Origin of the sequence: Chitinophaga oryzae (assembly GCF_012516375.2) — a bacterium.
Classification (GTDB): Bacteria; Bacteroidota; Bacteroidia; order Chitinophagales; family Chitinophagaceae; genus Chitinophaga; species Chitinophaga oryzae.
The window spans coordinates 518820-749505 of sequence record NZ_CP051204.2 but is presented as its reverse complement, the minus strand read 5'-3'; the positions used below and the strand labels follow the sequence as shown (position 1 = coordinate 749505).

Genomic DNA, 230686 nt, shown 5'->3' with positions numbered 1-230686 from the left:
CTATATTATAACGCTGTTATTAGAGACATCCTATACCCGCTATGCCGGAATATTTCGCTGGGGTAACCGGAAGGTCTTCCGTCAAATTGCCGATACCTGGACTCAAGGTAACCCTGCCTCCGTACTGCTTAGCATATTCATTTAGTTTTTCCCTGTATAACGCATTCATTCCTTCCCAATCAATCGGCTTACCAGAATGATATCTAGCCATCACATCGAGCAACGCTTTATTGTCTATTTCTACAGCCAGCTCTGCCGCACGAGCTGTAGAGTAAAACGTCTTATTGGACCGAACAATGGGAAAACCAAAGTAAAGCACCGGACCAGGCCTAACTATCTTTAATACCCCGTCGCCGGGATCGACAAGATTCATGTGAACGTTCGAAACTGCGGCGATCTGCCATCCGCCGAAACCATTAGGATCCAAGCTGATCACTTTTTTAAAGACAAACGATTTTTTGCAGATATCTAACTTGCCCGTAGGCTCTGTTGGTTCCCTTCTTGGCCGTGTAGCGGGATCGCTGTCGGCCGGGGTACGGCCTGGGTACACTGGGGTACCAGCGCCGCCACCAGCACCGCCAACACCGCCTCCGGTTGGTGTTCCGCTGCCGTTGTCCGGATTGTCGATACAATGCTTCGTTGTATGACTATAATTACAGTAAACGTCTGTGTTTGCAGAGTAGGCACAGGTGTACCAATCGACTTCTTCACAGGTAGTCTGCCATGAATTCGTTTGCAGGCCCCCGGGGAGGAGCTGCGTTGATACCCTGAAGACACTGTCGTTGCGGTACCGGTAACCGTCCAGGAACCTGCCGTCCCAGGTTTCGATAAGCACGATACCAGAGAATTTTTCCGTTACCCTAGCGGTATCAGGTATCTTATAAATTACTTCCGCCCTGAAGTGGCCCTTGTCTTTGGAAAGAAGCAGATAGCCGATCTTATCCAAGGGGCATTTAAAGGTTCCGCCAATAACTGTCGCATATTGCGTCGTGTCCTTATGCTTTAAGGGTACTACGACCGTCTTTCCTCTAGGTAGCTCCTGGATACGGGCTTCCTTCCAATTTGGTGATTTTTCTAGCAACAACTGATCAACGGCTATTTTCGTCCCTCCTTGGCTGCCGGGAAGAACTGAACTTTCAAAGTAAGATCTTGCGTCTAGAAAGAACTCATCGGGTACCTGTCGTACGTCTCTTTTGCTACAGGACAGTGAAAGGACAACAATAATACAGCAAAATACATAAAGGGTTGTTAAACATGTTTTCATACAAAATATTGAGGGTTAATAGAAAAAACAACCTGGAAATCTTCCCGTGCGGGAAATCTGCGCGAATGGATGGTTAACCTGACAATACCTTCTATCGACGATTCGCTCTTCGGGTTAAACTGAGAGCTTTAGAGTTATACACCGAATATAGGATATTTCATCAGAACCGAAAAATAGATATACGCATTCTTATAAAAAACAGATCATTGGTATTGTTACACAGAACAGGCATACGAAGTAGTGATAAGAAGTATCATCTGCAGCTGGATTACGATACAACCAAATGCGTAGTGCAATGATCCAATGCCACAGCACTTGGGCGGTAGTTACCAGGATCATTTTCGGGGATGAAATTTCGCTAGCGTCATCTATTTGGGTAGCGATGGTAAAGAAGTACAGCAACGGAGAAAGAAGCATCATGTGAGCAATCATATACCGGCGTGCCGGCAGGTCGCCAAGCACCAATGGAAGGGTTTTTCGGCGCATATACCGGTCGCCGTCCTGGTCCCTAAAATCCTGTAGCGGTAGCCCAGCTCCAGCCCAAAAGCTCAAAAAGAAAATAAAATTCCATATCTGCAATTGAATTTCATCCCCGACTATACGCCACTGCGCACCGAGTAGTAAAATAGTGCCAATTGAAATACAGAATACATTTTTTAGGAACCAATGATTACTAAAGCCCCAATTGCACATCATTAATGTGACCAGCTGCCAACTAAGTGCATACCAAAACACATCAAGCAAGTAAGCAGTGAAAAGGAAAAGCGCATTATAGATATAGGACCTTTTTTCAGCCTCTCTGACCGTTAGAACTCCCCTTACTAAGGGGCGGTATGGCTTGTTTAGACGATCTTCCTCCACTCCGTTTACCTGGTTTGCGATACAAAAGGTAAGAATGTATAGCAGGTTATAGATACTGGCGTAAAGTAGCATCGTGGGAAATTGGCGCCAGGATTCCCGATTGTAGAAAAAGGCAGCGATAAAAGTGAGAAAAGTTGGAATAACAGTATCCCAAATATCATTCCTGATGAACAAGAAGATAATGTATGCTTCCTTGGCAGGAAGAGAGATAGCGGTGTTGAGGATGCGCACCATGCCCATAGGGCAAAAAATTTGGTACTCCAAATTTAAGCATTAGCGTTCAATATTGCCTCAATAAATAAAGTTAAATTAAATATACATACAATGTTTATAAAATTGATTTATAGATAAAAATGCAAGCTTAAAACCACCGCACTATGGCAGCATTCATTACTGCCAAGTCTAACGGCTTGGTTAAAAAAGTTATGCCTGGAAATTGTTTGTATCGAAGGTGTATTGCGGGGTCACTACATGCGGAATTAATGATTATTTTCATCCTTTCGAAACCATCTTTATAACGAAGGTTATATAAAATAAGATCCCCGGTTAATCCTGGGATTTTGTGGTCAAGAATCAGCAAATCGGGCAAACTACCTTCCATCAAGGCATTTAAGCCCTCGTTTCCATCCTTATAGGTGCGATAACTAGCTTGTTGCCTGATACACCACTTAGACAAATAAAAAGTCATCATACTATCGTCTTCAATTATTATAACGCTACGGCCCACAAGTAGGTCTTTTGCATCTTTAAATAAGGAAGATTTGTTCATTTCTTTTAAGCTAGCAATCTGTTCCGGACTACATTCAGTAAATGGGATCTTGAAATGGAAGTGTACATTCTTGGCATCTGTTTCCATTAGACAACTGCCTTTGAGCTTCTTCACTAATTCCTTTATAATGCCAATTCCCAATCCAGTATTTTCAAACTGATTACGCTCCGATTTGAACCTGCCAATTTTCTGATGAATTTCATCAATAGGTATTTTCGATGGATTACTTACGGTAAATAGCAACCTTTCTTGCAACTTTTCCTCTGTTATTGCTATTGAAAGATCAATTTGGGAACCCTCTGGAGAAAACTTAATTGCATTGCTAAATACATTGTTAAGAAGTCGTTTGATAAATAGACCATCGCTAATAATATAGGTGGGAAGCTTTCCGTAGTTGAGAGCAATGTGAGAGTTGCATTTGCTAGCAAAATGGCTGTTAACCAGAAGACAATCATTAATAGTTGCCCTCAAATCCATGGGAGCCAAATTAACGACATCAAATTCCCCGGTAGCTAGCTTTGCAAGGTCCAACGTATTGTTGAGAATTTCACGGGCAATGGTACCAGACTTGGAAATTTTTGTGATAGTATCAACAACATCTGGATTGTTAACTTTGTCCCATTCTATAGTTTCTGCAAAGGATATTACAGCGCTTATAGGTGTTCTCATATCATGTGCCGCTTCATAAAGATAATTAATCCGCTTTTCGGATTCAGCGACGATTTCTTTATTTTCCTGTTTCAATTCAATTAGTTTCAGAGCTGCCTGGTCCTTATGCTTATCATTCTGGTTAATGATCTCCACGACAACAAAACCCATCAGAGTCAAAATACTAATACAACAAAACCCTTTTATCAATAAGAACGGCCCAGATTGTATGTGGATGGGTTCCACTAGCTTCGTATAGTTATTTGTCAACATAACAGAAAACACGATCAAGATGATAACTAGTAGATACACCCTAATTTTTTTGTCCCTGTATATCAAATAGCATCCACCTGTCAAAAAGCTAAGTAGAAAGACAGTTATCAACTCTAGAGGCATAGCAGGTCCTAGTAGGGCGCCAAAGTACAAAGCAAATGTGCAATGAATAAGCAACGTAACACCGGCAGCCAAATTATGCCTCCCATATTTGTTCAGAACGATTACACCGACAAAACAGGATGTTTCTGCTAATACACCTAAAAGCATTGGAATTGAGCTTGTAATATAGTATATGGTCAATCCTGTAATCAGGGCCAATATACATGTCAAAGTGGCGGCCGCGTTGATCAGGACCACCGCACGTTGGGCTTCAGCGCTTTTTGCGAGATGAACTCCAGTATTCAAAAGTTGAATTACTGGCCGGGGTAAAATGGTTGTTGTTTTCATTTTGAGGCAATTTTTTTCTGATAGAAAGACACAGCGATACGGCAACCATGTGTCCGCTTCATATTCTGAACCTACAACGTACGCCATCATTCTATAGTTCATGGGTTTTGGGTAATTAAACTAGCCGATATTTTGCCCTTAAGTGCACGATGTAGTATTAGGTCTGAAATAGAATAGACTGGCGTTAATATCTCCGATCAAAAGGGTCAAATCCTTACTTGGGCTCGAGCAGGAGCATTATGTTTCGAAATTAACCGCATTTGACTAATGTTTTATTTTTTGTTTCACCAGAGTTTATTTAGATTATAGTTTTTCAATAGGTTAGGTACCCCGATAATACGTTTAGACCTAGCTAAAATGCACTTTTCATTATAATATAAATATAATATATATCAACAAAGTTGCATAGGTTGACATCTCTTCCACAAGAGAATATTCTGAGACAAAACCGTCTAATATTTTTATTCATTTCCTATTTTCTTCTAAATTTATGTAGAAGAACCAAAATCAGTACCCCCCAGAGTAATACCCAAATAGTGACCCTTTCGAAAGTCTTCTTTAAAACATGCATTTACCATGAAAAAGATAACACTCTTCGTTGTAATGACCCTGATCCTAATTGGATTTGTTATTGTTCAAAGCTGCAAAAAGAATAATAGAGAAATCGAACTTAAACCGAGAGGCTTATCCGTGGAAATTGAAGAGATTAAAAACCAATTTACTGCATTAAATTATCAATCAAGCTTAGAAGTAAATTTAAATGATTCTGTTACGCAGGTTCTATACCCCTACTGGAAGCGGGCTTACCAAATAAAACAAGGGGATTCTGCTGTCTATACTTATATAAGGCTTTTGCCCAAGCTCTACACGTATGGCATCCCATTCAATTATGTATATAAAAATGCTGGAAGAAATTATATCCTAGCTGAGCAGAAAAATGGTAAAACAAACTTTTTTAAAGCGACAGCGATGGATGCCAGAGATCCATCAATACCAGGCTTTATAGGAGATCTACTGTTAGAAAATCTTCAAACCCATAAAAGCTATGTTTTACACTTTGGGAATGAAAAATACAGAAAGGCGGCTATTTCCAATGACATAAATGCTGCTGATCCTCAATGCTATTATTACTTTACCTGCACATGGGGTGGAGTCTGCAATAGCATTGTAACTATAGTTGGCTCATACGGTGGACCGTCGCTTTATAGCACTGTAACCTGTACTTATCCTTCAATTCCAGAATGCCCATCTGCTAGTTGGTCAATTACTCATTCAACAACAGCTATAGATTGTGATGATCCGCCATCATTGGTACCCCAACCCGTAACTCCAGATCCAACTGGCATTGTGGGAGGTGGTTACATCCCTATAGGAACAACTATTCCTGGATCTGGCTTTAGCTTGGATCCAGTCAAAGGGCATATGTGTGGTGTCATTAACTGGCTTCGGGTTGGTAATGCCTATGTTGCAACTATCTCGGGAGTAGGTATCATGTTTCTACATCCCCAATATGGCATCTACAACTTTGAAATGAATAAGATTTGTGTTACTATACCTGTCAACTATTTAACTAACCAACGGACAGCGACAAATGCTTTTATTGCCAATTGGAACTGGACTGCAGACGAAGTCCTTGCTGAACTACAAGCTAATCCAACGCATGTTCCTGTCGCAAAAGATCTTTTAGATAGATTTAAGTATCTATTAGTTCAGAATTTAATTGCAACGGATCCAGGATCATCCATTAACTTTATGGGACCTTGCTTGGGAGCAGGAGTTCCAACTACTCCAGCAGAATACGATTGTTATTAGTAGTTTTTATCATATATTAAATATGCCCATAAAAATGATCAAAGAACAGGAAACAATCTACAATCTCTTAAAGAAAATACACGAATTTTATCCTGTTGGAATGAAGTCCTTTGTTGGCTATCCGGGAGCGAATACAATTGCGGAAATAATTGAAAAGAAGATAAACACAATGATAGCTGGTGAACGAACTGCGATTTCTGCTCTACTAGACTCTATTAGGATTTCAGCAGGTGACTATGAAATTGTTGACTACTCTGCAGGACAATTTCCATGTTATTCAATAGGAGTTTTTATTGAGGAAGACACTTCTGGAGATTTGAACCGGAGGACGCTGATAATGTTTACAATATCGCTTTTGTGTAACTATTACACATATTATATTCATGATTTTTTTCGTGTCTCTGGCCAAACAACTATTTCTCAGCGTAGGAAGGTTTATCCGATAGATTCTGTATCTCTTGAAAATCACCTAAGTTTTGGAAATATGAAGACGCTTATTGATAAGATATCAAGGGCTACTCAGCAATTTTTTCCAGAGTACATGTATGTAAACCACTATCAACTTTTCAGCAATTATGTCACAGGGGCAGTTCCATTTGGTAAAACTGAAGATGGTAACGTTACCTCATCCCATTCGATTTACCACTTCCTTTTCGATAGTTTTTTTTCTGAGAATCTAATCGTCATGCCGTAAATCCGGTATTCAGCCATATGGAATGTTACCAATCTTCCGATACATTTTCAATTTCATTTCGCAATAACTTATTTTTTATCAGATTCTTTATTCGTTCCGTGCGATAAGGAGATGGGCCAACTCTGGTGTATTATAGATATGGTCCATGACGTCCTCAATAATCTGAACTACATCTTCCTTGATGGAAACATAATTGGCGTCAACCTCCGCTTGTGTTATATCTCTAACCTTGGGGATAGGAACATAACTCTTTTCCTCTGATGCAATAGCTGAGTGGTCATTCTGGATCTCACAATGAAAGGTTTTCAGGGCAATCTTCATATCCGGGTTATCGGCAACCGTACCGACGAATTCTCCTGATGACATCGAGGCTATAGTTGAAGAAGGTATAGCGGATTCTAGCTGGGTAGATTTGCTGACTGATGTCTCGGAGCTATTGATGGAATAGCTTTCTCGCTGCTGCATGATGCGGCCGAACCTCTCGGAAAGTGCTTTCGCTGTATCACCGCCCACTTGTCCAGATATAATATTGCCGACAATACCGAAAATGACATCGGCGATCTCCTTGCCGTAATCCTTCCTGAGCTGGCTGATATCCTGAACGGCCAGAAAAGTGCTTACTAAATTGGATCTCGCAGACGCTATGGTGGCTTCGATACCCGATTGGCCGCCGATATAAATAGTGGGCAGCTCATCGATAACCAAGCTGGACTTTAGTTTCCCCTTCTGGTTGACCAGCTTAAGCATTCTGGTGACAAACAGGGAAAGCACAGGCCCGTATACCTGCAGTTTCTGCGGGTTGTTACCCATGCAAAGAATCTTAGGATCATGAGGATTGTTGATGTCCAGGGTAAACTCATTGCCGGAGATAACGTAATACAACTGTGGACTTGACAGCCTTGCCAGCGTTATCTTTGCACTGGCAATCTGCCCTTCCAGCTGCTCCATGGCGCCGTTGATATAGGCCAGTACGAATGGATTGATCAGCACCTCAATTTCGCCTTCTGTGCGCAGTACCGGGAACAGCTGGTCATAGGGCATCTGCATCAGCTCTATACAATGCGGTAGTGTGCAGTACCTGCCGGATTTATACTTCTTTAAAAACCAGATTATACCAGTGAGAAAATTTATGGGTGATTCCACGAAAAAGTCCCCCGCCTTACGGATCCATTCCCTGTTAAGCCCCAGCATTATCGTCCGGGAGCTCTCCGTGGCATCCGTTATGTCGGTCATGCTTGCCGGATCCAGCGGATTACAGCGGTGGGAGCGCGAGAGATCGTCGAAATTTATGGTATAGAACTTCGGAACTTTCTTATAGGCATGTATGTTTTTAAGGAATGTATTGTAGGCAATCAGCGATAAGTCCGGAAACTTAAAATCGTACACGAACATCGAGAAACCCTTCTGGATATGTTGCGTGATGACATGGCGCACCACGAAGTAGCTCTTTCCTTATTTCTTTCTATTTACCCCATCTGGATCCGGGGGTCCCGCATAGGAGGGACCCCCGGAAAGGGTTGATGATATTGATATAGCTGTTGTGAATTTTTCCTTTAAAATTATATTTCGCTGGCAGGTTGATACTGTATTCATTCTGAAGTAACCGCTCCTCCTGCGGAAAGGTTTCCTGTAGTTTATTGAAAATATCTCCCTGCAACCTGTCTTTCAGAATGCGGGTCAGTAATGTTCCACCGTGAAGAATCAGTAGGAATCCAATGCACGTAACTGTCATATATAACCCAGCAAGTATAACAGCTGCAGCGTCCAACCGGAGCAGAAGATGGCTTAGTCCAAAGATCAAAAGGCCAGTGAGCAGGGGCCGGAGGGCTGCCGGTATAGTGAGCTTTTCATTCTTTTTTCCTTTGATGCCTACTAGGGATACGACCAGCAGGCCCAAGGAAAATGTTTTAGAAATAAAAAAATGCCGGAATAACCCGGTGGCAGCAACGCCAGCCAGTATCTGTTCGGTTATCTTGTAAGTGAGCCCCATGAAATGAATGCCTTATAGCAGTAAAAATAAAAATGTAAACCGAGGATAACGAGGCTCGATTTTCGGACAAGGTCTGTGATCTTCCTGAGTGCTTCTGCGTTCTCTCCTGTGTTCATAATCTCCTCTTTAGTTGTGATCGTTGTCTCCCTACAGGCTATTGTAAGCCATGAATCTTGCGCTTCTTCCGTAGTGTGCCGGGACTGCTTTCCATATGCTCATCGCTGGTCAGCACTTCCCACAGAGACAAGAATACTGGCAAGGCCTGAGCCGGGAACTGAGCGGGGGCTTGCTCATGGGTATATTGGGGTGGCTGATTGGTGGCTGTGTTGATATCTGTACTGCCAAATCGTTCCAGCTTTTCCATCACCTTGGCCGCGCTGAAATCCTTTCCCAAGTCGGAGGCTTTGAAGATGCAGCGGGTGGCATTGTCGATAACGGACATACCGTAAACATTCCCTTCGGCGTTCCTGTATAACAATAGCCGGATGCCTTTTTCCCTGAGCTGTTGCTGCAGCGAATCCATCGTATTGGCGGTGCTCAATACTCTTGACACCATGTGCTTTATCCGTTCGCCGTACGGCTTTCGCTCCGTTTTATGAGCCGCATATAGCCTTTCCAGGTTAGCCAGGGTTGGGCTGGTAAAGATGCTGCTGGCCTTTATGGGGACGCCCGCAATGTTTCCGTCCCGGTCCAGAAGACGGTACTGTAGTCCACCATTGAGGTACATTAAGCTGTCTTCCTTTCCACGGTCTGCATAAACATTGAACTGGGAAAGCAGTGCATTAAACTCCCTGAAGGATGTGAACTTATAGGTGCCCACCACCTCCCGGACGACACGAGAAATTGCGGCTTTAGTCGGCTGTTTACCATAGCTGACATGGTCGATATTTATCGGCTGTAATGCTGTATACGTCTCCTTCTTCTGGTCTTCGGCTTTCACCAGACCAAAGCTTTCCTCGATCTGTTTGCGCGCTCGTTCCGATTGGATCCTGCCGATGTTATGGGTTTCTATACGCTCGCCATAACGGTTGATATTGGTGGTGACGATGTGCACATGCGGATGGCCGGCATCCATATGTTGATACATCAGGAAAGGCTGCTCACCCCATCCAATAAGCCGCAGGTATTCATCGGTGATACTTCGCAAGCGGTCGGCATCGAGCATATCTGCCGGCGAAAAGTTAAGCGATATATGCACGGCATTGGTCTTCGTCCGTTCATTGAGCCGTGTCAGGTCCGTAAACCGTTGCAGCCTCTGCCGGAAGGAAAGGTTGGACGGATCCTGAAGAAAGCCGCCCGAGTGTAGTAGTACCGCATCACCGGATGTCACCTTTTGCTCGTTATAATACAGTGCTTTCCGGACGCTTTTACCACAGACGATCTTGGCTACCATCGCTCCGAAAGTTTAGCCATCAAGGTGAATAACCTTGTAATTCTCTCGTCCGCATGATGAAAGAACCGGACGATGTCAAGGGCATGACTAATACGATCTGCTGGCTGCTTTTCTGAGTTAACACGGCGGGTTGCCTGATTGATGTTGACGCCGATGGACTGGATCTCCTTACGAATCAGGGCCAGCTCCTCCAGCAGTAGGCGGCTTCCCTGATCCCAATGTTCAACAACGATTTTCCGGTTATCGATAATGTTTCGCAGCAACTCGCTCATGGAACGACAGTGGCTATGCTGCAATAGGTCAGACAGTTCCCGGTGTTTTTCCTTGCTGATACGGATGGGAACAACATGTGGAAGCTGCAGACCTTTACTCTTTTTCTCCCTTTCCATAATCATAGATATCGTTTTGTGAGCAGGTGACAAAATGGCCGACTCCGGAGGCCATTTTTCCTCCGCCCCTGTAGGAGGCGGTGGGCAAGATAGGAATGTATACATTCCTACATCTTGCCGGGTCAACCAGACCTAATAAAATTTGCGCTGGAAGCCGGTTTCGTTAGACTGAAACGGTTTCCATGAACTGCCTTTCTGCCAGCGTGGTAATGTTTGCAGGGAGCTTTTTAATGGTTGCAAGTTGGTAAACAGCGTCAGATTGATGAATACACCATTCATTCAGGAGCGGTGCTGGCCGCTGTTCCTCGGTTTCATTTTCCCCGGCATTCGCTTGTTGGTGTGTGTGGCTTTTAATAGTTTTTCCAGGAATTGCGAGGGCGGTTTCCAATCTGGATCGAAGTTAATGTTGACCGGTATTAGACGTCCATCAGTACTAAATATCTTCAATGTTCTGTGCTCAGGATCGGCTTCGATCCTAATCGGACGTTCATTTTTGTGGACAGCGCCGACAATATTTCCCCTGATCAGCTCAGTGTTCATGGACGGTCTGTTATCGTCGGGAACCAAGGGTAGACTGCAAATCAGACTTTGAATTTCTTCCACAGTCGGACCGCTGAAGTAGGTGTATTTTGCATCCTGACCTAAGTTCTCGTTCAGCTTTATCCATTGATCACAGGCCTCCAAATTCGTTTCAATCAAATGGGCCATGACCGGCCTTCCGGCCATCAGGTTGACAGCGGCACGGAGGTCTATGCTGGTGGGAAATTTCATACGCTTCTCCGGCAGGATGTCCAGAAGTTGCCATGCTTTATTGCGAATTGCATCGGCCATAACAGGTGAACCGCACCAATATTTCAAGGATAGTAAATCGCCGGTTGCTTGACCCGCAGCATCCTGCTGGAGCAGGTCTATCCTTTGGCAAATACTTTTTATCTCTAGTTTAAATTCGGCCCTGCCATCTTCAGTAAGTCTACAAAGATGATCGGCGTTCCGCCAGTTGATCCTGTCCATATGGGCCTCGAGTTCGGCGGAATCAACACCATTATAAGTACCATGCGGTAATGGTGGATATTGGACCCGCTGAATTTCCAACTCTTTAATTGTATACTCATTCCATGAATTGGCTATGGTTAAACTAATCGTTCCCTTGCCATCCGGCTGAAAAAAATCAGTTTTCAGGACAAATTCCTCGGGAATACTTTGCAAGTGATCGCAAAGGGCGCTGTACAAGTCAGATCCTGCTATCAAGTCCAGCCCCATGGAACGGATTTTCTCATAAAGCGCATCCAGCTCCCCGGTTAGCAAATGATAGACAAGATTGGCATGAAGCTGGCTGTTGTAGTCCCGTTTGCGTTGAAACCGGCTTTCATAAGTGCCGGACCACTCCGGGTTCAGCTGCTCTTTGGGCCAGTATTTAAACATCATCGTCCTGGCAAAATCAATTTTGTCAATTTCATTACTTTGTAGCAGTTCGTTGAGCCTGTTGATACATTGCTGAGCCATACTCTTATTATCAACACCGGCAACTGCGCCGCCCTTGAAGTAACGCCCCCAGTGCACCTTGAACATCTGGCGGTCAAATTCTACAGCGTTGATGGAACCATATTGAGAGTTTTTTATTTTAGGCGGTATGGTACAGCTGGTCTGATAGCGATCGAAGAGGTAGCCATTGACCTGATGATTCTTCTTAAAGTTAAGCCGATAGTTGATGACGAGTTCCTCTTGATGGTTGAAAACAATTTGGTGGTCGGTGCTGAATTCCGGCAGGTCTGAATTTATTCTGGATCGCAAATCTTCTTCCAATTTCTTTCCCCGGAACCCTTTTTGTTCCAGATATTTCAGGAGATCATTGATGGCTCTTTCTTCCATTTTTCTAGCTTTTACGATGATACATATGGCGAAGGGAATGGTAATACAGCAGACTTTAGTTTGTATCACAGCCGAGGGCCTTTCTTCCTGTTCTTGCTGGGCTTTATTACCAGTTCTTCCTTCGGTTTTACGTATTCCCCTTTCTTCAGGCCGGCAGCAAGGATCATATCTTCTGGAATATTGGTATTTAGAAGCTGGTATCCTTTGGCAATTTCAGGAAGTACATATTTGCGTAGCATGCCGGTAATTCTTTCACGACCGTCCGGCAAGTCCATCATGTACTGAAAGGAATACTTGAATTTAATGGTCCCGTAACGCTCATTTGGAATCCCATACAGAAAAGTGTCTGCCATTTTACGCTCCATCTTGCTATTCTCTTGGCGCTGAAGATGAGCCCTTAGAAGGCGATCAATGTAAAGTTCAAGATCCATTTCGACTTGACTAGGTGCATCTTCCGGATGTAAGTTGGGCACAGGAACGGGAGGTAACTGTTTACACCATTGTACGGCCTCTTTCAACAGGGGTTTCAGCTTCGGATCAACGATACCGTAGTCAAGTCCACTCCCACTTCCGTTATTACTTACCATGCAGACCTTCTTTCCATTTACATACAGGTTGGCGGTAAATGCATTTGAGTCGTCGCTTAAAGTTGGCGAGTACTTTATGTTTTTGATTTCTATGTTCATGAAAATTTTGTTTTAGGTTTTCTGATCAAGCCCAATTCGATGTAAAGAATATAGAGCCATAACATACCTTAAATACCTCTTTTCTTGCCTTTTAACCATAATAATCGCTTCGAGTGCACTTTAGTAGGAGGCATGGGTTGCTTTGATGGTCTATTAGAATTCTTGCACTGATACGTTTGATGATCCATAGGCATACCATTCGGTGAAAACAGTATAAGATGTTCCTGGAATGGGTCTACCGATACAAGAACTGATTGTCCGCTTTTCAGCTGGACGTCAGCAATCTGGCCATTTAGAATCCGGGATAATACAGTTTCAATTTCTTCTTCACCTATGGGTAGTTGTTGCAAAATCTGAGTAAGCCGGCTAACGGAAATACCATCGCTAGATTGCAAAAGAAAGTGCCCTGTCTGTGCTATATCCGGGACTGCACGATGCCAAAACGCACCCATTTCAGTACTTTTAACATCGAAAATCGCTCGACCATGTAAAAGATGAAAAGCAGCAGACACCGGAATGCCGGCCGGCAGAAGTATCTCCTTACATGGACAACTTGATAGAAAATTCCAGGTATCATTGTCAATCATTCCAACAAAATCAGGGCTTTCGGCCCAATATTTTAGTTCTAAGAGGGCTAGGATATGACTAATACCCTGGTCTTCATAGTGTGTGTCTTGAAGTTGGGACAGGATACTGCAGATTTTATCCGTGAAGCAATATTCATCATCATTAAAAATTTGATAATGACTAGCTTCATCCATCCAATCGATGATCTTCATATCCTCCTCAAGCTTTTCCGTATCCAGATCATTAAAGATTCCGTGTTGAATCGCTGGAAGGTCATATAATTTGACTTTGTATTGTTCAATCAAGTACCTGTCATCAGTTTTTGAAAAGGGAATAATCACTTCCATTAAACCATCAGTCTCCCTTCTGTAGAGTCTTAGGGAAAAATCGTCAGCTGAAAAAGCTAACATACGTTTTAGATAAATGGGAGTATGAAAACCTATGTCCTCTAATTGCAAAAGGTACTGATCGAACCTACCTGATAAAAGATGGTAACAATATGTAATATTCTCCTCCAAAAGATTATCGGCTGAAAAGTATTTTGCTGTTTCATATTGCATTTTCAGATTATCCTTAATTGGGTCATATAAGCCAGTACCTAACCAGTGCTTAATGCTAAGGAGGTCAAAAATGCTCCTTCCCTGCGCGCTAGATTCATTAAGCAGCACCATCTTCCTGATGAGCACGCCAGGATAAGAATTCATATCAACCGGAGCGTCCTGCATTAAGCCTTGCCAATCAACATTGGCCATTGCCCTGTCTAGTGCTAGTACGTCTATGCCGTTTATGGTAACAGCTTCAAATTCAATTGGTCTTACAAATTTTGCAGAATAACCATGAAGCTTATACTCTTCAGTCTCTGAATGTTTATAGCAGTGGAGTTCAATGTCCAATCGACCGTCTGGGAAGTTAGTAGGATATGTTAGGTAAAAAAATGGCAAACCCATACAACACAAGTTGTCGACCTTTTGCAAAAATTCAGGATTGTAAATGCCCAGTGCCTTTAGATCTCGTTCGATTAAGCGCGTTGATAAATAATCCATAGCTGTACCACTATTTGCATTTTATAAAACCGAAGCAAAGGGATATTTGGTCGTTTTCAATTAATTGTCTCGTTGATAGCCGAGAAAATGTAATAGGCAATCTGCGGAACTATAGCATTGCCGAGTGCTTTCAGACTTTTGGCATGCCATACTTTTGCTCGAATGGTTTCAATGTCCAATCTTCCGGAAACCCCTTCACCGACGTTACAAACTCTACTTTCGGATAGCGCCCATCGGTCGAAGACTCCCGGATCACCTCCCGGAAGAAGGAGTGGTGCTCCGGTGATGTTCTGAATCTGCTTTTTATCGAGCCTTTTTCGTCGCTGGCAAGTGGACGTTGCAACAATCCAAACGTGCCGTTCCATCGTTGGTACGCCACAGCTTGCAGCATCAATACAAAACGTCTGGACTTCGTAACCCATGGTTTCCAGTCGCTGACAGAGACGATCGTGTTCTGCGGCAAACTTTTTAGTAATGAAGCCAAAAACGTTTTCAAGTACCGCCCATGCCGGCCGGACTGCATCCACAACGTCCAACAGGACTTCCTTGAGTGGCTCAGATCCAATTCTACTTCCTGCCACGGAGTACTTCTGGCATGGCCAACCTCCTGAGAGTACATCAATCTTTCCTCTCCACTTTTTCCATTCATGTTTCTCAATATCGCCGATGGTGGCAGCATGCGGCCAGTAATGATGAAGTATTTTCTGGCAGAAGACGTCCACTTCACAATGGAACACCGTCTCCCAGCCGCACCAGTCTGCGGCCAGATCAAAACCGCCAATGCCGCTAAACAAGCTGCCGTGGCGAATCCGTTTTTTTTTCATGCCTTTGCCATCAAGAATGAACAAATGCAGGCGTGTGGTTTGTGCGAATAATTTTTAGGACACAAAAATCTTGATTGGGGCTCGTCCGATGTATGTATATGATAGTAGGTAACAAAAATTTTAATCTCGTATTTAATCAGAAACTCAGAAAAAAAGAAATGTATTTAAGACGAAGTTTCAGAAATATGTCAGTAATTTAGAATAGAATTAGGCACTACCAAACTTTTATCACCATGAATGAACATTACTGGAACGGAGGTATTATCATGCTGGCCTCTTTCCTTGCTTTTGTTTTTGCTAGCCGGAAACAGTTTTATGCCCGACGCTCATCACCAGAGACGTATGCTAAATACGTCGGTAGTGGGTTCGGAGGCTGCCTTTGGATGATAATTAAGGTTATGGCAATTCTGCTTTTCCTTTATGGACTGGCTATAATACTCCAATCATCAAATGAGATAAATAGCAATAAAAATACGATGAGAAGCGACATATTATCACAATAGCCAATTGTTCTGTAAGTAGGAAAATGAAATATTTAAACCGATTCAAAAATGAGAATTTTCACAGTACTAAATCCCTTGTACGATAACCTTACTAAGCAAAATATTCTTGAATACTTTAAGACCACCGATTTTATTAGACTCTGCAATAATCTTAAAATAGAGGATGTTTATTCAGCTGCTTATAATGAGAGAGATGACCGCAATGATTTCTCATTTCTAACATTTGATGGTAATTGGGATAATAAATTTGCATCTTTCTTAAACAAACTGTATGACAAAAACAATAAGGCATTTCCATCAGTAATCATTGATATTCTAACAGAATATCTCACGTGGACAACTAAGTATATCTCTATCGAGCACATTTTGTTGGATCTCCGTTCTCTGGGTGTAACTGCTAACCTCGAAACGAAATTGCAAGATGCATGGCTATTACATGATCGCAATGTTCTGCGAACCGTAGAAGTTGTAAAGAATAATTTAATGGGAATAGCAACAAATGGACAAAGTAACGGGGAGGAATATATCGCAGCCCGATCCTCATTGTTGAGAAAGTCATCTATAAAGGGAGATTTACCCGACTTTGTAAAAGAAAATCGGACATTGAATGATTTTTGGCAATATATAAAACATAAATTTCCAAGCTATCAAGAACGTCGTAATTTTATCAATGAAGGTTTTAAACCTGTACTTGGAAAGTTGGAGGAAAGAACACCTATTGTAGAAACTACAATAAGGATAGATGACCTGTATATTAGAGACATTTGGCAAAAAGCTCTGGTACGAATGAACGAGGATCCTGAAGCTGCAATCACATCAGCCAGGACATTGCTGGAAACTGTTTGCAAACATATAGTAGATAAGATGAATGTAGAATATGACGATACTATTGATCTGCCAAAACTTTACAAATTGACGGCTACAAACTTAAACCTATCGCCAGATCAACATACTGAAAAAATATTTAAGCAGATATTGAATGGTTGCCAAAGTATTATTGAGGGTTTAGGAAGTATGAGAAACAAGCTAAGCGACGCACATGGTAAAAGCCAAAAGCGCGCCAAGCCTTCGCCGCGCCATGCAGCTCTAGCGGTAAACCTCGCCGGTTCCATGTGCCAATTTCTGTTGCAGACGTATGATACAAAAATGGCAACTGTAGGTTAGTCGTTTGCAGGCAAATTTAAATAATATATAGAATTTTGGTAATATTAAATTCCGCAAGGGTTCAAACCCAATCCCCTCTTCCCCGCTGCATCATGCAAACCCGCGCTTAGCGCGGGTTTTGTCTTTTATATCCGCCAGGGTTGCTGCCTGTCATTCCACCTGCCCCCTTTAACGGGTCCGCTGTTACCTTACATAAAAGCCCCCTTTTTTGTCGCAAATCCCTGTTATCCGGCTTGATGCCTTCTCTTATTTTTGATTTGTATCTTTTAAAAATAAAAACATCGACATGAGAACCGTATCCTTCGGTATGAACATCAGCTTAGATGGTTATTGTGACCACACCACCTTTTCTCCCAATGAGGAGCTGCATGATTACTTCACAGACATGATGCAGGATGTCGACCTGCTTTTTTTCGGCCGTATCATGTATCAACTCATGTTTCCCTATTGGGCCGATGTTGCCAGGGATCAATCCGGTACCGCGGATGAAAACAGGTTTGCTGAAAGATTTACGGCGATCGAAAAAGTAGTGGTTTCACGAACCCTGGAAAATGCGCAGTACAATACGCGGATCGTCCGCGGTAACCCTGCAGCAGAGCTGATGAAATTAAAACAACAGCCTGGTGGTACCATCTCTGTGGATACTGTCAGCATGTTGCCGGAACTGATCTCCGCAGGCCTCATCGATAAATTTTACCTGGTGGTCCATCCTGTTATTGTAGGAAGAGGAAGACCTTTGCTGGACGCCGGCAGCCTGCAGGAAAATTTCAATTTAAAGCTGGTCGACACCATCGTTTTCAAATCCGGATGTGTGGCGCTTCACTACGACAAACAGTAGCAGGAGACCCCATCTCTAACTACCCGGATCTACACTAGCTGTGTCGGATACACGTTCCGTTCTTCGTATCCAGAACGGAGCTGTTTTCCATCGTTGTTCCTTTCTATAGAAAGAGGCTTTTACCTGAAGATATTGCTGAAAATGTTGCCGCAAATCCTTGTGATAACTGATAATACCGGCTGCATTCCCCTGCAGCTGCTGGTCAGCAGCCAATGCTGCATGACATGCGGAACTGATAGCAAAACCAATTCCCATAGAGGAGATAGGATCGAAAGACAGCGCCGCATCTCCGGCGGCAAGAAAATTTTTTATAGTACTGGTGTCCGTCATTTGCGTGAAAGCGTTTCTTACCCAGGGCTTCCCGTAGGCGTGGCTTCCCCTTATTAAGGGCAACAGGTGTTTTGTGGACGCCAGCAGCCGGTTCCAGTTATCGGGTTGCTGCCACAGGTGTTGCTTAACAAGGTCACTATCTGTAAAGAAGGTGGCGACCATCCGGTTTCCGGGCATAGTGGCGTAATACCACCAGCCTTCCGCTGTTGTTTCCAGAAGTATTTTTTGCTCAGGCGTAGGCGTTGTATCTGACTGCAGATAGGCGCCAATACCGGTGAGCTGGTCATACTTTTTGCCGGGGATTCCCAGATGCCTGCAAACTTTTGCCTGACGGCCGGTAGCGTCCATCAGGAATTTTGCATGTACCTCGAACTGTCCTTTTGTTTCATGTTGCAGCAGTATGGTCCAGCGACCGTCAGCGTTATGCTGGTAGTGCAATGCCCTGGTTCGCGGAAACAGCTGTCCTCCGCGGGCGGCCACCTGCGCAGCCAGAAAGGAATCGAAGAGGTGTCTGTCCAGCTGATAGCTGCGCCCTTCTGTAGTGTAGATGCTATGCCGCGAAACAAGCCGGTCGCTTCCCCATGCCGCCTCACTGTTATAGCCTTCCTGTATGCCGGTGCCATCAAAGGTATTGCGCGGGATATCCAGGTATTCCAACAGCCGGAATATACTGGCGTCCACGTGTTCGCCTACACGAACATTATCATAGGCGCTGGCTTCCGCCACCACCACCTTACAGGTGGTATGCGTAAGCAGGCATAAAGCAGCGGCGGTACCTGCCGGTCCGCCGCCTGTAATGAAGATATCTGTATGAATTGACTGCATATACTTAATATCTGTTCCGGGTGCCGGAGCGGGGCAGCGGAAGTCCTTCGGCCGCTACGCTGATAGGTTTGAAGGCAAGCTTTTCGAGATGTTCTACCAGTGCAGCTCCGCGGGCACTCATCTTTTTCACATCCTCCTTGTTTTGTTTGATGAAATACACCGGTATGGTAGTCTCCTTGTCCTCCTCCTCTCCGCTGATGGCCGACACCGGTACCTCTTCGCAGGTAAATAATTCATTCACCCGTTCCGTTTCTACCAGGTAGGGGAATCCCTGGTCACCGGCATTCTGGTCCCTGATGAAGCCCAGGGCCGACCAGTGTTGCACCATCTGCACGAAGCTGTTGATACCCCGCTGATAGTTGACTTGCAATCCCGCCGGCGCAAACGCGTCCGCCTGGCCTTTCTCGGTAATTTCCCCGATAAGCACGTCCCATGGGCTCTGCGGTGGCCACCAGTAAGAATAATAAGTGGGCGGAAGCGGTTTGCCATCTTCCTTATTGACGGTAGGATTAGTGAAGTTAATATACTGGATAGTGCACTGGAAGAAATCCGCCTGCCAGGGACAAGCCATGCGTTTGGTAAGATCTCCTGGTTCGCAACCCCGGAAGCTGGCGCATTCATCCTCATAGGGAGAAAGCCCTGTGGCAAAATAATCACCGTCATATTGATGGATGACATATGGCGCTTCATATATTAACTGGTTCTGCATGCTCCAGGTAACTTCAATACCGGGACACATGGGTAGTCCCACACAATTGCCCACACTGGCGGCATCCATGGGATGGATATAGCCCGCCGCCGGTTCGGGTGTATTTTCAAACTTCCCCTTTGCCCATTGCGACAGAAGGAAATACTGCGTTTCGTCGAGTGCGAGGAACTTCATGATGTTCACTTCGCTGACCGAGTTACTGCCGGAATTCAGCGGCATAGCAGGGAAATAATCACCCCCGTTATGCTTCCAGAGTTTCTGTTGCGATTGATCTTCAGGAGGAGCCGTTGGGGGATAGCATCAGGCCGGCGGAAGTACGAGAAGTACTGCTCCCTGTTCTTCCTGTTGGCTTCCGACGGATCTCCGTAATCAAATTGAAAAGAGCAGAAGGCCATCATCGACGGCACATTGGCTACCCACTGATACCGGCTGATACGGCTAATGACAGGCAAAATATCGCGTTTGAAATTAGCGACATAATTTTCGTTCCAGCCATTATCACCATACATCTCCGGTACCATCTTCAGACGGCGTACGCCCACATCAAACATCGTATCACTGAGGGTGGAGATATTTACGATTTCCGGTGCGAAGTCAGGTGAACCAACGATCACCCAGGCTTGCAGCGTTACCTTCGGCGTACTGTCTTTAAATTCAACAACACATTTTACGGTGCCATCTGAAATATCGTCATGCCAGGTATCAGAACCGCCATAGCTGGTCAGCTCCTTATCACCCCCGGCGCAGCCGTATCCACCCAGTACCACAAGCCGCCCCTGATCATCTGTGAGCAAATCACCCAATGTAGTAACGGGAAGGCCTTCAAGTACATGGTCCGGCGGATACTGCACAGGATAGTTGGCAGGCGCCTGGTCTCTGGTAAAAGCAACTTTCTGCTGACGGCCGCTGACCACTCGCGGACCCGGATCTATAATAAGCGTTTGCCGCGCCTCGCGGCCCTCCACATCTTTATTACGCCATGGTACTTTCTGATTGGCGTAACTGTTTTCATAACCATACATCAGGTTACCTTTCAGCTCTGAATACTGGTACCATGCCGCTTTTTTATTAGCCAGATGTACCGTCCAGGTGATGGAGTTTACATTGGGCGTATCCAGTGTAATCTCTTCGCCCGTTTCGCTATAAATCATGAAAGGTTGTCCCTGGCGCTTTATCAGACCGGCGCCATCTTTGAACTTAGTGATAGGTCCCGTCGGGTTTCCATGCGCGTCCGCGTCAAAAGGAAGACCGCCAATAGTGCGGGGGGATAGACAAATCTGGTCCGGGCTGTTGCCCAAACGAGCAACACCTACAGACGGGTGTAGTGATAGTTTCATTACAGGGGGATTGGGTTTTTGTTGTGGAATAGTAATAGTACATAGAACCAATGCTATTGGGCCTTTTAACAGTAATGATTATTTTGAGTATTTGAATTTTACAGGTAGATTAAATCTATGTCTTTTTTTCGATATAAAAATCACAGGAAGAAAATTCAGATAAAAAAATTTTCCGGCTATAGGTATCGGGATAATTTGACCACACTATCAAATGACAATTGTTCGGATTCCTTCTTATATAACGATTGAAAATACCGCTGACATTACAATCAACAGGATTTTTCATTTTAGTTCGCCTCCTGCACGCTCATAACAGTCAGACCTCCAACACGGCAACGCCGGAAGGATAACCCGTTATCAGACACACGTGACCCGGTAGCCTCACTAACCGGCGAATATTGTTTCATCTCCGGCGAAAATATATCTGCCTCTTCATCATTCAGGAGGAATCGTAATTTTAAGCTGTCATCTAACCCCGAAAGCTATTGGAACAGGATAAGATCATCTTTTTACAAAAGACCAGCAAAGGCAGATATTACTTCGGCATTTTCCTGCTGCTGGTCCCTCTTGCAGCGGCATTGCTGGTGTTTTGGAACACCTACCCGTTTGCCTATACGCGCCCCGTTGACCCTATATCCGGGCAGGAGCTCTGGCGCGGTGAAATACTGCATTCCAGGATACGTGACAGCTGGCTGGTAACAGGTGCTGTAGCGGCCATTTGCGGCCTGATATGCCTGGCCGCCTGGAGATGGACGCAGCATTTTATCACTGGTTACACCCAACTCGCCAGGGATATGTCTGCACAGGATTTTGAACGCATGCGCAGGCTGCGGGATAGCCTGTCAGGTTATAACCCGAACAGCATTATTCCTCCTTACCTTATAAAAGATAATGTGCTGTATGTTTTTAAAGCGTTCCGTACACTGACCATCCCCTTTGCTGAAATGGACGAACTGGGCATCTGTTACAATTACGGCAAAGGACACACGCCTAACGACCAGGTATATATTAAAGCTGGCGGCCATCACTACTACTTTCACATTGGCAACAGCAGGAACTATACAGAAGAACTGGAAATAATGGCCAGACATGCCCATCCGCCTGTTCCCATTGTCCATTACAAAACACTGACCGGCCACCTGGTGGCCACCTTCCGGCGAAGCAGATGACAGGCTGCTAAAATTCAATATCCAGGTTGTATTTATAGAGCAGCCCGGAAAGATTCATGGCCGAAAAACGGGCCTTCTTCAGCTTATTAAAATCCGGATCAATCCCAAAATTCAGCGCGGTCCTGAAATCAGCTTTCTCCAGGACCGTATTGGAGAACCTGGCACCCGACAGATCAGCATTGCTGAAATCTGCGGATGTTAAATCGGCTTCTGAAAAATCTACTTCTTTCAACGAGCACTCCTTAAAGGGTGTCTTTCTCAGCCTTGTGCCCAGGAAGGTGGAATAATCCAGTATACATCCATAAAAGGAGAAGGAGAACATTAACCTGTTACATTGGGTAAAGTCAATGCCCAACATTTTACACTCCGTGAAGCAGACGTCCCGGAAACCGGCACTGTTCAATATCGCCATCGAGAAATTGCACTGTTTAAAGTGGCAGTCCACAAAGTCATTACCCCGTAAATCACTTTTCGAAAAATCACAACCAATAAACTCACATCGTATAAACTCCCTGTTCTTCAGCCTTTTTCCAGCGTAATTCACATCAGTAAATGTTTTCTGCTGATGTACCACCGGGCCGTCTGACTTGGTCATAAACAATGATTTTTCAGGTGAAAGATGCTGCCGTCATCCAAAAAACTACTAAAATACAATTAATAACTATCTTTATATCCTCATGAAAACGTATCTGCCATCTGCGCCGCTGCAGCCCTTCATTCAGGCTTACAAAATCATTGAAAGCCACGATGAAAGGGTGAACCGCGTGTTGCCGGATACTACGCCCGCCATCGCCTTCCGGTTTAAAGGGCTGGTCCGTTACCTCTCCGGCGAACGGCCGCCCGTTGACCTGCCGGCTTCCGTTATCTCAGGGCTGAGAAGTACTGTCAGGCTGATCAACTATCAGCCTGACAGTGCCGCCATCATTGTGCAGTTCAAAGCCGCCGGCGCTGCCGCATTTTTCAAAACGCCGCTTCATGAACTGTTTGAGCACAGTGTTTCACTGGCCCATTTCTTCAGCCGGCAACAGGTAACGGATATGGAAGAGCAGTTGTCGGCAGCCACCAGCGATACACAAAGGGCTGCATTGCTGGACACTTTTCTGCTGTCGCAGCTGCGTTTTCCCAAACAGGACCTGCTGATACTGGATGCCCTGCGGCAAATACAGCATGTCAACGGCGATGTAAGTATGAAAGCGCTGGCGGCCGCCAGCTACCTCAGCCAGGACGCTTTCGAAAAACGTTTCCGCAAAGTCATCGGCACTACCCCCAAACAAATGGCTTCTATCATCCGGATGCGGTCTGTCCTTCAACAAACGCCTGCCGGCAGGAGCTTAACCCATCTCGCGCTGGATGCGGGATATTTCGACCAGGCACACTTCAACCGCAGCTTCCGGAAGTTTACCGGCCTTACGCCTACCGCTTTCTTCCAGGCGCCTCTCTTCTGGTAAAGTCACTGATTTTTTACAATGATACGGGCACGGTATTCTTCAATTTTGGGGTACTAAACAATATCACATGATCAAACGATTATCGCTGTGCGCCCTGTTACTCGCCAGCGCTACCGCTTACCCGCAGGCCGGAAACATTCACACTAAAAAGCATTTAACCATGGATACCGTACAACAAAACAAAGCCGCTATCATTCATTTTTACGAACAGACACTGAACCACCGGCAGCTGGAAGATGTGGACCAGCTGGTCTCAGGAGATTACGCCAATCTTCAGGGTGAGAAAGGACCGCAGGGCTTTATGACACAGGTATTATCCCTGATAAAGGCTTTCCCTGATGCCCGGTGGACAGTGACCGGCATCGCTGCCGACGGAGATAAAGTCTTCGTCAAACAACAGATGACCTGCACCCATCAGACGGCTTACCTGGGCACCACGCCTACCCACAAAACACTGATCAGTGAAGGAACAGCCATCTACACTTTTAAAAACGGGAAACTCATACACCATGAAGTCCTGACGGACAGGCTGGCATTCCTGCAGCAGCTGGGCATATTACCTGCTGACATAACGCCGCCGGCTATACAGGAGGCGGTATACTTCATTGACAAATTCACTGTGCCGGCGCACGCCATTGCTGAGTTCACCGAACGGATGGACTACAACCGGGGCTTTATCCGGCAGCTGGAAGGATTTGTCACAGACCGCGTATACCGGCACCAGGAAGAAAACGGGCAATACTCCATTGTTACCGTAGCTACCTGGAAAAATAAAAACAGCCTGGACAATGCAAAAATGAGGGTGCTGGAAGAATATAAAAGGACCGGGTTTCAGCCGGCGGAATTTTATCAGCGGCTGGGGATCAGGATGGAGAGAGGAGTTTACCAGGCAGGGAACTAACGCTTAGAATACCTGGCCATTGTTTGTCTAAAAGCACTGCAAAGTGTTTGCGGTCCCGGGAAAATTTCAAACGGGATCAAAGTTTACAACTTTGATCCCGGAATAATGACGGCTATTAATGGCATATACCCTGGCCAGTGGAGCAATATTCATTTATGCTTGCCTGGCATTGATCAGCGTTAACTTTTACTTTATAAAACCATTCACCTGCTGTTCCAATACATTCGCCTCCTGAATATGTTCCCTCTTCTTCGTCAGAACCATCCTGGCAATCCCAAATACCATCCATCAGAGCAGATGCAGGGACACATGCACCATTACGGCACTGAAATTCACCCGGAGGGCAGAAGAGACCTCCTGTTACATTTTTCAGACTTTCTCTGGACAGTTTCCGGATACCTAAAGCATCTAAATTTTTTAACGAGATTTTTTTCATAGTTGTGAAATTAAAATATACGGATGTCCGCTCTCTCCGGGGCATCTTGGGAGGGCTTTTAACAGATCGCCTTCTGTGCCCGATAACGTTTGCAACCGGCCGGGCAGTTTTTCTAGAAAAAGTTCTTCAGTTCGGTTACCCGATAGCTGTCTGGCAGTTCCCTGCCATTGATGTATATGGTTGGGGTAGCCCTGATCTTCATGTCTTTGCACCAGTTGCGCATGGCCTGTATTTTTTCCTGCTGTTCTTCCAATGCTCCGTTCATCGGATACTTTTGCTCGAAGGCTTTGTAATCTTTATCTGATGCGAGATACCAATCATCCAGGGCAAGGCGCACTGCTTCGCTGCCATATTTTTGCTGAATAGCGAGCAGGTGCGCTACTACCGGCGTTCTCTTATCATTCGCGTCTCCTGTAGCTGTAAAGATGATACGCAGTTTTAAACCGGGATTGTTTTTCACGAGCTGTTCCAGCTCAGGATGTGCTTTGGAGCAGGGGCCACAATAAGGATTACAAACTTTAATAATTTCATTGTCCGCATGAGGATTACCAACCACAATGCCCAGGTCATTTGCCTGAACGGTGACGCTGTCGCTTTTATCCAATAAAGCCTGGAATATCTCCGGGTTATAGCGCAACTTTTTCCATTTCTTTTCATAGGTCCTCCCATCGCGGGCATTCCTGAGTTCCGGAATAGCAGTATTGGCTAGTAAAAGGAAAGAAAGCCCTGCCAGCACGGTGACCACGATATGATAAGGCTCCATACTGCCCGGTAAGGCGGGACTGTCCGACAAATAGCAACCTGCTATTAGTGCGTTGGCGCCTAACACAACCTGAATGACCAGGCAAAGCGGGCACCATTGTTTTATCACACGCCACTGGTAGTAGACGGAAAACAGTATATAAGGAGCTGTCAACAGGGAAAGCGCCGACCAGATCAGCATAAAGCCGGGGTGAGCAGGAAAGAGCAGCTGTGTGCAGAAAAAAGCAGCAAAAAACGCAAATCCCCATACCGACCAGCTGATTCCGCCAAAGGATGCTTTGGAGGAAGACAACACTGCATGACAGTTCAACTTCCTGCTTTTACCGCCACATACTTCCCTGATAAAAGGATTATGCGTATCTATTTCATTCCAGATGAGCAGCGAGGAAATAAGCAACCCCAAAAAAGAAGACAGCAGGAACCCCAGCCCGCACCAGGCCGGCAACCCGGCGGTATGAGTGAGGATATGGCCGGCAGCGAACAATACAGCTGCCAATACCAGGTAAACAGAAACTCTTCCCGCAAGCATACTGTCCCTTTGCTTTTTCCTGTTTTCGGCAAGGTTGGTTTCATGCTTTGGAGCGGTGGTATCCAGCAACAGGATCACATGCTTGTCGATCTTTTCGAAGTCCCCGACAGGAATATGAACAGGTTTATCCGTTAGTGGATCAAGGTATTCAATATTCCCGGCTTCTGCGACAGTGACGATGGTAAATTTAGCGTCGGGCCAGTCTTCCTGTTGTATTGAACAGATAAATGGCGTTTCAAATACTTCGTAGCTATAGGTCCCCTTGTCAATAGCATCGGATGCTATACCGTATTTGAACAATGTATCCTTTACAGAGAGCAGGGAAGGATACTCGATGTGGTCCTCCAGGGCATCCAATAACCCTCTGCTGGTAAAATTCACTTTCAGGCTTCTTAACAAATAGGAGCAGATGTTGAAGAGATCGCTCTCTCGCTTGCGGGCATAGGCTTTTAACAGGGTCATGTTCACAGGTTAATAAGGGTCATGTTCACAGTTACAGGATATAATTTCTTCTTTACAATATATACATCCTTTCAACTTAAAACAAAATTTAATATGACTAGTAAAGAATAGCGTGTTTAAAACCTGATCATCATCAGGATGATCGTTTTTTTGCGAACATAAGTAGTACGAACACTTCCGAAATAAATTTATGCGGGCTTTTCACAAGGATGGAGAAGCCATCCGGGGTATGACGTGAGCGGAGTGATTTATTGGCTGTTTTTCTCCATCACCGCCATCACGCTTAGCAGTAAGGGGAAAGCACTGTCCATTCCCTTGCGGATGGTGCGCAGCGCCTGGGAGATCTTCTTCTCTACTGTTTTGACCGAGATTTCCATCCTGTCTGCAATTTCCCGGTAGGTGAGGCCTTCATCGCGGCTCATGCTGAAAATGGCGCGCTGGTCTTCGGGAATGGTCGCCATTACGCGCTGCAGCACGCTATCCAGCTCCTTAAAAGCCATAGGCTCGTGTTGCAGGAGATCTTTGGAGATATGGGCCAGCCGCTCGTAAAAATTCGTGTCTGATTTGAGGTTGCGCAGCGCTTTCAGCTCCTGGAAGCGGACAGCCTGAAAAAGGTAAGCTTTGAGATGTAGTATTTCCACTTCCTGCCGGCGGTGCCACAGGGAGATGAACACTTCCTGCACGATGTCCTGCGCCAGGTCGCTGTCGGACAACATATTACGGGCACGGAGATACAATACCTTCCAATAACGGTGGTAGACCGCGGTAAAAGCATCCTGATCGTCCAGCGTTATCTGGCGCCAAAGATGATCATCCGTATATGTATTGTAATCCGACATGAATCGCTACCTGTTGTTTGCGGGCCTACAAACAGGAAGTAACAATATCCATTCAAAATGGTTGGTGAGGGCGAAGATAACCCTGGCAGCGAAATAATGCAAGTCCTTTTTCAAAAGGAAAGGGTGCAGCCCTGCAGCTGCACCCTTTTTTTCACGGGATATGGTTCGTTGGTTAAAGTTTTTCCAGCTCGTTTACCAGTTCCTGGGCCAGTTTCTGGATTTTGGACGTTTCAGCGTCTGCCAGCTTCCTGGCTTTACGGGCGGCGGTCAGGCCCTCCTGTTTTTTCTTCATGGTAAGGCATACCCAGCCGAAAGTGCTCTGAATACTGTACTCTTCCGGTTCCAGGGCAACGGCCTTCTTCGACATTTTATAAGCCTGTGGCAGGAAAGCAGCCGTTTGGGGATCTGCTTCGCGTTTGCCGTTGAGGCGGCGCGCCAGGAAACTCAACTTCTCAGCATCTGCCTTCAGCACTCCTTTCATGGCCTTGTCCGTCAGTTTCACATATGCGCTCACGTTGCCCTGCTGCTGATACCATTCGGCTTCCAGCATCACCGCCTGCTTCTGTCTCTCCGGTGATGTTGACTGTTTAAAATGCTGTAATCCTTCAAAGAAACCTTTCTCATCCTTGCTGTAGATTTTGGGGTACAACGTGCTGGAGATAAGGCGGTCGGTGAGCGCATCGCGTTCCTCCCGGCTGGCATAGGACGCGAACTGCGCCTGGTTGGACAGATAGTATTTACCCAGGCGGTCGTCTCCGGAACGGGCGATATTTTTAATGATCTTCCACCCCATTGGTGAATTCAGATCAGCCTCCGCCACTTTTTCGCTGATTTCTCCGCCGATTTTTTCAGCCGTGCGGCGGTCAGACCGTGCTACGGCGAGGTAATAATTCAACAGGAACGGTATGCTTCTTTCGCCGGCGTTGTAGCGGGCAGACAGGGACGACATGCTGCGGTCCGGGTCTGTGGCCATGCGGCCTTCTTCCAGGAACTCTTCTACCGACATACGGGAGCCGGTACGGTGCACTACTTCGCCCTTGCCATTAATGAAAAGGTAGGTGGGGAAAGACTGTACATTGTATTTCTTCCGCAGGTCCACACCCTCGCCCTTCTCCATATCCTGTTTGGTGTTGATGAAATGCTGGTTGTAGTAGTTATAGACTTCCGGAACGTTAAACACATTTTTTTCCATCCATTTACAGGGAGCGCACCAGGAGGTATAACAATCCAGGAATATCAGTTTATTCTCTTTCGCTGCCTGTTCCAGCGTGGCCTGCCAGGCAGCATTGTTAAACGCTATTTCTTCCTGCGCCCTTCCTTCCAGCGCAATCAGCAGGCAGAGTATCAATAAAATCTTCTTCATAAAAAGAGGGTTGGGCCCGGAGGGGAGGTCACCTCCGGGCGGTATATGGTTTAGCGTTCGTATTGCGGAATATCAGGGTTCATTGCCAGCACTTTTGGCGGTATGGGGAACACATAGCGCTTATCATTAGCCGGCAGGGTGTAGGTCTGTCCGTTATGCTTATGGACAACAGTTTTAGCGAAACGGGCGTCCTTGTTCAGCCGCTTCAGGTCGGCCAGGCGGTTGTATCCCATCAGGGCCAGCTCCCGTCTGCGTTCTTCCAGTACCAGCCGGAGCGCTTCTTCATTATTGGCGGCTGCCAGCGGCTGATTATTGACAATGCGGCTGTCGCGCAGGGTATTGATCAGTTGCATCGCCCTGTCCTTGCTGCCTGTGCGGGCTTCTGCCTCGGCAGCGTTCAGGTACAATTCCGGCGTACCGACGCCCAGGTTAAACTCCACATAAGCTGCCCACAATACGCGGCCCGGGAATAATATTTTATTCGGTCCAAAAAGCGCTTCGCCATCGCAGTAGAACAAGCTAAAACGCTTATCCACAGCACCTGCCGGCAGGCCCTTCTTAAATATGCTGATCAGGTCCGGATTCGCATATACTTCTGTAAATATGCTGGAAGAGCTGGGAGTGCCCCTTCTGAACCAGATGGTCTCCCTATTGAGATGTCCATCAGGGAAAGCGGACGAATCCACAGGGTTCCAGACACGGCCCCAGGTTCCTTTCCGGATGCCATAGGGAGCATAGCTCATCAACGCATTATTTGCGCCCAGCGCTTTGTTGGCATTTTCCAATGACGTCTTAAAGTCTCCCATGTACAGGTTTACACGGCTCAACAAACCATAGGCAGCGCTCTTTCCGGGCTTTAAACTGTTGGGCACCTGGTCAGGCAGGTTGGGCAATGCTTCTTCCAGGTCCTGTTTGATTTGTGCATATACAGCGGCCACGCTTTTCCTTTCATAAGGCTTTGTGATGTCTTCCGTTAACACCAGCGGAACGCCCAGGGCTGAAGCGGCATTGGCCGGATCATATTGTTCAGCGTAAATATTTACGAGCGTCAGGTATTCAAATGCGCGGGATACCTGCGCCTGTGCGCGCAGCCGCTTTTTCTCCTGCTCGGAAGCATCTTTCACCTTCATCACGTTATTGATGACCGTGTTGCAAACAAAAATATTGTCGTAGGAGGGGTTCCATTGCGGGTCATTATCGTTCTGTTCAAATATCTGTCCCGGTGCAAAACTATACAGGTTGCGTTTGTACACGGCATAGAACGGATAGGAGGCCGACTGATTGACGTCATTATCCTCACCGCCTTCAACATCATCCGTAATATAGGCCGGGTAAGCCCCAACCGCAGCTACAAGGTTAATGTGGTTCATCAGTTTCTGATAATCGTCAAAATACTCAGGGATGGTATATCCTTTCGGTTTTATATCGAGGTATTTGTTACATGCCGGTAGTGTTGCAAGGGATGCGCCTGCCAGTAACAGTATGAATATTTTTTTCATGTTGTTTCGTTTAGAAATTAACATTTACACCAATTGTATAGCTGGGTGGTACCAATGATCCCCTGGTGGCATTAATGATAGTACCATTCCATACTTCCGGGTCAAGGTTTTGTTTGTTGGCAGACCAGCGCCATATATTTTGTACCTGGAAGCTCAGGCGCATACTTTGTATATAAGCTTTCTTCAGCAGTGCCGAAGGGAGGTTATAACTCAGTGTTACGTCGCGCAGCTTGATATAGGATGCTTTGCTGATATGTTTGTCGGCACCATCCCACAGGGTAGTGGTGGCGGTGGAAGCACCGCTGAAGTAACCGGGCGCGAGGTCCGGATTTTGTTCATCACCGGGCTTTTTCCAGTAATTAAGCGCCAAACGGTCCATATTGCTGGTGTAGTTCAGCTCAGGGAATTTGGTCAGATAAGGCGCTACCACATCTCTCATAACATGACCGCCATAGTAAATGAACATAAAGAACAGATCGAAGTCCTTATAGTGCAGGGTATTCTGGAGAGACGCGGAATAGGGCGGTACTGTTGTTCCGCTGTATACCAGATCAGCTACTGTTAAGTTCTGTGTGGACTTCACAATTTTTCCGTCTTTGGTAAACGCCTGTGGGCGGCCGTTAGCGTCCAGGCCGGCGTACCGGATGCTGTATAAACCGTCTAACGGAATACCTTCCCGGCGTTGCGCCTGGTACACGTAGCCATACAACGAATTTTCCGACACGTCCAGGTTGGTCAGCTCGTTCTTGTTATAGTTGAAGTTGAACGTGGTGTTCCAGCGGAAATCCCTGGTCTTGAAATTTGTGCTGGTCAGCGTAATGTCTATACCACGGTTATACATGCTGCCGTAGTTGACAATGTAAGATTGCCAGCCCAGCGTCGGATCTGCTGCCATATATCCCAACAGGTCGGAAGTATTCTTATTGTAGAATTCAACAGAACCCGTCAGTCTGCCATTAAGTGTGCTGAAGTCCACACCGATATTGGCCACCTTGGTTTTTTCCCAGCGTAATCCGGCATTAGGCGGACTGTACACATAGGCCTGGGATTCATTGGTCAGATAGTTGGTGTTGTCGTCCATGGTGATCATGTAAGGACCTGCATCTTTCGGGATATTGCCATTCACGCCGTAAGTGGTGCGCACTGCCAGGCGGTCCAGCCAGCTGATATCTCCACCATCGGTTACTACATACATCAACCCGGCTGACCACATGGGTGTGTATTGATATTTAGGATCTGTACCAAACAGGTTGGACTGGTCCATTCTGATGCTACCGGATGCTGTCAGCTTGCGTTTGTAGGTATAGGAAGCATTGCCATAAAAAGATACGAACCTGTCTTCCTGGTCCCGGAACCCTCTCTCTCTGTCTTTATTTCTGCTATCCAGCCTGAACTGGCCAAAAAGAGACTGCATATTTTTCAGGCTCTGGTTCAACATCAGTTCATCAATCGGCTTATAGTTGAGGCTATACTCGTCATATCCGTATTTATGGATATTGGTAGCGGTGCTCCGTACCTGGCGTCGTTCTGCACCCGCCAACGCCTGGATTTCATGGTCGTTACCGATCAGTTTATCGTAGTTCAACTGCAAACGCAGCATGTTGGTGGCCACGGTGCTTCTGTTTTCGTTAAACTGGCCGCCCAGCGGCAGCAGGGAGGAGGAGGCGTTAATCGGGGTAGCGTCGTTAAGCATGGTGGTTACCACGTTAGCGTTCTTACGGTACAACTGCTGTATGGTGGTATCCATGCGTTCTGCCTGATAACGCACGTCCAGGGACAACCCGTTGATGATTTTGAAGTTTGCGCCAACGTTGAGGTTCAGGTAATTGCCTTTCCGGGTGTAACGCTGCCGGTGGAGTTCTTCCAGCGGACGATATGTTTCGTCCTGCAGGCCCAGGCCCTTCAGGCGGTCAATTTCATACTGGGATTTGCCCAGGTACCATTGCGCAGGCTGACCGTCGGTATTACGCAGCATGTAATAGGAGGCTTTCCCGGTGTTGAAGTTCTTCATCCCCAGAAATCCGTTGTCATAATCTTCTTTGATGCTGCTTCCCAAGACGCCTACGTCTACCCGCATCCACTTGGTGAAATTGAAGGTATTGCGGAGGTTATAACCCAAACGTTGTGACTGCTGGGCTTTTTCGTACGGATTAGTGCCGAGGTAGTTAACGGAAAGATTATAGCGGTATTTTTCGCTGCCACCGGAGAGCGACAGGTTATGCTGGTTGGTCACCATGGCTTTACGCAGCAGTTCGTCCGTCATCTGGTCATAGCGGTCGTTGTTACGAAATACGTTCAGGGCGCTTTGCAGCTGCTCTTCCGTGATTTTACCGCCCTTTCGTTCGTAAAGCAGCCGGTATACATCATTCATGGCTTTGCGGGGATCGATGGCATTATAGTCGCCGGAGCGGTAGTTGAACATGTCGCGCTGAAAATCTACCAGTTCAGCGCTGGACATGCGGTTGCTATAGCTTCTGGATGGCAGCGGGGTAAACTTGATCGCGTTGTTATAGCTGATTCTCATAGCGCCGGCTTTGCCTTGTTTGGTGGTCATTACGATGACGCCGTTGGCGGCGCGGGCGCCGTAAATGGAGGCGGCGGTCGCGTCTTTGAGTACTGTCACCGTAGCAATGTCGGACGGGTTGATCACCGCACTGTCTCCTTCAAAGGGCATCCCGTCAATTACGTACAGGGGAGCTGTCTGAGTGCCCAGGGTGGTTACCCCGCGGATCTGCATTTTACCTTTATAGGAGGTCATCCCTGCAGCCATCCCTTCGAGGCGGTCCAGTATGCCTGTCTGCATTTTACCGGCCATATCGTCGGCGGAGATGGTGGAGTAGGAGCCGGTAGCGCGTTCCTTGGAGATGGTCTGGTAACCGGTGCTTACCACGGAAATGCCTGCCAGGCGGCTGGAAAGTTGTTCCAGCTTAATTTGTATGCTGGTATTTTTACCGACGGTCACTTCTTTGGTATTGAAGCCTACATAGCGGATCACCAGTACGTCGCCGGGTTTGGCGTCGATATTAAACCGGCCGTCCACATCGGAGATGGCGGAGCGGGTCGTTCCTTTGATCACCACGGAAGCCCCCGGCAGTGCGGTACCGGTGCTGTCGGTAATGGTACCGGTTACAGGTATGGCCGCAACGGCTGCCGCCGCAGGTGGCGCTGCCAGCGTATTTTTTTCCCGTTTGATGATCACCACCTTGTCTACGATCGTAAAGGTAAGGGGCTGCTCCTTAAAGCATTCCTTCAGCGCGGCCGTCAGCTGCACATTCTTCAGGTCCAGGCTGATATGGTCCGTGTGCTGCAGGTCTTCTTTGGAGTACAGGAAAGAATATCCTGTTTGTTGTTGCATCTCCCTAAAAACCCTGGTTAACGGTGCTTTCTTTACAGAAAGCGTCACTGTCTGCGCAAAAGTGCCCGCACTCACATGCATAAAGGCAGCCAGCAGTAACATGACAGTTAGTTTCATAATCTTCCAGATTTTTCTCCGGGCCGGAAACCTGCCGGAGTGCTCATAAGCTGGCGGGTACAGGATACCGCGCTGGGCTTGGAACCAAGCTCTTAAAATCATACTTTTGATTTTGGGTGATGAATAAAATTTCTAAACAGGACTTTTTAATGTTGCCCACCGGCCAGGGATACTGCGAATATCTCTGGCCATTTTTTTCAGGCAGATTATTGATTGGTTTTTGCTTTAAGGTTTGACGATAATTTTATTTCCATCCACGACAAAAGACACCCTGCCTGTCAGTTCCAGCATTTTCAGCAGCCGCGATACCGGCACATCCCGGGGGATGGTACCCATAAAATGGTGGCTGACATTCCCTTCATAAATCACTTCCGCGCCATACCAGCGTGCTACCTGGCGCATCACGGTGTGAATGTCGGCATCGTCGAAGGCAAACTGCCCGTCTTTCCAGGCGATGATGTCTTCGGTATCCACCGTATGCAGGGAAAATTGCCCGTTGGGCTGGAGCTGTGCCTGTTGGCCAGGTTTCAGCGTATATGACTGTTCTTCGTTGTTCACTCGTACGGACCCTTCCAGCAGTGTGGTGCGGATCCCTTTTTCATCAGGATAGGCGTTGATATTAAAATGGGTGCCCAATACAGACACTTCCATGTCGCGGACTTTCACTTTAAATGGTTGTTGTGGATTCCGGCTCACTTCGAGATAAGCTTCGCCTTTAAGTTCCACCGTGCGGTCTTTGCCGGTAAAGGCGGTAGGGAAAGTAATGGAGGAGGCGGCATTCAGCCAAACCTTGCTGCCATCGGGTAAGGTAAGGCGGAACTGGCCGCCTGCCGGTGTGGTAAGGGTATTATATACCGGCTTCCCGGGAACGCCAGACTGCGCCTGGTACGCCAGCTGGCCGTTGCCGGTCCGGGTAATCCTGCTGTTGCCCTGCGGCGCCAGCGTATCAGTTACCACATCATCCAGCACCACGGTGCTGCCGTTGGCCAGCGTCAGCGTGGCTTTATTGCCGCCCGGCTCAATATCGTTATGAAATACAGATTTCTCTTTAACGGTTATGGCAGGCGGCTGCTTGCGGGGAAAAAAGAAAACGCCTCCTACGGCTACAATTGCCAGCACCGCTGCGGCCGCTGCGGCGTATGTCCACCGGTAAAAACGTTTCCGGGGCGCCTGAATCCGTCGCATGATGCGGTCATACATCACCTGCTGCAGCAATGCCTCGGCCTCCGGTTCCAGCTCCGTTTCCCCTGCGGTCTCCAGCTGCTCACAATAACGGTCTACCAGCGCCTGCTCAGCGGTAGTGGCGGTGCCGTCCAGATAACGGTTGACAAGTTCGTGAAAGGTATTTTTATCCATAGCCTGATAGGGAGTACCCAAACAGCACCCTTACCCTACGGCTAAACGGCCTTTTTAGAAGATTTTTTTATATAAATGTAATTATCAAGTCTAACCATCTGATTATAAAATATTAAGCGCAGGCAAGCCGCGCTTATATTTTTTACAACAATGGCCGGGGGTCAAATACTACGCGGAGGGAACTGAGCTTGCCCTCTCTCAGCTGGTACCAGCTGCACCCGAAGACGGTTTTGTTTCCCATAATATAATCGCACAGCACGCATACATCGTCTCCTTCTTCAAATATCTTATGGACCGTGTATTTCATCTTCATACGGCCCATATCTTCTATGTATACGTCCGCCCCGTCACGGGAGCCTAATACACCCACAAATTTAAAATCGGAAGTGAGCAAGGCCCGGGCGGCCGCCATGTCTTCGTTGTTCAGTGCAGTGAGGAACTGCGTTACGGTTTTTCCTGCGTGTGTCATCGTTCTTTTTTTATGCTGTATACAAAGGTCGGGCCGCTGTAGCAATCCGGCCCGTGACGATCGTCACAAAAGGTCTGGGCCGCCGCCGGCTACGGATCCGGCCCAACGTTTACCGGGCCACATCCGGAAAAGACGACTGCTCCGATAAGGATATCCACTGCAGCATCTGCGGATATTTCCATTCCTGGTAAGCCTACGCTCCTGCGCACTCATCAGCTTGAATAGCGTCGGATGCTTCTCCGTCCAGGCGGAAAAGCGCGGCAGGCAAAGCCGGCCCAGCGTTTCTATCTGTGGAATTTGATCTCCAAAACGGGAAAACACCTTAAAATTTACTATCTTAAAGTACAATCAGGCGCCTGGCCGAAGACACTTTCTCTTTATTTTATTTGTCGTAGTTCTTAAAACAAATTAATGTATAATGAACAACGAAGCGAAACATCATGAATACATAAAATCAAAGGGCAAATTCACCATTGCATGTAATCCTGTGATCTTCTCTCCTGAAGAAATAGCGTTGTTGGAAAAATATGGATATTGGTTTGAGGCATTGGTTGAAGGACGACTTTTACCATTTAGCGCTGAGCAAAAACAATTTGTTGACGTCGCCCAAATGAGAAAAAAGCCTGAAACGCTTTATGAAAAACTATGGTTTAGGTATATTAAGAGAAAAGAAATTGAATTAAAAAAAGGAGCAACATTATATACTTCCCCACTGCTGGAGGACGACACTTTTTATAACCGCGAAATGGCAAAAGTGCTGAGAAGCAATATGTTGAAACTAACGAGGGAAAATCACAGACAATAACTATGGTCACCTGCTCGACTCCCTCATCACCAATTCCGAAGGTATCACCATCCGTATATCCTTCGTCGATAGCGGCTTCTTCTCCAGCATCTTCACCAGCACTTCCGCCGCGGTCTTTCCCATCTCAAAAGCCGGCTGTGTGACCGTTGTCAGCGACGGCTGCAGAATAGTAGCGATCTCCAGGTTGGAGAAACACACCAGCTTTACATCTGCGGGCATGCGCAACTTCAGCTGCAGGCAGGCCTGGTATACGGTAGTCGTTAGTTTTTCCACGGAGGCTATGATGCCGTCCGGCCGCCGCGACCGCTGCAGCAGTTTTTTTACCTGCTGGAAATTACGGGTGCTGTCGTCAGTACAGGTAAGGATGTTCCGCTGGTGTACGGGCAGCTGGTGATCTCCCAGCGCCTGAATATACCCGGCCATCCGCTGGCGGCAGATAGACAGGCTGTCGGAAATACCGAGATAGGCGATCTCCCGGCATCCCTGCGCTATCAGATGCACCGTGGCTTTATAGGCGCTTTCGGCATCATTGGTCACAATTTTGGGCGCGGCCAGCGTTTCCAGCACCCGGTCGAAGAACACTACCGGTACATCTTTGTCCATCAGTTCCTGCACATGGGCCGTCTCTGTGGTTTCCCGCGATACCGACAACAGCACCCCGTCCACCCGGCCGCTCTGGAAATCTTTTAATATAGCCGCTTCTCCGGCATAACTTTCATGCGTCAGGTAAATGATCACATGATATCCTTTCGGCTTCACGGCTGCCTCGATACCATTAATAGCGATCGAAAAAAAACTGTCCGCCACCTCCGGCAGCACGACGGCGATATTTTTACTCTTACGTCCCCGCAGGCTGCTGGCGTAAGCATTCGGGATGTAGTTCCATTCGGCCGCCAGCGCCCGCACCCTTTCTTTGGTGGCGGCGCTGATTTCATAACTGTCGCGCAAAGCCTTCGACACGGTAGACAACGAAAGGTTCAGCTCCCGGGCCAGCGCCCTGATATTCACATTTTTCATGATCAATAAATCTACGAAACCGGTTTCGTAAATAAAACTCCCCGCCTATACCAATAATCCTGTCAAAATAGCCGAAATTTAAGTCAGCCATAAAACAGCTTGCCATGGATAACAAACAACCTTCCTTCACTGAAAAAGAAGTGAATCCTTTAACAAGCCTCGACCAGTGGGAAGACGCCGTCCTGGAACGGTATCCCACGCCGGAAAGCATCGCTACCTCCAAATCTGCAGACGAATACCGGAACTACGATACCCCTGAGCGGGACACCGTCCGTGAATTCTACCGTCTCAATCATACCTACCAGACTTATGATTTTGTGCAACAGAAAAGGGCCGACTTCCTGCAATTCAACAAAAAGGAAATGCCGGTATGGGACGCTTTCAATTTCCTGAACGAACTGGTGGACGACTCCGATCCGGATACCGACCTGGACCAGTTCCAGCACCTGCTGCAGACATCGGAAGCCATCCGTAATGACGGCCATCCCGACTGGATGGTGCTCACAGGCCTCATGCATGATATGGGCAAAGTGCTCTGCCTCTTCGGCGAGCCACAATGGGCCGTTGTAGGCGATACCTTCCCCGTTGGCGCCCCTTACTCCGACAAAGTCGTTTATCCGGAATATTTCCGCAACAACCCGGATTATCAAAATACCGCGTACCAGGAAGGTACCGGCGTGTATCAGCAGGGCTGCGGCCTGCGCAACGTGCACATGTCATGGGGACACGATGAATACGTGTACCAGATGATGAAAGACCATCTGCCGGAATCCGGCCTGTACATGCTGCGCTACCACTCTTTCTACGCCTGGCACCGGGAAGGCGCCTATGATTATCTGCTCGATGATCATGACCGCGAAATGCTCAAATGGGTGAAACTCTTCAACCCATATGACCTCTATTCCAAAAACCCGGTACCACCGGACTGGAATAAGCTTCGTCCTTACTACGAAGATCTCGTGGCGAAATACCTGCCTGCCACCCTGAAATTCTGACTATTCTGAAAAACCTCCGTTTGTTGCTGCATACCGGTCAGATCCCCCTTTTGGGGGATCGCAGCAATTAATGTAACTTATCAACCAACTTTATAAATTCCACATCCACCACATGAATAAGCTGCAGCAAGCGGATTACATCGTCTTTTTCATTTACTTTATCGCCATCGCCACCTACGGGTACTACGTCTATCATCGGAAAAAATCAGCGGCTGCCAGCTCCAAAGACTTCTTCCTCGCGGAAGGCTCCCTCACCTGGTGGGCTATCGGCGCTTCCCTGATCGCCTCCAATATTTCAGCAGAACACTTCATCGGTATGTCCGGCTCCGGCTTCGCGCTCGGACTGGCCATCTCCACCTACGAATGGATGGCCGCCGCCACCCTGATCATTGTAGCCGTGTTCTTTATCCCGCTATACCTCAAAAATAAAATATACACCATGCCACAGTTCCTGGCCAAACGGTACAACGACAAAGTCAGTACCGTCATGGCCGTATTCTGGCTGCTGGTGTACGTGTTCGTTAATCTGACTTCCATTATCTACCTCGGCGCACTGGCCATTGCCTCTATCTCCACCATTCCCTTCGAATGGTGCATAGCAGGCCTTTGTGTTTTCTCCGTCATCGTTACTCTCGGCGGCATGAAAGTAATCGGCTATACCGATGTGGTACAGGTGGCCGTGCTCATCATCGGCGGACTGGTAACAACCTATCTCGCACTGACCTTATTAGCGGAGAAATTCGGCTACGGCAGCAATATCCTGAAAGGCTTGTCTGTACTGCGGAAGGAAGCCCCTTCCCACTTCCACATGATCTTCCACAGCGATCATCCCTATTACAAAGATCTTCCCGGACTGTCTGTACTGATAGGCGGTATGTGGATCAACAACCTCGCGTACTGGGGCTGCAACCAGTACATCACACAACGTGCGCTGGGGGCCAACCTGCAGACCGCCCGCAAAGGCATTCTGTTTGCCGCCTTCCTGAAACTGCTGGTGCCGGTCATTGCGGTACTTCCCGGCATTGTGATGTTCGTGCTGCACAAAAACGGTATGTTCCAGCAGGAGATGACCGATGCTGCCGGGGTCATCAAACCGGACCATGCCTATCCTACGCTGATGAACCTGTTGCCACCCGGACTGAAAGGCGTTGCTTTCGCCGCGCTCACAGCTGCCATCGTGGCGTCGCTGGCCGGTAAGGCCAACAGCATCTCCACCATTTTCTCGCTGGACATCTATCAGAAATATTTTAACCGCGAAGCCAGCGAAAAACAGCTGGTGAGGGTAGGCCGCTGGGCGGTGATCATCGCCATGCTGCTGGCAGCTATCGTCACCCCGTCACTGCGTTCGCTGGACCAGGCCTACCAGTTTATACAGGAATATGTGGGCTTCATCTCGCCTGGCGTACTGGCTATTTTCCTGCTGGGTTTCTTCTGGAAACGGACCACCGCCGGCGCTGCGCTCACCGGCGCCCTGCTGACCATCCCCGTCTCTACGATATTGAAATTCCTGCCCGTATGGACGCACGGCGCCTTTCCGGACTACCCGTTCCTCGACAGGATGTCCATCACCTTTGTACTGATCGTTATCCTGATGATCATCATCAGCATCACACGTCCTACGAAAGAAGCCACCGCACATGCCCTGGAAATTGACAAGTCCATGTTCCGCACCACGCCGGGCTTCATTGCAGGCTCCATTCTGATCGTCGGTATCCTGACAGCGCTATATACGGTCTTCTGGTAAGCCAGATTCTGCCCGCTGCCGGATCACCTGCAGGATGTTGTTCTGGATGTCTTTCATGATCCAGGAAGCCCACCAGCTGGCATAAAAATTAAAAGTGGTGTTCAACTTAAAATGGCTGTAGAGATGTAGCCTGTAAGTACCGTTGGATAACGGTTCCAGCTCATAGGCACCGTTTAGCACATCAAAATATTCGCCGCCAATCACGATATGTTCGTCCATGGTGGTAGAAGGAATATTGTAAGGGTCTGCATGAATGGTAAAGCTCATACTACGCTGATGATTATACGCTGTTACCTTTTCATCGAAGACCAGACCTTTGTCGAAGATGGCCTTGCGGTATGCGCCCACGCCTTCATAGTTCAGTTCCGCCTTGACAGGACGGGGAAAGCCCAACATACGGGTAAACCAGCCTTTGTCCTGTGCAGCGGCAATTTCACCTACACGGGTAACGTTTTTCCAGATGGCTTCTTTACCGGCATGAATATCGATATAAGTATAGGCCTTGTATTGGCCGGGGATCTTACCAATCAGTTGTTCTATAGGGGAGATGATCAACGGGAGTAAAACGATCAGGGAGAGGTAGACGCGCTCATTTTTATTCCCTTCCCTTTCTTTGTAACGGGCGGCGGCCAATCCACCTATCGTGGAAGCCACCATGGCCAACGGCAGCGCCATCAGCCAGCATGCCCAGCCTTCCCACCCTACCAGGAGCGTAACCACAAAAAAAATACCGATGGGCACCCAGGGCATCAGAATCTGGTAACCGAGGCTTTTTACCCATTTGAGAGGAGAAAAATAAATGGTCAGTGCTCCCATCACAAAAGGAACACCTAACAGGAACGCTAAACTCATGAGCACCCAAAGTCCTGATGCGATATTATTGCTGAACAAGCCATAGGACAGCATCGCAAAAAGGACAGGGATAGCAATAACAATGGGCAGTATTAACCTTCGGAAAGCGTTAGGGGATGGCATAATATCAGGGATTTATACCTAAATATACCCTTTCCTGCTAATATTTCATCTGCCAGTCCAATTTATAACGGTACAACCAGTCAAAGTTTTTAGGCGCAAACAGCGGGATAAAAATCGCCATCATCCAGTCCCGGATTTTAGCCTGCCAGGGGCGGAGTATACTTTTAGACCGGCTCCTTTTCCTGCCTTCTGCCACGATCTTCTCCACTCTGGGTTTACGGTCGGTTTCGAACTTCCGGAAGGCGGCGGCATAAGAACCAACGCCGGCGTCGCGCAGCAGCATACCCAAGTACATGGCGTCTTCCAGGGCCATGGAGGCGCCCTGGCCGGCACTGGGACTTACCGCATGGGCAGCGTCGCCGATCAGTAACACCCGGCCTTTATGCCAGGAGGAAAGGGAAGCAATGTCAGACACATTCACCTTCAGTACCTTTTCGGTATGGGCGATCAGCGCGGGGATGGGAGCGTGATAATTTTTATAACGGTCCTGCATCAACGATTTTACTTCTTCTACCGTGGTGGAGTCCAGCTCTTCTTTGGTAAAAGGCACGTCAGACGGCAGGTTGGACCACCACATGGCCATCCCGTTGCCGGCGGCGCAGTAACCGATGAAGCCATCGTTGCCAAAAGTAAAATTGAGGCTGTTGATTTCCTGTGCTGTCATTTCCGGGAGGGCTGACAAAGGAGCAAAGCCGCCGTAGTTTTTCATGCAGGTAAAAGCCGGTGCGGGTGCTTCGGGAAAAAGCAGCTGCCGCGTAGCGGAATGAACGCCGTCAGCGCCGATCAGCACGTCGCCGGTAGCCCGTGTACCGTCGGTGAATACAGCAGTTACGTTGTCTTCCGTCTGCCGGATATCGCAAAGTCTTTTGTGGTAATGCACGGTGAGGCCCTGTTCTTTCAGTTCCTGCAGCAGGATGTCATACAAGGCAGCCCGGGAAAGGCTTACACCCGGCTGGCCGTATTTTTCAACGGAACCATTTGGCAAACTGGCGATGACTTTGCCTTTACCGTTACGCATACAGATCGCTTCAGACACCGCCCCGGCGGCAGTTACCTTTTCTGCCAGCCCCAGGGCATCCAATACGTTCATGCCGTTAGGCGCGATGTTGAAACCCGCGCCGATGGTCGCTTTATAGCCGTATGCTTCGTAAATGCTGCAGGATATGCCTGCCTTGTTCAGGAACAACGCCAGTGCCAGGCCACTGATACCGCCACCGGCAATCACTACATGAAAAGATGTTGGGAGCTGTGTCATAAAACAGGATTATACCTCAAAATTGTAACACAGCGCCCGGGGAATCAACCATCACTAGGTAAACGGAGGGCAGGTTCCGGTGAAAGCCCTTTTTTTACCGGTTATTAGTTGGCCTCCGCCACTTTTTTGATTTCGGTGAGGATGGAAGACCAGCCACCGGCGTCCATAGCTTCTTTGTATCTCCGGTCACCTTCCGCCACAGTGGAATAATCGCCCTGCGTCACTACCAGCAGGGTTTGCCCGTCTTGGGCGGTCAGCTGATAAGTCACTTTCAGGTAGTTCTCAGATGTATCGTCGATATTGGAATTGGGATCGATGGTCGTATACGTCAGCCTTTCATTAGGAATGATCTCTTCGATGATACCTTTTACGGCAATCAGTTCTGCCCCCTCGTATTCCGTTTTCCAGAGCAGCTCGCTGCCCTGCTTCCAGTCGGATACCGTTTCGCAGTTGAACATATACTGTTTTGTTTTGGCAGGATTGATCAGGGTATCCCACACTACTGCTGCGGGTGCGTTGATGGTGATGTCATTTCTCACAATGAGTGCGTTGCCCATACGATAGTTGTTTTTACAGGTAGATAAATACTTGGCCTTTGTGGCACAGCACAAAAGTAAAATAAAGGTGATTCGGCGGATTGCGTATTACGGATTATTTCTAACCGAAAACGGAGTAAACCCGAATTTCTTCTTAAAGGCGTTGTTGAAATGCTGCGGGGTGGCATAGCCCAGTTCAGCGGCTATTTCGGCAGCGGTTTTACCGGTATCGCGCAGGAATTGATGCGCCAGGTGCAGCCGCTGGTCGGTCAGGTAACCGAAAACGGTATTATTGAATTTCTCTTTAAAGCCCCGTTTCAGTTTGTATTCGTTGAGCCCTACCGTGCGGGCGATCTCTGTCAGGCTCGGCGGAGAATCCAGCCGTGCGTTGAGCAGGTCCCGTACGGCGATGATTTTTTCGGTGTCCTGTTTACTTTTCAGGTAGATACTTTGGCGCTGTTCGGCTGCCGTGCAGGATTCGGCAGACAGCACCAGCAGTTCCAGGCTTTTGGACAGCAGGAAAAGCCGCTGGAAATCGCCGGCGTATTTACTGTAGCGGATCTGGGCGATGACCTGCTCCATCTGGGAATCCAGGGCGCCCCAGGTGTCTGTGAAGATCACCGGCTGGCCGGCCACTACTTTTTCTGCAAAACGTTTAAGCTGATCGCTGGCATGTTGGGTAAAGCTGAGGAATTTCTCCCGCGGGAACTGTACCCCGAAGATTTCCAGTTCGAGGGTTTTGTTCTCCACCACCATATCGAAGGGATGGGAATACATGAAGTTATGATGCCCGCCAATGAGGTCGTAGGTCTTGCCCAGTTGCTGGTAGGTAAACAGGTAGTCACCCCGCAGGCCGAAATGCAGCCTTACCACGTCATTGTCGCTATGTGCCGGATGGGAGAAGAGTTCCCGGAACGATGACAAACCGTGCCCGATGAGGATATCATCGCACATCCAGCGCGTCATGGTCATATTGCCGTTGGGGTAGGTAATGACTTGTTTGTCTTCCATAGTCCACATTGCGGCTTTGCCGCAGTGCATAAAGGTACGTCGTTCCCGCAAAGCAGCAAAGGGTTCCCGCAAAGGGTTATAAGGGAGCAGAGAACGCAAAGATCTTACGATTACCATAATAAATGGCCATAATAAGAGAACCCGGGAATCAAAGGAACGGAGCGCAAAATTTGATCTCCGCATTCTTTGTTTTCTTAGCTCGCTTATGTAAACTTTGCGTCCTGGCCCGCTTAAAACGCTTTGCGTGCCTAGATGGGCCAGGGGTTCTGGTACACGGAATTATTGAGCTTCAGCTCACGGGCGGAAAGTGACAGCTGTATCTGCAAAGGCTGATCGTTGGCGGCATTGAACTGCTCGGTATAGCCCACGCAGTAGGCGTCGGTAAACCGCAGTTCCTTGAGCCGGGACATAGAATCGCGGCGGAAGAAAGTAATACTGCCGTTTTTGGTCTGGGTATTGGAGATCATCCAGTCAAAAAGATGAGTTTCGCCGGCAGATTCTACTTTCAGATTAATACTGCCTCCTTTGGGGCGGGCTGCAGGCTTTCCATTGTGATCGGTGTGCTGGCTGAAGGTGAAATCGCACTCCAGTACGTTTAACTCTTCGCCGTCGATGTTGAGAACTGCTTTAAAAGACATACATAATCGGTTAACAAGTCTGCTGCAAAACAGGCAGACAGGGAAAAAAATATGGTATACACCCTGAAAATACAGATTTATCCGTATATGGCGTGCATTCCCGCTTTAAATTTTCGGGATTTCCCGGGAAATGTTTTTTCCCGTCAGATCAGGTCGAACGCCTGTGCAAAACTGGTCAGGTCATACCCTGACTGGGCGCCGATTTTGCTTTTGATGTTCCGGCGGTGGGTGACGGCTGTTTTTTCCGAAATATGTACTTTTTCCGCTATCTCGCTGGCGCTGAGCCCCAGCGCCATAAGCCGCAGGATTTCCTTCTCCCTTTTGGTCAGCGCCGCAAAGATATGCTGATTCCGGCGCAGGAAATTGTTTTCCTCCAGCAGCCGGTTCACCTTACTGGTCACGTGATGCAACGGATCAATAGGAATGGCGCAGGTGATCACATGCGTCGGTATCCCAAGGGCGTTCCGCATAAACACCCGGGTAGTGCCCAGGTGCCAGGACCAGTCCAGATGACGGGCCAGCCTCACCTGCTGAAAGAAGGTGACGCTCGCGTCTTTTTCTGCCGGCGCGGTAAGCATAGCGGTGATTTTAGGCAGGTAGTCTGCCACATCGTGCGGATTAAAGTAAGTGTCAAAGTACCGGAGACCCATCGCTTTCAGGTCTTCCATCGAAACGTCCAGCTGCTGCCGTCCGTTCTCAGACATATATTCTACATAATCCCTCTCCACGTTCATCACGATAAATACGGCCGGCAGTTCGCGCTCTATGGCCTGAAGGGCCTGCAGCTTTTCTTCCAGACTGGCAGCCTCGGGTAATACGGTATACGTACTCATGTCCATGTCCCTGCTATATAGTGTATAGGATAAACCGTAAAATGTCGTAGGTTTTTAATGCTCTCTGATAACAAATGTATATAAAAAACGGATAAGGGTCCCCTTCCTGTAGAAGATGACCCTTTTTTGGGGGTAAAAATATGATGATCTGTTGGAACAGTATTAGCCTTGTGTGACAGTTAGCAGATAGCAGTGATTATCTGCGTGGGACAAAGGTAAGTGATGGAAAGGATTGTTAAAATACCTAGTAGTGAGTATTTTTACAGCCTGCCAGCTTGTTTTAGCAGCATCTTACATGAAAAAAACAATCGTTTGTTTCGACAGCTCTGTCCTCCACAAGTCACGACTGGACAGCGTTTCCAAAGAACTCCTCTGGAATGCGGCACAGATTCAACTGGTCAAACAGGGTGACCATGTATTGCGGGCAGGACAGACCTGTCAGCATATATGGCTCGTGGAAAAAGGCGCCTGCCGGGCATTCTACGATCATCATCAACGGGAGGTAAACACCGCTTTCTTCTTTGAAAACAGTTTTGCCACTAATATGAAAAGCCTGCGGAACAATGAACCCTCCGCCTATCACCTGGCCACCACAGAGCGTTCTGTGCTCCTTCGCTGGCATAGGGACACACTTGCGGCACTCTATGAACAATCTCCCGCTATCGCCGCCTTCGGCCGCGAACGCCTGGAACTACTGGCGATCGCAGGAGAGGCACATGCCGACTGGCTGAAGACGCATAGCCCGGAAGAACGCTACCAGTACCTCCTGGCCCATCAGCCGGAACTGATACAACGTGTATCTCTTACACAACTCAGCTCCTATATCGGCATTTCCCGCGAAACGCTCAGCCGCATCCGCCGCCGCGTTTTGTGACGTTTGACGCAACCGGCGCCGCTATGCCGGCGGTACCTTTGTTGCCTAAAACAGTCACGCTATGCATCTCACCGAACAAAAAGACCTGATCGTCCGCTTCATCAGCGAAGCATGGAACGCCGGCAACACCAGCCAGCTCAATACTTTCCTGCATCCGGCTTTTAAGGACTATTCGCTCCCGGCAGGCATGCCGCCGGACGCCACCGGCCTGAAACAATGGATAGACCAGGTGCATCAGTCGTTTGAACCGCTGACGGTGATTGAGGAACACCTCGCCGAACCCGGTCATTGCATGCTCCGCATCTCGATGCACCTGAAACACACCGGTGTATGGCGAGGCATTCCCTCAACAGGCCAAACCGCCGTTACCAGCGGATTCCGATCCTTCGCCATCAAAGACGGGCGGATCATCGAACACCGCGCGCTGATAGATGGCAATGCCGTGGAACGGCAACTGAATGAAGCGGCCCAATTGACAGGCTGCCAGCCGAAAACAGCGGGCAACGGATAATCCGGGACAGGCGATACCGTTAGTTGGAGTTTATAGCCGCCGGTAACCGCCGGCAGCCTGTTTGTGCGCAATAGTTCTTCCTGCCGCACAAACAGGCTTTGCTGTTGGCGGGCGCTCCGGACAAGCATACGTGGAATACAAAATGCAACCGGTCCTCCGTAGCCGGCCAATGTAACGCGGCCGCTACCATTGTAAAAATGATTTTTATTTCAGCAGACAGGTAATACTTTATTATCTTTTAGTTATACTTTGATAATCTTTCCCATAATATATGCCTGCAAATTTCCCGGGCAGCCATAGTTAAAATCAGCGATTATCCTTATTATTACATACCAGATTACACCTTTACGTTTTATTACAGGAACAATAAAAAAATGATGCTTTTTTATCCCTGTTGATGTTACAGGCAAAAAATCAAGACATTCCACGTTCACCAAAATATGGTAAATGAAAAGCAAACTACTACGCGAGATCACTCCGCTAACACAAAGCGATTGTTTCACCCTTTTCTCCCGGGAAAAAACAGCTTTTGACTTCCCCCTGCACTATCATGAAGAATTTGAGCTCAACTTCATCCAGCACGCCACCGGCGCCAGGCGCATTATCGGCGACCACATAGAAGATATTGAAGACCTGGAACTGGTACTGGTAGGCCCCAACCTGCAGCACGGCTGGTTTACCCATAAACATAAAGGCAACGTGATCAAGGAGATCACGATCCAGTTTCACCGCGACCTGTTTGACGAAAAATTCCTGCAACGCAACCAGATGAGTTTCATTAAAAACATGTTCGAACGGTCGCTCCGCGGCATTCTTTTTTCTACAGAAACCACCCGGCAGATCATGCCCCGGCTGGTACACCTGCCACAGAAACAGGGCTTCGATTCAGTGCTGGAGCTGATGTCTATCCTGCACGACCTGTCTACCAGCAGGAACATGCGCATCCTCTCAGACGCCAGCTTCCGCAACCTGGAAACATTTTCGTATAACAGCCGCCGTGTGGAAAAGGTCATGCATTACCTCAACAGTAACTTCGACAAGAATATCTCCCTGCACGAGGCCGCTAAGCTGGCAGCTATGACAGACGTGGCTTTCAGCCGTTTTTTTAAAGCGAGGATCGGGAAAACGTTTGTGGATACACTGATAGAAATAAGGCTGGGGCATGCCTCACGGATGCTGATAGAAACCACGCATACCGTTAATGAAATTGCTTATAAATGCGGGTTTAACAACATTTCCAATTTCAACCGCATCTTCAAAAAGAAAAAAGACTGTACGCCCAAAGAGTTCCGGATGGCCTATACCGCCTCCGGAACAAGGACTTTCGTATAAGGTAACTGCAACGGTTAAACGTAACGATATTATGCGCTGATGGCCAGCTGCTTGTCTACCACAGACAACAGTTCGTCTGCCGAAAACCGGTGCTCCAGGTTGACGTCCGCAAAGCTGTACGTGATTTCAAGCGAAGGCGTAACCAGATAAACTGCCGGAACAGGCACATCCGCGTTTACACCGGCAACACGGCCCCAGATAGGATCGGACTCTTTGTAAATACCGGCCTTACGGGCAATACGGTGCTGTACGTCCCGCACCACGTCAAAAGGCAGCGGCTGACGGTTGAATTGAGAGAAATGCTTTTTGCCCTCGCTGGACAGTACCAGCAAACGCGCTCCGGCAGCTTCTATGGCAGCATGTTTGGCTATCAGTTCAGCAATCAGCGCATCTCCGTAACCGTTCCAGTTAACAGAATAAAAAGCCACTACCAAAGGCTGCGCTGTCAGCAAATGCAGGGAAGTACCACCGATGCCCGCTTTCAGCAACGGTCCCTCGTTGATCACATTTTCTTCTTCCAGATAAAAATCAGCGAAAAACTGACCGGCTGTTAAAGGACGGATACGCTCCCTGTTCCTTACCGGACTGGGGAACTGATCGGCGATCGGGGCTGGCAGGTAATCTGCGTAACGGTGTAAGGTAGACATGTTCGCTCTTTTTTAATGGCTGATAAAAGGTTCCGTTGCAGGGGCTTTATCACGCTGGTTTTATAATGAAACAAAGATAAGGGAAAAAATCTATTATCCTACTAATTCTATAGACTAAATGTGTTTAAAATTATAATAGATTGGTTTTTAAGGAATTGCAAGATAGAAATTTTCGGGGAGCTGACGGGGGTGGTTGTACGTTGAGGATCGCTCCATCAGGACCGATTGCTGAATGTGTTCTAAATACCGCCCGCCGGACCTAACTTCCCGGGTATCGGTTGCCGCCCTTTTACAATTCGTCAAAGCTTTCCTGCAGGTGGTCAAAACCAAACCTTCCAAAACCCTTACAGGGCTTAGGTTTGCTAAAATACCATTCAGATGCAAACAAAGACCTGCCGACTGGCTTATCTCGACTGGCTCCGCGCACTTGCCATACTGTGCATTTTCCTTTTCACCGCAGCACGTTCCTTCACGCATTCAGATAAAATTGACTACATAATGAACAGCAGCTTTATTCCGCTGTTGTTCTTTCTCTCGGGCGCCACCTCCCTGCACATGGCGCTAAAACGCAATAACACCAGGATGATACTGTTGTGGATACGCCGCCTGCTGGCACCGTTGCTCACCGGCCTGTTCCTGCTGCTGCCGTTGCTGCTATGCCTTGAGCAACCGGAAGTTGTTCACCGGGAAGGGTTTGCGTCCTATTATACAACAGCGCTCAGGCGGGCATTACACCCGGCCAACTGGCACTATCTCTGGGTGGTGGTATGTCTTGCCTTTTACATGATAATGATGACGCCGCTGTTCCGCTGGCTACGCACTGCTTCCGCCCGCAAGTTTCAACAGTCGCTGTACTGGTTCGTTTCCGGTCAACGGGTTTATCTTCTCCTGCTGCCGCTAGCCGTGGTCTTCGTTACCGGCCTCCTGACGGGCGCCTCCGGCTACGTCTTTGTATTCCTGTACTGGTGGCTGCTGCTGGCAATTGGCTTCTTCTGTATGTTACAACCCGGACTGATGGACAGTCTCGAACGAAACCGCCGTTGCTCCCTTCTGGCGCTGCTGACCGCTGTGGCCCTGGTCATGGCCGGACACCGGTACCAGGCGGGCTCGCTGGTGGCCCTGCTTGTGGAACCCTTCCATGCCGGCCTGTGGGTGTTCTGCCTTACTGGCTACGCCAAAAAACACCTCGACCGGGAGCATCGCCTGCGCACATACGTCAACCTCTTCGCCTGGCCTTTTTATCTCCTGCAACAACCGCTGGTTATCATCATCGCAGGCTTTTTCCCTGACCATCGCCTGTCTCCGCTCATCGTTTATCTTTTCGTGGTATTGAGCACCTGGCTGTCGGCCGTCCTGATCTTTAACCTGCTGATCAAACCATTTGTGATCACCCGGTTTTTCTTCGGCGTAAAACCCGGCACACCGCCGGTTACCACGGGCAAAGTGGTGAAGGTGCCAATGCCTCAGTCCGATTTTTTTTACTAACTTGATCCGGATGGAACAGTTCTGGCGCAAATACATTTTCCCCGTTTTATACGCCTTAGTTATCTATGTCAGCATGCGCCTGATCAACGCCGTTCTCACCGGTTTCCGTTTCTGGGAGCGGCCCTGGCAGGAAACGGCGATCGAAGGCGTGCTGCTCTTCACCGGCTATATCTACGTCTGGATGCTGAACTGCCTGCTGCAATACTATCAACGGCAGCCGAAGCCCGGCCCCGTCATCAGGGAGTACCTGGTGGTGGCGGCGGTGATCATCACCTTTACCGACGGTATCATCCTGCCGATCCAGCACTTCACCGGAGAAAGAGGATGCCAGCTCTACGACGTGATCAATCTCACCCTGATACCCACGTTGTTTTACCTGCTGTACTATGTGATCAAACGCGCCAACGCCTCGCTGCGGAAAAGTTACGAGCAGCAGCTGCTGCTGGAAAAAATCAGCAACGACCAGCTCCAGACAGAGCTGCGCTTCCTCAAAGCCCAGTTCCATCCCCATTTCCTCTTCAATGCCCTCAATACGGTGTATTTCCAGATGGACGAAAGCGTAGGCACTGCCAAACATACCGTGGAAAAACTCTCCGAACTGCTACGCTACCAGCTGTACGATCACCAGCAAACTGTAGCCGTGGGAAAAGAGCTACAGTACCTGCAATCTTATATCGACCTGCAACGGAGCCGCATGAACGAACACCTGCGGCTGACCGTGGAAATTGATCCCCGGCTGAACAAACAAAGCGTATACCCGTTATTGTTATTACCCCTGGTGGAAAACGCATTCAAATACGCCGGTGGCGAATACTGGATCAATATCAACGCCAGCCTGCAAAACGACTGGCTGGTATTTCATGTCAGCAACGCCATCCCCGCCATAGAAATGAAACAGAAAAAAGGCGGCATCGGGCTGGAGAACCTGCGCCGGCGCCTGGCCCTTCTCTACCCGGGGAAACATGACCTGGCCTTCTGCAACAGCGGAGAGAATTATTCGGCAGACCTAAAAATAGCTTTATGAAAATCAGCTGTATTATCACCGACGATGAACCTGTAGCCCGCAAAGGACTGGCCGGATACGTGGAAAAAATAGACTTCCTCTCCCTGGCAGGCGTCTGCGAAGACGCCCTGTCACTGAACAACCTCCTCCGGCAACAGCCGGCCGACCTGCTGTTCCTCGACGTAGAAATGCCCTACATCACCGGGGTAGAACTGCTGGAAAGCCTAGCCCATCCGCCCAAAGTGATCTTTACCACCGCCTACGAACAATACGCCCTCAAAGGTTTCGAGCTGGACGCCATCGATTACCTGATGAAACCCATCCCGTTCGAACGTTTCCTCAAAGCCGCCAACCGTGCCCGGGAAGTGCTTTCCCCGTCAATAACAGCCCCTGTGGCGGAAAGAGACATCTATATCAAAACCGGAGAAAAATTGGTGCGCATACTGCTGGAAGACATTATCTTTATAGAGGCGATGGAAAACTACGTATATATCCATACCACCCACGGACGGTACCTGACACATGCCACCCTGAAAGCGGTGGCGGAGAACATAACCGGTCCGGAATTTGTTCAAACCCACAAATCGTATATCATCAACACCCGGAAAATCACCAGCATCGAAGGCAACAGGATCATCATGGGACAAGCCTCGGTAGCGGTTTCCAGGGGACTCAAAGACAGCGTGATGAATACCATTTTAAAGGATAAATTGCTGAAGAAATAAATCAGACATATGCTGCTGAAACACCGCCTCTCCTTAGCGCAGATCTTTACCTTTACCTGGAAGGTCGACCTGATGTTGCTGCTTTGTTGCACCATTGTTTATTTTGGCGATAAATACTGGCTCTCGGACCATATAACCATTCCCGTGGCCGTATCGGCCGTACTGGGTACCGCTATCGCCTTTTTTATCGGCTTCAATAACAACCAGGCCTACGACCGCTGGTGGGAGGCCCGCATGATCTGGGGGCCCTCGTCAACGACTCCCGTTCCTGGGCCAGAAGTCTGCTCTACTACACACAGACCGACGGCGACCAGGAACAACAGACTTTTGTCCGCCACATGATCTACCGCCACCTCTCTTTCGTATACGCCCTGAAAACCAACCTCCGGAAACTCCCCGACGACTACTACACCCGCTACCTCACCAAAGAAGAAATCGACTATGTACAGCAGCAGCAGAATATTCCCAACGCCCTGCTCAACCTCCAGTCGGCCGACCTGCAGCAGCTCCGCAACACCGGCGTGGTAGACGGCTTTGCCTTCCTCGAACTCAACGACATGCTGGTCAAACACTGCGACGAAATGGGCAAGTCTGAGCGCATCAAAAATACCGTCTTCCCGCCCAGCTACGTATACTTCACCCGGCTGTTCATCTGGTTCTACGTGATCATGAACACCCTCATGATGACCGAATCCATCGGCGCCTGGTCCATCCTCTTCGGATGGGTGTTCGGCTTCGTGTTCCATGTCACCCACCTCAATGGCATCACCCTGATGAACCCCTTCGAATACCACCCCCTCGGCATCCCCCTCGACAGCATCGCCCGCACCATCGAAATCAACCTGATAGAACTGATGGGTGAAGAACCGGTGCCCCAACCCGTCAAACCCAAGGCTGACGGGCTATACATAATGTAAGAAATTACGAATTACGAAATACGAATTACGAATTGGGGTCCTTACGGGGCCTAAATTCGAAAAAATGCCTAATAATACGCCCCCAATTCGTAATTCGTAATTCGTAATTCGTAATTTTACTGCATGACTTATGATCAATTATGTAATCTATATGCCCAGTCCATCACGCTAAAGATACTCCGGGCACGTAGCGCGCCAATGATGTTGTCATTTTTTCACCAAACATTCAAGGAGAAAAACCATACCACCATTCCCAACGTGGAACTGGTCACCCGTCTGTCCGATTATCTCGTGGCTACCGGCTACCGCGCCACAGATGACGAAATAGACGCCACCGGTCTGCTCGACAACGAAGACGAGCGGGCCCGGAAATATGTGGAACAATGGAGCAATAAAGGCTTCCTCCGGAAGTATCCCGACGACGACGGCAACGATATCCATGAGCTCAGCAGCGACATGGAAAAAGTGATGCACTGGGTATCCACCCTCCAGAAAAGGGAATTTGTGGGCACTGAAAGCCGCTTTAAAGACATCTTTTCCAAACTGAAGGAACTGGTGGACCAAAGCAATAAAGACCCCAAACAACGTATCCAGGAACTGGAAAGAAAAAAATTCGAAATAGAACAGGAGATCAAAAGCATCACCATCACCGGAAAAGTACAGGTGTTTGACGACACCCAGATCAAAGAACGGTGCTATGATGTAAACCGCATGTCCAGAGAACTCCTCAGCGATTTCAAGGAGGTGGAACAGAATTTCGAACAGATCACCCAGGAGATATACCGCAAACAAAGCGAACGCGATATCGCCAAAGGCGCCCTCCTGGCCTATACTCTCGACTCTTTCGAAGCCCTCCGCCAGAAAGACCAGGGGAAAAGCTTTTACTCCTTCTGGCAGTTCCTTATGGACGAAACCAAACAGGAAGAAATGCGGGAGCTTATCGAAAAGCTCTATAACCTGCTCGAGGAACGGAACATCGACTACAAAAACGACCGCTTCCTCAAGAAACTGAAACAGTTCCTCCACGCCTCCGGCAAAAAAGTGATCGACGCCAACAAAAAACTGAGCGATAAACTCAGCCGCGTCCTTAGTGAGAAAAACCTCACCGATCACCGGAAAGCCATGGAGCTCATCAACGATATCCGCCAGCTGGCCTTCCAGACGCTGGACAACGTACCCGGAGAAGAATTCTATATCGACATAGAAAGCGACCCGGAAATAGATATGCTCGACCGCTGGGAGATGGCTGACGACAAAAAAACACACCCCGACGTGGAATTCCCCGAAGGCATCGGCGGCAACGACTTCTCCGATGCCGATATGGACGCGCTGTTCAATCACTTCAACATCGACCGCGCCCTCCTCGAGGACCGCATCAGTACCCAATTACAAAACAAAAAACAGATCAGTTTGAAGGAACTGGTAGATATCTATGGCACCGAGAAAGGGCTGACAGAGCTCATCACCTATTTCTCTATCGCCAGCCAGTCATCCAGCCACATCATACTGGAAACACCTGATCCGGTATCCCTGGGCAACCGCGTCATCAATATGCCGATGGTGCTGTTCACAAACTCTCAAAACTAAAACGAAACATGGCCGATAACAATATTTCTCCCTTTGCGCACGTGTTCCTCAAACTCATGCAGGGTCCCGTGTACGAAGAAGACAAAGCTTACTGGAAAGACCTGCTGGGCTGGCAGACAGAACTCAGCAAATACCTGAACCAGGTAGGACTGCAACTCATCATCAACGAAAGCGACGGCTTCGCCCGTATCCTGCAACCCGAAGCAGACGATACCTCCGGCGAAAAACCCCTGCCACGCCTGATGCGTAAAACCAGGCTCACCTACGAAGCCACGCTGCTCTGCATCGTACTCCGCGAAGCCCTCGATGAATTTGACATCAAAGGCAACGGTACCCGGCTGTTCATGACACAAAAGGAAATCAAGGAAAGGCTCGCCCTCTTCTTCAAAGAGCGGAACAACAAATCCAAACTGCTCAAAGACCTGAACAAACCCATCAACAGCCTGCTGAACATCGGTATCCTTAAAGCTACCCGCGAAGATGCTGCCAACAAGGAACTGCATCAATACGAGGTAAAAAGGGTGATCAAAGCACTGGTCAACAACGAAAAACTGGAAGAAATCAAATCAAAACTGAAATTGCATGTCAACCCTGTTCAACAGTGATTCCAAAGAAAGCGGGTTCCGGTTACAATATCTTGAAATATACAACTGGGGCACGTTCCATAATAAAATATACCGCGTCAATACCAACGGTCAAACCTCCCTGCTGACAGGCGCCAACGGTAGCGGCAAAACCACCCTGATAGATGCCCTGCTGACACTGCTCGTGCCGGCCGGCAAACGCTTCTATAACCAGTCGTCCGGTACGGACCAGCGCAAGGACCGCGGCGAAGAATCCTACTTCTGGGGATATTATGGCAAAACCTTCTCCGAAGACTCGCTGCAATCCAAAACAGAACAGCTCCGCCACAAGGAAAACAACCCGTACTCCGTACTGCTGGCCTACTTCTACAACGCCGCCACCATGCACCAGATCACGCTGGCGCAGGTACGCTGGTACTCCGGGGAACTGAAAAGACAATTCATCGTTTCCCCCCACAAACTCAATATCAACGACCACTTCGGCGCAGGTAAATTCGATATGAAAGGCGACTGGAAAAAGAAACTCCGCCTCGAATACCCGAAAACAGAAATCACCGACAGCTTCAAGGAATACGCCGCCCTCTTCAGCAATATCTTCGGCCTGCGCAGCGAAAAAGCCCTGTCGCTCTTCAACCAGACCGTCGGCATCAAGGTACTGGGCGACCTCAATACCTTCATCCGCAGCCAGATGCTCGAAGAAACCGACGCAGAAGGTGAATTCCTGAAACTGCGCGAAAACTACGACAGCCTCCTGTCCAGCCACCGCGCCATCCAGAAAGATGAAACCCAGCTCAAAATGCTGGAGCCCATCATCGCCAATAAAACCGCCTGGCAGGAACTGCAGGACCGCAACCGCGAACTGCAGATGCTGCAGGACATACTGCCGGCATGGTTCAACAAACAGGAAAAAGATATCCTCGAAAAGGAACTGGAAGCACTGCAAAAAGACCAGCAAAAAACAGCGACCATCCTCACCGGTATCAATGAGCACCTGCAGACCATGAACCTGCGCAAAGACGAGCTGATTGCCCAAAAAGCCAATAACAGCGTCGATGAGCAGCTGCGCTCCATCGAAAAATCCATCCACTACGAGCAGAAAGCCCTCGAAGGCAAACGTAACAAAATGGAGGAGTACAACATGCTCGCCGACCGCCTGGAGCTGGCCCCCAATCCGGACGAACAGCAGTTCCACGAAAATATCTCCGGCGCCGAACAACTGAAAGGCGCACACGATAAACAACTGGAAACGCTGCAGGAAGAAATGTTCCACTACAAGAGCAGCCTCACCGCCGAAAGAGCACAGATCACACGGCTGGAAGAAGAGATCGAATCCTTCCTCAACCGTAAAAACAACATCCCTTACGAATTGGTACGCATCCGGCAGCAACTGGCAGAGATGCTGGACGTGCAGGAAGACGACCTGCCTTTCGTAGGTGAACTGATACGCGTGAAAGACAGTGAAAGCCGCTGGGAAAACGCCATTGAAAAAGTACTCCATAACTTCGGCCTGCGCCTGCTGGTGCCGGAAGAGTACATTATGGACATCAACAAATACATCAACTCCAACAACCTGCAAACACGCCTCGTCTACCATAAAGTGGAAGATGAAAACTATACCATGCTCAGGATGCCTTCCGAAAAGGACAGCCTCCTGCAGAAGATAGAAATCAAACCCGGCACCATCTTCAAAGAATGGCTGCAAAACCAGCTGCTGGACCAGTTTGACTATACCTGCACCGACGACATGGCCGTGTTTAACAAATCGCGCAAAGCCGTTACCTCCAACGGACTAACGCGGCAGGCTACACGCCACGAGAAAGACGACCGCCCCAACCGCTCACAACAGAACAACTATGTGCTCGGCTGGAACAACAAAAACAAACTGCGGTTACTCAAAGCAGAGCAGGACGAATGCAGTGCCAACATCGAAACGCTGCAGCACAGCATCTCCCAGCTGGAAAACAGCCGCAAGGCCATCACCACCGTCAATACCCTGCTGAACGCTTTTCTCTCGCTCCGCAACTATAGCGAGATCAACTGGCAGACACATGCCGGCGTCATCGAATCTTTTGCCCGGGAAAAAGCACAGCTGCTGAAAACCAGCGATAAATACCAGGCGATCTGCGATCAGCTCGACGAAGTCATCGCCCAGATACAGGAAAAAGAGAAAGAGAAAGAAAGAGCCCTGCAGGAAAAAGGCCGTATCGATGATAAAGCCGCCGAAAAACTGCGGCATTTCAACCAACTGAAAGTAAATAAGCTGGACGACGTCTCCCTGCAATACGTGCTGGAATACCTCTCCGACCTGTCGCTCACCGAACCGGCCGAAACCACCGCTGAACTGGCTTCCTACCGCAAACGGGCAGACGATAACCTGAAAGCGACCCTGCACGACGCCATGCGCCAGTCGGCCGAAAAAGAAGCAGAAATCACCCGGCAGCTGTCGGCATTCGTAATGCCGTCCAAAGCCATCCATGATGCCTATCCCGAATGGCTCGGCGACGTCAGCGACCTGCAACCGCATGTCAGATACCTCGACGAATTCACGTCGCTGTACGAAAATATCAAATACCAGCGCCTCATCGAGCACAAGGAACGTTTCCGTAAATATATGGACACAAGCATGCTCAACGCTATCACCAACTACCGGGCATGGATATACGGTCAGGAAGACCTGATCCGCGAAGTGATGGATGATCTCAACGAACCGCTCCGCAACATCACCTTCAACAAAAACCCGGACACCTACCTCCAGCTGGAATGCCGCCATGTGAAAGACGTGGAGATCCGCAACTTCAAAGAGAAACTAAGCGGCGCCGTGCCGGACTCCATGAAGTACCACCTGGAGAAAGACGAAGCCTACGGCGAACAGCTCTTCGAAAACATCAAGGTACTGATCACCGAGCTGCAGCAAAATGAAGCATGGCGCCGGAAAGTAACGGATGTCCGCAACTGGCTCGACTTCGGCGCCAAAGAGTACTATGTGGCCGATAACAAAGCGTTTAAATACTACGAGGATACCGCCAGCCTTTCCGGTGGAGAGAAAGCCCAGTTCACCTATACCATCCTGGGCGCCGCCATCGCCTACCAGTTCGGCATCAACGAGGCCAACCGCCAGCACCGCAGCCTGCGCTTTATCACCGTGGATGAGGCCTTCAGCAAACTGGACCCGGAAAAAAGCCATTACCTCATGGAATATTGCGGCCAGCTCAACCTCCAGCTGCTGGTGGTAACACCATTGGACAAACTGAATATCGCAGAGCCGTATATTCATGCCTGTCACTTCGTATCCAACAAAAACAAACGCGATTCCGTGGTGTATAACTTCACCATGGAAGAATACAGGGAAAGGAAGAAAGAGTTCGAAACCATGGAAGCGTAGTTCACGCAAAGGCGCAAAGCAGCAAAGAACGCAAAGAATAAAATATAAGCGAGCAGAGAAAACAAAGGGGCGGAGATCAAAATTTGATCTCCGCCCCTTTGCGTTCTTATGATTCTAACTAATTCTTTGCGTTCTTTGCTGCTTTGCGCCTTTGCGTGATAAAATATTATATATTTATACATACATGATAAACATCAGCTTGGCAGATTGAAGCAGCTCCTAACTTTGTGACCATAACCGATAATTATGCCTTCCGTTGAAATATTATCCAGGATACAGTTTGCCTTTACCATTGCATTCCACTATATCTATCCCCCGCTGAGTATCGGGCTGGGATTGTGTTTGGTGATCATGGAAGGGTTATACCTGAAAACAGGAAAACTGTTGTACAAAGAAATCACGAAGTTCTGGATCAAGATCTTCGCGCTGATATTTGGCATAGGCGTCGCTACCGGAATTGTGATGGAATTTGAATTTGGTACCAACTGGGCCACCTATTCGCACTACGTGGGCGACATCTTCGGAAGTGCGCTGGCGGCGGAAGGGATCTTCGCGTTTGCCATGGAATCCGCGTTCCTGGGGGTGCTGCTGTTTGGATGGGACCGTGTACACAAAGCTGTGCATTATTTCTCCACCATCATGGTAGCCGTTGGCTCCGCCCTGTCGGCCTTATGGATCGTAATTGCCAACTCCTGGCAGCAAACACCGGCGGGCTACCGCATAGAAGGGCATGATCTGGGGGCAAGGGCCGTGGTGACTGACTTTTGGGAGATGGTCAACAACCCTTCCAGCATGGACCGTTATGCCCACGTGATCATCGGCGCTTTCCTCGCAGGAGCTTTCCTCGTGATGAGCGTTGGAGCGTGGTACATCCTGAAAAAACGTTTTGTGGAACATGCGCGGGCCATGTTTAAAGTCGGCCTGTCCGTCGCTGTAATTGCCGCGCTGGCACAGCTCTTCACAGGACACCGTTCCGCGCATTATGTCAGCAAATACCAGCCGGCCAAGCTGGCCGCCATGGAAGGCCATTATGATAGCCTGGCGGTGGCAGATATGTACCTCATCGGCTGGGTCAATAACAAAGAGCAGAAGACCACCGGCATTAAAATTCCGGGAGGCCTTTCTTTCCTTACGCATGGCAGCTTCAACGCGCCGGTGGAAGGCCTGCGCGCCACGCCGCCGCAGGACAGGCCAGGTGCGGTCAACTTCGTCTTCCAGACATACCATATCATGATCTCCATCGGCATGGCGTTGATTGGCCTCACCCTGCTGGCTTTGATATTACTATGGAGAAAGAAACTGTTTCAGCAACGATGGCTGATGATCATATTTGCATGGGCGGTATTGCTGCCGCAGATCGCCAACCAGGTGGGCTGGTATGCCGCGGAGGTAGGCCGGCAGCCCTGGGTGGTATATAAACTACTGCGCACGTCTGACGCCCTCTCTAAAAAAGTAACGGCAGACCAGGTGATGTTTTCGCTGATATTATTTACGCTGGTATACATGTTGCTCTTTGCATTGTTCCTGTACCTGCTGAACCGAAAAATTCAGCATGGACCGGACGTAGCAGGCAGCAAGGACGACGACGATCACGATCAGTACTATCCTAATAACCTGGCAAATCTTCCTTCTTAAAATACAGTTGCATGGAAACAATTCTCGGACTGGACCTTCCCACCTGGTGGTTTTTAGTGATCGGCGGACTGATCACGGGTTACGGCGTGCTCGATGGTTTTGATCTCGGCGCCGGCTCACTACACCTGTTTTTTAATAAGGAAGAAAGCCGGCGGCTGGCGCTCAACGCTATCGGCCCTGTATGGGACGGTAACGAAGTATGGCTGGTGATCGCCGGCGGCGCGCTGTTTGCAGGCTTTCCGCTGGTATACGGCGTCATATTCTCCACTTTCTATATCCCCTTCATGCTGTTCCTGGTGGCGCTCATTTTCAGGGCCATCTCCATAGAGTTCCGCAGTAAAGAGCCGTGGCCGTGGTGGCGTAAGATGTGGGACATCTCCTATACCGTGTCCAGCACTGCCATTACACTGCTGCTGGGACTGGTGCTGGGCAATCTTATCCACGGGCTGCCCATCAATAAGGAACATGAGTTTACCGGTAACCTGTGGACATTCTTCAATCCTTATGCAATCCTGATCGCTTTCACCACCCTGTCACTGTTTATGCTCCACGGCGCTATCTACCTGGTGATGAAGACCGAAAACCGTCTCTACGCCAAGCTGACCGTGATGGTAAACAATTGCAGTAAATTCTTCATCCTGTGCTTTATTCTAACGTCGATGGCTACACTGATATACATTCCGCACATGACCCATCAGTTTAAAAATCATCCGCAGCTGTTTCTGCTGCCGATGGTGGCCGTGTTTATTTTGCTGAACATCAAACGGAACATCGACGCCCGGAAGTACTTTACCGCATTCTTCTATTCCTGTATTATCACCTCCTGCCTGCTGATCCTGTTTGCCGTGGGATTATATCCCAATATTGTCCTGTCTACCACAGACCCGGCTTACAGCATCAGTATTTACCAGGCAGCCTCCTCCAATAAATCGTTAAGGATCATGTTGCTGATAGCGGCGGTTGGAACGCCGCTGGTAATCGCCTACAGTACTTTTGTTTTCTGGACTTTCCGTGGCAAGGTGAAACTGACGGATATGAGTTATTAATACCCCGCGAACATCCGTTAGGGCTAAATAAAAAGGAAGCCCCCGCTGATAGTCCAGCGGGGGCTTCTGTTATCTTATATCAAATATTATTTATTTATCTCTTCGCTTTTGTCTCCGCCTGTCAGGAAAATCAGTCATAATCATCGTCATCCCGGCGGTTTTTAAAAAAAATAGGCCCCCGCAAGAAATTGCAGGGGCTTACCATTTAACCTATATTCTGTACTGTAGCATCGTGTTTGTGAATCTCCGGAAATTCATACAACACTAAAAATCAACCACTTAACTATTTTCCGAAGATTTGTTCCGTATTAAAGACAGTTTAATCACCCCAAAGTTTAATGCAGCACAAAAAAAAATAAAAAATAATTTTCAGCGACCGAAATTAGAGGTCTCAACCTGGCAATTTCATGAACCGTATCGACAGGCTAACTGCCATCCTGATCCAGTTACAGGGCAAAAAAATAGTAAAAGCCGCCGAAATATCCGAGCGGTTCAACATCAGTCTGCGTACCGTATACCGCGATGTTAAAGCCTTACAGGAAGCCGGCGTGCCTATTGGGGCCGAAGCAGGCACCGGCTATTATATTGTGGACGGCTATCACCTGCCACCCGTTATGTTCTCCAAGGAGGAGGCAGGGGCACTGTTGACAGGAGGTAAGCTCATGGAGCAGTTCAGCGACCACTCCAGCAGGAAGCAGTTCGGCTTCGCCATGGAAAAAATCAGGTCGGTGCTCCGCGGATCTGAAAAAGATTTCCTTGAGTCCCTTGATGAAAACATCGTAGTACAGCGGAGCTATGGGCCGGTGGAAGAGAATAATTTCCCTAACCGGTTCCTGTCTGAGCTGCAGCATGCATTAGGGCACCAACAGGTAGTCAACATGGAGTACTTTTCATTCCAGGAAGAAGTAGCCACCCGGCGGGAAGCAGAGCCCATCGGCATCTTCCATGATGGCAGCAACTGGCACCTGATCGCCTGGTGCCGCCTCCGGCAGGGCTACCGCGACTTCCGGGTAGACCGTATCCGTAAACTCAGCCTGACATCTACCTATTATAAAAAAGATAAACGTATATCCCTGCAGGAATACCTGGAGCAGCGCCGCAGCTCAGCCCCGGAGAAAACGCTGCTGGTGAAGATATTAATCAATAAAGACCTCCGCCGCTATATGCGCAATCAGCTCTATTACTTCGGCCTGATGGATGAAGTAACCAGGGATGAACAGGTGGAACTGACTTTCCTGACGTCCGGCGTGCATTACCTCGGCCGTTACCTCATCATGTATGGCAATGGCGTAACCGTACTGGAGCCACAGGCGCTCAAAGACACCATGCGGGAGCTGGTCACCGAACTCAAAGACCATTATCTCATTTAGTTATTTGGTTATTGGGTTATTTGGCTATTTAAATAATAAAATGACCAAATAACCAAATAAATTAGTTTCTCCTGACATAGGGTTGTCACACCCCGTGCTTTGCTTTGTATTGTAATTAAAATGAACAATATGAAAGCGCAATGCAACTGCTATGTATATGTGTATAACGGCTACTCCGACTGGGAACCGGCACTGGCCATCTTCGGACTGAACAACTTTACCGACATCCGCGTGGTGCCGTTTTCACTGGACGGCCGGCCGGTTACCTCCGGCGGTAATGTAAGCGTACAGCCGCAGCAAAGCCTGGAGCAAGCCATAGCAGCTGACATTGACCTGCTGATCATCCCCGGAGGCACTACCATCGCCAGCAGCAGCGAACACGAGGCCCTGCTGCCCCTGCTCCGGAAACAGCTGGACAGCGGACAGTTGCTGGCCGCTATCTGCGACGCTACCGCTTTCCTCGGTAACCACGGGCTGCTGGACCAGGTGCCCCACACCGGCAACGATGCACAGGTATTGCAAATGATGGCCCCCGCCTATAAAGGCGCCGCCCATTACATTAATCAGCCCGCCGTCACAGGTGGAAACCTGATCACCGCCGCCGGTACCGCCATGGTGCCTTTCACCAAAGAGATCTATACCGCCCTCGGGCTGCTCGACAAAAAAGAGCTGGCTTTCTGGTTCGGCTTCTTCGATACCGCCGGCGCTACCCTGAAATTCAGCCATGTGCCGCCGCTCCCTTTCTTTTACCGCAGCTATGAAGTAAATATGGCCGGCATGCTGCCGCTGGTGCGGACGGCCACGCTGGAAATGTACCGGCAGGCCGTCGGCGCAGGACTGGAAGTGTCCGGCCCGGTACAATGGCACTATCATCAGTTTGACGGCAATCCCGACACCATCTTCCGCCTGGACATCGGCCTGCCGGTGACGGCCCCCGCCCCCGTACCGGCGCCCTACAAATGTGAAACACTGCCAGCCTTCGATTGTATCAGTGCTACACATGAAGGCGCATGGGATAAACTGGGCGACACCTACGGTAAACTGATAGGCGCCATGCAGGTACTGGGTATTCAAATGAGTGGTTATAACCGGGAGCAATATTTCCAATATGACTTCAATCAGCCCGATCAGAATATCACCAACGTCCAGATCGGTGTTATAAAACCATGATAACATGAAATACAGGAATGCCCTTGGCTGGGCACTGTTATTACTGACAGGATTTAAACTTGATTATACACTCAACCTAACGGATATGACTAAACTGGACCTCACCAAAGCTTTTAAAAGCTATTATACAGCCGCCGCCAAACCGCACCTGGCTGTTATCGAAAAGGGATTGTTCCTGACCATCAACGGCCAGGGCGATCCCAACGGGGAAAGCTTCGCCGAAAATACCGGCGCGCTTTACACCGTGGCCTATGGTATCAAAGCCCAATGTAAAAATGCCGGCGAAGATTTCACCGTCAGCAAGCTGGAAGGCTTCTGGTGGGTGAAAGACACCTCCATAGATCCGTTACAGGTACCCCGCAGCGAATGGATGTATGAGCTGGCTATTCGTATGCCCGACTACGTTACCCGGCAACAGCTGTCGGCCGCAGTGCTCTCCGCTGAGAAAAAGAAGCAGTCGCTCCTGTTCAGAAATGTGGACCTTAAAACAATCGAAGAGGGGAAGTCCGTACAGATGATGCACGTCGGGCCGTTCAGTGAAGAACCCGCGTCACTGCAACAGATGGACGCGTTCATGCACCAGCATGGATTGCAGATGAATGGCAGGCACCATGAAATTTACCTGTCTGATTTCAGGAAAACAGCGCCGGAGCGGCTGAAGACCATCCTGCGGCATCCTGTAAAATAAGCGGGGGAGAAATATCAGTCTGACAGGCCCAGTTGCAGGATAGCCTGTTGGGCGGCAATCTGGCTGGCGTCTTTTTTATTGAAGGCTTTACCGGTGCAAATCAGTTCACCGTCTACTACAGCGCCTACGGTAAAAATGCGCCGGCCGTTGTCCATTTGTTCATCGAGCAGTTCAAACTCGAGGACTTTGCCGTTTTTATTGGCCCAGCCGTACAACTTGTTTTTGTGGTTCATTTCCACGCTTTCCAGCATGTCCATATCGATATACGGCATGAGGATACGTTTATGGACAAACTGTTGGGTTTTATTATACCCGCGGTCGAGGTATACCGCGCCAACGAGGGCTTCGAGGGTGTTACCGAAGATCTGGCTGATCTTCAGGAAGCTGTTGTACTTGTCGTAGATGGTGAGTTTCCGCAGCCCCATTTTGATAGCGATATCATTGAGTTGCTGGCGGTTCACGATTTTTGAGCGCATCTCGGTAAGATATCCTTCTGTTTTATAGGGATATTTTTTGAAGAGGTAGTCGCCCACGATCGCTCCCAGGATGGCATCGCCAAGGTATTCCAGCCGCTCGTTGCTTTCGAGGAACTTCTCTTTGCTTGAGCGGTGGCTAAGGGCTATCTCATACAGGGCAAAGTTACCTGGCGGGAATCCCAACAGGCTGGTGAGCTCTTTGTACAAGTGCCGCTTCTTGGATACGAGTCGATATAAAAATCCTGGCAGTAATTTCACACCATCAAAAGATCAAGGAACAAATTTTTTGAAAATAACAGAGGCATTATGACCTCCAAAACCGAAGGTATTGGATAATGCGGCTCTCACTTCTCTGTGTTGTGCGGTGTTAAAGGTAAAATTTAATTTCGGGTCCAGCTGAGGATCGTCGGTAAAATGGTTAATCGTAGGAGGTACGATACCGTTGATGATAGACATGATGCTGGCGATGGATTCAATAGCGCCGGCAGCACCGAGCAGGTGGCCAGTCATGGATTTGGTGGAGCTGATGTTGAGGTCATAAGCATGTTCACCAAACACTTTCTGAATAGCCTTTACTTCCGCGATATCACCAAGTGGGGTAGAAGTACCATGTACATTGATATAATCAATATCAGTTGCCTGTAAACCGGAATCTGCCAATGCCTGCCGCATCACGTTCATCGCACCCAGTCCTTCCGGATGAGGGGCGGTAATATGATGGGCATCCGCAGTAGCGCCTCCGCCGGCCAGCTCTGCATAAATTTTTGCCCCTCTTTCCAACGCATGGTCCAATGACTCCAGTACCAGCGCGCCTGCACCTTCTCCCATCACAAAACCGTCACGGTCGAGGTCGAAAGGCCGGGAAGCCGTTTTAGGGTCATCGTTTCTCTCAGACAGAGCCTTCATGGCGTTGAAACCGCCCACACAAGGCTCGTTGATCACATTCTCCGAACCGCCGGTAACCACGAGGTCGGTTTTACCGTAACGGATGCTGTACATAGCTTCAATGATAGCATTGGTAGCGGATGCGCAAGCAGATACAACAGAGAAATTAGGCCCCCTGAAGCCGTGGCGGATAGAAATAGAACCAGCAGCAATGTCAAGGATAAGCCTGGTGATCAGGAATGGGCTGAAACGGGGAGTCCCGTCTCCGGTATGAAATTCTTTCAGCTCATGGCTGAAGTTGATCATCCCACCAACACCGGTACCCCATATCACGCCGGCACGATCCAGATTGATCTTGTCTTTGCTGATATTGGCGTCCTGTATAGCCTGATCTGCGGATATCACCGCTGTCTGTGTAAAGGGGTCCATCTTACGGGCCTCCTTTTTATCCAGGTAGTTGGTAGGGTCGAAATTCTTCAGTTCACAAGCAAAACGGGTTTTGAACTTGGAAGCGTCAAATTGACGGATGTAATCCGCGCCGGATACACCGTTCGCCAATCCGTGCCAAAATTCAGCTACGGAATTGCCGAGCGGTGTAAGAGCGCCTAAACCTGTAACGACAACTCGTCTTGGTTGCATTAAAACAATTCTGATTAGTAGGATTATTTTACATGTTCTTCCAGGTAAGCAACTGCCTGGCCAACAGTAGTAATAGTTTCAGCTTGTTCGTCAGGAATGGAGATGTTGAATTCTTTTTCGAATTCCATAATCAGTTCTACCGTATCCAAAGAGTCAGCGCCTAAGTCGTTGGTGAAGGAGGCTTCAGGAGTTACCTCGGCTTCGTCAACGCCCAATTTGTCAATGATGATCTTTTTAACTCTTGATGCAATGTCTGACATAATTTTAAGTGTTTTTGGTTTAAAACTTGACTGCAAAAATATAATTTTTATTGAATTGCCAACAGATAGCCCGAATTTTAACCCCCTGCCACTTAGGGCAATCCCGCCAAACCCAATACAGTAACCATATTTTGTACTTTGTTAATTAAAGATTTTCTGTCATACCCCCCTTTTGGAAGCCTCATATTCCCCTTTTTCACCCCTCCCGTATACCCATTCGGGTATGCCCTTCCGCTCCCGGGAAAAACAGCAGCAGGCCCGTCCTAAAATAGCCAATTATTCAATTATCCCCGCAGTCAGCCCATTTTAATATCCATTTAACCCGCTTTTTCACCACTTATCTAACGCCTTAACGCTATTTAACAGTTGCACCATACATACACAATCCCCATTTATTAAATTTGTCCGGCTTATGGGAAGCCACCACTATCTGGTTATTCGGTTATTTAAACATTTGACCATTTCATGGGTTCTTCAATAACCAAATTTCTAAATAATAAAATAGCCCACGGGGGCTCCTTCGGTCATTTAACACTAAAAGCGAATCGCAAAAAGGCTCATTAACATGCCCAACACCAAAAAAACAGTCCGCTCCATTATTATATTGGTAGCTGTCGGTATCGTGCTCTTCCTGGCTTACAAAAAAATAACCGGTAAAAAGGAAGCCACCGCCGCCTCCAATGGCGCCGCCGCTAAAGGCGCCAGCGCCAGACAGCCCCTGACGGACGCCTGGATTGTAAAAACTTCTACCCTCGACCAGGCCATTGAAGCAAGCGGAACGCTACAAAGCAACGAGGAAGTGGAAGTAAAGCCGGAAATCAACGGCCGCATCACACACCTCTATTTTAAAGAAGGCACCAACGTGAAAAAAGGAGACCTCCTCGTGAAACTGTACGACGAAGACCTCCGCGCTCAACTGCAAAAACTCAGATTACAGCAGCAACTGGCTAAAACCACCCTCGAACGCCAGGAAAACCTGCTCAAAATAAACGGTATCAGCCGCCAGGACGTAGATGTGACCCGCAACCAGGTCAGCGCCTTCGGTGCAGATATCGAATACACCCAGACCCAACTGCAGAAAACCGAGCTCCGCGCTCCGTTCAGCGGCAAACTGGGCCTCCGCAATGTCAGCGAAGGCGCTATCGTTTCCTCCGCTACCATTATCACCACCCTGCAACAGATAGATCCGCTTAAAATGGACTTCGCCGTGGCGGAAAAATACCGTAACGTCATCAAAAACGGTGACCAGGTCAATTTCCTCGTGGCCGGCGACAACAACGAGTACAAAGGCAGCATCTACGCCATCGACCCGAAAATTGACCTGACCACCCGCACCGTCAAACTCAGGGCCATTATACCCAACAACCACGGCGTCCTGTTCCCCGGCTCCTTCGCCAAAGTGAAAATCACCCTGCGCAACCTGCCGGAAGCCCTCATGATACCTTCCCAGGCAGTCATCCCCGGTACCCGTGATAAAAAAGTAATTGTGGCCGATAGCGGCAAAGCCAAATTCGTAGTCGTGGAAACAGGCATCCGCACCGAAAGCAGCGTACAGATCACCAGCGGACTGAAACCGGGAGATACCGTGGTAACCACCGGTATCCTCCAGCTGAAACCAGGCATGCCGTTGAAATTCAATAAAATACAATAATGAGAATTACAAATTACGAATTACGAATTGCGAATTTGGATACCATCGGAACAACGTTCCTGATGGTCTGCCACAATACGGAATTCCCAATTCGTAATTCGTAATTCGTAATTCGTAATTAAAAATGAGTCTACCTTCATTATCACTCAAACGCCCTGTTCTGGCAATTGTGATGAATATCATCATCGTGATATTCGGTCTCGTGGGCTTTACCTTCCTTGGAGTGCGAGACTTCCCGGCCATCGACCCGCCTATCGTAAACGTACGTACGTCCTACGCCGGCGCCAACTCAGACATCATCGAAACACAGATCACCGAACCACTGGAGAAATCCATCAACGGGGTAGCCGGTATCAAAAACATATCTTCCAGCAGCAGCCAGGGCAGCAGCAATATCACCGTGGAATTTGAACTGGGTGAAGACCTCGAAGGCGCCACCAACGACGTGCGCGACAAAGTGTCGCAGGCCCTCCGCAGCCTTCCGCCCGATATCGATGCGCCCCCGGTAGTATCCAAACAGGACGCCAACTCCGACGCCATCATCTCCATGACGGTACAAAGCAACACCCGCAACCAGTTGGAGGTAACCGAATACGGCACCAACGTGCTGCTCGAAAAACTGCAGACCATCCCCGGCGTGAGCGCCATTCAGATATGGGGCGAAAAAAGATACGCCATGCGTATCTGGATGGACCCCGCCAAACTATCGTCCTACAGCCTCACCCCGTCTGATATACAGGCCGCGCTGCAACGCGAAAACGTGGAACTTCCTTCCGGTAAAATCGCCGGTAACGCCACCGACTTCACCGTGCGCACCTTCGGCCGCCTCTTTACAGAAGATGACTTTAATAACCTCATCATCAAAAACATCAACGGCAGCGAAATACGCATCCGCGATATCGGTCAGGCCGTACTGGGGCCGGAGAACGAGGAAACCATCCTCAAAGAATCCGGCAACCCCATGATCGCCCTCGCCCTCATCCCACAGCCCGGCTCCAACTACGTGGCCATCGCAGATGAGTTCTATAAAAGATTTGAACAGCTGAAAAAAGATATCCCGGAAGACTTCACCGTGAACATCGCGATGGACAACACCCGGTTTATCAAAAAATCTATCGAGGAAGTAGAAGAAACCCTGATCATCGCACTCACCCTGGTGATCCTTATCGTATACCTCTTCTTCCGCGACTGGCTCATGGCCCTCCGCCCGCTGGTAGACATCCCCGTGTCCCTGATCGGCGCTTTCTTTATCATGTACGTCTGCGGCTTTACCATCAACATCCTCACCCTGCTGGCCATCGTACTGGCCACCGGGCTTGTGGTGGATGACGGTATCGTGGTCACGGAAAACATCTATAAAAAGATAGAAGCCGGTATGCCCCGTATGCGCGCAGCACGCGAAGGGTCCGAAGAAATTTTCTTCGCCGTTATCGCCACCTCCATCACGCTGGCCTTCGTATTCCTGCCGATCATCTTCCTGCAGGGCTTCGTAGGGCAACTGTTCCGGGAGTTCGGCATCGTGGTGGCCGGCGCGGTACTGATCTCCGCTTTCGTATCCCTGACGCTCACCCCCGTACTCAACGTAAAACTGGGCCGCAAAACACATACCCACTCCTGGTTCTATACCAAAACAGAACCTTTCTTCCGCTGGATGGAAGACGGTTATAAAAACTCACTGGAATCGTTTATGCGTTTCCGTTGGGTAGCAGGATTGGTGATCGCCGGCTGCCTGGTCATGATCTATTTCCTCTTCAGGACGCTGCCTGCCGAACTGGCGCCACTGGAAGACCGCAGCCAGTTCCGCCTGTCCATTACCACGCCGGAAGGTACTTCCTTCGATTACATGGACGACTACGTGGACCAACTCACGAAATTCCTGGCAGACTCCATCCCGGAGAAAAAAATCATCCTCAGCGTTACCTCCCCGGGATTCAGCGGCGCAGGCGCGGTCAACTCCGCGTTCGCCAACGTCATGCTGACGGAGCCGACAGAACGCCAGCGTTCCCAGAAAGAAATCGTGAACATGGTGAACCGAAACATGATCCGGTACCCGCAGGGTAAAGTGTTCGCCATCGAAACACAAACCATACAGGTAGGGCGCCGCAGCGGCCTCCCTGTATCCTTCGTACTCGAACATATCAACTTCGATTCACTGACCCGCGTACTGCCCCGCTTCATGGAAGAAGTAGGCAACAGCCCCGTCTTCCAGGGCACCGACGTGGACCTGAAATTCAACAAACCGGAACTGCGTATTCACATCAACCGCGACAAAGCCACGCAACTGGGCGTTTCCGTACAGGACATCTCACAAACCCTGCAGCTGGCACTGAGTAACCTGCGCTACGGCTACTTCATCCGCAACGGTAAACAATACCAGGTGATGGGACAGGTGTTCCGTGCCGACCGCGACGATCCGATGGACCTGCAGAACCTCTACGTACGCAACTCCCGCGGCGAAGCCATCCAGCTCGATAACGTAGTCAGCATCGAAGAAGAAACCAGTCCGCCGATCATCTACCACTTCAACCGTTATAAGTCCGCCACCATCTCTGCCGGCCTCGCACCCGGCAAAACCATCGGCGATGGTTTGAAAGAGATGTACCGCATCTATAATAAACTGGAAAACGAGAAAATTATCGACGACTCCTACACCACCGCGCTCTCCGGCTCCTCCCGCGACTATGCGGAAAGCGGTTCCAACACTATGTTTGCGCTGGGCCTGGCACTCGTCCTGATTTATCTCGTACTTGCCGCGCAGTTTGAAAGCTGGATAGATCCGCTGATCATCATGCTCACCGTGCCGCTCGCCTTCGCCGGTGCCCTGTTGTCATTGTGGGTGTTTGACCAGACATGGAACATCTTCTCACAGATCGGGGTCATCATGCTCATTGGCCTGGTAACCAAAAACGGTATCCTGATCGTGGAATTCGCCAACCACCAGCGCGATGCCGGCCTGTCCAAAACCGATGCCGCCGTTCACGCTTCCGCGATGCGTCTGCGCCCCATCCTGATGACCAGCCTGGCCATGGCGCTGGGCGCCCTGCCGATCGCCATGTCGCTCGGCGCCGCGGCTACCAGCCGTATCCCGCTGGGTATCGTCATCGTGGGGGGCATCGTCTTCTCCCTTGTGCTCACCCTGTATGTAATTCCGGCCATGTATACCTTCTTCTCCCGTCATGGTAACAAATCAGAAGACAGCGATGAAGAAGAAAGACTGGAAGGCAAAGAAGAAGATGTAGCTGCCGCTCATGCATAAACCGTTATTAAATTTATTATGAAGAAATATATCACCAGCATCGGCCTCCTCTTTATCCTCATAGCGGGAAGTACGCCCGCTGCCTCCGCGCAGCAGCAGATACTTACGCTGGAGCAGGCCATAGACCTGGCGCTTAAAAACAATTTCTCTATCCGGCTGGCCAGAAATACCGCGGAACTGTCGGCTAACGATTACGCCTATGCGAATTTCGCCTTCGTGCCCCGACTCAATGCCACGGCGGGCACCACGTGGAATAACACCGCCACCAAACAGGAATTCGCCAACGGCACCAAAAGAGATACCAGCGGCATCAAAGGCAATAACATCAGCGCCAACGCCACCCTCAGCTGGACGCTCTTCGACGGCCTGAAAATGTTTGCTACCCGCGAAAAACTGGAAGCCATCAAAGGCCTCGGCGAACTGGCCATCAAAGACCAGATACAGAACTCCATCGCTACGGTGATCAACGGCTATTATAACATCGTACAACAGAAACAACAACTGATCGCCGTCCGCGAACAACTGTCTATCTCTGAAGAAAGGGTGAAACTCTCCGATGCCAAATTCACCACCGGCCTCGGTCCTAAAACAGACCTGCTGCAGTCCAAGGTAGACTACAACGCTCAGAAAGCGCTGATGCTGCGGCAGCTGACGCTTATAGAACAAAGCAAGGCGCTGCTGAACCAGCTGATGGCCGTTCCGGCCGGCGCTACCGGCTATGATGTGCCGGATTCCATCCCCATCAACACCGGACTGTCCTTTGTGGCCCTGCAGCAGAACGTCGCCAACAACAACACCGCCATCAAAGTACAGCAACAAAACATCAACATCTCTGCACTGACTATTAAAGAACGTCGTGCAGATTATTTTCCGGTAGTTACCTTCAACTCCGGTTATAACTACAGCCGCAATACTTCCAATGCAGCGTCCAACAACTTCAGCCCCCGGTTTAACCGCAACGGCGTATTTAACTACGGACTAACGGCGGCCATTCCCATCTTCAATGGCTTCAACGTAAAACGGCAGATAAAAAATGCCAGGATTGATTTTGATTTCCAGAACATTACGCTAGACAACCTCAAATCCCAGGTAGACCTGTCGCTGAACAACGCCTTTAAAGATTATGAATATTACAAGAAGGCGCTGGAGCTGGAAGAAGAAAACAACCAGCTGGCAGAAGAGAATATGATGGTGGCGCTGGAACGCTTCAAACAAGGCGTATCTACCACCATCGAAGTAAAACAGGCGCAACAAAGCCTGGAAGATTCCAATTACCGGCTGATACAGGCCCGCTACAATACCAAACTGGCTGAGACAGAACTGCAGCGCCTGAACGGCTCCCTGTTGCAGTAAGCTTTCACACAGAGACGCAAAGATTTTTGCCCGTATTTTTAAGAAAATTTAAGAGCGCAAAGCACGAAGGATAAAAAAGAAGATTAACTTATTATAAACTATAACAGATCTTCATTTTGTTCTCCGCGCTTTGCGCTCTTAAATTTTCTTAAAAATACGGGCAAAAATCTTTGCGCCCCGGCGTGAGAAATATTCGCGCCTTAACATTCCTGTAACATAGCCGGCTTATATTTATATCCGGATAATGCAAGAACCTCGAACTATGTCTGATAGCCCGCCTAAAGCACAATTTGAGAAGATTTTTGAGGAGAACAATTCAAAAGTATACCGGTTTGCGTTCAAGTTGACGGGCGATGCCAACAGAGCGCAGGAAATCACCCAGTTATGCTTTGTTCGCCTTTGGGAAAACATGCACCAGCTAAAGGAAGGGCAGGACGTATTTCCATTACTGTTCGTGTACGTCAAAAACCTGGTGATTGACGAAACGCGAAAACTATACCGCGAAAAAAAAGCGATGGCCAAAGTGGCCGATAACCAGTCAGCCGAAACCGCCAACAGCGGCGAAAAACTGCTGCTGCAAAAAGAGTTCAGCACTCATATCCACAAACTGGTAGAAAATATGCCGGAGCAACGACGCAATGTGTATATGCTCAGCAGAAGCCACGGTTACAGTCACCGCGAAATCGGTGAACAGCTCTCCATTTCTCCTGCTACTGTAAAGAATCACCTGACAGCCGCCCTGCAATATATCCGGAAAGAACTCACCAGCCATTTCGGCAACCATCACAGCTGATAAGCTCGTCATCCTGAAAATAACACCGCCATGCGATTATCCTACCGTCCTTTTCTCCTTGGCAGTATCGCACTGATAAGCGCCTGCAGCAAAAAAAATGATACGCCGGGAGTGCCGTCCGGCCCCGTCACACAGCAGGAAATCAACAATTGGGTACTGGACAGCATGCGTTATTTTTACCTGTGGAATGATCAGCTGCCGGCCAATCCCAATACCTCCCTGGAGACCGGGACTTTCTTCACCAGTATCAAAAACACGGCAGACAGGTTCTCCCTGCTGTACAACCCGCTGGATCCCGCCACCTATGCCAACGATATCCGCAGTAAATACGGCATCGATTACAGTGTTATCAGCTGGCCGCAACGGCAGGAAGGCGTTATCGGCGTCATTAAACTGGTGGTCCCCGGCTCTTATGCAGCAGCGGCAGGCCTCAAAAGAGGCAGTTATTTTACCCGTATCAATGAAACCAGTCTCACTGCCGGCAACGCTGCTACCCTCAGTGAGCAGCTAAGGACCACAGCCACCGGTACTATTACCCCTGCCACTGTCACAAGCGGCGCCATCACAGAAGGAGCACCTGTATTATTGCAGGTCAGCCGCGTAACGGAAAACCCCGTTTATGCGTCTGTGTTAGTATCTTCTTCGCCGCGCAAAACAGGTTATATTTTTTACAATGCATTCATCGACGGGTACAATAACAACCTGCTGGACGTATTCCGGAATCTTAAAAGCCAGGGTATCACCGAGCTGATCGTCGATATCCGTTACAATACCGGCGGCAGTCTCGCTGCCGCAGCCATGCTGACGGCGCTCATAGCGCCCGATGTCACAGAGAAGAGCACTTTTGTACAGTACAGCGGTAACCATCATCTTGGTTCCCGCACACTGGATTTCGCCACAGCGCTTTCCGTTCCGGAAAACGCGGACCCGGTCCCTTTCAGCGCACTTGCTTCCGCCCGGCTCCGCCTTCCCCGCATATTCCTGCTGACCGGCAGTCAGACAGTATCTGCAGCAGAGTTGCTGGTCAATAACCTCAAACCTTATACGAACGTCATCCAGATAGGAGAAACCACTGTCGGTAAAGATAAAGGCGCCATCATCGTAAAAGACATGCGCAGTCCCCGCCGCATCCCCTGGGTGATACAGCCTGTCACTTACCGGCTGTCCAACGCCAGCGGGAACGGGAACTACACGCAGGGCATCGTCCCTCAATATATGATCGATGAAATGTCCAGGCAACCGTTGTTGCCGCCGGGAGATGTAAATGATCCGCTGGTTGCGAAAGCGCTGGCCGTCATCAACGGCGGCGGCAGGGCATCTGTGGAAAACACGCCTGTATCCCGACACTATTATGATGCGGGGCAACAGGCGGCCATAAACAGCATGGTCATCATTCCAAGATAGGGGAGAGAGAAAGATTGGGGCTAACAAACCTACATCTTAATGAATAAGCAGTAAAACAGGGTTTTCCGTAATATTTTTTACAAACGGCTTATCGCAGCTTTCCGGTTTTGAGGTCTGACCGTTCTACGGGTAAAGCGTGTGTGGACACGGACTCCGTAACAGTCCTGCTACCTGCGCCCATCAACAATATGCCGCCATCGAAACCTTTGCCGGCAGCGGGGTAATAATCCAGGCGCAGGTGCCTGATCACCCCTGAGCTATCTTCCGGCAGGTTACCACCAAAAGTCAGCTCGCGAAAGGGAGCAAAACCCTTTCTCACAGGTGCCCGCCCCAATATCAACAGGCCACTGGGACCGTGGCCGGCCACTTTTTCCACCCGCATCCGGATGGGTAGCGCCGCAGTACCTTCCGCCACAATATGCGCCCCGCGGGTAATGACCAGTCCACCGCTGTAGCGGCCATCCTTTTTATTTACCGCCGTGGGCAATATGTTCACCACTGCGCCGGCTTCCACCCGCAGGGTTGCTTCGTTGGCCACATACACCCAGCCATCAATATACCAGGGATGGCTGGCAGTCAACAGCGTATGTGAAGCAATTACCTGTCGTAAAGTGTCCGACACAGGGATAATTTCCATTTTAATTTCCTGCGTTGCAGCAGGACTTACCACATCATTCTTTTTGCAGCCCGCGGTGATAACAGATAAACTGCTTAACCCATACCAGAGGTAGGGCACAAAGCGGGTTATGTATTTATGGGCGGGATGCATAAAAACTAAAGTTCTATTTCATTAGTCATGATAGCGCCGTTATTGTCATCAGCCACGGTGGTAATCTTCGACTTGCCGGCAAGATTGTCTCCGGTAAAAACAAAAAACTCAGATCCATCAGGCTGCAGCACCACCTGCCCGGTAGCAGGATCTATTAACTTTGCTGCATAGGTATACACATGCTTGTTATCATTCACGGCTCTCATCCTGATAACAGCAGACAACTTCTTTCTGGTCCATCCTTTTACCACCAGGGGGTAATCAAAGATCTCCCCGGAATCAGGATCTGCAAAAATAAAGGCCAGGTCATACTTTTCGAGGGGATAGAAGGAAGCGCTTAAATTGTTGAATAACTGAACATCAAATGAATCAACGGGTACTGAACCACCGCCACCACTGCCTACAAATCCCTTCAGCCCCAATTCTGCGCTGTACGCAAACCGAAACTGCTGCGTACTGTTAGCAGCAATAGTAATCATTGTATCTGCAAGCAATTCCTGCTTACCGGCATCGTAGGCACTCAGTTTACCCTGTTTACCTGCCGGAAGAACAAAGTGGCTTCCATCGCCCACCGCCCTGATGGTATCCAGCTGTTTGCCATCAAAATACATCATGATTTTGGGAGTATTGGGAAGGTTTAACAAGGTAATGCTGACCTTACCGAAGTAATGCTCTTCGGGCATTTCACCCTTACGGCAGGAAGCCAGGAAAACGATAACAGTTAAAAGGAAAGGCAGGCGCTTTAATAACAGATACATATTCAAAATATTAACAGAAAAAAGATGATCATCACGTATAGCGGACCTCCGCTATACGTGATGATGAATAAAAATTATTACAGGATGGTCCAGCCGTTAGCCCAGGTAGTGTTTCCGGTAGGGAAAGCACCAGCAGCTTTGGCAACAGACAATGTCTGCGGAATGTAATTGCTGATAGCGCGGGTAGCGGCAAACGGAGCTGCCAGCTTGATGTTTGCGTTCGGATCAGCGTTGATGTAACCTTTGTTGGTAGTACCCAGCGGAGTAAATGCAGCAAAGGAAGTGAAGTTGATCTCGGTAGAGAACGGATATACGTAAGCGTGTACGTAGTTGTTGGTCAGGGTAGAAGTACCGGCGTCATACTTGGTTTTGGTATTAGCACCGGAAGCAGGTTTCTGCGTATCCAGGGAAATACCATAGTTGAAGCCCAGGAAGATAGAGTTGTTAACTGCAAACTCAGCATTTCTTCTCAGGTGAGCAGCGCGGCCATATTTACCAGTGCCTGAAGGCAGACCATTGGTGATAGAAGCAGCAGTTGCGTTAGGCTGACCAATGATAGTGACGTTGTTGTAAGTAGGGTGGGTGTACGGAGTTACCGCGTCACCGTTAGCGTTGTTGTCGCTTTCAAAACCGTTGGACTGGCTCTTATCAGCGCGGTTAGGATCAGATACACCCAGAGCATAGGAGATAGTACCGGAATAACCGTTGTCAGTATCAAACATGTCGTCCAGCGCGTCGATAGCCAGCAGGTGAGAAGCGTTTACAGTACCGCCGAAGAATTCGAAAGCGTCGTCTTTGGATTTGTACACTTCAACATAGTCGATGATAGTATTGCTACCAACACCGGCCAGTGTCAGACCATTCAGTTCGTTGTCTGTGGACAGTTCGTAACCAGCGTACTGAATTCTTACATAACGCAGCGTACCGGAGTTGTCAGCAGGTACATTGTTGGCAGGACCGCCGTAAGTAGCATCAGCAGGAGGAGTACCGGTGATACCTTCTACGGTTACAGCAGCAGCATGGTTGGTAGGCGCTTTACCCAGCAGTACCAGACCACCCCAATCGCCGGACTGAGGAGCCGCTTCGTTGGAAGTAAAGATGATAGGATCAGTAGCAGTACCGTCAGCGATCAGTTTAGCACCGCGGGTAACGATCAGGCCACCGCCCGGAGTACCAGGGTTGGTACCGCTCGCCGGAACACCTTTAATACCTTTGATCACTGTTCCGGCTTCAACTGTTACTACAGCGTTGTTGGCCACATATACCAGACCATCCAGTTTGTAGATTTTGCAGCTTTTCAGGGTGATGTTGGAAGTGATTACACCAGTGATGGTGCTGTCACCGCAGGTGCCGGAAGCACCGGAAGGACCACCGGCCACTACTGCACGGTCATTGTTTACTACGTTGTTGTCTTTTTTGCAGGAAGTACCTAACAGCATGCCCAGCACGGTTGCTGCTGACACGAGGGTTACCGCTAAGGGTTTCTTGTTCATGGGATTTTTACTTTTTAAAGTTTAAACAAATGAATAAGGAATGAATGATGAATACCTGATCAGGGTATATTGGCGTGTATGCGCGCAAAAAGTTTAGAATCTATAACTGAAGGTGGCACTATAAGTACGCCCGGGCGTGGATTTGAAATTAACCCAATCCTTACCCGGCGTGTATTTCATGTCAGATTTATTCGGCGCCTTTCCGTCCTTTATTGCATTCGCCTCCTCCTCCGAAAACTGGTTCCGGTAGATGACAGAATAACTATTCAGCAGGTTTCCTACGTTCAGTTTTAACTCCGCCCGCTGCTTCAGGAAACGAAAACCCACCTGCGCATCCATCGATTGTAAAGGACGTTCCATCAGAGAATAGGCATAAACAAGGTTCGGCAGAAATACCCGGTTGGTGACAGAATTATAAGCCAGACTAACAGACACCGGGTTCATGTCGTAATAAATACCAGCGTTCACCATAAAATTGCTGGCCCCCATCTGCGGACGTTTCTCTTCTTCTCCGACGGTCTCCTTTACACTTACCTTCATTGGATTGGCAGGGTCAAACAGGCCGGTATTCAGTGTCATCCGTTTAACGGTTGCGTCCAGATAGGTGAAGTTGCCATAGAGGGTAATATTACGTAACACAGGCACACGGGTAAAAGCAAGCGATTTTCTCACCTCCAGCTCCAGGCCATAATTCTTTGCCGATTTACTATTGTTGAGCTCAAAGCTGTTGAGCAGGTCCTTCTGATAGATCTCCATCGGATAAGCAAGGTCTTTATAGAAAAAAGAGGCGGAAAGAACTTCACCAGGCCCAGGATACCATTCATACCGGAAATCTATATGCTTAATTGTAGTAGACCTTAACAGCCCGGAGCCATACTCGCCACCCAGCTCAAAATCATACTCCTGGAAAATGGACAGCTCCCGCAGGTCGGGACGGATGATACTTTCTGAGTAAGCCAACCGCAGATTCATGGAGGGAGTGAGTGCGTAAGTAAGATTGGCAGAAGGGAAGAAGCGCCAGTTGGGTTCCCGGCTCAGCAACTCCGAATAATCATACTCTTTACCCGGCTCACGCTTGTATCTCCGGAAAATAGAGTCGATATTATCATTTACTTTATTCAAATTATAGTACTCAGCCCTTAAACCCCATACCAGTCTCCACTTGTCTCCAATTCTATTATCAAACATCGCAAACAACGCATGTAAAGATGCAGACCGGCGTTTAAAATTATCGCCGAAAGAACTCAACTCCACACTTACATTATTCTCAGGTGTAAATGCCTTATTCAGCGGAATATAGTTTGCATTTTTATTCTCAAAGCTTGATTTGGTATTGAGTACAAAGAACAGCCGGTCTTTGCTCCATCCGGCATAACCACCTTTGAAAGTATTGTCAAATTTCACACTCCCCGCATTGAATTTAAAAGGAACTGACACAGCAGCATCCCAGTTGTAGTTGTTTTCCAGGGCGCGGCTCCACCATCTTAATGCGCCTTCCGAAAAATTACTGCCCACAGTAGAGATATTATACTCATTCCTGCCTGCGCCTTCCGCTTGTTTGTAATCGGCCAGCATCATATGATTATCAGGCTTTTGCCGGTCCAGCTTCAGGTAACTGCCACTCCATTTCAAACGAACTCCGTTACGGCCGATGGCATGCTCCCCTTTCAACTGATTCTGCCACAAAGATGTTTGCATAGCAAGATCAAACAAACCCAGTGTATTGTCTGAACCGAACTTTCCGTTCTGGCCGGTGCCGAATATCAACTGCTGGTCCAGCGTACGCAGATAGAGCGACTGAAAACCAATTCTGCTTTTCTCTGTACGATATCCTACTCCCAGCATGCCGCCCAGGTTGGTCACGAAACTGTGACGCTGGCCTTTGAACAACAAATCACGCTGGGCCTGATTACCTTCTATCTCCGCAAACCCTTCTCTCCCCAACACAATATCCTGCGTGGAAAACGTATTACGATAGCTCACCGCAGCCACCACCCCAAATTGCTGACCGGCATTACTGCGCAGCACACGGCCGAACGACGCCTGAAAGCTGGGAGAGATCGGTGCTTTAAGTTTTGTTATAGCCCAGTTATTATTGAACAGGGCAGAATTTTTTCCTTCTTTTTCGTAGTGGTCCACAATGTCATATTTATCTTTCCAATCCAGTGTACCAAACAGATACCGGTGTTTGGCCGCACTGCCCCTGTATTCACTACCACTCAGCGGCAAAGCGTAAAAATCTTTCCCTGTTGTTTTATCATTATAACTCCCGCCTACAGACAGGTTCAGGAAATTTTCCGCAGGAATGTCCAGCGTATTCACATCTACCAGGCCGCCGCCAAATTCTGCGCTGCGGTCAGGCGTGATGGTTTTTATCACCGTTACGTTTTCCACTATGTTGGAAGGAATGATATCGAAGCTGAAGTTTTTCCTGTTCAGCTCCGTGCTGGGCATTATCTGCCCGTTGAGCATAGCCTGGTTGTAGCGTTCGCTCAAACCGCGCACAACCACGTATTTATTGTCCATCGTCGCCAGGCCGCTCACACGCTTCAGTACTTCGCCCATGTTTTTATCCGGTGTACGGGCGATCTGTTCGGCACTGATGCCATCGGTGATGGCCGCGTTGTTTTTTTGCAGGGCGTACAACCCTTCAATGGATGCTTTGCGGTAGTTGCCGGTCACGGTTACCTCTTTCAGGCGGGAGCCGCTGTTTTTCAGCACCACGTTCAACGGCACAATCTCTTTTTCTTTTACCGCAATCTCTGTCACCTTCCTCGACTCATAGGAAATAAAACTGAAACTGAGGCTGTATACACCGGGCGCCACTACCAGCTCGTAGCTGCCGTCTACATTGGTGATGGTACCTTGTCCACCTTGCGCGGCTACAGTAACGCCGGGCAACGGCTCATTTTTGGCATCCACCACTTTCCCGCGGATGCGGCCATGGGTCTGGATAGCAGGCAAGGGCGCATTACCCTTGCGCAGGGCTATCACATTGTTTCCGGACAGTTCGATGTCCAGCGGCGTATGCTGATCAATATAGCTCAGCACTTCTCCCAGCGGCGTTCCGGGGAAACGCGCTTCGCTGACAGTACACTGCTGCAGGTATTCCGGATCATAAATAAAGGTATAAGGCGTTTGTTGCTGTAATGCTTTCACAACAGCCGCCGCATTGGTCCTGCCCAGCTGCAGCTGCACCTTGTCGGAAAGGGATTTGTAGGCCTGTGCCAGGACCAGCATAGGCGTTAGTGGAACGAAAAAAAACAACAGGATCATCACACGACATGACATACTTTCCCCTGTACAAAATCTGTGGGTAGATTTTTGCATAATGTATTCTTTATTTTAAATGGACTGTAGTTAGCTATTTACTGTGTGTCTCGTATGTAGTGTCGTTAATCCGTACGAATGAGATATCATGCACATAACCTAATGTGGCCAGAATTTTTTCGAGGGACATATCCCTGCTGAATTCACCAGAAATTTTCTTTTTGCCCAACGACGGATCATCCAGGACTATCCGGCAGCCATAACGCTGCTGTAGCCGGGCTAACGCATCCGCCAGCCGGGTGTGGTTAAAATGAATTTTTCCTTTTTTCCAATCGAGCACATCGCTCTTTTCAAAGTTCGTCAGCTGCGGCTGCCGGCCGGCTGCATAGTTCAACATCTGTCCCGGCAGCAGTACTTCGTTAAACGAATCGGGTTTACTCACGGCCACTTTCCCTTCCAGCAGGCTGATCTGAATACTGCCGTCGGCCATATTGGAAGTGGCAATATTAAAGACCGTACCCAGCACGGTGGTGGTCAGGTGACCGGTATGTACGAGGAAAGGCCGTTTCTCATCTTTAGTAACCTTGAAATAAGCTTCACCATGCAGCCATAACTCTCTCGATTCCTGGTTGTACCGGTTCTGATAGATAATAGACGAATGCGTGTTAAGCCAGACTTCACTGCCATCCTCCATGGTGAACAATTGAATGTTGTCGCTGGTATTGTGCAGGGTGTCCCATTTCACAGCTACCGGCCGTACTGCGGTACGGTGTTGCCAGAAAAAGGCGATGGAAACAATAATACCGATGACGGCCGCTGCGGCAGCGCCATACCAGAACTTATGTACCCGGGGCTTCGTCACTACCGGCGTATTCGCCTCCTCCCATTTTTCCATCATAAATTCATCCAGCAGCATCGTGTCTGCGGCAGAAAGCCAGCTTTCAACCTTCGCCGCTTCCTGCGGTGTACATTGCCCTTTAAAATACTTTTCTAGTAGCTGTTTATCCATATTCCCGCCCCCTGTTCAGGGTATTTACGCAAAGAGTACGTCCGGGAAATAAGATGTTCCTAGTCGATTTTACAGGTTAACAATTTGGTAATATATATCGCACAAAAAACCCGGAACAGAGATGTTCCGGGTGTTATTTATGAAGAAAGATGATGGATCATTTGTTCCCCTTTTGCCGCTGATAGTCTTCAAACGACTGCTTGATAAACAACAGCAGGTCATATTCGGACGCATCGTTCAAAAACTGGTAACCGGGACGGTACTTATGCATGAAAGTATCCAGCTCGGGAGACTGCAGCTTGGTCATTTTAGTCACCAGTTCGGGAGAATAACGGTAATCGATATACTTTTCTTTCTCCCAGTATTCCAACTGCTCCCGGAACTGCTCCTTGCGCTTACGTGTTTTGCTGGGCACAAGATAGGTTAAAGCGGTGATGGGATTGACCGGCAGTGTCTTCAGCACGTCCAACGCCCCCGGCTTCTTGTAATTGAAATAACGCCCGTACTCCTGACGCGTGGCCAGTGAGTCTTTGGTATGATTGATCCCTTTTACATTGACGCCCTGCAACTCGAACATGCGCCGCTGCAGGTAAATATCCTGCGTGGTGGACATGCCCGGCGCCACTATCTGACGCTGCGCATAACTGAGCATCGAAAACTCGATGGTGTCGCCCGGCAGGGCTTCTATATAATAACGTCCGCTCTCACTACTGAGCGTACCCGTCATCGTCCTCTTGTTAACGATGGAAACAAATGGCAAACCCGTTTTAGTCTCCTGGTCAGCCACCATACCAGACAATCTCACCTGTGCAGATGTATGCTGTTGGCAAATGAAAAAGAAGAAAAACAGTGCTCCGGTATATGCTAAAAAACGAATCATGGACGTACTAATCTATCAAATTTAACGTTCCACCCGCTAATGAAAAGTTAAAAAAGCGGGTATGTGACAGTGCTCGACGGCAAAAATATTAATTATCAACCTTATAAATAGCTTATTTTTACCTCAATTCACCATTATCATGCCACAGAAGATCATTTTTGCCACACAGCACTACCAATACCTGAAAGACCGTATCCTGTCACTCCCCGACGCGCCCTGGGAAAACGGGCAACTGGACATCCGGGATTTTCCGGACGGAGAACACTATCACCGTATTGTCAGCGAAATCAGCAATAAGGAAGTGGTCCTCATCGGTGGCACCATCGACGATAAAGAAACACTCGAATTATACGATCTTGCCAGCGGTTGCATCCAGCTGGGCGCACACTCCCTTACGCTGGTCATCCCTTTCTTCGGCTATTCCACCATGGAAAGAGCAGTGAAATACGGCGAAATCGTGAAAGCGAAAACAAGAGCAGTACTTTTCTCGTCACTTCCCAATACATCAAGGGGTAATCGCGTCATGCTGATCGACCTGCACGTGGATGGCATTACCTGGTATTTCGAAAATGATATCCGTCCTGTACATCTCTATGCGAAAGATTTTGTAAAAGAAGCAGCGATGGAACTGGCTGGCGGCCAGCCCTTTGTACTCGCCAGCACCGATGCCGGCAGGGCCAAGTGGGTGGAATCACTGGCTAATGACTTTCATGTACAGGCCGCCTTTGTCTTCAAACGCCGCATCTCTGGCGAGGAAACCGCCATCACTGCTATCAGCGCCGATGTGAAAGACAAAATTGTCATCATTTACGATGACATGATCCGTACCGGCGGATCCCTGCTTCACGCAGCAGAAGCCTACCGCGATGCCGGCGCCCGCGATATCTATGTGATCACCACACACGGTATCTTCGCCGGCAACGGGTTCCGGAAAATCAAAGACAGCGGTATCATCAAAGGCATCGTCTGTACGGATACCCACCCCAATGCACTCCTGATCCATGACACATTTCTGCAGGTGAAGTCCGTCGCCCAACTTATCGTGAACGCCATCAACGCCAAGAGCTAACCGCCGTAAAACAGCCGGTGTACTTATTTTCCAGCCTGCCGCTTGGCAGGCTATTTGTTTTACCGCCATTGTGCGGATGACTGTGGCATAGCTTTTCACGCCGCTGCAAACCTTTGCGGCACATCGTATCAGAAAAGAATCAATGCTGGATTTTCGTATAAGCGACTACGGTAGTTGCAGCTGCCGGAACAGGGCAGCCCTCCGGGAAGAGGCAGGCAGCAAGCCGTCCCGCAGGGAAATTATCCTGTTCACCGCAACAACAGCAGTGAACAACGGGTTCGGAATGCTAACGATGCACGCAGGCAGGAAAACCGCAGGACACTGTCACATACAGGCGATGAAATCTGTGGAGAAGCGTTTACAAAAGTGGGCATTGCTCACTACGAAATGAGGAAAAACCTGATAAAATCAATTTAAGCCCATTGTAAAAGGGCTTTTGATTGTATTGTTATTTGATATGTATTGTCCAGATAACAATAAGCAGTCTGAAAGAACTGCAAAAAAAATTTGTAACCAAATCAAGCACTATACAATGAGAAGCCATGTACTAGCCTGGTCGGGGCTGTGCTATGCCTTTTTCTGCTATACCCCCAGCAGCGCATACACGAAACCCGAAAGGTATCTCATCGTTCAGCAACAGCCTGCTGATACTACCGTTCCGGTTGTAATCAAGCCCGCTGCTGCCGACACTGCCGCCAAGCCCCGGCAGGATACCACCAGAAAACCCGCTCAGGATACGTCCAAACCCGCACAGGATACCAGTAAACCTGCTCAGGGCGCCGCCGTCCCTAAACAGGACACCGCCGCGAAACCCAAACAGGACACAGGCCTGATCCTGCCGCCGGACGATGCCACGATAAAAAAAGAAATAGGGCAGTTTACGCTCAACGGCCTCGTAAAAGACGATAAAGGCACGCCCGTTCCCGGTGCGCTCATCCGTAACAAAACAGCCGGCACCAACGCGCAGTCCGATCCTGAAGGCAAATTCACCGTCAAAGCAAAACAAAACGATACGATCACGATAACTTCACCAACGTTCGGAGACCAGACGATCATCGTGGAGAAAAAAGAACCGCTGACAATTACGCTCACCCCTGTCAATGCCAACAAAAAAGTATTGGGAGAAGTAGTGGTTACCGCCCTCGGTATCAAGAAAAACCCACGCTCCGTAGGTTATGCCATGCAGGAAGTCAGCGGCAGCTCCGTGCAGGAAGCCAAAGAAGTGAACTTCGTCAACGCCCTCACCGGTAAAGTACCCGGCGTACAAATCAATACCAACACCGGCTCCATGGGCGGCTCCTCTAAAATCACCATCCGTGGCGTAAAATCCATTCTCGGTGATAACAACGCCTTCTTTGTGATAGACGGCGTACCCATGCAAAACAACAGCACCAACGATCCCGGACAGCTCAACGGCGGCGGCGGGTACGACTTCGGCAGCCCCCTGCAGGACATCAACCCGGAAGATATCGAGAACATCTCCGTATTGAAAGGCGCTGCCGCCACTGCCCTCTACGGCAGCCGCGGCGCCAACGGCGTGATGCTGATCACCACCAAAAAACGCCCGGACGCGGAAAAAGGCATCGGTGTCACCTACAGCCTCAACGCGCAGATCGACCAGGTGTACAAACTGCCTACCTACCAGAATATGTACGGCGGCGGTGCAAGCCCCCGCTTCGATACGCTCTATTACAACGAACACCCGGAAGCCTTCCTCAACGAACAAAGCGCTGCCTATGATGATAATAACGGCAAAGGCCGCTATGATCTCATGCCGCAGTACTATGAAGACGCCTCCTGGGGACCGCGCCTCGACGGCCGCCTCGTACGCCACTACTGGTCATGGGACAAAGACAAGGGCAACCCGCTCTTCGGTCAGACAGCCCCCTGGGCAGCCCATCCCAACAACGTGAAGGACTTCTACCGTACCGGCTTCACCCTGACGAACAATATCTCTATGGCCGGCAGCAACGATAAAGGCGGCTTCCGCCTGTCTTACGGCAACATGAACCAAAGCTTCGTGCTGCCCAATGCCACTACCAGCCGTAACAACCTGTCATTCAACGGTAACTATGAAGTGACCAAAGGCGTAAGAGCAGTAGCTTCCGTGAACTACGTAGGACTGAAAGCCAAAGGCCGTCCCGGCACCGGCTTTACCGGCCCTAACCCCGCCCTGCAGTTCACCATGTTCGGCCAGCGCCAGCTCGATATCGAAAAAGAGAAAAACTATAAATACAGCGACGGCTCCCAGATCACCTGGAACCGTAAATCATGGGACGATCCCGCGGTACAGTTCAGCAACGGCCCGTACTGGAACCGTTACATGGACTACGAAACCGACAGCCGTAACCGCCTCTTCGGCTACGCCGGCGTAGACATCGACGCCAACAAATGGCTCTCGTTCACCGGTCGCGTATTCATGGACGATTACAACACCCTCGAAGAAGAAAGGACCGCCAAAGATTACCTCATCGGCGGATACATCAAAAGGGTACGCACCTCCCGCGAAATGAACTACCAGGTGACCGCCGACATCAAAAAAGATTTTGGCAAGGAATTCCAGCTGAATGCCAGCGTGGGCGGTAACATCATGCATCGCAAATGGACCACCACCGGCGGCAGCACCCAACAGGGCCTGCTGGTAAAAGACGTATACAACCTAAACAACTCCGTACAGCCAGCTAAAATCATCGATGAGTTCTACGAAAAACAAATCAACTCCGTATTCGCTACCGCCAATCTCGGTTATAAGAACATGCTGTTCCTCGACCTCACCGGCCGCAGCGACTGGAGCTCCACACTGCTGAGCGGTAACAACCAGTACTTCTACCCGTCAGCATCCCTGTCTTTCGTGTTCTCTGACCTGCTGAAAGAATGGAAATGGCTGACCTTCGGTAAAGTAAGAGGAAGCCTCGCTGCCGTTGGTAACGACGCCGATCCTTACCGGATCTACGATACCTACGAATTCCAGCCGCCTTTCGGCAACTACCCGATCACACAGGCTTCCGGCACCAAATATACCAGGGACCTGAAACCGGAACGTACCACAGAAATAGAGACCGGCGTGGAACTGAAATTCCTGGATAATCGTATAGGCGTAGACTTTACCTACTACCGCCGCAGGACCAAAGATCAGCTGATCTACCTGTCTCTCCCGGCTGCTACCGGTTATACCACCGCCTATGCAAACGGCGGAGAAGTGGAAAACAAGGGTATAGAAATTGGCCTGAACCTGAATCCCATCCGCCTGAAAAACGGCTTCCGCTGGGATATCAACGCCAACCTGGCCCGCAACCGCAATAAGCTGATCAGCATGAACATCGATCAGTATAATACGGACCTTCCTGTGTATCTCATCGGCACCGACCGCCGTACGCAGAAAGTATCTGTGGTAGCCATGGTAGGCCAGCCGCTGGGTACGCTCATCGGTACTGACTATACTTACCTCAACGGAGAAAGAGTGGTAGACGCCGCCGGTCACTACGTACCAACCACCAAGAGCGTTCCGCTGGGCAATGCCTACCCGGATTACGTGGGCGGTGTGACCAACACCTTCACTTATAAAGGCATCTATCTGTCTGCCCTGGTGGACTTCCAGCATGGCGGCAGCTTCTTCTCCTACACCAACCTGTACGGAGAGAAATCCGGTCTGCTGCAGACCACCGTGGAAAACAATATCCGCGAAAACGGCATCATCGTGCCGGGCGTAACGGCAGACGGCCATCCCAATACGGTTAAAATCACCGCTCAGGACCACTTCGCCGCCAACGGCGGTAATGTGATCAGCCGCGCCAATATGTACGATGCCAGCTATATCTACCTGAGAGAAGCGAAAATCGGTTATAACCTGCCGGAATCCTGGTACAAAAAGATTGGCGCCCAGAGTGCCCGTCTCTCCCTGTATGGCCGTAACCTGTGGCTGATCAAGTCCAACGCGCCTAACGTGGACCCGGCCAACATCCTGAACTCCTCTTCCAACATACAGGGGATCGAAGGAGGAGCATTGCCTTCGCTGCGCTCCTATGGTTTAAACCTGAATGTATCATTCTAAAATTTGTGAAGATGACCAACAAGATATTAAAATATAGCTCCGCTTTACTGCTGCTGGCCGCCTTGGCGTTCACCGGCTGTAAAAAGCTCGACGATATCAATCACGACCCAACCAAACCCACCACTGCGGAACCGCAGTACCTGCTGGCCGGCTCCCAGAAAGCCGCTATGGACGTGCTGTACAGCGGTCTGCAGAACGGGTACATCGCCATGCACTACGCCCAGTACTGGTCTGCCAATTCCCGTACGGACGACAGCCGCTACAAACTGGATGAAGGTAACAATTCCACCCTGTGGAACAACCTCTACCGTATTTCACTGAACAACCTGCAGACCATCGTACGGCAAAACTCCACCAGGCCCGCAACGCCGGAACTGGCCGTTCAGACAGCCATCGCCAGGGTTTCTTCCTGCTGGATCTATCAGATACTGGCCGATGCCTACGGTAATGTGCCGTATTCCGCTACTTTCCAGCTGGATGCCGGCAACCTGAAACCTGCGTACGACGATGCCAAAACTATCTATGGCCGTCTGCTCGATACCCTCCAGGCTCAGATCGCCATATTCGACGCTAATAAAGGCGTAACTGCCACCGGCGACGTGATCTACAACGGCGCCTCCGAGAAATGGGCCAAACTGGCGCACTCCCTGATGCTTCGCATTGCCATACGCATGGCCGACGTTGATGGCGCCAAAGCCAAACAGATCATCGAAGCCCACTACCAGCAGGCGTTTACCAGCAACGATGACAATGCCCAGTTCACTTACCTGAACGCAGCACCCAATAAATTCCCCCACAACGATTCCGAAAGGGAAATCCCGGACTTCTTCGTTAGCGCCACCATGGTGGATTACATGCAGGCTACCGGCGATCCCAGGCTGCCTATCTACGCCCGTCCGTCCAAAGACGACAAAGCACTTAAAGGCATGCCCTACGGCTGGGCCAGCGCCGACGCCACCAGGCCGGCCCCGGGCCGGTTTTCCTACCCCGGCACACAGATCTACAGCGCTACCATGCCAGGTATCCTGATGAACTACGCCGAAGTGGAATTCATCCTGGCGGAAGCCGCCGCCCGCGGCATGAGCGTGGGTGAAGCTTCCACCCACTACGTGAATGGTATCAAAGCCTCTGTCGATTACTGGAAAAAGCTGACCAATAACACCTCCATTACAGACGCCGCCGTTGATAAGTTTGTGGCAGCGGTGCCTTACAACGCGACCGACTGGCGCAATGTGATCGGCACCCAGAAATGGCTGGCGCTGTACCCGCAAGGCTTCCAGGGCTGGTTTGAGAGGACCAGGCTCAATTTCAAAAAACCGGGCGGTCAGGCGCTGTTCATTGCTCCCGTGTCAGGCAGCATGGACCAGTCGGCCCCCTTCGTACCATACCGTCTTACTTACCTTGTTACCGAACAGGCACAAAACCAGGCTGCATATAACGAAGCTGCCAACGCCATCGGTGGCGATCTGAAAGGCACCAAACTGTGGTATAACAAATTCTAAGACATAAGCACTCAACTAAAACAATCAACCGGCGCCTGCTTCTGCAGGCGCCTTTTTTTTGCCGCTCACATGCTGCGGCCGGCGGCTTTACAGCATTTGAAATCTCAAAATCAAAAAATTCATAAATGGTTATATCTTTAGGCCCCCCTATAGTAAGTTTTAAGCGATTTTATGAAGAATGTACTGTTATTACTGGCTGTACTGGCGTTGTCACGCTATGCCGCAGCCCAAGAAACCACGCATGCCTATCAACACTGGTACACTTATTTTGGGAATGTAAAAATCAATCAGCGCTGGGCTGTTCCCTTCGATATACAGGGACGTATCCGTGATGGCATCAGCAACAAAGGGCAACTGCTGATGAGGGGAGGGCTGCAATACACTATTACACCGCAACACCAGGTATTACTCGGATATGCTTTCGTACCTACCTATAACAATATCAGCAATACCTGGCTGCCGGAACACCGGATTTTTGAGCAATATATCTACAAAGCGCCCAAAATCGATATGACGCACCGTTTCCGGCTCGAGCAACGCTGGGTGGCCCAACCCAATAGTCCCGGCGCCCATGCTGCCATCGGCGACTGGAAATACGGCAACCGCCTCCGCTATTTTAACCGGACCCAACTCAATATCCGGCACAAACAGCAATCCACCCGTTATTATGTGGCTCTGCAGGATGAAATATTCCTGAACCTGTGGGGAAATGATATCAGTGATCTTTTCTATGATCAAAACCGTTTTCTGGCTGCCTTTGGGTACAAGTTCAGCGGCTCCCTGAAAGCCGATATCGGCTATATGAACCAGTTTGTGCAGGGCGGAAATGGCGCGCGGAGTATGAACCATATCCTGCACTTCGCGGTTTTCCATAACCTGTAACTGTGAATACTTGATTATCAATGATTTACCTGATATTGTATTATGCCATATTATATATAGTATAATATATAATATTATGGCCGATGATGAAGCCATAGAAAAATCAGGAAAAATATGGGAGGAATGGCAATAAACTGATCTTCAAAAATCAGGTAAATCAGTGATAATCATGCATTCACAGTTGCTGACATATTCTTAAATCCCTGGTAGGCGTCTTCCGTTTTAAAGGCGCTGATGGGGATCAGGAAAAAGGTCTTTTTATCGCGGTAGAGGAAGAAAAATTTTTTGGTTTCCACCACTTTGGTGAAATGATGCCAGCTGATAGCGCGTTCATGGTCGCTGGAACGGGTGGATATCCGGATGCCGTCTTCGGAATAGCGGAGATGAATATCATCCTTGAAGGTAGCGGCTTTATTATAGATAGAAATGGGGAGGAGGTACCAGAAAACAAGTCCCAGCAGAACTACCATGATGGTAATCCCTGAAAGAGCGCCAGGCGTGACCAGGTTGAACATATATCCGGCTACAGTAGCCAGCAGGAGAATAACGAGGGTGTTGCGGAACACCTTGATTTCTCCCCGGTGCAGAAAATGATAGCGTAATGCGTGTAACACATCTCCCTTGTTATAACTAAACTCTAACTGCATCAGGCGCCTGGCAAAACGATTTTTATCTGTTTACGGAAATCGACATAGGATTATCCATTTCATCACGTACAGTAACAGGTGCTTCTTTCTTACGGTTACGCTTCAGCGTGGAAAGATACTCTTCATTGAAGCCCGGAAAGTTCTTCTTGATGAAAAGGAAATATTGTTGCAAGGTCTTCGGGTCCACTTTAAAAGGGAACGCGGGCTCCTTACCACTTCCTTTCAGGAAGTCGTTGGTGTTTATTTTAGTTTCGTTTTGTAAATACCATTTGTATAGGTCCACAATAGCTTTTTCCAACTCCGCTTCATCTACTTTCTCCGTTGTCTCTACCCGGGGGAATAATAACACAAAGTCTTCTACCCTTACAGGCTTGGATTTGTCGTTGTTTTTGGCAGTATTACGGTTATCGTTGTTATCACCGTTTTTATCGCCGTTGTTGTCCTTTTCCTTGTCTTTGTCCCCGTTCTTGAAACCGGTGCTGGTATTGTCTCCATTACCATTCCCGTTACCAGTGTTGGCATTTGCTGATGTGGCTGTGGCCAAAACTACCAACAGCATGAACAACAGCTTTGTCATAAGGCATCCAATTTTTCGAGTCTTAAAAATACAATTATATTCCGAGATTTCTAACCCTGAAAAAAAATACGTATAACCACGTATCCCTGAAAAAACAAAAGCAATGGACGAACCATTGCTTTCGAGAGTCATTTACAGTGCATGATGAATCATGCGGTGTAGGAATATTTGGTTTTTCATAGGACAGTAACCATAATAAAAATTAATACAATAACAAATATAATAAAATTATATGGTGATGGAAGGACAAGTCTAAAAATTAAATAATTTTTAATATGAGATCGAAAAATCTCAGAAATGAAAAATAATGGCCTTTAAATTAGATAAAATAAAATATGAAATTTCCCTGTGTCGGGAGGAGTGAAGAGAAAGTAACCGGTAAAAGGTGCCTAAAACCAGGGTTTTAAAAAAAAGTAAGGGCGCCTAGAAAAGCGCCCTCAATTTGTTACTATCCTATGAAAACCCTATTTGAATACAAAGATAAGTGCATGTTATTTTTCTTTGAAATTTTAAAGGCACAATAACATCTCGTTAACAAGAGTTGCAACATCAAATCAGCTACAACCCATGCTGTTACCGCAATTCAGGCATTTGTAACATGTGCCTGACCGTACAGTAATATGCCCGCAAACGTTACAGGCAGGGGCATCCCGCTGCATGCTGCGCAGATAATCCTGTGTGCTGCTTTCACTCTGATGCGCCGCAACCACTTGCTGCCTGGGCGTTTTGGAGGTATTGGCCGGCTGCCCGCTGCCAACGGTTACGCGCATACCGGATAACGATGGCGATTCTCCCGGCTCATCTTCATCCTCTTCACCTGTATTACCCGGCACGTCCAGCACATGCACCAGGTCTGTACGTCCCAGGTATTCATATCCCAATACCCGGAAAACATAATCTACCAGCGAAGTGGCTGACTTAATATTCGCGTGGTCTACCATACCGGCAGGCTCAAACCGCGTAAACACGAACTTGTCCACAAATTCCTCCAGCGGAACACCGTATTGCAAGCCCACAGAAACAGCTATGGCAAAGCAGTTCATCATACTCCGCAAAGTAGATCCTTCTTTGGCGAGATCAATGAATATCTCTCCCAGTGTACCATCATTGTATTCGCCGGTACGCAGGAAAATAGCCTGTCCGCCTACTTTCGCTTTCTGTGTGAAGCCACCCCGCTTCGATGGCAATGTTTTGCGCTCCACAATGCGGGACAACTGCCGCTTTAAGGTCGTATCCTTGCTGGCCATCATTCGCCGGTTAACTTCCTCCAGCAACTCATCGATGGTGGCCTGCTCCAGGTCAGGCAGCTGAACAGCGGCGGCTGTTATCGCCGGCGCAGCATCTGCTTTTTTCTTCTTCTCACTCTTGTTGCTCAGCGGCTGACTAAGCTTGCTGCCGTCGCGGTAAAGCGCACAGGCCTTGAGCCCCAGCTCCCAACTCAGCATATAGGCATCTGCTATTTCATGTACTTCCGCTTCATGCGGCAGGTTAATGGTTTTTGAAATCGCCCCGGAAATGAAAGGCTGCGCGGCCGCCATCATCCTGATATGGCCGTGCGGATGAATATACCGCTGCCCATGCCGGCCACACTTATTCGCACAATCGAACACCGGCAGATGCGCTTCCTGAAGGTAAGGAGCCCCTTCTACCGTCATAGTGCCACACACATAGTCATTGGCCGCTTCTATCTCTGCATCCTGGAACCCAAGCGCATGCAGCAGGCTGAAATCGAGATTAAAATATTGCTCCGGTACAAAGCCCAGCCTTTGCAGACAAGCCTCTCCGAGCGTATATACGTTGAACACGAAAGAGATGTCGAAAGAAGACACCACCGCAGCATCCAGCTTTTTCAGCTCTTCGGCGATGAAACCTTTTTCACTGAGCGACTGATAATTGATGTAAGGCGCGCCGGCAAAGGAACCGGTACCCTTCGCATAATCCACGATCGCTTTGATCTCATGCGCCTGATAACCCATATGCTGCAGAGCGGTGGGAATAGACTGATTGATGATCTTGAAATATCCGCCGCCGGACAACTTTTTGAACTTTACCAGCGCAAAATCAGGCTCCACGCCCGTCGTATCACAGTCCATCACCAACCCGATAGTGCCGGTCGGTGCAATCACCGTCGTTTGTGCATTCCTGTAACCATGTTTCTCACCAGCCTGCACCGCTTCGTCCCAGGCTCTTGTGGCGGCTTTCAGCAGGTAATCAGGACAATAACGCGCATTGATGCCGCGCGGTGAAATTTCGAGTCCTTCATACGCTTCGGCGGCATCGTAAGCGGCCGCCCGGTGATTACGCATTACGCGCAGCATGTCTTCCCTGTTTTCTGCATACCGCGGAAACGCTCCGAGATGGGACGCCAGTTCCGCGGATGTCTGGTAAGCCACGCCGGTCATAATAGCCGTGATAGCGCCGGCAATGCCCCGCGCTTCTTCGCTGTCATAAGCAATCCCGCTCACCATCAGCATAGAGCCAAGATTGGCATAGCCCAGCCCCAGCGTACGATAGTCGTAACTGAGCTGCGCTACTTCTTTAGAGGGGAACTGCGCCATCAGTACGGAAATCTCCAGCACTGTGGTCCACAGCCGCACGGTGTATTCAAACCCCGGTACATCAAACAGGCTTTTTTCTTCGTCAAAAAAACGCCGCAGGTTCACCGATGCCAGGTTACAGGCGGTATTGTCCAGGAACATGTACTCGGAACAGGGGTTGGAAGCGTTGATACGGCCTCCCTTCGGACAGGTATGCCATTCATTGATAGTGGTATCGTACTGGGTACCCGGATCTGCGCAACGCCAGGCGGCATAGGCGATCTGGTCCCACAGCTCCCGCGCTTTGACTGTCTTCACTGCTTTACCGGTCGTACGGGCTATCAGGTCCCAGTCGCCCTCAACGGCCAGCTGCCGGAAAAAGCTGTTGGGGATACGAACGGAATTATTGGAGTTCTGGCCGGATACGGTCCGGTAAGCCTCACCTTCATAATCGGAAGAATAACCCGCAGCAATCAGTGCTGCCACCTTTTTCTCTTCTTCCACCTTCCAGTTAATAAAGTCCAGCACCTCCGGGTGGTCCAGGTCCAGGCATACCATTTTGGCTGCACGGCGGGTGGTACCGCCCGACTTGATGGCGCCGGCCGCCCGGTCGCCGATCTTCAGAAAACTCATCAGGCCGCTGGAAGTGCCGCCGCCACTCAGTTTTTCACCTTCCCCCGGATATGCGAAAAATTGGTGCCTACACCGGAACCGTATTTGAAAATGCGGGCTTCCCGCATCCAGAGGTCCATAATACCGCCATCACCTACCAGGTCGTCTTCTACACTGAGAATAAAACAGGCATGGGGCTGGGGCCGCTCATAGGCGGATGTCGATTTTTCCAGCTGACCTGTATGCTGCTCCACATAATAATGTCCCTGCGGTTTGCCTTTGATGCCATAACTCTCGTACAGGCCGGAATTGAACCATTGAGGGGAATTAGGCACGCAGGCCTGGTTCAGCATGCTGTATACCAGCTCATCATAAAATATCTGCGCAGCTGCTTCCGAAGCGAAGTAACCATAACGCTCTCCCCAGACGCGCCAGCAATTAGCCATACGGTGTACCACCTGCTTCACCGATGTTTCACGGCCCAGGCTGCCATCTTCCTGTGGTACGCCTGCCTTACGGAAATACTTTTGTGCCAGGATGTCTGTCGCAATCTGCGACCACCCGCGGGGCACTTCTACATTGTTCATTTCAAATACCACATCACCACCGGGGTTACGGATCACCGAAGAGCGGAGGTCATACTCAAACTGTTCATACGGATGCATCCCTTCTTTGGTAAAGAACCGGGAGAAGGCCATGCCAGGCTTGCTGCTTGCTGGATTTTTCATACCCAAAATTTTTCCAGGATTAAAAGAATATATGAAAGGGGGGTATTCTAAAATTAGTTTTTAAATGCCTCGGACAGCCGGATTATTTTGCACAACTTGTGGATAATTGTATCAACACTTTCCGGTCAGGATTGTTATACACCAGACTATAACATAAAATCCGGCTTAAAATTTGTCGTTACTGAAAATTTACCTGTGTGGATGCGCCTTGTAATGCCGTAGGTATCATGAAGTTCATGAATAGAAAATGAATTACATGCATATTTATTTAGCATTGTGGGTTATTAATAAAAATATTATACATTTGCGACAACCGGAACAATGCGCTATTGATGTACAATAAAATATACACTTCGTTCATCGAAAGAAAGGCTAGGAAAGAAAAGGCATTCGCGGTTTTAATTGATCCGGATAAGGTGACCCCTGCTGGTATCATTGAACTTGCGGCAAAATGCACCGCTGCCAAAGTAGATTATATCTTCCTTGGCGGCAGTCTGGTCATCACCAATCATCTGGATGAATGCGTGCAACAATTGAAAGCCAGCTGCGATATTCCTGTTATTTTATTTCCAGGAAGCCCTTCGCAGGTTTCGAGATATGCAGACGCACTCCTTTATCTTTCCATGATTTCAGGCAGAAACCCTGAATTGTTGATCGGTCAGCACGTAGTATCTGCTGCTGCCGTTAAAAAAAGCCAGCTGGAAGTGATTTCCACCGGCTATATGGTTATTGACGGAGGTGCCCCACTACCGTTTCCTACATCAGCAATGCCACCCCCATACCCGCCGACAAAGCGGACATCGCTATGTGCACCGCTATGGCAGGGGAGATGCTGGGCATGAAAGTGATCTATATGGACGCCGGCAGCGGCGCCCGTAACCCGATTACAGAAACCATGATCAGCCGCGTGGCCAGCCAGGTGGAAGTACCCATCATCGTTGGCGGCGGCATCCGCGATGCGGAAAAAGCTTACCGCAACTGCAAAGCCGGCGCCGATATCATCGTAGTAGGCAACGCCATCGAAAACGATCTCTCCCTTATCAAGGAACTGGCAGACGCGGTGCATTCTACCGCCCCCATCACCATTTAGGGATTTTTTGATTTACGATTTTTTTGATTTTGTTCCTCTTAGTGAAGATTCAAAACAAATTAAAATAAAGAAGAAGACCGAAGCGGGCCATAAAAGCTGCTTCGGTCTTCTTCTTTGTCCAATATCAAACGAAATCAAAAAATCGTAAATCAAAAAATTCCTAAATATTACAGGCTCATCATCTCCTTGAACTTAACGGCCTGACGGCGGCTCACCTCGATTTTTTCGCCTCCCTTCATCTCCAGCAGCAGCCCGCCATTGAAGTAAGTATCGATTTTTTCGATCATCCGCAGATTGACGATGTGTTTACGGTTGGCCCGGAAAAACACCCGCTCGTCCAGCCGCTCTTCCAGCGCATTCAACGACTTCAGAATCAACGGTTTATTGGTCTCGAAATACACCCGCGCATAGTTGCCCACGCTCTCAAACAACCGGATCTCCTGCAATTTTACAAACCAGCAGCGGTCGCCGTCTTTCACAAACACCTGGTCATTTTCAGACAACAGGGTGCGTATGCCCCCCGAAGCAGCCAGCCGGTCTTTTTCGTCCTGCTGATGCAGCTTGTGAATGGCGTCCGCCAACCGCTTGGGCTCCACCGGTTTCAGCAAATAATCCAGCGCATTGTACTCAAACGCCTTCAGCGCATATTCGTCATATGCAGTCGTAAAAATCACCTGTGGTGATTTCTCCAGCTCGGCCAGTAAATCAAAACCCGTTTTATCGGGCATCTGGATATCCAGAAACAGCAGGTCGGGATGCAGGTTCTCTATCTTCTCGATACCATCCTTCGCGTTCACTGCTTCACCTACCACCACTATTTCCGGATGGTCTGCCAGCAGTTTTTTCAGTTCACTCCTGGCCAGGCGTTCATCATCTATTATCAATGCTTTTTTCATTGGCAATATGAAGTTTGGTTGATGACAAATATTTTTTAAACATTTAAAGCCATAGCCAGGCAAAATGCCCTGCTATAGCGGTTTCCGAATAACAAGTGCATCAGAGTAACGGCATCACCACCCTGGCTTCCACCGTTGCCTCGTCTTTATTTCTGATATCAAAGGTAGCCCTGTTTCCGAACAAAAGGCTCAGCCGTTGCCGGGTGCTCTCCAATCCAAAACCATGGCCGTTCAACAGGTTCTTTTCTACCAGTTGCCCCGTATTTTCGATGGTTATTTCATGTTCCATGCCCTTCAGCCGCGAAGCTATAAATACCGACCCGCCGCTGACCATCCGGGAAATACCATGTTTAATGGCGTTTTCCACCAGTGTCTGCAACATCATGGGCGGCACCTGCAGCTCCAGTGTATCAGGATCTATCTCATACCGTACCTGTAACCGCTCCTCAAAACGGATGTGCTCCAGTGCAAGGTAATCTTTTACAATGTTTAATTCATTCTCCAGGCTAACGGTCTCTACCTTTTCTATCGCCATGGAACTGCGCAGAATGTTGGACAATTCTGTGATCGCCGTTCTGGCCCGTTGCGGATTTTCATCCACCAAAGCCCGGATGCTGTTCAGCGCATTAAAGATAAAATGAGGATTCAGCTGTGCTTTAATGGTTTTCAGCTCCAGTTCCTTCACCGTGGCCTCCAGCTTCAGCCGGTCTACCTGCGCCGTCCGGGTCCTGTCCACATAATGCCAGACGAAATAAATCACCCACCAGATAAAAGAGATGGCAAAGGATGACAGATACCCTCTTTCTACCAGCGTCATAAAGAAATTCCCGCCTTTGGGCAGGTTTCCTCCCAGGTAATCCACCAGCAGGTTATTGCCAAAATACCAGGTAAGGTTGGTACAGATAACCAATAACAGGAAGATAACCAATTGTCTTTCAAAGCTGTAGCTTTCCCATCCCTTGAGCTTGTTCAGGAGGGTCCGGAACAGATGGGTAGCAGCAATACCGGAAATGATAAAAATGATCAGATAGACTGTCACGACAGACAGATCTGCCTTTTTCAAAGTGAAGTTGAAGAATAATGTGACCAGAAAATACACCGACCATCCCAACAATTGCCCCCACCAATATTTGGATACTTGTTTAAGCATTCATTCAAATTAGTAAACTTCCCCAGTTTACCAAAAATACCTTAAGGCCCTCCCCACGGGAACCTAAATGTTATAAATGGCGAATCAGAACCGGTAAATGGCGAATCCATCGTACCGAATGGCGGATTAACAGGAATTACGGCGTTTTTCCCGCCAAATGTCGTCAGATAACACTTATTTTTTAGTAGTTTTGTTTTTAATTAAACCCTGAACCATCAAAGAATATGAATATCACGGCCGGTTCACTTTTAAGCCAGATAAACTCCCCAGCGGATTTGAGAAAGCTGAGTAAAGATCAGCTGCATCAGGTGTGCGAGGAACTGCGTCAGTACATTATTGACGTAGTAAGTGTACATGGCGGCCACTTTGCCGCCAGCCTGGGTGTGGTGGAGCTCTCAGTAGCCCTCCACTATGTCTTCAATACTCCTTATGACCAACTTGTGTGGGACGTAGGGCACCAGGCTTATGGACATAAAATTCTTACCGGCCGGCGCGATGCCTTTCCGACCAACCGGAAATACAAAGGCCTCAGCGGGTTTCCCAAAAGAGACGAAAGCGAATACGATACTTTCGGCGTAGGACACTCTTCCACCTCCATCTCCGCCGCATTGGGCATGGCCATGGCCTCCCACTACAAAGGAGAGCCGGACCGCCAGCACATTGCCGTTATCGGCGATGGCGCCATGACGGCCGGTATGGCGTTCGAAGCGCTCAACCACGCCGGCGTGGCCAATGCCAACGTGCTCATTATCCTCAACGATAACTGCATGTCCATTGACCCCAATGTGGGCGCACTCAAAGAATACCTGACAGACATCACCACATCTCCCACCTACAACAAATTACGGGACGATGTATGGCACCTGCTCGGCAAACTGCCGGTAGGCAAACGCTTCACCCGCGAAATGGCCTCCAAACTGGAAGCTTCCCTCAAAGGCGTGGTATCCAAATCCAGCAACCTCTTTGAATCACTCCAGCTGCGATACTTCGGTCCGATCGATGGCCATAACATCACTAAACTGACCGATACGCTCCAGGACCTGAAGGATATTCCCGGCCCTAAACTGCTGCATATCGTTACCACCAAAGGTAAAGGCTATGCCCTCGCAGAAAAGGACCAGACCACCTGGCATGCACCGGGCCTCTTCGATAAAATCACCGGCGAAATCTTTAAAAAACCGGTCGACAGGCCACAACCACCCAAATACCAGGACGTTTTTGGCCATACTATCATCGAACTGGCAGAGAAAAACGATAAAATCATCGGTATCACACCTGCCATGCCTTCCGGCTCCTCCCTCAAATTCATGATGGAGAAAATGCCCGGCCGCGCCTTCGACGTAGGTATCTGCGAACAACACGCCGTTACCCTCTCCGCCGGTATGGCTACACAAGGCATGCGCGTGTTCTGTAACATTTACTCCTCTTTCTTCCAGCGTGCTTTCGATCAGGCCGTACATGACGTGGCCATCCAGCATCTGCCGGTGATCTTCTGCCTCGACAGGGCAGGCCTGGTAGGAGAAGACGGTCCCACCCACCACGGCGCCTACGATATTGCCTACATGCGCAGTATCCCCAACGTGATCATCAGCGCTCCCATGAACGAAGAAGAGCTGCGTAACCTGATGTACAGCGCCCAACTGGAAGAAAATACCCATCCGTACGTGATCCGCTATCCACGCGGACAAGGCGTAATGCCCGAATGGCGCACTCCTTTCAAAGCCATCAAAGCCGGCACCGGCCGCAAAGTCCGCGACGGTAAAGAAGTGGCCATCCTGTCCTTCGGTCATGTAGGCAACTTCGTAACAGAAGCCTGCAAAGAGCTGATCAGCGACGGACTGCAGCCCGCCCACTACGATCTCCGTTTCGTGAAACCACTGGATGAAGCAATGCTGCACGAGGTGTTCCGCAACTTCAGCAAAGTGATCACCGTGGAAGACGGCGCCATCATCGGCGGCGTAGGCAGCGCTGTAGTGGAATTCATGTCAAAACATAACTACCACGCACAGGTGAAAATGCTCGGCATCCCCGACAGAATCGTGGAACACGGCAAACCGGAAGAACTGTACCGCGAATGCGGCTACGATCCCGCCGGCATCGCCCAGGCCACCCGGGAAATGCTGGGGGAAAAAATCACCGTCACTATATAATTACGGATTACGAATTACGAATTACGAATTGAGGGCTTTCTTATAGAGCGGTTATTCATTAACCTTTCATAAAAAGGCCCTCAATTCGTAATTCGTAATTCGTAATTTTGTGAAATGTATTTGCAACTAAGGATTGTCGATATAAAGAAAGAAACACCCGGCACCAACACCTACTACCTCGAAAACACCGTCCCGGAACCTGTAGCGTATCAGGCCGGACAATTCCTTACGTTCATCATCCCACTCGGAGACAAAGAGCATCGCCGTTCTTATTCCTTCAGCTCTACCCCCGGCATCGACCCGCTCATGGCTGTCACCATCCGCGAAAAAGAAAACGGGGAGATATCCCGCCACCTGCTGCGTACCTGGAAAACCGGCGATATTATAACGGCCGTAGAACCCTCCGGCAGATTCACCTTCGAACCCTCACCGGAAAAACGAGATATCTTCCTCCTCGCCGCAGGCAGCGGCATCACGCCGGTATTCTCCCTGCTGAAACAAATGCTGAGGGATGAACCAGCCGCTGAGATTACGCTCATCTACAGCAACAGCTCACCGGAAAGGACTATTTTCTACGAGCAGCTGCGGACGCTGGAACAACAACATCCCCGCCTCAGGGTCCTCTTCCTTTTCAGCAACGACCCCGACAGCCACCATGCCTACCGCCGGCTGAATAATATCCTGCTGGAACTGCTGGTCAACGAACACCTGCTGTATCATAAAGACGCCACACAGTTCTTCCTTTGCGGCCCCCCGGAATATATGCGCATGGTGCTGCTTACACTGCATTTTATGGGCTTTAAAGACGCCCAGCTGCATAAAGAAAATTTCGTCATCACCACCGAAGCCAAACTGGCCAGGACCACTATTCCCACAGACAACACACCCCGGGAAGTGAACATCCTGCTGCGCAACGAAACCTATACGCTGGCAGTGCCTGCTAATCAAACCATCCTCAGCTACGCGCTGGAACACGACGTGCCGCTGCCTTACAGCTGCAAGGGCGGCGTATGCGGCTCCTGCACCGCCCAATGCACCGGCGGGAAGGTCTGGATGTCCGTCAATGAAGTGCTGACCGATAAAGAACTGGCTGAAGGACTTATCCTCACTTGCGTGGGCTACCCCGCCAGTGAAAAAGTCGACATCGAATTATAGTTAATCAAAATGTAAATAGTTTTATTAATCATATCACTCTGATTATTATTTTTTACATGCGACTATTTTCATTAAATTTTAGCAAATTCGAGAAATGCAACGCTCCCCGATTAAGATGGCAGGTTTGTGTTTGCTTTTTGTAATCATTGTTATCAATGGTTATCTCCTTACCGGAAGCGAATCATCCACTCAAAAAACCTGGCTTATCCTCAATGAAATTGTACTGTGCAGCGCATTTGTGCTGTTAACCGCCACGCTTATACGTAAACAACCGGTATCACAGTTCGAAAACCTGTATATCAATCACCCCATCCCTATGTGGATCTACGAAAAGGACACCCTCCGTTTCCTGTTCGTAAACGAAGCAGCCTGTAAAAAATACGGCTATACACGCCATGAATTCCTCGCCCTTACCATCAAAGACATACGGGAAAACGAAGAGCTCGACGCGTTGATGGACAATGTCCGGGAGCGCTGCAACGGCACAGAATACCGGGGCATCTGGAAACACCGCCGCAAAAGCGGTGAGAACTTCTTCGTGGAGATCTACGCGCACTCCGCTTTCTACGAAGGCAAAGAAGCCCGCTTTATCATGGCAAAAGATGTGGATGAACAAGTGCGGGCCGCCAAAGAAGCGCATCAGCTGGGTGTCCGGTATGAACTGCTGGCACAGGCCACCAACGACGCCCTCTATGACCGTAATCTCATTACTAACGAGGTGCTCTGGAAACACGGTCTGGAAAGCATGTTTCAACATCCTACCCAGCCGGACACCGACCTGTTTGTATGGTGGAAATCCAATATCCATCCGGCAGACGGTCCTGTTGTCATGAGCTCCCTCGACACCTGCCTGCAAAACAGGACCAGTTCCTGGTCACAGCAATACCGCTTCCGCTCCGCTGACGGCACCTTTAAATACGTGGTGGACCGGGCGTTCATCATCTATGAAAACGACCAGCCCACCCGCATGATAGGCATCGTACAGGATATCGACCAGTACGTAAAACAGGCAGTACGCCTGGAAAAACAGAATAAAACCCTGAGGGAAATCGCCTGGATCAACTCACATGAAATACGCAGGCCGGTGGTATCCATCCTTAGTATCACCAACCTGTTTGATAAAAGCAACCAGGACGTGCATCTCAACTCCCGGCTGATGGAATGGCTGCATCAGTCCACCCGGCAGTTGGATGAAATCATTCACAAGATTGAACACAAGGTGAAAAACATCGAATAATACCGGCTACAGTTCACTGTCCATAAAATGGTTGAAATCTGCTTTCAGCTCCATAAATAGTTTCTGGAAAATCTCCATACGGTTGGACATGGTGTCGTAGTCACAGATGGGCCGGTCGTCGTGGATAACCGTGGCTGACTGGGCCGAGAGCTTTTTGGCGCATTGTTTAAGATCGTGGTACATTTCGTCGGCAACTTCCCGCTGCCGTAACAAACGGTTCTCAAAACGTTCAACGTTTGTCATTACTTCCCGGGGCGCGGAACTGAGGGCTATTTGTTCCAGGCGCTCCCGCATCATTTTTACGTCTTCTCTTACTTCATTTACTTCCTCTTTCCAGGAATTGATCTGTTCTGTCAGATCTGTTGGCTGTGTTGTAATTTCCATGGTGTATTGATTTAGCCATTAACAATAATGATTCATCATTACCCAAGCAGTTTTTCCGATATCCACTTAGCAGTATATATCCCCACTGTTAACAAAGATCCACTTCTAAGTTACAACCTTTTTCAATGCCTCCCTCACAACTTTTGCCGTTCTTCCGGTATTGTTTATAAATATCTGCCGAATTCCGGGAACCACGCCATCGCCTCCAGAATGCCCCCCGTACCGATGCGGCCGGCTTGCAGCACATTGCGCATGCCCGCAGTACGGGTCAGCAGTTCAGGTTCAGCGCCGCCCACGACCACGCCTTTGAATCCCATCTCATACATGGAAAAATCATTCATCGTATCGCCGGCTACCAGCACCTCATGATGCGGCAACGACAGCACTCCTAACAGTTGCTGCAACGTATTCCCCTTGTTGACGCCGCGCGGAAGAATATCCAGGTATTTTCCGGCAGACAGCACCAGGTCGCAATGCAATGATTCCGCGATCTCACGCGCAGTGTCAATATCCGTGGCGTCGTCGTAATAATAAGAGCAGCGGTACTGCTGATGCGCATCCTGATGCAGCAAGCCTTTTACCGCCTTCAGCTGCTCCCGTACATGATCGCCCGGCCACAGCCTGGCAATATCCGACTGCACAGGCTCTACCGATACCAGCGAAGCCAGGTGCGTTACAGTGGCGCCTACATCACAAATAATGTATTCCGGACGGGGGAGGTACGGATCTTCCAGTAAAGTCAGCACACTACGTATACCCCTTCCCGTTACAAACACCAGTTGAATGTCTTCCCGGCTGCGGACCAGCTCGTATAACTGTTCTTTGTCAGCCGCGGAGCCGGCCAGGAATGTTCCGTCTAAATCTGTTGCTAATAACATCTTGATAGTCGTCTGTTGACCGGTAATATAAAAAGTATGTTCCGGGAATACAAACCCCGGTTGGATGTTTAACAAAAATAAAAAACAAGAGACCGCCGGAAAGACGGTCTCTTGTGTATAATATTCATATCATGAGGCGGAAAATTAATTCAGCATCGGTACGTCTATCAGCAGGAACGTTGCAGGTTTCAACACTTCCACGGTTGCTTTTTCGTAATCAGACAAACCAATCGCATCGCGTGTTTGCAAAACTTCGTCCGCTACTTTTATCTCTCCGCTGAGGAGAAAGAGGTAACTGCCGGCACCCGGCTGCTTCGGTGTCAGTGCTACTTTTTGCCCTGCTTCAAAATTACCGAGAGAAAACCAGGCATCCTGATGAAGCTGCAGCGCCTGTTGCCGGCCGTCCGGCGCTACTACCACTTGCAGTGCATTGTGGCGGGCGGCAGGATCAAAAGTGCGTTGATCGTAACGCGGTGTTATATTCCTTTCTTTCGGGAACACCCATATCTGCAGGAAGCTTACGTCTTCTGTTTTGGATGCATTGAACTCGGAATGCACGATACCACTGCCGGCACTCATCACCTGTACGTCGTTTTTCTTTATAACGCCCCTGGTGCCGGTATTATCGCGGTGCTCCAGGCTGCCCTCCAGCACAATGGAAACGATCTCCATATTGTCGTGCGGGTGCGCGCCAAAGCCCATACCGCCTTTCACCTGGTCGTCGTTCAGCACACGCAATGCGCCGAAATGAATTTTATCGGGGTTATAATAATTGGCGAAGCTGAAAGAATGATGGCTTTTCAACCAGCCATGATTGGCGTATCCCCGCTCGTCTGCACGTTGTATAATCTTTTTCATAGCTATTGTTCTCCTTTTTTACAATACAAAGGTCGGGATTAAAGGAGGGGATTAAAATGGATGATCTGTTGAAAAACGTGGACAAAAAAAATGCAGCGGATAACCGCTGCATTTCCCATAAAATCTATTGAACAATGGTTATACCAGTACGGCATCCATGGTGATGTTGGTGTTCAGCAGTTTGCTGATAGGGCAGTTGGCTTTTGCATCTGCCGCCATTTCAGCGAACTTGGCAGCATCCAGGCCGGGAACGCTGGCTTTTACTTCCAGGTGGCTGGAGGTAATAGCGCCGTTTTCCAGGGTGATGGTGCATTTGGTGTCGATGTTACCCGGGGTTAAACCGGCGCCGGAGATCACGAAGCTCAGTTTCATAGTGAAACAACCGGCATGAGCCGCGGCAATCAGTTCCTCCGGATTGGTGCCTACGCCTTCCTCAAAACGGCTGCTGTAGGAGTATTGGGTACTGTTCAATACGGTTGACTGGGAAGTAACGGTACCTTTACCTTCTTTACCTGTGCCTTGCCAGTTGGCAGTTGCAAATCTTTTCATGTTATTATACTTTAAATAATTTGAGGTGATTAATCTGTGTAGAGGCCTCAAATTACAAAAATAAACAGGATTATCATGATCAAAAAAATAACCCGGCAGGTTCCCGCCGGGTTATGACAATCTCTCCTGGTTCTTCTTCTCGATCTTCGTTCATCCGGTGAATCAGCTGTAATCCTGTCTGTCACAGTTAAATAACTTCCACTAATTCAGCGATTGGTTTTCTCACTTTCTTCGCATATTGCATCGTATCGTCTTCCGCTCTGAAACCAATGGCCGCAATCACTACAGTTGCCAGTCCTTTATCCTTAAGTCCTAAAATTTCGTCGTATTGAGCGGCATCGAAACCTTCCATCGGGCAGGCGTCGATACCTTCGGCAGCGGCGGCCGTCAGCAGGGTGCCCAGCGCCAGGTATGCCTGTTTGGATGTCCATACGGCGGCACTGGCTGCGTCCAGCCTGTTGACCGTGCCTTTCATCACCCCGGCAAAACCGGCAAGATCTTCCGGATTGATATTACGCGTAGCGGCTATATTGTTCGTATAATCGTCTACGTGGGATTCGTTCAGGTCGCTCACCCGGGCAAACACAACCAGATGCGAGGCATCGGTGATCTGTGACTGGTTCCAGGAGGCCGCCTTCAGTCTTTCCCTGATGGCAGGGTTTTCAACGATCAGCACTTTATAAGGCTGCAGGCCGTAAGAAGAGGCCGACAACCGGGTGGCCGCGGTCATCCTGTCCAACTGGGCGGCTGTCAGTTTCTTCGCCGGGTCAAACTTCTTCACAGCATAACGCCATTCCAGTTTTTGTATAATATCCATCGTCGTTCTTTTTATGCTTGTTTGATCATTTGTACGCTGGCCAGCAGTTTCACTTCATCGCTCAGCAACACACCGCCTGTTTCTGTGGTGGCGTGGAAAGTAAGACCGAAGTCCTTACGGTTGATTTTACCGCTCAACTCAAAGCCTGCTTTGGTTTGGCCCCACGGGTCCACTACTTCACCGCCAAATTCCACCTTCAGTTCTACCGGACGGGTATTATCACGGATGGTCAGATCACCGATCAGTTTATAGGTCTCGTCATCGATCTTTTTCACTTCTTTGGAAACGAACTGCAGTTTGGGATACTGAGCGGCATCAAAAAAATCGGCTGCCAGCAGGTGCTCGTCACGTTGTGCGTTCTGTGTGGTAACACTGTTGATATCGGCGCTGAAAGAAATATTCGCAGTGCTGAAATCGTTACCTTCTGTTTGCATGGTAGCGTCGAACATACCGAACTGGCCGGTAACGGTAGTGATCATCAGGTGTTTTACTTTAAACTGTACATCACTATGGGTGGGATCAATTTTCCAGGTTGTCATACAAATATGTTTTGTGTTGTTTTTTATAAATAGATGTTTATTGTTCGTGATTAATTCAGAAAGCCCATTTTACCGGCGTTGTAATCGTTGATGGCTTCGTTGATTTCCTCCGGTGTGTTCATCACAAAAGGACCATACGCCACAATCGGTTCGTTGATCGGTTCGCCGCTCAACAATAACATGCTGGTGTCTGCAAGCGCGGTGATAGTGATATCGGTACCGTCATGCTCAAAGAGAACGGTTTCCACGCCCTTGGCCCCACTTCCGTTGAGGTCCGCTTCACCCTGCATCACCACCGCGATGGTGTTAAAATGCGCCGGGAAAGCCACTTCTATGGTATCGCCCTTTTTAAGCTGCACATCCAGTACGTTAACAGGGGAGAAGGTTTGGGCAGCGCCTTTGACATCATTATATTCACCTGCAATCACTCTTATATATCCTTCTTCGCTGACTTTCACCACGGGTATTTCCGCTTTGGTGAGATTCTGATAACCGGGTTTGCCGTTTTTATAAGCTTTCGGAAGATTTACCCACAACTGGGCCATCTCCACTTTACCACCCCGTTTACTGAATTCCGTTTCATGCTTTTCTTCGTGCACGATACCGGAAGCGGCGGTCATCCACTGTACGTCGCCGGGAGCCAGTTTACCATGACTGCCGGTAGAGTCGCGGTGTTCCAGTTCGCCCTGATATACCACGGTAACGGTTTCAAACCCTTTGTGCGGGTGCTGGTCCACGCCACGCGGTCTGTTGGTGGGCGGGAAATAACTGGGCGCGCCATAGTCCATCAGGATAAAAGGGCTGACCGGGTTGTTCTGGGAACGGGTACCGCCAGGCAGTACGCTATGGACCCTGAATCCGTCGCCCACCATATGGGGAGCAGGTGCTGTTAAAATCTGACTTACATGTTTTATGTTTTTCATTACTGCCTCCTTTAAAAGACAACACAAAAATACATGTTACAACACCTATATAGAATGGATAAAACGCCTTCCTTGATGGACTTTTTTACCCGGAAGGATCAAATCAAGGCTGGTGGCTAACGGAGCGGGAGGCTTCCTTAAACTCGGAAGGGCTCTGGGAGGTATACTTCTTAAAAAAGCGGCTGAAATAATGGGGGTCGTCAAATCCCAGTTTATAGGCTATTTCTTTGGCTGTAAGGTCGGTATTATAGAGAAAACGCTGGGCTTCAAGGATGACTCTGTTACGAATATGCTCTCCGGCGGTAATTCCGGACAATTGTTTGCTGATTTCGTTGAGCAGCACAGGTTTTATATGCAGTAAACCTGCGTAATCGGACACAGTCTTGAGTTCCCGGTACTTTTCTTCGATCAGATTTTTAAATTTCAGGAAGATGGAGCTGTTATGCACCGCATGTTGCTCCGCCGGAATAGCTACGCTCCGGCCTTTAATACGGGACACCAGCACCAGGAAATAACGCAGCAGTCCGTGCAGTGCCGTTTCATATTCCGGCTCGCGGGTAGAGAGCTCCTTCAGCATCAGGCGGACAACAGATTCAATATCGGCCGACTGCTCCTGGTCCAGCGTAACAATGCTGCTGAACTGGTCATTGAAGAAAAGGCCGGAATTGATGCCGGACACCTGGGTCTGGTCTTTCAGACACATAAAGGCATCCTGGAAAGCGATCATATAGCCGTCAATCCTTTCACTCATCTGGAGCTTATGGACCTGGCCGGGCGCCAGGAAAAAGAGGGTGTTCTTTTTTACTTCGTGCGTAACGGTGTCAATGGTATGCAGCAGCGAGCCTTTCTTGATCCAGTAGATGGTGTAGAAATCATGCCGGTGGGGCACGCCTGCCTGATCAAAAAAGTGCTCTCCCAGCTCGCAAATGCTGGATACTACAAAGCTGGGATCAGCCTGCGCGTAGGCTGGCAATGAAATGATGTCGATATTGTCCCGTTTCTCACCCATCTGTTAACCGTCTATTAGCGTTCCGGCAGGTTCTTCCTCCCTGTTCTCCGGATCGATATATTCAATAATAAAGTTGTTTCTGCCTTCTCCCACCATAATCCCCAGGTGCTTCATCTGTACCAGTTCCAGCATACTGAGGAACAGGAATATGGCATGTACCCGGTCTTTACAGTGATCAAATATTTTTTCGAATGACAGGGTGCGTTCGGCCCTGGCCAGTTCTTCCATGTACATCCTGGAGCCTTCCATGGTATAGTCATACTTGTATACCACGTGCTGGGGCTTATGGTCGCGCGCTTTCATGCGCTGCATCACCTTTTCGAAGGTCTGCGCCAGCTTAAACAGGGTAAGGGTCTGTATCTCTGTCCCTTCGCTGGTGACTTCGCCTATTTCGGCCAGTTCTTTGGCTATATTGCCCCGTTTGATGTGCAGCATACGTTCGGCTTCCATTTCGGCAAGTTCCGCCGCAGCCTGCTTATAACGCTTGTATTCCAGGATCTTGTCTATCAGCTCCATCCGCGGGTCGATCTCATTCCCCTGTTCGTCCAGCTCTTTGCGGGGCAACAGCATTTTGGCCTTGATCCGCATCAGGGTAGACACAAAAAGGATGAATTCGCTTGCCAGTTCAATATTCAGCGACTCTATATGATGGATATAGTCGAGGAATTCCTGTGTGATGGTATTGATCGGAATATTGTAGATATCCAGCTCATCGCGTTCTATAAAGAACAACAGGAGGTCGAAAGGACCCTCAAACTGCGGAAGTTTTATTTTATAGGAAACCTGTTCACTCACGTTGATAATGTTTTATACACAAAGGCGCAAAGCAGCAAAGACCTTTTGTTGCCTTGCGCCTTCGCGCCTTTGCGTAATATCAAAAGTAACAAAATTCCGGCGAATCAGAACTTGGCGGCAAAGCCTATCCCCAGCACCTGCTTGACCTGCAGTCGGGGCCCCATTACTCCGGTCTTCTTATTTTCAAATACTTTTACATTATCATCATATATCATATCTACATTGAGGGTAGCTGCAATGTATTTGTTCACCTTCAGTTCCAACGCATTGGTAAAGAACACCACAATATTCTGCGGATTGTTGAGGTAGTTGGAGAACAGGTCCAGCCGGCCTTTATAGGTAATGTTCTTTGCAATGGTTTTGATATAATTGGCAGACAGGTAAGCGCCGATTTCATACCTGAAGTGTTTGCCGGTATCTACGCCATAAGCGCCGTGTGCAGACAAGCTATCATCCATTACAAACACAAAGCGGGAAGTGGCAGGAGAGAGGAACAGCGAAAACTCAGGCACTGGTTTATAGTCAAAACCCGGGGAGAGCAATACATAAGCGGGAGCAAAGAATTTGGACGACAGCTGCGGCGTGGTGTCTGCGGGATACAGGTAACCGTTGGTGAACTGTGTCCTGAGGTTGCCCAGCATGCTTACATACCAATGCCTGCCGATATCGTACCCGTATTTGGAGGTAAGGTCAATACGGTCATCGGCTTTTCGTCCGCCGAGGCTGGTGGTATGGATATAACCGTAAGCCAGGTCAGCGACATTGTCCCATGCACGGCGTCCTTTCTTGTAAAACGCGTACGCATATACGGTAGATCCCAGCGAGAAGGTGAAGTTGTCACCACCGGCAGCCCAGTTGGTCAGGGTTCCCTGGTTGATGTTCACATTCAGGTTAAGGCCTTTTTTCCAGATCTTAACCGTAGTGTCGCTGTCGTCTTTTTTGATCTTCTTTGCGGTTTCATCCCGTTGGGCCTTTATCCAGTCGTTTTGCGCCTGCACTGCTATAAAACCCAGTAAACAACAGGCAATGGACAAAGCAAATTTTCTCATCAATGATACTTTTTTAGATTAACATATAAGCACAGTACCCGGTCGTTCTCCGGCAGGAGAGCAACTGAATACTGTGCTGTAATATAAAGAGAGTTTATTTTTTTCTCAGCTCGTCACGGATTTCCATAAGCAGTTGTTCCTGGGCGGTAGGACCTGCCGGTGCGGGTTCTGCTCTTTTTGTCAGTTTGTTCATAAACTTCACCAACAGGAAAATACAGAATGCGATGATCAGGAAGTCGATCACGCTCTGGATGAAGGCGCCATAGGCGAATACGTTAGCCCCGGCTGCTTTTGCAGCTGCCAGTGACGGAAAATCAGTACCCTTGCTGGTGTCCAGGTAGGCAAATTTGTCTGTAAAATTCACGCCACCAGTTACCACGCCCACTAAAGGCATAATGATATTGTCTACCAGTGATGTAACGATCTTACCGAAGGCAGCACCAATGATCACACCTACGGCCAGGTCCATTACATTGCCTTTCATGGCAAATTCTTTAAACTCTTTGATAAACGACATAAATGCAAGGTTTTATTTTGGTTAAAATATGACGACGAAAATAATGTATAATCACAGAACTGCTTAATTATTAATCTATTATTTCTTCAAACGGGGATATTTCATGTTCAGTGATTTCAGTGTGTCCCTCAGCGTTAGTGCCACGATATATTCCTTATACCAGTTGTGATCTGCAGGTACAATGATCCACGGAATATCGTTACAGTATCTGAAAGCGTCTTCATATGCGGCCATGTACTGGTCCCACAATTTGGCTTCGGCCAGGTCATTCTCGTTATATTTCCACATTTTCCGGGGATCTTCCGTGCGCTCAACCAGGCGTTGCTGCTGGGCTTCCCTTGACACGTGCAGGTAGAACTTCAGAATATGTGTGTTGTTGTGTACGGTCAGCAACTTCTCAAAATCGTTGATAGCTGTCATCCGCTTACGTGCCGTTTTCTCGTCAATCCATTCATGCACCCTTTGGATCAGGATATCTTCATAATGGGAGCGGTTAAACACCTGTATCATGCCTCTGCCCGGCGTTTGTTTGTGCACGCGCCAAAGGAAGTCATGGTCCGCTTCTTCGGGGGTCGGTGCTTTAAAGGAGTGCACCGTACAGCCTTGCGGGTTAAGGGTGCCGGTCACATTTTTGATGACCCCGTCTTTTCCGCTGGCGTCCATGCCCTGGATCACCATTAATACACAGTGTTTATGCTGGGCGTACAACAGATTTTGCAACTCGTCCAGTTCCTGTAAAATTTCCTGTGTGGCGGCTTTGGTCTTTTCTTTATCCAGTTTTTTGGGTGCGGTGGTACTGATGGATGACAACTTGATTTTACTCATGGATTTACATTCTTACCAATGAATTTAACAAAATCAGCCCAGAAGTGTTGCATCTCAAACGATTTATATTTTGCGTAATACACTTATATTCTCAATTTTGTATTCTTAAAAAATGCCACTTTGAACCACAAATTTGCCCACTGGGGCGTTTTTCTGTTGCTGTCGCTCACCTGGGGCAGCTCTTTTATTTTGATGAAAATCGGCCTGGAATCCTTTACGCCCTATCAGGTAGCCAGCTTGCGGCTGGTAGCGGCAGGTGTGGCGTTATTGCCTTTTCTGCCGAAGGCCATCCGGCAAACGCCGGTCAATAAGCTGCCGGTGATTATCCTCTCCGGTATTCTGGGCAACGGTCTTCCTGCTTTCCTTTTCTGTGTGGCCGAAACGGGCATAGACAGCTCATTGGCAGGCATCCTGAATTCACTGACACCACTGATGGCATTGTTAACGGGGTTAATCATCTTCAAAAGTCCGATCAAAAAAGCGCAGCTGCTGGGTGTATGTGTGGGACTGGCAGGCGTGGTATTGCTTTTCAGCTCCAGGGGGATCAGCACCGGCGGCAACTGGTATTACAGCCTGCTGGTGGTAGCGGCGACTGTCAGCTACGGAACCAATATCAGCCTGGTGCATCATTACCTGAAAGGGTTTGGCTCGCTGCAGCTGGGATCTATTGCCATGTTTTTCTGTGGACTGGTAACTTTTCCTGTGTTATGGTTCAGCGATTTTTTCCCGCAGTTTGCCACAGACCATGCCCCATGGCGTTCTTTATCGGCAGGCCTGGTACTGGGTGTGATGGGCACCGGTGTGGCGGCCGTATTATTTTACCTGCTGATTCGCCGGGCTGGTTCCATGTTTGCCTCCATGGTCACTTATGCGTTACCGGTAGTAGCGATTGGCTGGGGTATGCTGGCGCATGAAACCGTTACCTGGGTGCAGGTGTTGTGTATGGGTATTATCCTGCTGGGCGTGTACCTGGTAAACCGGGCTAAAACAGCTTCCTGATAAAAGAACAGCGGAGAGATGCACCAGGTGTATCTCTCCGCTGTTTATTCAATTATTTGGCTGTTTTATCTATTGGGTTATTTTAAATAAAAAAACAATAAACTAACCTAATAATAAAATCAGATGGCCATGATTTCTTTTTCTTTCGCTTCGCAGTGTTTGTCGATCAGCACAATGTGTTTATCAGTCAGTGCCTGAATATCGGCTTCCGCGTCTTTAGCGGTGTCTTCGCTCAATCCGTCTTTCTGCAGTTTTTTGATGCTTTCGATCGCATCACGGCGGATGTTCCGGATAGCTACTTTTGCCTGTTCTCCTTCGTTATTCACTCTTTTCACGAATTCTTTTCTTCTTTCTTCAGTCAGCGGTGGCAGGAAAAGGCGGATAATGATACCATCATTCTGAGGGTTGATGCCGATATTGGCGGCGATAATGGCCCGTTCGATGGGCTGCAGCATATTTTTTTCCCAGGGCTGAACAGTCAGGGTACGGGCGTCGGCAATGGCGACGTTAGCAACCTGGTTAAGCGGAGTAGGAGCACCATAGTAGTCTACGGTAATACCGTCCAATATCTGGGGGTTGGCTTTACCAGCTCTTACTTTAGTGAGTTCCTGTTCCAGGTGCCCGATCGCTTTTTTCATCGAGTCCGCTGCATCATCCTGGATAAGCATTAGATCATCTTGCATAACATAAATAGTTAAGTGCCTGCAAACCTACAGGTTTTCTTTTAATCATCAAAGTAACGGATACAAGAATGGCTAACAGAATGGATATAGCAGTTTTCAGGCTATTTATCCTGTAAGACGCCCCCTGTGGTGACACGCAGGATTTTAGGCGCGGTTGCGTTCTGCGCTGCAGGCTGTGCGATGGTGGTAACCGCCACTTTAACAGCCTGTTTCCGCCTGCGGGCCAGGTACAGGACACCTGTAAAGGTGGTCGCAGCACCTACCACCAGGATAGTCAGTACGGTGGTGCCCAGTCCCTGCAGGAAATAGGCCGCTACGATAAAGGCAGCGTTTACGCTCACAGAAATCAGGGTCGTCTGCCGGTGGTCCAGCTTCAGGTCCAGCAGATAGTGGTGAATATGGTTGCGGTCCGCAGAAAAGGGAGAGCGGCCTTGCAGCATACGTACGGAAAACACCCTCAGGGTATCGAAAAGCGGCACAATCAAAATGGCGATAGCCACTGCAGGAGTGGCGTTGACAGGCATTTTGCCGGCAGGGTTACCTGCCACCTCAATGAACTTCAGCACCAGCACCGCATTTACCAGGCCAATCAGCAATGAACCGGTATCGCCCATGAAAATACGGGCAGGGGAAATATTGTATATCAGGAAGCTCGCCAGTCCACCGGCAAGGGCAAAGCCCAGCACGGCGTAAGTGAGTTCGCCCACATGCAGGAAATAAGCTCCCAGCACAGCACTTACCAGCAAACCAATACTACCGGCATGACCATCCACCCCGTCGATCAGGTTGAACGCATTGATCACAACAATAAAGTAAAAGTAAGTCAGCATCAGGCTGATATTGGAAGGCAAAGTGGTAATGCCCAGGAAACCGTACATCCCGCTGATCTGCAAATTACCAAGATAGATAATGGCAAAAGAAGCAATGAGCTGGCCGACAAGTTTCTTCAGTGGAGACAAACCGACAATGTCATCTTTCATGCCCACCATGAAGATGATAAAAAAGGCCGCCATCATATACTGAAATGGCGAGTTCTGTAATGTCGGAACACAAACTGCAGCCGCAATAATGAAACCGGAGAAAAAGCCGATCCCTCCAAGCGTTGGTATGCGCTGTTTATGTGCTTTTCTTTCGTCTGGTTCGTCGTACAAATGCTTTAATTCCGCTACCCGGATAAGTATCGGAATAGAAAAATAGGTTACCACAAAACTCAGGACGGTAGCAATTAAAACATTCTCCATTAGTGGGGCTTAAGTTTTGCAAAGATATTTATTTCAATCAAATATGTAAAAGAAACACTGAAAAAATCAGGATTTTTAATACTTTGGAACCGCAAAAACAAACATTCAACGTCACAAAATCTAAGAAATCAATTAGTTTTGCGGCACAAAATCACTCAACTATCATGCCACAGCTTCAGGATATTGCTACCCAGATCAGAAGAGATATTGTACGAATGGTACATGGTGTTCAAAGTGGTCACCCCGGTGGCTCTTTAGGTTGCGCCGATTTCTTTACCGCCTTGTACTTCAAGGTTTTAAAGCATAATCCCCAGCCTTTCGACATGGACGGCCGTGACCAGGACCTGTTTTTTCTCTCCAATGGGCATATCTCCCCTGTTTTTTATAGCGCGTTGGCCCGTTCCGGCTATTTCCCGGTAACAGAGCTCGCCACCTTCCGCAAACTGAACTCCCGCCTTCAGGGCCATCCCACCACCCACGAACACCTCCCCGGCGTACGTATCGCCTCCGGCTCCCTCGGGCAGGGCATGAGCGTGGCCATCGGTGCGGCACTCAGCAAAAAGCTGAACAATGATAAAGGCATCGTCTTTTCCCTGCACGGCGACGGCGAACTGGAAGAAGGCCAAATCTGGGAATCCGTACTGTTTGCGCCACACCATAAAGTGGACAACCTGATCATCACCGTGGACCTCAACGGCCAGCAGATCGACGGTACCACCGACGACGTAGCCGGCCTCGGCGACGTAGGCGCTAAATTCGAAGCTTTCGGATGGACCGTGCTGCACATGAATGGTAACGATATGGACGAAACCGTAGCTACCCTGGAAAAAGCCAAAAGCCTCACCGGCCAGGGCAAACCTATCGCCATCATCATGAAAACCGTGATGGGACAAGGCGTAGACTTCATGGAAGGTCACCACGAATGGCATGGTATCGCTCCGAGCGACGAACAACTGGCCAAAGCACTGGCTCAGTTGCCTGAAACACTCGGCGACTATTAATCATTTACGGATTTTGATATTTTGATATTTTGATATTTTAATATTTGGATATTTTGATATTTATCTGAGTTTAGAAAGATTTTTAATAAAAAAGCAGCGGGACTTTAATGATAAAGTCCCGCTGCTTTTTTTAAATAACAAAATATCCAAATATCAAAATATCTAAATAGTCACGTTGCTTTCAGGGAGATTGCCTCTACTGCGGCCCGGCGGGCAGGGTACCAGCTGGCAGCCAGGCCTATCACCACAATGGTCACCAGCACCAGCCCGAAATCCGCCAGGTGCATACTGACAGGGTACGCATCTACGAGGAACGAAGTGCCTTCCAGCCTGATAATGCCAAAATACTGCTGCAACAGGCAGAAACTGCCGCCCAGCACGAATCCCAGCAAAGTGCCGATTCCGGCAATAATTAGCCCTTCCGTCAAGAATATTCTCATTATCAATGACTTACGGGCGCCCATCGCTTTCAGGATAGTAATGTCTTTCTCTTTTTCAATCACCAGCATGTACAATGAACCTATCATGTTAAAAGCGGCGATGATCATAATAAAGCTCAGGATCACATACACCGCCCATTTTTCGGTCTGCATGATTGCGTACAGCGACTGGTTTTGCTCATACCGGGTCTGCACTTTGTAAGTCGCCCCCAGCTGCCGCTGCAGCCGGCCCTTCAGCTCGTTCTGGTTTACACCGGGCGCCGCTGCCACCTCCAGGGCCGACATCTCGTTGGCGCCCATCTCCAGCAACCGGCGCAGGAAATCGATATGGGTAATCACATATTTGCTGTTGAACTCCTGCTGAATGGCAAAAGTGCCGGCAGGGTAGAGGACGCCGTTATTCAGCGCGTCTTCCGGGGTCACAAAAGCATTCACATTCCTGCGGGGCACGTATACGGTCACCGGCACCAGGCTATGCACTACATCCACGCCCAATGCGCCTTCCAGCTCCAGGCCGAGTACAGCGCGATAGGCTACGTCGTCGCCTATATCAAAACGTCCGCGGACAATGTTGCCTTTCACGTCCGTTACCCGGTTGTAACTGCTGTCTACCCCCTTTAGCACTGCAATAGTGGGCTCGTCGCCATAGCGCAGCACCGCTTTTTCCTCCACCACTTCAGAATAGGCGGCCACACCAGGCGTACGCCTGATCGTCTGCAACTGTTCCGGCGTCAGCAGCATTGTTTTACCGCTGGCCGGCGCAATCCTGATAGCCGGATAAAATGAGGAATACAGGGATTTCACCAGACCTTCAAAGCCGTTGAATACGCTCAGTATAACGATCAGCGCTCCGGTACCGATCGCAATGGCAGCCACACTTACCCAGGCAATGATATTGATCGCGTTAGTGGATTTTTTAGCCCTGAAGTAACGGGAAGCAAACTGCCAAACCATAGCTTTTGAATTACGAGTTACGAATTACGGATTACGAATGAAGAAGTCAATAACAGTATGGGCTAATAAAGGCCACAATTTGTAATTCGCAATCCGTAGTCCGTAATTGATTATTGGTTATCGCCTTTAATATGAGAATCGTCTTCTTTTATCTTTTTGAAAAGTTCTTCCATTTTAAACACATAATCGAGGGTATCGTCGAGGAAGAAAGACAACTCCGGCATGCGGCGCAGTTGCTTGCCCACCCTTAATCCCAGGGCTTTTTTAATTTCTCCCATCCTGTCTTTGATGCGTTCCAGCATCTCGTTGGGAGACTTTATCTGAAACATGCTCAGATATACCTTCGCTTCCAGCAGGTCAGGCGTCATTTTAACAGCAGCAATGGAAATCATGCCTCCTTCCACTACATTGAACCCCATCCGCTGAAACACATCGCTCAGCTCCTCCTGTATTAATTGTCCTATTTGCTTTTGCCTTTTAGTTTCCTGCATTGCATTCAATTTTAATCGTTAACAAAACAGCACATATGCACAATAATAATATATTTATGATATATTGCCGTCAACAGCGTACAGCCGCGAACTGCCCTGTTATACGCGAAATTAACCATTTCCGGGAAAGATTGGGCCTATTTGCGGGCAGGGGGTCACTTAATTGTGCTATTTTTGCCTGCTAATAAAACGTCAAGCATCAGGAATGAAGACTTTCAGGCGATTACTGGGATATGCCACCCCGCTGCATCATTATGTTCCGGAATACATTGTATATACCCTCGTGGGTATCATTTTCGGCATGGTCAATTTCGCCATGCTGATTCCGTTGCTGAATGTGATCTTCGATCAGGTATCGGCTACGCCGGAAGTGCTTGCCCGCCCTTCGTTTTCTTTTACCATCACTTATTTCATCGATCTCTTTAACTATTACTTCAACTACTTCATCCGCAGCAGCGGCTCCAAAGAAAGCGCCCTGTACTTTGTATGTGCGGTGATCGGCGTTTGTATCACCGTCGCCAACCTGGGCCGCTATATGAGCGCCCGCGTGGTAACACGGATGAAGATGACCATGCTCTCCCGCCTGCGGACCAACCTGTATAAAAAATACACGGAGCAGTCGCTGGGATATTACAGCGAAAAACAGAAGGGCGACCTGCTGTCTGTGATGACCAACGACGTGCAGGAAATTGAAGGCTCCGTGGTGAATGCCATACAAATCCTGTTGCGCGATCCCTTCATCATCATCGGCTATTTTGCAGCGCTCTTTTACCTGTCTGTCAAACTCACGGTTTTTACCATCGTATTCTTCCCGGTGTCCGGCGCACTGATATCCTATATCTCCAAAAAGCTGAAACAAAAAGGATGGTTCAGCCAGGAGCTGCTGGGTAAAATACTGAACGTAACAGAAGAAACACTGGGAGGTATCCGCATCATACAATCCTTTACAGCGGCGCCTTTCATGCAGAAAAAATTCGGCGATGTCAACCATCGTTTTGTGAGTGTCAGCAAATCCATGTTCAATCAGCGGGAGCTGGCTTCTCCGGTATCTGAAATACTCGGTGTGGTAGTGGTCATTGTGCTGGTGATTTACGGCGGCACGCTGGTACTGCACGGCAGCGACCTGCTTACCGGCGCCACATTCATGACCTACCTGGTATTCTACTCCCAGATCATGCAACCGGCAAAAAATATCTCTACCGCTATCACTACCATGCAACGCGGTATGGTAGCGAGCGAGCGCATCTTCAACATACTGGATGCGCCTGTTGCCGTTCAGGAAAAAGACAATGCACAAGCCATCAGCACGTTTGAAGACAAGATCGAATACAGTAACGTTTCTTTCAGATACGATCAGCAATATGTGCTGAAAGACATCAACCTGACGATCCGCAAAGGACAGATGATTGCGCTGGTAGGCCGCAGCGGCGCGGGTAAATCGACCATGGCAGATATCCTTCCCCGCTTTTATGATGTTAACGAAGGGTCACTTCGTATAGACGGCACCGATATACGCGAGCTGCGGCTGAACGATCTTCGTTCCCTCATTGGCGTGGTATCACAGGAAGCGGTCCTGTTTAATGACACCGTGTTCAACAACATTGCTTTCGGTCATCCGGAAGCAGACCGGGAAGCAGTGATACGTGCGGCTAAGATTGCTAATGCGCACGAGTTCATTGAGCAGCTGGAAAACGGGTACAACACCTCTATTGGTGATCGAGGTCTCAAACTCAGCGGCGGACAGCGCCAGCGCCTTACCATTGCCAGGGCGATCTTTAAAAATCCGCCCATCCTGATCCTGGATGAAGCGACTTCCGCACTGGATACAGAGTCCGAAAAACTGGTACAGGCAGCACTCGACAAACTGATGCAAAACCGCACCACGATTGTGATTGCGCACAGGTTGAGCACTATACAGCACGCACATGAAATCGTGGTGATGGACCAGGGTGAAATCAAAGAACGCGGCACACACGACGATCTGTTATCCCGCGAAGGCATCTACCATAAACTGGTAGAAATGCAGGAGTTCAAATAGTCTTCATTTACGGATTTTTTGATGTACGGATTTTTTGATTTTGGGAATTCGCACAGCGTTGTTAACATGCCGGATTCAAAAAAACAATATTCAACATCCAAAAATCCGTAAATCAAAAAATCCCAAAATCATTATCTGGCCTACATCTCCCCGTTTTTTCTGGTACTGTTTTTGTTATACCCGATCAGATAATGCCAACCAGCTCTTTGCAGCATGTTTTATTTCTTTAACCTTTTAACATAGCGAACTCCTATGATTTCTATCGTAATTCCTGTATTAAACGAAGGGGCCACCATACGCCAGGTAATAAAGACCGTAAAGAAGACCACACGCAAAATCGAGATTATCGTGGTAGATGATAATTCCACAGACAATACTGTGGAAGAGGCCATGAAAGAGCAGGTGCGGGTAATTACCAGCAGCCAGCGCGGGAAAGGTATCTCCATGCGGGAAGGTATGATGGCGGCCAAACATGAAATCATCGCTTATGTTGATGGTGATATTCTTACTTATCCTGATAACATTGTAGACTTATTAACAGATCCTATCGAGCGCGGCGAAGCAGACTTCGTCAAATCCTACTTTGAAAGGCAGGCAGGCAGGGTCACGCAACTGGTGGCCAAGCCGCTGCTGAGTATTCTGTATCCCGACCTCGCGCATTTTCAGCAACCGCTGAGCGGTATGATCGCAGGACGCAAGTCGATGTTGTCTCAGGTACAATTTGAAAATGATTACGGTGTGGATATCGGGTTGCTGATAGACATGCACCAGTTGGGCGCCCGCATTGTGGAATCCAATATCGGCAAGGTAGAGAACGCGATGCAGACATGGGAACAGCTGAGCAAAATGTCGCGTGAAGTATCGAGAACTATTTTGCGGAAAGCGGAAAACATTCCGCAGGAAAACCTGGAAACACTGGGCAACATCAACCTGATCAGGGAACAGATGGAGTATTCTATCCTCGAATCTATTGATAAGTTGCAGAAGATGGTCATCTTTAACCTGGACCATGCGGTGTTCACGCAGAACTATCTGCAGTGGGCGGCTATAGCCTTTGACCAGGAAGAAGAGATGCAGCGGATCATGGCTACAGAAACCGATCCGCTTACCCGCCTGCAGCAGACAGCAGCGCTTTTTGAAGGCCGTAATATCGCGGAGCTGCTGGAAGTGGCAGACGCTATTCCGCTGATACCGGGTATCCGCGAGGTAGTGCAGGAGCTAAAGAAAAGAGGATATGCCTGCGGCCTGATCACCGATGGCTTTGGGATGGTAGCGCGTCATATCAAAAATCAGCTGGGGATGGATTTCGTGCTGGCGAACAAACTTCATTTAGTCAACAGTGTAGCCACCGGAGAATTAACAGTGCCTGATTATTTTCTGAAGAATGGCGAGTATTGCAAAAGCGCTGTGTTGCCGTATGTAGCAGAACAATATAATATTCATACGCAGAATATTATTTATGTGGGAGATGGTAAGCAGGACACCCAACTGTTGACCGAAGCAGGCATCGGTGTTGCATTTTGTCCACAGTATCAACGGGCATATGTAGAAAAGGTTGCCGACAAGATCATTACAGGTTTGTCATTGGCGCCGTTGCTGGATATTGCGCCGGCGAGTCCGTCCAAAAAATTCCGGTTGCCCGCTATTAGTAAAAAGCAGGCGCGCAACATTGGTATCGGCAGCCTTGTGGGGCTGGCGGGCGCGGGGCTGGTGTATTTTGCGATGCGGCAGCTGAGCAAAAAGAAGCATGCAGACTGTTAGAGCATGACAGTGACCTATAAACGAAAAACGGGATTTGATGGCTCAAATCCCGTTTTTCGTTTATATAGTAAAACATTTTTTATTTGCTCTTGGCCAGCTTGGCTTCAATGCTCAGGGTGGCGTGCGGCACAGCGCGGAGGCGTGCTTTATCTATCAGCTTGCCGGTTACGCGGCAGATGCCGTAGGTTTTATTTTCGATGCGCATCATGGCTTTTTCCAGGTGGTCGATGAACTGTATCTGGCGGCTGGCCATCTGGTTCAGCTGTTCCCTTTCCTGGGAGCCGCTGCCATCTTCCATGCTCATGTATTTGTTTTCGGTATCATCAGTACCTGCTTCATCTTTGCGTGTAATAAGGCCTTGCAGATAAACCAGTTCCTTTTTGGCGAACTCCAGTTTTTTCTGGATCAGTTCCCGGAACTCCTGCAGGTCTGCATCACTATATCGGTAAAGGGGGCCGGAAGTTGGTTCGGGCTGATCGAGCACTGATTTGGTAAATTCAGGCTGATAAGCAACCTGGGAAGCCTTTCCACCTTTTTTCTCTGCTTTTTCGGCTTTTTCAGCTTTTTCCGGTTTCTCTGTTTTCTCGGGTTTTTCGGTTTTCTCGGATTTCGCTGATTTCTCGGCCTTTACGGCAGGTTTCTCGGCTGCTTTTTTAGTGGATTCTTTCACCTTAGCAACTTGTTCCTTTGTATCTGCTTTCTTTACTGCCATTGTTTTAAGTTCTTTTTCTTCTGACTTAGAAATTAATGGTTTCTCTTTTTCAGCGGCAACACTTTTAGTGACCACTTGCTGCTTTACAGCAGGCTCTTTTTTAACGGTCTTCTTTGCAGGTACAGCAACTTTCGGGACGGACGATGTTTTACTGTTTTTTGCGGCTGGAGCCTTTTTAATTACGGTTTTGGGGGTAGCGGCGGTTTTCTTCGCTGCAGCTTTAACTACAACAGCTTTTTTCGCTGCGGGTTTGGCGGGCTTGGCTGCTGCTTTTTTGGCGGCGGCCACTTTTTTAGGAGCGGCAGACGCAGCCTTTTTCGCTGGAGCAGGTTTGGCGGCCTTTTTCGCAGGTGCAGCCTTTTGTGGTGCTGCTTTCTTCACTTTAGCTACCTTTTGGGTCGATTTACTAGCAACCTTCTTTTTTGTTGCCATGGGGGATTAGCTTTTTTTGTTAACTAATACATTAAATTTAAGGTCATTCACCTCTATTTCTGTTCCGCCCTGTAATTGCTCCACTAAATCCAAGCTATCTGCCAAAATTTCCGTGCAAATATAGTCATTATAGTTTATAATCGCCGATTTCAGCATGTCCACAGTCTCTACCGTCACGTTAATTCTGTCAGTCAGTTCGAAGCCGCTGTCCTTCCGGATTTTTTGTATGCGATTTACCAATTCGCGTGCATTTCCTTCGTCCTGCAACTGGTCAGTAATGGTAATATCGAGCGCTACCGTTAAAGCACCCTTATTCGCGACTGTCCATCCAGGAATATCTTCGGAAATTATTTCAACATCAGAGAGTTGTATCTGCAATTGCTCGCCATCGATAGCCAGGTTGAAATGGCCGTCACGCTCAATAGCTGCGATGTCTGTATCTGTAAATGCACCAATGGCCGCAGCTACAGCTTTCATCTTCGCGCCCATTTTGCTACCGAGCGATTTGAAGTTCGGTTTAATCTTTTTCTTGATAAAACCGCCCGTTTCGGTAAGATAATCAATCCCTTTGACATTTACCTCACTTTTTATCAGATCTTCCACCTTTTCCACCTGCTCCTTCATGTGGCTGCCGGAAACAGGAATCAATATCTTCTGCAGGGGCTGCCTCACTTTGATGTTCACCTTCTTACGCAAGGATAATACCAGCGAGGAAATATCCTGGGCCAACTGCATTCTTTCTTCCAGACCGGCATCGATAGCGGCCGCGTCGGACACCGGAAAATCAGTGTGGTGGACGGATTGCACATTGAAGCGTCCGCTAACTCGGTTCAGGTTATTAAACATCCAGTCTGTGAAGAATGGGGAAACCGGGGCCATCAATTGTGTAATTTTTTCCAAACATTCGTATAATGTCTGGTAGGCGCTGATTTTGTCATGGCCATAATCACCTTTCCAGAACCGGCGGCGGCATAACCGCACATACCAGTTGCTCAGGTGCTCATCCACAAAGTTCTCAATAGCCCTGCCCGCCTGAGTAGGCTCATAATCATCAAAATAGGCGGTTACATCCCGAACCAGGGAGTTCAGTACGGAGATGATCCAGCGGTCAATTTCCGGACGGTCCTGCAGGGGGATGTAAGCTTCGCTGTATGTAAACTTATCAAGGTTGGCATACATAGCGAAGAAGTTATAAGTATTGTACAACGTACCGAAGAGCTTGCGCTGTGCCTCGCCGATACCTTTGACGTCGAACTTGAGGCTGTCCCATGGGGAAGCATTAGTGATCAGGTACCAGCGGGTGGGGTCTGCTCCGTACTGCTCAATAGTTTCAAACGGGTTTACTACGTTGCCCAGCCGCTTGCTCATTTTATTGCCCTGGCTGTCAAGTACCAATCCATTGGAAACCACTGTTTTATATGCAACACTATCAAATAGCATCGCACCCAGCACATGGAGGGTATAGAACCATCCCCTGGTCTGGTCCACGCCTTCAGCAATAAAATCAGCCGGGAACGCTTTACCGGTCTCTACCAAATCTCTGTTTTCAAACGGATAGTGCCATTGCGCGTAGGGCATTGCACCACTGTCGAACCAAACATCCACCAGATCAGGTTCCCGTTTCATGGGCTTACCGGAATCACTTACAAGAATGATATCATCCACGTAAGGTTTGTGTAAATCGAGGATACCTTCATGCAGGTAGGATTTGTTGATGTCCCCACCCAGCACTTCGTTGGCTTTCCGGATTTCTGTATTTAACTCCTCTATGCTGCCAATGCATTTTTCTTCACTGCCATCTTCGGTACGCCAGATAGGCAAAGGCGTACCCCAGTAGCGGCTGCGGCTCAGGTTCCAGTCTACCATGTTCTCCAGCCAGTTGCCAAAACGGCCGGTACCGGTGAAGGCCGGTTTCCAGTTGATCGTCTTGTTCAGTTCCACCATCCGGTCTTTCATCGCGGTGGTCTTAATGAACCAGGCATCCAGCGGGTAATATAATACCGGCTTGTCAGTACGCCAGCAGTGAGGATAAGTGTGTTCGTATTTTTCTACTTTAAAGGCCCGGTTCTCTTTCTTCAGCTTCACTGCGATGTCAACATCCACATCTTTGTAATCCGGATCATCTTTATAATTTTTCACATATCTGCCGGAAAATTCACCTACATTATCGGTGAACTTGCCTTCACGGTCCACCAGCGTCAGGATACCGATGCCGTATTTTTTCCCGACACGGTTGTCATCCGCACCGAAAGCAGGAGCGGTATGTACGATACCGGTACCGTCTTCCGTGGTCACAAAGTCGCCGATGATCACGCGGAAAGGATCGCCTTCTTCCGGCTGTGCAAAGGGCAGCAGTTGTTCGTAACGGATGTTCTCCAGCTGGCTGCCTTTAAAGCTGGTCAGTATTTTCCAGGGAATTACCTTGTCGCCTTCCTTATAGGCTGCGAAATCTGCATTTTCACCTTCTGCCTTAAAGTATTTACCCAGCAGCACTTTTGCCATCACCACGTTCACCGGCTGGTGCGTGTATTGGTTGAAAGTGCTTACCAGTACATATTCTATGTTGGCGCCTACAGTCAGGCCCAGGTTGGACGGTAACGTCCAGGGAGTAGTGGTCCAGGCCAGGAAAAAGACCTCATCGGAGCCAGCAGCCTCAAAAAGGAATTGGGAATTCTCTGCTTTCCTGGCCTTAAACATGGCCACGATGGTGGTGTCCTTTACATTTTTGTACGTCCCAGGCTGGTTCAGCTCTGCGGAGCTAAGTCCGGTCCCTGCAGCAGGAGAGTAAGGCTGAATGCTTACGCTTTTATATAAAAATCCTTTTTTATATAGTGTCTGCAGGCACCACCAAAGTGTTTCAATATACTTATTATCGAAAGTGATGTAAGGATCTTTCAGGTCTACCCAATAACCCATTTTACGGGTAAGATCGTCCCACTTGTCCTTATACTTCAGCACTTCTTTACGGCAGGTCTCGTTATATTCAGCAATTGAAATCTTTGTACCAATGTCTTTTTTGGTAATCCCCAGACTCTTTTCCACGCCCAGTTCCACCGGCAGGCCATGGGTATCCCATCCGCCCTTGCGTTTCACCTGGAAACCTTTCATGGTTTTATAGCGGCACACCAGGTCTTTCAGGGTACGCGAAATCACGTGGTGAATACCGGGTAAACCATTGGCGCTGGGAGGACCTTCATAAAATACGAAAGGCGTTGCGCCATCCCGTACTTCCACGCTTTTTTCGAAAGCCTGCTGAAGCTCCCACTGCTGAAGTATATCTTTCTCTATCTGAGGTAAATTCAGTTGGTTATATTCCTGATATTTGCTGGACATAAAACAATTCCCCGCCCTTTGATGTTATTTAGACAATAATTGATTAAAATTGTGCGAAGTTAAGAAAATACGACGGCACCTAAAGGGGCAACTTTCCCAAAAACGGCGGTTTTGAATTTTTTTTCATCATTTTTTTAGTAATTTACAATAAAGAGTATTTATTTTACGTTTTTGGCATTGTTTTAGCTCTTTGCCAGGAAGAATTGAAAAAACCTAAGTCAGTAATTTAACCCAACGCGGATAAACCATATCTTGATTTATGAAAAAGTTGACGTTAATTTTTTGTGCAGTATTGATCACTTCCGGCATAACTTTTGCACAGCAAAAAAAATCAGGCAAGAAAACAAAAACAGTTGCGAAAAAGGTGGAAGCACCTGCAGCAGTTAAAAGTTCTTTTGATCAAACTTTTGCCGGAACTACAGACGCCAAGTGGAAGAAGACAAGTGCAGGCCACTGGAGCGTAAGTTTCCATAAAGACAACATACAAACAATAGCAGAGTATGACGCGGATGGCAAATGGATTGCCACCAGGAGCGCATATGACGCACAAACTCTGCCGGAATCAGTGGCTGGTACGCTGAAAGCAAAATATCCGGCAGCCACCATAAAAGATGGCTGGAAAATTGAGAGAGCAGATGTAGCTGCTTACTACAAAGTAAACATTCAGGACAATGGTGCAGACAAAGCAGTGCTGTTGAATGATGCAGGCACCGTCACTGAATAATTAAATTCGTATTTCATAGGTATAGGGATAAATAGGACAGACCCTGCTCTTTTGGGCGGGGTTTTTCATTTCTATCACCTGCAAAGCGGCGCATGAATACTCGCACCCCAGCGCCTCTCAGGGAAAGGTCCCATCTCCAGCTCCAGCGTGCCTCCTTCCATCAACTGCTGATGCGTGAAAAAAGGCGAATGCAATATCTCCCCGTTCAGCCACGCCCGCCGGATATACTGATTCACCTCCGAACAATGCCGCGCAATCAATATAAACCGCTTACCTTGAGGTAACCGAATCGTAGCCTTACGGAACACCGGACTCCCGATAGCATAAACAGGCACGCCCGGCGTGACAGGATAAAATCCCAATGAAGAAAACACCACAAACGCACTCATCCCTCCGCCGTCCTCATCTCCGGGAATACCAAACACATTATCCTTAAACCACAGGTCCAGCAGCATGCGCACCTGCCGTTGCGTTTTCCATGCAGCTCCTACATAGTTGTACAGATAGGGGATGTGAAACCCCGGCTCATTGCCCATCGAAAACTGTCCAACCAGGCCGGTAGCATCCGGGAAACGATGCCAGAAATCGTAGCGCGGCATAGCCGGCACCGTATGGAAAAGCTCATCCAGCCGCCGTTCAAAAGCTTTTTCGCCTCCCATCAGCCGGACCAGCGCCGGGATATTATGCTGTACCGCCCAGAGATAAGTCCAGCCATTGTTCTCATCGTAATAATCACGGCCGCCAGGGCCGCCATCCCATGCAGGGTCAATCATGATCCACCTGCCGGCATTGTCTTTCGGCAGAAAAAAACGAACGCTGTCATGCCACAGCCGCCGGAAATTTTCTGCGCGTGCGGCGAACAGCCGCTGATCGTCATACCGGTGCAGGTCCGCCGCCAGCTGCGACAGCGCCCAGTCGTCATAACTATGCCCCAGGGTAACTGCCACCGCCTGCCGCTTTTCGAACGGATGCACTCCGGCCACCGTTTCGGTATCGCCCGGCCGCAATGCCGGGTAATAGCCCTTTGCCTGGTAGAAGCTGTCCAGCGCGCCGGCGGGTCCGTTCCGCCAGGGCAGCATCGTTGCGCTGAGCGCATTTTTTCTCATGCCTTCGTAAGCAGCCGCCATCCGCGGTATTTTCAATCCCTTCCGCCAGGCATCCAGGAAAATAACAGTGCTGTGAAAACCATTCATGCAGGGATGGTCTCCATACAACCGCGGAAAAGTGGGCATCCATCCGCTTTGTTCATACATCGTCACATAAGCGTCGAGCATATCCTCTTCCTGCTCCGGATGCAGGATCATGCGCAGCGGATGCAACGCCTGATAAGTGTCCCATGTGGCGTCATCTACATAAAAAGACCGGCGGGCCAGGTTGACTTTCTTATTGTAGCCGCTGTAATAAACACCATCTTCGGTGATATTGACCATTCGTTCATGACAACGGTACAATGCAGTATAAAATGACCGGCGTTGCGCCACAGTGCCGCCTTCCACCTGCACCTGGGTAGCCACCGCATGCCAGCGGCCCCGACCTTCTGCAATGACTGTTTCCATGTCACGCCCTTCCATTTCCTTTTGAAAATGCTGCTTTGCCTGTGTTGTACTGACATAGGAAATAGCATACTGTAAAACAACAACCCGTTCTTTCCGGTGCGGGAACCGCACACAGGATAAAGTATCTGACACGAGCCCTGCCGTTATGGCTGTATTAAATCTGCCATATACGTACACCGGAACATCACCATGAAAAAATGTCCTGGCAGTAAACGTATTTCCCGAAAAATTTAATGGGGCAGTGAATAATAATTTACGGTCGGCATTTTCCGGAAAAGAAAAACGATACACACCTGTTTTGCTTCCGGGCGCAAACTCCACGCGGATGCTGTCTTCTATCAGCATCGTGCTGTAATACCAGGGGTGTATCACCTCCTGTACAGGGTCATAAGTACAGCAACGCTGCCATTCGGCAGGAGAAAGCGGCCTGGAAGAAGGCTTCATGATAAACAGCGCTCCATCGTTGTGCGCTGCCACCTGTAGCGGGAAACCGGTTATCTGATCATCGGCGCCGTCTCTCCTCAACGGATATACGCGGACCATTTCGTTGGGCAACTGGATAACCGGGCGGGTAGGTTTCAATAACGTGGCGATGTTGCCGATAGCAGGGTCCATATAATCTTCCGGCGCCGGCCTGCAGCCACCGAAAAAAAACAGGGCTACCAGCAACTGAAAAAACAAGTGCTTTTGCATAAGCGGCTGGTTACACAAACAGGGCCCGCCGTGTAGGCGGGCCCGTTATGACAGTTAAAGGGGGTTATTTTCCGTACTCCAGCACGGCCATCACCGGAAAATGGTCTGATGGCTCTCTGGCAATGTATTTCGAGAGCTTCACCTCTTTGGGAAAATTAGCAGCATCTGCCGCAACTTCTTCCGGACGCTTACTGCGATAAGTGTCCGTGAGTATGCCATACCGGCTGACCTTAAACTGTTTTGTCAGGAAGATATGATCGATACGGCTGTCTGTCTTGCTGTCGCTTTTAAATGAATTGAATGTTCCGTTCAGCGCGTAGCGTACTGCCGTCACCTCGTAGGCATCCTTCATCACACCGGAGTTGTGGATAACGCCATAAGACTCGCTATGCTGGTCCACGTTAAAATCGCCTGTCAGCAACGCTGGCTTATTGCCCGCAATTTCCTTCACCTTGGCCAGCACCAGCTTCGCGCTTTCGGCGCGTGCTACCACGCCCACATGGTCCATATGCAGGTTAAAGAAATAAAACACAAAGCCTGTCTTTTTATCCTTAAACTGCCCCCAGGAACAAATCCGCGGCAGTACCGCATCCCAGCCTTTATTGGGTCTGTCGGTAACGGCAGACAGCCAGAAATCGCCATGACCCAGCAACTGGAAACGACCTGTTTTATAGAAGATCGCAGCATGTTCACCGGCACGTTTTCCATCATCACGACCAATGCCAATAAAATCGTATCCAGGCAGGCTGTCTTTGACGTTCACCAACTGATGGTACAAACATTCCTGCGTGCCGAAGATATCAAAGTCATGAAACCTGATCAGGGAGGCAATTACTGGAAACCTTTGTCCCCAGCCGTCTCCGCGCAATGAATCTTCTTTGTTATTGTCGTTGCGCATATTGTAGGTGGCCACGTTTATCCGTTGAGCCGTTACCGTTTCCGCCAGCCACAACAACGTCGCCAAAAATGAGAAAACAACTTTCTTCATGAGAAACTTTTTTAAATGATCAACTATTCCTCCCAACCAGGATTCTGTCCCAGCCTGGGATTCAACTGAAGGTCTGTATAAGGAACAGGATAAAGATACTTGTAATCTTTCCATTCCTTCTGTACATTATCCAGCCAGTGGATTTCACCGGAATTGCCATTACTCAGCTGCTGTGGGTTCGTTACGTTGTTGGCTATCTCCGACACGTTGATATAGGTAATCCCCTTCTGCTGATTGGCCGGCGGCGTTTTGTAGAAGTATACGTCATTCACCCCGTCACCGTTGAGGTCCATGGGCACATCCAGCGCCGGCACGTACATACCGTTCCATGATTTGGCCAGCAGATCACCCTTTTTCCATCTTACCAGATCATAGAAGCGGAAGCCTTCGAGCACCAGCTCAATCCCTCTTTCTCTCCTGATTTCCATCAGCGACGGGTCTGTGATGTCATTGAAGTAATTGGCTTTCATATAGGCGTCTACGGTAACCGGTCTGGCTGTTGTTCCGCTGGTAATACCCGCGCGTGCACGCAAAGCGCCTACTGTTTTGCTCCAGTCGTCATCCGACAGCAGGCCCAGTTCGGCCTGCGCCTCGGCATAGTTGAGCAGGATTTCAGCGTAGCGCATCAGGCTGATCGCGTTGGTATTATTGGCGCCGTTATCAAAGAAGGTATCATCCAGGCTCCATTTGATCGGCATATAGCCTGTATAGACATACGAAAATACCGGAGGCGCCGCAATGGTAGCGCCGTTGCTGGTGCGGGTATACCCGCTCATACGGATCGTCTGCTGCAGGCGTTTATCGCGGCCCTGTGTTTCTTTAAGGAAAGGCAGCGTGTCATAGCGGTTGATATTGGTGAAGGGCGTGCCGTCGATATTCAGGTAGGTATTGATAAACGTACGCGTGAAGCTCAGGCGTGCGCCATAGGTAGAGCTGGTGTACCACCAGTTGGCATCGTTGAATACCCCCAGGCTGGCGCTGGCGATATTGGCGAGCATTACTTCTGCCGCTACCGGCGCGTTGCTGATAAACAGCTGGCGGTAGGACTGGGTAGTGCCGCCGCCCTGGTTCAGCGAGAAAGCTTTGCTGTCCATCACGGCCTTTGCAGCGGTGGCCGCAGCTTTCAGCCATTCAGGTGCGGTCGCCATCAGGTTGTAGGATGTCTGGTACCTCCGGAAAGTTCCTTCAAACAGGCATACCCTTGACTTAAACCCGAGGACTACGTTTTTAGTGATCTGGCTACAGGTAGGGTCGTTGGCCAGCGCGATGTTGGCAGCAGCAAAATCAAGGTCGGCCACTACGGAGTCCATGATGAGGGTGCGCGGATCGCGGCCTGCATACAGGTTCTCGTCGTTTACCTCAAATGGTTTACCGATCCAGGGCACATTACCAAACCGTTTCACTTTATCGAAATAAAACCAGGCGCGGAAGAAACGGGCCAGTCCGAGATAGTTGTTCCTGACGGCCTGCGGTATTTTGGGATTGTTGCAGTTGGCGATGAAATAGTTGATGTTACGCAGGTTCTTCCAGTCCCAGCCGGTGGCGGTCCGGGAGGTATAAGCGCCCTGGCGCAGGAAGTCGGGCACGGCGTTAACAGCGCTGTAGTCTGCCATATTATCTGCCTTATAGATATCGTTGATACCCGGCAGTACGTCATAGAAAGAATTGGAATAGAGTTTCATTCCGTCTTCGCTACCGAAGATGGCGTCTTTGGTGGCGGTATCCACCGGTACCTGGTCCAGGTTTTTGGAGCAACTTCCGGTGAGCACCCATGCCGTCAGCACCAGCCCCAGCCAGGTTACCCTTTTGGAAAGTGCGTTCTTATATTGTTGCATAGTTTATCCTTTTAATAGTAAGCGATGATGATCAAAGCGTAACACTGAGGCCCAGCGTGAAACTTTTCAGGATGGGGTAGTTGTTCCCGTTGCCGGAGTTACCGGAATCTGTAACGGTATCGGAGCGGCCGATGCTTTCCACGTCAAGATCACGGGTGATGCGGTACATCGGCGACCAGGACCAGAGGTTTTCAGCAGAAAGGAACACCCTGGCAGCATTGAGCCTGGCTCTTGAAATCAGCGCCTTGGGCAGGTTGTAGCCGATCTGTATATTTTTCAGGCGGATGTAGGCTGCGTTCTGGAGGTATTTGGATTGTTGTGCTTTAAGCTCGCCGGCGCTGTTCTGCGCCACATAACCACGATAGCGCGGGAAGTAAGCGTCCTGGTTGTCTTCAGACCAGATGTTGCCGATCTGCGATTTAGGCATATAGTTGTACGGCCTGTTGTACTGTCCCCAGAAAACATCAGATTCTGCTCCGGGCCACCAGTCCTGTTTGCCGACGCCCTGGAAGAAAACGCTGAAGAAGATATTGTTCCAGTCGGCGCTGAGGTTGATGCCGTAGGTGTAGTGCGGCAGAGAATCGCCGATGATGGTCAGATCGCCGTGATTGCTCAGGGTGTTGGCGCCGTTATTAATGATACCGTCGCCGTTGAGGTCTTTGAACCGGATGTCGCCGGGCAGCCACTGGCCGGAGTTGGAAGCCTTGAAGAGCGCCTGCGCTTTGGCAGCAGCCTTATAGTTTTCCTGTGTCCAGTAACCATCATTGACATACCCCCATATTTCACCTACTTTTTTACCGGTATACCAGTCGGTCAGCTTATCGTTGGTATTATTGTATTTGGTGATCACTGCGCTATAGTTGGCCAAAGTGGCGTTAACGCTGTAATGCAGCGGTTTGGAGGCTACGTTGAACTGATCGCGCCAGCCGAGTGCAATTTCCCATCCGTTGGTTTTCAGATCAGCATAGTTGCCTTTGGGCACCTCTGTCCCGAAAACGGCCGGCAGTGTCTGGCCAACGGTGAACATATTTTTTGTTACCCGCGTGTATACGTCACCGGTAAAAGTGAGACGATTGCTCAGCGCCGCCACATCCAGGCCAAGGTTGCGGGTGGTAGACGTTTCCCAGGTGAGGCCGTCGGGCAGTACTACCGGTTGGGTAGTCTGCTGCGGACGCACGCCGTTGATCACCCTGCCGGATTGTTTGATCTCCAGCTTCTCCTGGAAGGCGTAGGATTTGATATTACCATTACCGAGAGAACCGTAGGAGCCCCTGATCTTCAGATCGGAAATTGCTGTTTCCGGAAGATGCCAGAAAGCTTCTTTGGAGAGACGCCAGCCGGCAGATACGGAAGGGAAGAAAGCGTAGCGCTGGCTGGAAGGGAACTTTGACGATCCGTCGTAACGGCCGTTAACTTCCAGCAGGTAACGGTCTTTATAAGCGTAGTTCAAACGGAAGAATTCACCCATGATAGCCCAGCGTTCATATCCGCCGGCAGTGTTGATATTGGTGCCCAGTGCGAGGTTCATGTCTTTAGCGTCGCTGTACACAAGGCCGTTACGGGTGGTAGAGAATCCTTTGTAGGTAGACTGCTCATAGTTGAAACCAGCCATGGCTTTGAAGTAATGGGCATCACCAAAGCGTGTTTCATATTCTGTATAGATATTGGAGGCCAGATAAAGGGTATTATAATTACTCATCATGAGATCATTATAACCGAGACCTACGTAAGCGATGGCCCCCGGCGCGTTGCTGTAGGGAACGGGCACGCGCAAACGTTTTTGATTATCGGCCGTGTTTTGTACGGTGAAGTCACCTTTCAGTCGTAGTTTGTCCTTATATATATCTGCTGAGAACCCGGTAGTGTTTCTGAACACCTGTTTGTTCAGGTCAATACCATTTTTACCATAGAAGAAATCACCCACCGTATAGGCGGCGGAGTAAGTGAGGGTGCCATCGGGGTTAAAGAGCATGGAGGAGGGGTGCCCTTCGTCCGCAAGGTTACGCCAGATACCGCCGCCTTCGCCCACATTGAGCGGGTTGTGATAATCCCTGCTGGAGAACTCGGTGCTGTTGTACACATTCAGGAAAGGGAACAGCTGGATGGCGCCCTTCGCCCGCAGGTTGTACATCTTATAGTCGTCGGAATTAAAGCGGAACAAGCCTTCCTGCCCATAATACCTGCCGGTGATGTAATAGCTGGCTTTACCGCTGCTGCCGGAAACGGAGAGGTTATGTTCCGTAGCGCTGGTATGGTCCTTATATAACAGGTCGTACCAGTCGGTGTTGCCGTAATATTCATAGTTACCTGCGCCGTTGACGATTGTTTTCGGCAGGCCGGGGTTTTCTGCACGTTCCTTCAGCGCAGCCAGGTAGGCCTGTGAGAAAGGTTGTGTTTTATTGATATTCTGTGGCACCTGTGAATAGTCGTTCCAGGCGGTCCAGGCTTCGTTGAAGTTTTTGGCGTATTCATAGCCGTCGCTGACCACGTCCGGCACGGTCGTGGGCTTTTTCAGGGAGTAGTTGGTGGAGTAGGTAACGCTCAGTTTGTCTTTCACCGGTGTTTTGGTAGTGAACAATACCACGCCGAAGGCGCCGCGGGCGCCGTAAATGGCAGCGGAGGCCGCGTCTTTCAATACGGTGACGCTGGTAACGTCCGCAGGATTGAGCATGCTGGGATCGCCCTCCACGCCATCGATGAGCACGAGCGCGTTGCCGCCCTGTCCGATGGAAGTAATACCACGCACGTTATAAGCAGGAGCCTGTGTAGGCTTACCGTCGCCGGGCACGAGGTTGAGGTTGGGCACCACCCCCTGCAGCCCCTGGCTCAGGTTGGGCAGCGGGCGGTTCTCCAGCGCTTTGGCAGACACCTGGGTCACCGCGCCGGTAAGGTTTACTTTTTTCTGGGTGCCATACCCTACGACCACCACATCACTGAGGGAAGACACATTGGTTTTCAGAGACACCTGGATAAAGGTTTGATTACCGACCGGCACGGTGTCCGGACGATAGCCGACGAAGCTGAAAACCAGCCGGGCGCCGGCCGGGGTGTTCAGTGAAAAATCGCCTTTGGGGTCGGTGCTGGTACCGGACGAGGTGCCCAGCACTTTCACCGTTACGCCCGGCAGCGGTTGCCCACCTTCATCCAGCACCCGCCCCTTCAGCGGAAGGGATTGTGCCGAACTGCCGTAGGCATAAGACAACAGCAATAGCATGTATAACCATCTTTTCATGGTGACATTCTGTAGTTTGATGAACAGGAGTTAATTATCACCCTGCAAGTAAGGAGCAGCAGGTTAACAGGCGGATTAATTGGGGATTAACAGCGGCGATTAAGTCAAAAAAAAGCCCTGATTAAATTATGAAATGCATGTTTTATCTATTAAATTAACACTAGAGAAGTTTCTTAAAGCAAAGTTAACTTCCATATCAAAAAACTTTAGCGTTTAGACTTTAATTTGCCACGTTATTGAAAGCCGGTCTGTCATCCCGCATCTTAATTGAATTATTGAAAAAAAGACTTACAGGATTTGTAAGGAAGCTTATGTACAGATATACAGTCTTTTTGCTCCTATTCGTATCACTTGTGATGGTTTGCCGGGCACAGGAGGGGTATGGATTATTGTTTGCCAGTAAAAATATTGCGCAGGAAGACCGTACCTCACTTGACCTTGCGCCGGAGAAACCTATCCGGGTGAAAGGCAGCTACAGCCTGTCTTTCGACCTATCGTTCCAACCGTTTTTCCGGTCGTATTTTGGCTATGTGTTCAGGATCACCGATGAAAAACGCCAGAATATCGACCTGATATATAATGTTCGCACAAAAGCATTTTATGTGGTCACCGGCAATGCGTTTTCCGGTATCACTTTCTCTATTCCGTCTGACAGTTTATTTCATCAGTGGAACACCATCCGGCTGGATGCTAACAATGAAGCACATACGTTATCCCTTACCGTCAACGGCCGGCGGATAGGCGCAGTCCGCAGCCCCATTGTTTCCGGCAGCGCGCTCCGCATCTGTTTCGGCGCCAATTACCGCAAAACGTTCCGCACGTTCGACCTTCCGCCGATGCGGCTGAAAGACGTGCGGCTGTTTGCCGGCGGCACGCTGCAACACCACTGGCCGCTGGACCAGGCCCAGGGCACTACCGACAAAGACCTCATAACAGGACAAACCGCGCAAGTCAAAAACCCGGTATGGATGCGCCCCGCCTTCACCCATTGGCGACAGGCCGATTCCTTTATCGTAAAAGGCAACGCCAGCGTAAGTATGGATGCAGCTACCGGCACTATCTACATTAACAGTAACGACAGCCTTTACCGTTATTATTGTTACACACATCAGAGAGCCGCGCAGGCGCAGGCTTCGCCGCAGCCATTACCGGCAGGGCTACACGCCGTTTTTAATCCGGCGGACCGGCAATTATATCAGTTGATGCCCGACAGTCAGCAGGTGGCGGTGTATGATACCGCGCAGCACACCTGGAACGGAACATTAAACCCTCAGAACGTGACCGGCTACTGGCATTCCAACCTTTTCTTCTCCTGCTATGACAGCAGCATTTATATGATAGGTGGTTATGGTGATTTCAGGTACAAGAATGAAGTACATTGTTATGCGCCAGGTCGCCGCCGGTGGGAGCAGGTCGCCATGAGCGGAGATGCTTTTACGCCGCGGTACCTGGCGGCGCTGGGCAACAACCAGGCGGGAGACACAGCGTATATACTGGGCGGTTATGGCAGCACTACCGGCGACCAGCTGCTGAATCCGCACAACCTCTATGACCTGGTATTGCTGGATGTGAAACACCGTACCTTCCGCACGATATACCGGCTGAAGGAACCCGAAGAACAATTTGCCTTCGCCGGTAATATGGTACTGGATACAAAACGGCAGGAATATTATGCGCTGACTTTCGCCAATGACCGGATGAACTCTTCGCTTCAGCTGATCAGAGGATCTTTAAAAGAACCAGTGTATACGGCCATGGCCACTGCCATCCGTTATGACTTTTATGACATCCGGTCGGCAGCCCGGCTTTTTTATACGCCCGAAAACGATGAACTGACGGTGGTAACCTTGTTTTCACTGAAAAACAACACCACGCAGGTACGTATCCATACCCTTCAGTTTTCGCCTCATGGGCTGGGAGCGCCCGCGCCTGCAGACAAGCCCGCGCCATTGTATGTTGTTCGTATCCTCATCGCCATCGGCCTGGTGACCGCGCTGTTTTTACTGGCGCTGGGCATAGCGGCGCTGAACCGCCGGAAACAGCCGTCAGTGGCACCGGCGCCGGTTAACCTCCCGGAGCCTGCAACCGTCATCGTTCCCGCTGCCGCCCCTATGGCCGGTGTAACCACGGCTTGTCCCGGGGTTCAGCTGTTTGGTCTTTTTACTGTTACCGACAGGGAGGGGAATGATATTACCCGCGCCTTCAGTCCTTTGCTGAAGGAGCTGTTCCTGCTGCTGTACCTGCATTCCGTGCCGGGCAGAAATGGTATTTCGTCGGAGAAGATCCATGAAGTGCTGTGGCCGGGGAGGTCTGTAAAAGATGCGAAAAACAACCGTTCCGTAAACCTGGTCAAACTAAAGAGCATACTCGATAAAACCGGCGCCTATACGCTGATGAAGGATAATGAACGCTGGTTGTTCCGGTTTGAAGGCCCGTCGGAACAAACGGACCTGGACCGTTACTACCAGTTGTTACAGCATGGTCCCCGCAATACTGCTGCGTTGGTGGAACTGCTGAAGCGGGGCCCTTTCCTGCAGGAAACCGAATACCCGTGGCTGGATAAATTCAAGGCGGACATTGCCTCGCATAATATTGAGCTGTTGAGCCATTTTATAGATGAAAACCCCGATGCCGCGCCGGCTTTTATGCTGGACGTATGTGACTGTATACTGTATGCCGATTCCCTCCACGAAGAAGCGGTACGGCACAAGTGCAGGGCGCTGGTGGCATTGCGGCAGCATTCAGCGGCCCGCCATCTGTATGCGTCATTCCTGAGAGAATATAAAAGCACGTATGGGTTGTCTTATGAGATGGAGTATGCAGAAGCTATTGCCCACTGCTAAAAATTTAAAAGTCGCCTCACAGAGGTGAGGCGACTTTATAAAATCTGGTAAAAAACTTCTCTGGCAATTGAAACTTGTGTTCCCTTGGTGTTTGATAAAAAACGCAAGTTTAAAATTTATGGCTTTACTGATTTTCATCACCAGAAAAGTTTCTTCCCATGGTCAAATCTAATAAGGAAGCTTTGAAGGATCACAGATAGATATCTGTCCGTCGTTTTAACAATACAAAGTAACGCCGATAATTCCGGCTGCGGTTTTCAATTCGGGAAAAGAAATGATCAAAGCGGGAAATTGCAAAAAAAATGCTGATGGTTATGGACCATCAGCATTCAATTAATTTCTTTCTAATTGATAATCAACGAAGTAATAACTCGCAAGGTTTTAACCCTGTATGTTTTTTAAAGGCGGTGGAGAAGTGGGAAATGCAGGAATAACCCATCAGCATAGCCACTTCGGACACAGACATGCCTTTTTCGTACAACAGGCCTTTGGCCTTCTCCATCCTTTCTTTCTGGAAATAGTCGTAGATGGTGGTACCATACATGGCTTTAAAGCCTTTTTTCAGGTAACATTCATTCATGGCTACTTTACGGGCCAGGTCGCGGATGGTGATAGGGGAATCCAGTTGTTCCAGTAAGATACTTCTTGCTTTTTCAATTTTCTCCCGGTCTTCCAGGTGTGTAAGGAAGCGGCAGCCATAACGTTCGTCGGGATCGTTCTGCATGAACTGGTCTGAACTGTACAGCAGTAAGTCCAGGGCGCGGCTTTGCAGGAAGATGTTCTTCAGCATTCCTTCATAGTTGTGATGCACCATGGTTTCCAGCACCGATTTGGATTTGGTGCAGGGCTGGATGGTTTTCACGAAAGGTTTGCGGGTCTGGTTCTCGAAAAGGGAGAACGAGGTGGTATTTTTCTGAAGCGACTGAATAAACGCTGGCTGGAACCTGACGGTGATAAGGTCTACAGAAGGGACCTTGTCCTTACAGGCTTCCTTATTGCCCTCTGCACATAACTGGTCTGTGCAGGCGGGATTTTTACAGTATTTGCTGCCGGCCACGCAATAGCGCAGTTCTATTGCGGCGGACTGCCCTCTTTTAGCCGGTTGGTACACGACCATGGCTATGTCTTCCACCGGCAACGGCTTATCGTAGATGAAGCGCTGCAATGTAAAGTCCAGGCAATCCGGGACGGACACGCTGTCCTGCTCCGCCAGCTGTAGCTGGTCGCTCATGGCGGGCTGCGGGATGGCTAATGCCAGTATTTCCTGAATTTCTTTCACTTTACCTGATGTTTTAAAACCGGGACAAATTTAACACTTCCAATTTTAATCCTATACATTTTGACAATACACTTACAAAGCAATCCTAACATATAGCATAATATTCATCCGTTAAGCGCAGGGAGACAGCAATCAATTGGTATAAATTTCGTTTATTCATAACAGATGGAACACAGGAAAAGGAAATTACCCCGCATCATCAGGATTATTCTGACCGTATTGTGCGTGCTGCTGGTACTGGTTTTAGGAACGGCCTGGTATATTAACCAACACTGGACCAAGCTGTTACGCAAGGAACTATCCGGCTATGTGACAGATTTGTCCGACAGTCTGTATGTAGTACAATTCAAAGACCTGCACCTCAATGTGCTTTCCGGCAGTCTGACCGTGGAAAAAGCCACGATGACGCTGGATTCCGCTGTATACCGGCGGATGCTGGACGCCCGCCGGGCGCCGGAAAACACCTATCTCATCAGTGTGGAAAAACTCCAACTGAAGTATTTTAAACCGTGGCGGTATTTCATCAAAAAGGAGCTCAACGCCGGGGCGCTGATCGTGACCGGTCCCAGTATTGTGATGGACCAGAACAGCACCGTCAGGGACACCACCCGGCCCCGCACCGCTTACGAGAACATCTCTTCCAAGATGAAATCCATCTTTATCGGGCGTTTTCAGCTGGACAATACCAATTTTAAATATGTGTTTACCCGGAAAGACTCTTCCAGGGTGATCCACCAGTTCCGCAACCTGCAGGTGGGGGTCAACGACTTCCTGATCGATTCGGTGGCATTGAAAGACCCTACCCGCTACCTGTACGCCCGCAATTATGAAATCGGTATGCGGGACTATATGAACCGTACCCGGGACAGCCTGTACTGGATGTACGTGCGCGGCATCCGTTATGATGCCGCCGAAAGGACGCTGAACATCGGGCAGTTTGAGATAAAGCCCCGTTATGGCAAAGCGGAATTCCAGCGGCAGACAGGAGGTGTGCAGCAAGACCGCTACGAGCTGCAGTTCAGCGATATCCAGGTACGGGAGCTGGACCCCAGGATGTTGCTGCAGGAGCAGCAGGTATGGGCCCGGCGTATCAATATCGGCAACGGCAAGCTGCATATTTACCGTGACCGGACGCTGCCCATGCCGCCCGGCGACAAACTGGGACAGTTCCCCAACCAGGTGCTGCAAAAAGTGCATTTACCCCTGAAAATAGATACCCTGACCGGCAACAATGTGGAATTGCAGTATTCCGAGCTGAGTCCCGTGTCCCGGCAGACAGGGCAGGTCAGCTTCGGGCATGTCCACGGCCGGCTGACCAATATCACCAATATAGATTCCATGGTGGCCCGCAACAACCATTGTGTGGCCGATTTTGACGCTATCTTCCTGCAAAGCGGCAAACTGAGGGCTCATTTTGACTTTATCCTCAACAGTCCCACCGGCCGTTTTGCCGTGTCCGGCCAGCTGAAAAACATGAACGGGAAAGACCTGAACACCGTTACCCAGCCGCTGGGCATGATCGAAATACGTTCCTGCAATATCCGGGACCTGAACTTCAATATCCGCGGAGACGAGCGGAAAGCCGCCGGCAGCGTCACCTTGTTGTACGACAACCTGAAAATAGCTATCCTGAAGCAGGACAAAGACCACAAAAGCTACAGCCGCAAAGGGCTGATGAGCTTTGTGGCCAACGTGATGGTCATTAAAGACAGTAACCCCCTTCCCGGAGAGAAAGTGCGGGTGTCTAACCCCACTCATACCAGGGATATCCAGAAGTCATTTTTTAACCTGGTGTGGAAAACATTATTTGCCGGGGTGAAAGAGACCGCCGGTGCAGGAAAATTATAAGGTAAAAAAGTGGTGTCCATCCCACCCAAAAACAGCTATTCTTTTATGGAAATCAGGCTTATTTTTCGTATTTTTGCATGATTGTCTACCGATTTTGTTTCTAAAAGATTTTACACCAACATATGAGCGAAGAATTAGTGCAAGCAACCAGCCCCAGCAGCAACTATGATGCGGGGAGTATTCAGGTATTGGAAGGACTGGAAGCGGTGCGCAAGCGTCCGGCCATGTATATTGGCGACATTGGCATCAAAGGGCTTCACCACCTGGTATATGAAGTCGTGGACAACTCCATTGACGAAGCCCTGGCTGGCTACTGCAAAAATATCGAAGTAACGATCTGCGAGGATAACTCTATCCGGGTAAAGGATGACGGCCGTGGTATCCCCACCGGTATTCACCCGAAAGAAGGACGCTCCGCCCTGGAGGTGGTAATGACCGTGCTCCATGCCGGCGGTAAATTTGACAAAAACACCTATAAAGTATCCGGCGGTCTGCACGGGGTGGGTGTCAGCTGCGTAAACGCACTGAGTACCCGGCTGCATGTGACCGTACAAACGGAAGGCAAACTGTTTGAGCAGGAATACCACCGCGGTATCCCGCAGTACGCGGTACGGGAGATCGGGGTCAGCGAGACTACCGGTACCACTGTACACTTCAAACCGGATAGCGAAATTTTCAACGAAACGACCTACAACCGGGAAATCCTGGCCGGCCGTTTAAGGGAACTGGCTTACCTGAACCGTAAGATCCGCATTACCCTGTCCGACGAACGCGAAAAAGACGAAGAAGGCAACATCTTCTCCGAAACTTTCTACAGCGAAGGCGGTATCCGCGAATTTATCCAGATGCTGGATAAAAACGGCCGCCGTAACCCGCTGCTGCCTACGCCTATTTACGTGGAAACCCACGACGCGGCGTCTAACGTGGCGGTAGAAGTAGCGCTGGTATACAACGACGCTTTCAGTGAGAACATCTTCTCCTACGTTAATAACATCAACACCATCGAAGGCGGTACACACGTGGCCGGTTTCCGCCGCGCCATCACCCGTGTGTTCAAAGCTTACGGCGATAAAAACAAACTGTTCGAGAAGTCCAAGGTAGAAGTAACCGGCGACGACTTCCGCGAAGGCCTCAGCGCTATCATCAGCGTGAAAGTGCCTGAACCGCAGTTTGAAGGCCAGACCAAAACCAAACTCGGTAACTCCGATGTAATGGGTGTGGTAGACAGCTCCGTAGCTGCCGTACTGGACGCTTTCCTTGAGGAAAATCCCCGCGAAGCAAAAACCGTGATCAACAAGGTGGTGCTGGCAGCACAGGCCCGTGAAGCGGCCCGTAAGGCCCGTCAGCTGGTACAGCGTAAAAGCGTGATGACCGGCAGCGGCCTCCCCGGTAAACTGGCAGACTGCTCCGACAACGATCCTGTAAAATGTGAACTGTTCCTGGTCGAAGGTGACTCGGCGGGTGGTACGGCCAAACAAGGCCGCAACCGTAACTTCCAGGCCATCCTGCCACTCCGTGGTAAGATCCTCAACGTGGAAAAAGCCATGGAACACAAGATCTATGAAGACAACGAGATCAAAAATATCTTCACCGCCCTGGGCGTAACCATCGGCACCGAAGAAGACGACAAAGCCCTGAACCTCTCCAAACTCCGCTATCACAAGCTGATCATCATGACGGATGCGGACGTGGACGGTAGCCACATCGCCACCCTGATCCTTACCTTCGTGTTCCGCTACATGAAAGCCATGGTGGAACAAGGTTATGTGTACATCGCACAACCACCGCTGTACCTCGTTAAAAAAGGCAAGGAGCAGATCTACGCCTGGACAGAAGAACAGCGTAAGGCCGCTACTATCCAACTGGCTGCCGGCGGTAAAGAAGACAGCGTAAACGTACAGCGTTATAAAGGTCTCGGTGAGATGAACGCAGAACAACTGTGGGATACTACCATGGACCCCGAAAAACGCACCCTGAAACAGGTAACCATTGAAAGCGCCGCAGAAGCCGACCGCGTGTTCAGCATGCTCATGGGCGACGAGGTACCTCCGCGCAGGGCGTTTATCGAATCACATGCGAAATACGCGAAGATCGACGCATAACTTTGATCGTCATAATTATCGCCGATCTACATGATTAGCGAAGATCAAAGCGGGATATAATATTAATAATAAAGAGGATCGCCCATTGATATAATCAATGGGCGATCCTCTTTATTATTAATCTGTTATCGTTGTCTGCCGGCTTTCCCGGATCAGGTAAATCAGGATAATCATGGCCATCACAGTTACTCGCGGGAGATAATATAATTCGCCAGCAGCTGGTACAGGAATACCCCGATCAGCATAACGGCCACGAATATATTGGCGTAGTCGTTGGTGATGAAAGCGAAGATGACCCCTAAAAGCCCGATAACAGCCAGCGACAGGGTATAAATACGAAAGATGTTCCTGCTCTTTTTGGATTCCGGTGTATACATACTTGACACCGGCAGCAACAGTACGCCGGAACAGATAGCAACAGACAGCAGGCCGGGAATGGCGGTTATCCAGTAGGCAGCAGCAGCCAGCAGCGCCACCGCCAGCAGGCAGCCTACCATGGTGGAGACTTTCATTTGCTGCGGTGTGAGGGCATAACGGCCGTAAGGGTTCAACCGCAGGAACAGGTTGCTCACCGGTGCAATCAGCCAGGTAGACAACGCCACCAGCGCCAGCAGCACATACAGCGGGAAGAACACTTTACTGGCGATCTGCGTGAAAATAAAGATGCCGACGATGATCAGCCATTGCATCCCGGCTTTTTGCCTTCCCATAAAAAAGGCATAGTTCAGGAACTGGCGGTACAGCCAGTAACGCGCTTTCATTGCCTGCACCATGCCACTCTTGGCCCATTGCTGGTTAGGGTCCAGTTTCAGCGACTCCCGGAAATGTTCCAGCGCCTTGCGGTGATCGCCGGCCTCCAGCCACTTCCAGCCCAAATTGGCGTGGGTATAGGCATTTTCAGGATTATGTTCCAGCGCTTCATGTAAATCAGAAAACGCCTCTTCTTTTTTGCCAAGGTTAAACAGCGCATTGGACCGGAGGTTCAGGCATACCAGGTTCTCCGGGTCAATAGCCAGCCCTTCCTGCGCTTTTTGGAGGGCGCCGGGGTAATCTTTCTTAAACAACAGTATCTGGCTCCACATCCCAAAGTAATCCGCCTGGTAGGGGTGGATGGCCACCGCTTCACTGATAGCCTGCAGCGCTTCGCTGTACTGGTTTTTATTGAGTGCTATCCTCGCTTTCAGATACAGGAAGCGGTCGTCGTCCGGTGCGAAGCTCAGCGCGTTGTTAACCACCTGTTCCCCTTCATCTGTTTTACCCATCTCGAGATAGCAGATGGCCAGCAGGAAGAGCGCTTCTATATCGTTGGCGCTGGTACTGAGATGTTGTTTCAGGGTAGTCAGCGCATCCTGGTAACGCCCTTGTTGCAGCAGCAACTGGGCACGCTGAATGAGTACAGCCATAATTTATTTCTTTATATCCAGGTATTTCAGCACATCGTCGTACAGGCCGGCCTCATTGGAATACAAGGCATAATTGCGGGCGGTGTTAAACCATTCCCGCGTAGTGGGCTTATGAGATTTGATGGCTTTCACCAGTTCTTTTTGCGATATAGGTTGTGGTACTCCTTTCTGCAGCGCCTCCAGCAGCTTGTCTTCTATGGCGAGGTCCACGATGGCTTTCAGGTCGGCGCCGGAATAGCCGGCCGTGGCTTTCGCCAGGGCTTTATAATCCACGTCGGAGACGGGCTTATTGCGGAGTTGCAGCTGCAGGATAGACTCGCGGCCGTCCGTATCGGGAGGGGCCACGAAGATAATGCGGTCAAAACGGCCGGGGCGGCGGAAAGCCGGATCGAGGCTCCAGGGCGCGTTGGTGGCGCCGATGATCAGCACGTTCTCGTTATTGGCGGCGATACCATCCATTTCCGCCAGGAACTGGTTGATCAGGTGGCTGGCGCCGCTGTTGCGCATAGAGGTACGATTGGCGCCGAGTGCATCTACTTCATCGAAGAAGAGCACGCAGGGCTTACGCTGGCGGGCCAGTTCAAAGAGCGCATGCAGGTTCTTTTCACTATTGCCGATCCACATGTCCAGCACATCGTGGATGCCGACATTGATAAATTCCGCCTGTATTTGTCCGGCTGTGGCTTTGGCCAGGTAGGTTTTTCCGCAGCCCGGAGGGCCATAAAGCAGGATGCCGCCACCGGCTTTCTTACCGTAGGCTTTATATAAATCGGGGAACTGCAGCGGCTTGATGATTTTCAGGTCTATCTCCTGTTTTTCCCTTTCCATACCCCCCACGTCGGAGAAATTCATATCCGGTTTTTCCAGCGTGAAGACTTTATCCGGGTCTTCCGCCAGTTCATCGTCTTCTTCTTCAAAAGAGACGGAGGCTTGTTGTTGTGGCAGACGGAACTGCGCGTCGAGGGCTTCGTCGCGGAAGCCTGGATTGAGCTGCAACAGGTGCTGGTAAATATCTCTGGCCGCCTGCAGGGAGTTTTCCCTTACCAGGATACGGCAATGCAGCAGGAGGGCATCAAAATGGTCCGGCTCATGATGTTCCAGTTGTTCCAGTACAACGATGGCAGCGGAATATTTTTGCTGATGGTAGAAGGTACGGGCCAGCCCCAGCTGGGCGGCGGTATGGTCCGGCGACAGCTCCAGTACCTTACGGTACTGTTCTTCCGCCTGCACATAATCATAATCCTGCAACAGCACCTGGGCCAGGTGCAGGCGCAACGGCACATTTTCCGGTGAAAACTGCACTGCTTCCTGTAATTGTTTGACTACTTCCGATGACATAATGTGCTTTTATTAATTGAGTACTCGAGCAGTAATAATACGGAATTACCCTACAAAAATATTGTTAATATTGACGTTGCCACTTCTGTTTTCACTGCCTGCTCCGCATTTATTTATTAACATTTTATTTAATTTAAATTTTATTACATATATTGCAGACGAATTTATCCCTATGCCCGTATATTAACCGGTACACCTATTCCAATGAAGATTGGCTGGCGGCGGCACTATCTGCCGGCCAACGCCGGGTTCCCTATGCAGCGGCACAAATACTGGACAGCATTAAATAACAAAACATATGCGTTTGAAAATCTTCGTATGGGCCGTTGTTGCGATCATAGCGGGAGCAGGACTTGCCGGTTGTTCCAAAAAGAAAGAGGTAACACCGGAGGGCTCTTTCACTTTCCGCCTGGGAGGCGTTACCTATCATTCCAACTCTACACAGGGCTATATTTCAGATACTGTTGTTGCCGGTAAGAAGACGCTGGTAATAGACGGTGTCACCAACAATTTCACCAAACACATGGAACTCATGATCACTTTCCCCAATGGCCTGCAGGCCGGGCAGTACGACCAGGGCGCCGGTGAAATGACGCTGATGGATATTCAGCAAAAAGAAGATGGTTACATTACCAAAGCCATCTCCATCAAACTTGAAAGCATTAATAGTAAACAAGCGGAGGGAACCTTCTCCGGCACCTTAATTAGTGGTGAAATAGAAAAACCTTTAACGGACGGGACTTTCAAAGTCTATTTTTAAGTAATCACCGTTTTAAAAAAACAAGAAAAACCCTGTCTTTTAAGACGGGGTTTTTTGTTCACGCGGGAACATTTTTCGTATAGTCATACTGGTTGTCTTACTAAAATTATTGTTTAGGAACTGTTAAACAATCCGGGCGTTACAATTCCTTCATCGATTGTTAACACAGGTTTCATATATCTGCGCGAACATGATATTAAATTCACTTAATCGTAGGTTAATTAGGTTATTTTAAGATCATTTTAAGCACTCCTTAACAATTTCGTAATAATGAGTTAACATTCTGGTTGCTTTGGAGTAGTTGTTTTGCACCTGTAAATACTTACAGGCTTTATGAAATCATTTGTCACGCTATTAGCGAGCATTCTGGTCGTTTTATGTTTTAACAACACACAAGCGCAGATTACCACCTCTATTATCTCAGGTAAAGTAGCAGATCCTTCCGGTCAGGCTATTCCCGGTGTAACGGTTGTTGTGTTGAACACCGCCACTGGCACTAAAAATGGTACACAGACCAACAGCGACGGTCGTTATATTGTACCGAACCTGAACCCGGGCGGTCCCTACACCGTTACCGTTTCATTCATCGGCTATAAAAAAGAAGTAAAGGAAAATGTGAACCTGGCACTGGGTACTACCAACTTCAACTTTAAATTACAGGAAGAATCCACTGCGCTGAGCGAAATAGTGGTGACAGGCAATACCGGCAGCAAAACCGGCGGCACCAAAATAGGACAGGAGCAGATCAAAAGCATGCCTACCCTGAGCCGCAGCCTGCAGGACCTCACCAAGGTAACTCCGCAGAGCAACAACAACTCTTTCCTCGGTACCAACTATCGTTATAATAACGTGACTGTGGACGGCGCCATCAACAACGATGCGATCGGCTTCAGCCCCTCTCTCGGTGGCCAGAGCTCTACCAGCGGTCAGCCCGGCAGCAGCACCCGTACCAATCCCGTGTCTCTCGACGCGATCCAGGACGTACAGGTATTGTTGGCCCCCTTCGACGTAAAAGTAGGTAACTTCCTCGGCGGTAGCGTAAACGCAGTAACCCGCAGCGGTACCAACGAAGTACACGGCTCCATCTACGGTTACGGCCGTAATGCCGCTATGATCGGTAAAAACAACGCCGGCGACGGCTCCAAACTGCCCAGCGACTTCCATGAATACCAGGCAGGCGCCCGTGTTGGTTTCCCTATCATCAAAAACAAACTGTTCTTCTTCACCAACGAAGAAATCACCCGCCGTGTAGACCCGGTGATCCTCGCCGCTGGTTCAGCTGACGGTGGCGGCATCCTCACCGAAAAAGACGCCGCAGACATCACCGCCGTAATGAAATCCTATGGCGTGGATATCGGAACCGCCGGTAACACCAGCATCTATTCCAACTCCAATAAATTCTTCAACAGACTGGACTGGCACATCAACGACAAACATCACCTGTCTCTCCGTAACAATACCATCACCTCCGAAGCAACCAACCTGGAACGCGACCAACAGAACTTCCGTTTCAAAGGTATCGACTTCAAACAGGTGAACAACCAGTCTTCTACCGTTGCAGAACTGAAAAGCAACTTCAACAGCAGCATCTCCAACAGCCTGATCCTGGGTTACTCCAACGTTCATGACTACAGAACGCCGCTGTCTGATCCTGCAACCCCGCAGATCCAGATCAAAGGCCGTACCGCCGGTTCTACCATCTTCCTCGGTACCGACCGCGAAGCCAGCATCTTCAACATGAAACAAAAAACCTTTGAGATCACCGATAACGTCACCATCTTCAAAGGCAACCATACCATCACAGTAGGTACGCACAACGAGTTTTACAACATCACCTATGGTTTTGTAAACTCCTGGAACGGCCGTATCGACTACAACAGCGTTGAGGATTTCCTCGCCAACAATCCCAGCCGCGTACGTGGTAACTACAACTACGCCAACAACTCCCGTGATTATATCATGGCCAACCCGCCGGCACAGTTTAAAGTAAACCTGCTGAGCCTGTACGGCCAGGATGAAATCCAGCTGACCGACCGCTTCAGAATTACACCAGGTATCCGTTTAGACTATGCCGGTATTCCGAACAAACAGCCGCTGAGCGACAAAACCACCAAAGCGCCTGTTGACCCGAACTATGGTACCACCTATACGTACACCAAGCCACAGGATATCAAAAACAACTTCCTGAACAACATCCAGATTTCTCCGCGTTTAGGTTTCAACTATGATATCAAAGGCGACAACAGCCTCGTACTGCGCGGTGGTACCGGTCTCTTCACCGGCCGTATTCCTTTCGCATGGTTAGGTTATGCTTACTACAACAACGGTGTAACTTACGGTGCTTACGACCAGCGTTCCAGCAAACCTTTTGTAAACGGCCCGATCGCAGCAGCGCAACCTTCCCAAAACGGTATCGCAGATTTCGCCGCCCAGAACGGTGCTAAAGTTAATGACGCTTCCGGCGCTACACAGGTAGACCTGATCGACAACAACTTCAAAATGCCGCAGGTATGGAGAAGCAGCCTCGCCCTCGAGTACAACACCCGCGACCAGTGGAAATTCAGCGTTGAAGGTATCTATACCAAAGTGATCAAAGACCTGATGTTCCAGCAGATCAACCTGGCAGACAATCCTACTTATTATGCCTACGACGTGAACAAACAACAGCCTATCTGGTCCGGTACTAAAATCAATCCGTTATATACGAATGCTTACCTGTTGTCCAACACGGATAAAGGTTACCGTTACAGCATCACTGCGCAGGTGTCCAAATCCTTCCCCTTTGGCCTGAACGTAATGGCAGCTTACACTTACGGACAAGCTAAAGACATCACCAACGGTATCCGTAACTCCATGGAGTCTAACTGGCAGCTGAACCAGGCGCTGAACCCGAATAACCCGGCGCTGGCTTACTCCAACTTCGACATCCGCAACCGCATCGTTGCCACCGTTAACTACAAACACGCCTGGGATGCCAAAAACAAATGGGTTTCCAACTTCTCCGTGTTCTTTAACACCTCTTCCGGTTTACCGTATACCTATGGTTTCGTAAACGCTACCGTACAGGGTACGCCGCAGCAGGTGAGCCTCGCTTACATCCCGAAAGATGTAGCAGAAGCGACCAACTTCTTTGCTGACGTTAATGGCAAAACTGCCGCTCAACAAGCAACAGAATTCATGACCTACATCAATAATGATAAATACCTGAGCGGCCGCAAAGGCCAGTTCACCGAACGTAACGGTGGCCGTACACCATGGAACACACAGGCTGACTTCCGCTTTAGCCAGGATTTCAACTTCAAAGCCGGTAAATCCATGCACACACTGACACTCACTTATGACATCGTGAACGTGACCAACCTGATCAACAAAGACTGGGGTATTCAGTACTTCTCACCGAACACCTTCAACTCTTCTGCCAGCGTAGGTGCAACACCGACCGGAAAAGTGGTGAACAACTACCCGATCCTCAAACTGGAAAATCCGGGATCACCTTATTCCAAAGACTTCTTCGGTTCCCGTCATCAGATGCAACTGGGCCTGAGATACAGCTTCTAGTCCTCGCTCACGCAAAGGCGCAAAGCAGCAAAGAGCGCAAAGAATTTTTAAGGTTAAATAAGAAAGCAAAGGGGCGAAGATCAAATTTGATCTTCGCCCCTTTGCTTTCTTTGCTCGCTTATATAATCTTTGCGCTCTTTGCTGCTTTGCGTCTTTGCGTGAACTCCGCGAGCCGGCGAGCACTATTTGATGCTAAACACGGTCCTTACTTCAGCACGAACTTTGATGGTTTTGAAATCAATCTCAGGAGCGCCACCGCCAACGGCATCAGCAGATTTGTACATTGCATTGGCCATGATCTGCGGACGGTAGTCAGCGTAGTTATCGGTGTTGATTTCCTGTACTTCGATCACGTTATCGATGCTGTTACCGATAGCAGCCAGCATGTATTCAGCTTTCTCTTTAGCAGCTTTGATCGCTTTGATTTTCGCTTCTTTGCGGTACTGGTCCATTTTGCTGGAAGTATAGGAAGAGATGCGGGTGCTTTCAATACCTTCCGCATCTACCGCGCCCAGGATATCGTTGATTTTATCCAGTTTGGTCAGTTTCAGGCGGTACTGCTTGCGGGCCATGAATTCTACCGGATCTTTTTTCTTACGGAGGAAATATTCATTGTTGAAACCGTTCACGTTTTCGATTGTCAGCACTTCTTTCGGCAGGCCTGCATCCACGATGGCTTTCACCAGCTGTTTTTCCAGTGTGGTGATGTCCACTTTGGTTTTACCTTTTAAATATTCTTTCAGGGAGATGTCCAGGTTGAGTTCATCCGGTGTGATTTCAATTTCAGCAGAGCCGTTCACTTCAATTTTCTTTACCTGTTTATTGTCAGCCTGTTGGGCGAAGGTGCTCAGAGCGAAGAATAATCCGGCGGCTAATAACATTACCTTTTTCATGTGTCTTTGTTTTTCTTATTTAAAAAAAATTGTTTTCGATGTTTATTACACCCTCATGATGCAGCGTAAAACCCTGTTTCCACAAAAGCCGGGAAAAAATTTTTCACCCGATATCATATACACATGTAAAAACATTCGTTTCTAATTATGAATGAAACGATTACACAATGAAAATGTTACAAAAAAATTATTTGCGGCTATCCGTAATGCCTTTGAGGAAAGCATGCAGATCGTCCATATGACGGATACGGTTCACCACCAGCATGAAGTTTTTGCCTACCTGTTTCAGTTTGGCGTTGTTGGTACGGGTTTGTATATACGTTAATATATGGTTAAACGTAGGCGATTCAAAATACGGGGAATCGGGGTTATTGATAAAGTAGCAGCGGAGGTTTTCTTCTTTGAGCATCATTTTTTCGAAGCCCAGCTGTATGGCCATCCAGCGGCAGCGTATCATGGTGAGCAGGTCTCTTACCGGTTCAGGCAGCGGGCCGAAGCGGTCTGTCAGTTCTTTCTCAAACTGTTGTAACCTGCCGTCTTCCGTGATATTGTCCAGTTCCTGGTACAGGTTGAGACGTTCCTGGATGCTTTCTATATAGGTATCCGGGATCAGTATTTCGAGGTCGGTATCGATTGTACAGTCGTTGACGAAGTCTTTTTTCTCTTCCAGCTGTTCCTTGAAGAGGTCGCGGAATTCGTTTTGTTTCAGTTCACGGATAGCTTCATCGAGGATCTTCTGGTACATATCGAAGCCTATTTCCGCCATGAACCCGCTTTGTTCACCGCCGAGCAGGTTACCGGCGCCGCGGATATCGAGGTCGCGCATGGCGATCTGGAAGCCGCTACCCAGCTCACTATGCTGTTCGAGCGTTTGCAGGCGTTTGCGGCTGTCTGCGGTGAGGGTGCTCATAGGCGGGGCCAGCAGGTAGCAGAAAGCTTTTTTGTTACTGCGGCCCACGCGGCCACGCAGCTGATGCAGATCACTCAAGCCGAAGTGATGCGCATTATTGATGATAATAGTATTGGCGTTGGGGATGTCCACACCGCTTTCCACGATGTTGGTACATACCAGTACGTCATATTTCCGGTCGATGAAATCGAGGATCACTTCTTCCAGCTGATGTCCTTCCAGCTGGCCGTGCGCCGTAGCGATAGACAGGTCGGGGCAGAGACCCTGTATCAGGGACGACATTTCCGCCAGGCCTTTCACGCGGTTGTGTACGAAGTATACCTGTCCGCCTCTTTCCGTTTCGTAGTAGATGGCGTCCCGGATGGCGTCCTGGTTGAAGACCTGTACTTCCGTTTCAATAGGCTGCCGGTTAGGCGGCGGCGTATTGATGATGGAAAGGTCACGGGCGCCCATCAACGAAAACTGCAGCGTTCTCGGTATAGGCGTTGCCGTTAGCGTGAGCGTATCTACGTTATGTTTCAGCTGTTTCAGCTTTTCTTTGGCAGACACACCGAACTTCTGTTCCTCGTCTACCACCAGCACGCCGAGGTCCTTAAACTTCACGTCTTTGCTCAGCAGGGCGTGGGTACCGATGATGATATCTATCTTGCCTTCCTCGAGGCGTTTGAGCGTTTCTTTTTTCTCTTTGGAAGACTTGAAGCGGTTAAGATAATCCACCGTACAGGGGAAATCTTTCAAACGATCGGAGAAGGTTTTGTAGTGCTGGAATGCAAGGATAGTGGTCGGCACCAGTACGGCGGCCTGTTTACCGTCCACGATGGATTTAAACGCAGCACGGATGGCTACTTCCGTTTTACCGAAGCCCACATCGCCGCACACGAGGCGGTCCATGGGGGCAGGGCTTTCCATGTCGCGTTTCACGTCGGCAGTGGCTTTGCTCTGGTCGGGCGTATCTTCATACAGGAAGGAGGCTTCCAGCTCTGTCTGCAGATAGGTGTCCGGAGCGTGTGCAAAGCCCTGCTGGGCTTTTCTTACGGCGTATAACCTGATCAGGTCTTTGGCGATATCTTTAACCTGTGTTTTGGCTTTCTCTTTCAGCTTGTCCCACGCGTCGCTGCCGAGCTTATTCACCCGCGGTTCCACGCCTTCCTTACCGGTGTACTTGCTGATCTTGTGCAGGGAGTTGATATTTACATACAACAGGTCGTTGTTTTTGTAAATGATGCGGATAGCTTCCTGCATTTTACCGCCGGATTCGATCTTCTGCAAACCGCTGTACACGCCCACGCCGTGGTCGATATGCGTTACATAATCGCCGGGCTGCAGCTCCCGCAGCGTCTTCATGGTAATCGCCTTGTTTTTGTTGTAGGCTTGTTTTACCCTTGACTTGTGGAAACGCTGGAAGATCTGGTGATCGGTGTAGCAGGCCAGTTTCAGCGAGTGATCGATGAACCCGTGGCTGATGGCCACCGGTATGGGAAAGAAGACAAATGCTGCTTTCAGGTCTTCGAAGATACTGCGCAGGCGTTCGAGCTGGCGCGGGTTATCTGCGAATATAAAAAGGGAGTATTTGTTGTTGTTATGTTGTGCCAGGTCTTTGATGAGGAGATCGAACTGCCTGTTAAACACCGGTTGCTCCTGTGTATCGAAGACGATGGTTTCCGGTTGTATGCCGTTTTCTGTGAGATATTCTTTGTTGCCGAAGACGACGGTGGTCCTTTTCAACAGCTGTTCCAGCAGCGGAGCGGCTTTCACGAAATCGTCGCTGTTGAGCACCATGTCCTCGTCGTCGTTGACCTTCACTTTCTGGCCGGTCAGCAGCCAGTCGTCCAGCCGTTGTTCCAGCTGTTCCACCACGCCCCGGATGTAGGCAGGGTCTTTCATCCACACAACGGTATTGGCGGGAAGGAACTCCAGCAGTGAAGTCTTCTGATGGTCCACCGTATGGGTGTCCATATTAGCGATGAGCGTCACCTGAGTAAGCTTGCGCTCGCTAAGTTGGGTTTCCGGATCGAACAAGCGGATGGAGTCAATATCTTCCCCGAACAATTCTATACGGTAAGGTTTTTCGTTACCGAAGGAATAAATATCGAGGATACCGCCTCTCAGTGCGTACTGACCGGGCTCATATACGAAATCGGTATGTTCAAATCCCCAGCTGATCAGCTTTTCCAGCAGGGGGTCCACTTTCAGCACGTCGCCCACTTTCAGCTGCACCATGTTGGCGCTGAAAGCCTTGCTGCCGGCCACTTTTTCCCAGAGTGCTTCGGGGTAGGTGACCAGTACCTTCTTCCGCACGCTGTCGCCGGAAAATTTCATCAGGGCTTCTGTGCGCAGCATACTATGGCTGCTGTTGAGCTCCTGGAACTGTCCGGTTTTTTTGAAAGAGTCGGGGAAGTAGAAAATATCAAGGGCCTGGCTGAGTTCTTCCAGATCGTTCTGGAAATAGGCTGCCTCCTCTTTATCATTCAGAATAAAGAGATGGTTCGCGTCTGCATTTGCCCAGGCTGAAACCGCCACAAAATTTATTGCACTCCCGCTGAGGGAAGACAGCTGAAAGTATTGTGGGGTGGGTGATTGAATCCCCTTCACCAGCGTCTGCAGGCGAGCATCACGTTGAAATAATTGTAATACAGCCTGTAAATTCATGAAGGTTGCAAAGATACGAACATTTAGCGATTTGGTTAGTAGGACATTTAATTATTTGATTTACGGATTTACGGATTTACGGATTTTTTGATTGGGAGATTTGGGGGATGCCGCTCCTCTCCGCGAAAACCCAAAATTCCCAAATCCCAAAATCAAGAAATCCGAAAATGTTTTGTTATATTCAGTGACATCAAAATCCTTTTTCCATGCAGGAGATCTGGTATACAGGTATCGTTACCCGGCTGGTAGATGCAACCCCTAATACTCGGCGTTTCTGGATCCGTATCCCCGAGCTGGAACGGTTTGATTTTAAACCAGGGCAGTTTGTCACCCTGGACCTTCCCATTCATGAAAAGAAAAACAAGCGCTGGCGCAGTTACTCCATCGCCTCCCACCCGGACAGCACCAATATCTTTGAGCTGGTAATCGTATTACTGGAAGGTGGCGCAGGCAGCACCTACCTTTTCAATGAAATCAAAGAGGGGAGTACCCTGCAGGTAAGGGGACCGCTGGGAATGTTTACCCTGCCGGCGGACATGGAAAAAGACCTGTTCCTGATCTGCACCGGTACCGGCATAGCGCCGTTCCGGTCCATGGTACAGTACATACAGCTGCATCAGTTGCCCCACCCCGATATCCACCTGATATTTGGCTGCCGTTATGAACAGGACCTGCTGTACGCCGACGAAATGCGGCAGCTGGACAAAGACATGCCCCGCTTTCATTATATCCCCACCCTGAGCCGCCAGGAAGACTGGACCGGCAAAAAGGGCTACGTACACAGTATTTACGAAGAAATGCTGGCAGACAACAAGCGCCCGGCCAATTTCTATCTCTGCGGCTGGAAAGCCATGATAGACGAGGCACGGCAGCGCATCACCGCCATGGGATACGACCGCCACGACATCCACCTGGAGCTGTACGGTTAATAGCCTTAAAAACAGTAGCCAAAACCAGTGTCCAGGTTAGGGGTTACCTGGTTGGACGAAAACATCAGCATGGCTCCTATCCTGAACATAAAATGTTTACTGATAAAGTGCCGCCGGCCGGCGACCGACAGCCAGCCCAGCGTGGTACCGCCTGACACGCCCTCTTCAACCTGATAAATACGTTTATGGCTCGTCCGGCTTTCGTCATAGCCGGGCGCAAAACCGGCACCTGCACGCATTCCTATACCCGTGCGTTTACCGTTGAACCGGGTGTCATAATTAGCACCAATACCGCAAGGCCCGAACAGCGTACCATATACGACATGCGGCCATTGGTTCCGGGAATATGCGGGGCGTGGTATGCGGGAATGCTTGGTAGAATCGTGGGGGACCTTTTGGGCGTACAGGGAAACACAACAAAACAAAAGGGCCACAGTTGTTATCATTCGTAGATACATAGGGGTAGGAATATCTACGAAATCAAACGGCTGTGGCCCCGAATATGTTACATGATCTTGCTCAGAACGATGTTTTTCACTTCTGTGAGCGGAACGCGTTCCTGTTCCATGGAGTCGCGGTAGCGGATGGTAACGGTACCGTCTTCTTTGGTCTGGTGGTCAACGGTTACGCAGAAAGGCGTACCGATGGCATCCTGACGGCGGTAACGTTTACCAATAGCGTCTTTTTCTTCATAGAAACAGTGGAAGGCAGACTTGCAGCTGTCCATCAGCAGGCGAGCTACCTCCGGCAGGCCATCTTTTTTAGTCAGCGGGAAAACGGCCAGCTTGATAGGCGCCAATTTAGCCGGGAACTTCATCACCACGCGGCTGTCTGCTTTTTCCGGGGTGCTGAGATCCTGCTCTTCGTAAGCGTTGCAGACAGTCAGCAGGAACATACGATCCAGACCGATAGAGGTTTCTATCACGTAGGGCACGTAGTTCTGGTTGATTTCCGTATCGAAGTACTGGAGTTTCTTCTTGCTGTATTCCTGGTGTTGTTTCAGGTCGAAATCCGTACGGGAGTGGATACCTTCCACTTCCTTAAAGCCGATGGGGAATTCGAACTCAATGTCCACGGCAGCATCGGCATAGTGCGCCAGTTTCACGTGGTCTTTGAAGCGGTATTTGGAAGGATCAGTGCCGAGGCTCAGGTGCCACTGCATTCTTTCTTCTTTCCATTTCTCGTACCATTCTTTCTGAGTGCCAGGGCGTACGAAGAACTGCATTTCCATCTGTTCAAATTCGCGCATACGGAAGATGAACTGGCGGGCCACGATTTCGTTACGGAAGGCTTTACCTATCTGTGCGATACCGAAAGGCACTTTCATCCTGCCGGTTTTCTGCACGTTCAGGAAATTCACGAAGATGCCCTGTGCTGTTTCCGGGCGCAGGTATATTTCGTTGGCTTCATCGGTCACGCTGCCCAGCTGGGTGGAGAACATCAGGTTAAACTGACGGACGTCCGTCCAGTTGGAGGTGCCGCTGACGCTGCAGGTTATTTTTTTCTCTTCGATGAGGGTTTTCAGCCCTGCGAAGTCGTTTTCTTTCAGGAGTTCGTCCATCTGCGCCAGCACCGCGTTACCTTCTGCTTCCGGCAGGGTTTCCGCGTATGCTTCGATCAGGTGGTCTACCCGGTAGCGTTTTTTGCTGTCCTTGTTATCGATCATCGGATCGCTAAAGTTATCCACGTGACCGGACGCTTTCCAGGTAGTAGGGTGCATGAAGATGGCAGCATCGATCCCCACGATGTTTTCGTGCAGCTGGGTCATGCTTTTCCACCAGTAGTCCTTAATATTTTTTTTCAGCTCGGAACCGTACTGACCGTAGTCGTATACCGCGCTAAGTCCATCGTATATCTCGCTGGACGGAAAAACAAAACCGTATTCTTTACAATGCGATATGATCGCCTGGAATTTATTCTGATCTGTAGACATAGTGGCGCAAAGATAAATGCCTATTTTGAAAATTTGATTGTAATTATTTTATAATATATATCTTAATAAAAGGTATACATTTACCCTTCTTCTACGGTGTCAGACGGGGCGGGCGGCTCATGGGGCACCTCTACCTGTTTTATCCAGACAGCGTAGTCATTGGGATAGATCTCCCTTCCGGAGTGGCGTATATATACCCGGGTAAAGACCGCCCCGAAATAAAGGATGGCTGCGGAATAGTATACCCACAGCAGTATAATGACCACTGAGCCGGCGGCCCCGTAGGTAGAGCTTACCTTGCTGGCGCCGAGGTAGTAGCCGATGGCGAATTTACCGATCATGAACAACACGGCGGTGGCGATGGCGCCCACCCTCACATCCTTCCATTTGATCCGGGCATCCGGCAGCACTTTAAAGATAATGGTAAACAGGGTGGTGATCACCAGGAAAGGTACTACAAGGTCGGCCACATATACGATCAGCGTAGTGGTGAGCTTGGTGGGGATCAGCTGGGCCAGTACGTTCCGGAACACCTCTACCAGGCCGTTCACCGCCAGCGATACCAGCAAAATAAAGCCCATGCTGACTACCAGCGAAAAAGAGAGCAGACGGTTGATCAGCATGCGCAGCAGGCCGTTTTTCTTGGGTTTTGATTTCAGGCCCCATATAAAATTGATGGAGTCCTGTATCTCCGCAAACACCCCCGTGGCGCCGATAATCAGCGTAACGAAACCCACCATGGTGGCCCAGCTCATATCGTTGGACAGAGTGGCGTTGCGGATCATGGACTGTATCTGGATGGCGGCCTCGCTGCCAACCAGCCCCTGTATCTGTCCGTAGATACTGCCTTCCACGGCATCCTTGCCCAGGAACAGGTCACAGAAGAAGATGATAATAATGAGCATGGGAGCTACAGAGAAGATAGTGTAGTAGGCCAGCGCAGCGCTGAGCTTCATCACTTTATCATCTATAAAAGCACTGCCGGACTCTTTCAGCACCGTCCAGAGCAATCGTAATTTTCCCGGTTTTGTGTTCATGCTGCAGGTTTTTACCCACAGGAAGCAAAAAACATGCGTAGGCATCCGCTTCCTGTGACATAGGCGTAGAGAAGGTGACTATTTCAGTTTAGGATTGTTGGTATGGCGGGTAGCGTCCCGGATGTTTTTCTTTTCGAAGTTCTTTTCCAGCGCTACGGTCATATCGATGCCCGTTTGATTGGCGATACACAGCACCACCCACATGACGTCGGCCAGTTCATCGGCCAGTTCCCGTTTTTTATCACTCTCTTTAGCAGACTGATCACCGAACTGCCGGGCCATCACACGGGCCACTTCACCTACTTCTTCCGTGAGGATGGCCATGTTGGTCAGTTCACTGAAATAACGTACACCGGTAGTATTGATCCAGTTGTCGATCTTTTCCTGTGCTTCCTGTATAGTCATGGATAATGAATTGTAGTGTTTAAAGATAATGGATTGCAGGATAATGAATTTATCTTATTCCCGCTGGTGGGTGTCGATGATGATGGTGACCGGCCCGTCGTTTACCAGCGCCACTTTCATATCGGCGCCAAATATGCCGCGCTGGATAGTGGTGCCCAGGTCCTGCTCTAGCTGCGCGATCATTTTCTCATACAACGGGATGGCCACGTCCGGTTTACTGGCACGGATATACGAAGGCCTGTTGCCTTTTTTCGTAGAGGCGTGCAGGGTGAACTGGCTTACCAGCAGTATGTCTGCATGCATGTCTTTCACCGAAACGTTCATCACGCCGGCATCGTCATTGAAAATACGGAGGTTGACGATCTTGCTGCTCAGCCATTGGATGTCTTCCTGACTATCTGCGTCCTCTATGCCCAGCAACACCATCAGGCCTTGTCCGATCCGGCCGGTAACAACACCGTCGACCGTTACGGAGGCTTCTGATACACGCTGTATAACTGCTCTCATAGCTAACCTGTTTTAATCGAGCGGGAAATTAACACAAACCGTCGTAACATCTCCTGCTTTTGTATGCTTAACGGTAAACATTTCCCTCCTCCTGCCCCAATCAGGCAACCCGCTGGCAATCTTGATATTGCGGGCCAATTAACGTAAATTTGCATTACAAAAAAGAACTATACATGAATATCAATGTTACACCTGAGCTCACCTTTCGTACGGCCCGCAGCGGTGGCGCCGGCGGACAGCATGTGAACAAGGTGGAAACCATGGTGGAGGGAGCGTTTAACATAGATGCTTCCACCCTGTTAACCCCCGAACAGAAACAGCTGCTGCACGAAAAGCTGGCCAACCGCATTAATTCGGAAGGCATCCTGCAGGTAAGGTCACAGACCGCCCGCACCCAGTTGGGCAACAAGCAGGAGGTTATCTTCAAGATCAATGACCTGATCAGCAAGGCGCTGATCCCCCGCAAGAAAAGAATAGCGACCAAAATACCCAAAGCGGTGGTAGAAAAACGGATACAGTTCAAAAAACGGTTATCTGAGAAAAAACAGCTGCGGAGAGGCAATTTTGAGTAACGGCATTTGTAATTTGTATAAAAATATAGGGTTTGAGCATTAAAAAACTGGCAGGACAGACGGTTTATTACGGGTTGAGTAATATTGTGAGCAAGCTGCTCAATTATTTCCTGACGCCTTTTTACCTCGGCATATTAACCAGGGCCTCCTTCGGGGAGATGTCTAACGTGTATGCCTATATCCCCTTTGCCAATATTGTGCTCACCTACGGCATGGAGACGGCCTTTTTCCGGTTTGCCAAACAGGAAAACAAAGCCCACGTGCTGGGTACGTCTACCATTTCCCTGCTGCTATCCACCATTTCCATCACCATCCTGCTGCTGTTCCTGCGGGAGCCGGTGATCAACTCGTATGCGGGGGAACTGGCGGGGCTCACAGGACACCCCTCTTTTTACACTTATATTGTGCTGCTGATGGCCTTCGATGCGCTGACCGCCATCCCTTTTGCGCAACTGCGGCTGGAAGGCCGCCCGGTGCGCTATGCCGCCATCCGGGTAGCCGGTATCCTGACCACTATCTTTTTCAATATCTTCTTCCTGGTCATTTGCCCAAAGCTGGCTGCTGCCGGGCATCAGTGGGTGCCCAGCCTGCACAGCGGCGCCGACCAGACAGGATATATTTATTTGAGCAATATGCTTGGGAGCGGACTTACCCTGCTGCTGTTCCTCCCGCAGATACGAAAGATAGAATGGAAGTTTGACCCCGCGCTCTGGAAAAAAATGATCCATTATGCCCTGCCCCTGATTGTTGTGGGTATGGCCGGCATGGTCAACGAAACGTTCGACAGGGCCTGGTTCCTGCCGCAATTCCTGCCGGGCGACAATATGGAGGCCAAAAAAGAGGTGATAGCCCTGTATAGCGCCAACTACAAGCTCGCCATTCTCATCACCATGTTCATACAGGCGTTCCGGTTAGGGGCCGAGCCATTCTTCTTCAAACAGGCGGAAGGTGCGAACCCCCAAAAGGTATATGCCCGTATTATGAAGCTGTTTGTGGTGATGCTGTGTTTCATGTTCCTTTTCGTCAGCCTGTACCTCAATGTATGGAAGGTATTCCTGCGGGTGCCCTTCTACTACCAGGGCATGAAGATCGTCCCGGTACTGCTGCTGGCCAACATGTTCCTCGGCATTTATTATAACCTGACCATCTGGTTTAAACTGACCGACCGCACCAAAACCGGCGCGGTGATCACCCTGATCACGGCTGTACTGGCTTTCCTGCTCAATTACTGGTGGATACCGGTCATGGGCTACTATGGCGCGGCGCTGGCCACCATGGTATGTTATTTTGTACAGATGGTGGTTTGTTACGTCTGGGGCCAGCGTTATTACCCGATACCCTACCATCTCCCTAAGCTGATCACCTACATCGGGCTGGCTGTGATCACCTATTATGTATTCAACTGGCTGAACGCCAAAGTACTTTCTCCCGGCGACATTTACGCCCTGAAGCCGCTGCCGCTGGCGGTAGCCACAATGTTCTTTGCCGCCTATGCGTGGTTCATCTTCCGCATGGAGAAAAAAGAGTTCGCCAAAATGCCGTTTATCGGAAAGTACATCAAATAGATGTAGGGATTTTTTGATTTACGGATTTTTTGATTGGGGGAAGGGCTTTGCCAGGTTTCCCTAAAATCAAAAAATCCGTAAATCAAAAAATCCCTAAATGAGGAACGGGTTGTACTTCTTCTCAAATCCTACCGTTGTGGCGGGACCGTGGCCGGGGAATACCCGGGTATCGTCCGGCAATACAAACAGCTTTTCCCGGATACTGTTCAACAGGGTGGCATGGTTACCGCCGGGCAGGTCTGTACGGCCAATGCTCTGATAAAACAGGACGTCTCCTCCGATCACGAAGTGCTGGTCAGCGCAGTAGAAGGAGATGCTGCCGGGGGAATGGCCGGGGGTGAAGAGCACGTCCAGCTCATGATCGCCAAAGGCGATCTTTTCACCCTCCACGATGTAACGGCCCGGCATAGGAGAGGGGTCAAAAGGCAGGTTATACATCGAGCCCACCGCCTGGGAGTTGTCCATCACCACCTGTTCCTTTTCATGGAACTCGGGTTTTACCCCATAGGTCTCCGACACCAGTTTGTTTCCAAAGATGTGATCAAAGTGGCAGTGGGTGTTGAGCAATCTCGTAACATTTAACTGTTCCGTTTGTATATATTGCAATAATTCTTTTCTTTCGTCCTGAAAATAACAACCCGGGTCTATAATTATACATTCCCTTTTTCCGTTAATAAGCAGGTAGGTGTTTTCCTGAAGAGGACCAAAAGTGAATTGTTGGATTTCGATCATTGTTACCTGATTTTTAGCTAATTTTAAAACAGATCACAATATTATCAATACTTTCTGTATGAACAGATTTATTACCAGGTTATTATTCGGTGCCCTATTACTTGGAACATTTGTTACTCAAGCCCAGACCAATACAGTTGAATTCGGCCAAAATCGCGTTCAGTTCAAGAATTTTAAGTGGAGATACTATCAAAGCCGGCATTTCAACACCTATTTCAGCCAGAACGGGCTGGAACTGGGCAAGTATGTGACCCAGGTAGCCGAAAAGGAATTGCCCGGAATAGAGCAGTTCATGGAATCCAATCCCCGACAGCGCATCAATATTGTGGTCTATAACAGCTTCGGGGAGATGAAACAGTCCAATATCGGTATTGGCGTGGACTGGCAGAACACCGGGGGCGTGACGAAGCTGGTAGGTAATAAAATGATCGTTTATTTTGATGGTAACCATGAAAACCTGCACCGGCAGATCCGGCAGGGGATAGCCCGCATTTTGCTGGAAACCCTCCTCTTCGGGGAAGATATAGGTGAATTTGCCGGTAACGCCGCCCTGATAGATTTCCCCAAATGGTTTACCGACGGCTTTATCGCCTACGCCGCCGAAAACTGGAACGCCAAGCTGGACGAGGAACTGAAATCCGTGCTGCTGTCCGGCAAATACAACAATTTCAACCAGCTGGCCTACGATAAGCCGCTGCTGGCCGGCCAGGGCTTCTGGTATTATGTGGAAAGCAAATATGGTAAAGACGCCGTTCCTTACCTGATGTATATCACCCGTATCAACAGGGGCCTGAAAAAAGGCTTTGAGCAGGTGCTCAACCAGACACCCAAAAAAGCCACGCAGGACTTCTTTGTTTTTTACCAGAAACGCTTTGCCGAAGATAACCGCAGACGGAAAACATCTGCCAAAGGCCGCACCATTGTGGCCCAGGAAATCGGCAAATCCGACTACTATCGCTTCAACCCCAATCCTAAAAACAACTCCTATGCCGTGGTGGAATTCAAAAAAGGCGTCTACCGCGTACAGATACAACTGGGCTGGAACAAACCCAAAGTACTCCTGCGCAGCGGTGTGATGCAGCTGGCCAACCAGGTGGACCCGAACTATCCGCTGATGGCCTGGAACACCAAAGGCAACCGCCTTGCCGTTGTATATGAACATGAAGGCAAGACCAAACTGATGGTCTACGACCTCATCACTAAAACGACCCTACGACAGGACCTCCCGCAGTTTGACCGCGTGGTGGACTTCAAATACATGCCGGTACAGGAAAACACCCTCCTGCTGTCTGCCATCAAAAACGGACATACCGACATTTTCACCTACAGCATCAGCAATTCCAAGACAGATCATATCACCAACGACGTATACGACGACCTGGACCCGTCTTTCGCGGCTTTCCCGGGTAAAAGCGGTATCATCTACTCCTCCAACAGGCCCGTGCCTAAAGGAAGAGGCAGCGATACCACCCTGCCTAACCGGCCGTTCAACATCTTCATGGTGGACAACTGGAACAAAAGCAGCGAAAAACAGATCACCCAGCTAACCGACCTGAAGTACGGCGATGCCAGGCTGCCGATGCAGTATAACACCACCCACTTCACCTTCGTGTCAGACGCTAACGGTATCCGTAACCGTTATGCCGGTTTCTTTAAATCCAAAAACGCCGGAGTGGACTCGCTTTTCTTTGTGGGCTCAGAGATCCTCCACAACCCGGAGAAAGAAGAACTGGATTCTGCCCTCGCCGCCTACGGCACTACCGCCCCCGATTCCGTGCAGGCGGTAGCCATTACCATGGACTCTACCTACACCTTCCCGATATCCAACTACCCGTACGGTATCCAGGAATCCCGCATCACCGGCGAGCAGGGAGAAGTATCTGAAGTGGTAGGTTACGCCGGTATCAAACGGTTAATGAAGCTGAAAGTAGACACCAACGTGCTCAAGAAAAGGAACATCACCGCCAGACCGACGAACTATCGCAGGGCGGAAATGCATGCCGACAGCCTCCGCCTGGGTTTGCCCACTTATAACGAGCAGGCGCCTAAAGACACGTCTACCCATACCAACTTCTTCCAGAACGAATTCAGCAACGAACCGGCAGACACCACTACCAGCCGTAATAACATCGGCAGTACGCCGTCGTCTTCCATACCGGGCCTGTTTGAAAAGAAAAGAGAAGAACCGGTACTCAAAAAGGCGAAAATGTTCCCGTATAAGTTCAAGTTTGCCTCCGACTACCTGGTGCTGCAACTGGACAACTCTATCCTGATCAACAAATACCAGCCGTTTACCGGTCCTCCGTCCGGCCCTATCCGTTTGACCGACCCGGTGAATGGTTTAATCCGTATAGGCGTCAGCGATCTGTTTGAAGACCTGAAGTTCAACGGTGGTTTCCGTATCCCGTCCTCCCTGCAGGGATCTGAATATTTCTTCACGGCCAACTACCTGAAGAAACGTTTCGATTACAAGTTCACCTACTACCGTAAGGTAGACAAGAACAGCGACGTGATCGTCAGCGATCCGCAGCTGGGGCAGTTCAGGGCGCCGGCCAAATTCATCACCAACCTGTACCAGGTGGAAGCCCGTTATCCGTTTGACCAGGTACGAAGCATCCGTCTGTCTGTTGGCTACCGTACCGACAAGCTGGTGACCCAGGCCGTGGAAAAACCATCCCTGCTGAGCAAAAACTACAGTGAGAGCTATGCACTGGGACGCCTGGAATATGTGTATGACAATACCATCAATCCGGCGATCAACATCTGGAACGGTACCCGTTACAAAGTTTACGGAGAAATCAACTCCCAGCTGACCAACGGTGGCCTGAATGAGATATTCAACCCGAACGCGCCCGCTACCGGCGGACGGTTCACCTATAATATGGGCGTTGACATCAGGCACTACGAGAAGATCTACCGCAACTTCATCTGGGCTACCCGCTTCTCCCTGGACATGTCCTGGGGCACGCGTAAGCTGCTGTACTACCTCGGTGGCATCGACAACTGGCTGAACCCGCAGATCAACACCAATACACCGGTGAATATGAGCGCCAATTACGCATTCCAGACGCTGGCGGAGAACCTGCGTGGTTACAAACAGAATGCGAAGAACGGTAACAACGTGATGCTGCTGAACACAGAATTACGCCTGCCGGTGTTCGCCACTTTTATCGAGAAACCTATCAACTCCGCTTTCCTGCGCAACTTCCAGGTGACCACCTTCATGGATATCGGCACTGCATGGAATGAGAAGCTGAGCTTTAAAGACGCCAATTACACCAACTACAATGACGATAACGGCGTGGTGACCACCCGCATCAAAGAAGGTTTCCTCGGTCCGTTTATCGGTGGTTATGGCTTCGGCGCCCGTACGACCATCGCCGGTTACTTCCTCCGTGTAGACGCCGGTTGGCCGATGGTAGCGTTCTTCCGCGGCAGCCCGATCTGGTATTTCGGCATGGGAGTGGATTTTTGATTTACGATTTACGATTTTTTGATTTCTGGATTTCGGGTATCATAAAAGCGAATAAGAAACGACCGAAGCGATTAAATGTCGCTTCGGTCGTTTCTTTTATTATAATTCGTTGTTATGGTCCCCGAAATCAAAAAATCAAAAAATCGTAAATCAAAAAATGTTATGGTCCCCGAAATCCCGAAATCAAAAAATCGTAAATCAAAAAATCCCAAAATGATCAGGTGGATTGTTTTCGGAACAGCGGATACATGAGGCTGAGGAAAATGCCCATGCAAACGGTGAAGGCCCATGCGCTGCGGTTTTCTACCGGGTGCAGTACGATGTCTCTCATATCACCGAGGAGCGTCAGCGGATCTTTTACCACGTCCCAGCTGTTGTAGCGGAGGTAGCGGCCGATGTAAACGCCCATGCCGCAGAGGAACATTACCGGGAAGGTGAACAGCCATGCCGGCCAGCGGGTGTGGCGGGCGCGCCAGAGGTGTTCCATGCTGCGGATAGACATGTAGCCGAGTATCATGCCGTTCCAGGCAAAGGAGAAGATGAGGAACAGGTCGAACCAGAGGGGAACGCCGCCATCAAAAAGGTGGAACAGGTCTGTGAGGATATAGGGCGCGTTCGGAATGAACAGCAGCCAGGCCACGAAGCAGCTGTACCAGGTAAGCCGGTTGCCGGTTTCAGCGGGATGTTTTTCCATCCAGCGGGTGATGGCAAAGGGCACGTATGCCAGGAAGAGGTTCCATACCAGCGATACGCGCAGGTAGGTACCGGAATGGTATACGCGATAGCACAGGAGTGCCAGGCTGAATAAGATAGAAAAGTACAGCGTATATGTTTGTTGGTTTTTCGTGATTCGCTGCCGGATCAAACGGAAGATGCCTTTCAGACGCATGGTTTCTGATGTTTTAATGATGAATAACCGTTTACAGGATATGGGGGATAAATATCAGTGCGCCGATGCCGACGGCGGCGATGGCGGTTATCAGCACGGCTCCTGCCGCCACGTCTTTGATCCACTTTACACGCGGATGGTAGTCGGGCGACAGGTGGTCCATGATTTTTTCTACGACGGTGTTCAGCATTTCCGTGATCCAGACCATCGCGATGGTAATGATCAGCAAGATCCATTCCATCCTGGAGAGCTTATACCAGCAGCCGGCTGCCGTTACCGCGATTGTAGCCACCAGATGGATGCGGGCGTGGGGTTCACTGCGAAGAAAAGCCGCAATACCGCTGAAAGCATATCCGAAACTGGCCAACCGTCTGCTGAAATAAGAATCTTTCCTCATATTTTATTGTACTGTTGATTTCTCAGATAATTTGTCCCATTTGATCGTTCTGCTGAAGTACATGATAGCGGCCAGTGTAAGGAAGAGTCCGATGCTTCCCATCAGGAGGGCCTGGTCTTCCGCGCTGATAATCACATAGATAAAACCGTACAACAGCAGCAAGGTACCACCGATGCCTGCAGCGATACGGCTGTTTTTATAGGCGCTGGCCACATAAAGGGTTATCAGGGCAATGGTCAATCCGCTGGCGATCAGGTAGGCCAGTGCAAAGTTAAGCTGTTCTGATATGGATATCAGCAGGGTATAAAAAATACAGAGGGCGAGGCCTACGAGGGCATATTGCAATGGATGAATGGCGCGGCGTTGGGAGAGTTCAATAAAATAGAAGATGATAAAGGTGAGCCCTATCACGAGGATGGCGTATTTCACCGCTCTGATGGACTGCTGGTAGCTTTCAGCGGGCATAAAAAATTTAATGCCGAAGTCCGCGCTGTGGATATCGTATTTGTTGCCGGCCCAGCTCTGCGGGTATTCACGGTTCAGGTCCTGTATTTCCCAGGAGGCGCTGAAGCCTTTTGCGTCCACGCGGCGGTCTTTCGGCGGGAAGGCGCCGTCGAAGCTGGGGTCGGGCCAGCTGGAGCTGGTATGTACAGTGGTGGTTTTACCGACAGGGGAGAAGCTGATCCTGCCGGAGCCTTTCACGCCTACCTCCACGGTGAAGCTGCCCCCGAGGGCCGCGGTATCGCCGGAGGCCAGCGATACCGGGGACTGTATCCCGCTTTTGAAGAGGTCAGTATTGACCACGCCGGGGCTGAAAGGAAATGTTTTCCCGTTCCAGACCATTTTAACCTGGTTGTCTATGCCACGCAGGTCGGTGATGCCCATGATAATGGATGCCTGGTCCCATTTCAGTGCGGATGGCGGTACGCCTGATTTGTAGAGGGCGGTGGGGCTGAAGGTGCCGCTCAGCTGCATTTTGGCGTCGTAGACCGCCACGCTGAAGATGCCTCTTTTAAGTTTTTGGGGCAACAATTCGCCATTGATTTTTAATTGTTCAGGCAACAGGTACACATAGGTACTGTTGGCTGAACCGGCAACGGTATAGGGAATGGCCAATATAGGCCCGGTAATGTGCTGCTCGTATCCCCAGCGGCTGCTGACTTCTTCCACGGCAGAAGCCTGGCGGTCCTGGCGTTCGCGGATAACGTCCATGATCATGGCGGTAGGAATCAGCAGTACCATGACCATAATGAAGATCACTATCGCCTTAAAGGCGTAGGCATAACGGCTAAAGAAAGAAGGGTTGAGTTTGTTTTCAGGAACTTCCATGGTGTTTACTTTTTTAAAAGTACTTTGTGATTCAAAGTAAAAAGGCAAAAAAAATTATTTCGTGAATTTGATCATATGTTCGAGGGCCACCAGGTGGCCTTTAAACGCTTTTTCGCCGGCAGCGGTAATAGCGTAGGTGGTATTGGTTTTACGGCCAATAAACCCCTTGTATACTTTGATATAGCCGTTTTCTTCCAGCGTATTGAGGTGGGAAGCCAGATTGCCGTCGGTTACCTCCAGCATCTGTTTAAGGTCATTAAAATTGACCTCGTTATTTACCATTAAGACACTCATTACACCCAGTCGGATGCGGCTCTCAAATATCTTGTTTAAATTACCGATCGGATTCATGCTAATTATTGAATGCTTCCCTTTCTCTCATATTTCAGCCACATTGCAATACCATAAATGATGTGCAGCACACCAAACCCCACTGCCCAAAAATAAAGCCCTTTACGCAAAAGGAAAAGGTTGCCGATACCCAGCAGGACTTCCAGGACGCCCAGGTAACGTAATTCCGGCAATGTGTACTTACTGGCATTCACCAGCGCCAACCCGTAAAACACCAGGCAGGTAGGGGCTACCACCGCTTCCATGTGATTGTATAGCAGTCCGGCTGCAAAAGCGCCGCCTGCCGCCAACGGGATACAAAGGTTGATCAGCACCTTGCGGGTGGTCACGTCCCATATAGGCAGATTGTTTCGCCGCGCCCTGCGCCAGGTGAAGAAAAGACCTCCGGTTATCGCAGCCGCCATCACTACCAGTGCCGTTACGATCAACTTAACTTTCAGATCGGCATAGTCTGCATCATTGTACACGCCGGTGCTGTCCCAGCGCTCATAATAAGCCACCAGCCACACACGCGCCAGCCAGGCGCCCACCAGGGCACACAGTCCCGCAGACACGCCACTCAGCCCGCTCAGCGAAATAAACCGGCTGCTGCGCTCCATGATACGCTTGATGTCCGTTAACGTCTGCAGATGTTGTTGATCTTCCGTCATAGTGAAAAGCACTTTGCAATACAAAGCTAAAATAATTTCTGTTAATTCAAAATATATTTTTTTCGTCATAACTGCGTTACCTTCAGGTAAGCAACTATACAGATTAGCGTTAAATACTCTAATATTGTTGTCAGATATGTTTGGTTGGAAAAGAATTATAGCAGTCCTAATAGGCATAAGCGTTTGGTGTACGGAATTGAAGGCGCAGCAATATAAGGTCAGTGGAACAGTGAGAGATGCGCACTCACAGGAAATCATCCCCTTCGCTACCCTTCAGTTTGATGGTACGCAAACCGGTATGGTGAGCAACGCTGAAGGAAAATTTTTATTCGAGTTAAATGTTATCCCGTCAGATTCACTACTGGTCAGGGTAATGGGGTATACTATTCTCAAAATGCCGGTCGACCGCACGCTGAAAGAACAGACCATCAATTTTGAAGTCACCCGCTCCGATGTATCCCTGAAAACATACGAAATAAAAGCCAACGTTAACTTCGCCCTGATCCTCCTCAAACAGATCGTCAAACATAAACCGGAAAACAACTATAACCGGCTCGACAACTATAAATACGAAGTATACAACAAACTGGAGCTGGACATGAAAAACCTGAACAAGGAAAAACTGTCCAAAAACCGGTTCACCAAACCCTTTGCTTTCATTCTTAATAATATAGACAGCACGTCGGAAGACAAACCGTTTTTACCCATCTTCCTGACAGAATCGCTGTCGGACTATTATTTCCAGTCCAGCCCCCGCAAAACCAAAGAAATCATCAAAGCCGCCCGAACGTCGGGCATCGACAACGAAAGCGTCACGAAGTTCCTCGGCGGCATGTACCAGAACATCAACGTTTACAATAACTTCATCCCGGTATTTGACAAGCAGTTCGTGAGCCCCATCCACCACAACGGCGCCTTTTATTACGACTATAAAATAGCTGACACACAATATATCAGCAGCCAGCGGTTCATCAAACTTAATTTTACGCCTAAACGAAAAGGAGAGAACACTTTCATCGGTGATATCTGGGTGCATGACACCACCTACGCCGTGATGAAAGCCACGATGTCCGTTCCGAAAGACGCCAACATCAACTTCGTCCGCCGCGTGAGCATGGTACAGGAATTCCGGCAGCTGCAGGACAGCACCTGGTTCCTCTACAAAGACAAGTTCGTGGCCGATTTCTGGGCGCCCAGCCCCAAACCGGGCAAGACCTTCGACTTCATCGGCCGCAAAAGCACTACCTACGACAATGTCATTACCAATGACACCGCCGCCACCAACATCTTCGGTGACAAAAAATACCCGGAGGCCGTCGTAGTGCTCGACAGCGCCCGCGTCCGCAAAGAGTCTTTCTGGGTCGACAACCGCCCTGACACCCTCAGTAAAAATGAGATGGGTATCTACAAAATGATCGATACCCTGCAGCGGATGCCCCTCTTTCAGAAATATTCCAATACCATCCGCTTCCTGGCCACCGGCTACAAACCGTTCGGGCCCATCGAATGGGGTCCTTACTACTACCTCTTTTCCCAGAACCGGCTGGAAGGGTTCCGCCTGCGGCTGGACCTCGGCACCACGCCTAAGTTCAACAAAGACCTGTACCTGTACGGGTACCTGGCCTACGGCTTTAAAGACAATGTGTATAAAGGTAAAATGTCCGCTCTCTGGCTGCTGAAAAGACATCCGCGGATGTACCTCTACGGCGCCTATACCAAAGACCTGGACAATGGCTCCCATTACTATGACGAAGTTGGTACAGATAACATCTTTACCCTCGCCATCCGCAAAGGCGGCATTCCGCAGAAGTTCCTGATGATACAGGAACAACGGCTGGAATTCTTCAAAGAATATTACAGCGGTTTCTCGCACCAGATCACCCTGTTGCACAAACAGGCCAGGCCCTACGAGCCGTTGCCCACCGCCAATTTCTATCCCAAAACCGTTAGCAGCCGCGATCCGCTCACCACCACAGAAGTGGAAGTAAAACTGCGCTGGGCTTTCCACGAACAATTCCTGGAAGGCAACTACTACCGCATCAGCCTTGGCAGTAAATATCCTATCACCGAACTGAAGCTCGCCGCAGGCATCCCGGGTATCCTCAACAGCGGGCAGCAGTATCAGCGTGTATCCCTCAGCGTATCCGACTATGTGAAACTGCCTCCTTTCGGCTCCCTGTACTATAACGTTTTTGGCGGTAAGATATTCGGCACCGTGCCTTATACTTCGCTCGAAGTACATCCCGGCAACGAGATCTACTACTACAACAAATACGCCTTCAACATGATGAACCGCTTCGAGTTCCTCAGCGATCAATATGTAGGTTTTAACGTGGAACACACCATCGGCAACGGTATCTTCGGATATATCCCCCTGATCAAAAAGCTGAAATGGCGCCAGTTCTGGACCGCCAAAGGCGTAGTGGGCTCGCTCTCCCAATCCAATAAACAACTGAACCTTTATAACGGTTACCCTTTCCGTACCCTACAGGGAAATCCCTACCTCGAAGTCGGCACGGGTATCGAAAACATTTTCAAATTCCTGCGGGTGGATTTTATCTGGCGCGTGGCTCCCGACGTACTCCCGGACGAACCGGCCAACAAAAAATTCGGTGTATTCGGCAGCTTTAAATTACAGTTCTGATGAAGAAAGACGTCACACACGCCGCCCTGTTCGATACGCTGTTATCAGGCGAAATCGGCGACAGCTATTACGACCTGCAGAATGACTTCGAATGCATCCGTATCACCTACAGCCTGATGGAGAAGAAACTGGAGCTACGGTTCACCAACGACGATGACAGGATAGTGATTACTTTCCTCGATGCACGGATGGCCGGCTGTAACCTTCACCCCGTGCAGCCTCGCAGCATTATAAATCTCTTTCACCGCGGCCATTTTGAAATGAATAACAATCATCACGAAATGACTTCCAAAGGGGAATATTATTACTGTTTGTCATTTTCGGAAGATGATAAGCTGGAAGTATTTGCGAGGCAGGTGGTGATGGAGATGAAGAAGTTGAATAGTTAGACCAGCTGCATATAATTAAAGCGGTAGTACAAATTCATTTGTACTGCCGCTTTAAATTTAAACCTGATTAAAATATGGCTTGAGTGACCGTTATAAAGGGAAAAACAGCTTAAATGAAACAGGTTCGAATTTTTCTTTTCCTACTCATCTCAGTATTATATGGCTGTAACTATTCTTTATTTGTCAACAAAGAAAGAATAGTTAACACCAGAGTTGGGTACCTCGTCTACTACAGAGATCAACAAATTTTCTTTCCGGTAAAAAAAATAAAAGAAGAAGATCAATTTTCACAAATTGAACATCTTACCGGATATGAAATACATTTCGAACAAGACGCTGAAGTATACAAGAGCATTGCCAACAAATACTACATCGGATATACTTACAGATATGGATCGGAAATACTCACCAGAAAAGACTCCATAGGAATAATCCCCATGGAAATCAGGTCTCTTCCTTATCATCATAAAGGGAAAAAAGAATTATACACATTAACTGTCAATCATAACGAGACACCTAAACAACTTCGCTATTACAACAGTAACAACGAGGGTGTTCTATCAGTTTATCCGGTTTTGAAAAAAGATTTAAAACGGCTGGCAGACTATTACCGTTGACATAAACAGGAAGGCCCACCAACAAACATATTGGATGGGCCTTTATAATATCCTCAATTCTCCGTGGTCACCTGATCAGATCCTATCCAACCCCTCACAAATCACCTTACACGCCTGCACGATCTCCTCTTCTGTAATAATCAGCGGCGGCGCTATGCGCATACACTCTGCCGCGAAAAGGAACCAATCCGTGAGCACACCATTGGCTATACAGTAGTCAATCGTTTTTTTATTGACTTCGAAGCTTTCGAGTTCTACCGCCATCATCAGGCCGAGGGAGCGTACCGCTTTAATGGCCGGGTGCTGCAGGTGTTTGCGGAACAGTTCTCCTTTGGCTTTTACATCTTTGATCACCTGTGATTCCAGCAGTGCATTGAAACCGGCGAGACCGGCGGCGCAGTTCACGGGATGGCCGCCAAACGTGGTGATATGGCCCAGTACCGGGTTGTTGGTGAGGCTCCACATGATGGTGCGGGAGGAGATGAAGGCGCCCAGCGGCATGCCGCCACCGAGGGCTTTGCCGAGCAACAGGATATCGGGGATGATGCCCAGTTGTTCAAACGCCCAGAGGGTACCGTTGCGGCCTAGGCCACACTGTACTTCGTCGAGTACCAGCAGGGCGCCGGTTTCATTACATTTGGCGCGTAAAGCGTGTATCCATTCCGGTTGGGGAACGATGACACCGCCTTCTCCCTGTACGCTTTCTGCGAAAACCGCAGCGGTGTTACGGGTGATCAGTTCCAGGGAAGCGTAGTTGTTATACTCGAGGTGTTGTATGCCCGGGAGCAGCGGACGGTAGGCGTTGCGCCAGTATTCATCGCCGAGGATGCTGAGCGCGCCTTGTGTGGAACCGTGGTAGCTGCGGTTAAAAGCGGCTATTTCTGTTCTGCCGGTGAAACGTTTGGCCAGTTTCATGGCGCCTTCTACGGCTTCTGCGCCGGAGTTGGTAAAATATACGCAGTCGAGGTTTTCGGGAAGATGTTGCGTCAGCGCTTTGGCATAAGCTACCTGTGGCGACTGTACGAATTCTCCGTATACGAGCAGGTGCATATACTGCTGCGCCTGTTCCTGGATGGCTTTCACCACGGCAGGGTGACAATGCCCCATGTTACATACGCTGATGCCGGCAATCAGGTCCAGGTACTTCCTGCCGTTGGCATCCCACATGTACATGCCTTCTGCTTTAACGATCTCCAGTGCCAGCGGCGCATCTGATGTTTGCGCCACGTGCTGCAAAAAAAGTTGCCTGTTGTTCATATCTCTTACATTCCCTGCGAAGGTAGAAAACAACGGCTAATTAGTAATTGTTATATTTGTAATATTCAGATTAAAACTATCAGTTATGTCTCACATTATACCCTTAAGAGGATTTACTCCGAAGATTGCAGAAGGCTGCTTCATTGCGCCGAATGCCACTATTGTCGGCGATGTTGAAATGGGCAAAGGTTGTACCGTGTGGTTCAATGCCGTGGTACGCGGCGATGTGAACAGCATCCGCCTGGGCGAAAACGTAAACGTGCAGGACGGCGCCGTGATCCACTGCACCTATGAGAAATCCAAAACCATCGTGGGCAATAATGTGTCTATCGGCCACAATGCCATCCTGCACGGCTGTACGGTGGACAACGACGTGCTGATCGGTATGGGCGCCATCGTCATGGATAATGCACATATCAGCAGCAACAGCATCATCGCTGCAGGCGCAGTGGTACTGGCAGACACCCATGTGGAACCGGGCACCATCTGGGCCGGCGTTCCCGCCAAAAAAGTGAAAGACATCGATATGGCCCTCATCAAAGGGGAAATCAACCGCATCTCCAAAAACTACAATATGTACGCCTCCTGGTATACGGAAGGAGAGCAACAACCATAACGCTTTAGGAAAATTTATTATATTGCAGGCAAATATCCCACTATGAAAACGTTTATTTGCCTGCTCCTTTTGGCTGCCATCGTGCTGCCAGGCTGCTCTTCACAGAAATACGGCTGCCCCGCCACCAGCTACAATAAAAAAGATTTACAGCGCACCAACCGCAAAGCAGGCAAACAAATGCGTTTATTCTAGTAAAACCCGTACTATGCGCAAAATAATCGCCCTTGCCCTGCTCGCAGCCGTTGCCCTCACGGCCTGCCGCACACAAAAGAAAGGATGCCCCCAGCCCAAACGCAACTGGGGTGCAGAGAAAGTACTCGATGAATTAGGGAAACCGAAAAAATAACTAGTACTGTTCCTCCTCTATCGTTTCGAGGATCGTGGCATAACTCACATAACGGTCGGGATCAATTTCCCCGGCCTCAACAGCCTCTTTTACCGCACAGCCGGGCTCGTTGATATGCAAACAGTTATTGAATTGACATTGGGAAAGATAAGGCTGCATTTCCAGGAAATAGTGGGATAGCTCCGCTTTGTCGATATCCACGATACCGAATTCACGCACACCGGGGGTGTCTATCAGACAACCACCATCGGGCAGGTCATACATCTCCGCGAAAGTGGTGGTGTGCAACCCTTTACCGCTCCAGCCGCTCACGGCGGTGGTACGCAGGTCCAGCCCAGGTATCAGATCGTTGATCAGAGAGGATTTCCCCACGCCGGAATGGCCGGACATCAGGGTGGTCTTACCTTTCAGGATCGCCCTGATCTCGTCTATCCCCTCTTTCTCCGTGGCGGAAATAAGTTTCACCGGGTAGCCTATATCGGTATACAGCGCTTCCATGGCCTCAAACAACTCCATTTCCTTCGGCCGGTAAATATCTTTCTTGTTGAACACCAGCACGGCAGGGATATGATACGCCGCTGCGGTGACCAGGAAGCGGTCTATAAACCCCTGAGAGGTACGCGGCTCGCGGATAGTGCCTATCAGCATAGCCTGGTCCAGGTTGGCGGCGATGATGTGCTTTTTGTTACGCCCGTGCGGGGAACTGCGCACAATGTAATTCCGGCGTTCGCCGATTTCCGTGATCATGGCATTTTTGGCACTGGCGTCACTGTCATCGGGCACAATCTCCACTACATCGCCTACGGCAATGGGATTGGTGGAAGTGATATCCTCATTTTTTTTGAAGATACCTTTCATCCTCGCCTGGAATGTTTCGCCTGTGGTGGTTTTCACCACATACCAGCTGCCTGTTGATTTATATACTGTTGCTTGCAATAGTCCGGAAATTTATACCCCCAAAGGTAAATGTTTCATCACGCAAAGACAAAAAGAGAGCAAAGGCCGCAAAGGGATCACCTTTTGCTGTCTTTGCTCTCTTTTTTTATCTCTGTGTGACTTATGGTAAACTTCTGAACAGGGAATAACGCAGCACTACTTCCAGCAGGATACAGGCCAGCGCCAGCATCGCCAGCGGGAAGAAATGTTCTGCATATCGTTTATAAGAGGTGATTTCCACTTTTGTTTTTTCCAGCTGGTCGATCTCTGCGTAGATGTTCTTCAGATCGGTGGTATTGGTGGCGCGGAAATACTTACCACCGGTCTCTTTAGAGATCTTTTTCATCAGCGGTTCGTCGATCTGTACATCCTGCATCACCATTTGCACGCTGCCGTCAGCCATCGGCATCGGGAAAGGTGCTTTGCCCTGGGTGCCCACGCCAATGGTATACACTCTTATTTTAAAAGCTTTGGCTATCTCCAGCGCGGTGAGCGGATCTACCAGGCCGGTATTGTTCACACCATCTGTCAGGAGGATGATCACCTTGCTTTTAGCGTGACTGTTACGCAGACGGTCTACCGAAGTGGCGAGGCCCATACCGATGGCGGTACCGTCCTGCAGCATACCGCTTTTGACCTGCATGATCTGGTTTTTCAGCACGGCATGGTCCGTGGTGATAGGGCATTGCGTGAAACTTTCGCCGGAAAATACTACCAGCCCGATACGGTCGCTGATACGTTTGTCGACGAAGTCCATCGCCACTTTTTTGGCGGCCTCCATCCTGTTGGGCTGCAGGTCTTCCGCCAGCATACTGCCGGAGATATCGATGGCCATTACTATATCGATGCCTTCGCTGTCGATGTTTTCAGAGGTATTGGAGGTCTGTGGCCGCGCCAGCGCTGTTACGAGGGCAGCATATGCCAGGATGCGCAGGGCCAGCAATAACGGCCGGAAACGCACCTTCCAGGATACCGGCAGCCCTTTGAGACCAGCAACGGACGATACCTTCATCACACCCTGCGCTTTCTTCCGCCGGGCAATGCGCCAGTATATCATCACCGGTATCAGCAATAACAGCCAGAAGAAAACCGGGTAGGCAAATTCAATATTTTTCCACGCTGAAAAATCCATCGCTTAAATTCAGTTAAATGACTAATTACGCACCTGTCTGCGGCTTCTGTTCAGGCGCAGCAGGCGCTTGCGCTGCCGGCTCTTCTTTGGGCCTTGTCCATTCGAGGATCTCTTCGGCCTTGTTCATACAGTCCTCATGCTCATCGGCAGTAGGCTGTAATTTGGCAAACTTGGCAAGGTCCGCAATAGCCAGCAGGGCGCGTAATTTATCCCGTTGCTGGTTTAATTTGGTTACCGGCTTGATATTGATCAACAACTCCTCAGAGGTCTGTTCCAGCGCCGCAATACCAAACTGGTGTTCAAAATAGGTACGCAAAATATCTGTCAACCGGGTATAATACTGTTTGATGTCCCCCTGCTGCCACAGTTGTTCTTCTCTGAGGGATTTCAGCTGCTGCCGCGCCAGGTCGTAAGGGCTTACCAGCGGCAGTTTCACCACCGGTTTCTTTTCCGGCCGTTTGCGGAAATACAGCCAGAGGCCCAGCGCTATCAGCACTACGGCTGCACCGATGGCGATATACAGCCAGTAATCCCAGATATTCCAGGGAACTGCCCGTACCGTTTTGATCGGTTTAAAGGCTTTGGTGGTATCTACCGATACGGTATTAACATCGATGCCCAGCGGCTGGCTGAACAGGGTATCTACGCTGTTGGCGCCGGTAGCGCCGTATACTTCAAATTTCTGCGGGGGAAACTCCCAGTGGCCGGAGTCGAAGCTGGTAACGGTGAGCGTTTGCTGCAGCACCTTCATGTCCTGTTGTGTGACGGTGTCCACCTTGGAGCGGGTCACCACCTCAAAATGGTCCAGGGAGTCCGGCACGATGGGTAACAGCAGCCTGAATTCGGGCTTGTTGAACACCGCTGCCGGCACGGTGGCCTTCAGATGCAGTTTCACCTGTTCCCCGATCCGGATGCTGCTGCTGTCCGCTTTGGCGGTCACTTCGAGGGTATTCTGCGCCAGCAGGCCTAACGGGAACAACAACCCAATAAAGAAAGATAAAAGTATACGTCTTATCACTTGCTGTTTATACATGTCTGAATTTGCTCTCCTTAATAACTTACGCCCTGTTCAGGAAAAATGTCTGCAAAGCTTTTACATAGTCTTCATCGGTACGGATAGTCATCAGCTCTGCACCGCTTTTCATAAAGGCATTTTTGCAATATTGCGCATGTTGGGCAAACTGGTGTTCGTAATACTGCCTTACCCGGCGGTCAGCGGTGTCTACCCATTGTGTGGCGCCGGTTTCGGCGTCCGCCACCTGGATAAGCCCCACAGGAGGCAGCTCCCGGTCGCGCTGGTCATATACCTGGATGCCTACCATGTCGTGCCTTTTGGCCGCTATGTTAAGCGCGTCCTGGTATTCGCCGGACAGGAAGTCGCTCAGCAAAAATACAATGCTGCGCTTTTTGGCGGCATTGTTAAAGAAGCGGAGCGTTTCCTTGATATTGGTACCTTTTCGTTTAGGCGTGAACGATAACAGTTCACGGATAATGAACAGGATATGTGATTTACCTTTTTTGGGCGGGATATATTTTTCCATCCCGTCGCTGAAGAAGATAACACCTACCTTATCATTGTTTTTGATGGCCGAAAATGCCAATACGGCGCACAGTTCGGTGATCAGTTCCCTTTTGTCGCGCTTCTGTGTGCCGAAGGAGGAGCTTTCGCTCATATCCACCAGCAGCATCACCGTCAGCTCTCTTTCTTCTTCAAAAACCTTCACAAAAGGGTGATTGAAACGTGCGGTCACGTTCCAGTCGATAGACCGTACGTCGTCCCCGAAGTGATAATCCCTCACCTCGCTGAACGACATGCCACGGCCTTTGAAAGCGCTATGGTATTCGCCTGCAAAGATGTGGTTGGTAAGCCCTTTGGTCTTGATTTCTATCTGTCTTACCTTTTTGAGTATTTCGGCAGTGTCCAACATGATAAACGATTATGGCACTTCTACGGCGTTGAGAATTTCGCTGAGGATGTTTTCGCTGGTCACGTTCTCCGCTTCTGCTTCATAGGTAAGGCCTACACGGTGGCGCATCACGTCAAAGCAGATGCTGCGTACGTCTTCCGGGATCACGTATCCTCTGCGTTTCATAAAGGCATAAGCTTTGGCCGCCAGCGCCAGGTTGATGCTGGCCCTTGGAGAACCGCCATAGGAGATCAGTGGCTTCAGCTTCTGCAGTTTGTATTCTTCCGGGTTACGGGTAGCGAATACGATATCGATGATATATTTTTCGATTTTCTCGTCCATGTACACTTCCCGCACCAGCTTACGCGCTTCCAGGATATCGGCCGGCTGTATTACCGCGCGGATAGGAGTGGAGGCTTCCGGGTTCAGGTTCTGACGGATAATGTGTCTTTCTTCTTCCTTGGTAGGGTAACCGATCACTACTTTCAGCATGAAACGGTCTACCTGGGCTTCCGGCAGGGTATAAGTACCTTCCTGTTCTATCGGGTTCTGGGTGGCCAGTACCAGGAAGGGGTCGTCCAGTTTGAAGGTGCTGTCGCCGATGGTGATCTGTCTTTCCTGCATGGCTTCCAGCAGGGCGCTCTGTACTTTGGCCGGGGCGCGGTTGATCTCGTCCGCCAGGATAAAGTTGGCGAAGATAGGCCCTTTCCGTACCACAAACTCATTCTTCTGCTGGTTGTAGATCATGGTACCTACCACGTCTGCCGGCAACAGGTCGGGCGTAAACTGGATACGGCTGAACTTCGCATTGATGGCGGATGACAGTGATTTGATAGACAAGGTTTTTGCCAGACCGGGAACACCTTCGAGCAATACGTGCCCCTGTGCCAGCAAGCCGATGAGCAATCTTTCCACCATATAGCGCTGCCCCACAATTACCTTGCCCAGCTCCATGTTCAGGAGGTCCACAAACGCGCTGGCCTGGTGAATTTTTTCATTCAGTTGCCGGATATCGGACGATGTATTTTCCATGCTGTTAGTTTTTCAAGTGTGCTAAAATAAACATTCTCTTGTCAAATAAAACTTATCACTATGTGAAATGGCCGTTAAAATGCTGTTAAACTTGCTCCTGTGGCCCATTCCCATAAAAATCAGCATAACGGGGATGCCCAAATTAAGAAAGCTCCCGCATATTTATATAATATTTTTCCGTATAACGTACATTTGCCGTGGCTATGAGCCACTTAAACACAAACACTGACCCAAAAAACAGGCAATATCATGGAAGATCTTGAGAAGCGGTGGAAACCCGTAGAAGATATGCTAACGGCCAGGTTCGGGAAAAAGCCCAATATGGAAGCGATCCTGTTCCTCATCGGCGTTAATGAAATCAATCATCTGAAGAAGAAATACACGAAAGAACAGAAACAGGACCTGATGCATGTGGCTGTCTGTACCCTCCTCAGCAAAAGCGGGTATTATGAAGTGGATGGCTACGACAAAGACGGATGGCCCCATTTCAAAGAGCTGCAGCCCGTCCCCAAATTCAACCTCGAAGAACAGGAAGCTTTCCTGAAGGAACATATCATCGAGTATTTCGCAGACGAAGAAGAAGCATAATCCACCGTATGAAAAAAATCGTACTCCTTTGCACCTTATTGCTCGCCATCAGCGCCATGGCCATGGCCAAAAACAGGAAAGTAAAGGTCATCACGCCCTATGGCACCATGGTCATCCGCCTGTACGACCAAACGCCCAAACACCGGGATAATTTCCTGAAGCTGAGCAGGCGGCATTTCTACGACAGCACGTTGTTCCACCGGGTGATCAAACAGTTTATGGTCCAGGGTGGCGACCCCGATTCCAAAAGGGCCAAAGCCGGCGCCGTGCTGGGAGAAGGTGATGTAGGATACACCGTGCCGCCTGAATTCCAGCTGGACTTGTTCCATCGTAAGGGCGCGCTGGCCGCCGCCCGCGACGACAACCCCGCCAAGGCTTCCTCCGGGTGCCAGTTTTATATCGTACAGGGGAAAGTCTTTACGGACGAGGAGCTGGACAAGCTGGAGAAAACAAGGCTGGGCGGCCGTAAGATCCCGGTAGACCAGCGGGAGATCTACAAGACAGAAGGCGGGTCACCACATCTTGACCAAAACTATACGGTATTTGGCCAGGTGATCAAAGGCATGGAGGTGATCGATAAAATAGCCGCGGTGAAGACAGACAGCCATAACAGGCCACTGGAGAATGTTCCCATGAAAATAAGGGTGATCAAAAAATGGCTCTTTTTTTAAAGAAGATCACTTTAAATATCGAAATCAAAAAATCCGCAAATCCCTAAATGATTTGTATTTTTACGGCTCAAAACCAAACTTATTATGAATTTTCCGTCAAACCTGCGTTACACCAAGGATCACGAATGGGTTTTATTAGAAGGTAACGTTGCTACAATCGGCATTACCGAGTTTGCACAACGCGAATTAGGTGACATCGTATTTGTTGATATTCCTACTGTAGGTAAGACTTTAGGCGCCGAAGAGGTATTCGGTACCGTAGAAGCAGTAAAAACTGTTTCTGACCTGTTTCTGCCCGTAGCTGGTAAAATCGACACTGTCAACTCCGACCTGGAAGGCGAACCCGAATTGGTAAACAGCGACCCTTACGGCGAAGGCTGGATGATTAAAATGACCGTTTCCAACCCTGCCGATGTTGCCTCCCTGCTGGATGCTGCCGCATACCAGGCATTGCTGGGTGAATAATTACGCCAACTGATATTTCATATAGAAAAGACAACAGGAAGCGCGTTCCGCACGCCTGTTGTCTTTTTTTTCGGACAACGTTAATCGATTTACTGGATCATGAACATCTGGAAATACTACCTTCCTGCCACCGTATGGATTATATTGATCCTCATATTGTGTACCCTGCCCGGCAACGATATCCCCTCCAACTCTTTTTTAACAAAAATTCATTTCGATAAGATCGTTCATTTCGGTCTGTTCGGCGGTATTGTATTGTTCCTCAGCCTGGGCGTGTACTGGCATTACAAACAGATATCTTCCCGCACACTATGGCTGTTTGTGGCACTGGCAGCTATTTACGGCTTCATTATAGAACTTATCCAGAAATACTGGGCCATCGGCCGCAGCTTCGACGGGTATGACATCATAGCGGATACGCTGGGCGCCATCGCCGGCGTGTTTGTGTTCCAACTCGTACGCTACCTGTTTTTCAGACAGCCTAAATAAAAAATCCCCCTGGAACCAGGGGGAATGTATATCTGCTTATGAGAAATATGTGTATTTAATATCTTTATTGCTGACCGGCTTCTTTCTTCGCGTCCACTTTCATCTTGTCGTTAGCGAAGATAGAGAATTCAACACGACGGTTTTTAGCGCGGTTAGCTTCTGAGTCGTTCGGAACTTTAGGCTGGCTTTCACCATACCAGAAACCCTGGATACGGTTGGCAGCAACGCCTTGTGTTTTCAGATAAGCCATTACGCTGTTGGTCCTTCTTTCAGACAGGCCCATGTTGTAAGCGTCAGTGCCTTTGTCATCAGTGTGACCTTCCACACGTACGTAAGTGTCCGGATATTTGTTCAGGATCTGTGCCAGCTGCTGGATGCTTTCCTGGGCAGCAGGAGACAGGTCGGACTTATCAAAACCGAACAATACGCCTGCATCAAAAGTCACGTTAATACCTTCCCCTACACGTTCAACGGTTGCGTTCGGCACTTCATTTTTGATTTCCTGTGCCTGCTTATCCATTTTTTTACCAATCAGTGCACCACCAGCGCCACCGATAGCAGCACCAATAATAGCGCCCAGGGCAGTGTTACCGGCTGCTTTACCGATGATCGCACCGGCAGCAGCACCACCGCCTACACCGATAGCAGCGCCTTTTTTAGTATTATCCATGCTCTGCCAGGTGCTACAGCTAAACAACATGGTTACTGATAAAACCAGGGCTACCAGAACATTGAGTCTTTTCATCATAGTAATTTTAAACATGAAGGTTATTATATATAATTCAGGATGACAAATGTAAGTCGAAAATTGGGAAACAAATACTTTGCCAGTTTCTATAAGGTATCCATAACTAATTGAAATATAAATATAAACAAACATTAAAAAAACACAAGCAATCCTTTTATAATCAAATAATTATATGTGACATGCTTGTGTTTCTGACGTTATGAATACATCCGGAAAAGTAAACAACAAATTAACCCAAAAGGTTCTTGAGCATACCGCCGATACCGCCGCCGGCATCGTTGCCGCCCTGCTGTTGCTGGCTGGCGCCATTGGAGAACAGGCCGGAAAGATCGCTCAGGTCCACTTTACCATCGCCGTTTTTATCCAGGCCGCCGGACAGCTGGCCCAGCACGCCCTGCAGATCGATACCATTGGCTGCGCCGCCGGTCAGTGAACTGAAGATGCTGTTGAGGCTGAAATTACTGTTGGACGGGTCGTTGGTCTTATTTACCAGCGATCCTAATACCGCCGGTATCAGGGAAGCTGCCAGCTGGGTGGCCGCCCCTTTGTCCAGGTTGAATTTCTCGAGCAGCGTTCCAACAAAATTATTGGAGATATTACCTACCACCGGGTTGTCCTGGGTGGTGCCGGTAGCCGACTGGCCGCCCAGCAGGGACAAAACGCCTTCGGTGTTCCCGTTGGCCAGCTCCTGTTGCAGGCCGCTGGCAATAGATTCTGTGGCAGCGCCGATCACTGCTTCATTCTGTTCATTGGGCACAGCAGGGTTATCAACAACAGTGCTCTGTGCATTTTCCCGAACAAGTTGCATTAATTGCTCTAACATCTTAATATGGATTTTATGGAAGAAAAAATGTCGTGGTTTAAATAGTAGTTTAAACAGCGGTTTAAACAGTGACTTAAATAAATGTAAGATTATTCCGGTAGCCCACCAACTCGCAAAGCGAGGGAAGGGAGCAAAGAGCGCGAAGGAGCGGAACCCCAAACAGAGACCTAAGCGGAGTTGCCCGCAAAGGCGCCAAGCAGCAAAGGCGCAAAGGATATAAAAGAGAGCGAAGAAAATCACATCATTTTGTGTTCTCTTCGCTCTATTAATTCTTTCTTAAATCTTATTTGATCTTATTATATCTTATTAGAGTCTCTTCAATCTCATCAGATCTTATTCAATCTCATCAGATCTTATTCAATCTTATCAGATCTTATTCAATCTTAATTAATCTCAATAAGCTTAGCGTCTTTGCTGCTTAGCGCCTTTGCGGGCAACTCCGCGCCGATCTTCGCACCTTTGCGCTTCTTTGCTCACTTCCCTCCTTTGCGTGACTAGCTGCCTTGTTTCAGCTTCTCCGCATTCTCTGCAAACTGCAGTGCATCTACCATATCCTTGATTTCCCCGTTCATGAAAGCGTCGAGGTTATACACGGTCATGCCTATACGATGGTCTGTAACACGGCCTTGCGGATAGTTATAGGTACGGATTTTTGCGGAACGGTCGCCGGTAGACACGAGGCTCTTACGCTGGGAGGCTATGGCATCTTCATGTTTGCGGACTGCGGCTTCATAGATGCGGGTACGCAGCATCTTCATGGCTATCTCACGGTTGGAGTGCTGGCTGCGGCCTTCCTGGCATTCCACTACCACGCCGGTAGGGATGTGGGTAAGCCTCACCGCAGACTCGGTTTTGTTTACGTGCTGACCGCCAGCGCCGGAGGAACGGAAAGTGTCCATTTTAATATCCGCTTCGCGCACATCCACATCCACCTCCTCAGCTTCGGGCAGCACGGCCACGGTAGCGGCGGAAGTGTGCACACGGCCGGCTGCTTCCGTGGCAGGCACACGCTGTACGCGGTGTACGCCGGATTCAAATTTCAGGGTACCATATACGTCGTCTCCGCTGACTTCTATCACCACCTCTTTAAAGCCGCCGGCGGAACCGGGGGTTTCGTTCAGCAGGTTGGTGCTCCAGCCTTTGGTTTCGCAGAAACGCAGGTACATGCGCATCAGGTCGCCGGCAAAGAGGCTGGCCTCATCACCACCGGTACCGGCGCGTATTTCAAGGATGGCGTTTTTCTCATCCTGGGGGTCTTTGGGGATCAGCAGGTTACGGATCAGTTCTTCCTGCTCCTGCTTCTGCTCCTGCAGCGCTTCCGTTTCGGCTTTGGCCAGTTCGCGCATCTCTTCGTCGCCACTGTCCAGCACTTCCTTGTTGAAGGCAATATTGTCCAACAGCTTCCGGTAGGCATCATATGCCTTCACGATCTTCTCCAGCTGCCGGTATTCCTTGCTAAGCTGGCCAAATTTTTTGTTGTCGCTTACCACTTCCGGGTTGGTCAGTGCCAGCGCCACCTGTTCAAAACGGCCTTTTATCGCTTCGAGTTTGTCTATCATAATTATCTTTGACTTTTGAGTATCCCTTCCGGAAAGACGGCAGGTGATGCTACTAATCGGGTTGCAAAATTAACACCATTCATTTAATTAAATATCAGGTTGTTGAAACAGATCAAATTAAAAGGGAAAGATATATTCGACGGCGAGCGGTTCCTGGGGCCCGGCCATGTCCTGGTATTGGATGAAAACGGCGTAGTGACGGGCATTGTAGCGGAAAATACCGCCGGCGCCGGTGTCCGGGAACTGGACGGCATCCTCTGCCCGGGATTTGTTAATACCCACTGTCACCTCGAACTTTCGCATATGAAAGGGGTGATCCCTGAAAAAACCGGGCTGCCCGCCTTCCTCACCCGGGTGATGGAAAACCGCAACAGCGGCCATGACCAGGCTGCGGCCATCGCCGCGGCGGAGCAGGCCATGTGGGAGGCCGGGACCGCCGCAGTAGGGGATATCTGTAACGGTCCCGCTACGGTGCCCCAAAAGCGCCACCAGCGCCTCTACTACCATACTTTTGTAGAATGCATGGGCGTAGCCGAAGGCAGCGCGGCCGCCCGCTATCAATACAGCCTGGAAGTACTCCAGGCTTTCCGGGATATCCCCGGCCACAGCGCCTCCATCGTGCCACATGCACCCTATTCGGTGAGCAGCGCGCTTTTCGGGCTGCTGGCGCAAACGCCGCACAACACGCCCGTGAGCATCCACAACCAGGAATGCGCCGCGGAAAATGAGCTGTATAACACCAACACCGGCGACTTTCTCCGGTTTTACGCCCATTTCGGCATGGACGCCGGCAGCTTCCGGCCCACAGGCACCAACAGCCTCGAAGCCTATCTGCCCCGCTTTGCCCGCAACAAAATCCTGCTGGTACATAATACCTATACTTCCGCCGCCGATATCCGGTTTGCCCTGCAACAGCCCGTGGAAACCTGGTGGTGCCTCTGCCCGCAGGCCAATTTGTATATTGAAGACCGGTTGCCCGACATCCCGCTGTTTCGCGAAGCAGGATGTAATATTACCCTGGGCACCGACAGCCTGGCGTCCAACCACCAGCTGTCTGTCTGGGAGGAGATAAAGACCATACAGGCCCATTACCCTGGCATACCGATGGAAGAACTCCTGCGCTGGGCAACCAGCAACGGCGCCAAAGCCCTCGGCATCGACAGCCGCTACGGCAGCTTCGGGACCGGTATGCAGCCAGGCGTAGTGCTGATTGCTGACGACACCAAACGTATTATCTAGAATTAACCATATGAATGATTTCCTGAACCAGGTCATCCTGGACAACCCCGTAAGGGACTACCTCGTACTGATCGGGGTACTGCTCTTCGTATCTTTTGTCAAACGCTATGTATCCAAAGGGATGGCCGCCATCCTGTTCCGCCTCGTACGCCGCTGGTCCCCCAGATAGAGGAAAAAGACTTCGTCAGCCTGCTGCTGCGGCCACTGGAGTACTTCCTGTTGCTGGTCACTTTTATGCTGACCATCGACCGGTTTACTTTTCCCCAGGTGCTTAACGTACACCTGTACAACAAAGCCACCCTGAAGGACCTTACCGATACGCTGCTGGCGCTGGCTTTCAGCATGAGCATCATCTGGATCATGCTGCGCCTGATCGACTTCATCGCGCTGGTGCTGGAAAAGAAGGCCGATCTCACGGAAGACAAAACAGACAACCAGTTTATTATCTTCTTCCGCGATTTCTTTAAAGCGATCGTCTTCATCATGGGCGCCATCGCCTTTATCAGGATCCTTTTCGGCCCGTCGCTGGTAGAGAAGATCATCGCAGGCCTTGGTATCGGTGCGGCAGCCCTCGCCCTCGCCGCCAAAGAAAGCATCGAGAACCTGATCGGCTCCTTCATCATTTTCTTTGACAAGCCTTTCCGTGTAGGCGACAGCGTAAAGGTAGACAGCTACCAGGGCACCGTGGAGAAGATAGGGCTGCGCAGCACCCGTATCCGTACGCTGGAAAAGACTTTTGTGACCGTACCCAACAAAAAAATGGTGGACAGCATCCTGGACAACCTGTCCCTCCGTACGCAGCAGCGGGTGGCCATGCGCCTTGAGATAGGCTCGGAAGCGCCTGCCGACAAAGTACTGAAGGTGCTGGACGACATCCGGAGCCTCCTGCAAAATAATTCCAACGTATTGCCCGGCTTTACAGTGAACCTGAACGATTTCACCAAGGACACCTATATCGTGCAGGTTATCTTCAATACTTATATTATCGACGGTAACCAGTATGCGGCCCTGCGGGAAAAAGTGAACCTTGCCATTATAAGGCTGCTGGCAGAAAACGAGGTAAAACTGCCCACCACGTCCACCAATGTGACATTTGGGAATTTGGGAAGTTAGAAATTTTGATATTTGGTTATTTTGATATTTGGAAGTTTGCGCGGACTGTTTTCAGGCTTAAAAAACTTGCACCATCAAAAATATCAAAATAACCAAATATCAAAATTCCTAAATTCCTAAATGAAGAAGGCCTGTTGACAAACATCAACAGGCCTTTATTTACTTGGAAGTTCTTTAAACGGGTTATTCTTTTTCTTTCTTGGAGCTGTTCAGCAGGATGCGGGACAGGTCTGCTTCCACGGATTCTTTCGGCGCGCCTACGATACGGCCTACTTCGCTGCCATCGCGGTAAACGATCACAGTAGGCAGTTTTTTTACTTTATAGTCGGTAGGAGCGTCTGTCTGCATTTTCTGATCGGCGCCAAACATCAGCACCTGGTCTTCCGGGCTGCCGGCGGTGATCATCACCTTATACAGTTCAGGAACTACCTTGCGGCTGGTTTCGTCCCAGGTGCCCATTACCACCACCAGGTTATAATTGGTACGGTTGGATTTAATGTAATTGAGCATATTATCGTTGGGCTGATAGCTGTTCACCCCTTTATAAAACCAATCGGTAGACTGGTCCTGCATCAGGGTTTTCATTTCAATTTTGCCTTTGATCACTTTATCGTTTCCATTCTGTGCCCAGGCCATTGTAGAAAAAAGCAGGCCGCCTCCCAGTAGTAATGTTTTCAAGCGCATAAACATGTTTTTATAATTGATCTTTCAGTTCGGTTAAAAAGCCACGTACTTTTAGCAAAGCCTGTACCATTTCGAAATTTCGGGCTGCCAGCTTGAGATCTTCCTTTAGTTTTTGCTTAGCCCCTTCGATGGTATATTTTCTTTCCCGCAGCAGATGGTAGATCAGTTTGAGGTGCTGGATGTCTTCCTGACGGAACAGCCGGTCCCCCTTCCTGTTCTTTTTGGGTTGAAGAATATCGAATTCATTTTCCCAATAGCGTATCAGCGACGTATTTACCCGAAACATGGCAGCTACCTCACTGATTGAATAATATTGCTTATCCAGCACTAATTTGTCCAACTCCATAATCAAGTCTGGGTCTTCCGATACCTCTTTCAATGATTTACGTCCCCGCTTTTTACCAGGCTGTCTGGGTACAGCTATGGCCTTCTTCACTTTTGCTTTTACAGCACCTCCCGCAGTCTCCGGTACCGGGTGGGGAGTTCCAGGTGTGGAAAAGAGGTCTAACTGTTGCATAACGGTAAAAAACGGTGAAAAATATTCTTTACGGGAATGAAGTTAAGCTTTTCATAGCAAGCTTACCGCTTTTATCCTCCGGAAAAATATCATTTACCTGTTACAACGCATTAAAACCTAAGCACTAACGGCACCGGGCATTAGTCGAACGACTGGTTGCCGGACCGGGCCATCTTCAGCATGCGGTCAAATTGTTCGGGGGTGAGGTCATTAAAGAAGAAGTACACCGGGTCAACTTTTTCTCCGTTTTTAATGACTTCATAGTGGCAGTGGGGGCCGGTGGATTTACCGGTGCTGCCTACCCAGCCCAGTACGTCGCCGCGTTTAACGGCCTGGCCGGTCTTCACCTTCATGCGGAGCATGTGGCCATATAATGTTTTATACCCATATCCATGCCTTACGATCACGTGGTTGCCGTAGCCCACGTCGCTCAGGCTGGCCTCTTCCACCGTGCCGTCGCCGGTTGCGTAGATAGGAGTGCCGCTGGGCGCTGCAAAGTCAAGCCCCGCGTGATACTTCATGGTTTTATAGATTGGGTCGATGCGGTATCCGAAACCGGAGGCGATGTGCTTCAGGTCTTTGTTGGCCACCGGCTGTATGGCCGGGATGGATGCCAGCATCTGTTGTTTGTTTTTTACCAGGTTATCGATTTCCTCGTAGGATTTTTCCTGTGTTTTGATACGGTTGGTCAGTTCTTTCAGCAGGATGCCGGTAGAAGCGATGATTTCACTGCTGGCAAAGGATTGCAGCTGGGCAGCCTCCTCATCACGGTTGATTTTGCCCTCCCGTGCGCTGTCGGGGATGGGAGAGGCCTCAAATATCACCCGGTAAATTTCATTGTCACGTTCTTCCAGTTCCGCCAGCTTTCCCCTCATTTCCTTCATACGCCCCTGCATGGCTTCATATTTTTCCTTCATCCCCTCCAGGTCGCGGCGCAGCGACTTTTCCTTGGGGAATCCACCACCCGGTAAGCCACAGACAGAAAGATCGCCCCGGTAACAATGGCAGCAGACACAAACCCGAGTATCCTCAGGATCTTCACCCGCAGGGATACTACGAGCTTCTCATATTTTAATGTTTGGGTGTTGTAAAAATATTTAACCTTCTTCATGCACCGGGTGTACTTTACGCTGGCTTACAGCTGTGAACGCTGTTTCAGCAGTTTTATTTCATGAGGTCCAAACAAGCGGATGGCCGTTTTTGCGTTATTTTCTGTCCACATTAACTTTTTTGCCGGGTAACACAACCTGTTTTGAATAATCATACAGGTTTCAATATTTTTGCACTCCCTGTAAACCGTCGGAAAATAAGGCGCACAAACCTAATGTAATTAGATTAAAACATCAACCTTTTGAATGTCAATTTTCTAACTACTTTATAATGGCTTGATAAACAACATAAAAACGTCCATTTTTCCCATTTACATGGCAATAAAAATACATATTAACTCGCATCCATATTTATGACAGCATCTGAGATAAGACAGCAATTCCTGGATTTTTTTGCGTCGAAAGGACACCAGATCGTTCCTTCTGCCCCTATCGTGATCAAAAACGATCCCACCCTGATGTTCACCAACGCGGGCATGAACCAGTTTAAAGACTACTTTCTGGGCAACAAAACGCCGGCCCACCCACGGGTGGCGGACACGCAGAAATGTCTCCGGGTAAGCGGCAAACATAACGACCTGGAAGAAGTAGGTATCGACACCTATCATCACACCATGTTCGAAATGCTGGGTAACTGGAGCTTTGGCGACTATTTTAAGAAAGAAGCCATCGCCTGGAGCTGGGAGCTGCTGACAGAAGTGTACAAAATCCCGAAAGACAAACTCTATGTCACTGTTTTTGAAGGAGATGCGAGCGAAAACCTGCCTAAAGACGAGGAAGCTTTTAACTTCTGGAAAGAACATATTTCAGAAGACCGTATCCTGCTGGGCAACAAAAAAGACAATTTCTGGGAAATGGGCGACACGGGTCCATGCGGCCCCTGCTCCGAAATACACGTAGACTGCCGTCCTGACAACGAAAGACAGGCCATAGACGGTAAAACGCTGGTCAACGCAGACCATCCGCAGGTAATCGAAATCTGGAACAACGTATTCATGCAGTTCAACCGCCTGAAGGACAAATCCCTCGAACCACTGCCAGCCAAACACGTGGACACCGGCATGGGCTTCGAACGCCTGGTACGCGTACTGCAGGGTAAAACCTCCAACTACGACACCGACGTGTTCATGGGCACCATCCATACCACCGAACAGCTCACCGGCAAAAAGTACGAAGGCGCCGACACCCGCAAAGACGTGGCTTTCCGCGTTATCGCCGACCACATCCGCGCCATCTCCTTCACCATCGCCGATGGCCAGCTGCCGTCCAACACCGGCGCCGGTTACGTGATCCGCCGCATCCTGCGCAGGGCCGTACGTTACTATTTCTCTTTCCTCGATGTGAAAAAACCGCTCCTGCACGACCTCGTGCCGGTACTGGCCGCCCAGTTCTCCCACGTATTCCCCGAACTGCAACAACAGGTGGACTTCGTGAAGAAAGTGGTATTTGAAGAAGAGAACAACTTCCTGCGTACCCTCGAAAGCGGTATCCGCCGGATCGAAGACTTTATGCAACAGCAGGCAGCCGCCAAAGTAGTGGACGGCCAGACCGCCTTTGAATTATACGATACCTACGGTTTCCCGTACGACCTTACCACCCTTATCGCCTCCGAAAACGGTTTCTCCGTAGACGAGCCAGGCTTCAAAGCCGCGATGCAGCAGCAGAAAGACCGCTCCCGCGCCGCTACCGCCATCGATGCCGGCGACTGGGTAGTCCTGGACGAAACGCCGGATTCCGTATTCATCGGTTACGAGCAACTGGAAAGCAACACCAAACTACTGAAATACCGCACCGTAAAAGCCAAGGGAAAAGAGCAGTTCCAGCTGGTACTGGGCCAGACCCCTTTCTACGCTGAAAGCGGCGGACAGGTAGGCGATACGGGCGTACTCCACTTCGGCGACGAGGCCATACACGTAACCGACACTAAAAAAGAAAACAACCTGATCATCCACTTTGCCGATAAACTGCCAGCCAATCCCGCTGCGAAAGTAAAAGCAACAGTAACGAAAGATAAGCGCCATAACACCGCGCGCCACCACTCTGCTACCCACCTGCTGCACGCCGCACTGCGCCAGGTGCTGGGAACACACGTGGCACAGAAAGGCTCGCTGGTGAACGCTGAAGCGCTGCGTTTCGACTTCTCCCACTTCGCCAAAGTAACCGATGAAGAAATGGCACAGATTGAAGCGATCGTTAACGAAAAAATTCGTCAGAACATCCCGGTAGTGATCAAGGAACTGCCGAAGGAAGAAGCGCTGCAACTGGGCGCCATGGCACTCTTTGGCGAGAAATACGGCGATGTGGTACGGGTAGTGATCATGGACCCTGCCTACAGCGTAGAGCTCTGCGGCGGTACCCATGTGGCTACCACCGGAGAACTCGGCCTGTTCAAGTTTGTGTCTGAAGGAGCAGTAGCTGCCGGCGTACGCCGCGTGGAAGCCGTTACCGGCGCGCAGGCAGAAGCTTTCGTAAACGAACAGCTGCAACAACTCAAAGCAATCAAAAACGCCCTGAAAAATCCCAAAGAACTGGTGAAAACAGTGGAAACACTGGTGCAGGACAAATCTTCCCTCGAAAAACAAGTGGAAGCCCTGGAACTGGAAAAAGTGCGCCAGCTCGCTGCCGGCCTGCGTGACAAGGCAGAGAACATTAACGGCGTCAATTTCCTTGGACTGGTGGTGAACGTCAGCAATGCGGAAGGCCTTAAACAACTGGCCCTCCAGCTGAAAAACGACATCCCCGGCCATGTACTGCTGTTTGCCGCCAACATCGGCGGTAAAGCCAGCGTTGCCCTCAGCATCGCAGAGGAGCTGGTGACAGCCAAAGGATGGGAAGCGCCGAAAATCATCAAAGAAAAAGTAGCTCCCCTGATCAAAGGCGGCGGCGGCGGTCAGAAGTCCTTTGCCACCGCAGGCGGCCAGGAAACAGACAAACTGGACCAGGTAATTGCCGCAGTGAAAGCACTCCTCGGATAAATTCATTTTTCATATTAACCAGGAAAGCCGGCCCAAAAGAGCCGGCTTTCTTTATTTGATACCTTAGCCTTCTGCGCTGTTACCCCCGGCTGAAGCCAGAGGAAAAAATTTTAACAATTCATCTGGTGACCGTCGTCACCTGGCAGGCAGTTTTAACTTTTTCTTACCTCTTACCCCTGTTAATTTTGTAACACTCAAAAATCAAACTGACATATGAAAAACGTACTCAGAAATTTTACCCTCGCAGGCTTTGGTTGCCTCGCCGTGAGTGTGGCCGCCGCACAAAGTCCGGGTGCATCCTCCAAAGATAAAATGGGCGAGTATGATGAAATCGTCATTAAAAACAAAAGCAACAAAGGCGGTAAAGTAACCGTGGAAATCAAAGACGGCGACATCCTGGTAGACGGCAATAAGCTGGACCAGTACAATAATCCGGACATCTCTGTTTTCCGCCGCAAGATCACGCCGATGAATGGCAATAACTTCAGCTTCGGCGGCCCTTCCCGCGGAGAAATCCAGCTCTTTAACAGTGACGGAGACGACGAAGGAGAAGAAATGCCTGTCTCCGGCAACAAAGCCGTGCTGGGCGTTATCACCGAAAAAACCACCGCGGTGGGCGCTACCGTAAAATCCGTGGCTCCCGGCAGCCCTGCGGAGAAAGCGGGCCTTAAAGTGGGCGACGCCATCACAAAAATCAATGATGAAACCATCAACGAACCGAAAGAGCTGTTTGAAACCATCGGCCGTTTCAAACCCGGCGATAAAATAACAGTATCGTATACACGCAATAACAAACAAAATAAAGCCACCGTTACGCTGGATGAAAGAAAGGAAGACGCCTTTGGCGGCATTTTTAACATGCCCCGCAAAAGAGGCGAGATGTTCGCTTTCCCCATGCCCCGCGGCAGACAGGGCTTCGGCGGTTTTGAAAGAGCGGATGACGGCGTAAAACTGGGCATACAGGTACAAGACACCGATGACGGCGATGCTGCACAGGTGATCAATATGACACCAGGGTCTCCTGCTGAAAAAGCCGGCTTCAAAATCAACGACCTGATCACGGAAATGGCCGGCAACCCCGTAAAATCAGCCCACGACGTGGCAGAAATTTACCGTGACAACCGCAACAAGGGAACAATAACAGCTACGGTTAAACGAAATGGTCAGACACAGACCATCAGCATTAAAATTCCAAAGAAACTGCATACCGCAGATCTTTAAAATAAGTACTTTTTTCTTTTGGGTTTAATTATACAGGCGGGGAGGCTGACCATCACAGGTCAGTCTCTTCGTTTTTCCGTATTATTTCATGATCTTTTTCAGCAGCCCGAGTTTATTTTTAAACGGCGGATATTTCACCGGCACATCCAGCCAGGTAGCGGTTTTCAGCATCCCCTTGGCATGGGTGAACGTGTCAAAACTATAACGGCCGTGGTACTGCCCCATACCACTGTATCCCGCTCCGCCGAAAGGCAGTTCCGGATTGGTAAGGTGTACCAGCGCATTGTTCACGCAGCCGCCGCCAAAGCGTACCTGTTCTATTAACGCTTTCTCTGTTTTTTTGCTTTTGGTGAAGACATATAACGCCAACGGATAGGGGTTTTTCTTAATCGCCTGTATTGCCTGCGGCAGTGTCTCAAAAGTGAGCACCGGCAACACCGGGCCGAAGATTTCTTCCTGCATCACCGGATCGTCCCATTCCACCCCTTCCAGCAGGGTAGGGGCTATATACCGCTTGTCACGGTCAGTCTGGCCGCCATGCAGCACCCGTCCTCTTTTCAGATAGGCAGCTACCGCATCGAAACGGCGGATATTGATCATGCGGGCATAGTCGTGGCTGGCGGCAGGATTTTCGCCGAAGAACTCCTCAATGGCCTCTTTCAGGGCGGCCAACAGCGGCTCTTTTATTTTATGATGTACCAGCAGGTAGTCCGGCGCCACACAGGTTTGTCCGGCATTCCAGAACTTGGACCAGACGATTCGTTTAGCCGCCACCTTCACATTCACTTTTTCGTCCACCACACAGGGTGATTTTCCACCCAGCTCCAGCGTCACCGGGGTAAGGTGCGGCACGGCCATTTCCATGATCTTTTTGCCCACAGGGATGCTGCCGGTAAAAAACACATGGTCGAACCGGAAAGCCATCAGGGCGGGGATAACGGTGCTGCCGTCTCCTTCTACCACGCTGATATAGGCAGGATCAAAGGTTTCTTTGATCAGTTCCGTAATGACTGTCGCGGTATGCGGCGCCAGTTCGGAAGGCTTCAGGATGGCGCAGTTGCCACCGGCGATAGCCCCTACCAGCGGGCTGAGCTGCAGCATAAAAGGGTAATTCCAGGGCGCTATGATCAGCGTCAGCCCCAGCGGCTCGCGATACACCCGGCTGCTGCTGGGATAAGTGACAAAGGGGGAAGTCACCACCTCCGGTTCCATCCACTGTTTCAGGTTGGCCGCTATGTAGGCGATTTCCTCATACAGGAATCCGACTTCGCTGCTGTAGGCTTCCAGCGGATGTTTATGGAGGTCCCGTTTCAGTGCTTCGAGAATACGGGGCTCATAGCGCTGAATGGCTTTTTTCAGCTTTTGCAGCATCGCTTTTCTGAAGGCATAGGGGCGGGTCACTCCGGAATCGAAATAGTCGTGCTGGGCATTGTACAGCTGACTGATCTGGGCATTGCTGATCATAGGGTAAAAATTTAACCTTTATCTGTCTCAAGTTAGGCATTTCCGGGCATGAAATAGGTCGGAAACCCAGCATTATTTGAATATATTTGCGATAATCAGTACGGATTATGAGCGATATCTATAGCAAATATGAGACAGTGATAGGGCTGGAAGTACATGCCCAGCTGCTTACCGAGAGCAAACTGTTCTGCAGTGACAGCGCGGCCTTCGGCGGGGCGCCCAATACCCATATCAGCGCCATCTCCCTGGCCCATCCCGGCACGCTGCCCCGGATGAACCGCAAGGCAGCCGAATATGCCATCAAACTGGGCCTCGCCTGCCATTGTGAAATAGAAAAAGATAATTATTTCGCCCGTAAGAACTACTTCTATCCTGACCTGCCCAAAGGTTACCAGGTATCCCAGCACACCGCCCCCATTTGCAAGGGAGGTTATGTACCGGTGGTGACCGATGCCGGCAGCCGGCAGATACAACTTAACCGTATTCACCTGGAAGAAGACGCAGGCAAGCTGCTGCACGACCAGGACCCGGCCAACAGCTACGTGGATTATAACCGCGCCGGCGTGCCGCTCGTGGAAATCGTGAGCGAACCGGACATGCATACCAGCGATGAAGCTTATGCTTATCTGACCGAACTGCGGCGGCTGGTACGTTATCTCGGCGTATGCGACGGTAATATGGAAGAAGGCAGCATGCGCTGCGACGCCAATATCTCCGTGCGCCTCAAAGGCGTTACCACCTTGGGCACCAAGGTGGAAGTGAAAAATATGAACTCCATCCGCAACGTAAAGCGGGCCATCGATAACGAAGTAAAAAGGCAGATAGACCTGCTGGAAGCCGGCGGCACCCTGGTACAGGAAACCCGCAGCTTCGACGCAGCCACCGGCAACTCCTTCTCCCTGCGCTCCAAAGAGGAAGCCAACGACTACCGTTACTTCCCCGAACCTGACCTGGCGCCGTTCCATCTCACCGATGAGTTTATTGCCGCCATCAGGGCCACGCTGCCCGCACTGCCGGAAGAACTGATCCTTAAATACACCACCGTCTACGGCCTGCCGGAATACGACGCCCGCGTGATCTGCGACGATAAAGGCACTTCAGACTACTTCGAGAGCCTGACCGCCGTTACCACGCAATATAAAGCAGCCGCCAACTGGATGCTGGGCCCCGTTAAATCATGGCTCAACGAACATTCGGAAGATATCTCCCGGTTCCCGGTGCCCCCTGCAGCCCTGGCAGCGCTGATCCATCTCACCGACAGCGGAAAGGTAAGCTTCTCCATCGCCTCCTCGAAGATATTGCCGGAGATGATTACCGCCACCACCGAAGACCCGCTGGCCATCGCCACACGGCTCAACCTCCTGCAGGACACCAACGCCGACAACATCAGCCCCATCATTGATGAGGTGCTCGCCAAATACCCCGATAAGGTAGCTGCTTTCCGCAGTGGCAAAAAAGGCCTGATGTCGCTGTTTGTAGGAGAAGTGATGAAACTGTCCAAAGGCAAGGCTGATCCCCGGCTCACCAACGAACTGCTGGCCGAAAAACTGAAAGGATAGCCGCTTTGAAGATATTTAGCTAATATTGACAGTTGAAAGGCTCAGAAAACGATAAAAAATAGTAGCATGAAAAAATACTTATTGTGGATGTCCGTAGCAGCTTTCCTGGCCGGATGTGCCGGACAGCAGGAAAAAGGAGAATTTAAAATCGAGGGACAATTCAGCAATCTTCCCCTCGGACCTGTAGTACTGGAAGAACTGACGCTGGAAAACCTGAAAGTGGTGGACTCCACCAATGTAAAAGATGCCAGCGGTAAATTTACCCTGAAAGGTATGGTGCCCGAACAAGGCCTCTACCGCATCCGTTTTGATAATGGCAAATTCGTTCTGCTGGCGCTCGACGCAGGCGATATGAAACTGACAGGCGATGTCAACGACCTCGAAACCATGAAGATTACAGGCTCCGAGGCAACGGCTGAACTGCAGCAGTTCCTGCAGAACGTCAGCAAACAGTCTATCGCCCTGACAGAAGAAATGCGCAAGGTAGACAGCCTCCATAACGCCAAAGTAGCAGACAGCGTGCTCCAGCCGCAACTGGAAGCCATCCAGAAAAAAGAAAAAGAATTTGAACAGGACTTCTTCGCATTTGCCGAAAAAACAAAAAACCCGGCCAACGCCGTATTCGCTATCAGCCAGGTGAGAAGCCCGGAAGAAATTATCGCACACAAACAGGCGATCGCCGGTTTAACGACCCGCTTTCCCAAAAATACACTGGTGAAAAGCATGACCGATAAAATCGCTGAACTGGAGAAAAATAACCAGTTAAGCGCCGGTGATGCAGCTGGTGGCGATGACGAAGCCTCAACAGCCGTTAAAGTAGGCATGGAAGCCCCTGACTTCACGCTCCCTGACCCTAACGGAAAAATGATCAGCCTGAAATCCCTGCGCGGTAAATATGTACTGCTCGATTTCTGGGCCAGCTGGTGTGGTCCCTGCCGTGAGGAAAATCCAAACGTAGTGAAAGCTTTCCAGCAGTTCAAAGGCAAAAACTTTACAGTGCTTGGCGTGTCTCTGGATAAAACCAAAGATCAGTGGCTGGCCGCTATCGCTAAAGACGGCCTCACCTGGAACCATGTCAGCGACCTGAAATTCTGGGACTCTTCCGTAGTGCCGCTGTATGGCATCAATGCCATTCCTACCAACTTCCTCCTGGACCCGCAAGGTAAAGTGATCGCCAGCGACCTCAGAGGCGACGCACTGACTGCCAAACTGCAGGAAGTACTGAAGTAATATTTTCCCGATATATTTATAAACACGCTGGCCGGCTTGATATCAAGCCGGCCAGCGTGTTTATATTCTTACGGAAACAATTTGCTTTTAACAGCTCATACAGGATCTATCGGACAAGGAGATGTGCTGGTATGAACGTAGTTGACACTTTGAGAACCATCACTAAAAATATACACATAGGTACACCTGTAGGTATTACCCTGCTTGATAGCGCTAACTATCTTTTTGGTGCCTACTTCGCAAATGCCATTGACTACCTTGGTACCTTCGGAACCGCATCCATACAGGTAATTGAGGGCCGTAGCATCATTGGTTGTAAAAGGACGGGCATCGTAGCGACCTACACAGGCCAGCATCCAGCTGTTTTGATCCGGCCCGGCAGGCGTTCCCGGGATTTGTACGGAGCCAACGCTGCCCGGGTCTTCCGGTTGATTGGGATCTCCATAACAGCTAAAACTGATATCGGTATAGTCCGTATGCCGGAAACCGATACAATGCCCAATTTCATGCGCAATAATACCTGTCAGGAATCCAACCGTATAATCACTACCGATATATCCCACATTCATCCGGATGGTATTGGCCGGATTTCCGCTACCGTCCGGATAACCTGAATTACCGAGCACTTTATCCGGTAAGACAGCTGCTATGACGGAGATAGTGGCGTTACTCTGCACCCTGGAAAAATGTAATTTTAAATGCAGGTCATTATACCTTGCAATAGCTGCGTCTACAGCCGCAATATAATCGGCAGGCATGTTGGCCGCCGAAATAGTGATTTCACGGGTGCCGGCGCCGCCCAGCCCCCCTACATTTACCAACGCATTGGTCCTGTAGTGTTCTGTCTCGGCAATATGTAATTTCAGTCCTTCATTTTTTCTGTCAAGATCTTTTTCTGTGAGAAAAATATCACCTTCGACGATATAACCGTCCTTCACTTTTATCACACCTTTTTTACTAAAGCCGAGCGCAGATATTTTAGCCAATACATTGGCGGAAATGTCTTCTTTAGCGGGCATATCGTCATTTTTGCTTTTCTGGCAGGCGAAGAAAAGGATGCAGGCTAATAAACAACAGGCCACAGCGGCCATCAGAGTCTTCATAACAATTCGGTTTTTTGAGTTAGGGAAAAACAATTCAGTACAAAAGAATTAACAATACAATCTTTATAAAGATACAATAACCAGGAAGATGATCAAAGATCAAAAACAAGGTTAGTTATCTAGCTTATAAAAAAGTCCCGGGAGGAATCCCGGGACAAATGTTAACTGAATATATGTTACTCATCATCTATTGCTATGGAGAATTTGCTAGTATTCAGGATTCTGCTTCAGATTAGGATTGGAAGCAGTTTCAGTGGATGGAACAGGCCAGATAAAACGGAAGTCCGTATAGGAGATCGCGTTATAGCTGGGTTTTACCACTGGTTTAGTGACCACATTGTAATCACTGCCATCTGTTTTAAGATCACTCTTCAGCACCTTGGCAGGAATACCTTTCGCAGAATATACCGGATCCAGCGCCAGGCGGTGGATATCCGGCCAGCGGCGTCCTTCGCCGGCAAATTCAACACGACGCTCGTTCAGGATGGCCAGCATCATATCTGCCGGAGGCGTGGTGATCCTGTTTGGACTGGCAGCAGGCAGGGACCTGTTACGTACCGCATTGTACAGGGCAAAAGCCTGAGCGGTATTACCAGTACGGGCATACGCTTCCGCAGCATTCAGCAGCACCTCCGCATAACGGATAATAGGCGCCCAGTCGGACTTATTGAGCCCATCGCGGTATTTATAGCTGAAGTAGTAGTTATCCACCGGCTTGCCGTCTTTGGTAGTCGTTTGTTTGATCTGCAGCAATGATCTCCGCAGGTCGTCTTCCGCCCAGAACGCAGCATTGTACAGGTTAGGACTGGTAGCTACCAGGCCGCGGCCACCGCTGGTGGAGGGCAGGAACATGGAAGGCAGGGCGCCGTTGGTGTCTCCATTGGCCAATGCACTGTTCGCAATAGAGAAAACGGACTCGCTGTTTTTATCGTTCTTGGTGAATGGTTCGTCGGGACTGGCAGCCAGTGCATATCCGTTGACCGGGCTGTTGAAAGACGTTCCGGCAGCAGCAGTACCCAGTTTGGTACCTTCTGCAATAACACCGGTATAATCGCCTTTGTGCAGCTTAACTCTCATTTTGAGAGCAATAACCGCTCCTTTTGTAGCGTGGTTATACCCGAATTTCGTACTACCGTTCAGGTTAGCTTCTGCGAAATCCAGGTCGGCCAGCAATTTGTCGTATGCTTCTGCGACCGTGCCTCTGCCTACTTTCAGCGCTTCGTCTATTTTTGAAACCGAGTTCATCGCAATGGTACGGTAGGGGATCCCCACTTCACCGCCATTTTTGGAAGCATAAGGCCTGCAGAAGTGGATCAGCAGTTCATGATGGGCCAAAGCGCGCAGGAAGCGTGCTTCGGACTCCAGCTGCAGCGCCTTGCCGGAAGAGATAATTCCCGTTGTTGCAGCAGCCTGCGCCCCTTCAATGAAGGTATTTGCCTGGTTGATCAGCGCATACAGGTTCACCCACATATTGACGTTGTTGGCAGACGTGGGGGAATACTGGGCTTTATAGGTGATCTCATAAAACCCTTCGAGGTTGATCATATCTTCCCCTCTCATCTCGCCCTGCTCAATGGAAGCAGCGCCGAAAGGATAACCCCGGCCGGCGGTATAGCTATCGTTGTAGCTACCGATGGCAGCAGCGTTATACACGCCGTTCAATGCAAGCTCCACCTGCGCAGAATCCTTAAAAACAGTATTGTCCGCCAACTGGTTCTTAGGAGTGAGTTCTGTGAACTTGCTGCAGGAAGACAAACCGGCTGCTATCAGCAGCACTCCCGCTACAACCCTGGTAATGTTTCCGTTATATTGATATCTGAATTTCTTTGTCATGATGCTAAATTTTACAGTCCAACATTAATACCGATAGTGTAGGTACGCGGCATCGGGTTTGTGTTAAAATCCAATCCCGGCTCAGTATTCACACGGGTACCGCTGTAGGCGTTCAGTTCCGGGTCCATACCGGAATAGCTGGTGATCACAAAGGCATTCTGCACCTGAGCAAACACCCGGATATTGCTCAGACGGATGCTTTCCACGATACGCTTTGGCACGGTATAGCCCAGGCCAATGTTCTGAGCACGGATAAATTTACCATCTTCAAGGAAGCGGCTGGATACGTTGCCATTCTGTAACACGAAGTTGTCAGAACCCTGATACAGTTTAGGCACATCCGTTACCTGTCCTGGCGTAGTCCATCTGTTGAGCAGTTCTTTACCGGCATTCTGGAACTTCTGGTTGTTCAGTGCTTCCTGGCGGGTAATGTTATACACTTTGTTGCCACCGGCGAAAGACAGGAAGATGTTCAGGTCAAAACCCTTGTAGGTAAAGGTGTTGGTCAAACCACCATAATAAGTAGGCGTTGATCTGCCCAAAACGCGTTTATCCGTCGCCGTTAATGCTTCTGCTTTCTTGCTCATATCTTCCGGCTTGGACGGATCATAAGCGTAATAGGCGCTGGATTTGAAATCACCCTGTACGATAGTTCCATTAGCCTTCCGCCACAGCGGGTTACCGTTAGCCGGATTTACACCAACTGATTCATAACCATAGAAGCTACCCACGGATTCTCCTACTCTGGTGATGTTATAGGCGTACACCATATCGGCGTTGTTTACCAGTCCGGTCACTTCGTTTTTCACAAAGGAGATATTAAAACCGGTGCTCCAGGTAAAGTCCTCGCGCTGAATATTGGTACTGTTCACAGAGAACTCAAAGCCTTTGTTATACATTTTACCGATGTTACGGTTGATAACATTGGGTTTACCGGCGCCGGGGATACCCAGGGAAGGAGGCGTAGGAGCCGCCAGCACCATACCATCGATGTCATTTTTGAAGTACTCGGCAGTGATGTTGATCCTGTCTTTCAGCAGTCCCAGGTCCAGGCCGATGTTGGTTTTTTTGCTGGTTTCGAAAGACAGTTCAGGGTTGTACAGCTGATTGTAAGCCAGTGCCAGGTCATTACCGTACAGCACTGTTTTGTAAGTACCGGCATAAGGGTAAGACCCGATTTCCACGTTACCTACTTTCGCATAGCCACCTCTGATTTTCAGGTTGCTGATAAAGCGCAGTGCGTCGGAATTGCGGAAGAAATTTTCCTGTGACAGTCTCCATCCTACGGAAACACCCGGCAGATCAGCGTTCTGATTGCCCGGAGGCAGGGAAGAGATGGCATCGCGACGGAAGGTACCGGATACGATGTAGCGGTCCAGGTAAGCATAGGTAGCCCTTACGAAGTAAGACTGGAAAGCGCGTTCGATGATATCGCCACCGATTGTTTGGGTGCCGGCGCCGTTAGTGATCACGTTGTTCTGTCCGAAGAAAGCACTGGTAAGGTTGGTACCGTTGGCAGAGAAGCTGCGCTCTCTGGTTTTCTGGTACTCGAGGCCCGCTACCGCGTTGATGTTATGGCTGCCCAGTTGTTTATTATAGGTGATGGTATTTACCCAGTTGTACCGGAAGCTGGGAATAGCCTGCTGGAATACGATACCTTTTGAGTTACGGCCATCTCCGTGAACGGGGTTCCAGTATTGGAAGTCTTCACCATTCAGCGCGTTGATGCCGATCTGTGTCCGCACATCCAGTCCTTTGATGATCTGTACATTGGCAAATGCGTTACCGGTCACGTTCAGGTTCTGGTTACGATAGATGTTGTTATCTATTACGTACAGGATATTGGTATAGTTGTCGGTGATTTTTTCTGTGTTGGCGCCGCTGCCCAGTACCTGTTTATCGGCGCTGAGGTTGTAGGTGCCGTCGTTCCATTTGGCCGGTACGTTAGGCAATGCACGCAGTGCGTTGGTAATGTTACCGGAAAGGCCGGAGGTGCTGTTATTAAGACCGTTGTTGGTGATATGGGACACATTGGCATTGATACCTACGGTGATCACGTCCAGCGCCTTTTGTTCCAGTTTGAAACGCGCCTGGTATTTACGCTGGCTGTTACCTACGGCAATACCATTCAGCTCAGTGTAACCCATGGAAACGTAATAGTTGGTTTGCTCATTGGCGCCGCTGAGAGACAGGGCATGGTTATGCTGGAAGCCGGTACGGGTAACGATCTTCTGCCAGTCGGTATTATAGTTGCCACCAGCCGGGTTAGGAGTGGGGAAAGCTACGGCAGCTTTGCCTACGTTTGCATATTTTTCGTTAGCGATGGTCACAAATTCATCAGCATTCAGCAAATCGAAACGTTTGGAAGGCGTTGCAGCGGCAAACCAGTTATCGTAGGTGATCCTGGATCTTCCGAGTTTACCTCTCTTGGTGGTGATAAGGATCACGCCATTGGCGGCACGGGAACCGTAGATAGCTGTTGCGGCGCCATCTTTCAGCACTTCCATGCTTTCAATGTCATTGGGATTGATATCCCCCAGCGGGTTGTTAGGGGTAACGCCGCTCTGGTTGCCGGTGATATAAGGCACACCGTCGATCACATACAGCGGATCAGCGCTGCTGGTCAGTGAGTTGGTACCGCGGATGCGCACGCGGGCGGCCTGGCCGAGGATGCCGCTGGGCACCGCTACCTGTACGCCTGCCACCTGGCCTGCCAGCTGGCGGTCTACGCTGGAATTGGCCTGGTTGGTCAGTGCAGTGCCTTTAATGCTGGACACCGCAGCGGTAAGGTTTTTCCTTTCCACGGTTCCATAACCTACTACGACTACTTCACTCAGGCCTTTTTCATCCCTTGCCAGTTTTACATCTACATTGTTTTTACCGGCAATGCTCACCTGCTGGGTAGCATAGCCCACAAAAGAAAGTTCCAGCGCAGCAACTTTTCCTTCTACTTTCAATTGGAATTCACCGGTAGCATTTGTAACGGTGCCGTTAGTACTACTAACAATTCGTACGGTAACACCCGGCAAAGGCGCGCCATCCTTTGCATCGGTCACTTTACCGGAGATTGTTCGTGTTTGCGCCAGCGCCTGTAACGCGCTGAGAGCCACAAACAGCCAGAGAAGCAATCCTTTCTTCATAAGCGATTTTGATTTGAGAAATGTAACTGATAACAAAAAGTTCAGGCATGGAGGTGCCGATAAGCACCAATGCACTTATAAAAAAACATTCAGGCAAACGAAATCCTATACGCAGCGATAGCTGCGTTTTAATAACAACAAAACGACTAGCCGGAAAATTTTTCCGTAGAAAATTTAATTCAGATTAAATAAGCAAAACCAATTTTTAGTTGACATGATATCCGTCACACCTACGACGATATATTTTAATTTACCCTCTATGCAAATACCAAGAAAAACTTAATACTACAGCGGTGTTGGCGCGTTTATGTCAACAGGAAAAGTGAAGAAAAGGCTGGTCAGGCGTTTTCTCATAAGCATATACCGAAAACCAATTTTTATTACCGATTTAGATTTCAATTACACCTCTCAGATTCTGGTCCACATGATCATTATTCACGATCAGGGGCCAAATATAGTAAAAGCTACCAGTAAACAAGTAGCACGTTCGTGTTAGTTCAGGGAGGGAAGGGGCAAAAGAAAAGGCTGTCCGAAATGGACAGCCTTTTCCCGGTTATCTGAAAAAGCGGTTGATTATTCTGTGCCGCCGGCCCACCAGATTTTGTTCTTAAAGATATTTACAGTAGGAACATTGGCGCCGTTGTTGGACGTTTCGCTGGTAGGGTAAGGGAATCTTTCCACAAAACCATAAGCAGCGTTGGTGTTATTCGGATTGTTCAATGTCGGGATCCTTGTTCTGCGGTAATCGTTGTAAGCTTCAATTGCCTCAGCTTCATAGAACGCGATGTACTTCTGAGTCAGGATCTCTTTCAGGTTTGCGGCCTGTGTGGTACCCAGTAAAGGAACGACTTTGTTGGTATAATAATCTGTTCCTCCAGCTACACCATGGTAGGCAAAGCTGGCTTCCACAGCTGCCTGTAAAGCGGGCCTGAAGTCCTGACCTTTTTTAGCGAGCAGTTCTGCCTCGATAAACTTCACCTCATGATAGCTCATCAGCGGAGTAGGCGCTGTATTGTTCTGGGAGAGTTTCGATGTTGAGTAGCGTGTTCCCTGGCTTTCCAACGCGGTACCGTTAGGAGCCGGCACAATAACACCTCCTTTCAGTGTATCGAAATAGGTCTTCATGCGGGGATCGTTACGCAGGTTCATCAGATCATACAAGGTCTTGCTGGTAGACAGTCCGTTTCTGTCCCACAGGTGCTGAAACCAAGGGTTCTCTCCGGTTGCGGTAGGCTGGTACTTGTTGAAAACAAATGCATTCTCTGCCTTATCGATACCCTTAGGCAGGCAGGCCAGCGCTTTGTCTGCAGCATCGGGCATCACGCCTGTCAGGTGAAGATAATACCGCATTTTAAGGCTCCACGCAGCTTTAACCCATCTGTCCATCTTCCCTTCGTGAATAAGGTCGTTCTGCTTAATTTTATTGATAATACCCTGGTCCACCGGTTTGGCAAAATTAGCAATGGCAGCGTCCAGGTAAGGAATGATCACCTTAGTATAAATGTCCTGTTGTTTATCATATTTCGGATGACGGTTATCCAAACCTTTCAGTGCTTCGTTAAAAGGCGCCTGCCCCCACATATCTGTCACAATTGCCAGATTGTAAGCCATCAGCACCTGCCCGATGCCAAGAGTAGCTGTATTTTCAGGTTCAGAACCACCCGGGGAGCATTTTTTAATAATGTCCTGCAGGATCATCATATTATCATAAACCGCGTTCCAGCTGTTATTCATCAGGGAAGATGCGGTCACGCCCACACGCATGTCTGCATCTCTCATCTGGCCGTGGGTACCTGTATTCAGTTCTACAAATACAGATGCATACCAGGCCATATCCGTACCGGTGGTACCAAAGGATGTCTCTGTAGTAACAGTAGGCAATTCGTTTGCTGCTAATACATTCTCTGCATCGTTCCGGTTCTTATTAATATCATCCATGATCTTGTCCGTACAAGCTGTAAAGGACAACGCGACCAACGGCACCATTATATATCTCCAATGTTTCATAATCAATGTGCTTTAAAAATTAGAAAGTCAGGTTAAGACCAACACCAACGCTACGTGTCTGAGGCAGGGACATATAGTCGAAACCGCCCTGCATGTTACCGTTACCCTGAGAAGACTCCGGATCGAAGTTAGGCAACTCTGTCCACAGCAAAATGTTACGTGCAGATACGTTCAGGCTGGCTGCTTTAAATACTTTCAAACGGTCCAGGATGCTGCGGGGCAGGTCAACACCTACGGAAACCTCTCTTAATTTCAGGTAAGAAGTACCATATATATTGGCTTCGGAAATGGTACCCAGTACATTGTACAGGTCCTGCAGCGCTTCAGCGCCTTTAATTACCTTATCATTAGGTTCTCCGCCGCTACCATCAGGTTTAACTGTAGATGCTTTTACACCTTCATACTTGATCTCGTCGGTGGCACGGCTTTCCGTTCTTTTGGAAGTACCATACAGGTCAATCAGCCTGTTGGCGCCGGAATACATCTGACCGCCATTTTTCCACTGTAACAATGCGCTCAGGTGGATAAATTTATAACGCAGGGTAGTGGAGTAGTCCATAATGAACTTCGGCGTAACGCTACCGATAACACCATCAGTGCCTCCGATAGGGAATCCATCATCATCCAGCATCATTTTGCCTTCGTTGTTGCGAGCGAAGGTGGTACCGTAAATAGAAGGATAAGAATATCCAATGGCTGCACGCACCTGCGGATCAGTAAAACCACCCAGGAAGATGTTGTCTACACCATCAGCCAGTTTCACTACCTCAGTAATAACTTTAGTATAGTTCACATTCAGGTTCCACTCAAAATTGTTGGTTTTAACCGGCGTGGTTTTCAGTGTAATCTCATGCACTTTGGCAGACATTTCGCCACCATTCTGGTATACCTGTGCAAAACCGGTAGACCCGGCCAGGGGCACTGCAAAGATCTGGTCGATGGTGTTCTGTGAAGTATAAGAATATTCCAGGCTGATTCTGTTTTTCAGGAAACCCAGTTCAGCACCGAACTCGTATGATCTGGTGTTTTGTGGTTTGAAATCAGAATCATACAGGGTGGAATTCGGACGGAAGCCCACCAGGTTATTAAACGGAAACACGATACCATCATCCAGGAAGCCGCTGGAGGAAGTATGCTTTTTATACACCGGCAGCAGGTAAGTTCCCGCGGTACCCACTTGTGCAATGGAAGCGCGTACTTTAGCAAAGATGTCTTTGTCCTGCAGGGAAGGCAGCTCGCTCACTACCCATGCCAGTGAACCGGAAGGATAGAAGAAAGAGCGTTTGCCGGAAGGCATGGTAGATACGTATTCGTTACGGGCCGACACGTTCAGGTACAACATTCTTCTCCAGTCCAGACCCACGTTGCCATAAAAACCAACTTGCCTGTTCCGGTATTGAGATTGTGTGCTGATCTGATTCATCGCGTTGTCCATGTTTTTATAACCTGGAACAACGAGACCAGTACCATCACCGGTAATCAGACGGGTATAGTTATCGTTCAATTCGCTACCCACCATCGCTGTCAGCTTAAAGTCAGTGCTCAGCTGCCTGTTATAGGCAATGTTCAGCAAAGAGTTGAAGGAACGGTTGGTGAAAGCTCTGTTAAGAATGGAACCTCCTTTAGGCACTCCGACTGAGGGAACAGTACCCGAAGCAGTAGAACCACCGGTAGCAGCAGATCCTAACTCATAGTACTCGTCCATGTTGGTATTGTAAATATCGGTACCCAACTGGTATTTGATGCTCAGGTCTTTGATCGGTTCATACAACACAAAAGCATTACCGAAGAACCTTTTGGTTTTTTCATTAAAGCTGTTGTAGGTGTTAGACCAGTACGGGTTATCGAAGTTACCGGCACGATAAGAGATTTGTTTGTACTCGTTGTTCGCTTCATGGAAAGGTATATCCTTCATGCTGTAGCTCGGAGGTGCACCATAAATCTGGAACAGGATACTGTTGTTACCAGTAGGCAGCCTGTCGATATCTGTATTAGACAGGTTGAAGCTGGTTCCCACTTTTATTTTGGAGCTAACGTTAAAAGTACCATTGAATTTAGCATTAAAACGGCTCATACCAGTGCTGGGAACAATACCTTTCTGGGAAGTATTACCGAAACCAAAAGCATAGTTACCCCATGAACCAGCCTGAGACATGTTCAGGGAAGTGTTGGAAGTGTAGCCGGTACGGAAGAAGTCTTTAGGGTTGTTGTGCGCCTGCGGCGTTAACCATTTACCCGCCTGCGGGCTCCAGAATTTACCTTTGGATTCTGCTGTAGGCGTACCATTGTTAAAATCGTTGCCTACGTTGCCACCAAAGTCCGGGTTATCAGGCAGAGAGCCGATTTCAGGACCCCAGGAGCTGGAACCAAAATTTGAATAGTTGCCATAAGAACCCTGTGCATATTTCTGCTGCAGATCAGGCAGTCTGGAGATCTGGTCCCATTGATAGTTGGAAGACACGTTGATCACCGGTTTTCCTGCCTTGTTGCTTTTACCGCTTTTGGTAGTGATCATTACCACACCGTTCGCTGCACGCATACCATACAGGGAGGAAGCCGCCTGGCCTTTCAGGATGTCGATAGATTCGATGTCGTTCGGATCGATATCGATAGAACGGCCGGCGAAGTCAGTACCGGTTACACCCAAACCACCTACCGCGAAGTCAGGATTACTGTTTACCGGCATACCGTCCACTACATACAGCGGAGCGTTGTTACCGTCAAAGAAACGGGCGCCGCGGATATAGATCTGGGCAGATGCACCAGGCATACCGCTGGAAGCTCTTACTTCCACACCGGATACTTTACCCTGGATGGCAGTGGCCAGGTTCGGGTTAGCAGCCCGTACCAGCTCTTCGGATTTCACCGTACCCACAGCATAACCCAGCGCTTTTTTCTCACGGGTCACACCAAGCGCGGTCACCACCACTTCGCCCAGTTGTTTGTTGTCCAGCACCAGCTGAACATCCAAAACGTTTTTGTTCGCGGGGAAGGTCTTGGATTCATAACCCATAAAAGTAAATACGATGGATGCATCGGAAGGTACTTCCAGCTTATAGTTACCTTCAGGACCGGTAACAGTACCTTTGTTGGAACCTTTTACGGTGACAGTTACCCCTTGCAATCTGGTACCGTCTTTGGAGTCGGTCACCCTGCCTGTAATCGTTCGCGTCTGGGCAACCGCCTGCAAGACGCCAATGGCCATGAGAAGCCACAAGAGTAATCCTCTTTTCATAAGCAATTTAGATTTGATTTTATTTCAGTTAACCTAAAACACTGGGTCGTTGAATGAATGTTCGCTTAGCTTTTTCGGGAATTACGCGGGGAATACTGTTGAATAGTTAGTCCGGCATCAGGTTGATGACTATTTTCACAGCATAGGATTCTAAAACATCTACATAAGCAAAGCAGTAACATAACGGGTTACAACGTCACAAAAATTCAGATTTTGATTTTTAAAAATGTTAATTTTTGTTTAAAAACAGACACAAGATATAAAAACAAAAAAATATTTTCTACTATGCTAAGGTAATACTTTTAAAAAATCAGTCTGCCGCTAAATAATTCTTGATAAGTTAATTCCCCCTTTCACCAAGCAAAGACGCGCCACCCTTGCGGATGACGCGTCTTTCAAAATGGTTCTTTCCGGCCCGTCAGGGCTTGGACAAAATAGTCTCATTATTTCCAAAACTACCCTCGTCCACTTCCGTTGTCACGTTGAATATAATAGTGGTATCGCAGGGGTTGATCGTTCCGGTACCGGACACAGTCAGGTTATGGTACCCCTGAAAGAGGTCCGCGATTTTCTGCTTGGGGATGGTGAACTGATAGCCTGGTCGGCTGAAATTGGCCTTCATGGCCACTCCTGGCATATCCGCCCAACCGGTAAAGGTAAACACGGTGCTATCTGCATTAACAGACACCGTTACCGGATACGTTACTTCTGTTACCCCGGGATCATCCACGGTCATACCTCCCAGGTATGTTTTTACGGCCAACGGGCATACTTTCGTATAGGTCAGCAGCCGGATCAGCCCGGCGGCCCCCAGCACGTCTGCACCGTAAGGAGGGATGTACTGTTTGGAACCATTGGATAACGTAACGGTATCGCCGAAACCATGTATCTGCGTTCCGTCGTTCATGGTGAAGTTGGTCGTCACTTCGAAGTAGTCCCCCGGCGTAAGTGCGTTGGCAGAAAGCCCGAACAGCTGCATCAGCTGCGTGCCGGTGAGGGATACTACTGTCGGCAAAGACGTGATGCCGCCCTGCGCTACCTTCACATTATTGTATTTGCCGTTCATCGCCACCACTACATCGGTGGTCCTGGGTTGTTCTCCTGTAGGGAAATACAACGCTACGTTAAACGCTGTTTTAAAGTCAGGCAGGTTATCTGACTGGATCAGCAGGTCCTTGGTATTGTCCTGCGTGAGCTGCGGCACCTGGCGCTTTGAAACGCCATCCGGTAGTTTGGGGTTGTCATTCTTCCGGCATGCATAAAAAACCGTTATTCCAACCGCCAACATGACTATATAGATGATCTTATTCTTCATACTTACTTTTTTGTGCACATGAATGAGAAGGTTATTTATCCCAGAACACCGGTGTTACGTCCGGCAGTTTTTGAGAGGGCGCATTCGGATTCACTTCGATTTCGTTGGTTGGCCACGGCAATGACAACGGGTAATTTCTACCCAGCGCTACCGGCACTTTTCCCTGTGGCGGCGGCAAGGTAGGATTACCGAATATCGGTGGCTGCGCCTGACGCCCGGGAGCCATCGTGGGATCATTGGGATTGAATAATACCGGGAAACCAGTACGCCGGTAATCCGTATAGGCGTCGCCGCTAAAACCGAAAGACTGTATCCATTTCTGTGTAATGATCACTTCCAGTTTTTCCTTTGCCGTAGCTCTGGCATCATAAACGGCCAGTATTTTGTCGCGATACGCGGTGGCATCCGGCCCAACAATAGTAGGTACTGTCTGGGATCCTTTCGCCAGGTTTGCTACAAAGTCCACCTGCTTGAAAGATTCATCAATGGCGGCAGACAATTTCTGGCGGGCATCTCCTGCAAGCACGCCTGCATTGATCAGCTCTGCCTGTATAAACAGTACATCTGCATAAGTAAGTAATCTCAGGGGCGCAGCGCCGGTACCGCTGGCGGCCGTTACCGTTCCCGCGCTACCGTTATCATACTTGCCACCTACCGGGTAAAGGCCAAATACCGTCATGCTGTTGTCCTGAGATGAGTTCCTGTTGGTGCCTGTCGAGCCAAAATAAATGGAAACAAAACCGGAATCACGGTACTCTGTCGGCGCCTGCGAGCCTCCGAGTTTCGTATTCTGATTGAAGAAGTAGTAGGGTATCCGGGGATCCCTGATGCCGGTAAATATCCGTGGGTTATAGCCCTTCATGATTTCGTAGAACCAGGGGCTGATATAGTGCGATTTTTGGGTGGCATAATACTCACTGAATCCCGGGTTTCTGTCGTCCGGTGCTACCTGCGAGCCATACCGCAGCATAAATCCCTGCCCGGTATTACTGATTAAGCCTCCTGCGCTCACCAGCTGGTTTACAGGACCCGACACATCCTGTACCAGGCGTACCTGGTTGTACAACTTCAACTTCAGGCTCTTGGCCATGGCCGTCCACCGGGCGAGATTTCCTCCATAAAAAATATCATCTCCCCCAGGTTCCAGCGGACCATCATCGCTTCCCAGATCGGCGATGGCATCATCAATCAATTTGAAAAGCTGCGGATAGATGTCAGCACCTTTATCAAACTTCGGATAGCGCAGCCCATCAGTCCCGAATTTATTCGCTTCAGAAAATGGGATATCTGCAAACGCATCTACAAACTGGCTGATGCCATATGCCTTCAGCAGCTTCCCGATGCCGGCATAATGACGATAGCCTCCCGCCGTAGCTTGTTTAATCAGCACTTCCACGTTCTCCAGCACACCAATATAGTCCGGAAGTCCGCTTACCGGCTGCGCGCTGTAGAAACCAGACCAGGCGCCGTTAATATCAAACTGCGAGCCCGTAGCTCCGTATTGGTCCTGGCTTTCCCGCACCACTATCTGATGCACATATACCGATAACACCTCAGTAAGCCCCCTGGCCCCGCGTGCATCATTGGTAAAACCCATAGAAAATGCCAACCCCTGTTCCGCTGCCGGTAGCAATTGCTTCAACGACACCTTGGTAGGATTGTTGGGATCAGTATTAATATCCAGGAACCCTTTTGTACATCCCGTTATCATAACGAGGGTCACCAAAATTATTCTGCTTAGTTTTTTCATCGGTTCATTTTTTTCGTGATAAACTAGAACGTCACTTTCAGGTTCACGCCATAACGTCTGGTAGTAGGAGCACCGGACAATTCTATACCCTGCACATTGGTAGAACCAAAGCTGCCTACTTCAGGATTAAACCGGGTATACTTGGGAACGTTCGGCGCATAGTACCAGAGGTTCCTGCCTGTCAGTGTAAGCGTGAGCGCCCCGATCGGCGTTTTACTGAACCATTTCTTAGGGAAGTCGTATCCCAGGGTCAGCTCACGGAAGGTATAGACGGTAGCGTCATACACGTTCCATTCTGTCGCAGAGTTGATGGCAAAAGTTTCACCGAAGAACATTTCGAAAAGACTAATGGCAGTCTGGTTAGGAATCCTGTTGCCTTTATCATCCAGCAAAGGCGCTCCGGAGTTCACATCACCATAATAACCGGGGATAACATATACATTTTCACGCGCTTCTGCACGGGTGTCTTTGGTAACGCCGCGTCCCAGCAGGGAGCTGACAGTTACCGCGTAGATGTCGCCCCCTCTTGTCAGGTCAAACAGCGCGTTCAGGAAAAACCCTTTATAGTTCAGGGTGGTACCTAAACCCGCCTTGAAGTCGGGATTGGGATCACCCACCATCCGCTGGTTGGGATCGCGGATCAGGTACCCGTTAGTGGGATCTATCAGGAGGCTGCCATCAGCGTCCCTTACGTTGGCGGTGCCGCGCAGGTAACCATAAGGTTTACCGGCTTCGAGATAGGGAGACATCTCATCCAGCACACCTGCCAGCGGCAGCCTTATAACGCCGGGTTTCAGCTCCTTCACAATGCTTCTGTTCCTCGTAAAAATACCGTGTATGTTCCAGGTCAGGTTTTCATTGCGAACAGGCATCACGTTCAGATCGATTTCAATCCCCTTGTTGGTCAGCTTACCGTAGTTATCTATCACCTGTCCGAAACCGGAAGAGGGCGGCAGGGTCAGCGGTGCAATCTGGTTGGTGGACAACCTGCTGTACCAGGCGAAATCCAGCGTTATTCTCCGATCAAAGAACTCAAGGTTGGTACCTACTTCAAAGTCCTGTGTAAACTCGGGCTTCAGATTGGGATTACCTGCTGCCGGGTCCTGCATAACGCCGGGTTGTCCGAGGAAAGTAGGATTAATCCTGAAGATGTTGGCCAGCTGATAGGGGTCAGCATCCCTGCCCACCTTGGCCCAGCTGGCACGCAGTTTACCAAAGGTCAGCACTTTGCTGTTCATCTTCAGCGCATCGGTGAAGATGAAAGAAGCGGCCACGCTGGGATAAAAGTAGCTTCGGTTATTGGAGGGCAGTGTGGAAGACCAGTCGTTCCTGCCTGTGAGTATCAGGAACAACCATTTTTTGTAGTCGAAGTCCACCTCTGCGAAAACACCCCACAGCCTGCGCTGTACAAAAATATCCTCTGTCGGGATCACCGTTTTGGTATTCAGCATGGTGTATATACCGGGAACGATGATCGCCTTGCCTGTATTGATTTGTGATTTGGTCGTACGCTGGTTGACGTTATGTCCTGCCAGCAGTTTCAGTCCGAAATCTTCGTTTTTCAGTTTAGGCGTAAACGTACCGATGAGGTTAGATTCTATTTCAGTAAAACGGTAGTTCTGCTGCACGATCTGGCCGGCGCCTTCCGCACCCCTGGAGCCTATTTCCACCACTTCTCTGCGAAGGAAGGAATTCTGGTTCACCCCGATCTGGTAGCTGAGGTTGAACCACGGCAGTACTTCGTAATTAAGTTTCAAACCCGCCACATACCGGTCCGTAGCAGTACTGATCGTGTTATGTTTAAACGCCCAGAGGGGGTTGTCATACTGCTGTTTGTTGGTAGATACCGGATTGCCTTCCACATCTTCAAAAGGCAGCCCGGTGATATTCCAGTTTCTGGCCAGGAAGAGGTTACGGGCGAAAGAGGAAGTGGCGCCGGAAACCTGGTTCTCACCAAAAATGCTGCCTCCCTGGTTGCTGGTGCTGTAGCTGAAGTTGCCGTTAACGGTAAGGCCGTTGGTCAGCCGCGTTACACCGCCGATAGAGAGGTTTCCCCTGTTGAAGAAGGAGTGAGGCACATAACCGTCCTGGCTGAGGTAAGACGCGGTGGCGCTGAGGGCAGATTTTTCATTGCCGCCATTAACCCCGATAGAGTTTTCTGTAATGAAACCGGTACGGAACAGGTCCTTCACGTTATTGGGAACGGGCCGGTACGCGACTTTGCCGGAAGCGGGAAACAGTTCCGGGAAAGCGGCCAGGTAATCAGGCCAGGCAGGGATAGAGTCCAGCGTACCAAACTTTGGTCCCCAGGACCCGTTGGCATTGGAGTAAACAAAGCGGCTGCCCGCACCAAATTCATTCTGGTACTTCGGCAGGTTAGCTACGTTTTCCATAGAAAGGGAAGTAGAGTAGGTTACTTCTGTTTTCCGTTTGCCCATATTGGCGCTGCCGGATTTGGTGGTAATGATGATCGCGCCGTTGGAGGCCCTTGATCCATAGAGCGCCGCTGCCGCTGCGCCTTTCAATACCGTCATGGAAGCAATATCATTGGGATCAAGAGATGAAAGACCGCTGGAATAAGCACCGCCGCCGGACGTTTGACTGGAAGTGGTTACCTGGTCATTATTGTAAGGGATCCCATCTACTACAATCAATGGCTGGTTGCTGCCATAGAAAGAAGTATTACCGCGGATATTGATGCGGGTAGCGGCTCCGGGCGTACCCTGCGAAGTCCGGATATCGACGCCGGCCACCTTGCCCTGCAGGCCTTTCAGCATGTCCGGTTCCGATTTCTGCACCAGCTGGTCCGGCTTCACGGTGGATACCGAGTAACCCAGCGAAGCCTCGTTACGCTTCAATCCCACGGCCGTCACCACCACTTCTCCCAATTGTTTTTTATCTGCATCCAGGGCTACGTCAACTTCATTTCCCGGCCCAACGGAAACTTCCTTCGTCAGATAACCTACGAAGGAAAAAACGAGTGTGGTGCCACTGGTCACGTTATTCAGCTTGTAAGTACCGTCACCTGATGTGAAAACACCCTTGGTAGTGCCTTTAATCACTACTGTAACCCCGGGAAGGGCAGAGCCGTCTTTTGCATCCGTAACTTTTCCGCTGATCGTTCGTGTCTGGGCTACTGCGCTGAGAACGCTGCTGCACACGAACAGCCATAGTAGTAGCTCTTTTTTCATAAGCGACTTGTTTTGATTGACTAAATAAAAAAAGAAGTTAACCCGATTAAATTACGACAAAAAAAGATCAAATATCATCAGTATCGGTTAAAATAATATCACACGAGTTCGGATATTTTGCTATATGAATGGTTATAAATATTCGTTAAATAACAACTAAATAACAGGGAGACATTTGGAAATGTTGAGAAAGGCGGAGAGGGGAAATACATTTTTTTTAAGCAAATAAGAAGAAATCTGCATAAAAGAAATTTTTTACAGATGGAGATGGCAAGGAGGGACAGATAGTAAGGACACCCAACCTGACTAATAAAAAAAAGGGGCGCCGCAAATGGCGCCCCTTTCGTAACAGCGAATGCTGTAATTATTTGTTATAACCCGGGTTCTGTACGATGTTCGGGTTAGCATCAATTTCTACCTGCGGAATAGGGAAAGCTACGCGCGCATCAGTAGGTTGAATATCTTTTGTTTGCGGCAGCAGTGCGTCTTTGTCAGCGATGTGACGTACGCCTCCCAGCCTGAACAGGTCGGTAGCGGCAAAGCCTTCACCTACCAGTTCGAGTCTGCGCTGTTTTAACAGCTCTGCTCTTACAGAAGCTTTATCAGCCGCTGTAACAGCAGCCAGGCCACGATGCTGGCGCAGGCTGTTGATATCGTTCAGTGCCAGCTGCAGATCACCTTTACGCATATAAGCTTCGGCGCGGTTCAACAGCACCTCACTCACACGCAGCACTTTTACGTTGGTCATACCTGTCAGGCCCAAACCGTTGCCTACCCATTTCATCATGTAGTTGTTACCGGAGAACACTTTTACAGCGCTGTTACGGTAATCGGCCGGGTCGAGCAGCGCCATGAAGTTTTCATTCAGACGGATGTCGCCATAACCGCTGGTGGAACTACCGTCGTTAGGCAGGTAAATGTTACCGAAGTTATCAGCGCCTCTATTTTCCGGTTGCAGGAAACGCAGACTAAAGATATCTTCAGAGGTAGCGGCATTGGTGGTGTAGTTAGCAAGGTAATTGGCGTCGCTCCACAGCTGGAATTTGTTGATCAGCGGCGTGGCTTCGTCGATTACATTCTGCCAGTTAGGATCTGCCGGCTTAGTGGAGTCTCCCATGTACAGGTAAGCGCGGGTCAGCAGGGCAGATGCAGCGTCTTTGGAACCGCGGAAAACGGCTTCAGACTTGGCGCCCGCATCAGGAGCCAGTTCCTTGGCGGCTTTCAGATCGCTGATGATTGCATCATAGGTCTCTTTCAGCGTAGCACGGGAAGGCTTGTGAGTAGCAGGATTATCTACTGCTTTCATCGCCAGCGGAATACCGGTATTGGCGGTGGTAGCTTTATCCAGCATCTGGGAGTAAGGGCGCGTATATCTTCTTACCAGGTCAAAATGAGCCAGCGCACGCATAAAGTGAGCTTCTCCTTTGTACGGTTTGGTAATCGCCGTTTCAGGCAGCTTGTCGATCATTACGCTCGCCTGGTTGGCAACACGATAAGCGTTCAGCCAGGTTTTACTTTGTGAAGCGGAAAGCGGTCCGAAGATATACTGGAACTCTACTACGAAACGGTTGGAGTTGGCAGCAGTGATTTTCACGTCGCCACCGGTAACATCATTCACCACAGTGAAATCGCGGCCATAATATTCCAGTTCCTGCGCACGCTCATACAGGCCGTTGGCCAGGATACGGGCGTTGCCTTCGGTAACGGCGGATTCATTATCCAGCGCATCAGCAGGAGCAAGGTCCAGCTTGGAGTTACAAGCGGAAAACGCAACAGCGGCTGTTAATGCGAGTATATTAAGTTTTGGATATTTCATAATTTAACCAAGGTTTTTGTTAAGCAACTTCTTCAATTACAATCCTACACTGATACCAAATGTGAACACACGTGAAGTAGGATAACGATAGAAATCAGTACCGGCGTTGGTAGTAGCCGTAGAAGCTGTACTGGTTGGAGGAAGCGGGTTAGTGTTGATATCCGGGTCCCATCCTTTGTAGCTGGTCAGCGTGTACAGGTTTTCTGCCTGTGCATATACACGCAGTGATTGCAGCTTCATATTACCCAGCAGTTTTTTAGGCAGTGTATAACCCAGGGTCAGGTTCCTGATTCTGGCGTAAGACACATCTTCCAGGTAACGGGTAGAAGACTGGTTTGCACCGCTGCCACCAAATACTACTTTAGGTCTGTCTGACACGTCACCAGGTTTCTGCCAGTGGTCCAGCGCGTCTTTTGCCTGGTTGCGGGAGTTAGCGCCATCGCTTTCCAGGTTAGCACGGTTGGAGTTGTAAGCCTTGTTGCCGGAGCTGAAAGTGATCAGCATAGACAGGTCAAACTCCTTGTAGTTGATTTTGTTGGTCCAGCCGCCGGTGATCTTAGGCAGTGCCTGACCTACATATTGCCTGTTGTTCTGCGCTTCTGTATAGCTGGTAGTAGGTTTGCCGTCGTTGCCTACCCACAGTGGTGCGCCTGTCTGAGGATCTACACCATACCATACCGGCATATACCAAGAACCAAAAGTGTGGCCCACTTCGATACGCTGTCTGGTACCGGAAGGAATAGCCTGCTGACCGCCCAGGTCCAGTACTCTGTTGCGCAGTGTAGCGAAGTTCAGGTCAGAAGTCCACGTGAAGTTTTTAGTCGCCACCGGAACACCGCCAATGGTGATTTCAAAACCCTGGTTCAGCATTTTACCAACGTTCATGTTGATCGTTTCAAAACCGGTGGTCATAGACAGTGGCAGTTCCATCAGCAGTGCAGAGGAGCGTTTGTCGTAGAATCCAACGCTACCGTATACACGACGATTCAGCACGCTGAAGTCCAGTCCGATGTCGAACAGGTTTTGTTTTTCCCAGCTCAGGTTAGGGTTACCAGGCTGGTTGGCAAATGCAGCTGTTTCGCCGAGATAAGCACCGGAGAGGCTGTACAGGCCGCGGAAAGGATAGTCGGGATATAAACCCAGTCCTTCTGCGTTACCCATTACACCATAGCTGGAACGCAGTTTCAGGTCGTTCAACCAGGAAATGTTTTTGGCAAATTCTTCTTCTGTAATACGCCATGCAGCACCCACAGAGTAGAAGTTACCATAGCGGGCGTCTTTAGGGAAACGGGAAGAACCGTCTCTTCTGAAGCTGGCGCTCAGGAAATACTTGGATTTGTAATCGTAGTCCGCTTTACCGATGAGGCCCTGGAATGCGTAAGATCTTTCATTACCACCGCCGTCAAACAGGTTGGCGCCCACATCCGGCACCTGCAGCTGGTTGCCGGGGAAACCGTTTTTCGCAGCGATCGTGTAAGACCTGTTCTGGTAAGAATATTCGTTACCGGCCAGCAGGCGGAAGCTATGGTCTTTGTTGATGCTGAAGTTATAAGTCAGCAATTGTTGGGTAGTGTACAGCGCCATGTTGGAGTTTACGTTGTACAGGTAACCACCATAGTTACGGCCATCGTAGGAGTTCGGGGCGGTCCATTGTTTTTCACGGATGCCAGTGAGCTCTGCGTTACCTTTTACAACAAAACGCAGGCCTTCGATGATATTGTAACCCAGCGCTGCGTTGAAGATAGTCTGGGTATTGTTGTTTTTGCGGTAGTTATTGGCAACAGTGTGCAGGAAGTTACCCCCCTGCAGGGTTGGACGCCACGCATCCGGGATGTCAGCAACACCGGACCAGGTAGGAGAACCAGGCTGGCCGCCTACATAACCGATGTAAGGGTTGCCATTCTCATCTTTCGCCGGAATCCAGGGAACCTGTGTGAGAGCGCCCATCAGCGGAGAAGAGTAGCTGTTACCTGCACCAGCGCTCAGCTGATCGGTATAGGTACCGCTCATTTTTACGCTCAGGTCGAATTTATCGTTGAATTTATGATCTACGTTCAAACGGCCGGAGTAACGGCTAAAACCGCTACCAATCAGGATACCATCCTGCTTAAAGTAGTCGCCGGAGGCATAGAAAGTGGTTTTTTCGTTACCACCGCCGGCATTAACGCCATAAGCCTGGGTTTTACCGGTGCGGAAAGCCAAGTCCATCCAGTCTGTATTGTAGTCAGCCAGGTGATCGGGGCGGTATTTCAGAATGTTCGCGTCGGAGTATTTTCTGCTGCCATCAGCATTAACGGCATTTCTCAGCCCTTCGCGCTGATACGCGAGCAACTCGGTAGCATTCATCATCGGGATGCTCTTAGCGAGGTTCTGGAAACCGAATTTACCGTTGAAGTTGATTCTGCTCTGGCCTTTTTTACCGGTTTTGGTAGTGATCACCACCACGCCGTTGGAACCGCGGGAACCGTAGAGCGCAGTAGCAGATGCGTCTTTCAGGATGGTAATGTTTTCGATGTCGGCAGGGTTCAGGTTGGAAAGAATGTCCTGGGAAGGTGTATTCTGCGTAAAATCACCGGAGGACATAATGATACCGTCCAGTACATACAGCGGGCTGTTGCTGGCGGAGATAGAACCGATACCGCGGATCCTTACTTCCGTTTTGGAGCCGGGCTGGCCGGAGTTGGTAGACACGGAGATACCAGGCGCATTACCCTGCAGCATCTGGTTTACATCAGGCAGGGAGATGTTGTTCACCTTGGCGCCGGTGATAGTAGAAGCGGCGATGGTGGAGTTTACTTTTTTCTCCAGGGTGTAGCCGGTTACTACTACTTCGTCCAGGTTTTTGGAGTCGGCAGACAGTGAAATTTTAAGTGCGGCGGCTTCGCCTACCGGCACTTCTTTCTTTTCATAGCCAACAAATGAAACTACTAATACATCGTTTGCAGATACCTGCAGGCTGAATGTGCCGTCGGGGGTGGTGGCAGTACCTCTGGTGGTACCTTTTACCTGGATGGTTGCGCCAGGTATAGGAGATCCGTCTTTCCCGTCGGTAACTTTCCCCGTTACGTTGCGACTTTGCGCAAAAGCCTGGCCGACCACGCATAGCACGGCCAGGAGGAGAAATAATACTTTCCTCATAAGCATGATTTTGTTTCCTAGTTTTTAACCTTCAAAAAATACTAATCTATATCAAGGCCTTTCGCCTCAATTCATTTGGTTTCCGTGTCGTAAAAAATAAAAGTTGATATAAATGCGTGGAGAACTAAAGCCAGCAGGTGTGATTACGTGTGATACAGTAACATATTCATAAAAATCGACTATTTCTCTTGCGATTTATTCAATAAATCGCACAAAGAAGTAGTCAACTTCTTTCCCATAAGCAGTTTCCTTAACAAATTTTCAACCAGCTGTAAATATAGTTTTTATTAACAAAAAATTAAGCTGGAAAAGTTGGCGATAACAATCGGATAACATTTTTTTAACACCATGTTAACTTATTATGGTTTAAAAAAATGTGTATATATATGAAAATAAACAAGCGGCAAGATTACCACTTGCACTTTATCAAACAAAATCTAAATCGAAATAAATGTTGTCCCACCGGTTGATGGGACAAAATAAGTTATCAAGACAGGGTGAGCGGGTAGTTTTTTAACAATTCCAGCAACACACTGTACAGGTCTTCATTACGATGATTGAACCTGTATTCACATTCTTTCAGATGCAGGTAAGCCGTATTCCGGTTCAATCCCTTGAACTTGGCCAGGCGGTGCTTGGTAAGCCCCCAGAATGCATCTACATCATCCATTAACGGACCGCCGTTAACGGTATCTGTCGTTGAATTACCCAACCTGTACAAACGGTACTGGCCGAGGTCCACTACCCCGTTAAACCGACGCAAACGCTCTGTGGTATCCAGCGTTTCCAGCACGGAACGGCCGCGCGTGGCGGCATGGATCATAGGTCTGCTTACATCAGGTAAAATTTCGGTGTGTAACCGGTCAGCAATTCTGCAGATACCAAAAATAACCGGCTTGACAAGACGGTCTACTTCGGATTTGACAGCCACCAGCGTGTCGCTGTCGTGGTCTGTATGGGTCTCAACCTGCCGGTTGTCGTAGGCTACGACCGGAACCGGCACTGGATGCTGCGCCTCGCAAAAACGGGCTATCTGGTTTCTAAGCTTTTTCAGGTAACTGTTAATCGTTACTCTGCTTACTCCGCTGATATCCGCGATCTGCGTCGCAGTGAGATCATCGGCGAACAGCCGCAGGATCTCCTTAAACTTGCGCTCAGATAAATGAGCACCTTTTAAGTACTTGTTTTTCATGAACTAGTGGTTAGAATGGCATTATAAACCTCTTATTTTTTATCCGGTATATACACAGCTTTTATACAAGCGGCGATAAGGGTATTTGAATGCTGCCCACTAGATTATTTTAAGGCCTTTTTTTGTCCATTTTAGCTAAATAAAAGAATTTGTTTAGCATAGAGCGCAAAAAGCGCAAAGCAGCAGGGACGCCAGCTTTATAAACCCTGCCCCCTGCTGCTTTGCACTTTATATTAAAAAAAATTATTCCGTATCGTCTACTCCCAGTTTGGACATCTCAATGTCCTCCTCCTCATCCAGCGGTTTCCACAATTCCTTCTTTCGCGCCTTCTTTAACAACGCTTTTTCCATCCACAACAACAAAGCCGGCAGGATCGTCAGGTTGGTGATCATTGCTACCACCAGCGTCAGAGACGTCAGCCACCCCAATGCCTTAGTACCCCCGAATTCGGAGAAACTGAAAATCATAAACCCGGCAAACAGGATCATCGAGGTATAAATAATACTCAGCCCCGTTTCATGAATCGTCTGCTTCACGGTAGCGGATATATCCAGGTTATGCCGCGGCAACTCCTGCTTGAAATTCACCAGGAAACGGATAGTAACGTCGATGGCTATACCCAGGGCCACACTGAACACCAATACGGTGGAAGGTTTTAACGCCACGCCAACCCAGCCCATTACACCCGCGGTCACCACCAGCGGAATAATATTCGGGATCAGCGAAATGATCAGCATCCGCCAGGAACGGAACAGGTAAAGCATACATACCATGATCAACACAAAGGCCAACAGGATACTCTCTGTCAACCCGTTGATAATGAAACGCGTACCTTCCTGAAAGATAACGCTGGTACCGGTGAAGGTCACCTTGTAATGGGCCGTGTCGAAAATCGCTGTCACCTTCGGCTCCAGTGAATCCATCAGCACCGGCAGCCGCTGCGACCCCACATCTTTCATATTCACACTCACGCGCGCCACCTGCTTGGTACTGTCCATAAAGGAAGCCACCAGCCTGGAAAAGGTAGTCGCCGACCCACTGGCCGTATTGGCCGATTTCATCCGGAGATAAGGCGCCAGGAAGCCCAGGTCAAACGAGTTGGGCACCGCGTAGTTGGAACTGTCCCCGTTATAATACGCCTGTTTCGCAAACTTGATACCTTCCACAACGGACAAAGGCCGTGCAAAATCAGGCTGCTCCGCTATCAGCTTCGTCAGCTCGTCCAGCTTGTTAAGCGTCTGCAGATTTACGACGCCGTTCTTGCGTTTGGTGTCCACCGCTATCTCCAGCGGCATCACCCCTTTAAAATTCTGCTCAAAAAACTTCAGGTCGGTATACAGCTTGTCGGTCTTCGGAATATCATCCAGCATATATCCCACAGACTTCAGCCGGCCCATGCCCACCAGCGCCGCAATCACCAACGCCGCAGTAACGAAATATACCGGCTTGCGGTACTTAAACACCAGCGTGGTCAGGAAATCCAGCACTTTGCCCAGGAAACCGTTCTCCAGGTAGTTGATATGCTTGGTTTTCGGCGGTGGCAGGAAACTCAATACAGACGGCAGGAAAATAAAAGAGATCAGGAAGATGAACATGATGTTCAGCCCCGCTACCACACCAAACTCTTTGAGAATAGCGCTGTTGGTAAAACAGAACACCCCAAATCCAATGGCGGCGGTCAGGTTGGTAAACAGGGTTACAATGCCCATCCGCTGGATCATCCGCACCAGCGCCTTGGTCTTGTTGCCGTGACGCGCATATTCTGTATGGTACTTGCTGAGGAAATAAACGCAGTTGGGAATACCGATCACCACAATCAGGGAAGGAATCAATCCCGTCAGTAACGTGATCTTGTAGCCCATCAGCACGATCGTGGCCACCGACCAGACTACGCCAATGGCTACCACCACCATCGACATCAGCACGGCGCCAAAGGAGCGGAAAAATAAAAACAGGATCAGCCCCGTCAGCAGGAAAGAGATCTTCAGAAAAAGTTTCAGCTCATCCGCTACTTTAACGGCCATGACCGTACGGATCAGCGGAAGCCCGCTCAGGTGCACTTCTGTATGATGCTTGTCTTCGAAAGCTTTGGCCAGTTTGGTGATTTCCGCTACAACGGCCGTACGCTTCGGAGAGTTAAAAACGTCTTTATTCACGTATATGGCCATCATATAGGCCTTCGAATCGGGATTGTAAAGCAATCCCCTATAAAACAGCAAAGTCCTGAAAACACCCGCCAGACTGTCAATCTGCGGTTGTGTATAACTACTGTCCTTAAACAGCAGGCCGGCCTCCAGCTTCTGGGTACTGTCATTCTTTACCAGGTTGATGGCCAGCGGCACGCTCAGGATATTCTCTACAGCATTGATTTTTTTCAGGTCATGGTTCAGCTGCAGGTAATCCCGGAAAAAATCAGCCTGGAAAAATTTATCGGTCTGTACGCCCAGCACCAGCATATTGCCATCACCGCCAAACTTCTTCTTAAACTCCTGGTATTCCAGGAATTTAGGGTTATCATGCGGTATGGTCGCTACGTAGTCGTAAGACATCTGCACCTTGGAGGCAAAATAGGCCATTACGCCGGTGGCGACCAGTAACAGGAGTAGGAGCGGTAATCGGAATTTTAGCACAAAGCCGGCTAAGCGTTGCCACATAAGGATTTTTCAATTTGTTAAATGGCGTAAAGGTAGTTAAAATCCCCATTAGCTAACCCGCCGCCGGCAGATGAATTACATTTGTTTGCCCTAAATTGCAACTTTATTCCTGCGGCATCCTTAAAACACAGACAGTTGCTTCACAAAACACGCGGCATAGTATTACGTACGGTGAAATATGGCGACACGAGCGTGATCGTAGGCATCTTCACGGAATTGTTCGGCCTTCAGTCCTATATCGTGAACGGCGTGCGGTCGTCCAAACCCAAAGCTGCCAAAGGCAACCTGCTCCAACCCGGTAATATCCTTGAACTGGTGGTATATCATCACGAGATCAAAAACCTGCAGCGTATCTCTGAATTCAAGCTGGGTTATATCTATACCTCCCTGCACTACAACGTGGTGAAAAACACTATTGCCCTCTATCTGATAGAGTTGCTGCAGAAAAGCCTGAAGCAACCGGAGCAACATCTGGACCTGTACTATTTTACGGAAAATACATTGCAGCTGCTGGACGGTTCGCCCACGGCGGTCATCGCTAACCTGCCGCTGTATTACACGCTGAAACTGGCGGCATTCCTGGGCTTCCGGCTCAACGGTCATTTTTCGGAATATACCCCTTACCTCGACTTGCAGGAGGGAACGTTTTCGGACCTGCCGCCACATCATACCGATCACCTGGACCCCGAATACAGTGAGCTCACCGACCGGCTGTTCCAGTGCAGCGAAGTACAGCAGCTGGCATCCATCCACATGACAAAAGAAAAAAGAAGAAAACTATTATACGCATACCTGGACTTCCTCCGGCTGCATATGCCGGATTTCACGGAACTCCACTCACCGCCGATCCTGCACGAGATCCTTGACGCCTGATTGCGCCAGTGCGGCCCCCGCTTCTGTAAAGAATTCCAGCGTAGCGGTAGCGCCGTCGAAAACGGCGTAGGAAGTATAATTCAGCCATTCACCCAGATTGATGTACCGGCTGTCGGGCCCCACCCGCAGGTCCAGCGGCAGATGGCGGTGGCCGAAAATAAAATAGTCGAAGTGTTCCCGCTGCAACACCTCACGGCTGTAAATAGCCAGCCACTCCTGGTCTTCTCCCAGGAAATGTTCCAGCTCCTGACCGGTAGCAGCGCGGCTTTTACGGCTGAAATAGTTGGCCAGCGAGATGCCCATTACCGGATGAATGCAGGAAAACAACCAGCGGCATACCGGGTTACGGAATATTTTTTTGAGGAATTTATAACCATGATCGCCCGGACCGAGCCCGTCGCCATGGCCAATATAGAATTTTTTACCGCTGATGGTAAACACCTGCGGCTCGTAATAAACCGGGATGTTCAGCTCCTCTTCAAAGTAGCCGTCCATCCACATGTCATGGTTACCGATGAATACGGATATACCGATGCCTTTGTCGGTAAGGGCTGCCAGTTTGCCCAGCAGCCGGGTATATCCTTTAGGGATCACATGTTTATATTCAAACCAGAAATCGAAAAGGTCCCCTACCAGGAAGATATGCGCAGCATCTTTTTCCACCATCTCCAGCCATTGCACGATGAGCTTTTCCCGCTCCCGGCTGACGGTCATGTTGGGCGCTCCGAGATGAAAGTCGGAAGCAAAATATATTTTCTTATTGGCTGGTAAAGGAATTTCCATCTGACAATATGCGTTATCCTCAAACATATAGCCTTCCGCATATGGTTTTTAAGAGAACGGGATGTTCTGTTAAAACCTGTAAGCGGAAGGCTACTGCTGATGATTTATTCGTCTACTAAAAATACGTATACTTCTTTCGGTCCGTGGATGCCCACAACCAGTGTTTTTTCGATGTCTGCCGTACGGCTGGGACCTGTAGCAAAGGATATTGCAGAAGGCAGGTCGTTACCGTATTTGTCTTTCAGCCTGTTGAAAGCATCTTTCAGGTCAAACACCAGCTGGTGGGTATAAGCCACCATAATGTGAACAGGTGCATATACCGGCACTACTCTTCCGCTGGGCTGAGCGGCGCTGAGCACCACTGTACCGGTGCGGGCTATCAGGTATTCACAGTCCGTAATAGCGGCATCTGCCTCGTGAATATTCCCCTGGTTTAAGGTAGGCAGATCATTTTTGCCTATCAGCTTCTGCAGGGAAGGCGTCTGGCAGTAAACATTCCGCCATTCCTTATTATCAGACAGCAATCGCAGGTTTTCGATCAGTTCTGCTTTGCTGGTACAGAAAACAAATTTCCCCTGTAACCTTGTAAATTCTTCCGCAAATCTCAGCTCCAGTCCTTCGTTGTCTGTCTTAAAAACAGTGGAGTTGCCCTCCGAATTGGGGAAGGGCAACTGTACTGGCTGGCTTAACGCATTCCGTACTCTCTTCAGAATATTTTCCTTGGCAGGAGAAATCTTCATATCAAAAATTATGCATTAGCAGGTGAAGGAGAAGGGTTGATGATGTCTGTCGGATGTACACCGTCAGTCGTCATGCCTTCTTTACCCAGGTGATGTTCTCTCGGCACATCATAAGGACGTTTGCCGATCAGTCTTTCCAGGTCGGACTGGTATAAAACTTCTTTTTCCAGCAGTTCCTTTGCAAGGGTTTTCACCTGTTCCATTCTTTCGGTCAGGAGGTTTTTAGTCCGCACATAAGCCGCGTCGATCAGTTTTCTCACCTCTTCGTCGATCAGCCGGGATGTTTCCTCGGAGTACGGTTTGGTGAAAGACTGGTCGCTGTTCGGGTCATAGAAAGACACGTTGCCTATTTTATCGTTCATACCGTATACGGTCACCATAGCGTAGGCCATGCGGGTAATTACCTGCAGGTCGTTTTGCGCGCCGGTGGATATTTTACCGAATACCAGCTCTTCCACGGCACGGCCGCCAAGGGTCATGCAGATATCGTCGAGCAGTTGTTCGGTATTGTACAGGTATTGTTCTTTTGGCAGATATTGAGCGTATCCGAGCGCAGCCACGCCGCGGGGTACGATAGTCACTTTCACCAGCGGGTTAGCGTGTTCGAGGTACCATCCGCAGATAGCATGTCCTGCTTCGTGATAAGCGATGACTTCTTTTTCTTCGGGGGAGATGATTTTGTTTTTCTTTTCGAGACCACCGATCACACGGTCGATGGCATCGTTAAAGTCTTCCATTTCCACCTGTGTTTTGCCTTTACGGGCGGCGATCAGGGCCGCTTCGTTACATACGTTGGCGATATCGGCGCCGGCAAAACCGGGCGTCATGGAGGCCAGTTTCTTCACATCCAGGTTAGGGGATGTTTTGATGGGCTTCAGGTGTACTTCGAAAATGGTTTCTCTTCCGGCCAGGTCTGGTTTGTCGATAGAGATCTGACGGTCAAAACGGCCGGGGCGCAGCAGGGCGCTGTCCAGCACATCCGGGCGGTTAGTGGCCGCGAGGATGATGATACCGCTGTCGGTACCGAAACCGTCCATTTCCACGAGCAGCTGGTTGAGGGTGTTTTCCCTTTCGTCGTTGCTCATCATGACATTTTTACCCCGGGCACGGCCGATCGCATCAATTTCATCGATGAAGATGATACAGGGCGCTTTTTCGCGGGCTTGTTTGAACAGGTCGCGTACACGGCTGGCGCCTACCCCTACGAACAGTTCCACGAAATCAGAACCGGACATGGAGAAGAAAGGAACCTGTGCTTCGCCTGCCATCGCTTTCGCCAGCAGGGTTTTACCGGTACCCGGAGGACCTACCAGCAGGGCGCCTTTCGGTATTTTACCACCCAGGGCGGTGTATTTTTTCGGATTTTTGAGGAAGTCCACGATTTCCATCACTTCCACTTTCGCTTCGTCGAGACCGGCCACATCGTTGAACGTGATGTTTACGCGGGTGCCTTTATCGAACAGGGTAGCTTTGGACTTGCCGATATTGAAGATACCGCCCGGGCCACCGCTACCGCCGGCAGGGCCGCCCATTTTGCGCATCAGCAATACCCACAGGCCAATAATCAGGATGATCGGCAGCAGCAGCTGGAAGATGGGTTCAAACCAGCTTTGACGCTCGTCATAGGAGATTTTCACCTGGCTTTCCATCGGTATGCCTTCCTGGGCTTTGTCGATATCTTTTTTGAAGCTCTCTTCACTACCAATAGAGAAACGGTAGTGAGGACCCGGATTCAGGCCGCCGCCAAAACGGCTTCTGGCCACTTCCGTGAATTTTGGCAGTTTAAGACTGTCCTGTTTTATGTAGACTTCTACATATTTCTTGTTTACGACAACCAATTTATCTACGTCCCCAGGTTTCAAATAACTTACCTGAAACTCCTGGAAGCTGATCTCTTTGGTAGAGGGTCTGAAGTCCGGAAGGAAGTTCATTGCGAGCAGGGCGATGCCTATAAAGGCATATACCCAGTATATATTGAACTTCGGTCCTTTCTTTGGAGATTTCTCTGAACCCTTGTTGAAGTTATTGCCTCCTTTTTCCATAATCTTACGCTCCTTTACGGATGTTTATTACAATCAGAATATTTAT

The 230686-nt window shown here is 49.3% G+C and carries 182 protein-coding genes and 3 pseudogenes; 73 read left to right on the top strand and 112 right to left on the bottom strand.

The window, feature by feature from the left end; translation table 11 throughout:
- Positions 1-19 precede the first annotated feature (19 nt).
- The 3 genes from HF324_RS03095 to HF324_RS03085 all read right to left on the bottom strand — a co-directional run bounded on the left by HF324_RS03095 (position 20) and on the right by HF324_RS03085 (position 4265).
- Positions 20-1264 carry a hypothetical protein gene (locus HF324_RS03095; protein ID WP_168809402.1) on the bottom strand — a complete coding sequence of 415 codons (1245 nt, stop codon included), beginning with the start codon at positions 1262-1264 and terminating at the stop codon, positions 20-22.
- A 189-nt stretch (positions 1265-1453) separates the two neighbouring features.
- Complete coding sequence (locus HF324_RS03090; RefSeq protein ID WP_168809400.1) at positions 1454-2365, bottom strand: UbiA family prenyltransferase; 912 nt, start codon at positions 2363-2365, stop codon at positions 1454-1456.
- Between the two features lie 121 nt (positions 2366-2486).
- The gene (locus HF324_RS03085; RefSeq protein WP_168809398.1) at positions 2487-4265 is read right to left on the bottom strand and encodes a hybrid sensor histidine kinase/response regulator; all 1779 of its coding nucleotides are present in this window, start codon (positions 4263-4265) and stop codon (positions 2487-2489) included.
- 576 nt (positions 4266-4841) lie between these two features.
- Here HF324_RS03085 and HF324_RS03080 point away from each other — a divergent pair.
- Together HF324_RS03080 and HF324_RS03075 are read left to right on the top strand one after the other, a co-directional pair.
- Entirely contained in the window at positions 4842-6077 is a 1236-nt protein-coding gene (locus HF324_RS03080) for a hypothetical protein (RefSeq protein ID WP_168809396.1), read from the top strand.
- Positions 6078-6111: 34 nt separating this feature from the next.
- Positions 6112-6771, top strand: a complete 660-nt coding sequence (locus tag HF324_RS03075; protein WP_168809394.1) for a hypothetical protein — start codon at positions 6112-6114, stop codon at positions 6769-6771.
- 87 nt (positions 6772-6858) lie between these two features.
- On the opposite strand, the gene HF324_RS03070 is transcribed toward HF324_RS03075, so the two are convergent.
- The 8 genes and pseudogenes from HF324_RS03070 to HF324_RS03040 all read right to left on the bottom strand — a co-directional run bounded on the left by HF324_RS03070 (position 6859) and on the right by HF324_RS03040 (position 15556).
- On the bottom strand, positions 6859-8208 hold the full coding sequence (locus HF324_RS03070) for a type IV secretory system conjugative DNA transfer family protein (protein WP_246269398.1): 1350 nt from the start codon (positions 8206-8208) through the stop codon (positions 6859-6861).
- Between the two features lie 25 nt (positions 8209-8233).
- Positions 8234-8877 (bottom strand): annotated as a pseudogene (locus tag HF324_RS33545) (YWFCY domain-containing protein).
- 38 nt (positions 8878-8915) lie between these two features.
- Complete coding sequence (locus HF324_RS03065; RefSeq protein ID WP_168809392.1) at positions 8916-10154, bottom strand: relaxase/mobilization nuclease domain-containing protein; 1239 nt, start codon at positions 10152-10154, stop codon at positions 8916-8918.
- A complete protein-coding gene (locus HF324_RS03060) occupies positions 10148-10549 on the bottom strand; it encodes a plasmid mobilization protein (protein ID WP_168809390.1) in 402 nt (133 codons plus the stop codon). The genes HF324_RS03065 and HF324_RS03060 overlap by 7 nt, the downstream gene beginning before the upstream one ends.
- 273 nt (positions 10550-10822) lie before the next feature.
- Positions 10823-12412 carry a hypothetical protein gene (locus tag HF324_RS03055; protein ID WP_168861895.1) on the bottom strand — a complete coding sequence of 530 codons (1590 nt, stop codon included), beginning with the start codon at positions 12410-12412 and terminating at the stop codon, positions 10823-10825.
- Positions 12413-12477: 65 nt separating this feature from the next.
- Positions 12478-13098, bottom strand: coding sequence for a hypothetical protein (locus tag HF324_RS03050; protein ID WP_168809386.1), 621 nt, complete (start codon positions 13096-13098; stop codon positions 12478-12480).
- Positions 13099-13166: 68 nt separating this feature from the next.
- Positions 13167-14708 (bottom strand): hypothetical protein, encoded by a 1542-nt coding sequence (locus tag HF324_RS03045; protein WP_168809384.1) that lies wholly within the window; start codon positions 14706-14708, stop codon positions 13167-13169.
- A 56-nt stretch (positions 14709-14764) separates the two neighbouring features.
- Positions 14765-15556: a DNA cytosine methyltransferase gene (locus HF324_RS03040; RefSeq protein ID WP_168809382.1), complete on the bottom strand. Its 792-nt coding sequence runs from the start codon at positions 15554-15556 to the stop codon at positions 14765-14767.
- A gap of 527 nt (positions 15557-16083) precedes the next feature.
- On the opposite strand from HF324_RS03040, the gene HF324_RS33330 reads away from it, so the two are divergent.
- Together HF324_RS33330 and HF324_RS03030 are read left to right on the top strand one after the other, a co-directional pair.
- On the top strand, positions 16084-17199 hold the full coding sequence (locus HF324_RS33330; protein WP_220100663.1) for an abortive infection family protein: 1116 nt from the start codon (positions 16084-16086) through the stop codon (positions 17197-17199).
- Between the two features lie 286 nt (positions 17200-17485).
- Positions 17486-18037: a dihydrofolate reductase family protein gene (locus HF324_RS03030; protein ID WP_168809380.1), complete on the top strand. Its 552-nt coding sequence runs from the start codon at positions 17486-17488 to the stop codon at positions 18035-18037.
- A 15-nt stretch (positions 18038-18052) separates the two neighbouring features.
- On the opposite strand, the gene lodB is transcribed toward HF324_RS03030, so the two are convergent.
- Genes lodB through lodA form a run of 3 tightly spaced genes read right to left on the bottom strand, consistent with a single transcriptional unit; the run spans position 18053 to position 21238 of the window.
- Positions 18053-19192: a lysine-epsilon-oxidase maturase LodB gene (gene lodB / locus HF324_RS03025; protein WP_168861894.1), complete on the bottom strand. Its 1140-nt coding sequence runs from the start codon at positions 19190-19192 to the stop codon at positions 18053-18055.
- A 4-nt stretch (positions 19193-19196) separates the two neighbouring features.
- On the bottom strand, positions 19197-20120 hold the full coding sequence (locus tag HF324_RS33540) for a LodA/GoxA family CTQ-dependent oxidase (protein WP_258539415.1): 924 nt from the start codon (positions 20118-20120) through the stop codon (positions 19197-19199).
- On the bottom strand, positions 20111-21238 hold the full coding sequence (gene lodA, locus HF324_RS33535; RefSeq protein WP_258539414.1) for a CTQ-dependent lysine 6-oxidase LodA: 1128 nt from the start codon (positions 21236-21238) through the stop codon (positions 20111-20113). Before lodA ends, HF324_RS33540 begins: the two co-directional genes overlap by 10 nt.
- A 485-nt stretch (positions 21239-21723) precedes the next feature.
- Between lodA and HF324_RS03015 the strand changes: the two genes are divergently transcribed.
- Positions 21724-22407, top strand: a complete 684-nt coding sequence (locus HF324_RS03015; protein ID WP_168861893.1) for a hypothetical protein — start codon at positions 21724-21726, stop codon at positions 22405-22407.
- Between the two features lie 7 nt (positions 22408-22414).
- Here the strand turns inward: HF324_RS03015 and HF324_RS03010 are convergent, their stop codons facing one another.
- Positions 22415-23002, bottom strand: coding sequence for a pentapeptide repeat-containing protein (locus HF324_RS03010; RefSeq protein ID WP_168809371.1), 588 nt, complete (start codon positions 23000-23002; stop codon positions 22415-22417).
- Between the two features lie 82 nt (positions 23003-23084).
- Between HF324_RS03010 and HF324_RS03005 the strand changes: the two genes are divergently transcribed.
- Both HF324_RS03005 and HF324_RS03000 read left to right on the top strand, forming a co-directional pair.
- On the top strand, positions 23085-23855 hold the full coding sequence (locus HF324_RS03005; RefSeq protein ID WP_220100662.1) for a helix-turn-helix transcriptional regulator: 771 nt from the start codon (positions 23085-23087) through the stop codon (positions 23853-23855).
- A 67-nt stretch (positions 23856-23922) separates the two neighbouring features.
- A complete protein-coding gene (locus HF324_RS03000) occupies positions 23923-24756 on the top strand; it encodes an ester cyclase (RefSeq protein ID WP_168861892.1) in 834 nt (277 codons plus the stop codon).
- Between the two features lie 115 nt (positions 24757-24871).
- Here HF324_RS03000 and HF324_RS02995 read toward each other — a convergent pair whose 3' ends face one another.
- The 8 genes from HF324_RS02995 to HF324_RS02960 form a co-directional block, all read right to left on the bottom strand.
- Positions 24872-25192: a low-density lipoprotein receptor class A repeat-containing protein gene (locus HF324_RS02995; protein WP_168809368.1), complete on the bottom strand. Its 321-nt coding sequence runs from the start codon at positions 25190-25192 to the stop codon at positions 24872-24874.
- 112 nt (positions 25193-25304) lie between these two features.
- Positions 25305-26945 (bottom strand): vitamin K epoxide reductase family protein, encoded by a 1641-nt coding sequence (locus HF324_RS02990; RefSeq protein ID WP_168861891.1) that lies wholly within the window; start codon positions 26943-26945, stop codon positions 25305-25307.
- A gap of 248 nt (positions 26946-27193) precedes the next feature.
- On the bottom strand, positions 27194-27784 hold the full coding sequence (locus HF324_RS02985) for an RNA polymerase sigma-70 factor (protein ID WP_168809364.1): 591 nt from the start codon (positions 27782-27784) through the stop codon (positions 27194-27196).
- A gap of 172 nt (positions 27785-27956) precedes the next feature.
- Positions 27957-29147, bottom strand: a complete 1191-nt coding sequence (locus HF324_RS02980; protein ID WP_168861890.1) for a thioredoxin family protein — start codon at positions 29145-29147, stop codon at positions 27957-27959.
- Between the two features lie 50 nt (positions 29148-29197).
- The gene (locus tag HF324_RS02975) at positions 29198-30646 is read right to left on the bottom strand and encodes a RagB/SusD family nutrient uptake outer membrane protein (RefSeq protein WP_168861889.1); all 1449 of its coding nucleotides are present in this window, start codon (positions 30644-30646) and stop codon (positions 29198-29200) included.
- Positions 30647-30656: 10 nt separating this feature from the next.
- Positions 30657-34118 carry a SusC/RagA family TonB-linked outer membrane protein gene (locus HF324_RS02970; protein WP_168861888.1) on the bottom strand — a complete coding sequence of 1154 codons (3462 nt, stop codon included), beginning with the start codon at positions 34116-34118 and terminating at the stop codon, positions 30657-30659.
- Positions 34119-34343: 225 nt separating this feature from the next.
- Positions 34344-35474: a FecR family protein gene (locus HF324_RS02965; protein ID WP_168809356.1), complete on the bottom strand. Its 1131-nt coding sequence runs from the start codon at positions 35472-35474 to the stop codon at positions 34344-34346.
- Positions 35475-35616: 142 nt separating this feature from the next.
- Complete coding sequence (locus tag HF324_RS02960) at positions 35617-35943, bottom strand: nuclear transport factor 2 family protein (RefSeq protein WP_168861887.1); 327 nt, start codon at positions 35941-35943, stop codon at positions 35617-35619.
- A gap of 418 nt (positions 35944-36361) precedes the next feature.
- Here HF324_RS02960 and maoP point away from each other — a divergent pair, with 418 nt between their 5' ends.
- Positions 36362-36748: a DUF413 domain-containing protein gene (gene maoP, locus HF324_RS02955; RefSeq protein ID WP_168809352.1), complete on the top strand. Its 387-nt coding sequence runs from the start codon at positions 36362-36364 to the stop codon at positions 36746-36748.
- A gap of 6 nt (positions 36749-36754) precedes the next feature.
- Here the strand turns inward: maoP and HF324_RS02950 are convergent, their stop codons facing one another.
- Positions 36755-37765 carry a LacI family DNA-binding transcriptional regulator gene (locus HF324_RS02950; RefSeq protein ID WP_168861886.1) on the bottom strand — a complete coding sequence of 337 codons (1011 nt, stop codon included), beginning with the start codon at positions 37763-37765 and terminating at the stop codon, positions 36755-36757.
- Between the two features lie 104 nt (positions 37766-37869).
- On the opposite strand from HF324_RS02950, the gene HF324_RS02945 reads away from it, so the two are divergent.
- Positions 37870-38760 carry an inositol oxygenase family protein gene (locus HF324_RS02945; protein WP_168809348.1) on the top strand — a complete coding sequence of 297 codons (891 nt, stop codon included), beginning with the start codon at positions 37870-37872 and terminating at the stop codon, positions 38758-38760.
- Positions 38761-38872: 112 nt separating this feature from the next.
- The gene (locus HF324_RS02940) at positions 38873-40504 is read left to right on the top strand and encodes a sodium/sugar symporter (protein ID WP_168809346.1); all 1632 of its coding nucleotides are present in this window, start codon (positions 38873-38875) and stop codon (positions 40502-40504) included.
- On the opposite strand, the gene HF324_RS02935 is transcribed toward HF324_RS02940, so the two are convergent.
- The 6 genes from HF324_RS02935 to HF324_RS02910 all read right to left on the bottom strand — a co-directional run bounded on the left by HF324_RS02935 (position 40484) and on the right by HF324_RS02910 (position 45758).
- Complete coding sequence (locus HF324_RS02935; RefSeq protein WP_168861885.1) at positions 40484-41479, bottom strand: hypothetical protein; 996 nt, start codon at positions 41477-41479, stop codon at positions 40484-40486. The two genes, HF324_RS02940 and HF324_RS02935, sit on opposite strands and share 21 nt — an antisense overlap.
- A gap of 37 nt (positions 41480-41516) precedes the next feature.
- Complete coding sequence (locus HF324_RS02930) at positions 41517-42734, bottom strand: FAD-dependent oxidoreductase (RefSeq protein ID WP_168861884.1); 1218 nt, start codon at positions 42732-42734, stop codon at positions 41517-41519.
- A gap of 104 nt (positions 42735-42838) precedes the next feature.
- Entirely contained in the window at positions 42839-43291 is a 453-nt protein-coding gene (locus HF324_RS02925; protein WP_168809340.1) for an SRPBCC family protein, read from the bottom strand.
- Positions 43292-43378: 87 nt separating this feature from the next.
- A complete protein-coding gene (locus HF324_RS02920) occupies positions 43379-44281 on the bottom strand; it encodes a helix-turn-helix domain-containing protein (RefSeq protein ID WP_168809338.1) in 903 nt (300 codons plus the stop codon).
- Positions 44282-44529: 248 nt separating this feature from the next.
- Positions 44530-44919, bottom strand: coding sequence for a type VI secretion system tube protein TssD (gene tssD / locus HF324_RS02915; protein WP_168809336.1), 390 nt, complete (start codon positions 44917-44919; stop codon positions 44530-44532).
- Between the two features lie 143 nt (positions 44920-45062).
- Entirely contained in the window at positions 45063-45758 is a 696-nt protein-coding gene (locus HF324_RS02910) for a helix-turn-helix transcriptional regulator (RefSeq protein ID WP_168809334.1), read from the bottom strand.
- A 289-nt stretch (positions 45759-46047) separates the two neighbouring features.
- Between HF324_RS02910 and HF324_RS02905 the strand changes: the two genes are divergently transcribed.
- From HF324_RS02905 to HF324_RS02895, 3 genes are all read left to right on the top strand, one after another.
- Complete coding sequence (locus HF324_RS02905) at positions 46048-46626, top strand: Crp/Fnr family transcriptional regulator (RefSeq protein WP_168809332.1); 579 nt, start codon at positions 46048-46050, stop codon at positions 46624-46626.
- A 61-nt stretch (positions 46627-46687) separates the two neighbouring features.
- The gene (locus tag HF324_RS02900) at positions 46688-47137 is read left to right on the top strand and encodes an ester cyclase (protein WP_168861882.1); all 450 of its coding nucleotides are present in this window, start codon (positions 46688-46690) and stop codon (positions 47135-47137) included.
- A 447-nt stretch (positions 47138-47584) separates the two neighbouring features.
- Positions 47585-48469, top strand: coding sequence for a helix-turn-helix transcriptional regulator (locus tag HF324_RS02895; RefSeq protein ID WP_168809328.1), 885 nt, complete (start codon positions 47585-47587; stop codon positions 48467-48469).
- 29 nt (positions 48470-48498) lie between these two features.
- Here HF324_RS02895 and HF324_RS02890 read toward each other — a convergent pair whose 3' ends face one another.
- Complete coding sequence (locus HF324_RS02890) at positions 48499-49116, bottom strand: redoxin domain-containing protein (RefSeq protein ID WP_168861881.1); 618 nt, start codon at positions 49114-49116, stop codon at positions 48499-48501.
- 378 nt (positions 49117-49494) lie between these two features.
- Here HF324_RS02890 and HF324_RS02885 point away from each other — a divergent pair, with 378 nt between their 5' ends.
- The 12 genes and pseudogenes from HF324_RS02885 (at position 49495) to HF324_RS02830 (ending at position 64708) form a co-directional block, all read left to right on the top strand.
- Positions 49495-50601 (top strand): acyltransferase family protein, encoded by a 1107-nt coding sequence (locus tag HF324_RS02885; RefSeq protein ID WP_168809325.1) that lies wholly within the window; start codon positions 49495-49497, stop codon positions 50599-50601.
- Positions 50602-50611: 10 nt separating this feature from the next.
- Positions 50612-51625 carry a sensor histidine kinase gene (locus tag HF324_RS02880; RefSeq protein WP_168809323.1) on the top strand — a complete coding sequence of 338 codons (1014 nt, stop codon included), beginning with the start codon at positions 50612-50614 and terminating at the stop codon, positions 51623-51625.
- Positions 51622-52329 carry a LytR/AlgR family response regulator transcription factor gene (locus tag HF324_RS02875; protein WP_168809321.1) on the top strand — a complete coding sequence of 236 codons (708 nt, stop codon included), beginning with the start codon at positions 51622-51624 and terminating at the stop codon, positions 52327-52329. The genes HF324_RS02880 and HF324_RS02875 overlap by 4 nt, the downstream gene beginning before the upstream one ends.
- A 9-nt stretch (positions 52330-52338) precedes the next feature.
- A pseudogene (locus HF324_RS02870) lies at positions 52339-53246 on the top strand (bestrophin family protein).
- Positions 53247-53369: 123 nt separating this feature from the next.
- Positions 53370-54833 (top strand): DUF3375 domain-containing protein, encoded by a 1464-nt coding sequence (locus tag HF324_RS02865; RefSeq protein ID WP_168809317.1) that lies wholly within the window; start codon positions 53370-53372, stop codon positions 54831-54833.
- Positions 54834-54841: 8 nt separating this feature from the next.
- Positions 54842-55438, top strand: coding sequence for a DUF4194 domain-containing protein (locus HF324_RS02860; RefSeq protein ID WP_168809315.1), 597 nt, complete (start codon positions 54842-54844; stop codon positions 55436-55438).
- On the top strand, positions 55416-58799 hold the full coding sequence (locus tag HF324_RS02855; protein ID WP_168809313.1) for an ATP-binding protein: 3384 nt from the start codon (positions 55416-55418) through the stop codon (positions 58797-58799). The genes HF324_RS02860 and HF324_RS02855 overlap by 23 nt, the downstream gene beginning before the upstream one ends.
- Before the next feature lie 246 nt (positions 58800-59045).
- Complete coding sequence (locus HF324_RS02850) at positions 59046-60434, top strand: cytochrome ubiquinol oxidase subunit I (RefSeq protein ID WP_168809311.1); 1389 nt, start codon at positions 59046-59048, stop codon at positions 60432-60434.
- Between the two features lie 11 nt (positions 60435-60445).
- Positions 60446-61480 carry a cytochrome d ubiquinol oxidase subunit II gene (gene cydB / locus HF324_RS02845; protein ID WP_168809309.1) on the top strand — a complete coding sequence of 345 codons (1035 nt, stop codon included), beginning with the start codon at positions 60446-60448 and terminating at the stop codon, positions 61478-61480.
- 407 nt (positions 61481-61887) lie between these two features.
- The gene (locus HF324_RS02840) at positions 61888-62850 is read left to right on the top strand and encodes a helix-turn-helix transcriptional regulator (protein WP_168809307.1); all 963 of its coding nucleotides are present in this window, start codon (positions 61888-61890) and stop codon (positions 62848-62850) included.
- A 129-nt stretch (positions 62851-62979) separates the two neighbouring features.
- Entirely contained in the window at positions 62980-64020 is a 1041-nt protein-coding gene (locus HF324_RS02835) for a DJ-1/PfpI family protein (RefSeq protein ID WP_168861880.1), read from the top strand.
- A 4-nt stretch (positions 64021-64024) separates the two neighbouring features.
- Positions 64025-64708 (top strand): GyrI-like domain-containing protein, encoded by a 684-nt coding sequence (locus HF324_RS02830; RefSeq protein WP_246269394.1) that lies wholly within the window; start codon positions 64025-64027, stop codon positions 64706-64708.
- Between the two features lie 14 nt (positions 64709-64722).
- Here HF324_RS02830 and rnc read toward each other — a convergent pair whose 3' ends face one another.
- The 3 genes from rnc to HF324_RS02815 all read right to left on the bottom strand — a co-directional run bounded on the left by rnc (position 64723) and on the right by HF324_RS02815 (position 66968).
- Positions 64723-65391: a ribonuclease III gene (gene rnc / locus HF324_RS02825; protein WP_246269392.1), complete on the bottom strand. Its 669-nt coding sequence runs from the start codon at positions 65389-65391 to the stop codon at positions 64723-64725.
- Between the two features lie 63 nt (positions 65392-65454).
- A complete protein-coding gene (fabF, locus tag HF324_RS02820) occupies positions 65455-66708 on the bottom strand; it encodes a beta-ketoacyl-ACP synthase II (RefSeq protein WP_168809300.1) in 1254 nt (417 codons plus the stop codon).
- 23 nt (positions 66709-66731) lie between these two features.
- Positions 66732-66968, bottom strand: a complete 237-nt coding sequence (locus HF324_RS02815) for an acyl carrier protein (protein ID WP_012788038.1) — start codon at positions 66966-66968, stop codon at positions 66732-66734.
- 565 nt (positions 66969-67533) lie between these two features.
- Between HF324_RS02815 and HF324_RS02810 the strand changes: the two genes are divergently transcribed.
- The 5 genes from HF324_RS02810 to HF324_RS02790 all read left to right on the top strand — a co-directional run bounded on the left by HF324_RS02810 (position 67534) and on the right by HF324_RS02790 (position 75425).
- The gene (locus tag HF324_RS02810; protein WP_168861879.1) at positions 67534-68619 is read left to right on the top strand and encodes an efflux RND transporter periplasmic adaptor subunit; all 1086 of its coding nucleotides are present in this window, start codon (positions 67534-67536) and stop codon (positions 68617-68619) included.
- A gap of 124 nt (positions 68620-68743) precedes the next feature.
- A complete protein-coding gene (locus HF324_RS02805) occupies positions 68744-71875 on the top strand; it encodes an efflux RND transporter permease subunit (protein WP_168809297.1) in 3132 nt (1043 codons plus the stop codon).
- Between the two features lie 18 nt (positions 71876-71893).
- Complete coding sequence (locus tag HF324_RS02800) at positions 71894-73228, top strand: TolC family protein (RefSeq protein WP_168809295.1); 1335 nt, start codon at positions 71894-71896, stop codon at positions 73226-73228.
- A 262-nt stretch (positions 73229-73490) separates the two neighbouring features.
- A complete protein-coding gene (locus HF324_RS02795; RefSeq protein ID WP_168809293.1) occupies positions 73491-74021 on the top strand; it encodes an RNA polymerase sigma-70 factor in 531 nt (176 codons plus the stop codon).
- A 30-nt stretch (positions 74022-74051) separates the two neighbouring features.
- On the top strand, positions 74052-75425 hold the full coding sequence (locus HF324_RS02790) for a S41 family peptidase (RefSeq protein ID WP_168861878.1): 1374 nt from the start codon (positions 74052-74054) through the stop codon (positions 75423-75425).
- 88 nt (positions 75426-75513) lie between these two features.
- Here HF324_RS02790 and HF324_RS02785 read toward each other — a convergent pair whose 3' ends face one another.
- From HF324_RS02785 to HF324_RS02760, 6 genes are all read right to left on the bottom strand, one after another.
- Entirely contained in the window at positions 75514-76194 is a 681-nt protein-coding gene (locus tag HF324_RS02785; protein ID WP_168809289.1) for a beta-helix domain-containing protein, read from the bottom strand.
- Between the two features lie 5 nt (positions 76195-76199).
- Positions 76200-76952 carry a hypothetical protein gene (locus HF324_RS02780; protein WP_168809287.1) on the bottom strand — a complete coding sequence of 251 codons (753 nt, stop codon included), beginning with the start codon at positions 76950-76952 and terminating at the stop codon, positions 76200-76202.
- A gap of 77 nt (positions 76953-77029) precedes the next feature.
- Entirely contained in the window at positions 77030-78445 is a 1416-nt protein-coding gene (locus HF324_RS02775; protein WP_168809285.1) for a beta-helix domain-containing protein, read from the bottom strand.
- Between the two features lie 93 nt (positions 78446-78538).
- On the bottom strand, positions 78539-81736 hold the full coding sequence (locus tag HF324_RS02770; protein WP_168809283.1) for a TonB-dependent receptor domain-containing protein: 3198 nt from the start codon (positions 81734-81736) through the stop codon (positions 78539-78541).
- A 73-nt stretch (positions 81737-81809) separates the two neighbouring features.
- The gene (locus HF324_RS02765) at positions 81810-82724 is read right to left on the bottom strand and encodes a FecR family protein (RefSeq protein WP_168861877.1); all 915 of its coding nucleotides are present in this window, start codon (positions 82722-82724) and stop codon (positions 81810-81812) included.
- A 157-nt stretch (positions 82725-82881) separates the two neighbouring features.
- Positions 82882-83514: a carboxypeptidase-like regulatory domain-containing protein gene (locus HF324_RS02760; protein ID WP_246269666.1), complete on the bottom strand. Its 633-nt coding sequence runs from the start codon at positions 83512-83514 to the stop codon at positions 82882-82884.
- Positions 83515-83743: 229 nt separating this feature from the next.
- Between HF324_RS02760 and prs the strand changes: the two genes are divergently transcribed.
- The 5 genes from prs (at position 83744) to HF324_RS02735 (ending at position 91108) form a co-directional block, all read left to right on the top strand.
- Positions 83744-84673: a ribose-phosphate diphosphokinase gene (gene prs / locus HF324_RS02755; protein ID WP_168809277.1), complete on the top strand. Its 930-nt coding sequence runs from the start codon at positions 83744-83746 to the stop codon at positions 84671-84673.
- Between the two features lie 142 nt (positions 84674-84815).
- Positions 84816-85064, top strand: coding sequence for a hypothetical protein (locus HF324_RS02750; protein WP_168861876.1), 249 nt, complete (start codon positions 84816-84818; stop codon positions 85062-85064).
- A 141-nt stretch (positions 85065-85205) separates the two neighbouring features.
- Positions 85206-88724: a SusC/RagA family TonB-linked outer membrane protein gene (locus tag HF324_RS02745; RefSeq protein ID WP_168809273.1), complete on the top strand. Its 3519-nt coding sequence runs from the start codon at positions 85206-85208 to the stop codon at positions 88722-88724.
- Positions 88725-88735: 11 nt separating this feature from the next.
- Positions 88736-90226, top strand: a complete 1491-nt coding sequence (locus tag HF324_RS02740; protein WP_168861875.1) for a SusD/RagB family nutrient-binding outer membrane lipoprotein — start codon at positions 88736-88738, stop codon at positions 90224-90226.
- A gap of 171 nt (positions 90227-90397) precedes the next feature.
- On the top strand, positions 90398-91108 hold the full coding sequence (locus HF324_RS02735) for a DUF2490 domain-containing protein (RefSeq protein WP_168809269.1): 711 nt from the start codon (positions 90398-90400) through the stop codon (positions 91106-91108).
- Positions 91109-91275: 167 nt separating this feature from the next.
- On the opposite strand, the gene HF324_RS02730 is transcribed toward HF324_RS02735, so the two are convergent.
- From HF324_RS02730 to HF324_RS33835, 3 genes and pseudogenes are all read right to left on the bottom strand, one after another.
- Positions 91276-91722, bottom strand: coding sequence for a YcxB family protein (locus HF324_RS02730; RefSeq protein WP_168809267.1), 447 nt, complete (start codon positions 91720-91722; stop codon positions 91276-91278).
- Between the two features lie 55 nt (positions 91723-91777).
- Entirely contained in the window at positions 91778-92332 is a 555-nt protein-coding gene (locus HF324_RS02725; protein ID WP_168809265.1) for a hypothetical protein, read from the bottom strand.
- 554 nt (positions 92333-92886) lie between these two features.
- A pseudogene (locus HF324_RS33835) lies at positions 92887-96209 on the bottom strand (vitamin B12-dependent ribonucleotide reductase).
- 332 nt (positions 96210-96541) lie between these two features.
- Between HF324_RS33835 and HF324_RS02715 the strand changes: the two are divergent.
- Both HF324_RS02715 and HF324_RS33520 read left to right on the top strand, forming a co-directional pair.
- Positions 96542-97051, top strand: coding sequence for a geranylgeranylglyceryl/heptaprenylglyceryl phosphate synthase (locus HF324_RS02715; protein WP_258539409.1), 510 nt, complete (start codon positions 96542-96544; stop codon positions 97049-97051).
- Positions 97015-97299, top strand: a complete 285-nt coding sequence (locus tag HF324_RS33520) for a geranylgeranylglyceryl/heptaprenylglyceryl phosphate synthase (RefSeq protein ID WP_258539408.1) — start codon at positions 97015-97017, stop codon at positions 97297-97299. Before HF324_RS02715 ends, HF324_RS33520 begins: the two co-directional genes overlap by 37 nt.
- Positions 97300-97466: 167 nt before the next feature.
- On the opposite strand, the gene HF324_RS02710 is transcribed toward HF324_RS33520, so the two are convergent.
- Together HF324_RS02710 and HF324_RS02705 are read right to left on the bottom strand one after the other, a co-directional pair.
- Positions 97467-98195: a LytR/AlgR family response regulator transcription factor gene (locus HF324_RS02710; protein ID WP_078669288.1), complete on the bottom strand. Its 729-nt coding sequence runs from the start codon at positions 98193-98195 to the stop codon at positions 97467-97469.
- A gap of 100 nt (positions 98196-98295) precedes the next feature.
- Positions 98296-99345 (bottom strand): sensor histidine kinase, encoded by a 1050-nt coding sequence (locus HF324_RS02705; protein WP_168809259.1) that lies wholly within the window; start codon positions 99343-99345, stop codon positions 98296-98298.
- Between the two features lie 275 nt (positions 99346-99620).
- On the opposite strand from HF324_RS02705, the gene dxs reads away from it, so the two are divergent.
- From dxs to HF324_RS02690, 3 genes are all read left to right on the top strand, one after another.
- Positions 99621-101495: a 1-deoxy-D-xylulose-5-phosphate synthase gene (gene dxs, locus HF324_RS02700; RefSeq protein WP_246269390.1), complete on the top strand. Its 1875-nt coding sequence runs from the start codon at positions 99621-99623 to the stop codon at positions 101493-101495.
- Positions 101496-101609: 114 nt separating this feature from the next.
- A complete protein-coding gene (locus HF324_RS02695) occupies positions 101610-102650 on the top strand; it encodes a ferredoxin--NADP reductase (protein ID WP_168809255.1) in 1041 nt (346 codons plus the stop codon).
- 94 nt (positions 102651-102744) lie between these two features.
- Positions 102745-103887, top strand: coding sequence for a PAS domain-containing protein (locus tag HF324_RS02690; RefSeq protein ID WP_168809253.1), 1143 nt, complete (start codon positions 102745-102747; stop codon positions 103885-103887).
- 6 nt (positions 103888-103893) lie between these two features.
- On the opposite strand, the gene HF324_RS02685 is transcribed toward HF324_RS02690, so the two are convergent.
- From HF324_RS02685 to HF324_RS02630, 12 genes are all read right to left on the bottom strand, one after another.
- The gene (locus HF324_RS02685) at positions 103894-104271 is read right to left on the bottom strand and encodes a hypothetical protein (protein ID WP_168809251.1); all 378 of its coding nucleotides are present in this window, start codon (positions 104269-104271) and stop codon (positions 103894-103896) included.
- A gap of 164 nt (positions 104272-104435) precedes the next feature.
- Entirely contained in the window at positions 104436-105149 is a 714-nt protein-coding gene (locus HF324_RS02680) for an HAD-IIB family hydrolase (protein WP_168809249.1), read from the bottom strand.
- 144 nt (positions 105150-105293) lie between these two features.
- Positions 105294-106007 carry a pirin family protein gene (locus tag HF324_RS02675; protein WP_168861874.1) on the bottom strand — a complete coding sequence of 238 codons (714 nt, stop codon included), beginning with the start codon at positions 106005-106007 and terminating at the stop codon, positions 105294-105296.
- A 138-nt stretch (positions 106008-106145) separates the two neighbouring features.
- A complete protein-coding gene (locus tag HF324_RS02670; protein WP_168809245.1) occupies positions 106146-106556 on the bottom strand; it encodes an OsmC family protein in 411 nt (136 codons plus the stop codon).
- A 187-nt stretch (positions 106557-106743) separates the two neighbouring features.
- Positions 106744-107373 (bottom strand): NAD(P)H-dependent oxidoreductase, encoded by a 630-nt coding sequence (locus HF324_RS02665; protein WP_168809243.1) that lies wholly within the window; start codon positions 107371-107373, stop codon positions 106744-106746.
- Between the two features lie 11 nt (positions 107374-107384).
- A complete protein-coding gene (locus HF324_RS02660) occupies positions 107385-107912 on the bottom strand; it encodes a YceI family protein (protein WP_168861873.1) in 528 nt (175 codons plus the stop codon).
- A gap of 50 nt (positions 107913-107962) precedes the next feature.
- Positions 107963-108835, bottom strand: coding sequence for a pirin family protein (locus tag HF324_RS02655; protein WP_168861872.1), 873 nt, complete (start codon positions 108833-108835; stop codon positions 107963-107965).
- Between the two features lie 103 nt (positions 108836-108938).
- Positions 108939-109844 carry a helix-turn-helix domain-containing protein gene (locus HF324_RS02650; RefSeq protein WP_168809239.1) on the bottom strand — a complete coding sequence of 302 codons (906 nt, stop codon included), beginning with the start codon at positions 109842-109844 and terminating at the stop codon, positions 108939-108941.
- 3 nt (positions 109845-109847) lie between these two features.
- Positions 109848-110639, bottom strand: coding sequence for a segregation and condensation protein A (locus HF324_RS02645; protein WP_168809237.1), 792 nt, complete (start codon positions 110637-110639; stop codon positions 109848-109850).
- 104 nt (positions 110640-110743) lie between these two features.
- On the bottom strand, positions 110744-111688 hold the full coding sequence (locus tag HF324_RS02640; RefSeq protein ID WP_168861871.1) for a DUF3078 domain-containing protein: 945 nt from the start codon (positions 111686-111688) through the stop codon (positions 110744-110746).
- Between the two features lie 94 nt (positions 111689-111782).
- Complete coding sequence (gene mscL / locus HF324_RS02635) at positions 111783-112205, bottom strand: large conductance mechanosensitive channel protein MscL (protein ID WP_168809232.1); 423 nt, start codon at positions 112203-112205, stop codon at positions 111783-111785.
- A gap of 78 nt (positions 112206-112283) precedes the next feature.
- Positions 112284-113030: a PPK2 family polyphosphate kinase gene (locus tag HF324_RS02630; protein ID WP_168861870.1), complete on the bottom strand. Its 747-nt coding sequence runs from the start codon at positions 113028-113030 to the stop codon at positions 112284-112286.
- A 120-nt stretch (positions 113031-113150) separates the two neighbouring features.
- Between HF324_RS02630 and HF324_RS02625 the strand changes: the two genes are divergently transcribed.
- Positions 113151-114029 carry a DMT family transporter gene (locus HF324_RS02625; RefSeq protein ID WP_168809228.1) on the top strand — a complete coding sequence of 293 codons (879 nt, stop codon included), beginning with the start codon at positions 113151-113153 and terminating at the stop codon, positions 114027-114029.
- A 119-nt stretch (positions 114030-114148) separates the two neighbouring features.
- On the opposite strand, the gene frr is transcribed toward HF324_RS02625, so the two are convergent.
- Together frr and HF324_RS02615 are read right to left on the bottom strand one after the other, a co-directional pair.
- Positions 114149-114712 (bottom strand): ribosome recycling factor, encoded by a 564-nt coding sequence (frr, locus tag HF324_RS02620; RefSeq protein ID WP_168809226.1) that lies wholly within the window; start codon positions 114710-114712, stop codon positions 114149-114151.
- A 101-nt stretch (positions 114713-114813) separates the two neighbouring features.
- Positions 114814-115953: a glycosyltransferase family 4 protein gene (locus HF324_RS02615; protein ID WP_168809224.1), complete on the bottom strand. Its 1140-nt coding sequence runs from the start codon at positions 115951-115953 to the stop codon at positions 114814-114816.
- A 164-nt stretch (positions 115954-116117) separates the two neighbouring features.
- On the opposite strand from HF324_RS02615, the gene HF324_RS02610 reads away from it, so the two are divergent.
- Positions 116118-116954: a transketolase gene (locus HF324_RS02610; RefSeq protein WP_168809222.1), complete on the top strand. Its 837-nt coding sequence runs from the start codon at positions 116118-116120 to the stop codon at positions 116952-116954.
- A gap of 170 nt (positions 116955-117124) precedes the next feature.
- On the opposite strand, the gene HF324_RS02605 is transcribed toward HF324_RS02610, so the two are convergent.
- Together HF324_RS02605 and rbfA are read right to left on the bottom strand one after the other, a co-directional pair.
- The gene (locus HF324_RS02605; protein WP_168861869.1) at positions 117125-118348 is read right to left on the bottom strand and encodes an FtsX-like permease family protein; all 1224 of its coding nucleotides are present in this window, start codon (positions 118346-118348) and stop codon (positions 117125-117127) included.
- Between the two features lie 110 nt (positions 118349-118458).
- Positions 118459-118839, bottom strand: a complete 381-nt coding sequence (gene rbfA / locus HF324_RS02600; RefSeq protein ID WP_168809218.1) for a 30S ribosome-binding factor RbfA — start codon at positions 118837-118839, stop codon at positions 118459-118461.
- 205 nt (positions 118840-119044) lie between these two features.
- Here rbfA and HF324_RS02595 point away from each other — a divergent pair, with 205 nt between their 5' ends.
- Together HF324_RS02595 and HF324_RS02590 are read left to right on the top strand one after the other, a co-directional pair.
- The gene (locus HF324_RS02595) at positions 119045-120877 is read left to right on the top strand and encodes an ABC transporter ATP-binding protein (RefSeq protein ID WP_168861868.1); all 1833 of its coding nucleotides are present in this window, start codon (positions 119045-119047) and stop codon (positions 120875-120877) included.
- 252 nt (positions 120878-121129) lie between these two features.
- Positions 121130-122638: an HAD-IB family phosphatase gene (locus tag HF324_RS02590; RefSeq protein WP_168809208.1), complete on the top strand. Its 1509-nt coding sequence runs from the start codon at positions 121130-121132 to the stop codon at positions 122636-122638.
- A gap of 79 nt (positions 122639-122717) precedes the next feature.
- Here HF324_RS02590 and HF324_RS33515 read toward each other — a convergent pair whose 3' ends face one another.
- On the bottom strand, positions 122718-123308 hold the full coding sequence (locus HF324_RS33515; protein ID WP_258539406.1) for a TraR/DksA family transcriptional regulator: 591 nt from the start codon (positions 123306-123308) through the stop codon (positions 122718-122720).
- Here HF324_RS33515 and HF324_RS33510 point away from each other — a divergent pair.
- Entirely contained in the window at positions 123295-123792 is a 498-nt protein-coding gene (locus tag HF324_RS33510; RefSeq protein ID WP_258539405.1) for a hypothetical protein, read from the top strand. The two genes, HF324_RS33515 and HF324_RS33510, sit on opposite strands and share 14 nt — an antisense overlap.
- On the opposite strand, the gene ileS is transcribed toward HF324_RS33510, so the two are convergent.
- Positions 123789-127115, bottom strand: a complete 3327-nt coding sequence (ileS, locus tag HF324_RS02580; protein ID WP_168861867.1) for an isoleucine--tRNA ligase — start codon at positions 127113-127115, stop codon at positions 123789-123791. The genes HF324_RS33510 and ileS overlap by 4 nt on opposite strands.
- A 259-nt stretch (positions 127116-127374) precedes the next feature.
- Here ileS and HF324_RS02575 point away from each other — a divergent pair, with 259 nt between their 5' ends.
- A complete protein-coding gene (locus tag HF324_RS02575) occupies positions 127375-127839 on the top strand; it encodes a PepSY-like domain-containing protein (RefSeq protein ID WP_168809202.1) in 465 nt (154 codons plus the stop codon).
- A gap of 74 nt (positions 127840-127913) precedes the next feature.
- Here HF324_RS02575 and HF324_RS02570 read toward each other — a convergent pair whose 3' ends face one another.
- The 4 genes from HF324_RS02570 to HF324_RS02555 form a co-directional block, all read right to left on the bottom strand.
- Positions 127914-130088: a GH92 family glycosyl hydrolase gene (locus HF324_RS02570; RefSeq protein ID WP_168861866.1), complete on the bottom strand. Its 2175-nt coding sequence runs from the start codon at positions 130086-130088 to the stop codon at positions 127914-127916.
- 64 nt (positions 130089-130152) lie between these two features.
- Positions 130153-131076 (bottom strand): endonuclease/exonuclease/phosphatase family protein, encoded by a 924-nt coding sequence (locus HF324_RS02565; RefSeq protein WP_168809198.1) that lies wholly within the window; start codon positions 131074-131076, stop codon positions 130153-130155.
- Positions 131077-131099: 23 nt separating this feature from the next.
- Positions 131100-132911 carry a RagB/SusD family nutrient uptake outer membrane protein gene (locus HF324_RS02560; RefSeq protein WP_168809196.1) on the bottom strand — a complete coding sequence of 604 codons (1812 nt, stop codon included), beginning with the start codon at positions 132909-132911 and terminating at the stop codon, positions 131100-131102.
- A gap of 31 nt (positions 132912-132942) precedes the next feature.
- On the bottom strand, positions 132943-136143 hold the full coding sequence (locus HF324_RS02555) for a SusC/RagA family TonB-linked outer membrane protein (protein WP_168809193.1): 3201 nt from the start codon (positions 136141-136143) through the stop codon (positions 132943-132945).
- Between the two features lie 332 nt (positions 136144-136475).
- On the opposite strand from HF324_RS02555, the gene HF324_RS02550 reads away from it, so the two are divergent.
- On the top strand, positions 136476-138986 hold the full coding sequence (locus HF324_RS02550) for a bacterial transcriptional activator domain-containing protein (protein ID WP_168809191.1): 2511 nt from the start codon (positions 136476-136478) through the stop codon (positions 138984-138986).
- A gap of 355 nt (positions 138987-139341) precedes the next feature.
- On the opposite strand, the gene HF324_RS02545 is transcribed toward HF324_RS02550, so the two are convergent.
- The gene (locus HF324_RS02545; protein WP_168809189.1) at positions 139342-140265 is read right to left on the bottom strand and encodes a helix-turn-helix domain-containing protein; all 924 of its coding nucleotides are present in this window, start codon (positions 140263-140265) and stop codon (positions 139342-139344) included.
- A gap of 165 nt (positions 140266-140430) precedes the next feature.
- Between HF324_RS02545 and HF324_RS02540 the strand changes: the two genes are divergently transcribed.
- Together HF324_RS02540 and gyrB are read left to right on the top strand one after the other, a co-directional pair.
- Positions 140431-142113, top strand: a complete 1683-nt coding sequence (locus HF324_RS02540) for a hypothetical protein (RefSeq protein WP_168809187.1) — start codon at positions 140431-140433, stop codon at positions 142111-142113.
- Between the two features lie 122 nt (positions 142114-142235).
- Positions 142236-144215: a DNA topoisomerase (ATP-hydrolyzing) subunit B gene (gyrB, locus tag HF324_RS02535; RefSeq protein WP_168809185.1), complete on the top strand. Its 1980-nt coding sequence runs from the start codon at positions 142236-142238 to the stop codon at positions 144213-144215.
- A 185-nt stretch (positions 144216-144400) separates the two neighbouring features.
- On the opposite strand, the gene HF324_RS02530 is transcribed toward gyrB, so the two are convergent.
- Both HF324_RS02530 and HF324_RS02525 read right to left on the bottom strand, forming a co-directional pair.
- A complete protein-coding gene (locus tag HF324_RS02530; RefSeq protein WP_168809183.1) occupies positions 144401-145618 on the bottom strand; it encodes a tetratricopeptide repeat protein in 1218 nt (405 codons plus the stop codon).
- Positions 145619-145621: 3 nt separating this feature from the next.
- Entirely contained in the window at positions 145622-146956 is a 1335-nt protein-coding gene (locus tag HF324_RS02525; RefSeq protein ID WP_168809181.1) for an ATP-binding protein, read from the bottom strand.
- A gap of 298 nt (positions 146957-147254) precedes the next feature.
- Here HF324_RS02525 and HF324_RS02520 point away from each other — a divergent pair, with 298 nt between their 5' ends.
- Together HF324_RS02520 and HF324_RS02515 are read left to right on the top strand one after the other, a co-directional pair.
- Positions 147255-147716, top strand: a complete 462-nt coding sequence (locus HF324_RS02520) for a hypothetical protein (RefSeq protein WP_168861865.1) — start codon at positions 147255-147257, stop codon at positions 147714-147716.
- Positions 147717-148049: 333 nt separating this feature from the next.
- Positions 148050-151274, top strand: a complete 3225-nt coding sequence (locus HF324_RS02515) for a TonB-dependent receptor (RefSeq protein ID WP_168809177.1) — start codon at positions 148050-148052, stop codon at positions 151272-151274.
- Positions 151275-151456: 182 nt separating this feature from the next.
- Here HF324_RS02515 and HF324_RS02510 read toward each other — a convergent pair whose 3' ends face one another.
- Positions 151457-152167 carry an SIMPL domain-containing protein gene (locus tag HF324_RS02510; RefSeq protein WP_168861864.1) on the bottom strand — a complete coding sequence of 237 codons (711 nt, stop codon included), beginning with the start codon at positions 152165-152167 and terminating at the stop codon, positions 151457-151459.
- A 187-nt stretch (positions 152168-152354) separates the two neighbouring features.
- Positions 152355-155597, bottom strand: coding sequence for a transcription-repair coupling factor (gene mfd / locus HF324_RS02505; protein ID WP_258539404.1), 3243 nt, complete (start codon positions 155595-155597; stop codon positions 152355-152357).
- Between the two features lie 335 nt (positions 155598-155932).
- Between mfd and HF324_RS02500 the strand changes: the two genes are divergently transcribed.
- Entirely contained in the window at positions 155933-156655 is a 723-nt protein-coding gene (locus HF324_RS02500) for a ferredoxin--NADP reductase (protein WP_168809171.1), read from the top strand.
- 5 nt (positions 156656-156660) lie between these two features.
- Here HF324_RS02500 and HF324_RS02495 read toward each other — a convergent pair whose 3' ends face one another.
- The 5 genes from HF324_RS02495 to dtd all read right to left on the bottom strand — a co-directional run bounded on the left by HF324_RS02495 (position 156661) and on the right by dtd (position 160537).
- Entirely contained in the window at positions 156661-156894 is a 234-nt protein-coding gene (locus HF324_RS02495; protein WP_168861863.1) for a hypothetical protein, read from the bottom strand.
- A 266-nt stretch (positions 156895-157160) separates the two neighbouring features.
- Positions 157161-158588: a glycine--tRNA ligase gene (locus HF324_RS02490; protein ID WP_168861862.1), complete on the bottom strand. Its 1428-nt coding sequence runs from the start codon at positions 158586-158588 to the stop codon at positions 157161-157163.
- 80 nt (positions 158589-158668) lie between these two features.
- On the bottom strand, positions 158669-159625 hold the full coding sequence (locus tag HF324_RS02485) for a YihY/virulence factor BrkB family protein (protein ID WP_168809166.1): 957 nt from the start codon (positions 159623-159625) through the stop codon (positions 158669-158671).
- 78 nt (positions 159626-159703) lie between these two features.
- A complete protein-coding gene (locus HF324_RS02480; protein WP_168809164.1) occupies positions 159704-160030 on the bottom strand; it encodes a nucleotide pyrophosphohydrolase in 327 nt (108 codons plus the stop codon).
- Between the two features lie 54 nt (positions 160031-160084).
- Positions 160085-160537: a D-aminoacyl-tRNA deacylase gene (gene dtd / locus HF324_RS02475; RefSeq protein WP_168809162.1), complete on the bottom strand. Its 453-nt coding sequence runs from the start codon at positions 160535-160537 to the stop codon at positions 160085-160087.
- A 173-nt stretch (positions 160538-160710) separates the two neighbouring features.
- Between dtd and arfB the strand changes: the two genes are divergently transcribed.
- Together arfB and HF324_RS02465 are read left to right on the top strand one after the other, a co-directional pair.
- Positions 160711-161109, top strand: a complete 399-nt coding sequence (arfB, locus tag HF324_RS02470) for an alternative ribosome rescue aminoacyl-tRNA hydrolase ArfB (RefSeq protein WP_168809160.1) — start codon at positions 160711-160713, stop codon at positions 161107-161109.
- Positions 161110-161141: 32 nt separating this feature from the next.
- Positions 161142-162674, top strand: a complete 1533-nt coding sequence (locus HF324_RS02465; RefSeq protein WP_168809158.1) for an oligosaccharide flippase family protein — start codon at positions 161142-161144, stop codon at positions 162672-162674.
- A 93-nt stretch (positions 162675-162767) separates the two neighbouring features.
- On the opposite strand, the gene HF324_RS02460 is transcribed toward HF324_RS02465, so the two are convergent.
- Entirely contained in the window at positions 162768-163406 is a 639-nt protein-coding gene (locus HF324_RS02460; protein WP_168809156.1) for an MBL fold metallo-hydrolase, read from the bottom strand.
- Positions 163407-163464: 58 nt separating this feature from the next.
- Here HF324_RS02460 and HF324_RS02455 point away from each other — a divergent pair, with 58 nt between their 5' ends.
- Positions 163465-166881: a TolB-like translocation protein gene (locus tag HF324_RS02455; RefSeq protein ID WP_258539403.1), complete on the top strand. Its 3417-nt coding sequence runs from the start codon at positions 163465-163467 to the stop codon at positions 166879-166881.
- Between the two features lie 217 nt (positions 166882-167098).
- On the opposite strand, the gene HF324_RS02450 is transcribed toward HF324_RS02455, so the two are convergent.
- From HF324_RS02450 to HF324_RS02430, 5 genes are all read right to left on the bottom strand, one after another.
- Positions 167099-167770 (bottom strand): DUF1361 domain-containing protein, encoded by a 672-nt coding sequence (locus HF324_RS02450; protein WP_168861861.1) that lies wholly within the window; start codon positions 167768-167770, stop codon positions 167099-167101.
- Between the two features lie 31 nt (positions 167771-167801).
- On the bottom strand, positions 167802-168167 hold the full coding sequence (locus HF324_RS02445; RefSeq protein ID WP_168861860.1) for a diacylglycerol kinase family protein: 366 nt from the start codon (positions 168165-168167) through the stop codon (positions 167802-167804).
- A 3-nt stretch (positions 168168-168170) separates the two neighbouring features.
- Positions 168171-169496 (bottom strand): cell envelope integrity protein CreD, encoded by a 1326-nt coding sequence (creD, locus tag HF324_RS02440; protein WP_168809150.1) that lies wholly within the window; start codon positions 169494-169496, stop codon positions 168171-168173.
- 54 nt (positions 169497-169550) lie between these two features.
- Entirely contained in the window at positions 169551-169778 is a 228-nt protein-coding gene (locus tag HF324_RS02435; RefSeq protein WP_235021535.1) for a transcriptional regulator, read from the bottom strand.
- A 74-nt stretch (positions 169779-169852) separates the two neighbouring features.
- Entirely contained in the window at positions 169853-170497 is a 645-nt protein-coding gene (locus HF324_RS02430) for a hypothetical protein (protein WP_168809148.1), read from the bottom strand.
- A gap of 229 nt (positions 170498-170726) precedes the next feature.
- On the opposite strand from HF324_RS02430, the gene HF324_RS02425 reads away from it, so the two are divergent.
- The 3 genes from HF324_RS02425 (at position 170727) to HF324_RS02415 (ending at position 174147) form a co-directional block, all read left to right on the top strand.
- Complete coding sequence (locus HF324_RS02425; protein WP_168809145.1) at positions 170727-173141, top strand: DUF5686 family protein; 2415 nt, start codon at positions 170727-170729, stop codon at positions 173139-173141.
- The gene (locus HF324_RS02420) at positions 173141-173530 is read left to right on the top strand and encodes a hypothetical protein (protein ID WP_168861859.1); all 390 of its coding nucleotides are present in this window, start codon (positions 173141-173143) and stop codon (positions 173528-173530) included. Before HF324_RS02425 ends, HF324_RS02420 begins: the two co-directional genes overlap by 1 nt.
- A 113-nt stretch (positions 173531-173643) precedes the next feature.
- On the top strand, positions 173644-174147 hold the full coding sequence (locus HF324_RS02415) for a hypothetical protein (RefSeq protein ID WP_168861858.1): 504 nt from the start codon (positions 173644-173646) through the stop codon (positions 174145-174147).
- Positions 174148-174222: 75 nt separating this feature from the next.
- On the opposite strand, the gene HF324_RS02410 is transcribed toward HF324_RS02415, so the two are convergent.
- Positions 174223-175404, bottom strand: a complete 1182-nt coding sequence (locus HF324_RS02410; protein WP_168861857.1) for an aspartate aminotransferase family protein — start codon at positions 175402-175404, stop codon at positions 174223-174225.
- Between the two features lie 85 nt (positions 175405-175489).
- Here HF324_RS02410 and HF324_RS02405 point away from each other — a divergent pair, with 85 nt between their 5' ends.
- From HF324_RS02405 to HF324_RS02395, 3 genes are read left to right on the top strand one after another with little or no spacing between them, the layout of a single operon-like run.
- Positions 175490-176020, top strand: a complete 531-nt coding sequence (locus HF324_RS02405; protein ID WP_168809133.1) for a gamma carbonic anhydrase family protein — start codon at positions 175490-175492, stop codon at positions 176018-176020.
- Positions 176021-176062: 42 nt separating this feature from the next.
- The gene (locus tag HF324_RS02400) at positions 176063-176212 is read left to right on the top strand and encodes a hypothetical protein (RefSeq protein WP_159456017.1); all 150 of its coding nucleotides are present in this window, start codon (positions 176063-176065) and stop codon (positions 176210-176212) included.
- Between the two features lie 13 nt (positions 176213-176225).
- A complete protein-coding gene (locus tag HF324_RS02395) occupies positions 176226-176366 on the top strand; it encodes a hypothetical protein (protein ID WP_168809131.1) in 141 nt (46 codons plus the stop codon).
- Here the strand turns inward: HF324_RS02395 and rsgA are convergent, their stop codons facing one another.
- The 5 genes from rsgA to HF324_RS02370 form a co-directional block, all read right to left on the bottom strand.
- Positions 176367-177302 (bottom strand): ribosome small subunit-dependent GTPase A, encoded by a 936-nt coding sequence (rsgA, locus tag HF324_RS02390; RefSeq protein ID WP_168809129.1) that lies wholly within the window; start codon positions 177300-177302, stop codon positions 176367-176369.
- Between the two features lie 121 nt (positions 177303-177423).
- Complete coding sequence (locus HF324_RS02385; RefSeq protein WP_192023221.1) at positions 177424-178434, bottom strand: vWA domain-containing protein; 1011 nt, start codon at positions 178432-178434, stop codon at positions 177424-177426.
- 25 nt (positions 178435-178459) lie between these two features.
- The gene (locus tag HF324_RS02380; protein WP_168861856.1) at positions 178460-179467 is read right to left on the bottom strand and encodes a hypothetical protein; all 1008 of its coding nucleotides are present in this window, start codon (positions 179465-179467) and stop codon (positions 178460-178462) included.
- A gap of 25 nt (positions 179468-179492) precedes the next feature.
- Positions 179493-180362: a DUF58 domain-containing protein gene (locus HF324_RS02375; protein ID WP_168809125.1), complete on the bottom strand. Its 870-nt coding sequence runs from the start codon at positions 180360-180362 to the stop codon at positions 179493-179495.
- 9 nt (positions 180363-180371) lie between these two features.
- On the bottom strand, positions 180372-181373 hold the full coding sequence (locus HF324_RS02370; RefSeq protein WP_168809123.1) for an AAA family ATPase: 1002 nt from the start codon (positions 181371-181373) through the stop codon (positions 180372-180374).
- A 249-nt stretch (positions 181374-181622) separates the two neighbouring features.
- Here HF324_RS02370 and HF324_RS02365 point away from each other — a divergent pair, with 249 nt between their 5' ends.
- The 4 genes from HF324_RS02365 to HF324_RS02350 all read left to right on the top strand — a co-directional run bounded on the left by HF324_RS02365 (position 181623) and on the right by HF324_RS02350 (position 183586).
- Entirely contained in the window at positions 181623-181961 is a 339-nt protein-coding gene (locus HF324_RS02365) for a hypothetical protein (protein ID WP_168809122.1), read from the top strand.
- A gap of 8 nt (positions 181962-181969) precedes the next feature.
- Positions 181970-182632 carry a peptidylprolyl isomerase gene (locus HF324_RS02360; protein WP_168809119.1) on the top strand — a complete coding sequence of 221 codons (663 nt, stop codon included), beginning with the start codon at positions 181970-181972 and terminating at the stop codon, positions 182630-182632.
- An 84-nt stretch (positions 182633-182716) separates the two neighbouring features.
- The gene (gcvH, locus tag HF324_RS02355) at positions 182717-183097 is read left to right on the top strand and encodes a glycine cleavage system protein GcvH (RefSeq protein ID WP_168809117.1); all 381 of its coding nucleotides are present in this window, start codon (positions 182717-182719) and stop codon (positions 183095-183097) included.
- Between the two features lie 99 nt (positions 183098-183196).
- A complete protein-coding gene (locus tag HF324_RS02350; RefSeq protein ID WP_168809115.1) occupies positions 183197-183586 on the top strand; it encodes a VanZ family protein in 390 nt (129 codons plus the stop codon).
- A 64-nt stretch (positions 183587-183650) separates the two neighbouring features.
- Here the strand turns inward: HF324_RS02350 and HF324_RS02345 are convergent, their stop codons facing one another.
- The 3 genes from HF324_RS02345 to prfA all read right to left on the bottom strand — a co-directional run bounded on the left by HF324_RS02345 (position 183651) and on the right by prfA (position 186716).
- A complete protein-coding gene (locus tag HF324_RS02345; RefSeq protein WP_168812082.1) occupies positions 183651-184331 on the bottom strand; it encodes a YiaD family glycine zipper/OmpA-like lipoprotein in 681 nt (226 codons plus the stop codon).
- Between the two features lie 232 nt (positions 184332-184563).
- Positions 184564-185157 (bottom strand): hypothetical protein, encoded by a 594-nt coding sequence (locus HF324_RS02340; protein ID WP_168809113.1) that lies wholly within the window; start codon positions 185155-185157, stop codon positions 184564-184566.
- 494 nt (positions 185158-185651) lie between these two features.
- Positions 185652-186716 (bottom strand): peptide chain release factor 1, encoded by a 1065-nt coding sequence (gene prfA / locus HF324_RS02335; protein ID WP_078669360.1) that lies wholly within the window; start codon positions 186714-186716, stop codon positions 185652-185654.
- Positions 186717-186818: 102 nt separating this feature from the next.
- On the opposite strand from prfA, the gene HF324_RS02330 reads away from it, so the two are divergent.
- The 3 genes from HF324_RS02330 (at position 186819) to HF324_RS02320 (ending at position 189068) form a co-directional block, all read left to right on the top strand.
- Positions 186819-187955, top strand: coding sequence for an amidohydrolase family protein (locus HF324_RS02330; RefSeq protein ID WP_168809110.1), 1137 nt, complete (start codon positions 186819-186821; stop codon positions 187953-187955).
- Positions 187956-187965: 10 nt separating this feature from the next.
- Positions 187966-188124 carry a hypothetical protein gene (locus HF324_RS02325; RefSeq protein WP_168861855.1) on the top strand — a complete coding sequence of 53 codons (159 nt, stop codon included), beginning with the start codon at positions 187966-187968 and terminating at the stop codon, positions 188122-188124.
- Between the two features lie 65 nt (positions 188125-188189).
- On the top strand, positions 188190-189068 hold the full coding sequence (locus tag HF324_RS02320; RefSeq protein WP_168861854.1) for a mechanosensitive ion channel family protein: 879 nt from the start codon (positions 188190-188192) through the stop codon (positions 189066-189068).
- A gap of 183 nt (positions 189069-189251) precedes the next feature.
- Here HF324_RS02320 and HF324_RS02315 read toward each other — a convergent pair whose 3' ends face one another.
- The 4 genes from HF324_RS02315 to HF324_RS33505 form a co-directional block, all read right to left on the bottom strand.
- Positions 189252-189752, bottom strand: coding sequence for a thioredoxin family protein (locus tag HF324_RS02315; RefSeq protein WP_168809099.1), 501 nt, complete (start codon positions 189750-189752; stop codon positions 189252-189254).
- Positions 189753-189762: 10 nt separating this feature from the next.
- Positions 189763-190269, bottom strand: a complete 507-nt coding sequence (locus HF324_RS02310) for a MerR family transcriptional regulator (protein ID WP_246269386.1) — start codon at positions 190267-190269, stop codon at positions 189763-189765.
- Between the two features lie 140 nt (positions 190270-190409).
- Positions 190410-191186 carry a M23 family metallopeptidase gene (locus tag HF324_RS02305; RefSeq protein ID WP_258539401.1) on the bottom strand — a complete coding sequence of 259 codons (777 nt, stop codon included), beginning with the start codon at positions 191184-191186 and terminating at the stop codon, positions 190410-190412.
- Positions 191183-191380, bottom strand: a complete 198-nt coding sequence (locus HF324_RS33505) for a hypothetical protein (RefSeq protein WP_258539400.1) — start codon at positions 191378-191380, stop codon at positions 191183-191185. The genes HF324_RS02305 and HF324_RS33505 overlap by 4 nt, the downstream gene beginning before the upstream one ends.
- Positions 191381-191731: 351 nt before the next feature.
- On the opposite strand from HF324_RS33505, the gene alaS reads away from it, so the two are divergent.
- Both alaS and HF324_RS02295 read left to right on the top strand, forming a co-directional pair.
- Positions 191732-194353 carry an alanine--tRNA ligase gene (gene alaS, locus HF324_RS02300; protein WP_168861853.1) on the top strand — a complete coding sequence of 874 codons (2622 nt, stop codon included), beginning with the start codon at positions 191732-191734 and terminating at the stop codon, positions 194351-194353.
- 213 nt (positions 194354-194566) lie between these two features.
- On the top strand, positions 194567-195574 hold the full coding sequence (locus HF324_RS02295; protein WP_168809093.1) for a PDZ domain-containing protein: 1008 nt from the start codon (positions 194567-194569) through the stop codon (positions 195572-195574).
- Positions 195575-195655: 81 nt separating this feature from the next.
- On the opposite strand, the gene HF324_RS02290 is transcribed toward HF324_RS02295, so the two are convergent.
- A complete protein-coding gene (locus HF324_RS02290) occupies positions 195656-197038 on the bottom strand; it encodes an aldehyde dehydrogenase (RefSeq protein WP_168809091.1) in 1383 nt (460 codons plus the stop codon).
- Between the two features lie 107 nt (positions 197039-197145).
- On the opposite strand from HF324_RS02290, the gene gatB reads away from it, so the two are divergent.
- A complete protein-coding gene (gene gatB, locus HF324_RS02285; protein WP_168861852.1) occupies positions 197146-198597 on the top strand; it encodes an Asp-tRNA(Asn)/Glu-tRNA(Gln) amidotransferase subunit GatB in 1452 nt (483 codons plus the stop codon).
- Between the two features lie 66 nt (positions 198598-198663).
- Positions 198664-199827, top strand: a complete 1164-nt coding sequence (locus tag HF324_RS02280; RefSeq protein WP_220100661.1) for a TlpA disulfide reductase family protein — start codon at positions 198664-198666, stop codon at positions 199825-199827.
- A 95-nt stretch (positions 199828-199922) separates the two neighbouring features.
- On the opposite strand, the gene HF324_RS02275 is transcribed toward HF324_RS02280, so the two are convergent.
- The 12 genes from HF324_RS02275 to HF324_RS02220 form a co-directional block, all read right to left on the bottom strand.
- A complete protein-coding gene (locus HF324_RS02275; RefSeq protein ID WP_168809087.1) occupies positions 199923-200930 on the bottom strand; it encodes a M57 family metalloprotease in 1008 nt (335 codons plus the stop codon).
- A 207-nt stretch (positions 200931-201137) separates the two neighbouring features.
- Complete coding sequence (locus HF324_RS02270; RefSeq protein WP_168809085.1) at positions 201138-202763, bottom strand: RagB/SusD family nutrient uptake outer membrane protein; 1626 nt, start codon at positions 202761-202763, stop codon at positions 201138-201140.
- Positions 202764-202774: 11 nt separating this feature from the next.
- On the bottom strand, positions 202775-205903 hold the full coding sequence (locus tag HF324_RS02265; protein WP_168861851.1) for a SusC/RagA family TonB-linked outer membrane protein: 3129 nt from the start codon (positions 205901-205903) through the stop codon (positions 202775-202777).
- A 573-nt stretch (positions 205904-206476) separates the two neighbouring features.
- Complete coding sequence (locus HF324_RS02260) at positions 206477-207910, bottom strand: SusD/RagB family nutrient-binding outer membrane lipoprotein (RefSeq protein ID WP_168861850.1); 1434 nt, start codon at positions 207908-207910, stop codon at positions 206477-206479.
- A gap of 19 nt (positions 207911-207929) precedes the next feature.
- The gene (locus HF324_RS02255) at positions 207930-211145 is read right to left on the bottom strand and encodes a SusC/RagA family TonB-linked outer membrane protein (RefSeq protein WP_168861849.1); all 3216 of its coding nucleotides are present in this window, start codon (positions 211143-211145) and stop codon (positions 207930-207932) included.
- Positions 211146-211563: 418 nt separating this feature from the next.
- Positions 211564-212460, bottom strand: a complete 897-nt coding sequence (locus tag HF324_RS02250; RefSeq protein WP_168861848.1) for a hypothetical protein — start codon at positions 212458-212460, stop codon at positions 211564-211566.
- A gap of 31 nt (positions 212461-212491) precedes the next feature.
- A complete protein-coding gene (locus HF324_RS02245; protein ID WP_168809075.1) occupies positions 212492-214210 on the bottom strand; it encodes a SusD/RagB family nutrient-binding outer membrane lipoprotein in 1719 nt (572 codons plus the stop codon).
- A gap of 23 nt (positions 214211-214233) precedes the next feature.
- A complete protein-coding gene (locus HF324_RS02240) occupies positions 214234-217401 on the bottom strand; it encodes a SusC/RagA family TonB-linked outer membrane protein (protein WP_168809073.1) in 3168 nt (1055 codons plus the stop codon).
- A 364-nt stretch (positions 217402-217765) separates the two neighbouring features.
- Positions 217766-219217, bottom strand: a complete 1452-nt coding sequence (locus HF324_RS02235; RefSeq protein ID WP_168861847.1) for a RagB/SusD family nutrient uptake outer membrane protein — start codon at positions 219215-219217, stop codon at positions 217766-217768.
- Positions 219218-219253: 36 nt separating this feature from the next.
- Positions 219254-222355, bottom strand: coding sequence for a SusC/RagA family TonB-linked outer membrane protein (locus tag HF324_RS02230; protein WP_168861846.1), 3102 nt, complete (start codon positions 222353-222355; stop codon positions 219254-219256).
- 487 nt (positions 222356-222842) lie between these two features.
- Positions 222843-223547, bottom strand: a complete 705-nt coding sequence (locus tag HF324_RS02225) for a LuxR C-terminal-related transcriptional regulator (protein ID WP_168861845.1) — start codon at positions 223545-223547, stop codon at positions 222843-222845.
- 243 nt (positions 223548-223790) lie between these two features.
- Positions 223791-226202: an efflux RND transporter permease subunit gene (locus HF324_RS02220; protein ID WP_168861844.1), complete on the bottom strand. Its 2412-nt coding sequence runs from the start codon at positions 226200-226202 to the stop codon at positions 223791-223793.
- Positions 226203-226337: 135 nt separating this feature from the next.
- Here HF324_RS02220 and recO point away from each other — a divergent pair, with 135 nt between their 5' ends.
- Positions 226338-227075: a DNA repair protein RecO gene (gene recO / locus HF324_RS02215; protein WP_168809063.1), complete on the top strand. Its 738-nt coding sequence runs from the start codon at positions 226338-226340 to the stop codon at positions 227073-227075.
- Here the strand turns inward: recO and HF324_RS02210 are convergent.
- From HF324_RS02210 to ftsH, 3 genes are all read right to left on the bottom strand, one after another.
- Entirely contained in the window at positions 227040-227858 is an 819-nt protein-coding gene (locus HF324_RS02210) for a UDP-2,3-diacylglucosamine diphosphatase (protein ID WP_168809061.1), read from the bottom strand. The genes recO and HF324_RS02210 overlap by 36 nt on opposite strands.
- Before the next feature lie 104 nt (positions 227859-227962).
- Entirely contained in the window at positions 227963-228598 is a 636-nt protein-coding gene (locus HF324_RS02205) for a LutC/YkgG family protein (protein ID WP_168809059.1), read from the bottom strand.
- A gap of 8 nt (positions 228599-228606) precedes the next feature.
- Positions 228607-230640, bottom strand: coding sequence for an ATP-dependent zinc metalloprotease FtsH (gene ftsH / locus HF324_RS02200; RefSeq protein WP_168809057.1), 2034 nt, complete (start codon positions 230638-230640; stop codon positions 228607-228609).
- Positions 230641-230686: the final 46 nt, after the last annotated feature.

Coding starts and splice junctions, on each gene's coding strand:
- HF324_RS02880 (WP_168809323.1), top strand. CDS start 50,612: ATGGAACAGTTCTGGCGCAAATACATTTTCCCCGTTTTATACGCCTTA.
- tssD (WP_168809336.1), bottom strand. CDS start 44,919: ATGTCTTTTAAAGCAGTTCTCAACATCGACGGCGAAGAGTTAAACGTA.
- HF324_RS02925 (WP_168809340.1), bottom strand. CDS start 43,291: ATGGGCAACGCACTCATTGTGAGAAATGACATCACCATCAACGCACCC.
- HF324_RS02605 (WP_168861869.1), bottom strand. CDS start 118,348: ATGGTTTGGCAGTTTGCTTCCCGTTACTTCAGGGCTAAAAAATCCACT.
- HF324_RS02235 (WP_168861847.1), bottom strand. CDS start 219,217: ATGAAATATCCAAAACTTAATATACTCGCATTAACAGCCGCTGTTGCG.
- HF324_RS02860 (WP_168809315.1), top strand. CDS start 54,842: ATGGCCGATAACAATATTTCTCCCTTTGCGCACGTGTTCCTCAAACTC.
- HF324_RS02255 (WP_168861849.1), bottom strand. CDS start 211,145: ATGAAAAGAGGATTACTCTTGTGGCTTCTCATGGCCATTGGCGTCTTG.
- HF324_RS03005 (WP_220100662.1), top strand. CDS start 23,085: ATGAAAACGTATCTGCCATCTGCGCCGCTGCAGCCCTTCATTCAGGCT.
- HF324_RS03090 (WP_168809400.1), bottom strand. CDS start 2,365: ATGGGCATGGTGCGCATCCTCAACACCGCTATCTCTCTTCCTGCCAAG.
- HF324_RS02360 (WP_168809119.1), top strand. CDS start 181,970: ATGAAAAAAATCGTACTCCTTTGCACCTTATTGCTCGCCATCAGCGCC.
- HF324_RS33540 (WP_258539415.1), bottom strand. CDS start 20,120: ATGCCGCTGAATTCCGGCAGTAACTCGGTCAGCGAAGTGAACATCATG.
- HF324_RS02430 (WP_168809148.1), bottom strand. CDS start 170,497: ATGACGGAAGATCAACAACATCTGCAGACGTTAACGGACATCAAGCGT.
- HF324_RS02770 (WP_168809283.1), bottom strand. CDS start 81,736: ATGTCATGTCGTGTGATGATCCTGTTGTTTTTTTTCGTTCCACTAACG.
- HF324_RS03045 (WP_168809384.1), bottom strand. CDS start 14,708: ATGGATTATTTATCAACGCGCTTAATCGAACGAGATCTAAAGGCACTG.
- HF324_RS02325 (WP_168861855.1), top strand. CDS start 187,966: ATGAATGATTTCCTGAACCAGGTCATCCTGGACAACCCCGTAAGGGAC.
- HF324_RS02450 (WP_168861861.1), bottom strand. CDS start 167,770: ATGCGTCTGAAAGGCATCTTCCGTTTGATCCGGCAGCGAATCACGAAA.
- HF324_RS02950 (WP_168861886.1), bottom strand. CDS start 37,765: ATGAAAAATGTGAATATCAGGGCGCTGGCCCGGGAGCTGAACCTTTCG.
- HF324_RS02455 (WP_258539403.1), top strand. CDS start 163,465: ATGAACAGATTTATTACCAGGTTATTATTCGGTGCCCTATTACTTGGA.
- HF324_RS02655 (WP_168861872.1), bottom strand. CDS start 108,835: ATGAAAAACATAAAACATGTAAGTCAGATTTTAACAGCACCTGCTCCC.
- HF324_RS02735 (WP_168809269.1), top strand. CDS start 90,398: ATGAAGAATGTACTGTTATTACTGGCTGTACTGGCGTTGTCACGCTAT.
- HF324_RS02920 (WP_168809338.1), bottom strand. CDS start 44,281: ATGGAAGACAAACAAGTCATTACCTACCCCAACGGCAATATGACCATG.
- HF324_RS02945 (WP_168809348.1), top strand. CDS start 37,870: ATGGATAACAAACAACCTTCCTTCACTGAAAAAGAAGTGAATCCTTTA.
- HF324_RS02250 (WP_168861848.1), bottom strand. CDS start 212,460: ATGAAGAATAAGATCATCTATATAGTCATGTTGGCGGTTGGAATAACG.
- HF324_RS02290 (WP_168809091.1), bottom strand. CDS start 197,038: ATGATCAGCAATGCCCAGATCAGTCAGCTGTACAATGCCCAGCACGAC.
- HF324_RS02630 (WP_168861870.1), bottom strand. CDS start 113,030: ATGAGTAAAATCAAGTTGTCATCCATCAGTACCACCGCACCCAAAAAA.
- HF324_RS02320 (WP_168861854.1), top strand. CDS start 188,190: ATGCTGACCATCGACCGGTTTACTTTTCCCCAGGTGCTTAACGTACAC.
- alaS (WP_168861853.1), top strand. CDS start 191,732: ATGACAGCATCTGAGATAAGACAGCAATTCCTGGATTTTTTTGCGTCG.
- gatB (WP_168861852.1), top strand. CDS start 197,146: ATGAGCGATATCTATAGCAAATATGAGACAGTGATAGGGCTGGAAGTA.
- HF324_RS02765 (WP_168861877.1), bottom strand. CDS start 82,724: ATGGATAAACAGCTACTAGAAAAGTATTTTAAAGGGCAATGTACACCG.
- HF324_RS02705 (WP_168809259.1), bottom strand. CDS start 99,345: ATGCTTAAACAAGTATCCAAATATTGGTGGGGGCAATTGTTGGGATGG.
- HF324_RS02405 (WP_168809133.1), top strand. CDS start 175,490: ATGTCTCACATTATACCCTTAAGAGGATTTACTCCGAAGATTGCAGAA.
- HF324_RS02230 (WP_168861846.1), bottom strand. CDS start 222,355: ATGAGGAAAGTATTATTTCTCCTCCTGGCCGTGCTATGCGTGGTCGGC.
- HF324_RS02555 (WP_168809193.1), bottom strand. CDS start 136,143: ATGAAAAGATGGTTATACATGCTATTGCTGTTGTCTTATGCCTACGGC.
- HF324_RS02495 (WP_168861863.1), bottom strand. CDS start 156,894: ATGCGTGCAGGTGCCGGTTTTGCGCCCGGCTATGACGAAAGCCGGACG.
- HF324_RS02680 (WP_168809249.1), bottom strand. CDS start 105,149: ATGTTATTAGCAACAGATTTAGACGGAACATTCCTGGCCGGCTCCGCG.
- cydB (WP_168809309.1), top strand. CDS start 60,446: ATGGAAACAATTCTCGGACTGGACCTTCCCACCTGGTGGTTTTTAGTG.
- HF324_RS02895 (WP_168809328.1), top strand. CDS start 47,585: ATGAAAAGCAAACTACTACGCGAGATCACTCCGCTAACACAAAGCGAT.
- HF324_RS03085 (WP_168809398.1), bottom strand. CDS start 4,265: ATGAAAACAACAACCATTTTACCCCGGCCAGTAATTCAACTTTTGAAT.
- HF324_RS02350 (WP_168809115.1), top strand. CDS start 183,197: ATGAACATCTGGAAATACTACCTTCCTGCCACCGTATGGATTATATTG.
- HF324_RS03030 (WP_168809380.1), top strand. CDS start 17,486: ATGAGAACCGTATCCTTCGGTATGAACATCAGCTTAGATGGTTATTGT.
- HF324_RS02305 (WP_258539401.1), bottom strand. CDS start 191,186: ATGAAGGAAAAATATGAAGCCATGCAGGGGCGTATGAAGGAAATGAGG.
- HF324_RS02890 (WP_168861881.1), bottom strand. CDS start 49,116: ATGTCTACCTTACACCGTTACGCAGATTACCTGCCAGCCCCGATCGCC.
- lodB (WP_168861894.1), bottom strand. CDS start 19,192: ATGCAGTCAATTCATACAGATATCTTCATTACAGGCGGCGGACCGGCA.
- HF324_RS02415 (WP_168861858.1), top strand. CDS start 173,644: ATGAAACAGGTTCGAATTTTTCTTTTCCTACTCATCTCAGTATTATAT.
- arfB (WP_168809160.1), top strand. CDS start 160,711: ATGAATATCAATGTTACACCTGAGCTCACCTTTCGTACGGCCCGCAGC.
- HF324_RS02500 (WP_168809171.1), top strand. CDS start 155,933: ATGCAGGAGATCTGGTATACAGGTATCGTTACCCGGCTGGTAGATGCA.
- HF324_RS02205 (WP_168809059.1), bottom strand. CDS start 228,598: ATGAAGATTTCTCCTGCCAAGGAAAATATTCTGAAGAGAGTACGGAAT.
- HF324_RS02245 (WP_168809075.1), bottom strand. CDS start 214,210: ATGAAAAAACTAAGCAGAATAATTTTGGTGACCCTCGTTATGATAACG.
- gcvH (WP_168809117.1), top strand. CDS start 182,717: ATGAATTTTCCGTCAAACCTGCGTTACACCAAGGATCACGAATGGGTT.
- HF324_RS02785 (WP_168809289.1), bottom strand. CDS start 76,194: ATGCATCCCGCCCATAAATACATAACCCGCTTTGTGCCCTACCTCTGG.
- HF324_RS02875 (WP_168809321.1), top strand. CDS start 51,622: ATGAAAATCAGCTGTATTATCACCGACGATGAACCTGTAGCCCGCAAA.
- HF324_RS02265 (WP_168861851.1), bottom strand. CDS start 205,903: ATGAAGAAAGGATTGCTTCTCTGGCTGTTTGTGGCTCTCAGCGCGTTA.
- HF324_RS02975 (WP_168861889.1), bottom strand. CDS start 30,646: ATGAAAAAAATATTCATACTGTTACTGGCAGGCGCATCCCTTGCAACA.
- HF324_RS02210 (WP_168809061.1), bottom strand. CDS start 227,858: ATGGAAATTCCTTTACCAGCCAATAAGAAAATATATTTTGCTTCCGAC.
- HF324_RS03055 (WP_168861895.1), bottom strand. CDS start 12,412: ATGGAAGAAAGAGCCATCAATGATCTCCTGAAATATCTGGAACAAAAA.
- HF324_RS02750 (WP_168861876.1), top strand. CDS start 84,816: ATGCTGGATTTTCGTATAAGCGACTACGGTAGTTGCAGCTGCCGGAAC.
- mscL (WP_168809232.1), bottom strand. CDS start 112,205: ATGTCGTTTATCAAAGAGTTTAAAGAATTTGCCATGAAAGGCAATGTA.
- HF324_RS02800 (WP_168809295.1), top strand. CDS start 71,894: ATGAAGAAATATATCACCAGCATCGGCCTCCTCTTTATCCTCATAGCG.
- HF324_RS02530 (WP_168809183.1), bottom strand. CDS start 145,618: ATGGCTGTACTCATTCAGCGTGCCCAGTTGCTGCTGCAACAAGGGCGT.
- HF324_RS02855 (WP_168809313.1), top strand. CDS start 55,416: ATGTCAACCCTGTTCAACAGTGATTCCAAAGAAAGCGGGTTCCGGTTA.
- HF324_RS02865 (WP_168809317.1), top strand. CDS start 53,370: ATGACTTATGATCAATTATGTAATCTATATGCCCAGTCCATCACGCTA.
- HF324_RS02985 (WP_168809364.1), bottom strand. CDS start 27,784: ATGTCGGATTACAATACATATACGGATGATCATCTTTGGCGCCAGATA.
- HF324_RS02485 (WP_168809166.1), bottom strand. CDS start 159,625: ATGAACACAAAACCGGGAAAATTACGATTGCTCTGGACGGTGCTGAAA.
- HF324_RS02590 (WP_168809208.1), top strand. CDS start 121,130: ATGATTTCTATCGTAATTCCTGTATTAAACGAAGGGGCCACCATACGC.
- HF324_RS02780 (WP_168809287.1), bottom strand. CDS start 76,952: ATGTATCTGTTATTAAAGCGCCTGCCTTTCCTTTTAACTGTTATCGTT.
- HF324_RS02980 (WP_168861890.1), bottom strand. CDS start 29,147: ATGAAGAAGATTTTATTGATACTCTGCCTGCTGATTGCGCTGGAAGGA.
- HF324_RS02610 (WP_168809222.1), top strand. CDS start 116,118: ATGCCACAGCTTCAGGATATTGCTACCCAGATCAGAAGAGATATTGTA.
- HF324_RS02670 (WP_168809245.1), bottom strand. CDS start 106,556: ATGAAAAGATTTGCAACTGCCAACTGGCAAGGCACAGGTAAAGAAGGT.
- HF324_RS02400 (WP_159456017.1), top strand. CDS start 176,063: ATGAAAACGTTTATTTGCCTGCTCCTTTTGGCTGCCATCGTGCTGCCA.
- HF324_RS02910 (WP_168809334.1), bottom strand. CDS start 45,758: ATGGACATGAGTACGTATACCGTATTACCCGAGGCTGCCAGTCTGGAA.
- HF324_RS02675 (WP_168861874.1), bottom strand. CDS start 106,007: ATGAAAAAGATTATACAACGTGCAGACGAGCGGGGATACGCCAATCAT.
- HF324_RS02615 (WP_168809224.1), bottom strand. CDS start 115,953: ATGGAGAATGTTTTAATTGCTACCGTCCTGAGTTTTGTGGTAACCTAT.
- HF324_RS02930 (WP_168861884.1), bottom strand. CDS start 42,734: ATGACACAGCTCCCAACATCTTTTCATGTAGTGATTGCCGGTGGCGGT.
- HF324_RS02385 (WP_192023221.1), bottom strand. CDS start 178,434: ATGGATTTTTCAGCGTGGAAAAATATTGAATTTGCCTACCCGGTTTTC.
- HF324_RS02795 (WP_168809293.1), top strand. CDS start 73,491: ATGTCTGATAGCCCGCCTAAAGCACAATTTGAGAAGATTTTTGAGGAG.
- HF324_RS02695 (WP_168809255.1), top strand. CDS start 101,610: ATGTATTTGCAACTAAGGATTGTCGATATAAAGAAAGAAACACCCGGC.
- HF324_RS02960 (WP_168861887.1), bottom strand. CDS start 35,943: ATGACACACGCAGGAAAAACCGTAACGCAGTTCCTCACTGCACTGAAC.
- HF324_RS03060 (WP_168809390.1), bottom strand. CDS start 10,549: ATGATTATGGAAAGGGAGAAAAAGAGTAAAGGTCTGCAGCTTCCACAT.
- HF324_RS02815 (WP_012788038.1), bottom strand. CDS start 66,968: ATGTCAGACATTGCATCAAGAGTTAAAAAGATCATCATTGACAAATTG.
- HF324_RS02990 (WP_168861891.1), bottom strand. CDS start 26,945: ATGACCCTGTTAAAAGCCTATGCCCGCAAGCGAGAGAGCGATCTCTTC.
- HF324_RS03065 (WP_168809392.1), bottom strand. CDS start 10,154: ATGGTAGCCAAGATCGTCTGTGGTAAAAGCGTCCGGAAAGCACTGTAT.
- HF324_RS02525 (WP_168809181.1), bottom strand. CDS start 146,956: ATGTCATCGGAAGTAGTCAAACAATTACAGGAAGCAGTGCAGTTTTCA.
- HF324_RS02315 (WP_168809099.1), bottom strand. CDS start 189,752: ATGCGCTTGAAAACATTACTACTGGGAGGCGGCCTGCTTTTTTCTACA.
- HF324_RS02395 (WP_168809131.1), top strand. CDS start 176,226: ATGCGCAAAATAATCGCCCTTGCCCTGCTCGCAGCCGTTGCCCTCACG.
- HF324_RS02690 (WP_168809253.1), top strand. CDS start 102,745: ATGCAACGCTCCCCGATTAAGATGGCAGGTTTGTGTTTGCTTTTTGTA.
- HF324_RS02420 (WP_168861859.1), top strand. CDS start 173,141: ATGAAGAAAGACGTCACACACGCCGCCCTGTTCGATACGCTGTTATCA.
- HF324_RS03075 (WP_168809394.1), top strand. CDS start 6,112: ATGATCAAAGAACAGGAAACAATCTACAATCTCTTAAAGAAAATACAC.
- HF324_RS02760 (WP_246269666.1), bottom strand. CDS start 83,514: ATGGTGGCTGACCAGGAGACTAAAACGGGTTTGCCATTTGTTTCCATC.
- HF324_RS02650 (WP_168809239.1), bottom strand. CDS start 109,844: ATGGGTGAGAAACGGGACAATATCGACATCATTTCATTGCCAGCCTAC.
- HF324_RS02340 (WP_168809113.1), bottom strand. CDS start 185,157: ATGTTAGAGCAATTAATGCAACTTGTTCGGGAAAATGCACAGAGCACT.
- HF324_RS02240 (WP_168809073.1), bottom strand. CDS start 217,401: ATGAAAAAAGAGCTACTACTATGGCTGTTCGTGTGCAGCAGCGTTCTC.
- HF324_RS02575 (WP_168809202.1), top strand. CDS start 127,375: ATGAAAAAGTTGACGTTAATTTTTTGTGCAGTATTGATCACTTCCGGC.
- HF324_RS02370 (WP_168809123.1), bottom strand. CDS start 181,373: ATGGAAAATACATCGTCCGATATCCGGCAACTGAATGAAAAAATTCAC.
- HF324_RS02840 (WP_168809307.1), top strand. CDS start 61,888: ATGAACCGTATCGACAGGCTAACTGCCATCCTGATCCAGTTACAGGGC.
- HF324_RS02275 (WP_168809087.1), bottom strand. CDS start 200,930: ATGAAGACTCTGATGGCCGCTGTGGCCTGTTGTTTATTAGCCTGCATC.
- HF324_RS02515 (WP_168809177.1), top strand. CDS start 148,050: ATGAAATCATTTGTCACGCTATTAGCGAGCATTCTGGTCGTTTTATGT.
- HF324_RS02260 (WP_168861850.1), bottom strand. CDS start 207,910: ATGAAACATTGGAGATATATAATGGTGCCGTTGGTCGCGTTGTCCTTT.
- HF324_RS02295 (WP_168809093.1), top strand. CDS start 194,567: ATGAAAAACGTACTCAGAAATTTTACCCTCGCAGGCTTTGGTTGCCTC.
- HF324_RS02560 (WP_168809196.1), bottom strand. CDS start 132,911: ATGCAACAATATAAGAACGCACTTTCCAAAAGGGTAACCTGGCTGGGG.
- prfA (WP_078669360.1), bottom strand. CDS start 186,716: ATGATAGACAAACTCGAAGCGATAAAAGGCCGTTTTGAACAGGTGGCG.
- HF324_RS02520 (WP_168861865.1), top strand. CDS start 147,255: ATGCGTTTGAAAATCTTCGTATGGGCCGTTGTTGCGATCATAGCGGGA.
- HF324_RS02835 (WP_168861880.1), top strand. CDS start 62,980: ATGAAAGCGCAATGCAACTGCTATGTATATGTGTATAACGGCTACTCC.
- prs (WP_168809277.1), top strand. CDS start 83,744: ATGCCACAGAAGATCATTTTTGCCACACAGCACTACCAATACCTGAAA.
- maoP (WP_168809352.1), top strand. CDS start 36,362: ATGAACAACGAAGCGAAACATCATGAATACATAAAATCAAAGGGCAAA.
- HF324_RS03010 (WP_168809371.1), bottom strand. CDS start 23,002: ATGACCAAGTCAGACGGCCCGGTGGTACATCAGCAGAAAACATTTACT.
- HF324_RS02540 (WP_168809187.1), top strand. CDS start 140,431: ATGGAACACAGGAAAAGGAAATTACCCCGCATCATCAGGATTATTCTG.
- frr (WP_168809226.1), bottom strand. CDS start 114,712: ATGCAAGATGATCTAATGCTTATCCAGGATGATGCAGCGGACTCGATG.
- HF324_RS33330 (WP_220100663.1), top strand. CDS start 16,084: ATGAGAATTTTCACAGTACTAAATCCCTTGTACGATAACCTTACTAAG.
- HF324_RS02740 (WP_168861875.1), top strand. CDS start 88,736: ATGACCAACAAGATATTAAAATATAGCTCCGCTTTACTGCTGCTGGCC.
- HF324_RS02830 (WP_246269394.1), top strand. CDS start 64,025: ATGAAATACAGGAATGCCCTTGGCTGGGCACTGTTATTACTGACAGGA.
- HF324_RS02280 (WP_220100661.1), top strand. CDS start 198,664: ATGAAAAAATACTTATTGTGGATGTCCGTAGCAGCTTTCCTGGCCGGA.
- ileS (WP_168861867.1), bottom strand. CDS start 127,115: ATGTCCAGCAAATATCAGGAATATAACCAACTGAATTTACCTCAGATA.
- creD (WP_168809150.1), bottom strand. CDS start 169,496: ATGGAAGTTCCTGAAAACAAACTCAACCCTTCTTTCTTTAGCCGTTAT.
- HF324_RS02270 (WP_168809085.1), bottom strand. CDS start 202,763: ATGACAAAGAAATTCAGATATCAATATAACGGAAACATTACCAGGGTT.
- HF324_RS02435 (WP_235021535.1), bottom strand. CDS start 169,778: ATGGTAAATAACGAGGTCAATTTTAATGACCTTAAACAGATGCTGGAG.
- HF324_RS02775 (WP_168809285.1), bottom strand. CDS start 78,445: ATGAACAAGAAACCCTTAGCGGTAACCCTCGTGTCAGCAGCAACCGTG.
- ftsH (WP_168809057.1), bottom strand. CDS start 230,640: ATGGAAAAAGGAGGCAATAACTTCAACAAGGGTTCAGAGAAATCTCCA.
- HF324_RS02970 (WP_168861888.1), bottom strand. CDS start 34,118: ATGAAACTAACTGTCATGTTACTGCTGGCTGCCTTTATGCATGTGAGT.
- HF324_RS02710 (WP_078669288.1), bottom strand. CDS start 98,195: ATGAAAAAAGCATTGATAATAGATGATGAACGCCTGGCCAGGAGTGAA.
- HF324_RS02510 (WP_168861864.1), bottom strand. CDS start 152,167: ATGAAAAAGGTAATGTTATTAGCCGCCGGATTATTCTTCGCTCTGAGC.
- HF324_RS02460 (WP_168809156.1), bottom strand. CDS start 163,406: ATGATCGAAATCCAACAATTCACTTTTGGTCCTCTTCAGGAAAACACC.
- HF324_RS02410 (WP_168861857.1), bottom strand. CDS start 175,404: ATGAACAACAGGCAACTTTTTTTGCAGCACGTGGCGCAAACATCAGAT.
- HF324_RS02995 (WP_168809368.1), bottom strand. CDS start 25,192: ATGAAAAAAATCTCGTTAAAAAATTTAGATGCTTTAGGTATCCGGAAA.
- HF324_RS02660 (WP_168861873.1), bottom strand. CDS start 107,912: ATGACAACCTGGAAAATTGATCCCACCCATAGTGATGTACAGTTTAAA.
- HF324_RS02935 (WP_168861885.1), bottom strand. CDS start 41,479: ATGCCATCCCCTAACGCTTTCCGAAGGTTAATACTGCCCATTGTTATT.
- HF324_RS02225 (WP_168861845.1), bottom strand. CDS start 223,547: ATGAAAAACAAGTACTTAAAAGGTGCTCATTTATCTGAGCGCAAGTTT.
- HF324_RS02805 (WP_168809297.1), top strand. CDS start 68,744: ATGAGTCTACCTTCATTATCACTCAAACGCCCTGTTCTGGCAATTGTG.
- HF324_RS02220 (WP_168861844.1), bottom strand. CDS start 226,202: ATGTGGCAACGCTTAGCCGGCTTTGTGCTAAAATTCCGATTACCGCTC.
- HF324_RS02810 (WP_168861879.1), top strand. CDS start 67,534: ATGCCCAACACCAAAAAAACAGTCCGCTCCATTATTATATTGGTAGCT.
- HF324_RS02940 (WP_168809346.1), top strand. CDS start 38,873: ATGAATAAGCTGCAGCAAGCGGATTACATCGTCTTTTTCATTTACTTT.
- HF324_RS02725 (WP_168809265.1), bottom strand. CDS start 92,332: ATGACAAAGCTGTTGTTCATGCTGTTGGTAGTTTTGGCCACAGCCACA.
- fabF (WP_168809300.1), bottom strand. CDS start 66,708: ATGCAACCAAGACGAGTTGTCGTTACAGGTTTAGGCGCTCTTACACCG.
- HF324_RS02565 (WP_168809198.1), bottom strand. CDS start 131,076: ATGAAGAAAGTTGTTTTCTCATTTTTGGCGACGTTGTTGTGGCTGGCG.
- HF324_RS02715 (WP_258539409.1), top strand. CDS start 96,542: ATGTACAATAAAATATACACTTCGTTCATCGAAAGAAAGGCTAGGAAA.
- HF324_RS02745 (WP_168809273.1), top strand. CDS start 85,206: ATGAGAAGCCATGTACTAGCCTGGTCGGGGCTGTGCTATGCCTTTTTC.
- lodA (WP_258539414.1), bottom strand. CDS start 21,238: ATGAAACTATCACTACACCCGTCTGTAGGTGTTGCTCGTTTGGGCAAC.
- HF324_RS33505 (WP_258539400.1), bottom strand. CDS start 191,380: ATGAAGAAGGTTAAATATTTTTACAACACCCAAACATTAAAATATGAG.
- HF324_RS02445 (WP_168861860.1), bottom strand. CDS start 168,167: ATGAGGAAAGATTCTTATTTCAGCAGACGGTTGGCCAGTTTCGGATAT.
- HF324_RS02490 (WP_168861862.1), bottom strand. CDS start 158,588: ATGTCTACAGATCAGAATAAATTCCAGGCGATCATATCGCATTGTAAA.
- HF324_RS02850 (WP_168809311.1), top strand. CDS start 59,046: ATGCCTTCCGTTGAAATATTATCCAGGATACAGTTTGCCTTTACCATT.
- HF324_RS02965 (WP_168809356.1), bottom strand. CDS start 35,474: ATGGATAAAAATACCTTTCACGAACTTGTCAACCGTTATCTGGACGGC.
- dtd (WP_168809162.1), bottom strand. CDS start 160,537: ATGAGAGCAGTTATACAGCGTGTATCAGAAGCCTCCGTAACGGTCGAC.
- HF324_RS02380 (WP_168861856.1), bottom strand. CDS start 179,467: ATGTATAAACAGCAAGTGATAAGACGTATACTTTTATCTTTCTTTATT.
- HF324_RS03000 (WP_168861892.1), top strand. CDS start 23,923: ATGATCAAACGATTATCGCTGTGCGCCCTGTTACTCGCCAGCGCTACC.
- HF324_RS02365 (WP_168809122.1), top strand. CDS start 181,623: ATGGAAGATCTTGAGAAGCGGTGGAAACCCGTAGAAGATATGCTAACG.
- HF324_RS03095 (WP_168809402.1), bottom strand. CDS start 1,264: ATGAAAACATGTTTAACAACCCTTTATGTATTTTGCTGTATTATTGTT.
- HF324_RS02375 (WP_168809125.1), bottom strand. CDS start 180,362: ATGTTGGACACTGCCGAAATACTCAAAAAGGTAAGACAGATAGAAATC.
- HF324_RS03080 (WP_168809396.1), top strand. CDS start 4,842: ATGAAAAAGATAACACTCTTCGTTGTAATGACCCTGATCCTAATTGGA.
- HF324_RS03050 (WP_168809386.1), bottom strand. CDS start 13,098: ATGAACATAGAAATCAAAAACATAAAGTACTCGCCAACTTTAAGCGAC.
- HF324_RS02900 (WP_168861882.1), top strand. CDS start 46,688: ATGCATCTCACCGAACAAAAAGACCTGATCGTCCGCTTCATCAGCGAA.
- HF324_RS02685 (WP_168809251.1), bottom strand. CDS start 104,271: ATGGAAATTACAACACAGCCAACAGATCTGACAGAACAGATCAATTCC.
- HF324_RS02885 (WP_168809325.1), top strand. CDS start 49,495: ATGCAAACAAAGACCTGCCGACTGGCTTATCTCGACTGGCTCCGCGCA.
- HF324_RS02310 (WP_246269386.1), bottom strand. CDS start 190,269: ATGCAACAGTTAGACCTCTTTTCCACACCTGGAACTCCCCACCCGGTA.
- HF324_RS02665 (WP_168809243.1), bottom strand. CDS start 107,373: ATGGATATTATACAAAAACTGGAATGGCGTTATGCTGTGAAGAAGTTT.
- HF324_RS02905 (WP_168809332.1), top strand. CDS start 46,048: ATGAAAAAAACAATCGTTTGTTTCGACAGCTCTGTCCTCCACAAGTCA.
- HF324_RS02570 (WP_168861866.1), bottom strand. CDS start 130,088: ATGCAAAAGCACTTGTTTTTTCAGTTGCTGGTAGCCCTGTTTTTTTTC.
- HF324_RS02640 (WP_168861871.1), bottom strand. CDS start 111,688: ATGAGAAAATTTGCTTTGTCCATTGCCTGTTGTTTACTGGGTTTTATA.
- HF324_RS02480 (WP_168809164.1), bottom strand. CDS start 160,030: ATGACTATACAGGAAGCACAGGAAAAGATCGACAACTGGATCAATACT.
- rbfA (WP_168809218.1), bottom strand. CDS start 118,839: ATGCAGGAAACTAAAAGGCAAAAGCAAATAGGACAATTAATACAGGAG.
- HF324_RS02790 (WP_168861878.1), top strand. CDS start 74,052: ATGCGATTATCCTACCGTCCTTTTCTCCTTGGCAGTATCGCACTGATA.
- HF324_RS33520 (WP_258539408.1), top strand. CDS start 97,015: ATGTGCACCGCTATGGCAGGGGAGATGCTGGGCATGAAAGTGATCTAT.
- HF324_RS02345 (WP_168812082.1), bottom strand. CDS start 184,331: ATGAAAAGACTCAATGTTCTGGTAGCCCTGGTTTTATCAGTAACCATG.
- HF324_RS02595 (WP_168861868.1), top strand. CDS start 119,045: ATGAAGACTTTCAGGCGATTACTGGGATATGCCACCCCGCTGCATCAT.
- gyrB (WP_168809185.1), top strand. CDS start 142,236: ATGAGCGAAGAATTAGTGCAAGCAACCAGCCCCAGCAGCAACTATGAT.